The organism is Halogeometricum sp. S3BR5-2 (assembly GCF_031624635.1).
Taxonomy (GTDB): domain Archaea; phylum Halobacteriota; class Halobacteria; order Halobacteriales; family Haloferacaceae; genus Halogeometricum; species Halogeometricum luteum.
In genome coordinates this window covers 402,705-617,908 of the sequence record NZ_JAMQOQ010000003.1, presented here as the reverse complement: position 1 = coordinate 617,908, position 215,204 = coordinate 402,705, and the positions used below count along the sequence as shown (strand labels likewise).

At 60.9% G+C, this 215,204-nt stretch carries 191 protein-coding genes and 18 pseudogenes; 113 read left to right on the top strand and 96 right to left on the bottom strand.

Annotated features, from left to right (window positions below):
* Positions 1-1,017: 1,017 nt before the first annotated feature.
* Entirely contained in the window at positions 1,018-1,419 is a 402-nt protein-coding gene (locus tag NDI79_RS14730; RefSeq protein ID WP_310929292.1) for an HVO_A0114 family putative DNA-binding protein, read from the top strand.
* A gap of 376 nt (positions 1,420-1,795) precedes the next feature.
* Here the strand turns inward: NDI79_RS14730 and NDI79_RS14725 are convergent, their stop codons facing one another.
* Together NDI79_RS14725 and NDI79_RS14720 are read right to left on the bottom strand one after the other, a co-directional pair.
* Positions 1,796-2,635 carry a CPBP family intramembrane glutamic endopeptidase gene (locus NDI79_RS14725; protein WP_310929291.1) on the bottom strand — a complete coding sequence of 280 codons (840 nt, stop codon included), beginning with the start codon at positions 2,633-2,635 and terminating at the stop codon, positions 1,796-1,798.
* Between the two features lie 1,215 nt (positions 2,636-3,850).
* Positions 3,851-4,146, bottom strand: a pseudogene (locus tag NDI79_RS14720) (DUF8011 family protein).
* 312 nt (positions 4,147-4,458) lie between these two features.
* Here NDI79_RS14720 and NDI79_RS14715 point away from each other — a divergent pair.
* From NDI79_RS14715 to NDI79_RS14705, 3 genes are all read left to right on the top strand, one after another.
* Complete coding sequence (locus NDI79_RS14715) at positions 4,459-5,385, top strand: DUF3267 domain-containing protein (protein WP_310929289.1); 927 nt, start codon at positions 4,459-4,461, stop codon at positions 5,383-5,385.
* A gap of 391 nt (positions 5,386-5,776) precedes the next feature.
* Positions 5,777-5,929 (top strand): cupin domain-containing protein, encoded by a 153-nt coding sequence (locus tag NDI79_RS14710; RefSeq protein WP_310929288.1) that lies wholly within the window; start codon positions 5,777-5,779, stop codon positions 5,927-5,929.
* A 9-nt stretch (positions 5,930-5,938) separates the two neighbouring features.
* Positions 5,939-6,286: a cupin domain-containing protein gene (locus NDI79_RS14705; protein ID WP_310929286.1), complete on the top strand. Its 348-nt coding sequence runs from the start codon at positions 5,939-5,941 to the stop codon at positions 6,284-6,286.
* 59 nt (positions 6,287-6,345) lie between these two features.
* Here NDI79_RS14705 and NDI79_RS14700 read toward each other — a convergent pair whose 3' ends face one another.
* The 4 genes from NDI79_RS14700 to NDI79_RS14685 all read right to left on the bottom strand — a co-directional run bounded on the left by NDI79_RS14700 (position 6,346) and on the right by NDI79_RS14685 (position 9,591).
* The gene (locus NDI79_RS14700) at positions 6,346-7,143 is read right to left on the bottom strand and encodes an alpha/beta fold hydrolase (protein WP_310929285.1); all 798 of its coding nucleotides are present in this window, start codon (positions 7,141-7,143) and stop codon (positions 6,346-6,348) included.
* A 491-nt stretch (positions 7,144-7,634) separates the two neighbouring features.
* Positions 7,635-8,159, bottom strand: coding sequence for a PIN domain-containing protein (locus NDI79_RS14695; protein ID WP_310929284.1), 525 nt, complete (start codon positions 8,157-8,159; stop codon positions 7,635-7,637).
* Positions 8,160-8,480, bottom strand: a complete 321-nt coding sequence (locus NDI79_RS14690; RefSeq protein ID WP_310929283.1) for a hypothetical protein — start codon at positions 8,478-8,480, stop codon at positions 8,160-8,162. It abuts the gene before it with no gap.
* Positions 8,481-8,802: 322 nt separating this feature from the next.
* Positions 8,803-9,591, bottom strand: a complete 789-nt coding sequence (locus NDI79_RS14685) for an alpha/beta fold hydrolase (protein ID WP_310929282.1) — start codon at positions 9,589-9,591, stop codon at positions 8,803-8,805.
* Between the two features lie 276 nt (positions 9,592-9,867).
* Between NDI79_RS14685 and NDI79_RS23625 the strand changes: the two are divergent.
* The 3 genes and pseudogenes from NDI79_RS23625 to NDI79_RS14675 all read left to right on the top strand — a co-directional run bounded on the left by NDI79_RS23625 (position 9,868) and on the right by NDI79_RS14675 (position 11,417).
* Positions 9,868-10,278 (top strand): annotated as a pseudogene (locus NDI79_RS23625) (toxin-antitoxin system TumE family protein).
* Positions 10,279-10,455: 177 nt separating this feature from the next.
* Positions 10,456-10,968, top strand: coding sequence for a winged helix-turn-helix domain-containing protein (locus tag NDI79_RS14680; RefSeq protein ID WP_310929281.1), 513 nt, complete (start codon positions 10,456-10,458; stop codon positions 10,966-10,968).
* Positions 10,965-11,417 (top strand): toxin-antitoxin system TumE family protein, encoded by a 453-nt coding sequence (locus tag NDI79_RS14675; protein WP_310929280.1) that lies wholly within the window; start codon positions 10,965-10,967, stop codon positions 11,415-11,417. The genes NDI79_RS14680 and NDI79_RS14675 overlap by 4 nt, the downstream gene beginning before the upstream one ends.
* 245 nt (positions 11,418-11,662) lie before the next feature.
* Here the strand turns inward: NDI79_RS14675 and NDI79_RS14670 are convergent, their stop codons facing one another.
* A complete protein-coding gene (locus NDI79_RS14670; protein ID WP_310929279.1) occupies positions 11,663-12,679 on the bottom strand; it encodes an NAD(P)-dependent alcohol dehydrogenase in 1,017 nt (338 codons plus the stop codon).
* A gap of 214 nt (positions 12,680-12,893) precedes the next feature.
* Between NDI79_RS14670 and NDI79_RS14665 the strand changes: the two genes are divergently transcribed.
* The 7 genes and pseudogenes from NDI79_RS14665 (at position 12,894) to NDI79_RS14640 (ending at position 19,722) form a co-directional block, all read left to right on the top strand.
* Positions 12,894-13,790: an ABC transporter permease gene (locus NDI79_RS14665; RefSeq protein ID WP_310929278.1), complete on the top strand. Its 897-nt coding sequence runs from the start codon at positions 12,894-12,896 to the stop codon at positions 13,788-13,790.
* A 125-nt stretch (positions 13,791-13,915) separates the two neighbouring features.
* Positions 13,916-14,032 (top strand): annotated as a pseudogene (locus NDI79_RS23775) (hypothetical protein); the annotation flags it as partial.
* A 75-nt stretch (positions 14,033-14,107) separates the two neighbouring features.
* Positions 14,108-14,598 (top strand): annotated as a pseudogene (locus NDI79_RS14660) (DUF7995 family protein).
* Positions 14,599-14,775: 177 nt separating this feature from the next.
* Entirely contained in the window at positions 14,776-16,185 is a 1,410-nt protein-coding gene (locus NDI79_RS14655) for an ATP-binding protein (RefSeq protein ID WP_310929277.1), read from the top strand.
* Positions 16,186-16,284: 99 nt separating this feature from the next.
* Positions 16,285-16,614: a DUF7526 family protein gene (locus NDI79_RS14650; RefSeq protein ID WP_310929275.1), complete on the top strand. Its 330-nt coding sequence runs from the start codon at positions 16,285-16,287 to the stop codon at positions 16,612-16,614.
* Positions 16,615-18,172: 1,558 nt separating this feature from the next.
* A complete protein-coding gene (locus NDI79_RS14645; protein ID WP_310929274.1) occupies positions 18,173-18,679 on the top strand; it encodes a DUF7342 family protein in 507 nt (168 codons plus the stop codon).
* A gap of 254 nt (positions 18,680-18,933) precedes the next feature.
* On the top strand, positions 18,934-19,722 hold the full coding sequence (locus NDI79_RS14640) for a CDGSH iron-sulfur domain-containing protein (protein ID WP_310929273.1): 789 nt from the start codon (positions 18,934-18,936) through the stop codon (positions 19,720-19,722).
* Between the two features lie 599 nt (positions 19,723-20,321).
* Here the strand turns inward: NDI79_RS14640 and NDI79_RS14635 are convergent.
* Entirely contained in the window at positions 20,322-21,101 is a 780-nt protein-coding gene (locus tag NDI79_RS14635) for an AsnC family transcriptional regulator (protein ID WP_310929272.1), read from the bottom strand.
* A 479-nt stretch (positions 21,102-21,580) separates the two neighbouring features.
* Here NDI79_RS14635 and NDI79_RS14630 point away from each other — a divergent pair, with 479 nt between their 5' ends.
* Positions 21,581-22,060 carry a universal stress protein gene (locus NDI79_RS14630; RefSeq protein WP_310929271.1) on the top strand — a complete coding sequence of 160 codons (480 nt, stop codon included), beginning with the start codon at positions 21,581-21,583 and terminating at the stop codon, positions 22,058-22,060.
* On the top strand, positions 22,057-24,324 hold the full coding sequence (locus tag NDI79_RS14625; RefSeq protein WP_310929270.1) for an amino acid permease: 2,268 nt from the start codon (positions 22,057-22,059) through the stop codon (positions 24,322-24,324). Before NDI79_RS14630 ends, NDI79_RS14625 begins: the two co-directional genes overlap by 4 nt.
* A gap of 299 nt (positions 24,325-24,623) precedes the next feature.
* Here NDI79_RS14625 and NDI79_RS14620 read toward each other — a convergent pair whose 3' ends face one another.
* Positions 24,624-25,235: an HD domain-containing protein gene (locus tag NDI79_RS14620; protein ID WP_310929269.1), complete on the bottom strand. Its 612-nt coding sequence runs from the start codon at positions 25,233-25,235 to the stop codon at positions 24,624-24,626.
* 278 nt (positions 25,236-25,513) lie between these two features.
* Between NDI79_RS14620 and NDI79_RS23620 the strand changes: the two genes are divergently transcribed.
* The 3 genes from NDI79_RS23620 (at position 25,514) to NDI79_RS14610 (ending at position 27,078) form a co-directional block, all read left to right on the top strand.
* Positions 25,514-25,651 carry a DUF7526 family protein gene (locus NDI79_RS23620; RefSeq protein ID WP_425499616.1) on the top strand — a complete coding sequence of 46 codons (138 nt, stop codon included), beginning with the start codon at positions 25,514-25,516 and terminating at the stop codon, positions 25,649-25,651.
* A gap of 468 nt (positions 25,652-26,119) precedes the next feature.
* Positions 26,120-26,581, top strand: coding sequence for a type IV pilin domain-containing protein (locus NDI79_RS14615; protein WP_310929268.1), 462 nt, complete (start codon positions 26,120-26,122; stop codon positions 26,579-26,581).
* A complete protein-coding gene (locus NDI79_RS14610) occupies positions 26,578-27,078 on the top strand; it encodes a type IV pilin domain-containing protein (protein WP_310929267.1) in 501 nt (166 codons plus the stop codon). Before NDI79_RS14615 ends, NDI79_RS14610 begins: the two co-directional genes overlap by 4 nt.
* A gap of 1,251 nt (positions 27,079-28,329) precedes the next feature.
* Here the strand turns inward: NDI79_RS14610 and NDI79_RS14605 are convergent.
* The gene (locus tag NDI79_RS14605; protein WP_310929266.1) at positions 28,330-28,959 is read right to left on the bottom strand and encodes a hypothetical protein; all 630 of its coding nucleotides are present in this window, start codon (positions 28,957-28,959) and stop codon (positions 28,330-28,332) included.
* A 296-nt stretch (positions 28,960-29,255) separates the two neighbouring features.
* On the opposite strand from NDI79_RS14605, the gene NDI79_RS14600 reads away from it, so the two are divergent.
* Positions 29,256-29,513 (top strand): winged-helix domain-containing protein, encoded by a 258-nt coding sequence (locus tag NDI79_RS14600; protein ID WP_310929265.1) that lies wholly within the window; start codon positions 29,256-29,258, stop codon positions 29,511-29,513.
* Here NDI79_RS14600 and NDI79_RS14595 read toward each other — a convergent pair whose 3' ends face one another.
* A complete protein-coding gene (locus tag NDI79_RS14595; RefSeq protein ID WP_310929264.1) occupies positions 29,514-29,747 on the bottom strand; it encodes a FaeA/PapI family transcriptional regulator in 234 nt (77 codons plus the stop codon). It abuts the gene before it with no gap.
* A gap of 170 nt (positions 29,748-29,917) precedes the next feature.
* Between NDI79_RS14595 and NDI79_RS14590 the strand changes: the two genes are divergently transcribed.
* Positions 29,918-30,223, top strand: coding sequence for a hypothetical protein (locus NDI79_RS14590; RefSeq protein WP_310929263.1), 306 nt, complete (start codon positions 29,918-29,920; stop codon positions 30,221-30,223).
* A 353-nt stretch (positions 30,224-30,576) separates the two neighbouring features.
* On the opposite strand, the gene NDI79_RS14585 is transcribed toward NDI79_RS14590, so the two are convergent.
* Complete coding sequence (locus NDI79_RS14585; RefSeq protein ID WP_310929262.1) at positions 30,577-31,284, bottom strand: class I SAM-dependent methyltransferase; 708 nt, start codon at positions 31,282-31,284, stop codon at positions 30,577-30,579.
* The gene (locus NDI79_RS14580; RefSeq protein WP_310929261.1) at positions 31,284-32,225 is read right to left on the bottom strand and encodes an NAD(P)/FAD-dependent oxidoreductase; all 942 of its coding nucleotides are present in this window, start codon (positions 32,223-32,225) and stop codon (positions 31,284-31,286) included. The genes NDI79_RS14585 and NDI79_RS14580 overlap by 1 nt, the downstream gene beginning before the upstream one ends.
* A gap of 217 nt (positions 32,226-32,442) precedes the next feature.
* Here NDI79_RS14580 and NDI79_RS14575 point away from each other — a divergent pair, with 217 nt between their 5' ends.
* The 4 genes and pseudogenes from NDI79_RS14575 to NDI79_RS14565 all read left to right on the top strand — a co-directional run bounded on the left by NDI79_RS14575 (position 32,443) and on the right by NDI79_RS14565 (position 33,703).
* Positions 32,443-32,832, top strand: a complete 390-nt coding sequence (locus NDI79_RS14575; RefSeq protein WP_310929260.1) for a helix-turn-helix domain-containing protein — start codon at positions 32,443-32,445, stop codon at positions 32,830-32,832.
* Between the two features lie 115 nt (positions 32,833-32,947).
* A pseudogene (locus NDI79_RS23770) lies at positions 32,948-33,082 on the top strand (DUF8069 family protein); the annotation flags it as partial.
* A gap of 18 nt (positions 33,083-33,100) precedes the next feature.
* Positions 33,101-33,499 (top strand): type II toxin-antitoxin system death-on-curing family toxin, encoded by a 399-nt coding sequence (locus NDI79_RS14570; RefSeq protein WP_310929259.1) that lies wholly within the window; start codon positions 33,101-33,103, stop codon positions 33,497-33,499.
* A gap of 18 nt (positions 33,500-33,517) precedes the next feature.
* Positions 33,518-33,703 (top strand): hypothetical protein, encoded by a 186-nt coding sequence (locus NDI79_RS14565; protein ID WP_310929308.1) that lies wholly within the window; start codon positions 33,518-33,520, stop codon positions 33,701-33,703.
* A gap of 1,363 nt (positions 33,704-35,066) precedes the next feature.
* Here NDI79_RS14565 and NDI79_RS14560 read toward each other — a convergent pair.
* Positions 35,067-35,679 (bottom strand): annotated as a pseudogene (locus tag NDI79_RS14560) (HD domain-containing protein).
* Positions 35,680-35,847: 168 nt separating this feature from the next.
* Here NDI79_RS14560 and NDI79_RS23615 point away from each other — a divergent pair.
* Entirely contained in the window at positions 35,848-36,003 is a 156-nt protein-coding gene (locus tag NDI79_RS23615; protein ID WP_425499615.1) for a DUF7526 family protein, read from the top strand.
* A 103-nt stretch (positions 36,004-36,106) separates the two neighbouring features.
* Here NDI79_RS23615 and NDI79_RS14555 read toward each other — a convergent pair.
* Positions 36,107-36,280 (bottom strand): annotated as a pseudogene (locus tag NDI79_RS14555) (RNA-guided endonuclease TnpB family protein); the annotation flags it as partial.
* 138 nt (positions 36,281-36,418) lie between these two features.
* Between NDI79_RS14555 and NDI79_RS14550 the strand changes: the two are divergent.
* From NDI79_RS14550 to NDI79_RS14535, 4 genes and pseudogenes are all read left to right on the top strand, one after another.
* Entirely contained in the window at positions 36,419-36,619 is a 201-nt protein-coding gene (locus NDI79_RS14550; RefSeq protein WP_310929258.1) for a hypothetical protein, read from the top strand.
* Between the two features lie 240 nt (positions 36,620-36,859).
* Positions 36,860-37,180: a hypothetical protein gene (locus NDI79_RS14545; protein ID WP_310929257.1), complete on the top strand. Its 321-nt coding sequence runs from the start codon at positions 36,860-36,862 to the stop codon at positions 37,178-37,180.
* Positions 37,181-37,704, top strand: a pseudogene (locus NDI79_RS14540) (PIN domain-containing protein). It begins immediately after the preceding gene.
* Positions 37,705-37,835: 131 nt separating this feature from the next.
* The gene (locus tag NDI79_RS14535; protein WP_310929256.1) at positions 37,836-38,009 is read left to right on the top strand and encodes a glycine zipper domain-containing protein; all 174 of its coding nucleotides are present in this window, start codon (positions 37,836-37,838) and stop codon (positions 38,007-38,009) included.
* A gap of 176 nt (positions 38,010-38,185) precedes the next feature.
* On the opposite strand, the gene NDI79_RS14530 is transcribed toward NDI79_RS14535, so the two are convergent.
* The 3 genes from NDI79_RS14530 to NDI79_RS23610 all read right to left on the bottom strand — a co-directional run bounded on the left by NDI79_RS14530 (position 38,186) and on the right by NDI79_RS23610 (position 40,744).
* Entirely contained in the window at positions 38,186-39,514 is a 1,329-nt protein-coding gene (locus tag NDI79_RS14530) for a DUF6298 domain-containing protein (RefSeq protein WP_310929255.1), read from the bottom strand.
* 490 nt (positions 39,515-40,004) lie between these two features.
* Complete coding sequence (locus NDI79_RS14525) at positions 40,005-40,514, bottom strand: hypothetical protein (protein ID WP_310929254.1); 510 nt, start codon at positions 40,512-40,514, stop codon at positions 40,005-40,007.
* 53 nt (positions 40,515-40,567) lie between these two features.
* A complete protein-coding gene (locus NDI79_RS23610) occupies positions 40,568-40,744 on the bottom strand; it encodes a DUF7534 family protein (RefSeq protein WP_425499609.1) in 177 nt (58 codons plus the stop codon).
* 394 nt (positions 40,745-41,138) lie between these two features.
* Between NDI79_RS23610 and NDI79_RS14520 the strand changes: the two genes are divergently transcribed.
* The 3 genes and pseudogenes from NDI79_RS14520 to NDI79_RS14510 all read left to right on the top strand — a co-directional run.
* Positions 41,139-42,377 (top strand): MFS transporter, encoded by a 1,239-nt coding sequence (locus NDI79_RS14520; RefSeq protein ID WP_310929253.1) that lies wholly within the window; start codon positions 41,139-41,141, stop codon positions 42,375-42,377.
* 52 nt (positions 42,378-42,429) lie between these two features.
* Positions 42,430-42,504, top strand: a pseudogene (locus NDI79_RS14515) (IS6 family transposase); the annotation flags it as partial.
* Between the two features lie 114 nt (positions 42,505-42,618).
* Positions 42,619-43,221, top strand: a pseudogene (locus NDI79_RS14510) (IS6 family transposase); the annotation flags it as partial.
* On the opposite strand, the gene NDI79_RS14505 reads toward NDI79_RS14510, so the two are convergent.
* Positions 43,214-43,438, bottom strand: a complete 225-nt coding sequence (locus tag NDI79_RS14505; RefSeq protein WP_310929252.1) for a hypothetical protein — start codon at positions 43,436-43,438, stop codon at positions 43,214-43,216. The pseudogene NDI79_RS14510 and the gene NDI79_RS14505 sit on opposite strands and share 8 nt — an antisense overlap.
* A gap of 1,312 nt (positions 43,439-44,750) precedes the next feature.
* Here NDI79_RS14505 and NDI79_RS14500 point away from each other — a divergent pair.
* On the top strand, positions 44,751-47,276 hold the full coding sequence (locus tag NDI79_RS14500) for a BGTF surface domain-containing protein (RefSeq protein WP_310929251.1): 2,526 nt from the start codon (positions 44,751-44,753) through the stop codon (positions 47,274-47,276).
* Positions 47,277-48,265: 989 nt separating this feature from the next.
* Here NDI79_RS14500 and NDI79_RS14495 read toward each other — a convergent pair.
* From NDI79_RS14495 to NDI79_RS14485, 3 genes are read right to left on the bottom strand one after another with little or no spacing between them, the layout of a single operon-like run.
* Positions 48,266-49,006, bottom strand: coding sequence for a TrmB family transcriptional regulator (locus tag NDI79_RS14495; protein ID WP_310929250.1), 741 nt, complete (start codon positions 49,004-49,006; stop codon positions 48,266-48,268).
* Positions 48,990-51,485, bottom strand: coding sequence for an efflux RND transporter permease subunit (locus NDI79_RS14490; protein ID WP_310929249.1), 2,496 nt, complete (start codon positions 51,483-51,485; stop codon positions 48,990-48,992). Before NDI79_RS14490 ends, NDI79_RS14495 begins: the two co-directional genes overlap by 17 nt.
* 15 nt (positions 51,486-51,500) lie before the next feature.
* Positions 51,501-53,090, bottom strand: coding sequence for a COG1361 S-layer family protein (locus tag NDI79_RS14485; RefSeq protein WP_310929247.1), 1,590 nt, complete (start codon positions 53,088-53,090; stop codon positions 51,501-51,503).
* A 372-nt stretch (positions 53,091-53,462) separates the two neighbouring features.
* On the opposite strand from NDI79_RS14485, the gene NDI79_RS14480 reads away from it, so the two are divergent.
* Positions 53,463-54,245, top strand: coding sequence for an SDR family NAD(P)-dependent oxidoreductase (locus NDI79_RS14480; RefSeq protein ID WP_310929246.1), 783 nt, complete (start codon positions 53,463-53,465; stop codon positions 54,243-54,245).
* A 159-nt stretch (positions 54,246-54,404) separates the two neighbouring features.
* Here NDI79_RS14480 and NDI79_RS14475 read toward each other — a convergent pair whose 3' ends face one another.
* The 3 genes from NDI79_RS14475 to NDI79_RS14470 all read right to left on the bottom strand — a co-directional run bounded on the left by NDI79_RS14475 (position 54,405) and on the right by NDI79_RS14470 (position 56,941).
* On the bottom strand, positions 54,405-55,175 hold the full coding sequence (locus NDI79_RS14475) for an IclR family transcriptional regulator (protein WP_310929245.1): 771 nt from the start codon (positions 55,173-55,175) through the stop codon (positions 54,405-54,407).
* A 1,080-nt stretch (positions 55,176-56,255) separates the two neighbouring features.
* Positions 56,256-56,594 carry a DUF7521 family protein gene (locus tag NDI79_RS23605; RefSeq protein ID WP_425499608.1) on the bottom strand — a complete coding sequence of 113 codons (339 nt, stop codon included), beginning with the start codon at positions 56,592-56,594 and terminating at the stop codon, positions 56,256-56,258.
* The gene (locus NDI79_RS14470; RefSeq protein ID WP_310929244.1) at positions 56,594-56,941 is read right to left on the bottom strand and encodes a winged helix-turn-helix domain-containing protein; all 348 of its coding nucleotides are present in this window, start codon (positions 56,939-56,941) and stop codon (positions 56,594-56,596) included. Before NDI79_RS14470 ends, NDI79_RS23605 begins: the two co-directional genes overlap by 1 nt.
* 305 nt (positions 56,942-57,246) lie before the next feature.
* On the opposite strand from NDI79_RS14470, the gene NDI79_RS14465 reads away from it, so the two are divergent.
* From NDI79_RS14465 to NDI79_RS14450, 4 genes are read left to right on the top strand one after another with little or no spacing between them, the layout of a single operon-like run.
* A complete protein-coding gene (locus NDI79_RS14465) occupies positions 57,247-58,713 on the top strand; it encodes a hypothetical protein (RefSeq protein ID WP_310929243.1) in 1,467 nt (488 codons plus the stop codon).
* Positions 58,710-59,387: an ABC transporter ATP-binding protein gene (locus tag NDI79_RS14460; protein ID WP_310929242.1), complete on the top strand. Its 678-nt coding sequence runs from the start codon at positions 58,710-58,712 to the stop codon at positions 59,385-59,387. Before NDI79_RS14465 ends, NDI79_RS14460 begins: the two co-directional genes overlap by 4 nt.
* Entirely contained in the window at positions 59,384-60,526 is a 1,143-nt protein-coding gene (locus tag NDI79_RS14455) for an ABC transporter permease (RefSeq protein ID WP_310929241.1), read from the top strand. Before NDI79_RS14460 ends, NDI79_RS14455 begins: the two co-directional genes overlap by 4 nt.
* The gene (locus NDI79_RS14450; RefSeq protein ID WP_310929240.1) at positions 60,510-61,028 is read left to right on the top strand and encodes an aldo/keto reductase; all 519 of its coding nucleotides are present in this window, start codon (positions 60,510-60,512) and stop codon (positions 61,026-61,028) included. Before NDI79_RS14455 ends, NDI79_RS14450 begins: the two co-directional genes overlap by 17 nt.
* Positions 61,029-61,168: 140 nt before the next feature.
* On the opposite strand, the gene NDI79_RS14445 is transcribed toward NDI79_RS14450, so the two are convergent.
* Positions 61,169-61,534 (bottom strand): nucleotidyltransferase domain-containing protein, encoded by a 366-nt coding sequence (locus NDI79_RS14445; protein WP_310929239.1) that lies wholly within the window; start codon positions 61,532-61,534, stop codon positions 61,169-61,171.
* 468 nt (positions 61,535-62,002) lie between these two features.
* Here NDI79_RS14445 and NDI79_RS14440 point away from each other — a divergent pair, with 468 nt between their 5' ends.
* Complete coding sequence (locus NDI79_RS14440) at positions 62,003-62,704, top strand: CDGSH iron-sulfur domain-containing protein (protein WP_310929238.1); 702 nt, start codon at positions 62,003-62,005, stop codon at positions 62,702-62,704.
* Positions 62,705-62,716: 12 nt separating this feature from the next.
* Entirely contained in the window at positions 62,717-62,944 is a 228-nt protein-coding gene (locus NDI79_RS23600; protein ID WP_425499607.1) for a DUF7526 family protein, read from the top strand.
* Between the two features lie 272 nt (positions 62,945-63,216).
* Here the strand turns inward: NDI79_RS23600 and NDI79_RS14435 are convergent, their stop codons facing one another.
* Positions 63,217-63,858 carry a hypothetical protein gene (locus NDI79_RS14435; RefSeq protein WP_310929236.1) on the bottom strand — a complete coding sequence of 214 codons (642 nt, stop codon included), beginning with the start codon at positions 63,856-63,858 and terminating at the stop codon, positions 63,217-63,219.
* A 274-nt stretch (positions 63,859-64,132) separates the two neighbouring features.
* Here NDI79_RS14435 and NDI79_RS14430 point away from each other — a divergent pair, with 274 nt between their 5' ends.
* On the top strand, positions 64,133-64,417 hold the full coding sequence (locus tag NDI79_RS14430; RefSeq protein WP_310929235.1) for a MarR family transcriptional regulator: 285 nt from the start codon (positions 64,133-64,135) through the stop codon (positions 64,415-64,417).
* Here NDI79_RS14430 and NDI79_RS14425 read toward each other — a convergent pair.
* Positions 64,414-64,647, bottom strand: coding sequence for an HTH domain-containing protein (locus tag NDI79_RS14425; RefSeq protein WP_310929234.1), 234 nt, complete (start codon positions 64,645-64,647; stop codon positions 64,414-64,416). The two genes, NDI79_RS14430 and NDI79_RS14425, sit on opposite strands and share 4 nt — an antisense overlap.
* Before the next feature lie 192 nt (positions 64,648-64,839).
* On the opposite strand from NDI79_RS14425, the gene NDI79_RS14420 reads away from it, so the two are divergent.
* Positions 64,840-65,145 (top strand): hypothetical protein, encoded by a 306-nt coding sequence (locus NDI79_RS14420; protein ID WP_310929233.1) that lies wholly within the window; start codon positions 64,840-64,842, stop codon positions 65,143-65,145.
* A 541-nt stretch (positions 65,146-65,686) separates the two neighbouring features.
* On the opposite strand, the gene NDI79_RS14415 is transcribed toward NDI79_RS14420, so the two are convergent.
* Complete coding sequence (locus NDI79_RS14415; protein ID WP_310929232.1) at positions 65,687-66,838, bottom strand: glycosyltransferase family 4 protein; 1,152 nt, start codon at positions 66,836-66,838, stop codon at positions 65,687-65,689.
* Between the two features lie 43 nt (positions 66,839-66,881).
* Positions 66,882-68,411, bottom strand: a complete 1,530-nt coding sequence (locus NDI79_RS14410; protein WP_310929231.1) for a flippase — start codon at positions 68,409-68,411, stop codon at positions 66,882-66,884.
* A 188-nt stretch (positions 68,412-68,599) separates the two neighbouring features.
* On the opposite strand from NDI79_RS14410, the gene NDI79_RS14405 reads away from it, so the two are divergent.
* Positions 68,600-69,589, top strand: coding sequence for a GDP-mannose 4,6-dehydratase (locus tag NDI79_RS14405; protein ID WP_310929230.1), 990 nt, complete (start codon positions 68,600-68,602; stop codon positions 69,587-69,589).
* A gap of 138 nt (positions 69,590-69,727) precedes the next feature.
* Here the strand turns inward: NDI79_RS14405 and NDI79_RS14400 are convergent, their stop codons facing one another.
* Positions 69,728-70,909 (bottom strand): glycosyltransferase family 4 protein, encoded by a 1,182-nt coding sequence (locus tag NDI79_RS14400; RefSeq protein ID WP_310929229.1) that lies wholly within the window; start codon positions 70,907-70,909, stop codon positions 69,728-69,730.
* Between the two features lie 316 nt (positions 70,910-71,225).
* Between NDI79_RS14400 and NDI79_RS14395 the strand changes: the two genes are divergently transcribed.
* From NDI79_RS14395 to NDI79_RS14380, 4 genes are all read left to right on the top strand, one after another.
* Positions 71,226-72,647 carry a sulfatase family protein gene (locus NDI79_RS14395; RefSeq protein ID WP_310929228.1) on the top strand — a complete coding sequence of 474 codons (1,422 nt, stop codon included), beginning with the start codon at positions 71,226-71,228 and terminating at the stop codon, positions 72,645-72,647.
* A gap of 197 nt (positions 72,648-72,844) precedes the next feature.
* Positions 72,845-74,617: a GumC domain-containing protein gene (locus NDI79_RS14390; protein ID WP_310929227.1), complete on the top strand. Its 1,773-nt coding sequence runs from the start codon at positions 72,845-72,847 to the stop codon at positions 74,615-74,617.
* Positions 74,618-74,765: 148 nt separating this feature from the next.
* Positions 74,766-76,193, top strand: a complete 1,428-nt coding sequence (locus tag NDI79_RS14385; protein ID WP_310929226.1) for a sulfatase — start codon at positions 74,766-74,768, stop codon at positions 76,191-76,193.
* 2 nt (positions 76,194-76,195) lie between these two features.
* Complete coding sequence (locus tag NDI79_RS14380) at positions 76,196-77,791, top strand: alkaline phosphatase family protein (RefSeq protein ID WP_310929225.1); 1,596 nt, start codon at positions 76,196-76,198, stop codon at positions 77,789-77,791.
* Here NDI79_RS14380 and NDI79_RS14375 read toward each other — a convergent pair.
* Positions 77,779-78,912, bottom strand: a complete 1,134-nt coding sequence (locus tag NDI79_RS14375; protein WP_310929224.1) for a glycosyltransferase family 4 protein — start codon at positions 78,910-78,912, stop codon at positions 77,779-77,781. The genes NDI79_RS14380 and NDI79_RS14375 overlap by 13 nt on opposite strands.
* A 536-nt stretch (positions 78,913-79,448) precedes the next feature.
* Here NDI79_RS14375 and NDI79_RS14370 point away from each other — a divergent pair.
* A complete protein-coding gene (locus tag NDI79_RS14370; protein WP_310929222.1) occupies positions 79,449-80,126 on the top strand; it encodes an IS6 family transposase in 678 nt (225 codons plus the stop codon).
* A 54-nt stretch (positions 80,127-80,180) separates the two neighbouring features.
* Here NDI79_RS14370 and NDI79_RS14365 read toward each other — a convergent pair whose 3' ends face one another.
* On the bottom strand, positions 80,181-81,557 hold the full coding sequence (locus NDI79_RS14365) for a glycosyltransferase (protein WP_310929221.1): 1,377 nt from the start codon (positions 81,555-81,557) through the stop codon (positions 80,181-80,183).
* The gene (locus NDI79_RS14360; RefSeq protein ID WP_310929220.1) at positions 81,547-82,440 is read right to left on the bottom strand and encodes an NAD(P)-binding domain-containing protein; all 894 of its coding nucleotides are present in this window, start codon (positions 82,438-82,440) and stop codon (positions 81,547-81,549) included. The genes NDI79_RS14365 and NDI79_RS14360 overlap by 11 nt, the downstream gene beginning before the upstream one ends.
* A 633-nt stretch (positions 82,441-83,073) precedes the next feature.
* Here NDI79_RS14360 and NDI79_RS14355 point away from each other — a divergent pair.
* Entirely contained in the window at positions 83,074-83,640 is a 567-nt protein-coding gene (locus NDI79_RS14355) for a metal-dependent hydrolase (RefSeq protein ID WP_310929218.1), read from the top strand.
* A 75-nt stretch (positions 83,641-83,715) separates the two neighbouring features.
* Here NDI79_RS14355 and NDI79_RS14350 read toward each other — a convergent pair whose 3' ends face one another.
* Positions 83,716-83,931: a hypothetical protein gene (locus NDI79_RS14350; RefSeq protein WP_310929217.1), complete on the bottom strand. Its 216-nt coding sequence runs from the start codon at positions 83,929-83,931 to the stop codon at positions 83,716-83,718.
* Between the two features lie 317 nt (positions 83,932-84,248).
* On the opposite strand from NDI79_RS14350, the gene NDI79_RS14345 reads away from it, so the two are divergent.
* From NDI79_RS14345 to NDI79_RS14330, 4 genes and pseudogenes are all read left to right on the top strand, one after another.
* The gene (locus tag NDI79_RS14345; protein ID WP_310929216.1) at positions 84,249-84,449 is read left to right on the top strand and encodes a type II toxin-antitoxin system HicB family antitoxin; all 201 of its coding nucleotides are present in this window, start codon (positions 84,249-84,251) and stop codon (positions 84,447-84,449) included.
* A gap of 12 nt (positions 84,450-84,461) precedes the next feature.
* Positions 84,462-84,725: pseudogene (locus tag NDI79_RS14340) on the top strand (zinc ribbon domain-containing protein); the annotation flags it as partial.
* Positions 84,726-84,830: 105 nt separating this feature from the next.
* On the top strand, positions 84,831-85,091 hold the full coding sequence (locus tag NDI79_RS14335; RefSeq protein ID WP_310929213.1) for an AbrB/MazE/SpoVT family DNA-binding domain-containing protein: 261 nt from the start codon (positions 84,831-84,833) through the stop codon (positions 85,089-85,091).
* Entirely contained in the window at positions 85,088-85,498 is a 411-nt protein-coding gene (locus NDI79_RS14330; protein WP_310929212.1) for a putative toxin-antitoxin system toxin component, PIN family, read from the top strand. Before NDI79_RS14335 ends, NDI79_RS14330 begins: the two co-directional genes overlap by 4 nt.
* A gap of 227 nt (positions 85,499-85,725) precedes the next feature.
* On the opposite strand, the gene NDI79_RS14325 is transcribed toward NDI79_RS14330, so the two are convergent.
* The 4 genes and pseudogenes from NDI79_RS14325 to tnpA form a co-directional block, all read right to left on the bottom strand.
* A complete protein-coding gene (locus tag NDI79_RS14325; protein WP_310929211.1) occupies positions 85,726-86,079 on the bottom strand; it encodes a DeoR family transcriptional regulator in 354 nt (117 codons plus the stop codon).
* Positions 86,080-86,271: 192 nt separating this feature from the next.
* Positions 86,272-86,616 carry a toxin-antitoxin system TumE family protein gene (locus NDI79_RS14320; RefSeq protein WP_008385862.1) on the bottom strand — a complete coding sequence of 115 codons (345 nt, stop codon included), beginning with the start codon at positions 86,614-86,616 and terminating at the stop codon, positions 86,272-86,274.
* An 89-nt stretch (positions 86,617-86,705) separates the two neighbouring features.
* Positions 86,706-87,224 carry a DUF7342 family protein gene (locus NDI79_RS23595; RefSeq protein ID WP_425499606.1) on the bottom strand — a complete coding sequence of 173 codons (519 nt, stop codon included), beginning with the start codon at positions 87,222-87,224 and terminating at the stop codon, positions 86,706-86,708.
* 290 nt (positions 87,225-87,514) lie between these two features.
* Positions 87,515-87,730, bottom strand: a pseudogene (gene tnpA / locus NDI79_RS14310) (IS200/IS605 family transposase); the annotation flags it as partial.
* A 258-nt stretch (positions 87,731-87,988) separates the two neighbouring features.
* Between tnpA and NDI79_RS14305 the strand changes: the two are divergent.
* From NDI79_RS14305 to NDI79_RS14265, 9 genes and pseudogenes are all read left to right on the top strand, one after another.
* Positions 87,989-88,117 (top strand): annotated as a pseudogene (locus NDI79_RS14305) (MarR family transcriptional regulator); the annotation flags it as partial.
* Positions 88,114-88,464, top strand: coding sequence for a type II toxin-antitoxin system PemK/MazF family toxin (locus tag NDI79_RS14300; RefSeq protein ID WP_310929209.1), 351 nt, complete (start codon positions 88,114-88,116; stop codon positions 88,462-88,464). The pseudogene NDI79_RS14305 and the gene NDI79_RS14300, both read left to right, overlap by 4 nt.
* A gap of 433 nt (positions 88,465-88,897) precedes the next feature.
* Positions 88,898-90,106, top strand: coding sequence for an orc1/cdc6 family replication initiation protein (locus tag NDI79_RS14295; RefSeq protein ID WP_310929208.1), 1,209 nt, complete (start codon positions 88,898-88,900; stop codon positions 90,104-90,106).
* A gap of 768 nt (positions 90,107-90,874) precedes the next feature.
* Positions 90,875-91,435 carry a hypothetical protein gene (locus NDI79_RS14290; RefSeq protein WP_310929207.1) on the top strand — a complete coding sequence of 187 codons (561 nt, stop codon included), beginning with the start codon at positions 90,875-90,877 and terminating at the stop codon, positions 91,433-91,435.
* 179 nt (positions 91,436-91,614) lie between these two features.
* Complete coding sequence (locus NDI79_RS14285; RefSeq protein WP_310929206.1) at positions 91,615-92,223, top strand: PH domain-containing protein; 609 nt, start codon at positions 91,615-91,617, stop codon at positions 92,221-92,223.
* Positions 92,224-92,332: 109 nt separating this feature from the next.
* Positions 92,333-94,324: a serine hydrolase domain-containing protein gene (locus NDI79_RS14280; protein WP_310929205.1), complete on the top strand. Its 1,992-nt coding sequence runs from the start codon at positions 92,333-92,335 to the stop codon at positions 94,322-94,324.
* A gap of 27 nt (positions 94,325-94,351) precedes the next feature.
* Positions 94,352-94,759 (top strand): NUDIX domain-containing protein, encoded by a 408-nt coding sequence (locus NDI79_RS14275; protein WP_310929204.1) that lies wholly within the window; start codon positions 94,352-94,354, stop codon positions 94,757-94,759.
* Positions 94,760-94,945: 186 nt separating this feature from the next.
* Positions 94,946-95,521, top strand: coding sequence for a DUF7342 family protein (locus NDI79_RS14270; RefSeq protein WP_310929203.1), 576 nt, complete (start codon positions 94,946-94,948; stop codon positions 95,519-95,521).
* Positions 95,518-95,976 (top strand): toxin-antitoxin system TumE family protein, encoded by a 459-nt coding sequence (locus tag NDI79_RS14265; RefSeq protein ID WP_310929202.1) that lies wholly within the window; start codon positions 95,518-95,520, stop codon positions 95,974-95,976. The genes NDI79_RS14270 and NDI79_RS14265 overlap by 4 nt, the downstream gene beginning before the upstream one ends.
* Before the next feature lie 169 nt (positions 95,977-96,145).
* On the opposite strand, the gene NDI79_RS14260 is transcribed toward NDI79_RS14265, so the two are convergent.
* Positions 96,146-97,171: a DUF1616 domain-containing protein gene (locus NDI79_RS14260; RefSeq protein WP_310929201.1), complete on the bottom strand. Its 1,026-nt coding sequence runs from the start codon at positions 97,169-97,171 to the stop codon at positions 96,146-96,148.
* Positions 97,172-97,607: 436 nt separating this feature from the next.
* Positions 97,608-98,687, bottom strand: a complete 1,080-nt coding sequence (locus NDI79_RS14255; protein ID WP_310929200.1) for a hypothetical protein — start codon at positions 98,685-98,687, stop codon at positions 97,608-97,610.
* 537 nt (positions 98,688-99,224) lie between these two features.
* Here NDI79_RS14255 and NDI79_RS14250 point away from each other — a divergent pair.
* Together NDI79_RS14250 and NDI79_RS14245 are read left to right on the top strand one after the other, a co-directional pair.
* Positions 99,225-100,400 carry a glycosyltransferase family 2 protein gene (locus NDI79_RS14250; RefSeq protein ID WP_310929306.1) on the top strand — a complete coding sequence of 392 codons (1,176 nt, stop codon included), beginning with the start codon at positions 99,225-99,227 and terminating at the stop codon, positions 100,398-100,400.
* 755 nt (positions 100,401-101,155) lie between these two features.
* Positions 101,156-102,145 (top strand): endo-1,4-beta-xylanase, encoded by a 990-nt coding sequence (locus NDI79_RS14245; RefSeq protein WP_310929196.1) that lies wholly within the window; start codon positions 101,156-101,158, stop codon positions 102,143-102,145.
* A gap of 60 nt (positions 102,146-102,205) precedes the next feature.
* Here NDI79_RS14245 and NDI79_RS14240 read toward each other — a convergent pair whose 3' ends face one another.
* The 6 genes from NDI79_RS14240 to NDI79_RS14215 form a co-directional block, all read right to left on the bottom strand.
* On the bottom strand, positions 102,206-102,634 hold the full coding sequence (locus NDI79_RS14240) for a type II toxin-antitoxin system VapC family toxin (RefSeq protein WP_310929194.1): 429 nt from the start codon (positions 102,632-102,634) through the stop codon (positions 102,206-102,208).
* Positions 102,631-102,906 carry a hypothetical protein gene (locus NDI79_RS14235; protein ID WP_310929193.1) on the bottom strand — a complete coding sequence of 92 codons (276 nt, stop codon included), beginning with the start codon at positions 102,904-102,906 and terminating at the stop codon, positions 102,631-102,633. The genes NDI79_RS14240 and NDI79_RS14235 overlap by 4 nt, the downstream gene beginning before the upstream one ends.
* A 313-nt stretch (positions 102,907-103,219) precedes the next feature.
* Positions 103,220-104,575 (bottom strand): DUF6498-containing protein, encoded by a 1,356-nt coding sequence (locus tag NDI79_RS14230; RefSeq protein WP_310929192.1) that lies wholly within the window; start codon positions 104,573-104,575, stop codon positions 103,220-103,222.
* Between the two features lie 141 nt (positions 104,576-104,716).
* Complete coding sequence (locus NDI79_RS14225; protein WP_310929190.1) at positions 104,717-106,132, bottom strand: DUF6498-containing protein; 1,416 nt, start codon at positions 106,130-106,132, stop codon at positions 104,717-104,719.
* 121 nt (positions 106,133-106,253) lie between these two features.
* A complete protein-coding gene (locus tag NDI79_RS14220) occupies positions 106,254-106,994 on the bottom strand; it encodes an MBL fold metallo-hydrolase (protein ID WP_310929189.1) in 741 nt (246 codons plus the stop codon).
* A 55-nt stretch (positions 106,995-107,049) separates the two neighbouring features.
* Entirely contained in the window at positions 107,050-109,233 is a 2,184-nt protein-coding gene (locus tag NDI79_RS14215) for a hypothetical protein (RefSeq protein ID WP_310929188.1), read from the bottom strand.
* 84 nt (positions 109,234-109,317) lie between these two features.
* Between NDI79_RS14215 and NDI79_RS14210 the strand changes: the two genes are divergently transcribed.
* From NDI79_RS14210 to NDI79_RS14200, 3 genes are read left to right on the top strand one after another with little or no spacing between them, the layout of a single operon-like run.
* A complete protein-coding gene (locus tag NDI79_RS14210; protein WP_310929187.1) occupies positions 109,318-110,733 on the top strand; it encodes a DUF58 domain-containing protein in 1,416 nt (471 codons plus the stop codon).
* A 52-nt stretch (positions 110,734-110,785) separates the two neighbouring features.
* The gene (locus NDI79_RS14205; protein WP_310929186.1) at positions 110,786-111,265 is read left to right on the top strand and encodes a DUF8163 family membrane protein; all 480 of its coding nucleotides are present in this window, start codon (positions 110,786-110,788) and stop codon (positions 111,263-111,265) included.
* Positions 111,262-112,167, top strand: a complete 906-nt coding sequence (locus tag NDI79_RS14200; RefSeq protein WP_310929185.1) for a DUF7982 domain-containing protein — start codon at positions 111,262-111,264, stop codon at positions 112,165-112,167. The genes NDI79_RS14205 and NDI79_RS14200 overlap by 4 nt, the downstream gene beginning before the upstream one ends.
* A 137-nt stretch (positions 112,168-112,304) precedes the next feature.
* On the opposite strand, the gene NDI79_RS14195 is transcribed toward NDI79_RS14200, so the two are convergent.
* The 6 genes from NDI79_RS14195 to NDI79_RS14170 all read right to left on the bottom strand — a co-directional run bounded on the left by NDI79_RS14195 (position 112,305) and on the right by NDI79_RS14170 (position 118,856).
* The gene (locus NDI79_RS14195; RefSeq protein ID WP_310929184.1) at positions 112,305-113,273 is read right to left on the bottom strand and encodes an AAA family ATPase; all 969 of its coding nucleotides are present in this window, start codon (positions 113,271-113,273) and stop codon (positions 112,305-112,307) included.
* A gap of 39 nt (positions 113,274-113,312) precedes the next feature.
* Positions 113,313-114,245 carry a DUF4350 domain-containing protein gene (locus NDI79_RS14190; RefSeq protein ID WP_310929183.1) on the bottom strand — a complete coding sequence of 311 codons (933 nt, stop codon included), beginning with the start codon at positions 114,243-114,245 and terminating at the stop codon, positions 113,313-113,315.
* Between the two features lies 1 nt (position 114,246).
* Complete coding sequence (locus NDI79_RS14185; protein ID WP_310929182.1) at positions 114,247-114,522, bottom strand: DUF8044 family membrane protein; 276 nt, start codon at positions 114,520-114,522, stop codon at positions 114,247-114,249.
* Positions 114,523-114,606: 84 nt separating this feature from the next.
* Entirely contained in the window at positions 114,607-116,541 is a 1,935-nt protein-coding gene (locus NDI79_RS14180; protein WP_310929181.1) for a hypothetical protein, read from the bottom strand.
* A 454-nt stretch (positions 116,542-116,995) separates the two neighbouring features.
* Positions 116,996-118,153, bottom strand: a complete 1,158-nt coding sequence (locus NDI79_RS14175) for a tyrosine-type recombinase/integrase (RefSeq protein WP_310929180.1) — start codon at positions 118,151-118,153, stop codon at positions 116,996-116,998.
* A 100-nt stretch (positions 118,154-118,253) separates the two neighbouring features.
* Positions 118,254-118,856 carry a nucleotidyltransferase family protein gene (locus NDI79_RS14170; protein ID WP_310929179.1) on the bottom strand — a complete coding sequence of 201 codons (603 nt, stop codon included), beginning with the start codon at positions 118,854-118,856 and terminating at the stop codon, positions 118,254-118,256.
* 1,039 nt (positions 118,857-119,895) lie between these two features.
* Between NDI79_RS14170 and NDI79_RS14165 the strand changes: the two genes are divergently transcribed.
* Both NDI79_RS14165 and NDI79_RS14160 read left to right on the top strand, forming a co-directional pair.
* Positions 119,896-120,960 carry a GNAT family N-acetyltransferase gene (locus NDI79_RS14165; RefSeq protein ID WP_310929178.1) on the top strand — a complete coding sequence of 355 codons (1,065 nt, stop codon included), beginning with the start codon at positions 119,896-119,898 and terminating at the stop codon, positions 120,958-120,960.
* Between the two features lie 6 nt (positions 120,961-120,966).
* Positions 120,967-122,151 (top strand): glycosyltransferase family 4 protein, encoded by a 1,185-nt coding sequence (locus tag NDI79_RS14160; RefSeq protein WP_310929177.1) that lies wholly within the window; start codon positions 120,967-120,969, stop codon positions 122,149-122,151.
* 36 nt (positions 122,152-122,187) lie between these two features.
* On the opposite strand, the gene NDI79_RS14155 is transcribed toward NDI79_RS14160, so the two are convergent.
* Positions 122,188-122,739 carry a metal-dependent hydrolase gene (locus NDI79_RS14155; protein ID WP_310929176.1) on the bottom strand — a complete coding sequence of 184 codons (552 nt, stop codon included), beginning with the start codon at positions 122,737-122,739 and terminating at the stop codon, positions 122,188-122,190.
* Between the two features lie 248 nt (positions 122,740-122,987).
* Between NDI79_RS14155 and NDI79_RS14150 the strand changes: the two genes are divergently transcribed.
* Both NDI79_RS14150 and NDI79_RS14145 read left to right on the top strand, forming a co-directional pair.
* Complete coding sequence (locus NDI79_RS14150; protein WP_310929175.1) at positions 122,988-123,842, top strand: FkbM family methyltransferase; 855 nt, start codon at positions 122,988-122,990, stop codon at positions 123,840-123,842.
* A gap of 92 nt (positions 123,843-123,934) precedes the next feature.
* Positions 123,935-125,137 (top strand): carboxylate--amine ligase, encoded by a 1,203-nt coding sequence (locus NDI79_RS14145; RefSeq protein ID WP_310929174.1) that lies wholly within the window; start codon positions 123,935-123,937, stop codon positions 125,135-125,137.
* A 68-nt stretch (positions 125,138-125,205) separates the two neighbouring features.
* Here the strand turns inward: NDI79_RS14145 and NDI79_RS14140 are convergent, their stop codons facing one another.
* Together NDI79_RS14140 and NDI79_RS14135 are read right to left on the bottom strand one after the other, a co-directional pair.
* Complete coding sequence (locus NDI79_RS14140; RefSeq protein WP_310929173.1) at positions 125,206-126,618, bottom strand: sulfatase-like hydrolase/transferase; 1,413 nt, start codon at positions 126,616-126,618, stop codon at positions 125,206-125,208.
* Positions 126,619-126,669: 51 nt separating this feature from the next.
* Entirely contained in the window at positions 126,670-127,827 is a 1,158-nt protein-coding gene (locus NDI79_RS14135; RefSeq protein ID WP_310929172.1) for a right-handed parallel beta-helix repeat-containing protein, read from the bottom strand.
* 287 nt (positions 127,828-128,114) lie between these two features.
* On the opposite strand from NDI79_RS14135, the gene NDI79_RS14130 reads away from it, so the two are divergent.
* From NDI79_RS14130 to NDI79_RS14115, 4 genes are all read left to right on the top strand, one after another.
* On the top strand, positions 128,115-129,563 hold the full coding sequence (locus tag NDI79_RS14130; protein WP_310929171.1) for an RNA-guided endonuclease InsQ/TnpB family protein: 1,449 nt from the start codon (positions 128,115-128,117) through the stop codon (positions 129,561-129,563).
* A 257-nt stretch (positions 129,564-129,820) separates the two neighbouring features.
* Positions 129,821-132,145 (top strand): DUF2206 domain-containing protein, encoded by a 2,325-nt coding sequence (locus NDI79_RS14125; protein WP_310929170.1) that lies wholly within the window; start codon positions 129,821-129,823, stop codon positions 132,143-132,145.
* Positions 132,146-132,279: 134 nt separating this feature from the next.
* On the top strand, positions 132,280-133,110 hold the full coding sequence (locus NDI79_RS14120; RefSeq protein ID WP_310929169.1) for a hypothetical protein: 831 nt from the start codon (positions 132,280-132,282) through the stop codon (positions 133,108-133,110).
* Positions 133,111-133,132: 22 nt separating this feature from the next.
* Entirely contained in the window at positions 133,133-134,584 is a 1,452-nt protein-coding gene (locus NDI79_RS14115) for an oligosaccharide flippase family protein (RefSeq protein ID WP_310929168.1), read from the top strand.
* Positions 134,585-134,703: 119 nt separating this feature from the next.
* On the opposite strand, the gene NDI79_RS14110 is transcribed toward NDI79_RS14115, so the two are convergent.
* Entirely contained in the window at positions 134,704-136,749 is a 2,046-nt protein-coding gene (locus NDI79_RS14110) for a polysaccharide deacetylase family protein (protein WP_310929167.1), read from the bottom strand.
* A gap of 386 nt (positions 136,750-137,135) precedes the next feature.
* On the opposite strand from NDI79_RS14110, the gene NDI79_RS14105 reads away from it, so the two are divergent.
* Positions 137,136-137,843 carry a helix-turn-helix domain-containing protein gene (locus NDI79_RS14105; RefSeq protein ID WP_310929166.1) on the top strand — a complete coding sequence of 236 codons (708 nt, stop codon included), beginning with the start codon at positions 137,136-137,138 and terminating at the stop codon, positions 137,841-137,843.
* A 1,185-nt stretch (positions 137,844-139,028) separates the two neighbouring features.
* Here the strand turns inward: NDI79_RS14105 and NDI79_RS14100 are convergent.
* The 4 genes from NDI79_RS14100 to fba all read right to left on the bottom strand — a co-directional run bounded on the left by NDI79_RS14100 (position 139,029) and on the right by fba (position 143,873).
* The gene (locus NDI79_RS14100; protein WP_310929165.1) at positions 139,029-140,204 is read right to left on the bottom strand and encodes an enolase C-terminal domain-like protein; all 1,176 of its coding nucleotides are present in this window, start codon (positions 140,202-140,204) and stop codon (positions 139,029-139,031) included.
* Positions 140,205-140,318: 114 nt separating this feature from the next.
* The gene (locus tag NDI79_RS14095) at positions 140,319-141,347 is read right to left on the bottom strand and encodes a 2-hydroxyacid dehydrogenase (protein WP_310929164.1); all 1,029 of its coding nucleotides are present in this window, start codon (positions 141,345-141,347) and stop codon (positions 140,319-140,321) included.
* Between the two features lie 4 nt (positions 141,348-141,351).
* Positions 141,352-142,872: an FGGY-family carbohydrate kinase gene (locus tag NDI79_RS14090; RefSeq protein WP_310929163.1), complete on the bottom strand. Its 1,521-nt coding sequence runs from the start codon at positions 142,870-142,872 to the stop codon at positions 141,352-141,354.
* Positions 142,869-143,873: a class II fructose-bisphosphate aldolase gene (gene fba / locus NDI79_RS14085; RefSeq protein WP_310929162.1), complete on the bottom strand. Its 1,005-nt coding sequence runs from the start codon at positions 143,871-143,873 to the stop codon at positions 142,869-142,871. Before fba ends, NDI79_RS14090 begins: the two co-directional genes overlap by 4 nt.
* Positions 143,874-143,959: 86 nt before the next feature.
* Between fba and NDI79_RS14080 the strand changes: the two genes are divergently transcribed.
* The 3 genes from NDI79_RS14080 to NDI79_RS14070 all read left to right on the top strand — a co-directional run bounded on the left by NDI79_RS14080 (position 143,960) and on the right by NDI79_RS14070 (position 146,724).
* Entirely contained in the window at positions 143,960-144,421 is a 462-nt protein-coding gene (locus NDI79_RS14080) for a universal stress protein (RefSeq protein ID WP_310929160.1), read from the top strand.
* 52 nt (positions 144,422-144,473) lie between these two features.
* Positions 144,474-145,835 carry a GntP family permease gene (locus tag NDI79_RS14075; protein ID WP_310929159.1) on the top strand — a complete coding sequence of 454 codons (1,362 nt, stop codon included), beginning with the start codon at positions 144,474-144,476 and terminating at the stop codon, positions 145,833-145,835.
* A 91-nt stretch (positions 145,836-145,926) separates the two neighbouring features.
* Positions 145,927-146,724, top strand: coding sequence for an IclR family transcriptional regulator (locus tag NDI79_RS14070; RefSeq protein ID WP_310929158.1), 798 nt, complete (start codon positions 145,927-145,929; stop codon positions 146,722-146,724).
* Between the two features lie 1,496 nt (positions 146,725-148,220).
* On the opposite strand, the pseudogene NDI79_RS14065 reads toward NDI79_RS14070, so the two are convergent.
* Positions 148,221-148,430: pseudogene (locus tag NDI79_RS14065) on the bottom strand (universal stress protein); the annotation flags it as partial.
* On the opposite strand from NDI79_RS14065, the gene NDI79_RS14060 reads away from it, so the two are divergent.
* The 4 genes from NDI79_RS14060 to NDI79_RS14045 all read left to right on the top strand — a co-directional run bounded on the left by NDI79_RS14060 (position 148,341) and on the right by NDI79_RS14045 (position 152,487).
* Positions 148,341-149,585: a CBS domain-containing protein gene (locus NDI79_RS14060; RefSeq protein WP_425499605.1), complete on the top strand. Its 1,245-nt coding sequence runs from the start codon at positions 148,341-148,343 to the stop codon at positions 149,583-149,585. The pseudogene NDI79_RS14065 and the gene NDI79_RS14060 overlap by 90 nt on opposite strands.
* A 256-nt stretch (positions 149,586-149,841) precedes the next feature.
* Positions 149,842-150,627 carry a mechanosensitive ion channel family protein gene (locus NDI79_RS14055; RefSeq protein WP_310929157.1) on the top strand — a complete coding sequence of 262 codons (786 nt, stop codon included), beginning with the start codon at positions 149,842-149,844 and terminating at the stop codon, positions 150,625-150,627.
* Between the two features lie 272 nt (positions 150,628-150,899).
* Entirely contained in the window at positions 150,900-151,205 is a 306-nt protein-coding gene (locus tag NDI79_RS14050) for a DUF5789 family protein (protein WP_310929156.1), read from the top strand.
* A gap of 187 nt (positions 151,206-151,392) precedes the next feature.
* Entirely contained in the window at positions 151,393-152,487 is a 1,095-nt protein-coding gene (locus tag NDI79_RS14045) for an SPFH domain-containing protein (RefSeq protein WP_310929155.1), read from the top strand.
* Positions 152,488-152,532: 45 nt separating this feature from the next.
* On the opposite strand, the gene NDI79_RS14040 is transcribed toward NDI79_RS14045, so the two are convergent.
* Positions 152,533-152,847 (bottom strand): DUF5789 family protein, encoded by a 315-nt coding sequence (locus tag NDI79_RS14040; RefSeq protein ID WP_310929154.1) that lies wholly within the window; start codon positions 152,845-152,847, stop codon positions 152,533-152,535.
* Between the two features lie 434 nt (positions 152,848-153,281).
* Entirely contained in the window at positions 153,282-153,773 is a 492-nt protein-coding gene (locus NDI79_RS14035) for a diadenylate cyclase (protein WP_310929153.1), read from the bottom strand.
* A gap of 395 nt (positions 153,774-154,168) precedes the next feature.
* Between NDI79_RS14035 and NDI79_RS14030 the strand changes: the two genes are divergently transcribed.
* The 3 genes from NDI79_RS14030 (at position 154,169) to NDI79_RS14020 (ending at position 156,052) form a co-directional block, all read left to right on the top strand.
* Positions 154,169-154,342, top strand: a complete 174-nt coding sequence (locus NDI79_RS14030; protein ID WP_310929152.1) for a hypothetical protein — start codon at positions 154,169-154,171, stop codon at positions 154,340-154,342.
* Between the two features lie 293 nt (positions 154,343-154,635).
* Positions 154,636-154,974 (top strand): DUF7344 domain-containing protein, encoded by a 339-nt coding sequence (locus tag NDI79_RS14025; RefSeq protein WP_310929151.1) that lies wholly within the window; start codon positions 154,636-154,638, stop codon positions 154,972-154,974.
* 274 nt (positions 154,975-155,248) lie between these two features.
* Positions 155,249-156,052, top strand: a complete 804-nt coding sequence (locus NDI79_RS14020) for a TrmB family transcriptional regulator (RefSeq protein ID WP_310929304.1) — start codon at positions 155,249-155,251, stop codon at positions 156,050-156,052.
* 15 nt (positions 156,053-156,067) lie between these two features.
* Here the strand turns inward: NDI79_RS14020 and NDI79_RS14015 are convergent, their stop codons facing one another.
* Positions 156,068-156,373, bottom strand: a complete 306-nt coding sequence (locus tag NDI79_RS14015; RefSeq protein WP_310929150.1) for a HalOD1 output domain-containing protein — start codon at positions 156,371-156,373, stop codon at positions 156,068-156,070.
* Between the two features lie 451 nt (positions 156,374-156,824).
* Here NDI79_RS14015 and NDI79_RS14010 point away from each other — a divergent pair, with 451 nt between their 5' ends.
* A complete protein-coding gene (locus tag NDI79_RS14010; protein WP_310929149.1) occupies positions 156,825-157,115 on the top strand; it encodes a hypothetical protein in 291 nt (96 codons plus the stop codon).
* A gap of 122 nt (positions 157,116-157,237) precedes the next feature.
* On the opposite strand, the gene NDI79_RS14005 is transcribed toward NDI79_RS14010, so the two are convergent.
* The 5 genes from NDI79_RS14005 to NDI79_RS13985 all read right to left on the bottom strand — a co-directional run bounded on the left by NDI79_RS14005 (position 157,238) and on the right by NDI79_RS13985 (position 161,633).
* A complete protein-coding gene (locus NDI79_RS14005; protein ID WP_310929148.1) occupies positions 157,238-158,494 on the bottom strand; it encodes a cation:proton antiporter in 1,257 nt (418 codons plus the stop codon).
* Between the two features lie 164 nt (positions 158,495-158,658).
* Positions 158,659-158,811 (bottom strand): hypothetical protein, encoded by a 153-nt coding sequence (locus NDI79_RS14000; RefSeq protein ID WP_310929147.1) that lies wholly within the window; start codon positions 158,809-158,811, stop codon positions 158,659-158,661.
* 21 nt (positions 158,812-158,832) lie between these two features.
* The gene (locus tag NDI79_RS13995) at positions 158,833-159,261 is read right to left on the bottom strand and encodes a DUF7539 family protein (protein ID WP_310929146.1); all 429 of its coding nucleotides are present in this window, start codon (positions 159,259-159,261) and stop codon (positions 158,833-158,835) included.
* 897 nt (positions 159,262-160,158) lie between these two features.
* Positions 160,159-160,539, bottom strand: a complete 381-nt coding sequence (locus tag NDI79_RS13990) for a hypothetical protein (protein ID WP_310929144.1) — start codon at positions 160,537-160,539, stop codon at positions 160,159-160,161.
* Entirely contained in the window at positions 160,536-161,633 is a 1,098-nt protein-coding gene (locus tag NDI79_RS13985) for a hypothetical protein (RefSeq protein ID WP_310929143.1), read from the bottom strand. Before NDI79_RS13985 ends, NDI79_RS13990 begins: the two co-directional genes overlap by 4 nt.
* Before the next feature lie 97 nt (positions 161,634-161,730).
* Between NDI79_RS13985 and NDI79_RS23590 the strand changes: the two are divergent.
* Together NDI79_RS23590 and NDI79_RS13980 are read left to right on the top strand one after the other, a co-directional pair.
* Positions 161,731-161,805 (top strand): annotated as a pseudogene (locus NDI79_RS23590) (IS6 family transposase); the annotation flags it as partial.
* 60 nt (positions 161,806-161,865) lie between these two features.
* A pseudogene (locus NDI79_RS13980) lies at positions 161,866-162,578 on the top strand (IS6 family transposase).
* Positions 162,579-162,585: 7 nt separating this feature from the next.
* Here NDI79_RS13980 and NDI79_RS13975 read toward each other — a convergent pair.
* Positions 162,586-163,140, bottom strand: a pseudogene (locus NDI79_RS13975) (transposase); the annotation flags it as partial.
* Between the two features lie 100 nt (positions 163,141-163,240).
* Here NDI79_RS13975 and NDI79_RS13970 point away from each other — a divergent pair.
* Together NDI79_RS13970 and NDI79_RS13965 are read left to right on the top strand one after the other, a co-directional pair.
* A complete protein-coding gene (locus tag NDI79_RS13970) occupies positions 163,241-164,062 on the top strand; it encodes a bile acid:sodium symporter family protein (RefSeq protein ID WP_310929142.1) in 822 nt (273 codons plus the stop codon).
* A gap of 197 nt (positions 164,063-164,259) precedes the next feature.
* Positions 164,260-164,655, top strand: a complete 396-nt coding sequence (locus tag NDI79_RS13965; RefSeq protein WP_310929141.1) for a DUF5518 domain-containing protein — start codon at positions 164,260-164,262, stop codon at positions 164,653-164,655.
* Positions 164,656-164,794: 139 nt separating this feature from the next.
* On the opposite strand, the gene NDI79_RS13960 is transcribed toward NDI79_RS13965, so the two are convergent.
* Both NDI79_RS13960 and NDI79_RS13955 read right to left on the bottom strand, forming a co-directional pair.
* Complete coding sequence (locus NDI79_RS13960; protein ID WP_310929140.1) at positions 164,795-166,513, bottom strand: SulP family inorganic anion transporter; 1,719 nt, start codon at positions 166,511-166,513, stop codon at positions 164,795-164,797.
* Positions 166,514-166,569: 56 nt separating this feature from the next.
* Positions 166,570-167,067: a DUF1269 domain-containing protein gene (locus NDI79_RS13955; protein ID WP_310929139.1), complete on the bottom strand. Its 498-nt coding sequence runs from the start codon at positions 167,065-167,067 to the stop codon at positions 166,570-166,572.
* A gap of 335 nt (positions 167,068-167,402) precedes the next feature.
* On the opposite strand from NDI79_RS13955, the gene NDI79_RS13950 reads away from it, so the two are divergent.
* Together NDI79_RS13950 and NDI79_RS13945 are read left to right on the top strand one after the other, a co-directional pair.
* A complete protein-coding gene (locus NDI79_RS13950; protein WP_310929138.1) occupies positions 167,403-168,149 on the top strand; it encodes a hypothetical protein in 747 nt (248 codons plus the stop codon).
* A gap of 564 nt (positions 168,150-168,713) precedes the next feature.
* On the top strand, positions 168,714-171,035 hold the full coding sequence (locus NDI79_RS13945) for an arylsulfatase (protein ID WP_310929137.1): 2,322 nt from the start codon (positions 168,714-168,716) through the stop codon (positions 171,033-171,035).
* A gap of 478 nt (positions 171,036-171,513) precedes the next feature.
* On the opposite strand, the gene NDI79_RS13940 is transcribed toward NDI79_RS13945, so the two are convergent.
* From NDI79_RS13940 to NDI79_RS13930, 3 genes are all read right to left on the bottom strand, one after another.
* Positions 171,514-172,830, bottom strand: coding sequence for an AI-2E family transporter (locus NDI79_RS13940; protein WP_310929136.1), 1,317 nt, complete (start codon positions 172,828-172,830; stop codon positions 171,514-171,516).
* Positions 172,831-172,982: 152 nt separating this feature from the next.
* Positions 172,983-173,609 carry an HdeD family acid-resistance protein gene (locus NDI79_RS13935; protein ID WP_310929135.1) on the bottom strand — a complete coding sequence of 209 codons (627 nt, stop codon included), beginning with the start codon at positions 173,607-173,609 and terminating at the stop codon, positions 172,983-172,985.
* A 121-nt stretch (positions 173,610-173,730) separates the two neighbouring features.
* Entirely contained in the window at positions 173,731-174,228 is a 498-nt protein-coding gene (locus tag NDI79_RS13930) for a DUF1269 domain-containing protein (protein WP_310929134.1), read from the bottom strand.
* Positions 174,229-174,449: 221 nt separating this feature from the next.
* Here NDI79_RS13930 and NDI79_RS13925 point away from each other — a divergent pair, with 221 nt between their 5' ends.
* The 4 genes from NDI79_RS13925 to NDI79_RS13910 all read left to right on the top strand — a co-directional run bounded on the left by NDI79_RS13925 (position 174,450) and on the right by NDI79_RS13910 (position 178,206).
* A complete protein-coding gene (locus NDI79_RS13925) occupies positions 174,450-175,823 on the top strand; it encodes a TIGR00341 family protein (protein WP_310929133.1) in 1,374 nt (457 codons plus the stop codon).
* Between the two features lie 147 nt (positions 175,824-175,970).
* A complete protein-coding gene (locus NDI79_RS13920) occupies positions 175,971-176,138 on the top strand; it encodes a hypothetical protein (protein WP_310929131.1) in 168 nt (55 codons plus the stop codon).
* A gap of 139 nt (positions 176,139-176,277) precedes the next feature.
* Positions 176,278-177,252 carry a formylglycine-generating enzyme family protein gene (locus NDI79_RS13915; RefSeq protein WP_310929129.1) on the top strand — a complete coding sequence of 325 codons (975 nt, stop codon included), beginning with the start codon at positions 176,278-176,280 and terminating at the stop codon, positions 177,250-177,252.
* A gap of 498 nt (positions 177,253-177,750) precedes the next feature.
* Positions 177,751-178,206: an LURP-one-related/scramblase family protein gene (locus NDI79_RS13910; protein ID WP_310929128.1), complete on the top strand. Its 456-nt coding sequence runs from the start codon at positions 177,751-177,753 to the stop codon at positions 178,204-178,206.
* 330 nt (positions 178,207-178,536) lie between these two features.
* On the opposite strand, the gene NDI79_RS13905 is transcribed toward NDI79_RS13910, so the two are convergent.
* A complete protein-coding gene (locus tag NDI79_RS13905) occupies positions 178,537-178,980 on the bottom strand; it encodes a pyridoxamine 5'-phosphate oxidase family protein (protein WP_310929127.1) in 444 nt (147 codons plus the stop codon).
* 305 nt (positions 178,981-179,285) lie between these two features.
* Between NDI79_RS13905 and NDI79_RS13900 the strand changes: the two genes are divergently transcribed.
* The gene (locus NDI79_RS13900) at positions 179,286-179,729 is read left to right on the top strand and encodes an Hsp20/alpha crystallin family protein (RefSeq protein ID WP_310929126.1); all 444 of its coding nucleotides are present in this window, start codon (positions 179,286-179,288) and stop codon (positions 179,727-179,729) included.
* A 94-nt stretch (positions 179,730-179,823) separates the two neighbouring features.
* Here the strand turns inward: NDI79_RS13900 and NDI79_RS13895 are convergent, their stop codons facing one another.
* From NDI79_RS13895 to NDI79_RS13875, 5 genes are all read right to left on the bottom strand, one after another.
* Entirely contained in the window at positions 179,824-180,243 is a 420-nt protein-coding gene (locus tag NDI79_RS13895; protein WP_310929125.1) for a universal stress protein, read from the bottom strand.
* 127 nt (positions 180,244-180,370) lie between these two features.
* Positions 180,371-180,631, bottom strand: coding sequence for a helix-turn-helix domain-containing protein (locus NDI79_RS13890; protein WP_310929124.1), 261 nt, complete (start codon positions 180,629-180,631; stop codon positions 180,371-180,373).
* A gap of 91 nt (positions 180,632-180,722) precedes the next feature.
* Positions 180,723-181,466, bottom strand: a complete 744-nt coding sequence (locus NDI79_RS13885) for a beta-ketoacyl-ACP reductase (protein WP_310929123.1) — start codon at positions 181,464-181,466, stop codon at positions 180,723-180,725.
* A 231-nt stretch (positions 181,467-181,697) separates the two neighbouring features.
* On the bottom strand, positions 181,698-182,165 hold the full coding sequence (locus NDI79_RS13880) for an HTH domain-containing protein (RefSeq protein WP_310929122.1): 468 nt from the start codon (positions 182,163-182,165) through the stop codon (positions 181,698-181,700).
* Between the two features lie 131 nt (positions 182,166-182,296).
* Positions 182,297-182,980 (bottom strand): MaoC family dehydratase, encoded by a 684-nt coding sequence (locus NDI79_RS13875; protein WP_310929121.1) that lies wholly within the window; start codon positions 182,978-182,980, stop codon positions 182,297-182,299.
* Positions 182,981-183,216: 236 nt separating this feature from the next.
* On the opposite strand from NDI79_RS13875, the gene NDI79_RS13870 reads away from it, so the two are divergent.
* The 3 genes and pseudogenes from NDI79_RS13870 to phaC form a co-directional block, all read left to right on the top strand.
* Complete coding sequence (locus tag NDI79_RS13870) at positions 183,217-183,663, top strand: hypothetical protein (protein WP_310929120.1); 447 nt, start codon at positions 183,217-183,219, stop codon at positions 183,661-183,663.
* Positions 183,664-183,753: 90 nt separating this feature from the next.
* On the top strand, positions 183,754-184,311 hold the full coding sequence (locus tag NDI79_RS13865; protein WP_310929119.1) for a poly(R)-hydroxyalkanoic acid synthase subunit PhaE: 558 nt from the start codon (positions 183,754-183,756) through the stop codon (positions 184,309-184,311).
* Positions 184,308-185,459, top strand: a pseudogene (gene phaC, locus NDI79_RS13860) (class III poly(R)-hydroxyalkanoic acid synthase subunit PhaC); the annotation flags it as partial. The gene NDI79_RS13865 and the pseudogene phaC, both read left to right, overlap by 4 nt.
* 45 nt (positions 185,460-185,504) lie before the next feature.
* On the opposite strand, the gene NDI79_RS13855 reads toward phaC, so the two are convergent.
* The 4 genes from NDI79_RS13855 to NDI79_RS13840 form a co-directional block, all read right to left on the bottom strand.
* Positions 185,505-185,927, bottom strand: coding sequence for a universal stress protein (locus tag NDI79_RS13855; RefSeq protein ID WP_310929118.1), 423 nt, complete (start codon positions 185,925-185,927; stop codon positions 185,505-185,507).
* 1,117 nt (positions 185,928-187,044) lie between these two features.
* The gene (locus NDI79_RS13850; RefSeq protein ID WP_310929116.1) at positions 187,045-188,214 is read right to left on the bottom strand and encodes a right-handed parallel beta-helix repeat-containing protein; all 1,170 of its coding nucleotides are present in this window, start codon (positions 188,212-188,214) and stop codon (positions 187,045-187,047) included.
* Between the two features lie 753 nt (positions 188,215-188,967).
* Positions 188,968-189,405 (bottom strand): HalOD1 output domain-containing protein, encoded by a 438-nt coding sequence (locus NDI79_RS13845; protein ID WP_310929114.1) that lies wholly within the window; start codon positions 189,403-189,405, stop codon positions 188,968-188,970.
* A 351-nt stretch (positions 189,406-189,756) separates the two neighbouring features.
* Entirely contained in the window at positions 189,757-190,074 is a 318-nt protein-coding gene (locus tag NDI79_RS13840) for an ArsR family transcriptional regulator (RefSeq protein ID WP_310929113.1), read from the bottom strand.
* Between the two features lie 688 nt (positions 190,075-190,762).
* Between NDI79_RS13840 and NDI79_RS13835 the strand changes: the two genes are divergently transcribed.
* The 5 genes from NDI79_RS13835 to NDI79_RS13815 all read left to right on the top strand — a co-directional run bounded on the left by NDI79_RS13835 (position 190,763) and on the right by NDI79_RS13815 (position 195,871).
* The gene (locus NDI79_RS13835) at positions 190,763-191,347 is read left to right on the top strand and encodes an acyltransferase (RefSeq protein WP_310929112.1); all 585 of its coding nucleotides are present in this window, start codon (positions 190,763-190,765) and stop codon (positions 191,345-191,347) included.
* Positions 191,344-192,447, top strand: coding sequence for a DegT/DnrJ/EryC1/StrS family aminotransferase (locus tag NDI79_RS13830; protein ID WP_310929111.1), 1,104 nt, complete (start codon positions 191,344-191,346; stop codon positions 192,445-192,447). Before NDI79_RS13835 ends, NDI79_RS13830 begins: the two co-directional genes overlap by 4 nt.
* Positions 192,444-193,436, top strand: a complete 993-nt coding sequence (locus NDI79_RS13825; RefSeq protein WP_310929109.1) for a Gfo/Idh/MocA family oxidoreductase — start codon at positions 192,444-192,446, stop codon at positions 193,434-193,436. Before NDI79_RS13830 ends, NDI79_RS13825 begins: the two co-directional genes overlap by 4 nt.
* Positions 193,433-194,803 carry a nucleotide sugar dehydrogenase gene (locus NDI79_RS13820; protein WP_310929108.1) on the top strand — a complete coding sequence of 457 codons (1,371 nt, stop codon included), beginning with the start codon at positions 193,433-193,435 and terminating at the stop codon, positions 194,801-194,803. The genes NDI79_RS13825 and NDI79_RS13820 overlap by 4 nt, the downstream gene beginning before the upstream one ends.
* 63 nt (positions 194,804-194,866) lie before the next feature.
* Positions 194,867-195,871 (top strand): GNAT family N-acetyltransferase, encoded by a 1,005-nt coding sequence (locus NDI79_RS13815; protein ID WP_310929107.1) that lies wholly within the window; start codon positions 194,867-194,869, stop codon positions 195,869-195,871.
* 25 nt (positions 195,872-195,896) lie between these two features.
* Here NDI79_RS13815 and NDI79_RS13810 read toward each other — a convergent pair whose 3' ends face one another.
* Together NDI79_RS13810 and NDI79_RS13805 are read right to left on the bottom strand one after the other, a co-directional pair.
* Complete coding sequence (locus tag NDI79_RS13810) at positions 195,897-196,763, bottom strand: FkbM family methyltransferase (protein ID WP_310929106.1); 867 nt, start codon at positions 196,761-196,763, stop codon at positions 195,897-195,899.
* Positions 196,760-197,971 (bottom strand): carboxylate--amine ligase, encoded by a 1,212-nt coding sequence (locus NDI79_RS13805; RefSeq protein ID WP_310929105.1) that lies wholly within the window; start codon positions 197,969-197,971, stop codon positions 196,760-196,762. Before NDI79_RS13805 ends, NDI79_RS13810 begins: the two co-directional genes overlap by 4 nt.
* A gap of 273 nt (positions 197,972-198,244) precedes the next feature.
* Here NDI79_RS13805 and NDI79_RS13800 point away from each other — a divergent pair, with 273 nt between their 5' ends.
* From NDI79_RS13800 to NDI79_RS13785, 4 genes are all read left to right on the top strand, one after another.
* Positions 198,245-199,369 carry a DUF354 domain-containing protein gene (locus NDI79_RS13800; protein WP_310929104.1) on the top strand — a complete coding sequence of 375 codons (1,125 nt, stop codon included), beginning with the start codon at positions 198,245-198,247 and terminating at the stop codon, positions 199,367-199,369.
* On the top strand, positions 199,362-200,264 hold the full coding sequence (locus NDI79_RS13795; protein WP_310929103.1) for a polysaccharide deacetylase family protein: 903 nt from the start codon (positions 199,362-199,364) through the stop codon (positions 200,262-200,264). Before NDI79_RS13800 ends, NDI79_RS13795 begins: the two co-directional genes overlap by 8 nt.
* A 181-nt stretch (positions 200,265-200,445) precedes the next feature.
* Entirely contained in the window at positions 200,446-201,423 is a 978-nt protein-coding gene (locus NDI79_RS13790; protein WP_310929102.1) for a glycosyltransferase, read from the top strand.
* A 43-nt stretch (positions 201,424-201,466) separates the two neighbouring features.
* The gene (locus NDI79_RS13785) at positions 201,467-202,948 is read left to right on the top strand and encodes a flippase (RefSeq protein WP_310929101.1); all 1,482 of its coding nucleotides are present in this window, start codon (positions 201,467-201,469) and stop codon (positions 202,946-202,948) included.
* A 63-nt stretch (positions 202,949-203,011) separates the two neighbouring features.
* Here the strand turns inward: NDI79_RS13785 and NDI79_RS13780 are convergent, their stop codons facing one another.
* Complete coding sequence (locus tag NDI79_RS13780) at positions 203,012-205,036, bottom strand: right-handed parallel beta-helix repeat-containing protein (protein ID WP_310929100.1); 2,025 nt, start codon at positions 205,034-205,036, stop codon at positions 203,012-203,014.
* 240 nt (positions 205,037-205,276) lie between these two features.
* On the opposite strand from NDI79_RS13780, the gene NDI79_RS13775 reads away from it, so the two are divergent.
* On the top strand, positions 205,277-206,689 hold the full coding sequence (locus NDI79_RS13775; RefSeq protein WP_310929099.1) for a right-handed parallel beta-helix repeat-containing protein: 1,413 nt from the start codon (positions 205,277-205,279) through the stop codon (positions 206,687-206,689).
* Between the two features lie 81 nt (positions 206,690-206,770).
* Here NDI79_RS13775 and NDI79_RS13770 read toward each other — a convergent pair whose 3' ends face one another.
* The 6 genes from NDI79_RS13770 to NDI79_RS13745 form a co-directional block, all read right to left on the bottom strand.
* Positions 206,771-208,753, bottom strand: coding sequence for a hypothetical protein (locus tag NDI79_RS13770; RefSeq protein WP_310929098.1), 1,983 nt, complete (start codon positions 208,751-208,753; stop codon positions 206,771-206,773).
* Between the two features lie 46 nt (positions 208,754-208,799).
* Positions 208,800-209,462, bottom strand: a complete 663-nt coding sequence (locus tag NDI79_RS13765) for an HAD family hydrolase (RefSeq protein WP_310929097.1) — start codon at positions 209,460-209,462, stop codon at positions 208,800-208,802.
* On the bottom strand, positions 209,459-210,607 hold the full coding sequence (locus NDI79_RS13760; protein WP_310929096.1) for an ATP-grasp domain-containing protein: 1,149 nt from the start codon (positions 210,605-210,607) through the stop codon (positions 209,459-209,461). Before NDI79_RS13760 ends, NDI79_RS13765 begins: the two co-directional genes overlap by 4 nt.
* A gap of 1 nt (position 210,608) precedes the next feature.
* Complete coding sequence (locus NDI79_RS13755) at positions 210,609-211,640, bottom strand: glycosyltransferase family 2 protein (protein ID WP_310929095.1); 1,032 nt, start codon at positions 211,638-211,640, stop codon at positions 210,609-210,611.
* A 28-nt stretch (positions 211,641-211,668) separates the two neighbouring features.
* Positions 211,669-212,400, bottom strand: a complete 732-nt coding sequence (locus NDI79_RS13750; protein WP_310929094.1) for a polysaccharide deacetylase family protein — start codon at positions 212,398-212,400, stop codon at positions 211,669-211,671.
* Between the two features lie 649 nt (positions 212,401-213,049).
* Positions 213,050-213,616, bottom strand: coding sequence for a DUF7344 domain-containing protein (locus NDI79_RS13745; RefSeq protein WP_310929093.1), 567 nt, complete (start codon positions 213,614-213,616; stop codon positions 213,050-213,052).
* 352 nt (positions 213,617-213,968) lie between these two features.
* Here NDI79_RS13745 and NDI79_RS13740 point away from each other — a divergent pair, with 352 nt between their 5' ends.
* A complete protein-coding gene (locus NDI79_RS13740; RefSeq protein ID WP_310929092.1) occupies positions 213,969-214,367 on the top strand; it encodes an AbrB/MazE/SpoVT family DNA-binding domain-containing protein in 399 nt (132 codons plus the stop codon).
* Between the two features lie 338 nt (positions 214,368-214,705).
* Here NDI79_RS13740 and NDI79_RS13735 read toward each other — a convergent pair whose 3' ends face one another.
* Positions 214,706-215,125, bottom strand: coding sequence for an HTH domain-containing protein (locus NDI79_RS13735; protein WP_310929091.1), 420 nt, complete (start codon positions 215,123-215,125; stop codon positions 214,706-214,708).
* Positions 215,126-215,204 lie beyond the last annotated feature (79 nt).

Sequence of the window (215,204 nt, the reverse complement as noted above, 5' to 3'; positions counted from 1 at the left end):
GTTGTGTCGGCTTCTTTCCGTCCACGTTGTCGAGAGCGTCTTGCAATTCCTCGACGGAGATCTCGTCGAGATGATTCACTAGCTACTGCAACTATCTCTGAGTAAAAAGTTCTACCGGTTACTATAGTGGGCGCTCTATCACGCTCACGCTACTTCCGTCTCGTCACAACATTCGTAGTTCCTCAACTGGAATTCGATGGCTCGCTCTCGGCGAGCGCCGAGACCGCACCCTCAGTGAGACCACGGGGTTCGTCCTCCTTACCCAGGTAGTCGAGACACTCTATGACTCTCGTGATATCTTGGGTGATGAAACGTGCGTCTTGATTGACGGTGCGTCTCCTCGTGAGTTTGGTGAGGAGTTCGACGAGCTGCCGGAGTAGCGAACGGTTCTCTGTGGACTGATTGGTGTCTTCTGTGTCTTCGCTCTCGAGTGCGTGCAGTTTTCGAGCGCCGATTCGAGCGCGACGGGTTAGGTACCGATTCTGTCACTGTTCGGCGATGATATCATCGTACACCCCTCTGGGAACGCGTTCCGACGGCACGAGACCACTGAATTCGGTCTACGGAATCGTACAGCGACACCCGTTCCCGGAGGGAGTAGCGTGTGAACGGTGTCAAATCGGGCCGGCAATTGACAGCCACGACCCTCCGAATGTCTCAGACGTGACGCAGCCCGTACTTCGGAGAAACCAGCGCACAGCCCCTCTAAACGTCATTCTCGATTCGCTCTAGAATGGGTCCCTCGACGAGATGGGGGCTTCGATCCCTCTCGAAGAACGCTCAGAACCCGGTACATCCCTCTCTCGAGGGGGTGTATCGACCGAAGTCGGATTCTTGATGTCGTCGACGACAGCCGAACTGGAACACTGTGTCGTGGCCACCGGTGCTACACACACGCGAGAATCCCTGAAACTCCCGAATTCGCTGTTCCGGAACCTCCGGTTCGAGTCGAGAGCCGACATCCGATCGGAAGCCACGATGCGACCTTCTACATCGCACAGTGGAGGTCACAGTCCGGTGAATCTGGGGGTGTACGCCGTTTTTCGCCCTCAAAACTATGACCAGCATATAACATATCAGAATTTCGTACCTGCATTTCCACTCGAAAATCCTCTTGAGACGGCGCCGCGACCGACGCGGTCTGGAATCGTGTGCGGGCGAGACGAACGCCCCGTCAGCGCCACCAGTGAACGTCCGGAGAGTATTCGCGAGACGGCTCAACTCGTCGACCGCGATTACAAAGAGGTTCACCGGAACCTCAAAGAACTCGAAGCGCTCGGTGTCATCGAGTTCATTACAGATGGCAACAGCAAACGCCCGATTCTCCGCGACGGAACCGAAGCAATCGACCTCTCGATTACGTTTCCTATCGACACCGACACGTCGAACCCCACTTCTAACCAAGAGACATCAGCGTGAGAACGAAACAGTGCTCAGGACGTCTGCTGGCACATTGGGTCCGTTGATATCCATAGCTCATGATAGTGCCTTGGAAATATGCTGAATAGAGGAAATAAATAGCAGTTTGAGTGGAATCTGATATGTCCCATGCTTTTTCCGTTCCATCCGTTCTGTCACAGCATGAATCGTAATCTGAGTATTGTACTCGGAATAATTTCCTCGTTCCTCTACTTCGCATTCCAGTACGCTCAAGGCGAACTGACGATAGAATTTGCAGCTCTAGGAGCGAGTGCTGCGACAGTTACAGAGATTCAAGGAGAAAGCCCGCGGCGTTAGCCGTGAACTGAATCTGACAATCCCGCAATAACTATCTCGGTTCACTTCGTGGGTTGTGCTACCGAGTCCGAGGGTCAGATCGGGCGGTCTGTCCTAACCGTCTCGGTCCCGAATACACTACCACGACGAGGGTCGCCGCGACGAGGAGCCCGACCATCGCGAGGCTCGCGGGATCGGAGTCGAGAATAGGGAACATTCCCTGAGCCCAGTTCCACGAGGTGTGCATAAGGAGCGCCGGGAGGAGGCTTCCGTTCGTACTGTTGTACACCCACGTCATGAGCACGGAAAGCAAGGTGATGGAGACAGCGAACCCGAGGAACGGATTGTCGTAGTAGATCGTCTCGCTCCGGATGTAGAACAACGGTAGATGCCAGACTGCCCAAACGAGTCCGACAGCGAGACCCCCACCGAGCGGCGTAAGTCGCTCTTGGAGCGGATCGAGGAGGTAGCCACGCCACCCGAACTCCTCTTGGATCGGTCCTCCCAGTACCAAAATCCAGCCGAACGCGACGAGGAGGACAATCGGTTGGTCCGCCCAGGGAAACGTCGGTGTCGTGCCGGTGGCGATGGCCACTGTGAGCGCGCCACCGACAATCGCCAGTGGGAGCAGCAGGGCCACGAGAATCCATTGCTTGGGATAGTCGAGCTGGATTGCCCGACCAGCGAGTCGACGCGCTCCCGCGAACCCGTTCGCGTAAGCGACGAGGAGAAACGCAGCAACTGTCGGACCGAACGCGCCGAGATTCGGCAGGACCGGAACACCCTCGGTGACACCCATTTCGAGAAGGATCTTCGATCCCCAGAACCCCCATGACCACGCGAACGTCAGAACAAGAAACATAACGATGCCGGCACTGCCGACATCTTTGTCGTCCGATTTTGAGATAGCGTGAGTCATATTGCCCGTATAGTGTGTGCTTCGATGAGACCGACGCGGAGTCGGTCAGTACAGGGTACGTCTCGGTCAGGCGGAATCAGGGCGCTTCGGGGCGTCCGTATGGCCGGAGTTTCCCCCACGAGCGAAGGTGACGCCTATAGCCGTCCCGAGCGCTGAGCCGAGACCGATTCCCATTCCCAACCAGAAAGGAAAGTCGCCAGTGATCGCCCCGATGGCAGTTCCCGTGCCAGCCCCGAGTGCGCTTCCGAGGCCGAAACCGAGGGCAATCGTACCGTTCGAGTCGGAGTCCATGCTCTCTGTTGTCTTCGAGTAACATAAAAGCAAATCCTGAAAACGAGGGAAATCCTGTTCACACGCGTCTCAATGCTGATGTAACTAGTCGGTCGTGGTTGCTGCATACACCCTCTGAGTCGGTCACGACGCTTCTGACAGCGTTCGGTGAGGGTGCTGTGGGCGTGCTGAATAGCGGGCGCGTATCGGTCAGGATTAGCTCTCAGCTTAATGGAATCGAATCGCTCAGTGCAGAGAGACGCTGTGTCGGCTAGTACAAAACGCCTCTCTACAGATGAGCAGGACGAGTTTTCGAGGCCTGTCTCGGAGGTACTTCACGACGGTGAGTCAGCAAACGTTTGTATCTGAGAGACGGATCCTCAAACGAGTACCAATGAGAGGATCATCCCATTGGTTGGTATTTTCCTCGTTAAGTGCTGTAGTCTGTGTGATAGTCGTGTACGTTTTCGGGCCAGTTGATATAAGGACCGTCTCGTCTCTGGTCGCTGGCGCTGTCGTGTTCGTTATGTTTACTATCGGCGCTACAGTCTCCAACGAGAAAGTGAAGCAAACTCTCCTCGATATTCTCTCACTGTTTCCATGACGAACTACGCACGTCTCTACTGCACAACTGTTCTGCAACCAAAGCTGTGAAACGAATCGCAGTACCGTGCTGAATACAGAACGCGTATTCAGCATGGTGAGCGCGTTCTATTCTCCCGGGTACGACTGAAGCTACCCTTCGCTGAAAAGGTTAGATGTAGTCCTCCTCAAATTTCCAAATATGCGGTGTACGTGCAGCGGCGTAGTTACAGACTGGCCGAACTCTATCAGAAACCGTGTGTCTGATCCGGCAGATTCACCCGTGAATCGTCAGCAGTCGTGACGGACCCTCCTCAAGAATACACCCGGTTGACAGGAGTGAGTTCGAATAGATCACCGCGCTCAGTTGATGAGGAGTTCGGGTGTGATGATCATAATTACGAGCATGCTCACCAGCACGACGAGTGCTGTGAGCCGCAAGACGCCGGCTGCACGTCGTCGAGGTTCGGCAGGGACTCGGCAATGCTGGAGAGGGCTATCCCGGCGATCAGGAACAGTACAGCATAGAACGGTGTCGCCCATTTGACAATGACGTAGTATCCTTGCTGTCCGGCCATCAGAAGTGCGCCACAGAGGTAAACCAGTGCAAGACTCCTGGAAGGTTCGCCAAACACGGTTTTATCGATGATGGAGGGCATCGAACGTATCGTCTCCCGCGACGTTCAAATACTGCGGGGACTCGCGTACCCCCCGCCGAGACGGGAATAGTTCGATCGTGAAACGGTGCTGATGGCGCTAATCGACTCGCGCTCTGTGGTCAGCATGCGACTTCTACAGTAGCTGGCGAAATTTCTGCGGGAATGCTGAATAGAGGGCGCGAATCGGTCATCGACACAGACCCGGAGAAAGTGAATTGAATCACTCAGGACGGGGCGTATTGTAATATGTCTCTCCCTCGATGTGCTCAATACTCGGAGTAATTATTTCAGCAGCCCAACACTCTGGTCACTATGGTCACGGCTACTCGATCCGAACAAGAGACGCTGCTCGCAGATCTTGAACTGACCCGAGGGCTTACGATCCAGATGACGTGTCTCGGAACGCTCGGATTGATCGTCGGAGCAACTCTTCTCAGTGGACTCTACCAGACTGTTACCGGCCATGCAGTGACCTTCCAGTTCGCACCCTCCGGGGTGGCATGGTGGACGAGTGCACTGGATGTGCTCGTGATTTTGGTTCTTGGCACTGTCTTCATCATTCCTCACGAGTGGCTGCATGGTCTCGCCATCCGCTACTACGGCGGTAAGCCGAAGTATGGAGTCGGGCTCGCTCATTTTATCCTACCGTACGCTTACGCAACGACCGATCACGAGTTCACTCGTAACCAGTTCATCGTCTTACTCATGACACCGCTGGTCGTGATGACTACCGTCGGGGTACCGGTAATGCTCATCTTTGAGTGGGACTGGCTCATCGTGCCGTTAGCGGCGAACGCCGCCGGGGCAATCGCTGACCTCTGGATGACGATGACGCTTCTCAGTGTTCCCGCCGACGCCAGGCTACAAGACCATCCGAACGGCGTCCGGATTTACGGACGGGCGAGTGATCGACCACGTCGAATCTCGGTGACTGCGCTCGTCTGGGACGCTTTCTCGGGTGCTGCTGTCGCCGCCGTCGCGGTGTTCATCCTACTGGCTGTTGGTGGTCCACTCATCCTGGCTCTCCTCGGTGTGGGATCGCTTACGGTCGGAACCGAGGGGACGATCATCTATCTCTTCTCATTCGTCTCAACGCCGACCGAAATATCTCTCAGTGTCGGTCCAGGCGTCCTAAGTATCGGAGCAGTACTCGGACTAGCCTATGCATTCATCCGGAGTTATCGACGAGCGAAAGAGCGCGTTGATGAGGCGACAACAGACACGGCAACCAAGCACTGACTGTACTCATATCACAGGATCTGAATTCGAGTGTAACCTCGCAAACAATTGGTGAGTGATTAGTGGGTCCGCAAACTCTACTGAATGACTATTTCGCAACCAAGGGCCTGAAACGAATCGCAGTGGCGTGCTGCATACACCCTCTCCATTCAGCACGTCGCTCCTGACAGTGTTCGGTGAGGTTGCTGTGACCATGCTGAATAGAGGGCGCGAGTGTGTCACGAGTGCGGGTTCGCAACGGGCCGATTTGAGCAGTCGATACAGGGAAGCGAGTTACCGCATCGAAACCTGTCCTGCCTGCATCCTGTCAGCAGTGACTTGCGAGATATAGAGGGTGTATTCAGCAAAAACCACCTTAGCGGCTTATGCTGTGAGGAGACGTAATGGACATATGGAAACGGACGAACAGCCGCAAGCGTGGATGCTCGACTCCCAAGAAGGTGATGCGTACTGGTCCCTCGGGTCGCTCACCGTCCTGAAGGCCACAGCGGAAAATACCAACGGCTCGTTCTCGATGATCGAAGAGCACGTCCCTGCAGGATAGTCGCCGCCAATGCACGTACACCAATCTGATGATGAGATGTGGTACATCATCGACGGGACAGTGACGTTCGAAGTCGATGGCGAGCGCTTTATCGCGACGAGTGGCTCGACAGTCTTTGTACCTCACGGACGGCCACACAGCTACCTCACTGAAGATGAGACACGGTGGCTCATGTTCGTCCACGACCCCGGCCTCGAACAGCTCTGGGCGTCGGTCGGGAGCCCAGCCGACTCATGGACGATTCCAGATGATTCAGAGGTGGACGCACAGATGAACCGCGTTGCCGAGCAGCTCGACCAGTACGGGATCGAGATCGTCGGCGATCCTCTCGCCGTTGACGCCAGCTCGTCACAATAACTCCCGTTTTCGTACCAACAACTCCGCCGGAAAATGAATCGGAGAGCGGTGTGGCTCCGTCAGTCCGATTCACGAACGAACGTGAGCACCTCGTCGACGAAGCGGTCTGGCGTGGTGTTCATCGGCTCGTGGGCGTGCCCGTCGAAGATGACGAGTCGGCTGTGCGGAAGCGCGTCGGTGACCGCTTGCGTTGCATCGGTGTAGAATGGGGCGCTCTCACCGCCGGACAACACCAGGGTCGGCGTGGTCATCTCTACGAACCGGGTAGCATCAAACTCGTACTCAGCAATCGCTCGCAACTCGCGGGGCAGTGTATTGGCAGCGTCAACCATATCCGTCCAGATTGGGGCCGAGCGAACCGCGTCGAGTTCCTCCGGCGTGAGCTGGGCGACTTCTTGCAGGAACAGAACGAGCGCCTGCTCGCGCTCACCGCCGTCCAGCAGTCTCCGCATTTCAGTGACGGCCTCTTCGACGTCGAGTTCGTGGTCGCCGACCGCAACGGGAGGTTCGTTCAGAATGAGTTTGCGCAGATTGTCGGTACGCAGGGCCGCCTCCAGTGAGTAGAGAGCTCCACTGGAGTGACCGAGCAGCGTTACTGGGTCCTCGATCGAATTGACGACGGCTGCCACGTCCTCGGCCTCTCGTTCTAGTTCGTACTCGACAGCGTCACCACTCTCGCCACGTCCACGCCTGTCGATCGCGTACACCGTACAGTGTTCTGCGAAGGCCGAACGCGTCCCGGTCAAATCCCAGAACGTGTGGAGGTCGGCGCTCCCGTGCACGAGGACGAGCGGTGGCCCGTTCCCGGATCGTTCGTACGCAATGGGCGTGCCGTCTGCTGATACGACGGTCTCCATGATACCTCAACTGTACCTATACACTGTCTGATGGCCTTATTCTTCCGCACGATCACCCTAGACGACGGGCTTTCCGCGACGAACGGCTGCGAGATACGCGCTCTCTATTCAGCACGTCCACAGAAACCTCGCCGAACACTGTCTGGAGTGGCGTAGCCGATACAGAGGGTGTATGCATCACTTCGACGGAACCATTAATGTCATTAGATGCACTGATTTGCTATAGATGAAGGTACCGCAGTGATTGTGAGCAGTTTGGGTATGCTGATAACTGCGGGCTATCAATTGTACGCCTACACGACCGGAAGTCCCGATACAGAGCGACTCTGGCTCGCAGGAGTGGCACTTGTAGTGATGCTGGGTGGCATCTACTTCGGAATAAAAACGAGAGCAAAACAAAATCCTCGCTGACTTCTCTGACACTGCGAAATGCAACACACGCGCTCTCTATTCAGCGCCACGAGAAGCTATCTGATCGCAGCCAGAGGGTGTTAATTTCCCTCTCGTTGCTGTTGCAGTGTCGATTTCGCGCGTGCGACGTAGGAGTTTGACGACCAACATCGAGCCTCACTCATCATCTCGAGAAACTGCTCCGCAGAATCCGGAGAGAGCACGTCGTTCCGCACGAAAGCAGTGAGCAGGATTGGGGTCGTCACGAGGCGAGTGTCAGCGAGTGATGCATGGATCAGTGCTAGCCGGTTGAATTCGTCGCAGAGGAACTGAACCGCGTTTACTTCGTTCGCCAACGTAACTGCCGAGTTCTCGCCATCGTCGAGTGGAAACGTTTCGTCCAGTTCGATGAGTCGAACCTCGAACCCGTTCTTACGGTCAAGCACGGCTTGGGCTGCCTCTCCAGAAGCATCTTCGTAAGAAGCCGTCTCAGCTAACTCTTCGAGAACTTGCTCGGGGAGTAAGAGTTCGTGCGACTCGAGGAGTATATCGAGTGGGTGTGTCGTGGTGTCCGAAACGGTTCCCAAACTAACGAGGGCAGAGGTATCAGCGACGATGCGCACCATCTATGTGTCGGCCAACTCCTCAGCTACGTCGTCAACGAATGTCTCGCTCAACTGCTGTTTCAGGAGGCGGAAATTTGCGGCCTCTTCGTGACCGACGAGAGACTTTAACTCCTCGAAGGTGATCTCATCGTTGTAGTACGCCTCTGCGACCTCTTGCTTCACTTCGTCAGAGTGTGCTGCGTCGCGGAGGTACTCACGGAGGGCGGTGATGAGAATGTCCGTCCGATCTGTCTCGAACACCGCTGCAAGCGTGTCAGCCCGATCCACTAACCCTCTCGGCGCTCGGAACTGAACGCGCTTCTTTTCCGATTCGGAGCTCACGTGTGTACATTGTGAGTCCGGTGGTAAAATACTTGCCTCAGGCGGTCACCGAACCATTCGCAACTCACCGAAGTGTTCCGGCTGATACGCATCCCGTGCCGACCGGTTCGGTTTTGTCACTATGAGAGTTGAGTCCCTTGACCGATTCGCGCCCTCTATTTAGCACAACCGCAGAAACATCACCGAACGCTGTCAGAAGCGTCGTGACCGATACAGAGGCTGGGTTCAGCAGTCGGGCATGCACGGGTGGTTATCCGCCATCGCCTGTTGGAAAGGTCTTGCGTAGGGGGACACTGGTACGTCAGAGTGAGAACCCCACTCCTTACGTCCCTTCGGTCAGGAACGCGAGTAGTTCCTCAGCGAAGCGTTCGGGTGCCATTCGATAGGCGAGGTGTTGCTGATTCTCTAGAATGGCGATTCGGCTCTCGTGAACCGCCTCATGTATGGTTTCGGCGTTTTTGTGCATGAGCGGCGGGCTTTCCTCACCGACGAGTAGGAGCGTTGGCGTGGTCATCCCGTGAAACCGCTCCGGCTCGAAGTCGTATGCGTACTCCGCCTCGAGTTCCCGTAAGACGGTGTGAACGGCGTCGACCCGCTGTGACCACGTCGGCAGGGACTGGAGATGCTCGATTTCCGCTGCCGAGAGGCGAGCGATCTCGCGATAGAACACCACGAGTGCTTCGTCTTGGTCGCCCGCGTCGATTGCGTTCCGAATCTCCGCAAGCGCCCGTTCGTCATCGGGAGTTGCCTCGGCAGTGACTTCCGGCTCGTACAGGACGAGCCTGCGGAGACCATCGGTACGCAACGCTGCCTCCAAGGCGCAGAGACCCCCGTACGAATGGCCAAGCAGGTCCACGGGTTCGTCGATCGAGTCGACGACCGAGACCACGTCTTCGGCCTCACATTCGAGTGCGTACGCTTCGGCGTCACCACTCTTGCCGCGACCACGGCGGTCCATCGCGTACACGGTAAAATGGTCTGTGAGGAACGGACGGACATCGGCCCACGTCGAGTGGTCAGCCGTCGTGCCGTGGACGAGCACGAGCGGTGGCCCGCCCCCCGTTCGGTCGTAGGCAATCGCCGTGCTATCTGTGGAGGTGATCGTTTCCATCCTTGCTCAACTCTACGAGTACGCTATCGAACCCTGTCACTGTTCCGCATACAACGCGTTGAACGAGTAAGGGATCTGCACTCCCTCTGCAGTGACCGAGATCGTTCGTCTCGTCGCGAACTTTCGACTGCTGAATACGCACTCTGTATGCACCACGACTCTCGAGCGACGACTGACGGCTGAAGTACTTCTTCCCGGGAACTACACCCGGGAGTTCTACCGGAAATGAAACTGTGGCACACACCACTGGCTGTTGCTGAATACATCCTCTGAGCCTTGTTTAGTCGCTCCAGATCAGATCGACAAACACTGCGTCTCTTGGAGCGACACCTTTCGTCGGATCTACTCGTCGCGGAGACCGTGTTCGATCCAGATTCATACGAACCCCGACTACCTTGTGGACTGCTCGACGCGGGATGATATCCTGACACAGTGACAGCAGCTCGTCTCGACATCCGATGGTTCACGACTGGCGATTTCTCAGTCCACTACATCGGAGAGTACGAGGGCGGGGAACGGTGGGAGTGCCGTTGGGACCGGCACCCAAATACGCACAATACCCGATTGCACTTCCATGAGTCACCATTTGCCATCGAAATCACCGATCTTGAACTCCCGTCGCTCTATCCGCTCGAAGTGTACTCGACGGTTCTCACAGCAATCGAACAACGGATAGAGACACTGTAGTCGTCACAGTGAGTTCGTGATGGCGCAGGGACGAAGTGAGATCTCGGTGTTGTAGTCGAAGTAACGCACAGAGTACCAGCTTCAATGAGAGCTTGTCGGCAGCCTGATCACCAATACGATGGGAAAAGAATAGTTTCCTTAGGAAATTATTTGCAGCTACAGGACGTAGCATCCAGTATGACCGAAACGTGGGATAACGTCAACGAGCAGGTCAAAGCGGACTGGAAAGGCGACACCACGCCGTTCGAGCGGGTGTACGAAATCGTCGAACAGACCCACGACGGGCAGTCGGCCGCCGAGATCGCCGACCGCGCCCTCGTGAGCGAGCCGACGGCACGCCGCCACTGTAAGACCCTCGTGAACACTGGGTTCGCCGAGACGGAACAGGACGGCCAAACAACGCTGTACAAGCGAAACAGCGACCGGATTCTGATGTCCCGGATTCGGGAACTCCGCGGGGAGACGAACCGGACAGAGCTGCTTGAGGGTATCAAGGAGATGAAAGCCGAGATCCGGCGCTACGAGAATCGTTACGACGTAGTGTCACCCGAGGAGCTCGCCCAGCAACTCGATGCCGACGAAACGGAGGGATGGGACGATCTTACTGCATGGAGGACGACACGGCAGAATCTCGCGGTCGCCCACGCAGCACTCGCCTACGATGAGGCCAGTCATCAGCTCACTGTATGAGCGAGAGCGACCGAGCCGGTGAGTTCGGGCCGATCTATCTCCCGGTGCTCCAACGGATTCGTGATCTCTGGCTCGAACTTGAACCGTTAGTTGAGGAAACGTCGTACGATAACGTTGTCGCACCCACAGAACTGCAGATCAGTCTCACTGACGGGCTTGGAGATGCCGACAGCGCTCGGCTCGATATCCAGTGGAGCGAACTGGGGATGTATTCGTTCCATTACATCGATAGCGAAGACCGAAACTGGCGATTCGACCGCCACCCGAATACGCACTCACCAGAAATTCATTTTCATCCGCCATCCGACGAGGCCGCCACAGCGGCTGAACCATCCTGTATCGACGTGACTGAGGTGTCACTCGTGACCCGGGCGGTCCACGCAATGTGGCGGGCAGCGTACGAAAACAACGACGTTGAGCGTCTGAATAGCGCATCAAACCCACCATAACGGCTCTGTTGAAACCCTCTGGAGCTGACAGCACCGGCATGCGAGATACAGAGGGTGTACGCAGCAGGCGGGTTTCGTTCGTTTCACGGCTTGAGCGGTGACGCAGTCGGTCGGTAGCGATACGAACGTATTTTTCTACTTGACGGGATACAACTGAGCTGGCGATCGGCTCGGCCTGTTCTGGTAGAGCTCTCGACGTCTCCAACGTCGGTTCGGTGGGCACGACTCGTCAGAGGGTCGGCGGGTTAATCGATTGTAACCACGGCCGTCCCGCGCTTGTGCCCGGTGTCGACGTAGCGGTGTGCCTCAACGATCTCCGCTACCGGGTATCGCCGTCCTATTACCGAGCGGATCTCCCCTACGTCGAGGAGGTCTCTTAGCTCCCCGAGGTATTTTTTCCGGATGCCCGTCGGCTTCATACCCGTAGCCGCGAAAACGGCCCGTCTGTCTCCGACCAGCCTCGTTCGGGCCATGTCGAGGAGGACCTCTACCGAAGGAACGGTCGTCATATACAGGCCACCCGGGCTCAGCGCGCCCTCGAACTGCGTGAACGACCCCCTGCCCACGGCGTCGAAGATCACATCGTACGTCTCGCCTGTCTCGGCGACGTCGGTGGTCGTGTAGTCGACGATCTTGCCGGCGCCGAGCGACTGCACGAGATCGACGTTCCTGGTGCCGCAGACGCCAGTGACCTCCGCGCCGACGTGGGTGGCGAGCTGGACGGCGAACGTCCCGATGCCGCCCGAGGCGCCGTTGACGAGGAGGGACTGGCCGGGCCGGAGGTCGGCCACGTCTCGGAGGAACAGCATCGCCGTGAGTCCGTTGTCGGCGACGGCAGCGGCTTCAGCGTCGCTCACGCCGGCGGGCGTCAGTTCAAGCGTGCCGTTTTCGGGGACGCAGACGTACTCAGCGTGCGCGCCCGACTCGGGGGCGGTCGTCCCGAATACCCGGTCGCCGACGGCGAACCGCGTGACGTCCCTGCCGACGGCCGCGACTTCCCCGGCGAAGGCATCGCCCGGGATGGACGTGGGTCGTCGGAGGCCGCTGAAGAAGCGGACGGGAAGCGGTCGTCCCTCGCGCATGGCTGAGTTGGCCGGTCCGACGGTGGACGCGCGGACACGGATCTGGACCTCGTCGGGCTCCGGGGTGGGTTTCGGTGCCGAGTAGAGTCGGAGGACGTCCGGGCCGCCGTACTCATTGGCCACTACGGCTTTCATTCGCGTGTCGGTCCCGGTCGGTCGTTCGTTGGCAGTCGTCGACATTTCGAGGGAGGAGTAGGGCGGCGAATGTCGTAAGCTGAGTGCTCGGTAGAAATTCTCTATTCAGCACGGCCACAGCAACCTCACCGAACACTGTCAGAAAGAGCGTGCTGACTACAGAGGATGTATTCAGCACCGGTCTCAAACGACGCTACTCAATTTCCCATGGATCTCTCGAACCCGAAGTGATAAACAAGGCACAATTCAGGTGTACTGTATGCAGTGGCCCCTCCTAGCTCGTACTGAATTCCAACTCTTGGTCCGCTCTAAGGGACAATGGCTGTTGTTCCCGGCTATACTGTTGCTCGGACTTCTTATTGGGACCCCTCAACCAGAAGTGGCAGAAGCAATTGGTGCAACAGCAGTAATCGCGGGATTCCAAATCCCAGTAGCAGTCTTTGGAGGGTTTGGAGGGCTATTAGTGTCGTACCGTGCCGTATCGCATGGGCGTGAGTCCGGCCGTATCTTGCTTATTGGCTCACTCCCCTTTGCTCGGTGGGAAATCGTCGTTGGGAAAGTAGTGGGTCGTGCAGTGGCAGTTGCAGTACCGACGCTACTTGCAGTTGTTGTTGGGTATGGCATTGGTGCGCTTAGTGGACGTGTAGCCTCACCAGTTGTGTTAGTTGGATTTCTTGCTCTCTCTTTCTGCTATCTTCTGGTTACAGTTGGGATTGGAGTCAGTCTCTCGACGGTCTCAAAATCTAGTCGACCTGCCGTTGCTGGTATCATCGTTTACTTTCTCACGCTGACGATAGCATGGGTTGATCTCGTCTCACCTGTACTCTACCGCGAACTCACCGGGCGTTCAATTACTCCAATACATCCTCCGGCAGATGTTGGTCTGTTTTTGTTACAGCGTTCAACCCCGTATGGCGCATTTTCTGTCGCTTCGAATTGGCTATTTGATGTCGGGAACTCGAGTGCGAGTTTTAATTCAGTGGTATTACAGTCACTTCCTAGAATCAATACGAACGCACTTCTGGTAAGCGATGCATTCGGCCCCGCTGTACCGTCGATTCTTACAGAACCAATCGCAGTACTGATTTTGAGCATCTGGTTAATTCTTCCCCTCCTCAGCGGGATCGTCTTGTTCAGCCGTGTCGATTTTGTTTGAAATGTCTAAAACCCCAGTCAGGCAGGATTTCCTATGACTCAAATGCTGTGCTACACTTGCGCCCTACATTCAGCACGGCCTCAGCAACTATCAGCGGCTGAGGATTTCAACAGAACCACTCAGATAGATTCTCGGTTGAGTTCGAAGCCGACTACGAGAGCGGGGACTCGGCGATCAACGTTGAGAGGACTGCTAGTCGGAGTTCGAAGACACCTAGTCAGCGTTGTCAAGACTGTTTTTGAGCGCCGGCGATGGGTGCCGGCGCAAGCCGGGGCGAAAGAGAACACCCGGAGCGTTGGCATAGCGAGGTATTTGAGATGCACATGGTCACTTACGCACTGGTAGAAGCATCGACACATGACGACGCATTGGTCACCGGAAGGACGGTGTTCGACCGGCTGGTCGGCTCGGACCCGCATTCCTGCGCCGTATTCGACTACTACGTCACGTTTGACGAGAGAGACATGACAGTCGCAGGCAAAGCGCGGTGGGGCGACCTTCCGACCGCAGCCCCCGTCAACTCCGACGACGGCCAAGACTTGCTCAACCGTGGCTGGGAGGCGACGAAGGAGGAATTCGAGCGCAATCTCGACCGAGTAAAGGAAGCCATCGACGAACTCTCCGACGAGGAGATCATGCGCGATGAGGACCTCGCCCGGCATGCGGTCCATCAGGTCGGCGCCTACGACGGGCCTTCGGTATTCCTGTACGATGAGGACGGGTGCGGATTCGCCACCGAGAGCAGTTGGATCGCATCGTCGACGAAAGCAACGACCTCTGGATCGTTCCGGCGGACGTCCACTTCTAACAGATGACGCCAATCACAGAACGATTGGTGCGGTAATAGGCAATTTCTGCCGTAATGTTGTTAGGAGAGATCGAATGATTGATCTACTGATTAGAGCCTAAGATATTATAGTCCAAACTATTATAGTCTGAGTTCTAACTTCGGAGCACATATGTTCCTCCCACAATGATGGGGGGCATGGACCAGTTCGTCAATCGTATCGATGAGCTCGATCGGTTGCAGACCCTGTATGAAAGTGACGCTGCAGAACTCGCAATAATTTATGGGCGTCGTCAGATCGGGAAGAGCGAACTCGTCCGCCAGTCGGTTGCTAACCGCGACGATGCCGTGTACTACCAGGCAGTCCAAGGAACAGCGACGACACAGCTTCGGCGATTCGTCGAGGCAGCAGCGACGACCTATCCTGACATCACAGCCGTCAAGGAAGAATGGGAACCGCTCTTGACGTATCTCACCGACGGAGACGCCATCATTGTCATCGACGAATTTCCGTACCTCACCGACTCGAACGAGGGACTTTCCTCAGTCATTCAACACCTGTGGGATACGGCTGTCGACGAGAGCCAAGCGACGCTCGTACTCACAGGCTCCGCAATCGGCATGATTCATACCCACGTTCTTGATGGCGGTGCACCACTCTACGGCCGGGTATCCCAGACACCGAATGGTCGCCTCGAACTCACCCAGTTGCCGTTTCGCTCTATCCAAGAGTTCGTGCCGACATACGATCCCGAAGAACGGATATTCATCTATGGCGTCTTCGGCGGCACACCCCGATATCTGAGTCCTCTCGATTCATCACAGAGCCTCGGAGAGAACATCACGCGCCTACTGTGTGACCCGAACGGCCCGCTCCATGACGAGCCCGAAACCGTCCTCCAGATGGAGCTCAACGAGGTGAACACGTATTTCTCCGTACTGGAATCGATGGCCAGCGGGAACCGCAGTCGAAACGAGATCGCCCAGGGAGCCGGCATCGAAAGCACCAACACGTCGTACTACTTCGACCGACTGGAAACGCTCCAAATTATCGAGAAACACCATCCGGCACTCGCCGATCCGACGCGTAGCAAGCGGACTCGGTACCGGATTCGGGATCCGGTATTCCGGTTTTACTTCCGGTATCTCTACGGCCGCGAGGGACAGTACGAACTCTACGGCGAGAACGCCTACGCGGACCTCATCGAACCCGAACTGCCTGACTTTGTCAGCGAAACATTTGAATCGCTCTGTCACCAGGCGGTGCCGGCGCTCTATGCAGACTACCAAATTACACAGGTGCCAAGCCAGTGGTGGCACAAGGGTCGTGAAATAGATGTCGTCGCACCAACTGACGAGTCAGCGCTGATTGCTGGCGAAGCGAAATTTACCAACACCCCGCTCGGCTATACCGTGCTCGCGGACCTCGAAGACGACGTGGAACACATCGACTGGACCCCCACCACTGGTGGTGAGCCGACGTACGAATTGGCCTTATTCAGCCGCTCTGGGTTCAAGCGCTCTGTTGAGGAAGCTGCAGACGAACGTGATGATATCCGTCTCTTCGATTTACCCGATATCGTTGCTGTTCTCGAGAATGGAGCATGACTCTGGCACAGTCGAAATCTCACGCGCGCCGTCAACAGCTGGTTGCTCGTCCGACACGGATAGCACGCCATTCATCCTGTTTGCTCTCCCCGTGGGAGTGTGACCGAGGCAATTCACAGCGAGGTCCTGCACGTCGTTCCACCATCCGAGTTGGACGAGCACGATCTGACGTCCAGTCTGCAGCAGTTGGCCGAGTCGCGTTACGTCATCGTCGTCCGGAAAGGTAGTCACCCCTCGCTCTTGCAACTTCTCTGGGCGTTTCTCCGTCGCCAGCCTCTCGAGGCGGTGACCATCGTCACTGCGGACCCCTACGAAGAGGGTGACGAGGTGACGTTGCGTGTTGAAGAAACGGAGCTGACTGGCGTCTACGTCGTGGCTGATTTATTTGACTTCAGAAGCCTGCACCCCGCTGAGATCAGTTTTCAGTGAGGAATAGGCTCCGTGTCAGCGGAGAGAGTTCGGAGAGAACGGCACCCCCGAATGGGGGAGCCATGAGCGATGACAAACTACTCTGCCTGCCGCACGGTAAGTCATCCAGCTCCCGAGCGACATTCAGTCTCTGTCCTATTCATAATAATATCTTCTTACCAGATATATCCTTAAATCAATATATCGTATGAATCATGAAAATAGTGTTCCGACGCTCTATGTGACGACAGTTTGAGAGATATCGAATCCGATCATACTGCAGGCTGTTTTCATTCCGTACTCATAAGGACACATTTGTATGGATGTACTCAATTTATCTTGAGAGCATTCCTCCTCCCTTACTCTCTTGCTTCCCAAGAGTCCAACCACGCGCACGGCGTTGATGCGCTCGCACTCCATAGCTATCTCTGTGTGTGAGTAACGGGCAGAACGTTTGATGAGCGAGGTGTCACGTCCGCCGAGGCGTATCAGTCGCAGGGGAGTGACTCGGAAGATTCGCGTGAATGCCCCCGTGTGACGCTCCTCGGAATTAATCTCGTTTAGTTAGTGAGGAAAGTTTATCCGTGCGGCATGCTTGTAAGAAGGTAGAGGGAGCGCATCTTCCCCCCCACCCTCTCCCCGCGTTCCTTCTAGCACATTCTCCCGCGCCCACTTATGGGATAGCTACCGGTACTATCTCCTCAGACTGATATGAATTCTGCAAGAACAGTCATATGACTATGCGAATATCGGTAAGATGGTGTTTGGATGGGAGAGCATGACTCCTCACTACGGACACCAGATAGGGGGGAGGGTGTGGGGATTCCGACGCCGGGATCTTTCACATTCACCCCGCCCCTGTCTTTCAGACGCGTTCTACAGTGGTTGTTCGATCAGACAGCGCTCACAGTGGATTCTAACGTGGTCAGTGACCGGGACTTTTTCTTCGGAAAATAGCCACCAATATACTCACACTGCTTCGCGGAAACATCTATCTCTACCCGTAGAATAATTAAATTCGAGTGACACCAGCCGCTGGGTGTCGGCGCACTGCGAACGTGCGGAAACCGGACCCCCTACCGGCACCTGTTAATGGGGTCGGACTTCTGTGGCGACTCCATCCCTACATCAGCCGTTATTCTGGTGTAACCTCGGCGAACCGCTCTCGGAGCAGCGCTCTTCTGACGAATTCCCCTCGTTTCACCACGTGTATACCGTTTCTGACCCTGATGAGATCGCGAACGAGTTCCAACGCATGCTCAACCAGTGGTACGCCGAGACCGGCCAACTCATTCAGGAGTCCCGGGATACGTATGCTGGGGATCGCTCTTAGTAGCGCAATTGTTTTTTCTCGACATTTGGCAGTCGAGCAACTGATGTACGAGCGGGGTCGCCGATCGACTAACGCAGTTGTCATCGAAACTTCCAGTGTGTCGGAGTGAACGGTGTCAGCCGTGAGCGAGTAGGATAGGGTGGTTCACCCACAGTCTCGCATTTTGTAGGAATACGCATCCCCATTTGAACCAGTATAGATTGAGCTAGAGATCGAAATATTGCTTTCGAACTCAAAGCTAAGAGTATGAGCGAAACCTGGATTGAACAGACATCTGCGTTTGATCGGGTGAAGAGCATTGCTCTTACACTGTCAACCCCACGTACCGCTGCTTGGATCGCCGAGGAAGCGCACGTCTCGGAGAACACTGCTCGGAGTCACCTCTCACGGCTTGCTGAACTTGGCGTGCTCGCAACAACCACGACTGACCACGGGACTGGGTACAGTCCTGATGCCATCTACACGCGCTCACAAGATATTCGCGAACTCATCCAAGCACACACCGAAGACCAACTCGCCACACAAGCGGTTGAGCTCCAAGAAGAACTGGCGCTGTACTCGACCACGTACGACGTTGAGTCACCAACTGCACTCAGGACGTCGATTGCAGCGACCAGTCTCTCTCCGGAAAAAGCACGTGAGCGTCTCGAAGCCGTCTCTGATTGGGAATACGCACAGTATCGACTGTCAGTGGTGCGGGACGCACTCGAACACTACGACACCTACAGTTCGTCACACCCAGCGTCTGCGTGACTGGCGAACCCCCGTCTGGTGATCGTGACCCCGGTGCTGAGCGTCACCGTATTCTTCGCCACCTTCGTCAGCAGCTCGAACAGCACCCCGCTATCGATGCGGCATGGGGTGAGCCAGACGGGACGTATTCCGAAGTCGGTGCGTCAGTTTTGCCAGCGTACTTCGGACGTGACGCTGAGACTGCAACTCTCCGACTCATGTGGTACCCATCACCCCCTATCAACTGGTAGTTCCCTTGTGTGGGACGCCTCGCCGTGTACGCCGAGGAGGATGTCACCTACCCGTGCCCGATTGGCGGAGGCGGCATAATCGCTAAGCGGAGCGACACCGATAGGACGACTATGAAGGAAGACGTGAATCGGTACCACGGCACAGACATCGACGTCACGTACGACTCCAACCGTTGCATCCACGTTCGAGCGTGCGTCGACGGGCTGCCGGGGGTCTTCGATCCGACCGACCGACCGTGGATCGACCTGGACGGTGCGAATCCCGACGAGGTCGCCGAGGTCATCGAGCGGTGTCCGACCGGCGCGCTCCACTACGAGCGACGCGACGGAGCCGCCGACGAACGCCCGCCGTCACGGAACACCGTGACTCCCGTCGCTAACGGACCGCTGTATCTACACGGCGACGTGACGCTGGAAACGCCGGCCGGCGAAACGCTACTGGAAGACACGCGTATCGCGCTCTGCCGCTGTGGTCACTCCGAGAACAAGCCCCTGTGCGATAACAGTCACGCGAGAGTCTTCGACGTCGACGGAGTCGCGCCGGAGGACGTTTCCACGACCGGGGTGGGGGAGCCAGCCGAGTCTGACAGCCAGTGGGAAGATCGAGACGCAGAGACTCCCCGGAAGCTCACTGTCACGCTCACGAAGAACGGACCGTTTCGGTTCGACGGGACGTTTGCTCTCCACGGCAGTGACGAGCACCACCGCTACGATGACGCTACGCTCTGTCGGTGTGGTGGGTCCGCAAACAAGCCGTTCTGCGACGGGACACACAGCGAGATCGGATTTTCGACCGGCGACGAAGAGCGGTGATGCAGGAACGATTTCCCGTTCGACCGCGCGAACGAGGTCTTCGAGGGATTCGATGCGGCCTACCGAGAGCAGTTCGGCGACGTGATCGACGAAGCTCCGATGGCGTACAAGCCGGCCGATGCGATCGCAGACGCGATCGAACCGACCGCCGAGAATCGTCGACCGGCTTGACGTCAGCCGCTGCAACACTGTGCACACGGACTCGATCCAGACCAAATAGGGTCACAGCTACTGAGACGACATGTAATGGTCTCAGATCACCGACCACTTCTTTTATTTCCTTGAACACTTTGTATGGGTGGCGCGTATCGCGCAGAAACACCGACGTATCATGACGACTCGACGTTCAACAGAAGATGTACTATCTACCGATGATAAGGACCGCGCAGTCGAGCATCTCCTCGAGGCGTTGTGTGAGAGAGACATAACCAATAAAAACTACCATATTCGGCAAGCACTCCAAATCTTAGCTACAGATTGAAGATGAAGCGTTAGTTAGTATTTCTGTTATGAATCCTTTGATAACAGAACTATACTCGCTTCTATGCCAACTGTCCCGGCGGTCACGTGTCTGGTCAGTGTCGGTATGGGTTAGGGGTTCAGTGGGTATTCGACTCCTGCTCGGCATCGTGGAAGGCGGCGAGTGGATCACCGGCCTCGCCGCCCCTGTAGAGCAGAGTCACGATGTCGTCAGGTTGAACGACGGTGTCGCCGTGAGGAGTGAGTTCACGGTCGCCGCGCTCGATGGCGATGACGAGCGTGTCCGCGTTGAGGATACCCTCCCGAACGGCCGTCTCCAGCGTTCGGTTCGCGATAGGCGAGTCGGGCTGGACGGTTACCTCGACGACGCTGGCATCACCGGTGAGGCTGATGAAGTCGTTCGGTTCGGGCGCTCGGTCGCCATCTTCGGGGTGGAACGGAGCGTAGGGAGCGAACAGTTCCTCCTCGACGAGGTCTTCGTCCTCGATGTGGATGCCGAGGTCGGAGAGCCGACGAGCGACGCGACGGAGTTCATCCGTACTCCCACCGACGGCCATCACGTGGAGATTGCGCCTGCCGGTCATCAGCGACCGAACGTTGATGACTCCCGGGATGGAGCGCGCCTCGTGTGCGAGCGCCTCGCGTTCGGTGACCGGCACGTCACAGAGATAGAGATTGGTGAGCTTACCGTCGGCCAGCTCAAAGTCAATCTGGGTGTGGTAGCCCCGCACGATGTCCGCGTCTTCCAGTTTGTGGATACGGTTTCGGATGGTCGCCCCCGAGACACCAGTCTGCTCGGCTAGCGTACTGGCGGAGGTGTTCCGAGCGTTCGCCATGAGTGCGTGAAGGATTCGACGGTCGATTTCGTCGAGCCGATGGTCTGAATTGGGGTACGGCATGGGTGTAGCGTATGGTATTTCGATTCCGCAAACTGAATACTATTCTTATCGACATAACACTTACTCGAGCCCGTTTCGGTTTCGGATGTCGAATATAACGGCCGGGTGACGACCGGTAGATGGGTTGAGGCCGTTGGGCCTACGTAGCCGTGGGGTGGGAAGCGCCAGTTCGAGAGTGTCGGAACGCGAACGAACGCACCCTCATTTTTGAATCCGAACTTAGAGGCCCAGTAGCAACTCTTGTAAAAATCTGACCCCGTATATTATGCTATATCGAAAGAATGGTAGAATAGCTTATGTAGCGGCAATACGGAGGGGCGGTGTGAACCGTCAATCATCTCGGTTGGATTCGTCGCAGGGCCGACGGCAGAAGACGTCGCTCCCAGTTCGGCAGCGTATCCCCGATTGGCCGTCGATCACTCTCTCGCCGGTCGCGTGTGAGTACACACCTACGAGGGCGGTCTGGGGTGGCTGATCGGATGCATCTCTTCGACCATCTGCTGGTCCCCGTCGCAGACGAACGAGACGCGGTCGCGACAGCGGATGCGCTGACTCCACACCTGGAAGCTGTCGACCGGATCACGGCCGTCCACGTCGTCCAGAAGGCTGGTGGTGCGGTCGACAAGGCACCGCTCGTGAAACGACAGCAGGACGGGATCGAGTTGCTCGCGGCCGTCGAGCGAGCGCTGTGGGACGAGGACGTAGTGGTTCGGACGCGTATCGCCTACGGGAGGAACGTGGCTGCGACCATCGTCGACGCGGCACTCGAGACTGATGCCACGGCCATCGCGTTCCGGTCGCGCGGTGGGAACCGACTCGTCCGCTGGCTCTCCGGTGATACCGCCGTCAGGCTGGTCTCGAACCCGGACATCCCCGTCGTCTCGCTCGGAACGTCGGACGGGTCCACGACCGGAGCAGCCCCAAACAACCGTGCTCGCGGTGACGAGGTTCGCGGATGAGTGAGAGCGATACGGAGCTGGCGAAAGACCTCGGGTTGCTCTCGGCGCTGACCATCGGTATCGGCACGATGATCGGTGCGGGCATCTTCGTCCTTCCCGGGGTAGCGGCCAGTACCGCAGGGCCCGTCGTGGTGGTTTCGTTTCTCATCGGTGGCGCTATCGCGCTGGTGAACGCCCTCTCCGTCTCGGAACTCGGCACGGCGATGCCGAAGGCCGGTGGCGGGTACTACTACGTCAACCGGGCGCTCGGCCCACTGTTCGGTTCCATCGCTGGGCTCGGAGACTGGGTCGGCCTCGCCTTCGCATCGGCGTTTTACAGTATCGGCTTCGGCCAATACCTCGCCACGCTGGTACCGATCCCGGGCCTCCTCTTCCTCAGTGAAGTACAGGTCGGGGCACTCGTCGCCGGCGCCGTCTTCGTCGGTGTGAACTACGTCGGTGCGAAGGAGACCGGCGGTGTCCAGACGGTCATCGTCACCCTTCTACTGGCGATCCTCACGCTGTTCGCCGTACAGGGTTGGCTCTCGTTCGACTTCGCGACCCTGCTCGGAGACGGCGGGGTGGCACCGCTCGGCTACGGTGCCATCCTCCCGGGGACGGCACTCGTGTTCGTCTCCTTCCTCGGGTACGCGAAAATCGCCACTGTCGCCGAGGAGCTAAAGAATCCGGGGCGGAACCTCCCGCTCGCTATCGTCGGGAGCGTTCTCATCGTGACGGTTCTCTATGCCATCCTCGTCAGTATCATGCTCGGCGTGGTTCCGTGGCCGGAGCTGAGCCAGTCGGCTCCGCTGACGCAGGCCACACAGGTCGCCTTCCCCGGTGGATTCGCGGGCATCGCCGTCACGGTGGTGACGTTGGGCGCGCTGTTGGCGACCGCTTCCAGCGCGAATGCTTCTATCCTCGCCTCGGCGCGCATCAACTTCGCGATGGGGCGTGACCGTATCGTCACCAACTGGCTCAACGAGATTCACCCCTCCTACGCGACTCCGTACCGCTCCATCCTCGTGACGGGTGGTATCATCGTCGTGTTCATCGCAGCGCTGGGGCGGGACATCGAGGTACTGGCGAAGGCCGCGAGCGTTCTCCACCTCGTGGTGTACGCGCTGATGAACGCCGCGCTCATCGTCTTCCGCGAGACGGATCCCGAGTACGACCCGGCGTTCCGCGTTCCGCTGTACCCACTCACGCCCGCATTGGGCATCGTGCTGTCGCTGGGGCTCCTCGCGTTCGTCGGGCAGGAAGAGTTGCTCCTGTCGGCCGTGTTCGTCGTCGGTGCGATCGTCTGGTACCTCGTCTACGCACGCCGGAATACCGAGCGCCGCGGTCTGCTCGGTCAGTTCATCCTCGACCGCGGTGGCGACCTCCCCGACCCGGTCGTCGGTGCCGCGGCGGCGGTCTCTCCCAACGGATCGGGACGCTCCGAAGACCGGCCGACTACGATGGTTGCAGTATCGAACCCCCGTACGGAACAAGCACTCGTCACACTCGGTGCCGCGTTGGCGAAACACGAAGGGGGCCGTTTACTCGCGACGCACGTCGTTCAGATTCCCGATCAGACCTCACTGGAAGCAGCCGCCGCACAGCGTGGCCGCATCTCGCAGACGTCTGACCGGCTGTTGGCCGACGCCCGTACCGACGCGGAGCAGTTCGATGTCCCGATCGAGACCCAGACAGTTCTCTCACACGAGGGGTTTGCGGAGGTATTCGACGTCGCCCGCGAACACGGGGTCGACAGGCTCGTGATCGGTCACGGTGGGGCGAAACTCGCTGGAGGACGTGTCAGGAGTCGGCTCGACGAACTGACGCACGACCTGCCCTGCGATGTCCTCGTCTTCGATGGGCAGGAGTTCGATCCCAGTGAGATACTCCTGCCGACGGCCGGCGGCCACTCCTCTGATCTCTCCGCGGAGGTCGCGCGAGCGTTGCAGGCGACGGTCGGCGCTACCGTCTCCGTATTGCACGTTGCAGACGATCGGGACGAAGGTCGTGTGTTCCTCGAGGAGTGGGCTTCCGACCACGAGTTAGACGACGTGGAACTGCTCGTCGAAACGGGTGACGTAGAGACGGCGATCGGAGAGGCGGCGGCGAATCGGTCGCTCGTTCTCGTCGGCGCGACCGAACGAGGGTTGCTGTCGCGAGTTGTCGGTGAGTCGCTGACCCTTTCGGTCCTCGATGAAATGGAGACGAGCGTGTTGCTGGCGGAGCGACCACGGCCACGGTCGCTTCGCGAACGGCTCTTCGGCCGGGCGAAGTCAGCGAACTAACAGGGGCCGAACTCCTGCGCGTCTCGCAATCGAGGCGCCAGCGAGTATCCGAGAGACCCCCGTTTCATCGATCGAGATGTCGACCCGTTCACGAACTTCGGAGAACTCGCAGAGCGGGACCTCACCGAGGTCAAGAGCGACGGTCCTGAGAAATTGAAGCCTCCGGTCGTCTGGTACGACGAGATTCCAACCATCCACCTGCCGAATAGGTATGCCACCACCGAAGACGGGGACTCATTGATGCTCATTTGCAGAATACACCCTCTGTACTCAGCACGCCACTCTTGACACGGACGCCTTCAGAGCTGACAGGGTCGGCCGAGTTCTCGTTCGTACTCCGATGTAATTCGCTCGAACAGGTCCTCGCCGAGCGCGGTCTGGAAGCGCGGCGCGGCGGTCGCAAAAAACTCGTCTAAATTCTCGAACTCGACGAAATGGTCGTTCGTCTCGGTTTCATCGTACCGATCTTGCCGCTCGTATTTGAGCGCTTGGAGACAGTTGTCGATCAGATCCATGTCCTTGACGAACTGCGCCGTCGGGGTGTCACGGGCCTCATACTCTTCCCAGAGCGACAGGAGTTCGGTGTGGTTGAATGGTCCGACGAGGTCAGTAACCGCGCTCCGTTCGGCCGCCTCCTTCTCGGCGGCGGAGATGGTCTGGCGTCCGTCCTCCGCGCGAGTTGGGATATCGCCCGTCCGAGCTTCACCGAGATCGTGGATGAGTGCCATCGTCACCGCCTTCTGGCGGTCGACATTCTCTTGTTCGGCATAGAGCAGACACAGCACTGCCGTCCCCCACGTGTGGGCTGCGACTGATTCCGGTGCGTCGATGTTCCGGAGCACCCATCCCGTCCGGAGTTCGTCCTTCAGGTCGAACCACTCGAGTAACGAGTCGAGGTCGTCAGTCATCATCTCAGGGAGACGAAAAGCGACCCATTCAACGTACCGAGTCCTCCCCCGAGTCGTTCTCGGTTTTACGCGCGCCGTTGACGGCAGGATGCTCGTCTTCGGAAAGATAGTCGGCATTTCATCCTGTTTGCTCCCCTCGTGAACGTGTGACCGAGACAATTCAGGATGCGGCCTGCACGTCGTCTCGCCACCCGAAGTGACGAGCACGAGTCGACGCTTAGTCTGCAGCAGTTGGCCGAGCCGCGCTCTGTCGTCGTGTTCGGAACGATGGTCACCCCTCGCTGCTGCAACTTCTCTGGGCGTTCGTTCGTCGCCAGCCTCTCGAGGCAGTGACTGTCGTCACTGCGCACCCTTACGATGAGGGTGACGAGGTGACGGTGCAGATCTCGGAAATAGAGCTGGCTAGTGTCTACAGATGAAGCAAGGCGAGTGCCTCGGGGCTTGACGAGGGTGAAGCCGACAATGAGACGTGTTCTGCTCGTTCGATATACCGTTCAATTGTCTCCATTGAGACTGTTCCTGCTGTTCCAATGTAGTACGACCGGTCGAGCGAGCGTTCATTTGACGCGTGAGAAGGAGAACAATTGTCGACAGCGGCGGTATTCGTGGGGCAGTTGAGTATCTGGCAGTCGTGAATTCAAGTAGTAGATTTTCTGACGTGATTCCGCAGGCAGTACTATCTCCTGATAAGGAACGTATAAATCGGTTTTAAAGAGGTATGGCTCCAATTGACATTCACTATACAGAGAATTTATGTGGAAGGAGAATAGAAGAGGAGGTAGACACGATGGGGACGGGTACAGGGGATGCACCAACTCTGCGAGAGTTGTGAAGGGGGAAACCGAACCCGCGCATCAACCGGACCTCGATGTGTCACAACAACAACCATGAAACTGAAACAACTGTTCACGGACGACTCCGCTGTTTCACCGGTGATCGGCGTGATCCTGATGGTCGCCATCACGGTCATCCTCGCCGCAGTGATCGGCACGTTCGTCCTGAATCTGGGGGGAAGCGTTAGCCAGACGACGCCGCAGGCATCGTTCGGGTTTGAGTACGACAACAGCAACGGCGGCGGATGGAATGACAGCGACACAATCAGTGTTGTCCACGAAACGGGCGCTTCCATCGATGCTGACCGTCTCACGGTCGTCGTTGGTGGCAGTGCTGCTGATGAGAATGATATTACCGGCTGGTCGAACACTGTCTCGGCCGGCAGCACGGCAACCATCACGTACAGCACGGATTCAACGGACTGGGACACTGGTGACTCCGTGCGAGTCGTCTGGAATTCGGAGAACAACGAAAACTCGGCCACTCTCAGCGAATCCACGGTTCCGGAAGCATGAAGCTAAAGCAACTACTCGCTGACGACGACGCAGTCAGCCCCGTCATCGGTGTGATCCTGATGGTCGCCATTACGGTCATCCTCGCCGCAGTGATTGGGACGTTCGTCCTGAATCTTGGTGGGAGTGTCTCCCAGACGACCCCGCAGGCGTCATTCGGATTCGACTTCGCAGATGATGTCGGTGACAGTTCTACCTACGACAACGTCACCATTACCCATGAGACTGGCGCGACGATCGACGCTGCTCGACTCAACGTTACGGGCCCGACTGACTTCGGCTTCGCAGATGCAGACGGGAACTACGCTGGAGGAGACAACAGCTCCATCTCGTTCGCGGACATGGGTCACGGTGACTCCGTGAGTGCGGGTGAAAGCGTCACCATCTCGAAGCAAGGGACGGATGATGACTTCAACGGCGAGACCATTCGTGTCGTCTGGAGTGCAGAATCCGGTGAGAACTCCGCGACGCTTAGCGAGTGGACCGCCCCCGACAACTAACTGCGTCTACACTTTTCGGTATTTTCGTTCGCTGAGATACGTCTGTATCTCATAGATGGATTTATAACATATACTGACAATCAGTACTCACACCCGTTTTGGTGGGTGTGATGGTTCAGGGTGTACGTTTAGTTTCGACGGCACCCGACATCGGGGGTCTGTGAACCGGCTGGTTCCCGGTCACAGAACCCATCCCTATTCACGTATCGAACTGGAGCTACTGCTCAGAGCTGCTGGGGGTCACGTTGTGCCCTGCCCAGTGCCACTGCTCGACGAGCATCTGATACAACGCATCTGGCCACTGCTGAGCGAGCTGGTTGTTTCGTTCTTTTGTGAGACATTGCTTGACGTAGCTGTGATTCGCTTCGATGAAGACATCGACTGCGCGACGCTCGTCTCCCGGGAGATAGTAGACGGTAAGGCCCTCCCCGCTTCCATCGTTTCCGGGTGGGCGAAGCTTCTGAACGACATCTCTAATCTTGTCTGTTGGTTCAGTGTGCAGCTCACGGGACGTCTTCGGTCCCGCAGCTAGTGCTCGGACGAACTGGTTCTCACCGTACGCCGAGATGCGTGCCCGCCAGACAAGCACGTTTTTCTCGCAGTTCGGACACCGAGTTCGGGTAGCGTCACCGCTAAAGTAGAATCCCGACCCACATTTGTAGCATGTCAGTTTCTCCTTCCCGGTGGAGCTATGCCGTCGGTCTGGGAGGTCGGGTGCGTCCGTCACGAGATCTTCTCTGGTGGTTGATTCTCTTGGTATCTCAATGTTTCTTCGACGCTCTCGCGGTGCCCGCTCAATTTCTCACGTATGTCGACGCTGTGTCCGTGTTCGTATTTCTACACACGTCATATACACGCTCGACGAGGATGTGACGTTCACGTCGGTCAACACGGTACTATCGAAGTTCATCGGACTGCCGGACGAATACGCTCATCGGCGAGTCGCTCTCGGCCGCACTCGGAGACGAACACGCCGACGCACTGGCGGATGCGACGACCTCCTCGACGATGAGACAACGGCGCCAAGCCGTGCACGAACGACAGGCAGTCACTCGCTGGGAGTGACCCCGAGTCGTTAATCACACCCGTTGTGATTCGTATCGGCGCGGACGACGGCCGACACTCGTGTCTTTTGCTTCTATTTCACTCTGTACAAATGGGGAGTTTCCGGGTGCTGCTGCTAGCGAGAGTGCGGACAGCACCGTGTCCGCTGTTCTTCACCGTGTTCGGAGGCGCGCTATCACACCGGCTCTATGTCCACCCCATCACCACGTCTGTGATGCCACGCGGTGAGGAGTCGGTTTCAGCGAGTTCCGAGACCGCACCCTCGGTGAAGATCACGCGTTTCGTCCCGCGGCGTTTGATTACCCGGACGTCGTCTTTGCCGAGTCGGTCGAGAAACTCCATGACTCGAGTGACGGTCTGGGTGTGGGGCGTCTGACCCTCCCTGGCGTTGAGGATGCGACGGATGCACGCGGAGTCGATCGCGAAGCCGGCGGGGACTTTGGTGGCATATTCACGGATGTCCTGGGCGATGAAACGCGCGCGCTCTTGGTTGGCGGTGAGTTTTTCGGTGAGTTTCGCGGGGAGGCCGACGAGCTGTTGGAGGGGTGAGCGGGTTTTTATGGACTGGTCGGTGTCCTCGGTGTCTTTGTTTTCGCTCTCGAGTGCGTGCAGGCGTTGCTGGAGGTGTTTTCTGTGGTCGGCCGCGGCGTCGCGTTTGGTAGTTTGAGTGTCGAGCTTTTCGCGGTACTCGGTGAGTTCTTCGCGTTGGGATTCGACTGTCTGTCTGAGTTCCTCGTTTTCTTCTTCGAGGGTCGAGACGCGTTCTTCGAGTTCGTTCAAGCGTGCTTCGAGTGCTTCGAGGGCGGGCTCACTCATGCGGTCGCCTCCTGAATGTGAGGTGGCTGTGCGACGAGAGCTTTTTGCGTGTATGGGGTGTTCTGTAGCATGCGGTTGGACGAAACCACCCTGGATCCGTGCTCTAACACGGGTCCTTTCTCAAGAACCAGATGACCCGATGAGTGGTATCTATCCAGAGTAGTAGTCGGCACACTAATAAAATTAGCACATATACGCTACTACTGCATCACATATATGACAAACAGACTGTTCATCGGCTCTTCTATTGCACTGGAAACTTGTTCGCTCGATAGATGCGTCCCCGCCCAGACTGGATGTCGCTGAAAGATGGGCTCATCCTGGAGTTTCTCGCAGAGCACGATTTGGAGCTCCCTCCGAAACCTCTCTACAGAAACCTCAACCGTCATGGACACCAGATCGGCTACTCTACGGTACGCCTCCGCTTAGCTGAGCTAGAGACACATGGATTGGTCGAGGAAGTTGGCGATGGTGGATACTACGAACTGAGTGAGTTGGGACACGACTATCTGGAGGGAAAGGTCGAACCCGAGCAGCTCGAGACACAAGAGTAGCTACTCTTCAACCCACCACACGACTGCACGAGCACCGACATCCATCTTTCCCACCTTTCCTTCATCGTGTAGTTGATGTAGTTTCTGTCGAGCAGACTCACTCGAGCAATCGAGCGCGTCCGCGACTTGCTTAGCAGTCAGCACGGGAGTGTCTGCACTTGAGAGCACGTCAAGTACGTCTTCGAGCGTGATTTGTGAAGAATAGCGTCCGTGTTTGTCTCGTTCACGTTCCATGTATTGCGGTCTGAGACAAACGCGTATATTCCTGTTGCCAAGAGGCAAATGGAAAGCTATATACCCAATTGCCACCAAGCAACTGGTAAGGAAGACCTGTCCGTAGGTACGTAGAATGCCCGCGTGCTAGAACACGCGGGACGGGTCTTCCGATAGGTGCTAGAAGACCAATGTCCACTACGAAAGCAGACGCACAAGAACCTACTGTCTCGATTGCTGGCTCCCTCGCCGACGCGATGGCCCGGTCGTTCACGCTTGGAACGGATACAGACGGCTACAGCCACCACTACTACCGACCCGCCGACGCAGTCGTCGTCTACGACGGTCGCGAGCTCGATCACTACCAGCCGCTCGCTGGTCGCTCGCTAGAAGAGTGGCGTGCGTTCGTTGAGCTGAAGCGTGGGTGGGCTTCGATGGGGCCGCTTTCAGCACTCGGTCTCAGAATGAACGCAGAGCGCATAGAATCTGATCGATGAGCGTACGGGCGGAACTACGGATGCATCTCGTACAGGCGCTGACACGGACAGCAGACCCCGATGTCCAGGCGCATCTGCAGGCGGCGATCGAAGCGACGGACGAGTTGCCACCGACGCCCTTGGTTGAGTGTCCCGTCTGTGAAGTAATCGGACTTTCAGAGCGGATTGAAGTCCACGAGTGTCACATAGAGTAGCGACGTTCGATAGCAGCGATACTGCAGCATTCCGTTTGCTATCTACGTGCTCGATATCTCACAAAAGAGCACAGGCCCTGGAGTTGGTCTGTTCTTCGATCGATGTCCTCGTCCGAAATAGAGAGTACAGTTCCGCAGAACTATTTGTAGTCTCAGTCGTCAGCGGTGTTGTCGATCCTCTGGTGAATCGTAAGCCCGCTCTGCGTCCCTTCGTTCGGCGACCAAGACGCCCACTTGGTCGTGCACGCGCTCGACCGCCGTGACCGCGAACCCGACATCAGTCAGTACGTCCACGAGCATCCCCACGGTTGCTCCGTCGACCCCGTGACCGAAGAGCGGTTCGTCAGGCTCGGACGACCCGAAGAACATCGCGTCACCGAGGACGAATCGCTTTGGGTTCAAATCGGCGATGGCCTCGATAGCCTCGCGTTTCTCCTCGTCGGGGAGGTGGTGCAGCGCGAAGTTCGAGACGACGATGTCGACGCGAGCATCACGAGTGTCGGTTCGGGGCGTCTCCGAGGACCCGGTGTCGACGTCCCCGTCGTAGCGTGGGTCGCGAAACTCGCCGTAGCCGAACTCCACGTTCTCGATTCCCGCCTCGGCGGCTTTCGACCGCGCCTGCTCGATCATCCCGTCGCTGATATCGCGACCGACGACGCGGCCGGCGTCCTCGGCTAACGCGAGCGCAATTAGGCCCGTCCCCGTCCCGAGGTCGAGGACGACGTCGTCGGGGCGCGGGTCGGCGTGTTCGACGACGAGTGAAGCGTACGCATTGTAAATCGGGTTCTCGCCGCTGCCGTGTTTCTCATTGTACCGATCGGCGATCTGCGAGAAGCGATCGGCGAGCTCCCCGAGCGATTCGTCCATTACTGCTCTCCTTCGAAGTCTTCCTTGGAGAGTTCCATGTTGACGGTCGCACCGATCGCGTGGCCATCGGCGACGGCGGATGGGATGGACGGCGGACCCCCGCTCGAGGCGTCACCAGCGACGAACAGTCCCTCGACCGACGTGAACCCCATCCCATGCTGGGACCGTGTCGTCTCGACGAGTCCGACGTCGCTCACGTCGAGACCGAGTCGCTCCGGGAGGTCGCTGTGTTGCTCCATCGGCGGCGGGTAAAACAGTGCGTGGCAGACGACCTCGCGACCGTCCGCGAGGGAGATGCTCTCGAGGTCGCCATCGGAGCCATTGAGTGCAGTAATCGGTTCGGCTTCGATGTCGACGCCTCGCTCGACAAACAGCGACCGCGATTCGTCATCGAAGACGTCCTGCCCATCGGTGAATGCGACGAGGTCGTCGCTCAGGTTGTAGATGAGCGTCGCGTAGTCGAGCATGTGCTCGTTCGTGACCACGACACCGAGGGGTTCATCACGAACTTCGTAGCCGTGACAGTAGGGGCAGTGATGCACACCGCTCCCCCAGAACTCCTCGAAGCCGTCGGTATCTGGAAGAGTGTCCCTGATGCCAGTCGCGAGGACGACCTTCCGGCTCGTGACGGTCTCGCCGGACTCCAGCGTACTGGTGAATCCGTCGTCGTCTTTCCTGACGTCCGTCACTTTCTCATCTCGGAACTCACCGCCGTACGTGAGGACGTCCTCACGCCCGAGTCGACGGAGCTCCGTCGGTGAGATACCGTCTCTCGTTAGGTATCCGTGTGATTCTGCTGCTGGCCCGTTACGCGGTTCGTCGTTGTCACAGACCAAGACACTGCGGAGCGAGCGCCCTAACTGGAGGGCTGCACTCAACCCCGCAGGCCCGCCGCCGACGATGAGAACGTCGTACTCCGAATCACCATTCGCTGTTTGCATCGCTACTGCAATTAGGATGGGAGGTGATAAGATTGCTGCTGCTGAGCGCGAATTGCTCAGAGAGGTATATCGGACTTTTCTGGTCCCAAACGGCTACGAAAGCCGATACAGTGAATTGGTTCGTTCTATTCAATTGCTCTACATCGATTCCGTAGTTGTAGACACTTGCAGAGTGAGTGCAATCTTTATGTGGTAATAGTACGACCCTTCGGTAACGATGCCAGACGCCGTACAAAAGCAACTCCGGACTGGGCGGGAGTGCGAGGGTCTTCTCGAGTGTATGTTCGGACTGAACGAGATCGACAGAGCCGTCTTTCGACTGTTAGCGGAATCGTCTGAACCGCTTACCGTGGATCACGTTGCGAAATTCATCGGCAAAGAGCGGACGACTGCGTACCGCTCAGTCAAACGACTCGAAGAGGCAGGCGTCGCTGTGCAAGGACAAGAAAGCTGTCCGAAGGGCGGCTACCATCACGTGTATACTGTTTCCGATCCTGATGAAATCGCGAACGAACTTCAACGCATGCTCAACCAGTGGTACGCCGAGACCGGCCAACTCATTCAGGAGTTCCGGGATACGTATGTCGGGGATTGTTCTTTCGAGTAGAATAGTGGTTTCATTCTCGATGTTTGACTGGTGTTTTCTGTGTCTTCGCTCTTGAGTGCGTGCAATTGGGGAACGCCGATTTGGACGCAATGGTTTGGGTATCGGTTTTGTCACTGTCGTCCACGAGCCAAGCGACGAAGCAGCCGACTCGATCCTCCAACTTGCGGTCTTCCATCAAGGCTGGACCGCCGCTCGCGACACCGACAAGAGAGGAGAGTGTTACAAGACGGAAGAAACGACTATTGGCTAGCACGAGAGAATCGCAACTGTGACAGACGACGTCGCCTATCCTTCGGTCGAGCTCATTCTCGATCTCCACGAGCAGATCGTTGACGAGGGTGACGCCACAGAACCCGGAGTTCGATCGGAGGACGCAATCGAATCTGCAGTGCAGTACATCTCTGAAGGATACTTTGGGGAGGTGCCACAGACGCTGCACGAAAAAGCGGTCCATCTGATGCGGCTGCTTGTTGCAGACCATCCGTTCGTCGACGGGAACAAGCGAACGGCGCTCCGAACGGTGGTTGTCTTTTATATGCTAAATGGACACACGTTCGACTACGGCGACGAAATTCGCGCCTTACTGCACCGCTTTGCGACCAACGAAGCTGCCGTCGACATCGACACAGCAGTCATCTACTTCCGAGCGTGCGCTCGTCGCAACTGATAAAGGGACACACAGAGTATGTTCGACACAGAGATGGCGTCCAGCACCGATTCCTCGGCGACGGTCGATGAAGAAGTTCGCCGACTATACGAGCGATATCAGGCGGCCGAGAGTGACGCCGAACGCCACCAGATCGCCCTCGAGATGGGGAAACTTGACGGACGCCGCCATACGGAGATCTACGCTGCACTCGAAGACGAGTGAGCTAACAGAACTCTTCGCACTCCCGTCGGTATCGACACCTGTTTTGAGTCTGCAAAATGCCATGACCCACCGTCAATCACACCCGTTGTGATTGGCATTGACGCAGCCGACGGTCGAAACTCGTGTCTCTTCCCCTCGTTACTCGACAAACTCGATGAAATCGTCTCCTCGCCGTGGCGGCGCGTACACCGCTAACGACGACTAAGTGACGAAAGGCTCTCGATACGGCGAGATACGAGTGAAGGATTCAGTGGATTTGACCCCGGTAGTCGTCAGTCGTGAGCCACGTCATCGAGAGAACTGTTCTTTCTGCCCCCCGATGTGTTGAGTAGCTTCGGTAAGTTCGGAGGAAATGCTCCACAATCATTATCGGCGGTGCAGGGCGCTAAAACCTCGCCGTTTACGTCGGGGATACAGCGCCCGTCCTCGTTCACTTTCACCGAGTGGCAAAGGTCTGAGTGCCCTCGGATGGGTGTCGAGCCGAATGGTGAAGCCGTTCGGTCCTCGGCAGTCCACAAACCGGCAGTTGACTCGGTGTTTGCCTCATCAAAACGTAAGCCCGTGGACAGCAGAATCGAGATAAAACAATCAGGTAACTCCGAGTCGCCGTGTCCGTCTTGGACACTCGATAGATTCCAGCGAGCTATTTTTGGGGAATGACCGTTCTCATTTATCATCTAATGAGTCCGTTAGCATATCTTATTTAAAAAAAGAGTGGTAGACGAGTAATCGGTCAATTCGCACGTCTCTACTCAGCGGTTGGTTCACCGTCGATATGATGGAACAAATGAACTCTCCGTGCTGCATACATCCTCTATATTCAGCACGCCACTCTTGACAGTGTTCGGTTAGTCGCTGACATAGTATCTCATCTTGAAGGATTCCGTCCCCCTATTCATGATTGTTTGTCATGCGTGCAAGTATATTACGGCTCAAAATATATGGTGTAGTGAATACACATAAGAATATGGAACAGTTAAATTATGTTCAGAATCTGGTGCAGAGAGGAGTTGAATGAGTGGGGAAACAACAGCACCGGGTGTTTCAGAGACGGTACTGATTGATTGTACTGAATGCAGCGGTGTACACGAACATCGCGTCACAGTTGTCATTGAGTCAGCACTAACTCGGGGCGGAATCTTGGAAGACAGCGATGAACCTCCCAAGCAACAGATGAGGGTACTGAAGTGTTCTGACTGTGGAAATTTCATACGAATAAACGCAGTCTAAATCAGACTTCGCTACAAAAAGGACCCGCAGTACTCGAGTAGACGGGACCTGTTTGTAGAAGACGAAATAACACAGGGGCAGTTCGTGCGGAATGTCCACTGACCGAGGACAGTTCCGGGTGAGAAGAACGTATTTAGAGTTGGCAGGATCGCCCGAGTTCTCGTTCGTACTCCGATGTAATTCGCTCGAACAGGTCCTCGCCGAGCGCGGTCTGGAAGCGCGGCGCGGCGGTCGCAAAGAACTCGTCTAAGTTCTCGAACTCGGCGAAATGGTCGTTCGTCTCGGTTTCATCGTACCGATTTTGCCGCTCGTATTTGAGCGCTTGGAGACAGTTGTTGATCAGATCCATGTCCTTGACGAACTGCGCCGTCGGGGTGTCACGAGCCTCGTACTCTTCCCAGAGCGACAGGAGTTCGGTGTGGTTGAATGGTCCGACGAGGTCAGTGACCGCGCTCCGTTCGGCCGCCTCCTTCTCGGCGGCGGGGACGGTCTGGCGTCCGTCCTCCGCGCGAGTTGGGATATCGCCCGTCCGAGCTTCACCGAGGTCGTGGATGAGTGCCATCGCCACCGCCTTCTGGCGGTCGACATTCTCTTGTTCGGCATAGAGCAGACACAGCACCGCAGTCCCCCACGTGTGGGCTGCGACTGATTCCGGTGCGTCGATGTTCCGGAGCACCCATCCCGTGCCGAAGTTCGTCCTTCAGGTCGAACCACTCGAGCAAGGAGTTGAGGTCGTCAGTCATCATCTCAGGGAGACGAAAAGCGACCCATTCAACGTACCGAGTCCTCCTCCGAGTCGTTCTCGGTTTTACGTGCGCCGTTGACGGCTGGATGCTCGTTGTAGAACGATAGTAGGCATTTCATCCTACTCGCTCCCCTCGTGAACGTGTGACCGAGACAATTCAGGATGCGGCCTGCACGTCGTTCCGCCATCCGAACTGGGCGAGCATGATCTGACGCCCCGTCTGCAGCAGTTGGCCGAGTCGCGGTACGCCGTCGTGCTCCGGAAAGTCGGTCTCCTCTCGCAGCTTCTCTGGGCGTTCATCCGTCGTCAGCTCCTTGAGCGGTGATTGTCGTAATTCGCCTTCTGTCCCCGACCTATTGACCTCCTCCCGCGCCTGAAGACGCGAGAATCCCACCACGGGATTTCAGGCTGGTCGTGGCCCTATGGTTTCAAGACGCATACGTTCCAAGCGTCTCTTGCTGGGTGTTAGCATCGGCTTGGGTGTCTTGTGAGGCGGTCAAACGCCCCCCATCCTCGGCCGAGTCATCGCCATCCGTGTGTTCTCTTGAATGGCTCTCTCCACTAAGGTAGCGGTCTGCGATATTTCTGGCTCTGTTGAAATCCTCAGCCGCGGATAGTTTGCTGAGGCCGTGCTGGATAGAGCGCGCGTCTCGGCCATCGATTCGGCACTCAATATGGACAAATCGGAATTTCGCACTCGATAGCAAAAGCCAAACATCCCTTCCCTGTACCATCAGTTAATGAGTGAGTCAAAAGACGCGAACACGAGGCCAAAAATATCAGTTGCAGTTGTAGACAAGGCGCATGCGAACGAGATCCCCGACAATATCGACTCTGAACTATATACGACAACAAGGCCTGAGTCATCGTTGGTTAAGTTTGTGGCTGACCCTGATGGAGAGCTGGCAGAGGCACTCAGGCGAAACGGATTCGACATCTGACCTAATCCTCTCGCATATCCACTTAGCGGTCCGATCAGAGCCAATGAGGCGGAATTAACGAGGCCTCCATAAGAGATTCAACCGCTGTACGCAGCACGTCGCTCTTGACAGCGTTCGGTGAGGTTGCTGCGGCCGTACTGCACAGAGGGCGCAAGTCGGTCAGACCAGTTTGATAGGATGAGTATCGTTCGACGACCGCGCGAGGCAAGCATTTTGCTGTCGCACTCACAATGTACACACATGGGTTCCGAATCGGAGAAGAAGCGCGTTCAGTTCCGAGCGCCGAAAGGGCTAGTGGAACGGGCTGACACTCTCGCAGCGGTGTTCGAGACAGACAAGACAGACATTCTCATCACCGCCCTCCGAGAGTACCTTCGGGACGCATCGCACTCTGATGAAGTAAAGCAAGAGGTCGCAGAAGCGTACTATGACGACGACATCACCTTCGAGGAATTAAAGTCTCTCGTCGGCCACGAGGAGGCCGCAAATTTCCGTCTCCTGAAGCGGCAACTAAGCGAGACATTCGTTGACGATGTGGCGGAGGAGTTGGCTGACACATAGATGGTTCGCATCGTCGCTGATACTTCCGCTCTCGTTAGTTTGGGAACGGTTGTCGATGCCACAACGAACCCACTGGATACCCTCCTGGAGTCGCACGAATTACTACTCCCCGAGCAAGTCCTCGAAGAGTTAGCTGGAACGGCCTCTTACGATGACGCCTCTGGAGCGGCGGCACGGGCCGTGCTCGACCGTAAGAATGGTTCGAAGTCCGTCCCGTCGAACTGGACGAAACGTTTCCACTTGACGATGCCGAGAACGCGGCAGTCACGCTGGCGAACGGAGTGAACGCGGTTCAACTCCTCTGCGACGAATTCAACCGGCTAGCACTTATCCACGCATCACTGGTCGAAACTCGCCTCGTGACGACGCCGATCCTACTCACTGCCCTCGTGCGGAACGACGTGCTCTTACCTGGTTCTGCGCACCGATTCCTTGAGAGGATGAGTGAGGCCCGAAGTTGGTCAGCGAACTCCTACGTCGCACGCGCAAGAGCGACACTGCAACAGCAACGAGAGGGATATTGATACTTCCTGCAGATTTCAGATAGCTTCTCGCATCTCTGCTGAATAGAGTGTGCAAGTCGGTCACTCGACGGTGCCAGTCTCGGTGTTACGTGTACGGTGGACTTACTACCTCCAAAAGTCCACGAGAGTACATGAGTGAGGAAAGCGAGACAACATCAAGCGGGAAAGACGTGGGGGCAGGAATGGCGATTGGACTTGCACTCGGTGTCGCTATCGGTTCTGCGACAGATAATCTTGGATTGTGGCTCGCTATCGGAGTGGCACTTGGTGCTGCAATTGGAGCTGGACTGAGCAACCGAGAATAGAGATATATAAACGAACATCGAAGTCTTGCTGAATGCACCCTCTGAATCGGTCACGACGCTTCTGACAGGTTTTGGTGAGGCCTCGACGAGTGTGCTGAATAGAGGTGAGACACTCATAGTTCATCACAGACCGAAGTGAAATCAGCTGTTTACGAAAGCAACACGCTCGTCAGTGATTACGATTCCGCAGTGAGGACGGCAACCGAATTTCGCTGTTCCGGAGGGTCCAACAGTATCTCTGTCCCGGTATCGGTAATCTCGTCGTTCGCCCACGTTGCCGTTTCGGCGTTGAGATATCGAAGTCGGTACGACTCGTCTTCGAGACGGAGCGTGACATCGCCCCCCGTCGGGAAGTACACGATGTACGACTCACCCGGCGCAGCGGCGCAGTATGCTTCGTTGGCGGCAGCGTCGACTAACAGGTCCTGTCGCGGTGTCAGACTGCACAGGTCGACCGTCTCCTCGATCATCCGAACCGATCGGACGTGTGTGAGCGCTCGCTCGCTCGCGCCGATTCCCCACCCTTCGTCGCCCTCGGCGACCTGTCTGTGGAATCGGCAGGCAGCGCAGCCGCCGATAACGTTCCGCCAGAACCACTGGACCGCCTGCTCGGCGTCGCCGGCGGCGTCGTTTCCGCCGTTGAAGCCGCCGTAGATCTTCACGTTGTTGAACGGACGGGGACCGATAGCGTCCCGCACGTCCCCACGCCAGGTCTGGAGGGTATCCCAGTGATCCTGGCCGCTCGCCCCCGCGAAGTGCTGGTTGTGTTGGGAGAGTTCGACGTACGAGAACGTCTCGGGATGGTCGATTACTTTCCTGACTGAGTCCTCCGGCGTCATATTCATGTTGGCGATCTCGACGCTCACACCGCGCTCCTCGGCCCGGTCGAGCACATGGTCAGCCCAGTGCAGCTCCCACTTGATCCCGGCCCACCCCTCGTTGGTGACGTTGTAGATGACATTCTCGTAGTCGAGCGAGTGACTGAGAACCTCGTCGACGAATCGCTCTTGGTGGGCGAGAACGGTGTCGTTGTCCTCCTCGATCGTGCGGAAGAAGGCGATCCGGTCCTGCCAGTGGTCACCGCCGGTCGCGGGAAGCGCGTCTTCGGGAAGCGTGTTGTTGACCGGGTTCCAAGCGTGGTTGTCCCACCTGTCGCCGACGAAGTCGTGCTGGTCCCAGAGCGTCAACTTGACGACGATGTCACGCTTGGCTGCCGTGTCGAGAAACTCGGAGAGTCGGTTCCAGTACGTATCGTTCCACTTCTGGAGGTCGTACGTCCCGTCGTCCCGTCCGAACGGCGAAACGTCCTCCTCCTTCCGGTCGGAGAGAGTGTTACGAACGAAGTTCCCACCCGCTTCCACGAGCTGGTCGAGATGGTCGTGTAGTCGGTCGCCGGTCCACTGAAAGAGGTTGTCTTTGTCCGTTCCTCCCAGGAGAAGAGTCGGTGTATCATCGTACAACCAGTACCACGGATTCTCAGAACTCCGACGGACCCGCTCAGTCATATCTCGTTGGTGCCGGGTAATGAGCATAAATCACATGGTAACTCACGACAGAGGAAGAGTCTGAGAGTATAATTTGGGATTGGTAGACCGATACCAAACGAATTCAGTTCGGAACGAAACGATAGATAAGCAGGCGCTACTCAGCAGTTAGTTCAGCGTCGGTGAGATGGAACAAACGAACCCTCCGTGCTGAATACATCCTCTCGGCCTTGTTTAGACGCGGTCCAGTTCGTCCGCTACGGCTGTTTGCTCACCAATGAAATCGGGGAGAGCAACTCTTAGGAATGAATTCTGATCACCTAACAGCGTCATCAACCGAGGCTATCTGGGGTGCCTAAACAAGGCTCATCCTCTCTATTCAGCACGCCGGCTCTATCAACTGCTGAGGGTTTTGACAAAGCCGTATTCAGTGACTGAATATGTATTAGTCGGGTCGTTTGGATACGTACTCAACGAGTGTCGGAACAACCGAGAGGCCGCAATCCAGTAATTACCCCTGGCTTTCTACGATATACCGCTCGTAGCCGTATCCCACAAACGCACCGAGTGGGGTGACGACGGGGGCGGTAATGAGGCCGCCGAATACAGCGATTAGAACAGTCAAGAACAGGAACTCAAAAATCGCCCCAATGAATGGGCCAGCGGAAAATTCACTCAGAGAGAACACGAAACCTATCGAAGCCGCAAATACGAACAGCGTACCGAACGCTGAAACGACGCCTGCGATGGCGCCGTAGAGTGGGTTCGGCTCGTCCGGCATCAGCACGCGCCAGACGACGGTCCCGACGAACACAGCGATAATCGGTGCGAAGATACCCCCGAGAAAGATGATCTCACTTCCTCGTCGGTACTCCGCTATGCTAGCGGAGTTGAATCCGCGGGCTCTGAATGTCTGAACGAAGTTCCAGAGGTTAATCAGGACGGCACCAAGGAAAGCCGACCCGCCTGCGGCGAGGCCTGCCCCGACGTCCCGCCGAGAGACGCCCAGATAGCTGGTCATGTTCTAATCGCTGAAGAACGTGGTTGCTCAATAATAAAACGGATGTGTCTCTGTTACTGACGTTTGTACACCAGCCAGTAGGAAAGTGGGAGTGTAATCGTGAGGATCACGAACGTCCCGAGTAGTTGGCTATAGATGTCTGGGGGCGCGATCTGAGCGGCGATTGCGAATCCGAGGATAATAAACAGAGACTCGTAGATGACGAACCGGGAACGGCGTGATAAGTCCATACCGTGGAATTAGACAGTCCTACTCATACTTCCACCGACAAATTCGCACGCTCGTCTAATCGGTTCGTTTGACCCATCCACTGTGAAATGAAGGGTAACGCTCTGCTGCATACTCCCTCTGTACTCAGTACCTAGTTACTGACAACGTTCGACGAGGTCTCTGCGAGCGTGCTGAATAGAGGGCGCGAATCGGTCAACGGACTCGGCACTGGTGTTAGAGAATGGAATCGCTCAGAACAGCGGTGTGAATTGACCGTTGACTAATCACCATCCGACCGCTTCTTAGAGCAATTGATCAGATGAGTATACCGGCTAAATACGCCGAAATATGCACTAATCAGCTATTCTGTAATAACAGGCTATACTTGTCGGCTCTTCCTTCGCCAGCATACGCATGGGAGAAGCCACAGGAGATGGCATCCGGGAGGCTGTCTCTGGAAACATCCTACAGTATTACATATACAAGTCGACGAAAGCGGTCGAATTCTATCGGCCCATCATGTACCTCTTCTTTTTGGCTCAGGGGCTTTCGTTCACTCAGATTTCCATTCTGGAGGTGCTCTACAATCTGACGACGTTGTTCGGAGAGATACCGACTGGCTACATCGGCGACCGCGTTGGACGACGCAACAGCCTCCTCATCGGGACGTCACTCATATCACTGACACTCCTCGGTATCGGTCTGTCGAACTCGTTTCTTCCGCTGGCAGGCCTCTACGTCTGCTGGTCACTGGGCTACAACTTCCGCTCCGGGAGCGAAGACGCGTGGCTCTACGACACACTCACCGACGACCTCTCCGAAGACGAGTTTGCCCACGTTCGGGGGCGAGGAGAATCGGCGGCGTTGGCCGTTGGAGCCGGTGCGGCGATTCTCGGTGGGTATCTCGGCAGCATCGACCTCTCGTATCCCTGGTTCGTCGCAGCGGGCGTGACGAGTCTCGGGGTCGTGGTACTGCTCACGCTTGACGAACCCCAGACGTACAAGGAAACCGCGACTGAGGAGTTGAGCCTCCGTCGAACGGTCCGTATCGTGAGAACGGTCCTCGGTCGTCGCCGTTTGCGGTCGTTCCTGCTCTACTACTATGTTCTGTACGCCGCGGTCACGTACCTCGTATTCGTCTTCCTCCAGCCGATCTTCGAGACCGTCGTTCTCGACCTCGGAATCCAGCAATCACAGGTCGAAACCCTGTTAGGGTGGTTCTATGCGGCGTACAGTCTCGTCGGCGCGGTACTCAACTACTACACGGGGGCAATCAGAGAGACGATCGGACTACAAACGTGGTTTCTCGTCCTCCCGTTCGCCGTTGGTGGCGCGCTGATCGGGATGTACTTCCTCCCGGTGCTTGCCCTTCCGACGTTCCTTCTGATTCGAGGAGTCTCGGATGTCACCCGTTCGTTCGCCGGGCAGTACATCAATGACCGTGTGGAGACGCTCGCTCGCGCCACCGTTCTAAGTGCGATGGCGATGGTCAGCGGCCTCGCAGTCGTCCCGTTTCAACTCGGAAGCGGCGTCATATCCGACGCCGTCTCTCCGCTGTTTGCACTGGGTGTCGGTGGTATCGTTCTCGTCGTTGGGGCAACGGCCATCCTTCTCTGGGAGGCTCCTATCGGCGATGAATCAATCCAACACTAAGCTCCGCGGCACTGTCTAGATAAGGACGAGCAGGTTGAAGAGCTAGTGATTCATGCTACTCTCAGACCTGCTCAAAGAGAGTTTAGACACTGCAACGCTTGAATGTTGGCAGCGGGAGCGGACGGCGACGTCCCAAACTCGCGAAGCGAGTTTGTGGGCCCGAAAGACGCATCGCGTCTTTCGAACGTTGACGAGACGCTTCACGTCTCGTTCGCACACCAGAACCCGAAGGGTTCTGGGGACGCCCGTCAGGGCGTTCGCCGTCCGCCTCCACGCTGCCGGTCTCTCGCTCAGGGAAACAGAGGCGATTCTGCATCTACTCGGCGTAGATCGCTCGTTTCAGGCGATTTTCCAGTGGGTACATCGACTGGCTGACAGCGTCTCAGACCCGCCTTCGGCGCAGCCGTCGCGGGTCGCCGTCGACGAAACCGCTGTCAAAATCAATGGCGAGTGGTCTTGGTTGTACGCTGCAATAGACATCGACACCAAGTTACTTCTCGACGTACAGCTGTTCAAAAGACATGGCACCGATTCGGCGGCTGCGTTCCTTCACGGAGTCGTCGAGAAACACAATTGCGAAGACACGGTGTTTCTGGTCGATCAATTCGGTTATCGGACTGCACTCTCTCGATTAGGGCTGAGCGGTCGGGTCGACTATACGGACCGAAATCTGATCGAAAAGTGGTTTCACACCCTCAAAATGCGAGTTGACCGCTTCCATAATTCGTGGGTGGGCAGTCGGCTGAGCGTCCGCCAGTGGCTTGCACTGTTCGCTCATTACTATAACGTTCAACGACCGCATCAAGCGCTCAATGGACGAACGCCGGCTGAAGAGGTTAACTAGACAGTGCCGACGAGACCATCCCATCGTGGAACTTCTCGCGCTCGGATTCGGCCAGGGGAACACGTTCCTCTCGGAACGAGTCGACGAGGCCTGCCTTGGACTCAATGGCATGCTCAACGAGCCGTGCGAGGATGTCCTGTGGGGTTACTCGTTTGCCTGTCTTCAGCCGAATTTCGGCCTGTAACAGTTTGAGCCGAGACTTAGTGTCGTCTTCCATCTTCACCGACGTGACCCTGTTCTTCAGTAGAGCATTCTACTGGGTAAAGTTTGCTACCAGAGAGATGGTACTCCTGAGATTGATGAATACAGAAGTTAACTTGAGCAATTGAGTCTATCCGAGGTTGCAACCCAGATATCCACGAGTATACAGATGGCTTTAAGACCTCGGAAGAATATCTATCCGCGTTCGAGAAAAGTATATTCTGAAAGAATCCCGAAGAACCAGAATCCGAGTGTCTTTTGTGGCTAAATAAACCCGAGCAGACCGACGATAAACACTAGCACTCCCACGAGGGGGCTTATAACTCAGGTATTGAATATCGGTCTATGAGGTTTCTATCGATAACTTCGCACGCGCTACTCAGGACGTAGTCCCCTTCACTCCGAATGACTGCTTCGCGCTGGTAATTCTGTTCATCGTTGAGTGGGTCGTACCCTCGAAATCTACCGATGTAGGCGGTGAGCGACTCTTTCTCGACAACTCTGGGAAGGAGTCGCGCGGTCGATTCGTCGTCGAACTTCGCTGGAACGACAAACCACTGGTCGCTGACGTAATTAACGAGTGTGACCTCGGGCTTGCCCTCAGCATACGTTCCGCGACTATGTGTCAAGGGGCCACGCGAGTGCCACCGAGAGTTCGCGCTCGCGACCTTTCAGCCTTCGCAGTCACGTAGACTTCATCGATCTCAACTGATAGATCGGTGTGACTTCCCTCTCACCGAAGATACAGACCGCGTTCTCGGAGCGAGTGAATTGGGACGACAGCGTAGCGGGGGCGAACAGAATGGACCGTCTCACAGGTTGTAGTGATGTTCTTATTGTTGGTATTTACAACCTTGTATACCTATCTTCGACCGTGGCTTTACTTAACTGTCCGTCGAAAGCATTACAATACTAGTTTCGTAATCCGTAATCTAGATAGATTGTAGAATAATACAATATAAACATCACACAAGGGCAATCTTCCCTCGGGTGGCACTCACTGGCCTCCGGAGGCACTACCGCACAAGAACGCTTCTCTTCGGACTCTGGGGGGTTCAGTACGCGTAAATAGGAGTACCACTGAGAGAAAATATACTGATGTAGTATTTTTGTATGTTTTCTAATGCTACTCCATATTTCCGCAGGATACTACTCCGTTACTACCTATCGATAGACTAAAAGTACAAGAATAGAAGCTCTTCTTCAGAAAGTATTTATGCGCAGGTCGGCTACCGAAGAATACCCCTACCCAGGACGATACTGGTGAGTAGCTTTCGGGCGCTCTGAGCGCCTCAGAGCCAAAGCCGTATTGTCGAATCCAAAACACTATGAGCGAAACAAACAATCTTCGTGCCCTGCTGATGGCGGCACTCGTGGCCATGTCGGTCTTCGCGGGCGTTGGAACGGTCAGCGCCTTCGACGCCGACAGCATCGAAACCGGCCCCGAGGCCAACGTCGCCGTCGGTCAGGACACGGCTACCCAAGAATTTACCTTCGAGACGTCTATCGCCGAAGGTGAGACAGAAACGATAACGATTGACACGAGCAGTCTCCCGAACGACGCCGAACTGCTCGGCGTCGGTGCGACGGCTGCCAGCGACGATCTCGAAATCGTTGAGAGTTCGGTCGACGATGAAGAGGCCACCATCGGTATCGAGAACACTGGTGACGCCGCGGTGACCGGCAGTACCATCACCGTCACGCTCGTGTACGACACGAGCGATCTCGAACCCGGAGACACCGGTCCGGCCTCGTTCAACATGTCGAACTCGACGAGCGAAACCGACACGGAGGTCACCTTCGACCTCGGTGTCAACGAGATCGGTGACGTCAACTTCCAGGGCGAAGTGGTGCACATCAACACCAGCACCCTGGGCGACGACGTCACGCTCCGAGAGGTCGACGAGCGCGAAGACGGAGACATCACCCAGAGTAGCTTCATCAGCCAACTCAATCCCACCGACGACGGTATCGTCGAGATCGACACCAACGATCTCGAAGGTGACTACGTCGTCGCCGGGGACGGCGGTGTGAACGGCGAGAACGCGATCGAGTTCGAGGTCGCGGTCCAGAGCCTCACGGCCAACTGGAGCGAAGACTCGGTCAACCAGGACGACGAGGAGGACCTCGAACTCGAATCCGGTCGCAGTGACTACCTTGTCGAAGTCGGCGCCGACGGTCTGGACGCCGACGACCTCGAGGACATCTTCGGCGAGGCCTCGCAGTTCGTCGGTGTGAACGACGAGGACGACACGGTCTACCTCGAATCCGACACCGATACGGACATCACGGCTAACTTCTCGGACGACATCGACGCCGGTGACTACAACTTCGACGTCGAAGTGACGGACACGACGGCCTCCGACTCGGCGTCCATCGAAGTCACCGACGACGAGGCGGACGTCAACTTCGCCGACTCGGTCTACACCGAACAGGTCGGTGACGTCGTCGAGATGTCGGTCAACATGGAAGACCGCGAAGAAGCGTACGTCTTCGTCGGCGGTGAGGACGTGAACTACCTCGAAGCCGTCCAACTGACCGACGACGACGAGGACGGCGTGGTGAACTTCACGTTCAACAGCTACACCGCGAACGAGGAGAACACCAACCCGTTCGAGCTCGTCGAGGACTCTGACGACGAACTCGAACTGGCGACGGGCGACATCGAAGCGGAGAACGGTGACATCGGCGACAGTCTCGACGGCACGCTCGACGAGCGACTCGAGACCGGTGACTACGACCTCCGCACGAGCACGTCGCTCGCGTACGACGTCGACGACGACGAAGTCGTCGACGAGCAGGACGTCGCGACGCTCGACCTCGGCGAACGCAGCACGAACGGTATCAACACGTGGACCGCGCCGAGCGGTAACGCCGGCGAGTACGACGACGTCGAGGAACTCCTCGAAGAGGTCAACCGGAGCAGCACGCTCGCCATCGACGACCGTCTGGTCGTCCAGATCAACGCGAGCGGCATCTCCGGCATCGTCGACGAGGACGACATCACCACGATCAACGGTCAGGCCGACAACGGTCTCAACCTCGACATCGAGGAAGGAGACTCCGGCGCGAACGCTGACGACAACAGCGGCCTGACGCTGGACAGCAGCAACGCCGAGATCTACCAGGACCAGTCGGTCGCCGACAATCAGGTCTTCGTGGTCGTCGACACGCGTAACGTCGACCTGGAAGACGAAGAACAGTACGAGGCGGTCTTCACCGTCGGCGACGAGGACGCGGACGTGAGTCCGATCGACTACGTCGACGACGAGGAAGAAGAGAGCGTCTCCACGACGTTCATAGCCGAGGACGCGAACGCGGACCTTGACCTGAACGACGACGACCAGTTCGAGGTCCCGCAGTCGCAGAACGCACAGGTCGAGTTCGACACGAACCTCGCTGGCGGCTCCGAAGTCATCGTCCGCCTGCGCAGTTCGGCCTCTGACTCCGCGTTCCTGCTCTCGAACACGGTCGACACCGACGCGAACGGCACCGTCTCCACGACGTTCGACACTTCCGACATCGAAGTCGGAACGGAGTTCAACATGGTCGTCCGCAGCGACGGCGACGAAATCGCTGACGAGGACGGCATCATCGTCGAAGGCTCGAACATGACGGGCACGATGGGCGAAGGCACGATGTCGGAGACTCCCGGGACGGACGACGGGATGACCGACACCGAGACCGAGATGCCCACGGACACCGAAGAAACGCCCACGGAGGGCGGCGAATCGCCCACTGAGGGTGGCGAAACCACGACGGGCTCCACTGACGGTGGCACGCCCGGCTTCGGTGTTGTCGTTGCCGTGACGGCGCTGCTGGCTGCGGCTCTGCTGGCAGTCCGCCGCGACTAACGACTCGAACCAACCATAACCACCGGCTCACGCCGGCTCTCGACGCTCTTCCTTTATGCCGACACTTGACCCCGAGAGCGACAGCGACCCTCGGTGGCGACTGCGGCCCGACCGCTGCGCTCGGCGACGTGAGCGAACGGCCGGGGAGATATTGTACCGCTGCCGGGGCAAACACCGTGTCTCCCGCGCGGAAGCCGCTATCGCGGTCATCCCGTCCATCGGACCTCCGCGAAGCGTCGAAGGCCGCGACGACTTCCTCGTGAGAGCAGACCGACGGAATCCGTCTGCGTCGGAAGCGATGGAAGTCGTGCTCGACGTTCGGCACGAGCCCACGCACTGTCGAACATCGCTGCTCAGCCGAGCCTTCCTGCACGACCGGCCACCCACCGTCGGTCCCGAATCAAAGCCACGAACCCGTCCAGAATCGAGAGCCCGTCCGACAGCGCCGACGTTCGTGTGGGGACAGTCCTGCAGCGAAGCGAGCCTCTCGAACCCCGGTCGCGTCCCGACGAGCGACCCCGAGTCCACGCGCAACGGACGCCCGCGAAAGGTTGACGGTACGACCGCCTCTGAAGAGTTACGGCGCCAAGCCGTCCTCGGGAACGTCGACGGTTGCGTCCGAACACCGAACGGACTCACAGCGTCGCCTGCAACCTCGTCGCTCGAACGAAGACGGCGACGGGGAGGGGGTCGAGTCCGTCTCGTTTGAGACCGCGGACGGCTGACGGGCCGTCGAAACGGCGTCGGGCCGTGTAGCACCGTTCTTCGGGTTCGGATCACCGACGCCGAGACTGTGTCGGGAGAGGACGACAGCGCGCGGTGCTGGACTCGTCTGCGGCCTGAGGGGAAGCGGAGTTGCAGTTCGAGGGAGCGATTCCCGGCCGCGCCGTCGGCCGTTCGGTGACACGACTCGCTGAGTCCTTTCGCGTTCGGTGGAAAACAAGGGCGAAAACAGCCGGTCGTCTCGGTAGGAGTCGAGAGCCGCGTCCTTAGAGAACCATCCTCTTTCGAGCGAATTCGATCAGCACGTCGGCGAAGTCCGTCTCCGAACTCCAGATCGCCGTCTCGCTACCGTTCGTTCGGACGCCGAAGAGTATCGTCTCGCCGTCCGCGATGAGGATGTGTCGGGACGGCGATTCGTCGCCCGACACCTCCTCCTGCGTGAGCACCGCACCGACGCTGTCGAACTGCGTGGAGACTCGGTCGCTGTTCGTGACGACGACGACATCGATACCCGTCGCGTCTTTCTGTCGGAGTAGCGATTCCAGCGTGTCAGTGAGGGGTGACTCCCCGCCGATACCGAGTACTATCTTCTCTTCGGCGTCCGAAATGATGCTCATCATCCGCGATTTGACGGCGTCGATGCCGTTGATCGTCCAGACGGCTTCCTTCTGCTCCTCCGATTCGGTCTCCCGGTTCTCTTGGATACGCCGCAGGTTCCGTTCCGCGGCGTCGGTTCGCCGTTCGTGTCGCGCCTTCAGCCGACTGATGGCTTCGTCCACGTCTATCGGCTGGTACACTCGCGGTCTCGACTCCTGTGCCTCGATGAACCCTTGTTCCTGAAGCGAATCCGCGGCGCCGTACACTTGTGACTGCGGGACGCCCGAGTGTTTGGAAACCTCTTTGGCGGTTCCGCTTTCCAGTTCTAGGAGCGAGACGAACACGCTCGCCTCGTAGGTGGACAGCCCGTACCACGTCAGTAACTCTGCAGTTTCAGACTGATTTGACATCTTTTTTGTTGGTGAGCATCGTTGTTTTGTAGCCAATGTAGCGGTCCCAGACGACGAGCGTCGACGGGAGGACGACGACAGACGCGAGATAGGAGTAGAAGATGCTGATAGCGATTACCATCCCGAACTGTCCGAGGATGGGCGTGAGAGCGATGACGAGGACGCCGATACCGGTGACGGTGGTCAGCATGCTGGCCGTGAGGGCGCCGCCGGTCCCGCGAACGGTCGCGTACAGTGATTCGACGGCGGTGCCGGGCCCCTCATACTCCTCAGCGAAGCGGTGGACCATATGCGCGGAGTAGTCCACTCCAAGTCCGACCGCGATAGAGAGAATCGTCCCCGTCATGGCGTTGAGCGGGATATTCGCGTAGCGCATGGTCCCTGCGATAAACGCGATAGCCACCGCAATCGGCACCAGGTTGACGATGCCGAGAGTCGGATACCCGACAGTCACGTAATAGGCCACGATGAGGAACAGCGCTGTCAGCAGAAGCGCGATTGCCAGGCTGGTCAGCGCGGAGGTGGCGATGACGTCCGAGACCGCTTTGAGGACGATCGTCTGCCCGGTTGCTGTCGCCTCGTAGCGGAATCTATCGGCGACCGCCTGTGCGTCCGCTGTGACCTCGGCCTGCTCGGCGCCGGACTCGATGTCGTACACGATCCTCGCACTCCGATAATCCTCAGAGATGTACTGTTTTGCCTGCGATTCGTACGGCGAACTCAACAGCGCCGCGTACACCGCTTTCAGATTGTCGTCCGGAATCCCGTTTCCGTTGATGTCGTTTCGTTCGACCAGCTGTCGGAACTCCTGGGACTCGTCGGCGTAATCTTGGATAATCGTGACGATGCTCGTTGACGACGCTTCGCCGCGTTCCGAGATAAACGAGTCTGGTGGGTTGTCGCGCGCGTTTGCAACCTGTTCGAGTGCGCTGTCTTGATACAACGGCCCCTCGACATAGACGGTGACGGTGTCACTCTGGCCGCTCTGGAAGTTGTTCTCGAGGTAGTTCGTCGTCTCCGTCACCGTGTAGTCGCTGGGTGCGAACGGTTCGGGCAGACTCTCGAGCCAAGCGGGGTTATCCTCCGGTGGGAGGAAGTCGTCCTGTGAGAATCTCGACTCTACTCCCATACCGTAGCTCCCGACGCCCGCGGTGACGACGATGATACCGATCAGGAAGATAACCGGTGCGACCTGCCCAATCCGCACGCCGGCGGGGAGTATCCGACCGAGGAGCGACGTCTCTTCGCCGAGTGGGGACTGCCCCCAGAAGGGGATGTCACGTCGTTCCCTGAACCGGTCTATGTGCACCTTCGCGGCGGGGAGAAACACGCCGAAGATAAGGAACGTAAAGATGATTCCGATGCCTGCCACCAATCCGAAGTCACGGATGGGCTGCAGATCGCTCGTGAGGTTCGCTAAGAACCCGATGACAGTCGTTCCAGTCACGATGGCGAACGCGACGAGCAGTTGGTCGGTCGCCGTCCGCATTGAGTCCGCGACCGAGTAGCCCTGTACGCGTTCTTCGCGATAGCGGTTCACCGCGTGAATACCGAAGTCGATACCGACCGCTAGTAGCAACACGGGTACCGCAATGAGCATCTGCGAGAACGCGATGCCCGCTAACCCCATGAACCCGAACGTCCAGACAATGGCCATCGCCAGGCAGACGACCCCCAAGAAGAGGTCGAACGGGTCCCGATAGGAGTAGACGAGGAACCCGAGGATGAGCAACAACGCCGCGGGCACGACCAACAGCAACGAGTCCGCGATGACGTTCGAGAGCTCCGCAGAGATAAGCCCACTCCCGAAGACGCTGATGCTCCCGCCGACAGACGCGACGATAGCCGTTGCCTTCTGCTGAATGGGTGTGAGCGGGCTATCCCCGGAAGTGCCGGCCGAGCTACCCGTCCCGCTACCTGGCAACCGATGCGTCACGATACCGATGGTCGCTGACGCCTCGACTGTCTCGCGGTTGTAATCGTTACTGAGCGACGACTCGAGGCCGGGGTTCCGCTCGATAGCCTTCCGTGTCGCCGACTCCACCTCGGAGTCCGACGCCCGTTCGAGCGTCCGGACCTGCGCTTCGAGCGTGGTCGCCTCGGGGTCGAGCGTCTGCGCGACGGCGCCCGCGACGCTCGTCGTGCTCTCGACCCTGAGGTCCTCGTGCTCCTGCATCCGGTGTTGCGCCCGGAGCATCTTCAACTGTTCGTCCTTCGAGAGGACGTTGCTCGCCCGTTGGATGAGTTGTGTCGACCCCGAGCCCTCCTCGAACGATTGGGTGAGGAACTCGTCGTTGACGTTCTCCAGGGCGGTCTGTGCGGGCACGTCGTTCGTGAACTCGGAGGTTCCCGCCTCCGTGGAGATAACGGGAAGCCCCGCCGAGAGAACGAGCGTCACCGCTATGAAAACGAGGAGAACCGTCCGCGAGCGCTCGACGATCAGGTCGTCGACTGTGTCAATGTACTGTTGATAATCCATGCTAGTTTCCAATCGTTACAGGCGTCGGCGGTAGACGAAGACGCCACCGATCAGCAGGAACGCCACCAGACCGACGGCGATTCCAGTGATCGGGAGGCCGCTGTCCTCGGGTTCGACCGCGGAGACGGGAACTTTGTACGTCTCGGATATCCCCGTGTCGCCGTTCGGTCGCTCGTACTGGAAGTCCATCGACATCGGGTACGTCTTGTTGATCGCCGACCCCGCGACGCTCGCGCTCACGCGCACGGTCTTCGTTTCACCGGGAGCGAGTCGCCCCAGGAACGCCTCGTCGTCGTCCAACGAGAGCGGGTCGTTCACGTACGCTTTCGCGCTCACGTCCGTCAGCGGCTCCTCGCCGTTGTTCGTGACGTTCACCGCGACGACCTCGCTGTTGCCGATGGGCACGTCGAGGCTCTCGTCGACGGAGACGACGAAGCGACTTCGGCTCTCGTTGATCTGCACGCGGCTGTTCAGAGACTTGCTCGTGCGGTCGTCGCCGTCGCCGTTCTGGAACTCGACGGTGTGAGTCAGCTGTCTGGCGCCCGGGTCGGCGCTCTCGCTCACGTCGACGGTGAACTCGAACTGCGCGGACTGGTTCGGCCGCAGGGTGCCGACGGCGTACTCGGACTCTTGGCTCGACAGCGTCCCGGAGTTGGTCTGGACGGTGACGACCGCGCTCTGTGCGACCTGCGGTCCGTCGTTCGTGATGGTGCCCGAAACGGTGCCTTCCTCGCCGACGCGGAGGTCGCTGCTGACGTTCGACAGCGAGAAGGATTGTTCGCCCTGCGGCGTGACGCCCACCGAGAGGTTGTTCGAGCGGGCGGGCACGCCGTCGGTGTCCTCGAACTGAACGGTACTGGTCAAAGAGTAACTGCTCGTCGCGGCGCTGTTGGTGGCGGTGGCGTCGAATTCGACGGTCTTGGTCTCGCCGGCGTCCCAGTTGCCGACGAAGCGGGAGGCCGAAGCGGACTCGCCGAAGCGGATGTCGGCCGTCGAGGAGCGGAGGTTGACGGTGGCGTCGCGGGCGGGTTGGGACCCGATGTTGCGCACGTCGAGCGTGACCGTTCCCTCGTCACCCACGAGGACGTTCGAGGAGGTGTCGACGACGCGGAAGCGCGCTTGGTCCTCGACGCGCACTTCCACCGTGTACGTTTCGGAGGCCTCGCGGTTGTTGTACGCGCCCGTGGTCGAGGCGACTTGGGAGGTGTAGGAGTAGTCGACCTCCATCTCTAAGTCGTAGGTGCCCTCCCCGACGCCCTCGGGGACGGTGATGGCGAAACCGGCGGTTCCAATCTGACCGTCTTGAATGGTTCCGACAGCGGTTTGCCCGGTGTCGATTTCGATGGGCGTGCCGTCGGCATCGAGGCTGGCGGTGACGCCGCGCGCGGCGGTCACTTGCGAGATGCTCGCGGCGCTGCCGCCGGCGACGTTGACGTCACCGGTGTTCTGTATCTGAACGTTCAGTGTGGTCCGTTCGCCCGGCGAGACGGAGTTGTCGGGTGTGAACACGGCGAGTTCGGGGGATCCCCGTACGACGGCCGCGGCCGTTCCGGGCGCGACGAGGAGTCCAACGAACGCGATAGCGATGAGTTGGCGTCGATTCATAATATAGCGGAGTTGCCCTCAGTGGTTGATTTAGCCATTCGCACTTAAGTTATTGTGTTTTAGTACAACTATATCGCGGCGAATCACTCGCCCGACTGCACGGCGAGATCTGCCCACTCTGTGCTGGCTCCCGTGCTTCCTCCGAAAGGAGGGAACTCTCTCCAGTTGGTACTGATTCGTTCACAACAGCGTCCAGTAGCGGACGGGGGCTCCGACCCACAGGGCTACTCGGACCCTCAAACCCGCGTGAAACGTCGCTTGGTCTCTTCACGGACGGACAGTCGAGCACCGTTTCGATAAAGACGGACAACGATTTTCCAAGTCGGAAAAACGGACTCTCCGCTTATACTAATCGAGGTCGACAGACAGACGATGTCGACTACCAGCAGATTTCAGGGAAAGACGGCCGTCGTAACGGGAGCGGGTTCGGGAATCGGGCGCGCATCGGCGTTGCGGTTCGCCGAGGAAGGAGCGAACGTCGTCGTCGCGGACGTCGTCGAAGAGACGGGTCGCGAGACGGTGAGGCTAATCGAGGAGGGTGGCGGTAACGCGACGTTCGTAGACGTGGACGTCTCGGATTCGGAGTCGGTCCAGCGAATGGTCGATACCGCTGTCGACACGTACGGGAGCCTCGATTTCGCGCACAACAACGCGGGCATCCTCACGGGATTCGCTGAGGTGACCGACGTCGCGGAGGAACAGTGGGACAAACTGCTAGACGTCAATCTGAAGGGCGTCTGGACGTGCATGAAGGCCGAACTGCCGGTGATGGAAGCGCAAGGAAGCGGCGCTATCGTCAACACCGCCTCCGAGGCGGGCTTGGTCGGGATGGGAGGGCTCTCCAGCTACTCGGCCAGCAAGCACGGGGTCGTCGGCCTGACGAAAACGGTCGGACTCGAGTACGCCTCCCGAGAGATTCGAGTCAACGCGGTCGCTCCCGGTCCGACGAACACGAACATCCAATCGAGCGTCGGAGGAAGCGGCGGTAACCCGGAGTCGATGCCGTTCGACACATCTGCGATGGTCGACGTCCCGATGGACCGGGTCGCAGAACCCGAAGAGATAGCCGGCGCAGTCGTGTTTCTCTGTTCGTCCGACGCCTCGTACATCACCGGTCACACGCTTCCGGTCGACGGAGGGCAAGCGGCCGACTAGACGGTGAACGCACAGGCGCTCGTGTCTCGTTCAACCGACTCGAAGTCACGAACGCAGAGACTGTTTCAGTCGCGTGGAGAAGGGCGGTTCGCCCGACCGAGTTCCGCTTGGCGTCTCGTGCGTCTTCGACTCCGCTATATGGAAGGTAGACCGAAGTACTCAGCCGTGAGTCGCGAGAATTTCGAACTCGCCAATCGTCCCTTGGATCAGTTCCGGGAGTTCCCGCGTGAACCGCTTCCCTTTCATCCGATGCATGGGTCCGCTGATGGAGACGCCACCAAGGACCTCTCCGTCCGGGCGAGTGACGGTTGCACCGACCCCCCGAACGACCTCCATGTTCTCGCCGTGGTTGTACGCGATTCCCGTCTCTCTGATCCGCTCTAACTCCGTAAACAACGTGTCTTCGTCGGTTATCGACTGGCTCGAAACCGCTTCTAGGCCGCGCTGGTGAATGATTTCGCGCACCCGCTTGTTCGGTAACGCGGCCAGAACCGCCTTGCCGGCGGCAAAGGCGTGGAGGGGTACTCGGAGTCCGCAGTGGGGTTGCATCCGATCAACGTTCGACCCCGTCTCCTGATAGACGATAACTCCGCGGCCGTGTTCTTCGACCATGAACAGTGAACTCTCGCCACTTTCTATCGCGAGGTCGGTGATAACGGTCTTGACTTCGCGGATCAGGTGGTCGTTCGACCTGACGGCGGCACCGAGTTCGAGAAACCGGTATCCCAACCGGTACGCCCCATCTTCCTTGACGACGAATTCGTTGTCGTGGAGCGACTGCAGGTGGCGGTGGACGGTGCTATTCGCCACCCCGATTTCCGTGGCTATCTCCGAGACGTGAGCCCAGCCCTCGTTCTTCAACACGTCCAAGATGGCGAACAACGTCTCGTCGGACTTCACTCCGCCGTCGGTTACGGGAGGGTCGTGCATCGAATCCAGAATAGCATCTCCGAATCTAATACCTTTCGTCATGCGGAACGGGAGAACGATGCCTTGAGTGTACAGCGCTCAATACAACCTATCGCCCCGCAATATTCCCTCCTGCGGAATATAAGATATCTGAGAGTGTGCTTGGGAGATTTATATTACGCTGATAAGCCCGTAATACCTCCCGTTGATCCGGTCCCGTGCTGTACTCTTCGTGAATAGAACGAGAAATAATTCCTTGTGACGGAATCAAATATCTGATTCTTCAGTCCATCCGATGAGCCAGTAGGCGTCCGTTGCTGCCTTGTCGACTCGCTGATCAGGCCCGGATACGAGTATCTCTTCTCGAGAGAGATAGTATGGACATTTTGAGTTCTACCGAAAGAGAGCGAGATGCAAATCACCCGATTGGGATCCGGTGTCCTCGATTGTCGACTACGTCGATTACCGGTGTGGTGCGTTGAAGTATCCCTACTCAAGGAGTGGACGGCACACGGCAGTACGCCACCTTTACCAGCGCCACCGAAATGTCGACCTGTCGGCCAGCAAAAAGAGATAGTGAGACCGTGGTCGTACCCATGTCGGAGATTCGATTCGCCCAATTGAAACTCGTATCGGGGGCGCGAATGATGGGACCCGCAACGACGAGCTCAAATGTCCCGTCGTTTGCTTGCGTCTGTCGAGAAAAGAGACCGAATAAACTGTAAGACGATATTATACCTCGAATACAATTCCAATCTACTGCGCGTGAAATCCAAAATGGCGCTGTGATCACATAGACCGGTGAATAGGAGCGGATACAGAGGAGAAAACAAGTCGTACGGAAGTAGAGAGAATCAACAGGGCAAGATACCGCTGTCCCGCAACCGATGCAGTATACGGGGAAGGTATAGTTTGTCTGCGTCCATCTTCTCGACCACCACCGCACTGTTCGGGGAGTCGGAGAAATCAGACTGTAGGATACACCTCTACCGGAATGAGCTGCGTCGAGACTACGGCGCTATCTACGCGTGCACTCAGTTTTTCGTTTTTGCGGCTGCAGCAGAGGCAGTTCTGTGAAGTGCAGTCACCTATCGACAGTGGTTACGAGTTGCTATGGATAGAGAGCGAGTAGATGATGCATGCCAAGCCGAGTATTTGAAGCACCGCATTCATGAGCGGGAGATAGTACTGATAAACATCCCAGCTAGACCCAAACGGAAAGCCGAACGATGCGACGAAAGCCGTCGAGAGGGGTGAAACTACTGTGATGAACGCGAGACCGATGGCGAGGAACATCATTCTCCGGCTGGAGTTTCTGCGATACCCTTGGTAGGCTTGAAAGACGATGAACAGGCCCATCGCTACGACGAGTCCGAAAGCTACGAAAAGGACGATATATCGTGGCGGAAGCGAACGGAGGTCAGATTGCAGTAGAACCATTAGATCTGATCCCATATGTCGGTGAATCTGTCTGCCATGTTCTTCGGCTGTTGTTTTTCGATTCCGAGTTTGAGTTCGTCATCTTCTAACTCTATCGTGATTCGTTTGAGTCGCGCTTTGTATACGCTGTAGTGGTGACCGTCGCCTCTAAGTTCAGTCCGCTCTTCGAGAAGTCCGCAATCGATCAGGCGTTCGGTACGCCGGTAAATCGTTGGGAGCGACGCGTTGCATTCTTCGCTGAGTTCTTTTGCGGACTTCGCTGTCGTATTTGTTGAGGTGAGGATCGCTCGAGCGTATTCGTCGTCAAGAAGGGAGTACACCTCACTCGAGAGTCTATCCCCACTCACAGCTAGCCATTTCTCTGCTTACATATCATTCAGTATGTCGATTTTCTGGCTCAGAAAATGCAGGCGTTACTATATGCTCCCCGGACTGTTCGGTGGAGACAGCAATAGCGCAGCGAGACCACATCTCGGTGCAACTGTCCGGTTTTCTGGTCTGGAAAATCGATATCCGTTTTTAATCCCGCTCTCGGTGTCTTTCTTCCAGTGGTAAGACAGCAGTCCCAACGTAACCGATTCGGTGTATTGCACGAGCGGACAGGTATTCAGCCACCGGTCAGCGAAGAGACGGAGCCTGAAAGGAACCTCCGATGAGAAAGGTGGTCACAACGGCGCTCGCTCTCTTGATGCTGACCTCAGCGATCGGCAGTGTCGCTCTTACGGCCAGCGCCGCCGAGATCGCAATCCAAGCGGAACCGTCCACCGACGAACCTGTTCCGAACGAACCGTTCACCGTCACCGTCAATCTCAGCAACGTCGGCAACGGCTCTGCCGACGTAACGGATATTTACGTCCGCGACCCTAGTGGGGCCGAGTACGCACGCGCGGAAGACCTCGGGTCGCTCTCTACGGGCGGCGACCTGAGCGTGCCTGTGAGCGTCACTCTCGACGAGACGGGTCGGAAGCGTCTCACGGTTAACGCGGTCGTTCAAGATTCGGAGGGCTACACTCGGGTGAGCTATCCGGTGTACGTGGATGTCGGGCAACCGGACGAGACCAGTGTTTCGTTCGCGAATCTCGACCCCGTCGCTGGTGACGAAGATTCTATCCAGGTCACCGTTGCGAACGGTGACTCCAGCGCCATCTCGAACGTCAGACTCGATGTCGGCGGCGCCGCCGACGTCGAAGACTCCGAGCGCGTGAACGCCTCGCTTGCGGCGGGTGCGCAGGCAACGTACGATTACAACGTGACGTTCCCCGCTGCCGGTGAACGAATGCTCACCGCGACCGTCCAGTATCGAACCGCCGACGGGGCGACTCGGACGGCGACGTTCGAGAGGATGGTCGATGTCGAAGAGGCGGAGGTCGACGCGGACCTGACAGCGACGGTCGCGGAAGTCAACGGTTCGTCCGTCATCCGAACCGAACTCACGGAGTACGGCAACGTCGATCTCACTGACGTCCAACTTCGCGCGATCGTCGACGGCGAGGTGGGACAGCGCGCGTTGGTGTCGGACGTCCCCGCCGAAACGACTCAGCAGTTCAGACTCAACAGCACTGACATTCCGGCAGGCGAGCTCACGCTTGTGGCAGCGTACACTGCTGCCGGTGAGGAGTACACGTCGAATACGACGCTCGACTACAATCCCCGCGAACGGTCGAACATCGACCTGACGGGTATCGAAGCGATTTGGACTGGTTCGACCGTCACCCTAAGCGGCGACGCCGCAAATCTCGGAAGCAGCGACGCCAGCTCCGTGCTCGTCAGTGTCGCTAATTCGGACAGAATCTCGCCGACCTCGCCGAACGGAGAGTACTTCGTCGGGAGCGTTGAGTCGAGTGAGTTCGCCACGTTCGAGCTCACCGCCGATGCCAATCAGTCGGTCGACAGCATTCCCGTCGAAATCCGCTACTCGGCGGGCGGCGAGCAGTTCGTCCGGACGGTCCAGATGGACATCTCCGATAGCGCTGCCGCCTCTCAAAACGGCGAGGCCGCTGCCAGCAGTGGTGCCGGTGGTAACGACGAAGCTGGAATTCCGCTGATGGGTATCGGCATCGTGCTCGTCGTCGCGGTGATTGGCGCAGTCGGTCTCTACTGGTGGCGTCGACAGTCATGAGCGTCATCGAACTCGAAGATGTCGTCAAACGCTATCAGAGCGGAACGGAGATCATCGAGGCGCTCAAGGGCGTCGACTTCAGTGCCGACCGCGGTGAGATGGTCACCGTGATCGGTCCTTCGGGTTCGGGAAAGAGTACGATGCTCAATATGATCGGACTGCTCGACACGCCCACCGAAGGCCACGTTCGCTTGGACGGACGCGACGTGACGGAGTTCACCGAAGACGAACTCACCGAGGAGCGTCGGACCGGAATCGGATTCGTCTTCCAGGATTTCCATCTCCTGCCGATGCTCACAGCGACCGAAAACGTCGAATTGCCGTCAATGTGGGACACGTCGGTCGACCGTCGCGATCGTGCGATTGAACTGCTCCGTCGAGTTGGTCTGGGTGAGCGACTCGATCACACGCCCGATCAACTCTCGGGCGGTCAACAACAGCGCGTCGCAGTCGCACGGTCGCTGATCAACCAGCCGGATATCCTGCTGGCGGACGAGCCGACGGGGAATCTCGACCAAGACACCGGACAGACGATCCTCGAAGAGCTCACGCGGTTGAAAGAAGACGAAAACGTCGCCATCGTTTCGGTGACACACGACGATCAGATGCTTGAGTACACCGACAGCACCGTCCGTATCGTCGACGGGGTGATTCAGGAGGTGACTGAATCGTGAGCGTCGCAGATTGGCTGTGGCGGTATCCGAGTGCGCTGATGGCGTGGCGCAATCTTGGTCGAAACAAGACGCGGACAGCGCTAGCCGCGCTCGGAATTATCATCGGCGTTATCTCGATCGCCTCGCTCGGAATGGCGGGTGCCGCGCTCCAACAACAAGCAACGTCGAACCTCGGTTCTATCGGGGGGGACGTGACAGTCGGCGCTGGAGAGGACAGCGACATCGAGGGCGTAACCCGAAGCCAAGTCGAAACACTCCAGAATATCGTCCGCGACGCGGCAGTAGTTCCTCAGAAGACAAACTCCACGACGCTCTCGGCGAGAAACGGGGAGGAAGCGAGAGTGAGCGTCACGGGGGTGACACGCGCAGACGCGTTGTACAATCTCACAACGGGCGAAGCCCCGGATCGATTGGTGTCCGGGGCACTCATCAGCAACAGTACTGCTGAGACACTCGGACTCGAAATCGGAGACCCCGTCGAATACGGCGGTCAGATCTACCGAGTTCAAGGGTTCATCGAATCATCCGGTGGGTTCGGTGGTGGAGGCGGGTCCCTCGTTCTGCCGATGTCGGCTCTTTCTGATCAGGAGTACTACGACACGGTGACGATCACCGCAGGCAGTAGTGAGGTGGCTAACGACATCGCCAGTAGAGTTGACGAGTATTTCAACACTGAAGAAGAAGAGGTGTTGAGCGTCAACACCTTCGGGAGCTTAGATAGCCTCACCACGTTCCTGAATACGCTCAACTACGCGTTGCTTGGGATCGGTGGCATCTCTCTGGTTGTCGCTAGTGTCGCCATCCTGAACGTGATGCTCATGAGTACGGTCGAACGCCGCGGCGAGATCGGCGTTCTCAGAGCGGTCGGGATTCGCCGTGGTGAGGTACTCCGAATGATCCTTACCGAGGCAGCGCTCATGGGTGTAGTCGGTGGTCTCATCGGAACGATCGGGTCGCTGGTTGTGGGACTAGTCATGTTCCAGTTGCTCACGGGTAATGCGATGGCTGTGCTCAACTGGAGCAGTTCCCAGTACCTCCTCTTCGGGTTTGCATTCGCGGTCGTCGCGAGCGTTCTAAGCGGACTCTATCCGGCATGGAAAGCGGCGAACGATCGTCCAGTTGATGCTCTCCGAAGCTAACCACGGCCCCGGCGACCTTCGAGAGGCCTGCGAGGGTTCGCTGGCGGAACTCGATGTCGACGCGTTCGACTGCTACGCGCTCCACTGGCCCGGGGCGTTGGCTCATCGAGGTGCGCTCCGCGGCCTCTCTCGACTCCCGGTCGCTGAGCAGGAGCGACTGACGTTCCCTACCAACGAGTCGGGCGAGCCGGCCGGCGCCGACCACTCGCTGGTCGAGACGTGGCGCCGGATGGAAGCGCTCCACGAGGACGGGCTCGCCCGGACCCTGGGGGTGTGTAACGTGACGCTCGCGCAACTGACTCAACTGGTCGAGGGGGTACGCGTCCCGCCCGCGCTGGTCCAGGTCGAGCGCCACCCGTACCGTCCCCGCACCGACCTCGTCAAGTGGTGTCACGAGCAGGGCATCCGCGTGATAGCGCACTCGCCGCTTTCCGCGCCGGGACTCCTGACGGACCCCGGTCGTAGAGTCGGTGGCCGAGAAGGCAGGTTCGACGGCCGCTGAGGTCGTGCTAGGCGTAGTACAGCCGATTGATGATAACCACATCAGAGAGGTGTGCGTCCTGCGCACCCTTGGCGTCTGCTAGCGCTTGGCGGGCCTGTCGAAGTTGGTCTTTGACCACGGCTTCTCCGGGCCCTTCACCTTCAGGCATACGAACGCCCTTCGGTGACAACGTTTCTGATGAACGGGTTGCCCTCATGTTGGTGGCGTTCAAATGCAGCCTCTGAAAGAATGTGGAGTTCGACGACAGGTCCGCATTCAAGCATCACGTCATAGGCGATATCACGAAGAGAATCAGCAGCGGCGTCCTGATTAGCGTCTTCGGTGAGAACGATAAGGACATCAACGTCGCTTGCAAGCCCACGAGTTTCGCCCCGGACTGTCGAACCGAAGATGTACAGCTCGGCGATTTCATCGCCATGTTGGGACCGCGCTTGATCGACGAACGCCTCCGCTGCGATGGCGTGGGCGTTGGCCGACGTGACACCATTCGCGGTACCGTTGCTCATATCCTTGGCTACGTCCTTCGGTGTCATTTATGTTCCCCTGTTGGGTAGCCCCCGACTTTGAGCAAGGTGAACTACTCCACCCTACCGCTTGTCTTTCGGCTCGCGCTTGAGGGTGTCGTCAGAACTCTTCGAGTTCTGACTGCTAACCAGACGTCTTTGACTTTTGGTATAGGGCTTCCTGTTTCCAGGACGTGCTTTGCAGGAACCGAAGTGGTCCCTGTAGGGAGCGCAGTCTCCACAGGCGTTACCGAGAGCTTCGCTCTCGTTCGCACATCAGAATCGCTTTGCAATTCTGAGGAAGTCAATGCGTGTCTTGTGTATAGTGGCTGGACTTCCAGAGCGATCTATCGGTACACGACTGTCGGATGGAGTAGCTTCGCTCGGCGCGTGTTTCGGGTGGACTATCCACCCGTGCCCGATTGCGGAGGCGGCATAATCGCTAAGCGGAGCGACACCGATAGGACGACTATGAAGGAAGACGTGAATCGGTACCACGGCACAGACATCGACGTCACGTACGACTCCAACCGTTGCATCCACGTTCGAGCGTGCGTCGACGGGCTGCCGGGGGTCTTCGATCCGACCGACCGACCGTGGATCGACCTGGACGGTGCGAATCCCGACGAGGTCGCCGAGGTCATCGAGCGGTGTCCGACCGGCGCGCTCCACTACGAGCGACGCGACGGAGCCGCCGACGAACGCCCGCCGTCACGGAACACCGTGACTCCCGTCGCTAACGGACCGCTGTATCTACACGGCGACGTGACGCTGGAAACGCCGGCCGGCGAAACGCTACTGGAAGATACGCGTATCGCGCTCTGCCGCTGTGGCCACTCCGAGAACAAACCCCTGTGCGATAACAGTCATGCGAGAGTCTTCGACGTCGACGGAGTCGCGCCGGAGGACGTTCCCACTACCGAGGCGGGGGAGCCAGCCGAGTCCGACAGCTACTCAGACGATCGAGACTCAGAGACTCCCCGGACGGTCACCGTTACGCTCACCGAGAACGGACCGCTTCGGTTCGACGGGATGTTTGATCTCCACGGCGGTGATGAGCACCACCACTACGACGATGCCGCGCTCTGTCGGTGTGGTGGGTCCGCAGACAAGCCGTTCTGCGACGGGACACACAGCGAGATCGGGTTTTCGACCGACGACGAAGAGCGATGATGCTCTCAGAGCGTGCTCGCTTCTGCGTGTCGTCGATGTTTCAAATTTCGGAACGGCGGTCACCTCCTCGCTCCTGCAACTTCTCGGGCGTTCATCCACCGCCACTCTGTCGAGGCGGTGACCATCGTGACTGCATACTCCTCCGACGAGGGCGACGAAGTAACGTGCGTGTCGAGGAAACGGAGCTATCGGGTGTCTCCGTCGCAGACCACTCAGGTGAATACTTCCCCCTTTGAGTAGCGATGACGCCACGCCGCCCGATAGGCATCCTCGCCGGGGCGGGAAGCCGTGCACACAGAATACCAGCCGTTGTTCGGTGAGGGTGGCCCCGAGTCCTCAATCACACCTGTTGTGATTAGCGTTGACGCAGCCGACGGTCGAAACTCGTGTCTCTTACCCTCGTTTCTCTCTGTACGAATGGGGTTTCTCCGAGTGCTGCTGCTAGGGAGGGTGCGGACAGCACCGTGTCCGCTGTTGTTCACCGCGTTCGGAGGCGCTCTATCACACCGGCCCTATGTCCACCCTATCACAACGTCCGTGATTCCACGCGTTGAGGAGTTGGCGGGATCCGTCTCAACGAGTTCCGAGACCGCCCCCTCGGTGAAGACGACGCGTTTCGTCCCGCGGCGTTTGATTACTCGGACGTCGTCTTTGCCGAGGCGGTCGAGAAACTCCATGACGCGGGTGACCGTCTGGGTGTGTGGCGTGCGCCCCTCTTTGGCGTTGAGGATGCGCCGGATGCGGGACGAGTCGATGGCGAAGCCAGCCGGGACCTTGGTCGCGTACTCGGTGATGTCCTGGGCAATAAAGCGTGCACGCTCTTGGTTGGCAGTGAGTTTCTCAGTGAGTTTGGCGGGGAGACCGACGAGCTGTTGGAGGGGCGAGCGGGATTCGGTCTGGGTGGCTTTCGTGTCGGTGTCTTCTGGCTCTTCGCTTTCGAGTGCGTGCAGTCGTTGCTGGAGGTGTTTTCTGTGGTCGGCCGCGGCGTCTTGTTGTTGGGTGTGGGTGTCGAGCGTCTCTTGGTACTCGGTGAGTTCTTCTTGTTGGGACTGGACCGTCTGTCTGAGTGCTTCGTTTTCTGCTTCGAGGGTCGAGACGCGTTCTTCGAGTTCCTTGAGGCGTTCGTGGAGTGCCTCGAGGGAGGGCTCACTCATTTCTCGGCCTCCGTGAAACGGGGTGGTTGTGCGACGAGAGCTTTTTGCGCAGGTAGTGTGTTCTGTAGCATGCGGTAGACGAGACCGGTTTGGATCCGTGTTCCAGCACGGGTCCTTCTCAGAGGACCAGATGACCCATTGAACAGTCTCAACACCACATCTAGCTTATAGCCACTTAGCTGTAGTGCACTATACGATGTACTCTACGATGTCATACGGTACAATTTCTGAGCAAATCACTCCCGTTTATTGGGTCAAAGCAGACGCCAAAGGTATGAGACGGCCGCACGTCGACTGGATGACTCGTGCGGACGATGCGATTCTGGAGTTTTTGCAGAATGAAGGCAACCGACGGTTAGTCGCAACTCCAGGTGTGATTGAAGCGAACATCGGGTACACCCTCTCAACTGTGAATCAGCGGCTCAAGAAGCTCAAAACGGCCGGCCTAGTGGAGTACCATGACGAAGAGCGAGGACTATACGAGATTTCAGAGCACGGGAAAGCCTATCTGTCTGGCACAGTCGATGCGAATGAACTCGACGTTGAGGAGTTCTCTTAGGTCTTCGTCCACCATACGACGGCTCTCGCTCCGACTTTCTTTTGCTCAACTTCTCCCTTTTCTGCAAGCTGGGCTAACTTCCGTCCGACCGTGTCACGAGAAACCTCTAGTTCGTCAGCGATCTCTTTCGCTGTCATAACTGGGTCGCTCGACTCCTCCAGTATCTTCAGCACCGCTTCTGAAGTCGTGAGTTCAGTGAACTTTCCCTCCTTATCGCGGTCTCGGCTCATATCTGCATCAGGCAATCAGTACACGTAGCCCTTGCGACACCTGTCGTATGACTTCTGAGACCCACTCGAACACGGCAGTTTTATAACCATAAGACACGTGTCTTATGGTAAGGTAGACCGGACCCTCAGGGCACTAGCGTGCCCGCGTGTTGTAGCACGCGGGTCGGGTCTCCTTACAGGACCAGAAGACCAATGTCAACTACGAAAGCAGACCCACAAGAACGTACCGTCTCAATCGCTGGCAGTCTCGCGGATGCAATCGCCTGTTCGTTCACGCTCGGAACGGACGCAGAAGGCTACAGCCATCACTACTACCGACCCGCTGACGCGGTCGTCGTCTACGACGGTCGCGACCTTGAGCACTACCAGTCGCTCGCTGGTCGCTCGCTACAGGAGTGGTACGAGTTCGTGGAGGTGAAGCGCGGGTGGGCCTCTGAGGGACCACTTGCTGCACTCGGGCTCAGAATGAACGCAGAACGCACGGAGTTCAGTCGATGAGTGTCCGGGCGGAACTCCGGATGCATCTCACACAGGCGCTCACACGGACGACAGACGCGGACGTGCAGGCGCATCTGCAGGCGGCGATCGAGTCGGTGGATGAGTTGCCGCAGGCGACTTTAGTCGAATGTCCCGTCTGTGGGGTGGTTGGACTGCCAGAGCGGATTCGCGTGCACGAGTGTCGACTATAGTAGCTGTTCTTGAATTCACTCGGCTGTCTTTTGAGATCGAGTTGAGGCAGGGATAGGAGTACGCTTCTGTTGTTCTGTGGAAAAGATGTGAGATAGTCGACTGTGAGAGGGTACGTTTCCGCTGTTTCGCTTGCCGGTTCAGTTCCTCAAAGGGTTTCACGTGGAAGGGGACACACCACTGTTTCGAGTGTATCCTGCAACATTCACCACGCACAAACCCAGGGAATAACCAACACCCACCGGATTATCGAAGATCTCGATATCGTCAAAAAGGGACTCTCGAAAGACTCTGAAATCACCTCGTTCGAGTAACTGCTGCGTTCGATGCGCTTTCTCTGTCGGGTTGTGTCTTACCAGGTTCCGGTGACGGCTCGTTCGTACACCTGTTCGGCTTGCTCGGCGACGGCGTCCCAGTCATATATCCTGGCACGTTCGAGTGGTTCCTGGGACGGGCGCTCACCATTCAGGGAGGCATCCAATCGCTCTGCGATCGCATCAACTGTCGGTTCGGCAACGTACCCGGCGTCTCCGATTACTTCGCTCGCTGCGGACTCGGGATGCTTTGCGGCGATCACGGTGCAGTCGGCGGCCATCGCCTCGGCGAACGTGATTCCGAATCCCTCGCGGGTCGACGGCGAGGCGAACACCCGTGCAGCGCGCATGTGGCCGAGGACGTCTTCGTACTCTTCGAGGAACCCAAGGAACTCGACACGGTTGGTGTGGGTTAGATTCGTGGCTTGTTGTTGCAGCCGCTCCATCTCCGGTCCGTCGCCAATGATTCCCAGTGTCGCATCGTGCCGTTCGGCGACAGCGTCGAAGGCGTCCAAAAGCAGTGAAACGTTCTTGTCGGCGATGAGGCGACCGGCGAAGAGTACGTCGTAGCTTTTCGTACCGTTCGCTTCAGGGAGTGGCGCGTTTCGGATTTTCTCGACGTTGATCCCGTTCGGTACGACTTTGATGCGATTTCTATTCGGCCCGATCTCGGCGAGTCGGTCCGCTGTGATCCCCGAAACAGCGATCGGATACTGTGGCACGCGGGCCGTGAAATGCTCGATTGTCTTTCCGAACGGGGCGAGCGTACCGAGGTAGTCCTCCCAGTAGTCTTGCCACACTTCGTGCCATGTCGTTACGACAGGCGTGTCTGTTCCGAGTGCGGCGAGCTTTGAGGAGAGAACGGGGAAATACGGGAAAACGGAGGCGACGACGAGATTGTGTTCGTTGTTTCGGAGGCGCTTTGAGAGCGGACCGAGCGCTCGCGTCGAGAAGTCTAACGCTTCGGAGATGGATCGTCTATCCTCAACGTAGAGGTCGGCTCTCGGAGCGACTGCTTGGAGACGGAGGTTTCCGTACCTGACCTGTTTGGGACCATCCCAGTAGTGGCGACCGTAGATTGTGATCTCGTGTCCTTCGTCGGCGAGGCGTGTTCCGATTTCGTGGATACGTTTCTGTGCGCCTCCGGTGACGAAGGGATATACAACGTTCGAGACAAACCCGATTTGCATTATTTCATCTGTAAACGAGCAATGGCAACACTTTTTCGATTATTTATATCCGTTTTTCAGCATGATTGATTAGCCGGCTGAGGTCTATATTGATACGACTATCAACTCGCTTTATCAACTCCACGTCAACCTCTGAAAGACAACCCAAAAATATCATTGAACATAACTCAGTCAGTGAGATAATGATTAATGCAATAGCCAACAGTACGGGAGATGATGACGGGCCTATCAAAAATATCATTAGTACTGTGATGCAGATCGGTGGCAAGCTTTGTTTTACTGTGACCCAGGAGATCGGTGATGCGCCTACTAGGTTATAGATCCAAACGACTTCTACCAGGTTGTATGTAGCATATCCTAGCACAGTTCCAACAGCGGCTCCGACTATACCGAATTGCGGTATCAGCAAGTAGTTGGACAGAAAGTTGGCACACAACCCAACAAAAGAAGAGTAAAGTTCAATCTTAGGCCGATTAATTGCTTTTACAAGATCTCCATCAAGTCCACTATAGACCCTAAATGATAGACCTGCAACTAGGATTGACAGTGGAAGAGCAGCAGGAACATAGTCATATCCGAAGAAAATTTTCACTAGATCTTCAGCAAACGCAGATACAAATAGAATATACGGCAAGGTCAGTGCAACGATCCATTTTGTGGATGTTATATATGTTTCTCGCAGGTGTACGATTTGACCCGACTCAAAGTGATTTGTTACGAGCGGCAGGTTCAAAAACGTAAAAGCGCCTAGAACGAACATAATTGCTGACTTGAATGGTTGGATTGACCTATATAATCCGACAGAGGTTGAGTCTAAGAAGAATCCAATCATTAGGATATCCATCTGCGATAAAAATATTAAGAGGAAGGACCCAATTGCGAGAGGCCAAGAGAAAGAAAACAGCTCTGAAACAGTTTTTTGATTCGGGAGTTTGCCAAAGAGAGTGATGACCGGAAACTTTCTAGCTACAAAGTAACCAGATATCAAAAAGCATATAAATGGGACGCCTACCCAGTATACCACCGACCCCAGAGCAGGGTAACCTAAAAGCAAAATCACCAATAATGAACCGAATGCCAATGGCTTAGTAACCAAGTTTTGGGAAGCGGTGGCTGCCCAAGAATGCTGCTCGGCTCTCAAAACGGCAAGAGATATTCGGGAAAGCGGGTATACAAAGAGAAATGGGAGGAAAAGGGGAATAGTGGTTTCTAAGTGCGGAATATTGAAAAATGACGCAAGAGGAGTGCGAACAGCGAAAAGGCCAACCGTGACTACTATACTGGTGAGTAGTACTATGAGGTAGCCACTCCGAATAAGGTCGGTATCCATCTTGTGATCGTCTTTAGAAGAAAGTTGCCGTGTCACCCCTTCATGAACACCCAGCAAGAGAAGACTACCAATTGCAGACACTAATGAATATGTAAATGCATATCTCCCTAGCACACCTGGGTTTAAATTCCGAACAATCAATAATTCGCCGATGAGAGCCACTATCTGTCCAATTGCAGTCCCAAAGAATATAATGGCAGCACTTCGTGCCAGTCCACCTAAACTATCAGCAATTGAACTCACAAGGAGGTGTACTGATGCCTGTTATTAGATTATTGCGGAATATATTCTCAGTGTACGTTATATCCTGTTTTCACTAGAAGATATCAAAACGCCGGTCCATCATATTTTATCGTGGTGTGTAGAAAAATAGATTATGAATAAACTCACCGGATAGATTTATATGTATTCAGTGAACTTTGTGTGCTATTGTGGAGACCGTCTTAGTAACTGGGGGAGCAGGGTTCATTGGTTCAAATCTGACGGAAAAGCTTGTTGATGATGGGGCCAACGTACTGGTATTAGACAACTTCGATCCATATTATGACCTAAGTCTTAAGCGCAAAAATATTGCGAAATGCCAGGAGAAGAGCAGCGATCAGGTAACCGTCATCAACGGATCGACTACAGATAAGACGCTAATAAGCAACGTTTTCGATAACCACCAGATAGAGGTGGTATATCATCAGGCAGCTAAGGCAGGAGTTAGGCCTAGCGTCGACAATCCGGTACAATATGAACGAAACAACGTTGAAGGAATACTAAATCTCTTAGAAGAATCTAGAAAGAATGATGTCCAAACGTTTGTTCATGCCTCATCATCGTCTGTATATGGTATTCCCCACTATCTACCATATGATGAGCAACATCCAAACGAACCCCAGAGCCCCTACGGAATCACTAAGCTAACGAGTGAGCACTATTGCAACTTGTACAACGAACTTTACCAACTGAATACCGTCAATCTGAGATACTTCACAGTATATGGTCCAAGAATGCGCCCGAACATGGCAATATCAAACTTTGTCTCACGATGTGTTAACGGTAAACCTCTAGTCATATATGGTGATGGAAAACAAACTCGTGATTTCACGTATATTCAAGATATTGTTGATGCGAACATGAGACTCCTACATCAGGAAGGAGTCGGGGGAGAGACCCTGAATATTGGGTCCAGTGATAATATATCCATTCGAGAACTCGCAGAATATGTGGTATCTGAAACAGACACCGATGTGGATATCATTCACGAAGATGCAAGAGATGGTGACTCGAGACATACCCACGCAGATATTTCAAAGGCAGAACAGCTCATAGGTTACGATCCCGAGTATGGAATCCGTCAGGGAGTGCAGGAATTTATTAACTGGTATATGGATAACCAGAATTGGTATGAGCCGCTTATAGCCACCTCCAGCTGATGAGCTTGTAAACACCGATATATCCTGTTTATTACTTCCATTCTCGTACTTGCAGCGAGACTCAAATGTGAAGTAGAAAGTTCACACGAAGACGTGATTTATAGCTAGCCTTTTGTGCTTAGTCTCTGCTCTCTTTAACTACGTTAGTGATCTGTATTCTTGTTCTATTCTATCCATTACTGTTTTTGGTGAGAAATCCTGTAATCTATTTGAACACTTCTCCTTTTTTTCTTGGTATTTTACCTTGTCCTGCGAAAGGCACAATATTTTTTCGGTTAGATCAGAGCAGTCATTAGATTTGAATGTGGATCCAGCATCTCCTTTAATCCATTGAGGCCCACCGATATCGGACGCAACAATGGGGCAATCATATTGTAATGCTTCTAATACTGCCCGTCCCGACGGTTCTGGCCACTGCCCAGGGTGGACATAGATGTCGGAATTGGAATAATAGGCTGGTAGCTTATCGTGGTCAACCCATCCGTGAAGTGCAATCTTGTCTTGAACATTTAATTCAGATACCATATTCTGTATCTTTTTGTATTCAGAGCCATCTCCCACAATATGCATTGTATGATTAAGTGGAAGCTCACAAGCTGCTCTGAGTAAAAGACTAACGTTTTTCTCCGGCTCTAGGCGACCTACGTAGAGAATATTAAACTGACTCCAGTCTCCTCTTGTTGGTCTCACTTGCGGTCCCTGATAGAAAGATTCATTATAAAAGTTAGATATAACACAGATTCGTTCACTCTCAATGCCTGCTTCTTGATAATACTTTGAAATCGAGGGACTTTGTGCAAAGTATTTATCGATGTAGTTGGCTTTGCTGGGGAAAGATGCTGCAGAGTACGCATAGAAGGGTAACTTAGCAATTTTTTTCTTTGTCGACGAGTCATCATGACGGATTTTGTCTGTCATAGAACAATTTTTGTGACATTCTCCGTCTAGAAGACTATTGTTTGTGCAGAACATCGTATACGAATTCAAACGACCAACGACTGGAATCTGACCACCATGCATCCGGTAGTAGCCTAGAATCGGCGAAATTATCGGTGCAAATACATGGATGATGTCCGGTGTCTGATGTCCAGATGAAATCTCATTTCTGATTTCTTTCAGTATATCCTCAAAGGTTGTGGATCTTAGTGACTTCACAGAGTATGGATGGGAGTCTGGGAGAACATTTTTCATATCTACGTTTGTGGTTAGGATATCTACCTGGTGTCCCCGAGAAGAGAGACCGCGGGCTATAGTATCCAAACTAACGTTAGAACCTGCTCCTGCCATGTTCAGCTTGTTCGCTATGAAAAGAACCTGCATTGGGGCGTTGTGCACCCTACAGGATAATAAGACTTGATAGAACTGACCTGTGCGTCAACCATTCACCGGTCATCTTCATAGGGGACAGTCTTGAGTGGAGGACCAACTCCGCTGTCTGGAGCCTTGTAACCTTATCACGTTGAATACATTTACTTCTGACTGGAATGCTCCTCAGCAAATTGTAGTATTGTCTATATCAAAATATCAACGTCTCATCTTAGCGTATCTACACTATCAAGTCAACATCGTTCGTATCACATGCCGTATCTTTCATTACATAGATACAAATACAAGCTCGCAGAAGAGTCTCAATTGCATGCATCAGCCAAACGTCCTCCTCATCGTGCTTGATACGGCCCGGATGGATACCGTCACATCAATGCTGAACGCCGGGGACCTTCCGGGGCTGAAAAAGTTTGCAGATAACGGTTGCACATTCACAAACGCCTACGCAAACGCGCCGTGGACGTTGCCGTCACATGCAGCCATGTTTACCGGCCAACGGAGTTCTGTCCACGGAGCACATGCGGGGCATAAGCAGTTCAACCCTGAGACACCTACTCTTGCAGAGCTTCTTTACAATGAAGGATATGACACACTCGGCATTAGTGGTAACAGTTGGGTAAGTAGCGAATTTGGGTTCGGAAGAGGGTTTAGTAATCTTTCCATGAAATGGGACCGCTACTGGAAGGGGCATGACCTATCTTCGGTCTCACGTCAAAGTGGCGTTGGGAAATTCAAAGAGCTAGTTCGAGCCGTTTCTACTCGTGAAGCTCCGTTTTCTATCGCGAACGCAGTGAACGCTAAGATTCTCGGAGCAGATGACTTTGGCACGAAACTCACGACAGACCGCACAGTTAAGTGGTTACGCAAGCGAAGCAGCGCCGATCCGTTTTTTTACTTCATCAACTATTTGGAACCACATCTCCCGTATGAGCCGCCGGGGGAGTTTGTTAGCCAGTTTGTCACTCGCAGTGATTTCGAATCAATAAATCAAAATCCGTGGGAATATATTGCTGGAACGGCTGAGATGTCCAAGCAAGACTTTGAGACCTTAATGCAACTCTACAAAGCAGAAATAGCTTATCTTGATAAACACCTCTCTCGTCTCTATGATGCATTAGTCGACTCAAGGCTGATCGACGAAACAGCGGTGTTCATTGTTGGCGATCACGGCGAGAATATTGGGGATCATGGATTGATGGATCATCAGTATTCTCTGCACAGTACACTACTGAACGTTCCATTGATAGCACACTACCCCCCAGAGGTCGATTCAGGAAAATCGGAGAAGTTCGTGGAACTACGAGACCTTTACCGAACAGTAGCGAACCTCGCAGGAATTAGTCGACCAATCTCAGATACTGTATCGAATTTTGATATTTTAGAAGGAGACGGTCGCGACGCAGTGTTTGCAGAATATCGGCATCCACAACCAGACATGGAGTCCCTCAAAAAAGAAGTTTCAGAGTTAGTCCCGGACTATGAGAAGTTTGACAATTCGCTACGATCGGTTCGGACCGCAGAGTGGAAACTTATTGAGTCAGAATCGGGTGACCTGCTTTTATATGATAGCGATGACGAGTCAGTTGAGATATCCAGTGATCACCCCAAGGTGGTTTCAGAACTCTCTGATCTCATGGATCAAGAAGGAATACGACTTGACAGAACTGCAAAAGAAGAGACTGAGATGAGCGCTGCTTCTAAGCAGCGGCTAGCTGACTTAGGCTATATCTGAGCCAGCTGCTGAACATCTACCCTCGTTTGTCTTTTTTCAATCATACCATTTTTTGAACGGGTAGAGGCTAGTCCAAGAGATAAATAGCCAATAAAATAGAAGTGAGATTATCTAATAGGATTCTGCTCCCTCAGTGGATGGATTGTAGTTATACCAGCAGCGAGGATTTAATAATCTAGTAAGACACAGGAGCAGTAATGAGAAAATCAGTGAAGGCTCTCTTCTCAGTCGGCCTTTTCTGCTTGGCTAGTGCAGCCATTGTCGCTGGTGAGTCTCCTTCTACAGGATACGAGCTTTCAGTCTACGCCGGGACGCCAGTATTGTTTTGGGGATTCACAAGCGTATCAATGGCACTCGGCATTGTCGGCGGACTATATCTGTGTACTTATTATCAGCGACTTGCAGCTGCCGGACTCGCTCTTACCGTGGTCATGCTGATCGCCACACTCCCCTACATCCGACAGTACTACTTCTACGGGCAAGCAGATTCGCTCCAACACCTTGGGTGGGCAATCGATATGTTATCAACGTCCAATCCGCTTGAGCGTAATCCATACCCATCGCTCCATTTAATCTCACTCGCTCTTTCGTCTGTGCTAGAGATTCCGCTTCGACGGGCGTTTCTGCTCTCTATGCCAGTTACATACCTGTTGTTTGCCGTCTCCACTCCACTTATTGCCAGATCATTCATCGACGACAACGGCGGGCACAGCACAACGATTGGGCTGCTGTTTTCGACACTATCGACACCGATTATTGTCGTTCGACTACCAAACTTTCAACCAATTGCAACTGTAGCTGGACTTTTTATACTCCTTTTTGTTGTCTACCTCCTCTTCCGAACTACACAATCAAGCGGTCTGGAAAGACGCTTCTCTAGCGTTCTCCTCATTGCGCTCATTGGGCTCGTCTTTTTTCACCCACAACAGGCACTTGTTGCAGTTGCTCTCTCACTGATATTCATTGCTACTAGTAATATATCTGGCTTTTCCCGATATCGACACATCTCTACTTTGAGTGCAGTTACTGCTGCTAGTATTGTCTTGGGGTACTGGCTTGTGACACGACGGGTACTTGTCGGCGCTGCTGCAGCACTTATTAGTGGTCTCAACGCAGCGCGTGGGGGGATCTCGTCAGCTACTCCTGGAGCCGGATTCCAAGATATTGGTGGTAATTTGGTTACACTGTTCGCTCGTACTCTCGGTGTTCAAATTGCTATTAGTATCATTGTCGTCGGGATCACGACTGTCTCTGTCTGGCGTCTTGCACAGTATTACTCTCGCCCCAATGTTGAATTCCCAACACGCGAGTCTATGCAACTCCGCTATATTGTCGGATTTGTGCCACTCATTGCATTAGCAGTAGTTAACCTCGGATCTGGGAATCTTCCACAGGTCGTCCGTTACGCCGCCGCACTGGTTGCTCTTGGTACTCCTTTAGTTGTCGCGCACTTCGCAATTTTGCGATCACGTTATGACAACCAGTCCGTAGTCGCAACACTGACCGTAGTCCTGCTCATCGGTGCAGCAGTATCCGTACCTGTTATGTTTCGGTCACCCTACGTCTACCAACCGGCACCACACGTTACTGAAACGCAACTTGATGGATATGAGTGGACGTTCAAGAATCGAGACAACCAATCAGTAGCATCGGTCAATACTGATGTATCAAGGCAGTTAATTGCCCTACGTGGATTTGAAGAAGGAAACCGTGCCTGGGGGGAGGGATCTCTTCGACCTCTCGCACCTGACCGTCGGGGGATTGGATTTGTACCAGCGCACTTCAACGACCGGAATCTCAGAGATTTATCAACTAGACCGTATCTGCTGGCCTCAACGGAATATGGCTATCAGCGGAACGTCGGGCTATATGATGGCCTCCGGTTCAACGAATTGGACTATCAGTATATAGAAACGGAAACAAACCGTATTTACTCTAACGGAGAATTTAATTTATACAGGATAAGCTGAACTCTAGAACTTGTTTGATAACAACCTATCGCTAGCTGTGCTAATACCCTAGTCACTACTCACCATGACTGCCTAAAATTGAAATTCGGTGGTGAGACCGCATAACTAAAATTTTACTTGATGAACATTATAACCCCCGCAGTTTATAATGGCATCAGATCTATCTGAGTTTGTGACGAGTATCGTATTAGTCAGTGTCGATTGTTTACGGAATGACCGTGTGTACGACAACCATCGATACACTACCCCCAACCTCCACAGATTGAGATCCGAAAGCATAGTCTTCGAAAATGCTTATTCTACTGGCCCTTATACTACAGAATCCATCCCTGGACTGATTGCGGGACAGCACTCTCACAATGGGTGCTACTTTGGTTCCGACGTTACTTGGAAAGCAATCCGCAGTCCGCCCACGCTGGCATCTTGGCTAGGTGAGCTGGGATATGAGACCGTAGCTATGCTTACTAACCCACATCTTAGTAGAGAGCGTAATTTCGATATTGGATTTGACCAGTTTACTAATCTACGGTTGAACAAGGGTACAGAGTCTCCCAAAGGTGTTAGCTACCTTGAAAAGGTTCGGTGGGGTGAATTAATGTACCAAGTCCGGAGTAAAATGAGAGACCACGACTCTCTTCTGACTCCATACTCGCTGCCGATGATTGCGTACAGATACATGCAAACATTAGGTAACTGGCCGACCATTTCTGGTCACGAGGTTGTGGAGGAACTGTGTAAGAGCATTCCTACAGACCAAACAGATTTCTTTGCCTGGACACATCTAATGGATCTTCACGCACCAATCCGTCCCAGCACGGTTCGATCAGGAGGCCTTTCTGCTGTCAACGGTACTCTTGGTCAGATCATAACAGACGCAAGCCGTGCAGCACGAATTCACAAGCCAGAGTACGATACAATGTACGACAGCGCTCTTCGCTATGTCGACCATCAAATCGGCGAAATCATAAGATATCTTAAGAAAGAAGATAGGTGGAACGATACTATTCTGATAATCACCGGCGACCATGGGGAAGTTCTGTTTGACCGAGACGAAATCTATGGACATCCTCCGCATCATCTTTACGATGACTTATTGCACGTACCTCTGATCGTACGCACCCCCAACAACAATAATTCTCGTATAGAAACTCCAGTATCTCTTGCTTGGATCCATGAATTGATTGCTGAAATATGTAACTTGCCGCTTGGAAGTTTCCCCGGGAGCAGTGACCAAGAATCTCTTTTAGATGATGATGGCCTTTCAAGTCCGGTTGTATCTGACACCCTCGACAAACGAGGCCATACTATTGCAATTCGAGACGATGACGAGAAGGTGATACACCATTCTGAGTCTGCTGAATCTGCAAGCATCAATTATCCGTACCAAGACAAGGATGTACAATTCTCTTATCAAGATGATCCGCGTGAACGGTTACCAATAGACCCAGTTACCTCCTCTGAGCTACAAGAAAGAGTTGAAGAGTTAGAAACGTCTCCTGGAGACTTGCCGAAAGTTGACGGTCGATTCGGGCGTGATTTAGAGAGTCAATTAGCGGATCTGGGTTACAAAATGTAACTATGTCTGGACAAAAAACAATACTTATCGGTCTTGATGGTCTGGGATTCAGTGAAATAGGCAGTTTGATGGATAGTGGTGAGTTGCCAGTTCTCTCGTCACTATCTGAATCAACGGGCGTAGACCTGAAGAGCACCCATCCACCGTGGACACCTTGCGCTTGGCCTTCAATGCTTACCGGTAAAAATCCCGGAAAGCATGGTGTCTTTGACTTCTACACTCGCGATGGCTATGACAAGCGTTTGGTGAATCGAAATGATGTTGATTCACCGTATCTCCACGACGTCATGGCTGAGGAAGGGCTTACACCAATTATAATTAATTTCCCGGTCACTCATCCAGCTCCGAGTCTTGGTAGTGGAGCATTAGTCCCAGGGTATCTGGCTCGGGAAGACACGACATTTTACCCGAGGGGCCTCCGCGAAGAGTACGAGTCAGAGTATGGAAAATACCGAATATACCCCGATTACGGCAAAGATGATGATGTTGTCTCAGAGTATATTTCAGTAGCCAGAAACCGCCGTGATATGGCTCGATTCCTAGACAACCAGTATGAGTGGGATCTACTGGCTGTCCAATTCCAGGTTACTGACTCAATATTCCATGACCTAGAGGACCGTGGCAAGATCAATCAGATACTCTCAAAGATCGACGGATTTGTGGGCGATATAATTTCGCTTGACGATTCAGCATCGGTTTATGTGGCTTCTGACCATGGAATGGGAGACTATGACTGGACGTTCTACGTGAATACCTGGCTTTCAGAGAGAGGATATTGTAAGACAAAAGAGGGATCTCCACAATATTTCCGGCAGGAGAAAGAGGGGAAATTAAAAGGAAACTCAGAACCATCAATGTCTTTAGTTGGATCTCTTGTGGATCGGACTGCTTATTCTCTTTCTACTATGGGAATCTCCCCCAGAAGAGTCCATCGATTGCTTGATTCTGTTGGTCTTACTCGTTTCATTGAGCTGATTCTCCCTGAGGATGCACTAGTTGCTGCACAGAATGAGGTAGTCGATCATAAAGAATCAATAGCCTATCAGTTATACTTCAACAGTCTGGGTATTCACCTAAATGTAGAGGGAAGGGATCCAGCAGGTGCAGTACCTGAGTCCGATTACGAACAGGTAAGATCGGAGCTTATCAGCGAGCTGAGTGATATCCGAGATCCGGAGGGCAAATTAGTATTTGATGACGTAGTGTCTAGAGAATCGATGTATGAAGGTGAAAATATAACTGAGGCTCCCGATATACTGCTCATTCCTCGTGATTACCGATATGATGTGAGTGGTTCTTTGCTCAACAAATTCCGTAAGTATCCTCACAAGAATCACAAGCCAAACGGAATTCTTCTATCCAATAGAGAACTGGATATTCAAGACGAGTATACAATTTATGATGTGTCTCAGACTATTGCTGCAGAAATTGGTATTCCAATAGACAGCAACTCTGATGGAGTGGTACTGAGAACATTCTCAGATGATATCAAATCGGACTGTTGGGACGATCTAGCCGGTGAATATCAAGAATTGATGGCTGATGATGATACCACCAGTGTAGAGGACCGGCTAGCTGACCTTGGCTATATGGAATAAGTTTTCTCCTCGCTAATCCGCTGATATGCGTTGTAGGTTCGGTCAGAAACAATTTTCCAGGTATACTCGTTCTTGACGAGGTCACGCCCCTGATCCCCTAGCCTATGACTCAAATCTGGATTTTTCAACAGCATTAAGATTGCAGCTGACAATTCTTCCTTTCCAACTGAGGATGTTAAGACTCCATTTGTCCCGTGGTCTACAAACTCTTCGATACCCTCCACTGACGGCGCAACAACGGGCGTTCCTGCTGACCATGCTTCAAGCAAAGTCAATGGATGGCCCTCCCACGCTGATGGTAGGACAAATACCTTCGCAGATCCATAGAGCTGAGGAAGCTCTTCGTCCGGGACTCGACCCCGAAATGTAACTGAATTCTCTAGACCGAGGGTCTCAACCTCACTTTCGAGTTCAGTCCTTTTTGGTCCTTCACCGCCGATACATAGATTTGCATCTGGGAGTACTTTGTTCACCTCACTAAAAGCTTCAATCAGCTTGGATATGCGCTTTCGTTCGGTTAACCTACCCAAGTATAAAACATCTATCGTGCGATCGGCACTAACAGAGAATCTGTCGTAGTCTACACCATTTGGGATTGTAGTAACTGAAGAATGATATTCATCAAGAAGATCTACGTGCTTCTCATTGACAGAAATTACAGAATCGTAGTTGAATTCAAGGATAAATTGTTTTTCGATGTGTCGCTTGATTCCGGAGAATACAGAGCTATCTCTCCCGACTCCTGTTGTAAGTGCGGTACCGTGTACTGTGAACACTGTTGGAGTACTTGATAAACCACCAGCTATTTTAGTCGGAACCGCCGGAAGAAATGTATGTCCGTGGATAATATCGTAGCTATTGGATAGTAGTCTCGGTATTGGTGTAACCAGAGATGAGATTCGCCCAGCTGGATTCCAGTATTCCGTACAGGGAGGAAGACGATAAACTGTAACATCCCCGGACATGTATTCCTCTACCTCGTCGTAGCGTTCGCCATCTTTCTTGAGTGACCGTGTAAATATATCGACCTCGCAGCCATGGTGTTCTGCTAAAGAGCAGGACAGTTCTCTCACATGAACTGGCCCACCTCCCGTCTCTGGCCACCAATCGTCGCTTATCATTGCTACTCTCATGATACTATTTGCGCATTCATGCCAAGCAGTTTCATCCTGTGGATTTGTTATTTGCTAGTATATAAGATTTCCCCAGGAATTTTATCCATCACATGTGTATCTGTCCAGGGCAATTCTCCAAAATGTAGATGTATTATAGTGTTGCACATCAGTGTACTTACTCTGATTATAGATTTAGTGGACTGAATACCTTCCAATAATGGATTGATTGTTCTTAATGTGTAGATGTCACTTCTCCGTTGTTCCTCACAGAGTCCAAAGCAATTCAGATGCTAGCCAAGGAATAGCAAATGAAATTGAGCGTTGCCAGTTCTCCTTCAGGTCTATTTTCTAATACGATACCGTCTTTGTTTCCGAAGAAGTATACTAACAGAACTAACCTAATCAAAGCACATATCGACCCTCACGTGGACGTTCGCCATCCTCACCTGTGGCTGCAGCTTCGATATTACCTAGATTCCAAAACCATCGTTCACTAGGCACTGTCTAGTTAAGGAGTGAGCAGGTCGAAGAGCTAGTGTTTCATGCCACTCTCAAACCTGCTCAAGCAGAGTTTAGACACGGCTACGCTTGAATGTTGGCAGCGGGAGCGGACGGCGACGCCCGTCAGGGCGTTCGCCGTCCGCCTCCACGCTGCCGGTCTCTCACTCAGGGAAACAGAAGCGATACTTCGCTTGATCGGCGTAGATCGCTCGTTTCAGGCGATCTTCCAGTGGGTTCACCGACTGGCCGACAGCGTCTCAGACCCGCCTTCGGCGCAGCCGAAGCGGGTCGCTGTCGATGAGACCGCTGTCAAAATCAATGGAGAATGGTCTTGGTTGTACGCTGCAATAGACCTCGACACAAAGTTACTCCTCGACGTACAGCTGTTCAAGCGACATGGCACCGACCCGGCGGCTGCGTTCCTTCACGGAGTCATCGAGAAACACGATTGTGAAGACACTGTGTTTCTGGTCGATCAATTCGGCTATCGGACTGCCCTCTCTCGATTAGGACTGAGCGGTCGGGTCGTCTACACCGACCGAAACCTGATTGAGAAGTGGTTTCATACCCTCAAAATGCGAGTCGACCGCTTTCATAATTCGTGGGTGGGCAGTCGGCTGAGCGTCCGTCAGTGGCTTGTGCTGTTCGTTCATTACTACAATTTTCAACGACCGCATCAAGCGCTTGACGGACGAACGCCAGTTGAGGAGGTTAACTAGACAGTGCCGAATAACCCTAAATGAAATTCAAGTGACTAAATAAAACAGTCTAAATTAGAAACCGACCGAAAATACCCCCGACAGCTCGCGAACCCAGTACTCACCGAGACCGGTTACCAAGTCGCCGACAACGGCTGACTGACCTGCGTACCGAAGCGATATCGCGGCGAACACGAACATACCGATCGTCACGCCGGTGAGCAGAACCGAAACACCGGTGACGGCCTTCTGTCGAAGCTGGTTCAGCCCGTAGCGAGAATCGGAGCCGCGAGTGAGCCACCCCTGCGTGTTTGCTGAGAAGAGAGCATACAGGCGAATCGGGGACATGAAGAACGAAGCGAGCGTGTACACCGGAACGACCCAGATGCGAGTCGGGTACGCCGAGAGAAACGGCGAGATCTTGATCGTCCGAGAGAGCATCCACCAGCCGAGCACGGCGAGCGCGACGACCGTCCACCCGTTGGCGAGCGACCAGATGAAGTACAGCGGTGCCAAGAGGATGGCGAACGTCGCGACGAAGCGGTCGAGTTGATAGTACGCTAACCATCGATTCTCCCCGCGAAAGACCCACCCTTCATAGAAGCTCGTCAGATCGGATCGGATAGTATTCCTGGTCCATCTGATTGTCTGCTTTACAAGCGTATGCATGTCCGGGGCCGCCCCGATGTCGATTACAGCCGAGGACTGATACCAGACGTCCCAGCCGTTTTCTTGGACCGCACGCGTGAGGAACTTGTCGTCGCCGCTGATGACGTCTTTCTTCAGAAACGTCTCGTGACAGAGGTCGTCGATGACCGGTTGGATGGCTTCCGCGCGGTAGACGGCGGTCCGACCAGACAGACAGGACAGCGCGCTGGAGACGTGCGCCAGCGCGGGATAATCGAACGCGAACTGAAGCCGCATCTGGCACTCGTAGATGATTCGCGCGAGGGTGTCTCTGTCTTTCACGATCTGCTTCGGTGTGACGCCGCCGACGTTCTCGTCGTTGAACGAGACGAGCAGGTGCTCGAGGGTGTCTTCACGCCAGTGTACGTCCGAGTCGACGAGTGCGACGATGTCTCCGCTCGCCGCCTGCGTTCCGTCCCGGAGCGCCGGTCGCTTTCCGGGTGTCTCGGTGACGATCAGCTCGGCGGCGTTGTGTTCGTCCGCGTACGCCCGGTAGCGTTCGATGCAGTCGACGTCGGAGTGGTCGATGACGGCGACTATCTCGTCTGCGCCGCCCGCCGCCCAACTCCGAACTGCGGACATGAAGTCGTCGGGGTCCTCGTCGTACACCGGCGTCACGACCGTCGTCGTGAGCTCCGGCACCGACCCTCGAATTGGAGCGTATCTAGACGCGAAGACGACCTTGACCACCCACGTCCCCCACCGCCACCCGCCGATGATCGTGAGGGGGATGAGCGCGATCAGGTACTGCGGTTCAATAGTCATCGCGTTGCATCATCTTGTTCGTCTCAATGACGCCTCCCAGAGTGGGCATTTCGACGCCCGTGTCCTCGGCCCAGCCGTGGAGGCCCTGCGTGTCTTTGGGGAGACAAGCACCCCCGTAGGGTCGCCCGCCTTCAAGCCCCATGTCGGCGCTGTGCCACGGGCAGATCATCCTGAACGCCGAGAGGGCTCGCTGGGCGTCGACTTGCGCGTCGGTCATCTCGCTGAACGACCGCACGGTGCTCCAAAGTTCGTTCGCGAACGAGATCTTCGTCGCCCCGAAGCAGTTCGAGGCCAACTTCGCGAATTCGGCTTCGGTCGGGGTGAGCGTGATAATCGCGGTCCGCTCGGGCTCGAACACCGTTCGAAGGGTCTCTCTGGCGTGCTCGGAGTTACTGCCGATGATGAGTTCGGTCGCGTCTCGAACGTCTTGCGTGGCGCGGTCAGCGAACAGAAACTCCGGGACCATCGCGACGTGGTTCAGGTCGTGCTGTTTCGCCAACCGCTCGGTCGTTCCCGGCGAGACCGTACTTCGGATGGCGACGACGCCCTCGTAGTTCTGTTCGGCGATCGTCTCAACGGCGGCCTCGACGTACTCCAGCGAGTAGCGACCCACCTCGGGGTCGTACGGCGTCGGGACCGAGATCAGTACGACGTCGGCGTCGATCGAACTGGTCGGGGCCGCCGTCTGGTAGCCGTCCGCTTCCAACTCGTCGCGGACCGACTCGTCGACGTCGACGAACGTGACCGCGTGGCCCCACTCCGCGAGGACGGTCCCGGTCGCGCGTCCGACGGTCCCGGCACCGACGACGCGGATCGAGACGGACTGCTGCTGAGAGGATTTGGGACTACTGTGCGCTGCGACGGTGTCTCCGTGCTTCGACATACCTCTTTTTCTTAGACATATGTGTTTAGTTACACAGAAAATACCAGAAAATAGCATTCTATTCGCAGATATCAGCAGAATTGTAACTAGATATTACAGTTGCCGAACCAGTCGTTTAGCACTGCGTCTACACACTAAATCAGTGGACAAGTTTGTCTTCAATTTGGATTCGGACTCAGTCTGTCAGAGGATGAGAACGACGTTCGAGAGTCCCTCGAGTTCCGTAGTAACAAGCACCTTTTCTCAAGACAACGCCTCATTTATCCGTTTCACAGACTCGATTTGACCCGCTGAGAGAATGCAGCGGCAACGGAGAACCGCCAGAACGGGAACTCAGGAATGATTCCTCTGGAGAACGGTACCGAACGTTGTTGCACACGCGAAGCGCGTTCGTCGAGGCTTTGACACCCGGATGTCAGTCGTTGAATCCCTACTTAAACCTCGAGCCTGGCTGTTCGGACGAGTGTAACCCTGTCCTCGTGCCCTGCTTCGGATAGTTCTGTCATCAGCGGTCGTCACTCCACGGATCGGACGGGATCGTGGGAAGGTACGAAGAGTACAAGCCCAATTGAGATGCGGAGCTATCGCGTTGAACGAAGCATCTATTCACTCCCGAGTCAACCACGCTAACAGATGCTTCCCTGGGGTCACGCCGCCTTCGGCTACGTACTCTACTCGCTGTACACTCGCCTCCACCTCGATCACCCACCGCAAGGACTCGCCGCCCTCGCACTCGCCGTTGGCACACAGTTCCCGGACCTGATCGACAAACCGCTCACATGGACGTTCGCCGTCCTGCCCTATGGCCGCAGCTTCGCCCACTCGCTGTTCACACTCGTGCCCCTCCTCACCGCTCTCTGGGTCGTCTTCGACAGCCCGAAACAGCGCACGCTCACCACCGCGTTCGGAATCGGGTACGCCTCCCATCTCGTCGGCGACAACATCGGCCCACTCCTCAGAGGGGACTTCAGTATCCCCGGCTATCTGTTCTGGCCGCTGACGGACGTCCCGAGCGAAGGGAAGCGAAGCTTCCTCGAGTTCTTCTTGAACCTCCAGTTCACTCCCACACTCCTCTTCGGGTTTGTCCTCGCAGTATTCACCCTCGGCCTATGGGTTTACGACGGGATGCCGGGTGTGAAAGACATCCTCGAAGACCGTCCGTGGGAGAACGCACGGACGAAGCCCGCAGAAAAGCGCTGACGTTCGGAGAACGATCCGAGTTCGGTCGGGACGGGACATCACACGGAACGAAGCACCCTCAGAACCATGTCTCGCCTACGGAAGGACAACCCATCCAAGCGCGGCCTGCACGACGTCGGCGGCGCTCCCGTGGGGCCACCGCGGATTCGTGACGAGTGCTTCGACCTGCTTGACGAGCACATCCGTTCCCGTGACTGCGACCGTTCCTTCGCCTTTCAGACCGATACTCGCCCGAAGTTGGTCAAACACGTACGATTCGGTGCTCTCGTGACCGCTCTCGGTGGCGGCCATAGAGAGCAGTTCCGGGAAGCTGGATCAGCCTCGTATGCGAACGACCGCTCGACAGACTCAATGTCTTCCCACGGATCCTTACCGCCGAAAACGGCACCGAGATACGCATCGACTGCCTGTCGAGCGACCGTCGCCAGCGACACCCCCTCCCGTTCGGCTTGCTGGACGGCGAGTTGTCGAGTGGCCGGATGACCCCGACAGTCAGTGCGACGTTCGCCATCTTGGTGTTACTCAGCAGTTGACGTATACGTTGGACGTCGATTGACAGCAGACCGTCCGAACGCTTATTGGTAGTCTCGGATTCAGTTCCGACAGACATGGCCGGCACGACTCGTGACAAGGGCAATGGCGGTGTCGAGTTCGTCTACGAGGATAATAGACGAGTCACCACTACGGACATCGAGACGGGTGTCGCCTCCGTCGGCGACGACCGTGCGGAGGCCCTTCGGATGCTCGCCGACGCACTCGATACTCATACGTACGTCCGATTCCCAGGAATCGCGCTCGAACGGCGTTAGGCATACATCCCTGTGAATCCTGCGTACACTTCTCAGCGGTGCAGCCACGGTGAGTGTGGATTCACGCACGAAGACAACCGTGATGGTGACGAGTTCGAGTGCCTGAAGTGCGGGAAACGGTTGCATAGCGATTATAACGCCGCTCGGAATATCGGGTGGCGTCTTGTTCAGCACTGGCTCAAGTCTGGTGCTGAACGAGCCACGAGTCAACTGGCTCTGAAGTCAGGGACGTTGAACGCGAACGGTCGATTCCGACCTACCGAGTTACTCGGTTAGAGCGGGAGTCCACTGACAAGCCTCGGGGTTTGACCCCGAGGCAGTTGACCCTCGATGACCAGAGGATTGAAGAGACTGCGTAAGGAATTCTTACGTAGAATATCAATGAGCACGGACGAGCCCGAGGTGACCACGGTTACCTCGAAAGGACAGATCACGATTCCGAGTCGCCTCCGCAAACAATTCGGCCTGGAACAGGGCACGAAACTGATGGTCGTCCCGACAGACTACGGCCTCGTTCTGAAGAAGCTTGAACTCCCCTCTGTACAAGAATTCCAACAGCGGGTCGAAGAGAGGGAGGACGAAGTCGATCTCTCGATGGACGAGGTCAATCAACTAGTCCACGATGCTCGCGCTGAGGAATGAGGGCTGTACTCGATACGAACGTCCTCATTTCGAGCGTCATCTCGACCGGTGTTCCTCACGAGATCGTTGTCAAGGGCTTCGAGGGCGAGTACGAAATCGTCGTCTCCGTCGAGACGCTCACCGAGTTTCGGAGAACGTTGCTCAAGTATCCTGAGCGGTTTCACTTGGAAGAGGACGAGGTTCAGAAGGAAGTCGAGACCATTCGGTACTTTGCCGAGTTCGTCGATCCCGACGAGGAAGTTCATGCGGTTGGGGACGATCCCGACGACGACAAGTTTCTGGAAGCAGCCATCGCGGGTGATGTCGACTACATTGTCTCTGGAGACAAGCATCTCTTAAATCTCGACTCTTTCAGAAGTATCCCGATTGTCGAGCCACGCACGTTCTACGAACGACTCACGGAGTAGCTACTCTTCGTCGTTTCGGATGTGATGTCTCACTGGACGAGACATGGATGTAGACTGAGTCGAGCGTCTGCATTGAGAACCAGTCTCAACTACTGGACGGTAGGCACCATCGCCAGAGCGGATGGTTTCGAAAAGACGCCTAGTAGCTTCATGATGTTTGTCGTCTTCATCTGCTCTCGCATAAAACGCCCCCGTATCAACGAATATCGGCATCGCACCTCACTTACTCATGTGGATTTTTCGCCGTACAGAACCGCATCTATTCTCTCAGAGACGTCAGATTCGCCAGAGATACCGGGCGCAAAATCCCAGAATGGATCATCCGGATTGACTCCGTGTGGAGTTTTCTGTTCGTCCACAACCCACCATACCACCCTCCCTGCTGTCTTCCGACTAGCAACGTGGCCCTGCTCCTCCAATGTGCGAAGCTTCCGGCGTGCCGTTTCCCGAGAACAATCGAGCGCCTCAGCGACATCACCGGATGTGACGACTGGGCCTTCTACAGCCTCGAACACACCGAGAACGTCGTCAAGCGTGATCGTCTCGGTATATCTCCCGGCGTCGCCGCGTTCACGAGACATGCTTGCACGTTTGGATTCTACTCACAAAGACCGATTGGTGTACACCTTATGGCAAACACAAACCTCCCTGTAGTTACCTAAATTGAGGTGCTGAGGCCCTTCCTCAACGAGCGACGCTCTGTTCAAGATTGAATACCGCGTACACGGATACCAACGCCGTGCAGTGTGAGAACGACCAGGGAGTCCGCCTCCCTAGCGATGCTCCCACAGCGTTTCGATGCGGTCCTCGAGGCGATCGAACACGAGGCGGCTCACGTCCCGATGATCCGGCGGCCACTGAGTATCCTCCGCGTCGGTGCGGCTGGCCGCCGGCGGTGGATGGAAGTGGTCCCGTGAGTTGTGCGTGTTCGGATGCCGGTCCCACCGACACTTCCACACACCATCCGGATGCTCTTCTTGGTAGTGGATGGTGAAATCGTCGTTGCGGTACCACCGAATCTCAAGTCGGGCGGATACCGCTTCCGGGTAGTACTCTCGGGACAACTCGACACGGAGGTGCAGGTTTCCTTCTTCGACTATTTCTGCAGATTCAGTCATACGACTGCCGGCGAATCGAGACTGCATTCGCGCGATCACCGACCGGTCTATTGGTGCGGGACTCGCACCGTCATCCACCGGCACCATCCTCAGCCGTGTGATGGAGCCGTGGACCCAGCGGCCTTTCTCCGAGCGCGTTCATGAAGCCGACGCTCCTCGATAGCGGTGGCCCAGTCCCCGAGGTCGACGTAGACGTCGTCGATCTGCGCTGCGTCGAATTCGAGGACGTCGACGTCGGCGGGTGAGTCAGCGTCGTACTCCTCGCAGTACGTTTCGATTCGGTCGGTCAGTTCCGAGACGCGAATCTGTAACTCCTCGACGGTGTGCTCCCGTGCCAGTTCGTTCACTCGACGCCACTCGAAGTACTCATCGTTACGCTCGTATCGGACTGGCCGGCCCTCGTGGCGAATAACGATGCCGAGGTCGGCGTAAAAAGACAGGTGTGTCCGCGCCGACTCGTCCGAGCAGTTCGCACGTTCAGCGATTTCGGAGACGGCCATCGGCTCACGGGTATGTAGTATCGTACTGTACACCCGCTGCTTCGTATCTTCCCCCTCAAACGGCCTATCGAACGGCGGTGGACCGTCGCGGTGCGTATCGTCTCTCATATCTCGTACAACGAGGTTGGCACATATATTTCTTCCCTCAGACCAAATATATTGCGCGCTAATCGCCCGTCGCGAGCATCCGGACGCGGTCGTCGCTATCGGGGACATCGATACAGAAGGTCTCCGCGAAATTCTCTCTTCCCGGAGATTTGAGCCGTATTAGTCTCTCAGGACAGAGCCTGATGGCGTCACAATACATAGTTATCTCCGAATACGACGTAGGTTTTCTATAGGCGGAGCAGGCCGAGTGCCTCGGGGCTTGACCCCGAGGGTGAAGGCCGTACGCTCCGCTAAACGTGTTCCGTGCGCTCGATATACTGCTCAATCGTGTCTGTCGAAACGTCGCCTGCCGTCCCAACGTAGTACGATTCCTCCCAGAACCCACCGCCCCACAGATACTCCTCGAAGAATGGTTCGTGTTGTTCCCACATCCCCCGCGCCGTGATGCTCTTGACCGTTCACACAATCTCGCACGGGGCGTGCTTCGGGTGGGCGGAAAGGAACACCGCACCGTACACCCATTGTTTCGTATCTTCATCCTCAAACAGCGGCGGGCGCGTGGGGACGGGCCGAACGGCGACGGTGTCCCCGAGGACCTCGTGCCACTTCGAAATCGGCTCAGCGCGCTTGAGGAGTTCCTCCACGTTCGAGAAGTCGTATCGTCGCGCGCCTTCGGTGAACACGTCTTCGAGGAGAGCCGCCATGTCCGGACCGGTGAGAATCGGTGCTTCGTCGCGGGAGGCGTCGTCAAGTGCCTGATAATGGTCGAGGGATACAGCGGGTACGAACGAGCAACGGCCCTGTTCAACGACCAACTGGGTGCGGAGGAGAAGGAATCCTGGCGCGAGCACGCACCGCAGGGACCCCACCCGAGCGTCGAGGACGAACGGTGACCGACGAAGAGACACTGATCTTCGAGCGTAGCGACGTCGTCTACGGCGATGACCCGTTCAACGGTGACGAGGACGCTCGACCCTGGCTCATCCTCTCGAACCACGAAGGCCACCCGTTCCACGGCGACCAGTATATCGCACTGACGATCACGACGAAATCGTGGATGGATGGGCTACTCGACATTCCTGCGGAGAGTTGGCTGCGAGGCGGGGTGCCCGAGGAAAGTCGAATCGTCCCGTGGGGGATCCAGTCGATTGACCACGAGGACATCGGCTTCTGGCAGGGTCGGCTTCGAACTAGTCTCGTCGAAGCGGCCGTCGCAGCACTCGTTGATGAACTGCAGTAGGCAACTTAAGTCTGCGACGCTCCGAACAGGCCAACTGTATCGTGCGGCGATTCACACCCGCTGTAGACGCAAGATTCTACCGCTTCAACCGAGACGCAATCCATCTCGTCAACATGGGAGAGCTATGAAGGTCAACTAGAGGCTGTGCCGACCACTCGGTACTCCTCTCTCCGTCGAAGATGGGTTGAAACTTAGAGTCACTCAGAGGATGTCCGTACGGGAGAAATCGAGCTGTCCGAAACATCAATTCCAGTTGATTAACTGACCGGAGAGGCCCCATCTCAAGTCCGAAGTGAGAGAGTACAGTTCGTTTGTCTTCTGACTTAGAAGAGCTACGTACGTGGTTAGAACCAACTCTACGGACTTGGCTCAGACAGACGAAACAAACAAATAGGGGTATTATATAGATACAGATTGAAGCATCGCTCAAGAGATGTCGGGGCCGTTCAGCAACGTCACAGACACGATCTTCGATGAGAAGCAGGTACTCACGGAGAATTACCAACCTGAGAAGATACTAGAGCGAGACGAGGAGATCGAAGAGTACCGGTTTGCACTGCAGGATGTTCTGTTCGGTCGTGACCCGGAGAATATCATGCTCTATGGGAAGGCGGGACTGGGCAAAACGGCCGTCACGAAGTACATGATGACTGCGCTCAAAGACGAAGTCACCACCCGAGATAGCGCCGACGAACTGACTGTTCACGAGTTGAACTGCAACGGCAAGACGCTGTTTATGGTTGTTCGCACGCTGGTAAATGATCTCCTTCCTGATCACGCGAGCCCCTTCCCGAAACGCGGCCTCGGAACTGGAGACGCTTTTGAGGAACTGTACAAGCGATTAGATCGTGTCGGGGGGACACATCTCATGGTATTCGACGAAATCGACCATCTGGACGATGCAAACACGCTTCTCTATGAAATTCCTCGGGCGAAATCGAACGGGCATATTACTCAATCCAAAATCGGTGTGATCGGTATCAGCAACAACTACACGTTCAGACGAAGCCTCTCTCCGAAGGTCAAAGACACGCTGATGGAGACCGAAATTTCGTTCAGTCCGTACGATGCACCCGAGCTCCAAACCATCCTTTCGACGAGAGCAGCACGTGCGTTCGTTGAGGGGGCATGCGATGAATCGGCAATCAATCTCGCAGCAGCAATCGCTGCGAGAGATATGGGCAACGCCAGACAGGCAATCGATCTGCTGAGAACGGGTGCCGAGGCTGCACTCAAAGCGGGTGATGATTGCGTTCAAGAACAACATATCAAGGAGGCCCGAGATATCGTTAAGCGTGGGCAGCTTACGACTCGAATCCGAGATCAAACACAACACGCCCAATATATTCTAGAGAGTGTCGCTCGACTGGAAGCAGCCGGCCGCACTCCTGCACGGACTCGTGATATCCAGCACCGATATCAAACAGTCGCAAATTCGTGGGGAACGGATCCCCTTACGACGCTGAAGAGCGTTCAGGACCATCTCTCTGACCTTCATATGCTTGGCTTCCTCCGCCGGAGTGAGCAGAACAAAGGCGAAAGTGGTGGTCGGTACTTTGAATATCAATCTGAGTTGGATCCCGAGTTGATTCTGGATGTGAGAGAACGGATTGAACACGGAGACACGCTGGATAACCGTTAATCTGGAATGCACTGAACCGAACCGAATCGTCTGAGACAGACGAACTGTACTCTCTCTCTTGAAGGTCCTGAGCCAGGTGTGCACCACTCAAAGACAGACGAAATGTACTCTCCTACGTAGACAGGCTATCCAGGGATTCCAGTAGAGACCGTCAATCATGGACCGAATGTCGCGTACGCGGATTCACCTCAAAGAGTGATCCGAAACACCTGATACCGAGCGAGAGGAACGATACGACTCTCGTAACTGTATCTGGCTCGGAATCTGTTTCTGTCGCACAATAACTGTTCCATACCCGCTCGGCAAACTGGACTCAAGATGTGGAGACAGGGGTTCCCGTGGAGGCTACTTCGGGGTGCCGTAAACATTTGGTACATGTTCAGAAGGGACGCAACGAGAACGGGAAGACAGACGAAACGTACTCTATCACTCGGCTGAGTACGCTACCCGTCACCACTTTGCTCACTCGGGTTTGACGGAGTCGGATGTACCGCTCAACTTCTTGGTTAAAGAACACGAACGGCCACGTATGAATCGGCGTCTTGTCATTGGTGGCGCACTCGTCTTCGTCCTCTTGCTAGCCGCTGCGGCCGTCGGTGTCTCCCCCTCTTCGATCTACAGAAGAACAACAACACGACGGCGACCTACTACTACAGCGCCGAAGTAAGCACGAACGCGACGCTCACCGACGCGACGCTCACCGACGCGACGCTCTATCTTCCCCTCCCGGTCGACCCCGATGGAACGCCGACCGTCGAAGACGTCCAAGTGAGTAGTTACGGCGGGCCCGACGCGAACTGGACGACCAGCGTCGTCGAGACGGAGCGCGGGCCGATGCTGGCGGTCGAAGCCGAGGAGATCGTCGGCGAGGAGCGCTACTATCTCGTCAACGAGAACGGCTCTTTGGCCGACCCCGAGCCGATCAGGCGCGAGGACGCGCCGGACGATATGACCGGCCTCCGATTCGAACCGGCGTTGACTCGATACGAGATCATGGCGCAGGTCACCGTCGAATCGTTCGGGAACGGCATCGAGAACGGGACCATCGAGACGCGCTATCCGCGGGGCAACTCAAGTCTGCTCTCGGCCACTTACGACTACAGCCCGGACGAGTGCGACCCGGTCTGGAGCGACGAGGAGCAAACCTGCACGCGGTTCCAAGCCGACATGTACGCGAGCTACGACACTAAATCCTGGCAATCGTCCGCGTCGGTGCCGTCGAACTCTGGGGTATCAACGAGTGGGGGTGGTTCTTCGCCAACAGCTTCAACGAGTACACCCAGCGCGTCGAACAGGTCGAATTCAACGGGTCTCACGACGGGTGGGTGAGCGCGTCCGGCGAACTGCAAGCCGGAAGAGGGCGGTACTGAGAGCGATAGCATCGATACAGAGCCGGACAGTACGAACCCCCGGTATCTGGACCTGACGCCGCACTCCGTTCCAGACTCGGTTCTCGCGGTTCGGGAACCGTGAGCGTCTAGAAGCCGCCTCAGCGCGTCGTTCTACGCATGAGACGGATGAACGAGTGGTTCAAGCCCGAGAAGCTCACCACGTACTACTTCGCCATCGAGGCGATACTGCTCGCGGTCGCCCTCGGTATCGTCGGACTGTTGGCCGCCACCGGCATCCTCTCCGCGGTCGAGTCGTGGGTCCTGCTTGCAGGCGGCGTCCCCCTGGTCGTCGCGTTCGCGTTCCTCACGTGGTGGATCCCGGCCTTCTACCGCAGTGCGGACTACAGGCTGGCGGACGACGAACTCGAGTACCGTCGCGGCGTCTTCTTCCAGCAAAAGACGACCGTTCCCTACAACCGGATCACGAACGTCAACGCCGCTCGCGGACCGCTTCAGCGACTCGTCGGCGCCGGGTCGGTCGGTATCCACACCGCGGGGTACGGTGGTCAGATGGGAGCCGAACTCACCATCGACGGCGTCGGAGACTACGAGGAGATCAAAGACCAAGTGCTCGGGAAGGTTCGCCAGCGCGAGCCGTTAGCGACCGAAGGTGAGGAGACGGCCGAGAAACCGAGGGCTCGTACTGACCCAGAATCGGACTCCCAAGCCCTCCTCGCCGAGATTCAAGCTATTCGGCAACTGCTCGAACAGGGCCGGTCTGTCTGAGTATTCCACGAAGCAACGAGGCTCAGTAAATCTTTATTCCAATTCCCGTCAATCAGATGACCAAGCCGTACGCGGTACAAACGAAACACCACTGGAACGAGACCGACCGATGCCCAACCCACAGACCGTAACCGAGACTGTCGCCGGCGACGATTGTCACAACGCATATTCTCGACGTACCGTGCTTCGCGGCCTCGCGGCCACAGGGGCCGCAGCGTTTGCCTTCAAGAATGCATCCGGCAGCGTGAGCGCCACAACATCCAGCCAGCAGGACCAAGCTACCGGGCCGCTCTCCGATCCGGAGTCCTTCGAGACGTTCCTCGATGGCGTCGTGGACGCCCAACTCGAGGCTCACGACATCCCTGGTGCAACGGTCGCAGTCGTCGACGACGATGCGACGTTCACAAAGGGCTACGGTCTCCGAGACGTTCGGACCGACGCACCGGTCGACGCTAACAGAACGCTCTTTCGCATCGGCTCGACGTCGAAGCTGTTCACGTGGACGGCGGTCATGCAGGGTATCGAGGCCGGCCGACTCGACGTCGATACCGACGTCAACGAGTATCTCGATGCGGTGGAGGTACCCGATAAGTACGACCAGCCAATCACGCTTGACCACCTCGCGACGCACACGGCGGGATTCGAGGATCGCGCTCGCGGGACGTTCGTCCTGAACGAGTCCGATTTGCGTCCACTGCCGACGATGCTCCAGACCGAACAACCGGCGAGAGTTCGGCCGCCCGGAACATTCACGGCCTACTCGAACTACGGGGCCGCCCTCGCGGGGTACATCGCCGCCTCAACTGCCGGGTCGTCGTTCGGCGAGTACGTCGACGAACACATCTTCGGACCACTGCAAATGAAGCAGAGTACCTTCGACCAGCCCGTTCCCGATGCGATAGACGGCGTGCTATCCAACGGATACACGACCTCGAACGGCCGGTATCGCGAGGGCGAGTTCGAGTACGTCGGGATGCCGCCGGCCGGGTCGATGACCACGACGGCGATCGACATGGCACGGTTTCTCCGTGCGCACCTGCAGGGTGGCGCAACCAGCGACGGGCGCATTCTCGAAGCGGACTCGACGGAAATGATGCATCGGCGACGATTCGGCAACGCCGAGCGACTGAACGGGATGTGCTTCGGGTTCTACGAGTTGAGTCGGAACGACGTGCGTATCGTGGGCCACGGCGGCGATACCGACCAGTTTCACAGCCTGGTAGCGCTGCTTCCGGACCACAGTGTCGGGCTCTTCGTCTCCTACAACAGCCCCGGCGGAATCGAAGCGCGAGACGAACTACTCGATGCGCTAGTCGAGGAGTACTATCTCAGCGAGGAGAAACCCCCACTCACACCCAATGGCGAGCCAGCCCGCGCGAACGAGCTGAGCGGCACGTACCGCGCACTCAGATCCCCCTACACGACCTCCGAAAAGCTGCTGAGCGTGCAGTCGACCGTCTCTGTCTCCCTCGATGAGCAGGGCCGACTCGTAACAACTGACCCCAGAGAGCCGACACGATGGGTCGAGGTCGAAGAACGCTATTTCGAGGCAGTTGACGGGTCGGACGCGCTCGTCTTCGGAGAGACCGACGGCGAGATAACGCATCTCTTCTTCGATAGCAGGCCGCCGTCGGCCTACGAACGGCTCACCGTCGTCGAGCAACCGTCGACGCACGCCGTGATTGCCGGACTGAGTATCCTCGTCTTTCTCGGCGCGGTCCTCGGGTGGACGGCGACGTGGCTCTGGCGCTGGTTTCGCGGCGGGCGACGGGACCGCCCGGACTCACCGCTGCGGTACACTCACCACGTCGCTGGACTGGCAGCGGTGAGCTATCTAGTGTTCGTGGTCGGCATGTCTGCCCTCATCGTGAGCGACCCGCGAGCGGCCCTGCTGGGAGGTCCGCAACCGTTGCAGGTCATCCTCCTCTTCGCACTCGTGGGCGCAGTGTCGAGTGCTGCGACGCTCGTCCTCGCCGGACTGACTTGGCGGCGGGGTCTCTGGCGTCGTCGGAGACAGGCGCAATACGTCGTCGTCGGTCTCTCCGGCGTCGTCTTCGCGCTCGTACTCTCGTACTGGAACCTCCTGTGGTACCAGATGTGAGTCCCCGAAGACGAGTGGGCCGGCGTCGTGGCCAACTCTCCGCTGGTCTCCGTTGACCTAATCGTTAAACAAGACGACGGTGTCCTCCTCGGACTACGAGAGAGCGAACCGGCGAAAGGCGAGTGGTTCGTCCCGGGCGGCTGTGTACTGAAAAACGAGCGTCTCACAGAGGCGGTTCACCGCGTCGCCGACATGGAACTGGGCTGTGAGGTCGAGATCTGCAATCGCCTCGGGACGTTCGAGCACTTCTACGACACCTCCGAGGTCGAGGGCGTCGACAGCAAACACTACGTCGCGAACGGCTTCGTCGTCGAACCCTTTCAACCAGTAGACCTCGCCGACGACCAACACAGCGAACTTCGCGTGTTCGAACCGCCGTTCGAGGGTCTCCATCCGTACGTCCAGCAGTACCTCGACCGGATGGTCTGGGAGTAGGGATTCGCCCGGTCGAACCTCACTAACTGTTCTAGTAACGCGTGTTTTCGCGATCCGGGTAGACTGCAACAAGTAGACCGACTCCGAAACAATGCTGGTGGCCAGCGTGAGTTATATCGACGAGAGATTTGGCGGAATAGTCCCCTCGTACAAAGATTTATTCAGCTATAGAACGATTCTGACGGTATGGACGAACCGCGCACAGAGCTGAAGGCGGATGTGAGCGAACGGACGGACGCTCCGGACTTCGACCTCCTGACGCCTCCCGAGGAACTCGTTCGCGGTGACCGAACGCGCGATGACTTCTTCGATGCGGTTCTCGGCCTCGACACCCCGACGACGGTTCGTGATGTCGCTGATCGTGCCGGACACGGCGTCGACGCCGCGCGGGAGTATCTGGAGTGGTTCGAGCGCATGGGAATCGTCACCCGTGTCACCGAGTCGCCGGTAGCGTACGAGCGAAATCAGGAGTACTTACAGTGGCGTCGCGTGCAACAACTCCGAACGCAGTACACAGCGGACGAGCTCCTCGCGTTTCTCAGTACCGAAACCGAGCGTGATGCAGACTACACTGAACTGTTCGGCGTCGACGCCCCGAGTGAGGTCTCAATCACAGCACACGCATCAGAGACGGATCGCACAATCGCGGGCGTCTGGGAAGACATCTCGATGTGGAAAACCGCCCGTCGTCGGATTTCGCTTCTCGAACGGGCGCTGAAACCCGACTCCAGCGATTCCGCAGCGGAACAGCCGACTGTATGAGCGACCGAGACGACGAGGCCGAGACACCTGACGAAATCGACGGCGCCGCGATCGATTTCGCCCGGTTAGATCTTCTTGCGAGTCGTCTCTCCACAGACGACCGGTTCGAGCGAGTCGAAGAACAACCCGCGTTCGCACCCGGCCGACTGGTGTGTGTGTATAACACTCGCTTGTACCCGAGCAGCGTTCGGACGGCCCGACTCGAAATCGTGTGGTTCGAAAACGGCGATTTCTCGCTGCACTATCATGAAGAGCACAGCGACGAACACGAAGGGACGTTTGACCACCGATGGGATCGCCACCCGTCCGATCACAACACGCGTGACCACATCCACGCGGGACCGGACGCACCAACGCCGGGGACGGACGCGTCTCATCCCACAGATTGGCGTGACGTTCTCTCGGTTGTTCTTTCAGAGATCGACGCTCGTCAGCGAGGCTTTTGGACCGGCTGAATCGCCACTGATTTTCGATACCGCCGAAGATCACGATCTCCTTACGGGAGAGTACTGATGGCGATCGTCGTCGGAGACGCGACTCTGCTTCCAAGTCGTCGCGCAGAATCGGGCAGTGTCCGACGAGACGAAACGAAGAATACTGAGTAGTAGTACAGAAGCCGTACTGCTAGTTTGAGCTCACATTCACCCACAGATGCACCTCGCGGTACGCACTCTCTTCGCTCGGTGTCGCGGGGGCATCGCCCTTGTACAGATAGTAGATCAACCGCAGGTTCTCGCCGGTCATCGTGGGCGCGACCTGATGTTGTTGTTGCCACGTCTCGTTGTGCTGGAGTCGGGGCGAGAACGTCTGTAACTGCTCTCGTTCGAGGACAGTCGTGCTATTGTTCGACACCTCGACGCGTTGAATCTCCGTGACCACCGAGTACTGGACCGGCTCGTTCTCCTGGTTGCCGATTCCCACGATCAGTGACTGCGGTTCACCGGCGGTGAAGTTCGTCGGGTAGTCGTCGGCGACGTACCCGCCGGACTCGTTTTCGGTCAACAGATAGAGTTCGCTGAACTGCTCGCCTTGGGAGGGGACGGCGACGGCGTATCCGACCGCTCCCACAGCGAGCAGCAAACTCGCGATCAACACGACGTTCAGCGCCGCGTCGGTTCGCGTCTCCGGGGAGAACAGCTCGGCTTTGGTATTGGCGTACCACGTCTGATACGGCACGCGGAAGCGTTCGTCTTCGGGGAGGTCCCAGCGCCGACTCGCCGCGATCACACAGGCAAAGACGACGATGGCGGTGAGCGACACCATGATCGGTGCGAGTCGAATGCCGAAGGGCGTGAAGTTGAGCGCGAACCCGACCAGCGGGACGACGGCGATGCTCGTCCCGAACGACAGCGCGACGCGTTCGATACCGTCGATACCCGAGACGGTGTCGGTCGCTCCCGAGTCGTCTTTGACCATGAGGTTGGCGTCGGTCTTCGCGCGTTCCGGAAAGAGCGCGGAGATGATCGCGTATCCGGGCACGAACAGGAGGAAGGGAAGTCCGACGACGACCCGCAGCGGCGTCTCACGGAGCACGGGCAGAGACACCGCGATGAGCGTCAGCAGTGTGAGTGTGAGTATCGCGACGAGATCGGCTGGCAGAACCCGAAGCGGACGGGGGAGGAGTACGCGCCAGTCCTCCGTGGAGGTCATGCACAATCAGACGTGGGGGGAGGTAAAAATACGTCGGGGTACGTTTCACCCCTTGTTAGGACTCCGCTGTCGTACCCGTAATCGGTCGGCGTAACGGAGAAACACGACCCTGTGTGTGTCGGCTACCCTTGGATTTCGATACACTATATAAAGTCATTATATCTCTACGAATGTAATGGTAGTATAGGTAGGATACTGTTAGCAAATCGACGGGTATCTCACAAAAAGGCACCGGTCGGCGCTCCAACAGTACGGGGGTTCCGGCCGAGTACGGACCGGTTCGTCGAACGGGGTGAGAGACGATGTGGTGACGATGTCCGACTCAGGATTTCGGGTTCGCTCGGCAAATCAATCGACCGACCACGGTATCCACGTCGCACTGCCGGATTGGGGCGCGGCGCAAAAATCGTCGAATCGAGGTGAAGGCTATCGTCGGTTACCGGCGCGCGACGAGTGCGGCCGCGACGAGAGCGAGTGCGACGATGTATAGTGCGAAGTTCGGCATCGACGAGTCGGTGCTCGTCCCGCTCGGCGCTTCGGTGTCGGGTTCGGACTCACTCGCCGTCTCCGTCGCTCCCATCTCCGTCGTCGCGGTGCGCTGTTCTTCGCTCGTCTCGACCGCGTCGGTCGTCTCGGTGGTCATCATCTCCGTTGTCGCCCCGCTCGGCGTCGAGGTCACGGTGGTGTCGCTGTCACTCGAATACGTATCGGAGTCACCGGAGTTTCCGGAGCTGCCGGAGCTCCCGTCGTCACCGCTCTCGTCGTCTTGCGGTTGCGCCGCGCTACCGGAGACAGTCAGCGTCTGCGCGTCGGTCACGCCGACGACGTCGTTGTCGCCGCTGAAGACATCCTCACTGCTGACGGCCGTCTCGTTGTGGACCATCGCGTACATCCGGTACTCGCCCGACTCGAGCGACGACCCGATTTCGGCGCTGTACTCGTACGTCGAGTCGCTGCTCATCCGCACCGTGTCGACGACTTCGTCCTCTTGGACGATGGCGAGTTCGACGTTCTCGGGGCTCCCCAGGTCCGCGACGTCGTCCAGTTGGACGGTCACGTCGCCGGACTCGCCAGCCGTCAGCTCGCTCGGCGCGTTCAGGGTCGTCTCGTAGCCGGCCACGACGACGGGCTGAATGGAGACGATGGAACCGTCGGTGTAGACGGCGAGAATGTACGTTCCGGGGCGGAGGTTCTCGGTGGAGAAAGACACCGAGCTGTCGGTTACCACGCCGCTGTTGACGATCGTTCGGTCCGGGGAGTAGAGATCGACGCTGACGTCGGCTCCGTCAGCGCCGCTCACGCTCGCCTCCAACGTCTCGCCGACGGTCACCTTCCCGACGGAACTCACGGCGTAGTCCGTCCCCTCGACGCTGACCGTCCGGTCGGGGATGTCGATCGAGTTCTGTGCTTCTACCGAATACTCGCCGTCTGTCTGGGCACTCACGGACGCGACGCCCACACTCGTGACGAGCATGAACGCGAGTAACAGGGCAGCGAATCGTGATCTTCCGCTCATGGGCTAGCGTCTATACTCTCACAGATATTCGTTCCGGATGTCCATATTAGCTGACCCGTGATATCGGGCTGTGGCACCGAACAGGGGAGCATCGAGCGCCGAACCCACCCGTTCACGGGCGCATATATAACTATAATTATAGATATTTGAAGCGGATGATCGACTCGCTACCGGCCTCAGTTCCTCCTGTACTGGGAACTCTAACTACGGGACGAGTTCGCCGTCGAGTACAACCACTAAGTACGAGATGGGTGATACAAACGGCAAAATTCGACCTACTGCGCTCGTATCGGTACATTCAGATGTTCGAGATATACCCTCTGTTACGGACAAAGAGAGGGGCTGTGTGCAGTCATTAATAAATTGTATCGCCACCAAAACCTATTTGTGTAGTTCAGTGTATGGTTTGATTACTGACAGCGGATCTCCTTGAGTGGGGGAGAGACCGTTGTCTGGGTAGGCAGCATGTCAACGGAAAAATTATCACACACGGAAGTAGCGGGAGGTGGTCTCGACGTGGAACTCCTTGACGAGGAGATGTCGGCACCACAGGATGACCTCTTGGTCCCCGAAGACAGCGAACAGACGCCGACGCTGTCGGTCGTTATGCCGACGCTCAACGAGGAAGAGGGGATTGCAAAGTGCATCAAGATGATTCTCAACGCGTTCGAGGCGATGGATATCACGGGCGAAATCGTCGTCAGCGACAGTTCGACCGACCGGACGCCCGAAATCGCGAAAGCGATGGGCGCACGCGTGGTCGTCCCCGACAAGGGGGGGTACGGCTACGCGTACCAGTACGCCTTCGAGCGGACGCGCGGTGAGTACATCGCCATCGGTGACGCCGACTGTACGTACGACTTCGAGGAACTCCCGAAGTTGTTCAACCTCGTTCGCAACGGCGATGCGGACATGGCCATGGGCTCGCGCCTCGAAGGCGAGATTCTGCCCGGGTCGATGCCCCCGCTGCACCAACACATCGGGAATCCCCTCCTCACGAAGTTCCTCAACGTCTTCTACGGTGCCGGCGTCTCCGACGCGCACAGCGGGATGCGCGTGATGTCTCGGGACGCCTTAGAGACGCTCGACCTCAAGACCACCGGGATGGAGTTCGCCTCGGAGATGATCATGGAGGCCGGCGCGCGGAATCTCACCATCGCGGAGGTGCCCATCACGTACCACCCGCGCGAGGGTGAGGCGACGCTGGAGAGCTTCCAGGACGGCTGGCGGCACGTGAAGTTCATGCTCCAGAACGCGCCGGGCTACCTGTTCTCCGCGCCGGGACTCGCTATGGGCGGGTTCGGCGGCGTCGTGATGACGCTCGCGTTCACGAACTCCTCGGTCGGCCCGATGACGTTCGGGTCGCACTCGCTTCTCGCCGGTACCCTCCTGTTGGTGCTCGGCGTCTATCTCACCTACCTCGGCGCGTTCGCCTCCGTAGCGAGCAATCCGATTCGGGATCCGGACGACCCTGTGACGCGATTCCTCAGCGAGACGGTCAGTCTCGAACGCGGCGCGTTCGCCGGCGCTGGCCTCTTCGCGTTCGGCGGCATCTACATGGCTGTACAGACGTTCCAATGGGCTGCGGGCGGCTTCAGCAACCTGCCGTTGACCCCCGAGAACGTCGTCGCCTTCGCGCTGATGGTCGTCGGCGTGCAGATGGTGTTCGGGCTGTTCCTCGTCGACGCCGTCAAGCAGAGCAACCACAACTAAGCGGTCTCTCTTCGGGTTTTCTGGCTCTGTTGAAATCCTCAGCCGCGGATAGTTTGCTGAGGCCGTGTTGGATAGAGAGCGCGAATCGGTCACGCCACCATCGCTGAAACGGGCCGAGAAGTATCGCTGAGTACAGGCTCTTACTGACTGCATCCCTCGAACTCTGATTCAGACGGCATATCTCTGAATCGTCCGTTTGACCCCACACGGACGGTCACCGAATAACAGTCTCCGCCCTTCGTTGGATACGTCCTCACTATCGAATCTTCTCCCCCGTCGAGAGTCGCTACAATCGTATATCTTCGGCGTTCAGCCGGCAGTCCATCTTCGGGAGTAATGACGGGTTGTTCTTCGTTCGACGGCGGCATCTCTTTGCTCGTGTCGTAAAGCGTCTCACCTGAAGCCTGAACCTGTAGTTGAACCGTGTGAACTCTGTCGTCCATATTCAGTAAGACGATCTCTCCAATACGAGTTCGAGAGCTCTGGAAAGGGGAGATACATCCTGCGACAGCGAGCAGGCCGGGACTTGACCCGATGAGGAAAGCACGACGAGAGGGGGACACAGATTCGGATACTGTGACAATTTTGAAAATACTTCTGATAGGGATAACGCGAGTGAACCGGTTGCTGCATACACCCTCTGAGTCGGTCACGACGCTTCTGACAGCCTTTGGTGAGGTTTCTGTGTCCGCTTATTCAACAAAATTTTTCTGGTATCGGTATGACTTTCTCGTCTCGCGCTCGCGTATTTGCGAATGTTAAGTGACAAGACACTCCGCGAACTGGCCGACGAGAAAGGCGTGACGATAGGCGCGGGCATTCCCGCTCGGTCGTTCAGACAGTATCCCGACGATCCGACGCTCGCACAGACGCTCAAGCGGGAGTTCAACGCGGTTACAACAGGAAACGCGCTGAAAATGGGTCCGTTGCGCCCCGAACCGAAGGTCTACGATTTCGATGACGCCGACGCGATCGTGAACTTCGGTGTCAAGAACGACATGACCGTCCGGGGACACACCTTGCTCTGGCACAAGCAGACCCCCGAGTGGTTCCTCGCTTGGGACTACACCGACGACCAGTTAGAAGCGTTTGTCCGGGACCATATTCACACGGTGGCCGGCCGCTATCACGACAAGGTAGATGTCTGGGACGTCGTGAACGAAGCGGTGGCCGATGACGGGTCGATGCGCGAGACGATGTGGTACGAGGCGATGGGCGAAGAATACCTCGACAAGGCCTTCGAGTGGGCGAACGACGTCGCGCCGAACGCCGCCCTCTATTACAACGATTACGAGATCGCATCAGACAACGACAAGGCCAACGCTGTATACGACCTTCTGCAGCGCCTGCTCGACCGTGGTGTGCCGATCGACGGCGTCGGGATCCAGATGCACTCCCTTCCGTCGTATCAGCACAGCCGGGAGGATCCCGAAACGGTCGGTGAGAACATCCGTCGCTTCAAAGAGCTCGGCTTGGACGTCCAGATCACCGAGATGGATGTCGCGTACGGCCCAAACGAGGAGTTCGATGATCGCCTCGAACACCAAGCACAGTACTACAAAGACGTTCTCAAGGCGTGCCTCGACAACGGCTGTAGCACGCTTATCACGTGGGGCGTCCACGACGCGGGAACCTGGCTCCAGAACCGCTACGACGTTACGACCGACCCACTACTCTTCGACGAGAACTTCAATCCCAAGCCCGCGTACTACGCGATCCGAGACCTCCTAGAGAATTGGAGTTGAGACGCACGAACTCCCCACTACTGAGCGAGCAGCGCGCTGACACTCCGAGCGAGTCACCTCTTAGTACTCTGGTTCGATACGCTCAACGAGTCCGTCAAAATCTGTGTCGAAGCTCAGCACAGCATCGATACCACGCGAGTCACATAGAGCGACTATTGTCGCGTCAGTGAAGCTGAGGTCGTGGTCGTCGTACCGACGAAACGTTTCTAGTGACGTCCGAATGTCGTCCGGTTCGACGTGAAGCATCTCGAAGACACCAGGGAAGGAGTCTTCTCCGAGAATGCGACTGGCGACGGTGTCCGCAGCCTCGAACGACCCTGTTCGAGCGCGTGTGAGGGTCACGGTCTCGTCGAAAACGTAGTCGTTCGTGTACGGCTGCCCGTATTCCCCATCGAGCAACTCTTCGAATGCACTGACGGCTTGATCGTGCCGGTCAGCATCCGTATCGTGGTGCGCAAAGAACACGCCTGTATCGACGAAGACACTCATCCGTACAGCACGTCGTCGATGTCTTCTTCGCTCGTCGAGACTCCGGACGAGACCATCCCGTTGTGGAACTTCTCGCGCTCTGATTCAGCGAGGGGAACACGTTCCTCTCGGAACGAGTCGACGAGATCTGCTTTGGATTCGATGGCATGCTCAACGAGTCGTGCGAGGACGTCTTGTTGAGTCACTCGCTTGCCTGTCTTCAACCGAATTTCGGCCTGTAACCGTTCGAGCCGAGACTTCGTGTCGTCGTCCATTTTCACCGACGTGGTCATGGTTGTCAGTAGAGTATACCACTGGGTAAAGTTTGCTACTGGATCTACTGTACAGTCAAAATCTGCTGAACTTATCCTCTATATCCAGCAGCCAGTCCCATCAGATTCCGGATATTTCAACAGATCCGTCTTTCTCTCTCGGTTCTACTCGTATCACCGCTGGAGTAGTACGGAACGCAGGGGTCCGTCTTCAAAAGTGGCCCTTACCGCGTACGGCGGGCATGGGAGGACTCGCCGGTCACGGTGCGAATACGGTCGCTTGTGAGTCCGCCGTTGTTTGTGTCTCGTGGTTCGAGCGTCGAGTATCTCGGTATCAAACGCGCGCGAGCGCAACCCACAGCAGCACCGCGGCGTGAAAGAGGATGAACGGCGCGAACACCGCACCGAGAGCCATCGCGAACTCGGGACTGACGTCCGGGTCCAAGATGAGCCCGACCGGGAGTACCAAAAAGAACAGGAACAAGAGCCCGACGGCGGCGACGACGCCGAGGTCCTGTTCGGGGCGTTCGGTCTCCCGCACGGGCAGTCCGAGCGTCTCGACGGTCTGGTCGAGATCGACGACCGGGCCGAACTGGACGTCCGAACCCTCTACGTTCTCGACGCCGGAAATCGTGAGCGTCCCCGTCTCGAGCAACCGATCGGCAATCGCGTTCTTCACCGAAAACGACGAGCGCTCGATATCGGTCTTCCACTGCGGAGCCTCGAGCAACGTGTCGTAGGCGACGAGCATCTCGCCGCGACGCTGATACTCGATCGTCCCGTAGCGGAGGTAGTAGCTGAGGATACGCACTCCGGCGATAGCGAGGATAACCAGCGTCGTAATCGCAATCCACGAGAGCCGCCCGGAAGTGAGCGCGAGGACGAACAGACAGAGGACGATGACGCCGAGTTGACTCGCGAAGCCGAAGACGATGTAGGGCAGACTCGTGAGGATAACCGGCGTCCGAGCGACGCGAACGCGGGCGTCGACGGGGGCGTCGGGAAGATCGATTTCGGGCGGGGTTTCGCGAACCTCCGCTTCGTCGAGCAGGCGGTCACCGAGTCCGAACAACGGCTGTTCGACGCGTTCCGCGTAGAAGCTATACACCGATACGAGCGTCTTCCCGAGAACGGCGACGACGAAGAGAAGCAGGTTCGCGTCCGAACCGCTGCTCCCGACCGTGAGGAGACCGACCCCCACGAGCGAAAACGTGAGGAGCGTCGGCGTCCGGAGTATCTCCCGTGCCGAGACCTCCGTGTAGCGCTCGTCCCGAAGATACTCGGTGACGAACTCGCCGACCTGTGCGACCACCAGCCCGAGGATGCCCGCGAGCAGGCCGACAGAGAGCACCGAACCCAGCGACGACGACCAGAAGAGCAGCGTCATCGGAACGAGGAAGACGGCCCAGAAGCCGAGTATCGTGAGCGCGAGCGGGATGTTACGCGGGTAGATCGACGGCCAGTTCGGGCGGGGCTCCCAGCCACCCCGTTTCGCGCGGAGTTCGTGAAGCGGTTCGATGTCGTTCGTGATGTCCGGGGAGCCACGCTCTGCGAGGAGGGCTTTGGCCACGGCGATGAGGACGGTCACGAAGGCTTCGACCCAGTAGAGTACGAGCAGCGACGTGAGGTTCCACTCCCACACGGCGACGCCGACGAGGGGGAACAGATTCACGCAGGCGACCGCGAGCATACCGACTAGCAGTCTCACAGCGGTGGGAAGACGCGTGTGGACCGAGCGGTCGTTCACGGTCGAACGACGGAGTAATCGATTATTGATTTGTCGGAACGATGTCGGTATTCCGGCGCGTAGCTCGATGAACGACCGGCGAGATCACGGGTGCGCGAGCTTCCAGAACCCCATCGGGACGATGACGAGGAAGGGCAGCGACATCGGTAGGAGCACCCACGGGACGGACGGACCGACCGGCGTGGCAGCCACGACGACGCTGCCGACCGCGATGAGGGCGGCCGACCCGACCGCGGCACCGACGAATCGCCGGTCGAGCGGCGAGAGGCCGGTCGACTGGAGGGGGATATCGAACGTCTGGACGAACGCGTTCGGGTCGCTGACCGGGCCGAGCGTCCGCTCTGTTTCGTCCGTGTCCCACCCCGTCGTGACGGTGATCGTCCGCGTCCCGAAGTACCGGTCCGAGGGTCGCGTTTCGACGACGGTGGCGTCGCGGAGTTCGTCGAGCGGCGTCGTCCACTGCGGTTCGTCGGTCAGACGGTCGTGAACGACGAGCAGGTCCTCAATTCGGTAGTACGTCGTCCACCGGTCCACCAGCACGACCTCGACGATGTCGCCGGCGAGCATGAGACCCAACAGGAGGAGGCCGGCGAGACCGCTCGCGATCCACAGCGACAGTGAGGGCGCTCCCCCGCCGAGAAACGCGGGGACACCGAGCCAGACGAACCCGGCCAACACGACGTAGAACGGTCCCGTCTCGGAGACGACGCGCCAGACTGCGGCCGCCGCGACCGAGCGCCGGTCGACGCCGACCGTCGCCGACGGTCGGCCCGCAGGGACGTCGAGCGAGTCGGTCGTCGTGTCGCTGTCGGGGCCGGAGAGCCACCCGGTGAGCCGTCCGGTGCCGCCGCGTTCGGCACGGACGCCGGACCACTCGACGAGCACCTTCACGACCACGAAGGCGACGAGCACGGACGTGGGTCCGCCGAGCGTGACGACGAACAACAGCATCGAGAGAAACAGCCCTTGGCGGGCGGGGATTTCGACGACGGCGTACGGAGAGACCTCGGCGTACCGACCGCTCAAAAAGTAAGTGTGCGCGGTCTCGACGACCTGACCGGCGACTAGCCCGACGACGCTGAGCAACACTCCCGGACGACCGAGGATATCGAGGACTGCGACGACCTCAGAGACCGGCGCGAGGACGAAGAAGCCGACCCACACGCCACCGCTGACGACGGCGACGGTGAACGGAACGTTTCGGGGGTAGACCGGCGGCAGACGGTCGTGCACGATGACACTGCCCCGCTTACCGGCGAGGTCGCTCTCGGAGACGCTGAAGACGCCGTTTTCGCGGTCGGATGCGGGTGGCTGGCCGGCGAACAGCGCCTTCACCCCCGCGAACGGCAACATCACCAGTAGCTCGAGCGCGTAGACGGCGACGAGCGTCTCGGGTTCCCAGCCGAACCACACCACGCCCGCGAGCGGGAGGACGTTGGCAGCGAGGACGGGCAGGAAGCCGAGCGGGGTCCGTGTAGCGTCGTATCGAGGGGCGGGCATTGGTTGCGCTCTCTCTCAGAGATGGAGACGTCCGCTGAAAGAACTACTGTGACGACGTGGTCTCGGGACGCCCGCTACCTGACGGAGTTGGATTACACGGAGGGTCGAGACGGAAGCGAGTTCAGAAGACGAGTCGTTCGCCGTCTTCGGGAACGCGAACGTCCTCCGTGTTCGACCGCAGTTCCTCACGCGAGAGGAGACAGTGGTTGATCGCTTCCATATGTACGACGGCGACGGCGGTGTCGGCGTCGGTCGCCTCGCGGACGGCCGTGACGTCTTCGACGCCCATCGTGATCGGTCGGCCCTCGGTGAACTGCGCTTCGCCGCCGTTGAGCACGACGGCGTCCGGGGCGAACTTCTGGAGCGTTCGGTCGACCGCGTCGTACCAGACCGTATCGCCGGCGAGATACAGCGTCTCCGTTCCCTCGAAGACGAACCCGGAGACGGGGGCCATCTCCTCGGCTAACTCCCCGTGGCCGTGGCGACCGGGCGTGCGGTGGACGGTTATCCCTCGAAACGACACCGTCTCGTCGACGGGACGCACGTCAGTGAATCCCTCTTCGACGAAGGCGGCTTCCTCTTCGGGTTGGCAGAACAGCGGAACGTCCGCGTCGAGTTCCTCCTCGGCCGCCTCGTCGAAGTGGTCTTGGTGGCGGTGGGTGACGAGGACGGCGTCGTAGGAGAGTTCGACGTCCGGCAGCGGAACGAGCGGGTTTCTGCGGTCGTTCGGCGAGTTCGGTACGGGTGGATTCTCCCCCGGAGACGAGAGCATCGGGTCGACGAGGAACGTCGTCTCGTCCACCGTGAGCAGGAGAGTCGCGTTGCGCAGCAGCCGGACGTCGAGAGCGGCGTCGGTCGACATACGGTACCGTCTTCGGGCGGTAGTGAGTTAGAAGTTCCCTCGAAACGGCCGACGGTCAGTCGTTCCGGTCGCCGCCCTGACCCCGATTGGAGACGATGCGCTCGGCGGCCATGACGGCGTTGCGCGCCTCTTCGAGCGAGAGTTCTCGGTCGCTGTAGACGGCCTGCTCGTACGCGTCGTTGAGCACGCGCAGCGCGTCCATCGGGACGGCGCCGGTCCGCTGACACGCGCGGTAGAACTGCCGGTGAGTCTTGGGCGACTCGTCAAGCGACGGCGCGAGCGCCCGCTGGACGGTCTGGTAGGCGGCGAGCAGCGCCCCTTGCATCTGCCCCTGTGCGAGCAGTTGGACGGGCGAGGGGATGGGTTCGGGGTCGTCGTCCGTCTCGGACCCGTCCCCGTCGAGTTCCGCTACCGACCCGGGGGCGCTCGAACCCAGCCACCGGCGGACGGCGTACCACCCGGCGGCGAGGACGAGCACGGTCGCGGCGGCGCCGAAGGCGATGCGCTCCGGCGCCGGTCCCTCCTGACCGGATACGGGGGCGACGAGTCCGCCGACCACGCCGTTCCCGGACCCCGAGCCGTCGCCGCCGCCGATGCCGGGGACACCGCTCGCGACACCGCCGACTCCGAGTCCGAAGACGGGGTTGCCGGCCCCGCCCGCACCGTTACCGCCGCGGTTTACGACCGCCGTCGCCGATTCCAGGTTCGTCCCCGATCCGTCGAACCGGGCGGTGACGGTCGCGTTTTGGTGCATGAGTCTGTCGTCGAATCGCGCCCGATACTGTCCGGACTCGGTGGTCGTTGCCTCCGTCACCGTTTCGCCGTCGACCGAGACCGAGATCCGTCGGTCCGCGACGCCCGCCCCGTCGGCGGTGAGCCGACCGCTCGCAACGATGGTCCCGTCGTCGGGCGTCAGCGCGAGCGTCAGGTTCGTCGGCGTCGCGGTGACCGTCACCGGTTCCGTCGCGTCGACGACGACGGCGCTGTCGGTGCCGGAGGTGACCCGGAGACGCTGTTCACCGGCGGGCACGTCGACCGGCAGCGTCCCGTTCGTCGCGAACCGGCCGTCGGCGTCGGTCACGGTGCTCCCGATCGGCCGCTCTCCGAGCGTCGTATTGACCGAGAGATTCGAGACGGGCCGGCCGTCGACGACGACCCGCCCGGACACCGCGACCGAGTCGTTGAACGCGGCCGTGTCGGGCACCGACTCGAAGTCGAGCGTTCCCTCGACCTGCTCGACCGCGATGGGGACGCTCGCGTTCGACCCGATGTAGACCGAGGAGGTCTGCGGGAGATATCGAACGGTCACCCGCGAGGCGTCGACCGCGAGTCCGGCCGGACGGTAGTCGAGTTCGAATCGTCCCTCGTCGTCGGTCTCGGCGGCGTACAACCGCTCGCCGACCCGGAGCGTAATCGACCGATCGGCGATCGGCGAGTTGTCGGCCGCGCGGAGACGGCCCTCGATGCGCAGCGGATCGACGAACGATGCCGTCTCTCCATCGGCCTGCGCCGTGAGCGTCGTCGCGCTCAACTCGGCCGCACGCACCTGCGCGGTCGAGTCCGAAACGTTCTGCTGGACGGCGCGAATCCGGTCTTGGGCGCCGCTGAAATCGACGCCGGTCTGATTGCCCAACTGCGTGTACGTCTCGTCCAGTTCGGTCGATTGGCGGTCGATATCGTCGTCGAGGCGGACGAGTTCGCGGGCGAGCCGCCGCGCCTCCGCCTCGTTGCCGTTCGATTTGGCTTCCCGATACGCTTCTTCCGTCTCGCGGTACTCGGCGAGCGAATCCGAGAGGTTCCGTTGGGTTTCGCCCGCCCGCTCGAAGTCCTCGGCCGTCTCCTCCTCGCCGCTCTCGTCGGCGACGTCGGCGTACTTCCCCAGCGTATCGACGTACTTCTCGCCGAGGAGTCCCTTCGCGCGGTTGTACTGGCCCTCGCTGAGCTGGACGCTGCTGCCTTCCAATCGGTCGGCCAGCCGCGCGGTGAGTTGCGCTCTGAGGGCGTCTTCCGTGTTTTCGGCCTCCGCCTCTTCGGGGTTGGCGTGCCGGACGCTCGTGTTGTTCGTCGCCGTGGTCGGCGTCGTCTGCTGTGCTCGGATATCCACGTCGCTGCCGCCGCGTTCGATGTCGGCGGCGCCGGCGTCGCTCACGGCGGCGACCGGCGGCACGGCCGCGACCGAAATCAGAAGGACGAGAACGGCGAGAGTGGTCCGGACGGACCGCGCCACGGAGACGTTCACACGGATACCTCCCACCGGAGACGCATATGTCCTTCCGTCGGCGCGACCAGAATCTTCAAACATCGGTCCGACGATGATTGTTCAATGAGATTGACGCGACGGGGCTACGGCGTCGCCGCGGTCGCCGCGACGCTCCTCGTCGTCGGCGCTGCCGCAGAGCGACCGCTCGCGCTCGTCGGCGCGGGGACGGTCTGCGCGTGGCTGCTGGTCGCGCTGTTCCGCGCGGGGCGACGGTTCGCCGCGACCGACGACTCGCTCGCACTCGCCATCACGGCCGACCGACGGCGCATCCAGCCCAACCGCGAGACCGAGTTTCGTCTCTCGGTCGACAGCGCGGACGCGAATCATCCGATCACGCTGCGGGTCGGGTGGCCCGTCGGCGTCGACGGCGACGCGCGGACCGTCTCGGTCGACCCCCGACGATCGGTGACCGAGGAGACGGTCACCTGCTCGATTCCCGTCGCCGGGACGTACGACCTCCCGCGGTTGTCCTGTACGTATCGCAGCGCGGACGGACTGTTCGCACAGGACGTCTCGCGCGAGGAGTCGCTCGAACTCGACGTCACCGCCCCCTCGCCCGACGACATCCACGTCGGCGCGGGCGGCGACCCCTTCGTCGGGACGTACGGCGAGCACACGAGCGGGCAGAGCGGGACGGGGACGAACTTCATCGACATCCGGCGCTACGTCCCCGGCGACTCCGTGAGCCGGATCGACTGGAACGCGACGGCGCGGTTCCGCGAGCCCTACGTCCGCGAGTTCGAGAACGAGACGATACAGCGGACCCGCCTGTTCGTCGACAACCGCGCCTGCATGTGGGAGGGCCCGCAGGGGCGGACGAAGGCCGACTACCTCCGGGAAGTCCTCCTCGGCGTGCTGACGCAGATCGAGGAGGCGAACGACCCCGTCGGACTCACCGTCGTCGACGACGACGGCCTGCGGACGGACCTCGACTTCGGCGACTCGGCATTCCAGTATCGCGACTGCCGGCGCACGCTCACGCGGCTCTCGAAACCGACCGGCGGCGTCGCCTCCGAGTCGCGGACCACCGTCGGCCCCGAGACGGCACAGCGGGCCGCGGGACTGCTCGCGCCCCGTGACGACGCGTTCGCCCGGACGTTGATGCCGTACTTCCAGGCGCCGGAGAGCTACGTGTTGCGTCTCGACTCCGAGCCGCTGTTCGAGACCGTGCGGCGGAAAGCGGTCGTCGAGAAACTCCGCGGGTGGTCGGTGCTCTGCACGGACGACACCCACCCCCAGGAGACGCGCGAAGCGGTGAAGCAGTTGGTCGAGAACGGCGGGCGCGTGACGGTGTTCCTCGCGCCGAGCGCGCTGTTCGAGTCCGAATCGGCCGACGACGCGCTCCGCGCGTACGACCGCCTGGTGGACTTCGAGTCGTTCCGCAAATCGATCGACGTCATCCCGAACGTCAGAGCGTACGAGGTGGCGCCGAGCACGCAACTCCAGTCGGTGCTCGACGCGGGACAGAGGCGACGCTGAGACGCGGGAGACCCGAATAACTAATGCATCCAGGGTGACACACGACAAACGAATGGCAACTGCCCAGCGCACCACGCCCGCCGACTCCCGAGTCGAGTCTGCTACCCTCGCCGCGGGGACGGTTCTCGTCGCCGTATCGCTGTGGCTGTTCGGCGGCGGCCTCACCGGCCTCGTCGTCGGCGCCGCCGTCGGCTTCGCCGCCGCCGCCAGCGCGAGTTACTACGGCGTCGGCCTGGCCCACCTCGCCGCCCTCCTCACGACGTCCTCACCCAATCTCGCTGGCGTCGTCATCCTCGAACTGGGTTCGGTTACGTACCTCTCGGCGGAGCTAGCGCCGGAGTCGAGACGCCGCGACGTCGCGTTGCTCGTCGCTCTCTCAGGGGTCGCTCTCGCGGCCGTGACGGCGCTCGCGACGGTGTACGACGCCGTCATCGCGGCGGCGGCGCTCGCCTGTGCGACGGCGCTCGTCGGCTACGCGCTCTACCGGTACGGGCTGTGGAAAGTGGGCGTGCTCTCGGAGGAGCCGGCGTGAGCCGAAACGAAGCCGGAAACGGCCAGTTCCCCGAATCGGAAGCGCCCGCGGACGACGGCGCCCGCGAGGGCGACGGCGAAAGAGAAAACGGGGCCGCACCCTCGACGGAGGCCGAGCGAACGGCCCGCGCGGAGCGAGAGCGTCTGCGCGAGGAGAACGAGCGGCTACGTGCGCGCTACGACGACTCGCGCCGCAGCGGACAGGAGCGAACGGCGCTCGGATTGGCGGTCGTCGGCCTGTTCGCCGGCGCGTTCGCCGTCGTCGCCCCCTCGGTCCGCGAACCGCTCATCGGCATCGCGGCCATCGGGGTGTTCGCGGGAATCGTGACGTGGTATCTCACTCCCGAGCGGTTCATCCCCGCGGACGTCGGGCAGTCCACGTTCGACCCCCTCTCGCGAAACGAGGCGGGGCTCGTCGACCAACTCGGCCTCTCCGGGGACCGCCTCTACCTCGAGACCGACGACGGGTCGTTCCGCCTGTTCGTTCCGCAAACCGCCGGGAGTCACCCCCCTCGAGATTCGACGTTCGAGCATCCGCTGGTCGTCTCCGAGGACGCCGCCGACTCCGGCGTCGCGTTCGAGCCCAGCGGCGCCGTACTGTACCGCGAACACGACGCGACGCGGTCGGGCACGCCCGAATCGGTCGCGGACGTGGTCGCACAGGTCGGCGAGTCCCTCCGGGAGAACTTCGAGTTGCTCCTGTCCGTCGACGGCGAAGTCGACACGGAGAACGCCCGCGTCACCGTCGACGTCGGAACTCCCTCCTACGGCGGTCTCGACGCCTTCGACCACCCGGTCGTCTCGACGTTCGGCGTCGCCCTCGCCGCCTATCTGGACGAACCGGTGCGCGCCGAGGTGTCGGAACTGGAATCGGGTCTGTGGTCGGTCACCTACCGCTGGTAGCTTGCCTTACGGGAGCGATTTGACGCCGAGAGGGTGATAGAGTAACATAATCGAGAGGCGTCGAATCGATTATCGAGGTGTCTCGGTGTTCTCAGAATCCAACAATTAACGATATTCGACTTTCGACAGTCGGGTCGTCACTCCGCCGAGGACGTGGGCGATTTCGCCTCGGGCGTGTCGACCTCTTCGAGAATCTCGCCGATAATCTCGTCGACGCTGCGGTCGCTCAGTTGGGCGTCGGCGCTCAGGACGAGGCGGTGGGTCAACGCCGGTTCGACGAGGGTCAACACGTCGTCCGGGAGGACGTAGTTGCGCCCGTGGATGGCGGCGCGCGCCTTCGAGGCGGTGAGCAGCGACAGCGACGCCCGCGTCGACGCGCCGTGTTCGATGTCCGGCGAACTCCGCGTCGCCGTGACGATGTCGAGGAGGAACTCGCGGACGGCGTCTGAGACGAACACCTTCGTGACGGCCTCGCGGGCGTCGATCAAGTCGTCCACGGAGACGACCTGTTCGACCGTGTCGGGGCCGAGACCCGGCGTGTCGTGGAAGCGGTCGAGGAACTCGCGTTCGTCCTCGCGGTCGAGGAGGTCCATCTGGTATTTCAGTTGGAAGCGGTCGCGCTGTGCCTCCGGGAGTTCGTAGGTCCCCTCCATCTCGATGGGGTTCTGCGTCGCGACGACCATGAACGGGTCCGCGAGCGTGAGCGTCTGTCCCCCGATGGTGACGTGTCGCTCCTGCATCGCCTCCAGGAGGGCGCTCTGTGCTTTCGGCGTCCCGCGGTTGATCTCGTCTGCGACCACGAGGTTCGCGAACACGGGACCGCGGTGGATCTCGAACTCCCCGCGCTGTTCGCGGTACACCTCCGTACCGGTGATGTCGGCGGGGAGGATGTCGGGCGTCATCTGGATGCGGCGGAAGTCAAGCCCCGACACGCGCGCGAACAGGTTCGCGGTCGTCGTCTTCGCCGTCCCCGGCACCCCCTCGATGAGGAGGTGCCCCTTCGTGAGGAGCGAGATAGTGAGACCTTCTACGACGTCGCGGTTCCCGATCAGGACGTCCCCCATCTCCGATTGGATGGCGTCGTAGAGGGCGGCTGGATTGCTCATCGTGTGTTCGGGTGTCTCCCGTGACACTTAAAACACGCTTTATTCCTCGTTTTCGCGACGAGAGCGGAGCGGATTGCCCTCCCGCGCCAGCACCCCTGCAAAGAGCAGTCCCACTAACCCGACGCCCACCTGCACGAGCGGCGACCCGCGCAGGAGGATGAACGCCGAGCGTATCGGCGGCTGGGAGTCCGCGTGCGAGTAGTCCAAGACGACGGTGTCGTACCCCCGCACCACCCGCTCGGTGAACGCGCGGTTGTCGGCGCGCTCCTGCATCGCGTTGATGAAGATACTCGGGTCGCTGACGGCGAGGACCCGGCCCTCGCCGACGTCCTCCGCGACGACGACGGGGTACGACCGGAACGGTTCGCCGTCGTTCGGTTGCCCGTCGTCGTTGACGTCGAGGTAGGAGTACTCGGAGGTAGCGACGAGCGTCGTGGCGTTCGACTCGTTCGGTACCTCGACGACGGTGCCGTGGTTGAGCATCACCGACCCGACGCCCGTCGCCGAGAAGCGCTCGGAGACGTTCGTCGCCGTCGGCATCGCCGTCGTCGGACCGTGATAGCGCATATCGCGAACCAGTCGGCCGTCGAAGCGCGCGTCGGCGCCGACGCCGGAGAGCAGTTCGTCGCCCTCCGGTTCGAAGTCCTCCGCGACGACGAGCGTCCCGCCCGCCTGCACGAACTGGCGCATGCGAGCGAGTTCGGCGCTCGTGTAGGGTTCGCTCGGCGCGATGACGAACGCCACCGTCCCGTTCGGGTCGTACTCCGAGTACGCCGTCGTCTCCAAGATAATCGTGGGTTGCGCGTCGGTCGTTTCGGCGGCCGACCGGACGGACGAGGAGCCGTCCCACTGCGCGTTGAACGCCCCGAACGCCGACGAAGAGGTCGCGCCGGCGACGACCAGCGCCAGCAGACAGACGGCGACGAGGGCGACCAACAGCGCCCGCGGCGACAGGAGGTCGTCGAGTCGCACGTCAGAACACCCCCGACGGCAGAATCGCGAGGATGCGCTGGACGACCACGTAGGCGAACCCGAGCAGTCCGAGGAGGATGAGCCACTTGAGCCGTCGGCGCCAGCGCGGACTCACGCCGAACGGCGCGGTGAGTTCGACGACGACGAGAAAGCCGATGAGCGAGACGACGAACAGCAACTCCAGGGAGAACGCGTCGAGCGCCGTCAACAGGAGGAACGTCGCCAGCATCCACGCGAGATGCGCGTGCACGAACCGCTCTCGCCGAGTCGAGACCATCTACTCGTATCTACGGGGCCGACTATACGTAGCTTTCGGGACCGATAGCATCCGGTCGCGTCCGAAACACGCTGCGGCGGTCCCTCAGTCCGCCTGTGCGGTCCCGGTGGGAAGCGTTTCGACGGCCTGCTCGACGGCGGCGAGACGCGATTCCAGGTCGTCGATCCGCTCGGCTTTGCGCTCGGTCTCGGCTTCGAGGTCGTCGATGCGTTCGTCTTTCCGGTCGACCGTCGCCTCCAGCGCCGCGATTCGGTCGGCGTCCGCTCGGGCCTCGGACGCGTCTCCGGTCGGCGCCCCGTCGACGCTGACGTTGACGAACGCGTCGACCGCCGCTTCACCCTCGGACGCCGCGGTGAGCGCCCGTCCGACGACGGGCGCCTCGGTGCCTCCGTCGGCGGCGCGGGCGCGACCGTCCGCGTCCTCGGTCGCGACGAGGAGGTCGCCCGCCTCCACCGCGCCGACGACGTCGACGGGGACCTGGCCGAGCATCGCCACCGCGACGTGGTCGTCGTTATCCTCGGCGTTGTTTCCGAGGACGATGGGTCGGTCGGTGACGACGAAGGCGGTGTCGGCGTCCGCGGTCGACCGCGTGAGTTCGCCGCCGCGGAGTCCGACCACCTCGCCGGGTGCGAACGCCGCGTCGGGGTCGGCCTTCGGGAAGTACTCGCCGAAGTCGCCGCCGGCGCCGGTGTAGGTGACGCCGCCGGAGCCGTTGCCCTCAATGGTGCCGACGGCGTCGTCGCTCCCGTTCAGGAACGTCACGAAGTCGTTGTCCGGACCGGGCGTCTCGGCGTTCACCTTCAGTCCGAGGGCGTTCGCGGACGCGTCCTCGCTCTCGTTCTCGACGAACGCGACGCTGTTCGCGGGGTCGCGCGCCGACCCGGCCGCCGCGCCCCGAACGTCCAACACGTCGGCCTCGGGGGCGTCGTGACCCAACCCGACACCGCCCGAGGCGTCAACGAGGAACTGGTTCTCGCCGGTCGATTCGAACGACCCGTCTTCGCCGTCCGACCAGACGAACGCGCCGGCGTGAGCGGCGGTGGCACGGCGACCCGCGGCGAGGCTGTACGCGCCTGAAGCGCGGTTGCCGCGTCCGCCAGGGACGGTCGCGTAGTCGTTCTCGGCGACGTTCGCGCGTCCGCCGCCGACCGTCGAGTACGGCGCGCTGGTCTCGTCGTCGTTGTCGCTGCCGGCGACGTTGTCCGCGCCGCCGGCCACCGTCGCGAACTCGTCGAACGCGCGGTTTCCGCTGCCTTCACCGCTGAGAGTGAGGCTGCCCAGAGCCCCGCCTAATATCGGTCGCACGCTCGATGCCCCGCCGCCCCCGACCGTCGCTCCGAACGCACGCGCTTCGTTTCGCACGCCGCCGCTGACCGTCGACGCCTGTCCCATCGCCTTGTTCTCCAACCCGCCGCCGACCGAACCACCGACCTCAGCCCTGTTTTCACGCCCGGATCCGACGAAGGCCATGTTACCGGCCTCGTTGTCGATCCCGCCGAGAACCGCACCGCCGGGTCCTCCTACCAGGTTACTGAACCCGCCGCCGACCACCGCTCCGGCTTCGCCCGCTTCGTTGTCCAATCCCCCGCCGACGAACGCCCCGGGTAACGGCCCCGCTATGGACCCGGCCCGATTTCCTCGCCCTCCGCAGACTGTAGCGTGAAACCCGACCGCACGGTTTCCCTGGTCGCTCTCCTCGCCGCCACCGCCGCCGACGAACGAGTACCGCCCGGACGCCTCGTTGTGTTGCCCGCCCGTAATCGCGGCCATCGTCGCGCTCTCGGGAATGGTGTTGTCCCGGCCGCCGGCGATGACCTGCGTCTCGTCGGGCGCGGCGTTGTCGACGCCCGAGAGCACCTCCGCGGACGCTCGCCCCGTTCCGAGGTAGCCGAGCAGTCCCGCGGTGCCGAGCGCCGTCAGCGCGCTTCGTCGCGTGAGCGGTGTCGACGCCCCCGAATCCGAGCCGTTCGAGCGATGCTGTGTCTCGTCCGCGCCGTCGTCCGCCGTGTCTTCGGTCATGATGTATCGTCACCCGTCGCTCGAAGAGTGACGGGTCGGGCGTCTTGGTGAGGCGGTATAGTTGTCAGCATCTAGTTATCGAGGACACTGTCAACGAGAGACGAACGAACTCGACCGGCCGGTTCCGACGTCGATACCGTCGCTCCAAAAAAATCCCATACACCTCACACAGTTTTAGCTTCTCAGGATTCCTAAAATTTCTAGAAATTTTTAACAGTGGGAGAAATATCCGTCTTCAGGTGCCACGGGCAGAGATATCCGGTCGATATCTTCAACTTCGGACTCTCAAAGTACCTCGAAACGCTAGTATCGCAGCAGAAGTCGGAAAACAAAAGCTCGAAATCCGAGAGAGAGTACCCCGGAGATGGGTCTCGAGAATCGTCCAGCACCGGCAATAATCACACGCGTATCGCTGTAATGTGAATCGACGACCCTCGCCTGAGCACTCATCACGCTACTCGTCGTCCAGCACGTCCCCGACCCGCTCGCCCAACTCTTCGGCCTCGATGTAGGAGTACGACTCCCGCGTGACGCGGAGCGAACGGTGTCGGAGCACGTCCTGGGCCAATCCGCGGTCCTTCCGATAGAGTTCGTCGCCCAGTCCCCGGCGCGCCCCGTGCGGGAGCGGGGGTTTCCCATCGACGTCCACGTCCGCGGCCGCCGCGATTCGCTCGAGGACGCGGCGGACCCCTTCGGTCGTGACGGCCGGCGGCGCGATATCGCGCTCGCGTAACACGTCGTCCACGTCGGCGTCTTCGAGCAGGGCGTTCGCCTCCGCCTCGCCCAACGCGTCGCGCGCCGCGGCGTACTTCGACGGCGCGTGTTCCGTCGGGAAGACGGGCCACTCCCCGGAGGGCGGCCGCTGGACCTGCCGCCACCGCCGGAGCGCCTCTCGGGCCTGCTTCGGAACGGAGACGTCCTCCCACTCCTGTGCTTTCCCCCACACCCGAAACGTCCACGCGTCGGTGTCGACGCGGTCCCACGTCAGCCCTTGTCGACCCGTTCGGTCGTCGCCGCTCACTTTGAATACCTCCGCGCCGCGCACGCCCGTGTACGCGAGAACGTGAACGAGCGCTCGGTCGCGGACCGCCCCGCGCGCGTCCGACCCCTCCCGTTCGATCGCTTCGTAGGCGGCGTCGTCCGCGTACCGGACGAGTCGCTGGCGGACATCGCGCGACCAGAACTGCTGTGTGTGGTCCTCGTCGTCGCGCGGGAGGGGTTCGCGCGCCCGGTTCGATAGCGCCGGGTTTCGTGCGAGGTCGCCGTCGCGGACGCAAAACCCCAGAAACCCGGAGATGACGTTGAAGTACGTCTGCGCCGACGAGGCGGAGATACCGCCCGCGTCGACGCGCTGCGCGAGTCGGTCGGCGTACCGCCGGAGGAGCTGTTCGCCCTCCTCGTCGAGGGAGTCGAACGAGTCCTTCCCGCGGCGGCGGAGCCACGTCTCGAACTGCGAGAGGACCGACTCGGCCGTCGAGCGGTACTGGGCGCTCTCGCCGCCGGCGCGGAGATAGCGGTCGATCGCCGCGACGAGTTCGCCGTCCACGCGGTCAGCGCGCTCCTCGGATGCGTTTTCGTCCTCGGTCGATCCGGGCGGGTCGGCGGTGGGCATCGAGTAGAGCGTACGAGACAGCGACGCTTAAATCGTCTCCAGCCGCGTCAATCGGGGTCCGGTACCGAATCCGGTACGCGACCTCGCAAAGAGATTCGACTCAGTGCTCGGTAGTGTCTCTCTCGAGGTCGGACTCCGAGTCGACATCGCGGAGCACTCCGGGGTCTTCGACGTCGACGAACCGCGTTCCGTCGTGCTCCATGACGAGTTCGCGTCCTCCGCGGTCGCCGTCGACGTCGGCCAGCGCGTCGAAATGCTGACGGTCGAACAGGACGGGGTTGCCGCGCTTACCGTCGTAGCGCGGAGCGACGATGCTTCCGTCGCCTGTCCGGTATTCGTCCAGCAGTTGGTCCACCGTTCCCGAGTGCACGAACGGCATGTCGCCGAGTAAGAAGACGACGGCCTCCCAGTCGGCTTTCCGAGCGAATTCGACGCCCAGGCGGACGGAGGTGCTCTGGCCCTCCGCGTAGGCGTCGTTGTACCGCGTCGGGAGGTCGAAGGAGTCCACTGCGTCGGTGACGGCCGCTGACTCGTGGCCGACGACGACGACCGCTTCGCAGAGCGACGAGTCGACGGCGGTGCGCGCGACGTGAGAGACGAGAGGGGTACCCCTCAGCGGTTCGAGAAGCTTGTTCGCCTCGCCGAAGCGCGTGCTCCGGCCGGCCGCGAGTACGACGCCGCCGACCGAACCCGTCTCCCTCATGTCTCGGCGTTCGTCGCGAAAGGTACTGGCTCTTTTGCCGAGTTGCACGCGCCGCCCCGAGTCGGCGTATTTCGGCCGCTGAAGGGTGATGCTCCGCCCAAGGCGTGCCTTCCGACGACCAGACAGCGTCGACCCCGGTAAATCTACTTGGCTTTAGTGACCTAAAACAAAGTGATTGGGGAGACGCGCCTAACGTCTGTTTTCGGTGCGCAGCAGTCCTCAGACGGTCGTTAGAGAGTCTCATGTATTCTATATCGCTATATCAAATGTCGACTTGTCCGGGTTGAGACTACGGGGGTAGAGAGCGGCTCTAGTGCGTGTATTTGGGTGAATCGGAGAAGGAGAGCGGCTTCGATTTTGGTTGCAACGGCGAATTCATCTCGGGGTTCCAACTAGTCACTCGGAAAAGCCACCAGACAGACAGCGCCGCCGCTCGTCACCGGGCGGTCGCTTATGCGGATCAACGATTATCCGATTCCAGTCTGCTTCTTTAGCAGCGTCAGAACAGTATTCGCGGTCACTATTGGGGAACGCACGTACTCCCCGATCAGACTCGACCGCGAGTACTGGACTGTAGAACGACGTACCACCTCGAACGGAGTCGTCTGCGCCGTATATTCGCGTCCGAACCAAAGTCAGAGACCGTTACTCACGGCGTGGTTCTGTTACAGTGTTACTGCTGTAATTGTGAGGCCATTTATAACCGAATACTGCGCGTACGCCTCCCAGACAAGAAACCCGGTTCAGACGCCGGCTGGCGGGGGAAACTCCAGAGAGCGAACGTTTGACGTGATTGTTGCCTATACGAATATTCTTATACAAGAAGTTCGAATCATACTCAGTACGGCAGTCGGCGAGAACAGGCGGGTAGAAGGCCCTCCTACTCGGCACGAAGAGAGTCGAGCGGTAGAAACACCCGAGGACGCGCCGACCTGGCACGCCCGATAGTCGGATTCGAGGGACCGAACTCGAGAACGAAAACCGCACGGGTGAAGAAGCAGACCAAGCGCATGCAGACGTTACCGAACATCACGAACCAATGAGCAAATTCTCGACACCGGAGTTGACAGTTGAGCGCTGTACGAATGCCGCAGAATGGGACGAGTTCGTCGAAGCGAACGACGGCTCGCCGTTCAGCCTGTGGGGGTGGGGAGAGGCACTCGTCACGTACGGACACGACAGGTGGTACCTCGTCGCGCGCGACGGGGACCGCGTCGTCGGCGCCCTCCCGCTCATCTACATGAAGAGCACGCTGTTCGACTCCCAACTCGTCTCACCGCCGTTCGGCGAGCGAGGGTCGCTCGTCTTGAACGGGGAGAGACCGAGGGCGGCGACGACGGCCCTCCTCGAACGGACGAAAGAACTGGCGGCGGAGTTGGGCGTCGACTTCGTCAGCCTTCGAGGGTCGAACGTCGACGAGGAACTCCCGGACGGGTTCACCCGAGAGCGGCGATTCGTCACGTTTCAGGTCGACCTGCAAGAGGGGAGCAAAAGCGTGTGGGGCGGTCTGAAGGAAAGTCGACAGCGACAGGTGAGACAGGCCGAGGACGCTTCGCTCACCTATCGCGTCGGCGACTCCCTCGACGACTTGAAGCAGTACTACCGGCTCTACCTCCGGTCGAACCGTGGACACGGCTCCCCGCCGCACTCGTTCGAGTTCTACCGAACGCTCTGGGAGGAGTTGGCCCCCGAACACCTCCACTTGGGCATGGTCGAACGGGAGGGGTCGCTGATCAACGCTATCATCGACCTCTCGCTCGGGACGAGCGTCCACCAGTGGGGGGTCATCACCGACTACGAGCACCGGGACCTCAACGGGGGGAGTCTGGCGCTCTGGCGGTCGCTCGACCGCGCGTGCGCGGACGGGCACGACGTGTACGACATGGGACGAACCCGGGAGGGGTCGGGCGTGTACATGTTCAAGAAGAGTTTCGGGGGTCGGAAGGTGTGGTACGACGACGTGCATCACTTTCCGAACGGGCCAGTCGACCTCCCCGACCCGGACGACGAGACCTACGACCGACTCAAACGCGTCTGGCGACGGCTCCCGATTCCCGTAACGCGCGTCATCGGCCCGTCGATTCGAAAGGGAATCAGCCTCTAACCTGAGATGCACGTCCTCTACATCGTCGGTCAGAGCACCGGCGGCCTCCCCCACTACACGGCGGAGTTGGCGAACGCCGTCTCCGAGCACGCCGACGTCACCGTCATGAAGCCGGCCGAGACGACCGCTGACGACCTCTTCGACGAGGAGGTCACGCTGATCGACGCGTTCGACCACCTCGGCGTCTCGATGCCGCAACTGTACAAACTCGACGTCAACCCGCTCGATTTCGCGAGGGGGTTCCTGTCGTATCGGAACGTGAAGCGACTCCGGGGCGTCGACGTCGACATCGTCCACGATACGACGGACCTGTTCCCGCAGGTGAAACTGTTCTTGAAACTCTACGGTATCGACGACCGCCACGCCCTCGTCGTGACGCGCCACGAAGTGAGCAGCAAGCGCCTCTCGCTCAGTCGACCGCCGGTGATGGTCGAAGACGCGATAGACTACGTGATTCCGGACCTGAACGTGGCTCGGGTCGTGGTCCACACGGAGAACCAGCGGCGAGCCATGATCGGGCGCGGGACGCCCCCGGAGGCAATCGACGTCATCCCGCACGGCGCGTACTCGGTGTTCGGGGACCACTCCGACGTCGACGCGCCGACCGAGCGCAACTGCCTCCTGTTCTTCGGGAACGTCGTCACGCCGAAGGGAATCGACACGCTCGTCGAGGCGATTCCGCTCGTCAAGCGCGAGGTTCCCGACGTCACCCTCCTGATCGCCGGCGAGGGAAACATTCCGGAGCGGTCGCGGGCCATCATCGGAGCGCACGAGGAGAACTTCGAGGTCCACGACTACTTCGTCCCCAACGACCGCGTGAAGGAGTTCTTCGCGCGCGCCGAGGTGGTGACGCTCCCGTACCGCTTCCAGGACGGGACGAAGGGACACAGCGGTGCGCTGGCGACGGCGTTCTCCTTCGGGAAGCCCGTCGTCGCCTCGACGGCCGGCGAGTTCGAGTCGCTGGTCGGCGAGACGGAGAGCGGACTGGTCGTCCCGCCCGAGGACCCGGAGCGGTTGGCGGACGCTATCGTCCGCGTCCTGACCGACGACGAGGCGAGACAGCGGATGGCGGCGAACAGCCTTCGGATGGCGGAGCGACTCTCGTGGGACAGCGTCGCCGAGCGGTATCTTGCGGTCTACGAGAGCGTCCTCGCCGGGAGGGCGGTCCACCGGCCCGTCTCTCGTACGTGACCGGCTTGCGGGATGAGCGACGGGTCGCGACCGTCTCTAGTCGTCGAGATGCGCGCTGTCGGCATCGCCCGGACGTGGGATACGGAGGCCGGGCATCCCGTCGGCGACCCAGATTGCGACGATGAGGGCCGCGAGCAACGCCTGCACGCTCAGAAACGACTGCAGACTCAGTCGCTGGAGATAGGCGGCGAAGGACTTCCCCGCGTCCGGTGGGCCGGAGAGAATCGGCCAGACCAGATATCCGAGGTACTCGTATCTCGCTTGGAACAGAAACGGATACACGTCGGCGAGGCTGTGGCTGAGGTGACCGGCGCCGAACGCGAGCGCGAGATTTTTTCGACCCAATCGCGTTCCCACGGCGTACAGGACGGCGAAGACGACGGCCACGGTGAAGAGCGAGTGACCGAGCGACCGTCCCGACGGGAGGACACCGAACGTCCACGCGAGCGGTTTGTCCACGATATCGGGAAACTGCGTCCCGAGGAGAAGGAGCCAGACCTCCGCGTGACCGGGCGGACGTCCGTCCGAGAGGTGAGTGATACCGGTCCACAGCAGGTAGCCGATCGCCGCGTGGGCGTACGGTATCATGGACCCCCGATCGAACCGCGATTCGGCACATGACTGGAGGGGTCCGTTCGGCTCGCTCCGCCGAGAGTCGCCGAAGTCGGTCTCGAACCGAACCGAGCTCCGTCCTCACACTTCGAGCTTCGATTGCGGGTCATCGTCGAGCAGTTCGTCTGCGAGAGCAATAATAGTGCGTCGTCGGCCGGGAGCGCCCACTGACGCGAGCGCACCGACCGCCGGACTCATAACCGTCGGACTCGTCACTCGGTTCGATGACGACTCGATCGGATGACCGACAGGGGCGCCTCTCGGACGTGACTTCCAAAGGAGCCCTCTTGGGTGTCGCGTCGCGGTTAGCGAACAGATACGACGTTCTCGGGACTATCCACCGAGCCTACTGGCGGGCGCGTCTCGCCGCGTTCGCCGAGGGCGGTACCGTCCGGGTCGGAGGGACGACGGCCCGCTTCGCCGTGGCGACGCGGTCGGAACGGCGGCGCGTCAGGCATCTGGGCGGAGAGCGCTTCGTCCTCGAAATGCTCCTCGATGAGCTAACCGGAGACGAGACGCTCTGGGACGTCGGGGCCTGCGTCGGAACGTACGCCTGCCTCGCGGCTGGGCGACTCGCGGACGGCCACGTCGTCGCGTTCGAACCCGAGCCGACGAACCGCCGGCGGCTCGAATCCAACCTGCGCGAGAACGCCCCCGCGTCGCGCTGGACGGCGCTGCCGACCGCGCTCTCCGACTACGACGGGTCGACACCGCTCGCATCGGAGTTCACCGAGGCCGGCGGGGGACACCACCGCCTCGCCGCATCTGACGCCGCGGGTGGCGGGACTCCCGTGGAAGTGCGGCGAGGGGCGGGCCTCTGCGCCGCTGGGGTGCCCGCTCCGGACGTTCTGAAGGTCGACGTTCAGGGAGCCGAGTTGCAGGTGTTGCGAGGCATGGGTGCGGTGCTGGACGGCGTCGGGACGGTCTACGTCGAGATGCACAGAGAGAAGACGGCGTGGTACGGGTCGACGACCGACGAGGTCGAGGCTTTTCTGGCGGACCGCGGGTACGCGACCGAGCGATTAGGTGAACCGACGAACGGGCGGCCCGGCGTGTACTTCCTGCGGGCGCACCGTTGAGTGGCCCGACGAGAGCGGTCCCGCATCGACCGGGTCGACCGACCACCCGAAGTATGAGGTACTTTCATTACGGCAAGCGTCGATTCGTTACCATGGTTCAGCAGCACGCGAGCGATCGGTCAGTCCTGATACCGGCCGGGTTCTCGCCCAAGAGTCTCACTTCGGTCAGATCGCTCGGCTCGCACGGCGTGCACACCGTCGTCGCCTCTCACAGGCGATCGGTCCCGGCGTTCGCATCGAGGTACTGCGACGAAGCGATCGTAGTTCCATCTCCGTGGGAGGATCTGCTCGCGTACAAAGACGCGCTCTTGGAACTCGCGGCGCGACCGGATGTCTCGGTTATCATCCCCTCTCAGGAGGAAGACGCGTTCCTCCTCTCGAAGTACTCCGAGGAGTTCGCAGAACACGTCGCACCGCTGTGGCCGCCGATGGAGACGCTCCGAACCGCGCACGACGGGAAGCGTCTGCCGGAGGTCGCACAAGAGGTCGGACTCCGGGTGCCGGAGACGATGCTGTACGACGAGGTCGACGACTGGTCACGCGAACTCATCGTCAAGGCCCGGTACTCGATTCTCACCAGCGAGTACGCACCGTCGCTGTCGCCGACGGTCTGCGAAGGGAAGACCGACCCCGTCCACCCGAGTCCGGGCACACCCCCGAGTCGGGACGTAATCGACGAGGCGTTCGCGCGTAACCCGCCGATCGTCCAGGAGTACGTCCCGATCGCCCAGGAGTACTCGTTTCGGGCGCTCTGTGATCACGGCGACCCGGTCGCGACCAGTCTGAAGCGGCAAGTTCGGGGAAAGACGTACGCGGGTGGGGCGAGCGTCTTCTGTGAGTTGATCCGCGACGAACGGATCGAAGAGATGGGACGGCGACTACTGGAACACCTCGATTGGCACGGAATCGCCTCGGTCCAGTTCATCGAGGACGCGCGCACTGGCGAACTCAAGTTCACCGAGATCAACCCTCGGACGTGGACGTCGATTCCCCTCGACGTCCGCGGCGGCGTCGACTACCCCTACTTCTACTGGTTGTTAGCACGAGGCATGGCCGAGCGAATCCAGCCGACGTACGAGGAAGGGTTCGCCGCTCACCTCCTCTTCGGCGAGTTCCAGTACCTCCGCAGCGTCCTCTGCGACGACTACCCGAACGCCGCCCGCCCGAGGTTCGGAACTGCGCTCCGAGAGGTCCTCGGGTCGGTCTACGAGCACCCGAACTCCTACTTCCTCGTCGCCGACGACCCCGTCCCGTTCGTCAGCGGACTGCGAAACGTCCTCTCGGATCGAAACTGACCCCGAGCGGCCGGAACCGGCGACTCCTGACCGGGGGCGTGAATCGGTGACGAGCGCCCGTCGGCGGATCAAAGGTATCCCAGGTCCGCCAATCGGCTCGCGGTCGCATCGTCGACGGCGACCGAATTCGAGTGCGCTCGTGCCCGCTGTTTGTACTCCTCGATGTCGTCGTCGAACCAGTCGGCCGTCCACTCCGGGATAGCAGCCTCCGCGGCATCCTCGTCGAACTCCGACTGCCAACACGGTCGCGCCGTATCGAGGGCGTACGCCGTCACGGTGGACAGGGAATCCCAGACGACCTTCCGGGAGTCCTCGTAGGCACACCGCATCATCCGGTCCCAGTAATCGCGGTCGCGGGGTGGCTCCGGCCCGGGGCTGAGACCCACGTGTTCGGCGACCGCTCGATCCGTACCGATATCAGGGGTCTCCCCGTCCGCGAGACCGCAGACGAGGTCCGGCAACTCGAGGTGGGAGACGAACCTCCCGGTCGGTTCCTCCCATCCGCGCGGGGGATCGATGATCTCCAGCGGAACGTGGAGGAGGGATTCGGAGAGGCTGCTCTTGTGGCCGAGTAGCCCGTCCTCGAACGGATATCCGAGGTTCTCGCCGTGATCGGCCGTGACGAGTACGGTCGTCTCGCGGTCGACCGTCCGCCGGATCTCTTCGATCAGTCCGGAGACGACCCGGTCGAGATAGTCGATGTTCGCGGCGTACAGCTCCCTGAACCCGCGGAGGTAGTCGGGATACCGCTCGGCCGCCAGCGAGACGTCCCAGAACTGCTCGCGGTCCGAGTCCCAGGAGTTCGGGACGGAGTACAGCGACCGATCCATCCCGATTATCGGACTGAACGGCGCGTGAGCCTCCATGAAGTTCAGAAACAGGAACTGCGGGGCGTCCCGTTCCTTGAGAAGTTCGAGCGCTTCCCGCCGAATCAACTTCGCCCCGTCGTCCATCGGGTCGGGTATCGGCGACCCCATCGCCGTTTGTTTCATCTGTGCTGCCACGCCGTTGGCGAGACTCCGGAACGGCCGGTCGTGGCGCATCGCCTCCCGGAGAAACCCGACGTAGAGTTCTCGCCCACGTTTTCCCGTCTCGTTGAAGTACGTCGTCGCGTTCAGCCCGTCGACGAAGTACTGGTACCGAGGTGCGTCGACGAACGTATCGAAGAACCGGTCGAAGTTGTAGGCCGGGCCGGCGTACACGTTCGCGCTGATTCCGGCCGTGTGATACTCCCGAGGGAGATGCTCGAACAACGTCCGCTCTCGCGGGAGCGTCGAGAAGTCGCGGTTGTGCGTGTGGAGACCGTGCTGGTGAGGTAACTGGCCCGTTATCATGCTCGCGTGACTCGGAACGCTCCACGAACTCGCCGCCCGACACTGCTCGACCGACACGTCCGCCATCGAACGAACGCGCGTGGCGTGCCTGTCGAAGTAGTCCTTGCGGACGGAGTCGAGGCAGACGACGATGATATTACGCGTCATCGGGTAGCGTGGTTTCAGTGGAGCCGTAATAAAACGCTCGCTGACGCCGTCTCAGGCGGAATTGCCGGTCGTCGTCCAAGAAGAGGGCAGTTGGATGGCGGCTTCGGAGAAGCTCCCGACCACCGCATTACCCTGCGCCACGCACCCGATGTACTCTCCGCCGACCGCGCGAATCCCGGTTCGGGTGCCCTCTCCGCTCCCGTCGATCATGTTGTTCTGTATCTGAAGCGACCGCACGTCGTTTCCGTCCGCTCGACAGAACACCGCGTCCGGGAACGAGCCGTAGATTACGTTCCCCGCGATTCGGTTCCCCGACGAATCGACTCCCTTGGCCGACCTGACGGAGATGCACGGCGCGGTCGGAATCGGCTTCGACAGGTCGCTGTCGAGAACCAGATTTCGGTGGCCTCGGTCGATGTACACGTCGGTCCCGGCGTTCTCGTAGAACTTTCCGCTCGTCACGAAGTTCCCGTTTCCGCGGATTTGCATCGCGTCCCCTCCGTTCCGCCCGAACCAGCAGGTGTCGATACGAGCGACCCCGACCGCTGCGCCGGTCGTCCGGCTTCCGCCCAGTCTGAGTCCGTTCCCCTTCGAGCGGGCGAACAGGCAGTTTCGGAAGACGTTGTTATCCGTGGACGCGTTCGGTGATCCGGCGAGCCAGAACCCGTTCGTCGGCGCGTCGACGAACTCGCAGTCGACGAACCGGCCGTTCCAGAACACGCCGTAGACGATATCGCCCGTCGAGTTGTGCGCTTTGTTTCCGTCGCAGGTGAGGTGTTCCATCCGAACTCTCAGACTCGCTCGGCGGTCGGGGTTCGGGGTGACGACGAGGTCGGTGTTCGCGCCGTCGGCGAGTTTGAGAGTCGTCGCGTTCACCCCGGCACCGATCAACCGAACGTCGTGTCTCACCGTCAGTTCGGAGCCGACGTAGGTCCCGCTTCCCAGAACGACCGTAACGTCCGGCGCGTGGTCGTCGATGACCGCTTGGATTCCCCCGATGCCGTCCGCAGGCGGAACGAAATAGGTGTTTTCGCGGGCGAGAGCGCTGTCAGAGGGGAGCGAACGGGCACCCCCGCGAGGCGTGGTCGTTTCGTCCTCCTCCTCCCGGTCGAATCGTGCTCGGCCGTTCGTAGCCGCGTACGTGATCGCTCCCCCACCGGCGGCGGTACCGGTCAGTTTCAGCAACTCCCGTCTGGACACGTCTGTCATCCTCGGTCTACCCGATGAAGGGGTCGATTGGCGTAAAGGGTTTGCCCGAGCGACTCGGAACCCGTCACTTCGCCACCGACTGGCCTTCGGCATTGCCTCGGCAGGGGCTTGCACCGCATCCCGTCGGCTGAGATGCGTTACGGAGAGTCGAGGAGAAAGCCTCGCCCTTTAGGGCGGGGATGAATCCGACAAAACTTTCCACAGACCGTCTCTCCCCACCAATCCGCGACACCCACGCAATCACCGCAAACCAAACTGTTAACATTCGAACACCCGTACAAACAAGTATGCGACGAGCCAACTCGTTAACCGCTCACGCCACCGAATCGTGGCAAAAAGTGTGTCTCTGTGAGTGGCTCGCCGCGTGCTGCGCCTTCTACAACCAAGTCAACTACCGCCGACGACAAGCCTACTTCGAGACAGGCAACTGGAAGACTGCGACGTACTCAGACTTATACGACGACTACGCCGCTGTCACCAGCAAAGCAGCCTGCCAACAACTCGTCCGCAAGAACGCCGAAACATGGCGGGGATTCGACGAACTCGACAACAACCCCGCCGAAAACCCCAGTCCACCCGGATACTGGGGGAATCGCAGAGAAGGCTACGAGTTAAAATCAGTCGTTCGCGGTGACTTGTACGACGTAGAGTGGAGCGCAGACCGCTCAACAATCCGAATCCCCGTCGGGAAAGCACTCAACGACAAATACGACATCCCCGGCAGAGGATACCTCGTTGAATTAGAGCTTCGAGGGAACCCGCGATGGAAGGGGAAGCAAGGCCGACTCGATATCGCGTTTGATGAGGAATCACAGTGTTTCCGTGTCAATCAGCCTGTCACCGTACAGCCAGACTACATCGACGTAGTCCGACAGGCCGAATTTGCCACTACTACACTCCAACAGGAGAACACGGAATCTACAGATTCGCTTAGCGCGGCTATCGACGTTGGCGCGAACAATACCCTGACCATCGTCACGAGCGACGGAGATTCACTCGTGTTCCATGCTCGCCCGGAGTTCCACGAGTTCCAACACGGTTACGACGAAATCTCGGAGCTACAGTCGCAGTTAGCAGAGCACGTGTATTCGAGCGAGCGTATCCGCCGTCGGTTCGACTCGCTGTATGGTCGGCGAGACCATCACCGAGACACCGCAGTCAAACACGCTGCCCGATGGCTGGTCTCACAAGGCGTTGAGACTGTGTACGTCGGAGACGTGTCGGACGTGCTCGATACGCATTGGTCGGCGGAGGTGAACCAGAAGACGCATAATTTCTGGTCGCACGGGCAATTAACTGCGCGTCTCGAAGAGACGTTCGAGGTCGCTGGATTGGGACTCGTAGAGGTCGGCGAGTATGGGACGAGTTCGACGTGCCCATATTGCTCGTCTTCAGAAGTGAGTCGAGATGGAGACGAGTTCTCGTGTTCTAAGTGCGGGGTAGAGGCGCATTCAGATATCGTAGGCGCGTCTCTGATTCTCGCGGGGAACGAGGATGTAGATGTTGCGGAGTGGTTTGAACCGAGTGATGAACGAGGGTCGATGGCACGGCCTGTCTCCCGTGAGGCTGGAAGTCCACGGGACGGAGACTACGAGGTCACGTACCTCCAGTGGGATGACCACGAGTGGACAGCAGTCGTCACCGAGGCGATGCGAACGCTTGGGTCGTTAGACTACCAACGAGGACTAGACGAACTATCAAGCTCCTCCGGGCGTCGCTTGGCTGTGTCGCCCTAAGAGGAATCCTCGCCCTTCTGGGCGGGGAGGATGTCAAGTGCCGCGGCGGTCAGGCCACGAAAAAGTTATGTGCGTTGTGTCTGAACTGACTGTCAGTGCAATGATTCGTACGCGATCGCCCAGCGTCACGAGCACTATCTCACGACGATAAACCGAGAACGGAACCATGCAACCCACTATCGACTCGGTCCGTCCGGACCGACTGAGAGGAGCGTCTCCGAAAGATACTCGAACACAGGTCGCCGTCAAGAGTGCAGATGTCCGTTAGGCGGATTCTCCATCAGAATCCGACCGACTCCGAGAAACGGCTTCTCGGCGGGGTGTTAGTTTTCCTCGCCGGGACGTATCTGCTGGCGCTCGCCGCGGTGAACATCGACAACGTCGTCCTCGGTAGCCTCCGCGTGGTCGTCGGATTCGCGTTCATCACGCTCGTCCCCGGCTATCTCCTCAGACGGCTTTTCCGAATTCAGGCGTCGTCGGTGCTCCAGTCACTGCTCGACAGTGTCGGCCTGAGTATTCTCTACTGCGTGGTCGTCGCGGCGCTGCTCGACGTCGTCCTGTCGCGAATCGCGGAGCCGCCGCCGGGAAGCGCGTTCTCCGTCGTCCTCGTTCTGTCGATCAGCGCGATGGTCGTGATCGTGATTCGACGGGGAGAGTGGAAACCTCCGTCCCTCTCTCCGTCGGTCAGATCGGATCGGCGGTTCCGACCGGCGGTCGCGCTGCTCACGGCACTCCCGCTGGTCTCCGTCCTCGGGACCCACTTCGTGAATCAGTCCAACTCCAACCACGTGGCGCTCCTGTTCGTGTTCCTCGCCGCCACCCTCCCGATTCTACTCCGCACGAGGGTGATCCCGCGATCGCTCAGGCCGTACGCCGTGTTCTGTGTCGCCCTCGCCGTCCTCTATCACACGTCGTTGATCTCGCCTCACATCTGGGGCTGGGACACGCACTACGAGTACAACATCAGTCTCCGTCTGCTCGAAAGACACTGGGACCCCACCGTATCCAACTCCCTCGTACCGCTGCTCACGGTCACGTTTCTCTCCGGGTTGTACACGACCGTCACCGGCTTACCGCTCGTATCCGTGCTGAAGGTCGTTTACCCCGTTATTTTCGCGCTGATGCCCGTCGGGGTCTACGTCGTGTCCGCCCACGTGTTCGAGGACCGCGGTCTCGCGGTTATCGCCCCCTTCTTCACGATATTCTACTACGGGTTCTTCAAGGTGATTCCCGGGAAGCAGGCGTTCGCGGAGGTGTTCTTCGTCCTCTTCTTGGTCGCAGCGGTCAGGTCCCACCTCACCGAATCCAAACGGGCGGTTCTCGCCATCTGCTTCCTGAGCGCACTCGTCTTCTCGCACTACGCGGCGTCGCTCCTGTTCTGTCTCTTCCTCGGGGCGGCGTACGCGGGGGCACTCGCTCTCACGCGAACGTCTCGCTTCACTGCGCCGGAGAGCTATACGATCGTTCGGCCGCTCTTCGTCGTCTCCCTCGGACTCATCTGGCTCCTCTGGTTCAACTTCACCGGCGGCGGTGTCGTCGTCGAGCGCGTTATCTCGACCGCTCAGTCGACCGTCCACGGGCTCTTCAGTCAGACGTCGGATAGGAGCGGTATCGCCTACGCGACCCGGTCGTCCGAGTCGCTCCTTTGGGTCCTGCACAAGGCGATATACGTCGTCGTCATCGGTCTCGGAGGACTCGGCGTGCTTCGGGAGCTCGTGTCGCTGTACCACCGGCAAACGATCGACGTCCGAGGCGAGTACGCCCTCATCGGCGCGGTGATGTGCGCCTTCATCGCGTCGGCCGCGGTCGTAACCTACAACATGGGATTCGATCGGGCACTCCACATCGGACTCGTCGTTCTCGCTCCCTTCGTTGTGCTCGGTGCGAGGTGGCCCGTCGCCCTGCTGGCCGAGCGGACGTCCTACTCGTCGTTGTTCAGTGCGCGGAACGCGACCACCGCGCTGTCCGTCTTTCTGGCGGTGATGTTCGTGTTCAGCTCCGGAGCGGTGTTCGCCGTCGCCGGACAGGACGTCCCCGAGTACAGCGTCGGGCTGAACAAGAACGCCGGCTTCCCCGTCTACACGGAAAACGAGGTCGCGGCGACTCAATGGGCCGACGACCAACTCCCGGTCTGCGCCGGAATCGGGGTCTACAGCGACCGGTCGAGGGCGAACAGTCGCGACGGGTTACTGTTGGGCGAGGTGATTCCACAGCCCCGGATCGAACTGATCTCACCGAATCAGACGACCATCCAGAACTCAACGTACATGTACGTGAGCGACCGACCACTCGATTACCGGAACGAACTCGGCCGCTACATCGAACCGAACTCGACCGAATACCACGACCACATCCTCACGCACGCGGAAGTCGTCTACGCCCGAGACAACGTCCGAATCTATCGCGTTCGCGAGCGACCCGAATGCTCTCGGGAGAACGGTCGACTCACGCCGGCGCCGTCGGGAAAAACTCTATACGTGACAAGCGAGTCGGAGCGAGTATCGCCGCGAGCGAGACCCTCGTCTCGCCCGCGACCGGTAGCGATCACTGGACGCCTCGAACGAACCAGCAGTACACAATGAGAAAATACACCCTCGAAAACTTCCGGCGGACGATCGAATCCCCGCAGATCCTCGTGGGAGAACTAGAACGCAAGGTGAACAAACTCAACCGCGCGTACCATCGGGTCGCGTCTCCGAACCGGGGACTGTACGTCATGGACGAACCGTGGGAGAACCTACTCATCCTCGACGGATGTCGATACGATGTCTTCGAGGAGACCCACCGTCTGGAGGGGACGCTCAGCAGCGTCGAATCTCGAGGGAGTAACAGCGAGGAGTTCATCACGGAGAACTTCTCAGGTCGGACCTTCCACGACACGGTTTACGTATCGGCGAATCCCTTCACCGAAGTGCTCATCGAGGACGGCGTGTTCCACGACGTCGTCAACGTCTTCGACCTCGCCTGGGACGAGGACCTCCGGACGGTCACGCCGGATGCGGTCGTCGAACACACGCGAAAGGCATACGAGCGCTACCCCGACAAGCGGATTATCAGTCACTTCATGCAACCCCACTATCCGTTCATCGGTGAGACGGGCCGGAAGATGAGCCACCGAGGGTTGTCCGGGGAGGTCACGGAGTTGGATCGAAAGGCGGACTCCGCCGACCTCCCGATCTGGACGATGCTTCGATACCGACTCTCTGAGGCGACGCTGGAAGAGGTCTGGACGGCGTACGCCGAGAACCTGGCGCTCGTGCTGCCCGCCGTCGAGGAACTCCTCGACGTCCTCGAGGGGAAATCGGTCGTCACGGCCGACCACGGCAACCTCTTCGGCGAGAAGGTCCGTCCGCTCCCGATTCGGACGTACGGACATCCGCCCGGTTTCAGGACCCCGGAACTCGTGACCGTTCCGTGGTTCGTTCCGCCGTTCGAGCGCCACCGGTCGGTTCGGTCCGATCCGCCTCAGGTCGCTGCTGACGATGCGGGCGACGGGAGCGACGATGCCCGCATCGAACAGCGGCTTCGAGACCTGGGATACGTCTAGTGCGGTCCCCGGGACAGCACACATGAATCAGAGCATCAGCAAACTGTCGTCGATCACGTTCCTCGGGAAACTCGCGGGGCGCGGATTCGAGTACGGCCTGATCGTTCTGATCGGTCGAGCACTTGGTGCAGAGGCGCTCGGTCGGTTCACGGTCGCCGTCGTGGTGCTGCAGATCGCCGGGTTCCTCGCGATGCTCGGGCTCAATACGACCGTTCAACGGTACGTCCCCATCTTCAGAAAGCAGGACGACGACGAACGGCTGGCCGGACTGACGCTCCTCGGGTTCGTCTCCCCGCTGCTCGTGGGGTCGCTGCTCGCGGCCGCGTTGTACTTCGCGTTACACCGATTCCATCTGTTCGACAACCCCGGCGACAGCACCGTCCTCTACGCTCTCTTACTCGGCGTTCCGCTCTTCGCCATGTTTCGTATCGGAGAGGCCACGACGCGAGGATTCAAGGAGACTAAGTACGCGGTGTACATCCGCGACTTCGGGCAATCGGGGTCGGCCGTACTGCTCGTCGCCGTCGCGGTTCTCCTCTTCGGAACGATCTATTCGGCAGCCGTCGCGTACTTGGTCTCGCTGGGTATCGGCGTGTTGCTGAGTATCGTCTTCCTGTACCGTCTGGGGTGTTTCGACAGGATCCGAACCGCGAAGCTGAACCTCCCGGAGACCTATCGGTACTCGCTCCCAGTCGCCGTGGGCGCGCTCTCCGGAGAGATGCTCAAGTACACGGATTACCTCATGCTCGGCGTGTTCGTGAGCAACACCGAGGTCGGACAGTACCGGGCGGCGTTCAGTACGGCGGTTCTCATCACGTTCGCGATGGCCTCGGTGAGTTCGATATTCCCCTCGGTCGCCTCCGAACTCCACCACGAGCGAGAGACGCAGAAACTCGACGACCTCTACACCGTCGTCACGAAGTGGATAACGTTCCTGACCGCCTTCGCGATGCTGTTCTTCCTCGTCTTCTCGACGGAACTCATGAGCGTCTTCGGCGAGGGATTCCGTCAGGCGAGCACCGTGTTGGTCGTCGCGCTCCTCGGACAGGCGGTCGGTAACTTCGTCGGCCCGGCCGGCTACCTCCTGTTGATGTCGGACCACGAGCGCGTGGAGATGGGCAACAACGTCGTCGGCGGCGCGTTGAACGTCGTTCTGAACTTCGTACTCATCCGCGAGTTCGGAATCATGGGTGCCGCGATGGCCACGTCCTTCTCGATCGGATTTCAGAATCTGCTGCGTTTACTCGAGGTTCGTTACCTGCTGAACATCTGGCCGTACTCCCGCGAATACGTCCGGGCCGTTGTCCCTCTGACCGTCGCCCTGGGAGTAATGCTTCTCGGAAGCCAGATCGGGGCACCGCCGGCGCTGAAGCTCCTGCTCAGCGGATCTATCGCCGGCGTGGTCTTCGTCTACATGGCCATCAACCGCGCCTACACCGACAGAGATCAGTTGCTGGTCGCGTCCATCAAATAGCGTCGCACGCTTTGGAGTCCGACGGTCGACTCGGCCCAACGGCTTCGGTCTCGACTCGGATTCCGTCTCATCCCCGATGCATCCGAGCGGTACGGGGTGTACCCGACCCCGCGGCGCCGTCACCCTCGGTCGACCTCCACGTCCGTTTCGCGGAGCGCCGAGAGCGGCGACGACGCCTGTTCGTCGAGGAACGCCCGTTCCGCCAGAACGGATCCGACCGTCCCGAACTCGTGGGCGGCGAGGAGGCGGTCCAACTTCGCCTCCGTCCGCTCGATGCCGGCGAAACTCACCGTTCGCTTCGGGAGCGAGCAGTCGATCCGAACGTCCGGGTTGAACTCCCACGGATGGAAGTAGAGGTTGGCCGGAGTGCCCCTACGGTTCAGCCGTCGTATCCCCCGGTCGAGCACCGACGCCGGAAGCACGCGGGCGTAGAACCCGCCCGCGATCGGTAACGGCACGCGAGCGCTGGCGACGGAGAGCGGGAACTCCACGAGTCCGTTCGAGGGCGTCCCGTTCCGGCGGCCGAACGGCGAGTCCGCCGTGACCGTGTACGGTTCGGTCGAGGCTCCGCTCACGCCGTACATGGGGGTCTTCACGGGGAAGACGCTCGAATCGAACAGGTAGTCGCTCGATTCGAGGACTTGGAACGCCCAATCGGTCACGGGAGTAATCGAGAAGTTCGGCGCGCGGAACCCCCGGGGACGGACCCCCGCGGCGTCTTCGATGGCCTCCGACGAGCGCCGGAGTTCGTCCGCGAACGTCTCGGGGGTGAGTTCGAACAGCGGTGTGTGGGTGTGCCCGTGCGAGGCTATCTCGTGCCCCTCTTTCCGTATTCTTCGGACGAGTCGCGGATACTCGGCCGCGAGTTCGCCCACGACGAAAAACGTCGCGTGAACGTCGTGGCGCCGGAGCAAGTCGAGCACGATGGCGACCGACTCCTCGACGCGGTCGGCGGGGTCGTCGACCTCGTCTCGGAGGAGCGTCGCCGAGTGCCAGTGTTCGAGGTCGAAACTGAGCGCGTTGGTCACGTCGGCGTCGGGACGGGTTCGACCGAACACGGTCCGCGATCGGTCCCGCGTGACCGTCTTCAGGATGTTCGAGACGAGCGTGAGTCCGTGGAGGACCGGATGGTGACTGCTGGGGTTCTCCACGTCGTAGGTCACCGAAACACCCACCTCGTCGACCTCGTAGTCGTTCCGGTGAGCGTGATACAGGATGTCCGTACTCGCGCTCATCGATTCCCCGATTTTCTCTTTGGAGAGGGACTCTATCGCCGATCTATCGTAGAGACGAAAGCCGCTCTGCGTGTCGGCGACCCACGCGTTCCCCCGGACGATACCCGTACTGAGGTTCGTGAGCACGTTGACGACTTGCAGTCCGAAGAGCCGGTACAGAGGAGCATCACAGGTCGCACCGTCGACGAACCGGCTTCCGACGACTATCTCCGCGCCGGTCTCACGCTGTCCGCGTACCAGCGTCGGGATGTCCGCGGGGTCGTGCTGACCGTCGCCGTCCAGCACGACGAGTCGTTCGGCGTCGCGCGCGTCGGCCTCCCGAAACGCCGTCCGGAGCGCCGCGCCGTACCCTCCGTTGGTAGTGTGTTCGATGACGGTGGCCCCGGCTTCGCGGGCCGCCCTCACCGTCTCGTCGGTACTCCCGTCGTCGACGACGAGCACCTGCTCGACGAACTCTTTCGTTTCCGCCACGACCCGACCGATGGCCCCGGCTTCGTTGTACGCCGGTATCGCAGCGACTATCCCCGTCCCCGCCTCCGCCGCGTCGCCGTCTCGGTTCGTCGGCGCCGAAACCGTGTCGACGGCGTACAGTTGCGACGCTCGTAACGCCGCCTCGCTGCGCTCGAAATCGATCGATTCCCCCGACTCGTGAACCAACAGACCGGAGTGCCCTCGCCGCCGCGCCTCCCGCTTCAAGCGCGACCGGGGGTCGAGTCGGTCGTCGACGGACTCCGCCGGGTGTACCACCTCCGTTCCGGTTCCCCGAACCGACGGCAGTCGTTCGGGCGCTATCCCGTCTTCGTACGCCAGTAGGCAGTCGTACCCTCTCTCGTGGGCTCGGACGACGTTTCGAGCGATCACGTCGACGTTCCCCGTCGTCGCGATCATCCCGATTGCCGGTCGTCGTCGCCGCGTCGTATCCGTATCCATAGTTTTGCTTGCACTCGGCGTGTCGACTCACCGCCCCCGATTCGGGACCGCCCGCTCCACCTCGCTCCCTGGGTGTACCTCGTAGTAGACGGGGCAGTGCGATCCGCCACGCACAGCATAACTGATTGTCTGACGGCGGGGTGTCAGTTCTGCCTCACTGCTGAGGTGGCTTTTATATATTAGCTGAGCGGGATATCAGCCTCGTCCCACCTATCGGGTACGGGTACCCGAATCGACACGACCGAGTTCTAATTTCAGCCGAGAGGTACGATAATCGATACCGAATATCGGAGCATTCGTCAGCTCAAAAATAGATATAGAAAACAATATACGATTTTCTTGAGGACAATTTATATTCGAGGGTAGTGTGTCAGCCCACTAAGAGTATGAGTGTGCTCATGGAGGCGTCCGTCTCGACCAGCGACTTCTTGTTCCAGAACGTGCTGACGAACTACCCCTCCTGTACGATCCAGTTGGAGCCGTCTATCTCCATCGACGCCGAGATGGTCCCGTACGTCTGGACCGCCGACGTCCCGTCCGACCGACTCGAAGGACTGCTCTCGTCGGAACCGCACGTGAGAGACGCGGAGATAGTGGACACGACGAACGGCGGATTTCTCGTCAGACTAGCGTGGGACGACGACGAGAACGTCAACCCGCTACTGGCGACGCTTCGGGGACTTCCCGTGGCGGTATCGGAGGCGGTGGGGACAGGAGGGGGATGGAATCTCACGCTCAGGTTTCAGACCGCCGACGCAGTCTCGCGGTTTTATCGAGGGTATCGGAGCGCGAACATCAGCGTGAATCCGCTCAGAATCCAACAGAACGCCCCGTGGATGAACGAGCGGAGACACAGGTACGGACTCACCGCTACCCAGCGGAAGACTCTCGTCGAGGCCTACGAGTCGGGATATTTCGAGGTCCCGCGGAAGACTTCGCTCGTGGAGTTGGCCGACCGCCACGGCGTCTCCAGTAACGCGGTCTCGGAGCGACTGCGCCGGGGTATCGATACGTTGCTCGGCAACGCGCTGGTCGAACCGAAGCAGTTGGTCCGGCCCGAGGAGAAACCCGACCCACGTCTCGAAAACGACTGACCCGGTTCGCTCGACTCTGCCGACGGGTGTGAGAAGACGTCTCTCCGGCTCCGGTCCGGTTCGGTGCGCCGGTTCCGTCGACGAGCGGACGACGTCGAGCGAGGTTTCTCGCTGACTACTCGAAACGTCTGCGGAGAACGACGAACGGACGGTCTGCACACCCGGAGCGTAGATGGCGATATATAAGTAGTGTTTCGACAGCCATGCGTCTGTTACAAGATTAGATATGTAACGTTAGCGTCCCGAACGGTCCGGAGAGGTCGGCAGTTGCGAGAACCGGCTAGCGGTCGACCGACTCGCAATCCGGCCGTTCGCACTAATCGGTCGATAGGAGAGGCCTCGGACGAACCTTCTGGAATACTGACAGAATCTAGGGCGGAGCGAACAGAGAATCGAATTCGGGTTTAGGTATTTCCTTGTAGCGTAATTCTACAACTCGAAGTCGCATATTCGGTGTTTAAATTTCCCGAACTTTGTCTATTCGGCGAGTAACGCGGATGAGAATCTCTTTTCGGCCCGATTTCATCACCGACTCGATGCCGTCCGGTCGGCCTTCTGAGTCGGTATACCTGCGTCGAGCCCTCGATACAAGGTAGAGGCGAACTCCCGTGAACGTCGGCGGGCCTGAGACGCTATCGGTCGGCAAGGGTGCCTCTGAGAAATCGCCCGACGAGAGCACTTGGTGTCAGATTCACCGAGAGTCGGTCGTCTGTTCGCGCATCCGCTCTCTTCTCAAACTCGCGTAGCGGTACGGAGACGCTCCCGAACATTTCAAATCCTTATTCGACGGTGCTGATTCTAAAATTCCGAATTCTATCATTACAACCGAGGATAGAGATGCGCTGGTGGCGGGGAAACCGAGGTCAGAGCGGACGGAATCTATCTCGAGGCGTGGTCTATCCACCGGTCGCCTCAGCGACTCTCGTGGTCGGAAGCGCGTAACAGGAATCGAGAACGGAGGGGACGCTTCGCGAGTTCGGCGGCCGGGAATTCGGCGGACACCGGAGCGAATCGAGGCGTCCGAGTCGGGTGGGCGGGTGGCCGGTCCGTACTCGTTGGGTCGCGACGCATCGAAGATTTCGTCAGCGCGGTTGACGATGCCCCCGCGGACCGACTGCAGACCGGCACCGAGGGCGCGGTCAGATATCGTAGAGAGCGTTCGTGAGCGTCACCGGGGCGACCCCGTTACTCGTAGACGTGGACGCTCCCCGTCTTGTTGTCCTCGATGTAGTCCCAGTCGTACTCGACGCCGAGGCCGGGACCCTCGGGGACGGGGACGGTTCCGTCCGCGGAGACGGTCTCCAGTTCGTCGGAGTAGTCTCCGAGGTACACCGGCGGGACGGTGTTCCCGCAGTCGGGGTGGACGAGTGAGACCTCGTAGTAGTTCGTGTTCCGCGTCGCGGCCATGCAGTGTCTGGACGCCGGTCCGGGGGCGTGGAACTCGACGTCGAGACCGAATCCTTCGGCGACCTTCGCGATTTTCATCGCGCCCGTGATGCCGCCGTCGTACTCGGGGTCCGCGCGGACGAGGTCGGTCGCGCCGTTGGCGATGAAGTCGCTGTGCAGTTCGAGTCCGCGGACGTGTTCGGTCTGCAGCACCGGCGTGTCGAGTTCCTCGCAGAGACGCTCGTGGGCGTGCATGGAGATACCGCCGTCTCGGTAGGGGTCCTCGTACCAGAGGTACTCCTCCTCGTCGAGCGCTCGGCCGACCTTCAGCGCGTCGAGGTAGGTCTCGTACTCGCAGGCCGGGTCGAGCATGAGGTCCATCTCCTCGCCGACGCGTTCGCCGACGGCGTACACCATCTCGATTTCGCGGTCGATGTCGCGGTCGGCGTCCGAACCGCCCCAACTGTGTATCTTGTACGCCGGGTAGCCGATGTCCCGACACGTCTCGGCGAAGTCGGCGAACGCCTCCGGAGAGTCGAGGCCGCCGTTCGTGTCGCCGAAGTACGTCGACGCGTACGCCGGCAACTCGGTCCGGTAGGTGCCGAGCAGTTCGTGGACGGGGGCGTCGTAGTACTTCCCGGCGAGGTCCCAGAGGGCGATGTCGATGGGACCGATGCCCATGCGGTCGTACTTCCGCAGAGCGCGTTTAATCTCGCTCCAGTGCCGTTCGCGGTCCAGCGGGTTCTTCCCGACGAGGTAGTCGCCGAACAGGTTGATCTGCGCCGCGCCCGGCGAACTCCCGCCGACGTACGTCCCCGTGACGCCTTCGTTCGTGTGTACTTTTATCGCGAACAGTTTTCGGTCGAGCGTGCTTCCGGGGTCGTACACCGGGTTGAATCCGTGGCCGTCCGTTCCCACGTCTTCGAGCGGATAGCTGAACTCGGTCGACTCTATCCGAGTGATTTCGAGCGACATGATTTCGCTATCGAAACGGCGACGTATATGTCTTTTCGGCCGTGAATTTTCGGCCGGAACCGGGTCCGAACGCGCCGCCGACGATTGGCGACGCCCGCGAGCCGCGAGCGACCGCTATCGGACGACGTGGGCCGGCGTCTCGTCGTCGAGATACGCTTCGAGTTGCGAGGCGATGATGCGGGGGCCGCCGAGCACCGCGTCGCGGGTGGACCCGGCGACGTGCGGGGTCAAGACGACGCCGTCGAGATCGAACAGGGGATGGCCCTCCGGAATCGGCTCCTCCTCGAAGACGTCCAGCGCCGCGCCGGCGATGTCGTCCTCGGAGACGGCGTCGACGAGGGCGTCGGTGTCGACGAGGCCGCCGCGGGCGGTGTTGACGAGGTAGCCCGCCTCGTTCATCTGTGCGAACTCCTCGCGTCCGATCATCCCCTCGGTGTCCTCGGAGAGGCGGACGTGGAGGGTGACCGCGTCGGACTCGCCGAGCAGGGTGTCGAGGTCCGCGGGTTCGGGGCCGACCTCGCGTATCTCCTCGTCGTCGACGAACGGGTCGTAGACGAGGAGTTCGGGGTCGAAGCCGGCGAGTCGGCGGGCCACGCCGCGGCCGATGTGGCCGAACCCGACGATGCCGACGGTCGTCGTCCGCACGTCCGGCGGCAGCAGGTCGGGGTCGAACACCTGATTCCACTCTCCGTCCGAGAGTTCGGCGTGGTTGAACGGAATCTCGCGAAGCCGCGAGAGCAGCATCGAAACCGCGTAGTCCGCGACCGCGTCGCGGTTCCGCCCCGGTGCGTGGAGGACGGTCACGTCGTTGTCCGCGGCCGCGTCGAGGTCGACGTTCTCCGTGCCGCCGCGGGCCGCGGCGACGACGGAGAGGTCGGCGCTCTCGATGAGTTCGCGGGACACCGGCGCCTTGTGGACGACGAGGACGTCGGCGCCGTCGAGGTTCGCGGCGATGGCGTCGGTGTCGTAGTCCGCCGGACCGCGCGACTCCATGTCCATCGTGACGTTGCGGAACTCGGCCGGCGAGGCGTCGCCCATCCAGTCCATCCGCTCGAAGGTCATCCCGCGGGCCTCCAACGACCCGAGGGCTTCGTGCATGTACTCGCTCGGCTGCTGCGGGTCCCCGCAGAGTAGCACCTTCATCGGCTCACCGTTCCTGTGCGAGCGACTTGAGCGTTTCCCACGGCGATTCCATCGCGTCGCCCACCTCCGCGAACGCGTCGGCGACCGCCCGGTAGCGCGCCTCCGTTTCGGGGTCCGGGTCGTAGCGAACGGCGGTTCCGACCGCGCGGTCCACCGCCGCCTCGACGGTCGGATAGACGCCCGCGGCCACGCCGCCGCAGAGCGCCGCGCCGAGCGCCCCCGTCTCGCGCTCGGTCGGCACCGTCACCGGCAGCGTCGAGACGTCGGCGAACATCTGCGCCCACGCCTCGCTCTGCGCCCCGCCACCGGTCAGCCGAATCGCGTCCACGTCCGCCCCGATAGACTCGAGTGCGCTCGTCTGGGAGATAGCGATGCCCTCGTAGACCGCACGAAGCATGTGCGCGCTCGTGTGTTCGAGGCGGAGCCCGTAGAATCCGCCCGAACTGTTCGGGTGGTCCGTCGACCCCTTGAGGAACGGGTGGAACACCAGTCCGTCGGCGCCGGGGGACACGTCCGACACCGCCTCCTCGTAGACGACGTACGGCGAGACACCGCGCTCCCCGGCCTCCCGCCGCCAGTCGGCCCCGCAGTTCTCGACGAACCACTCGACGCAGGCCGCGCCGGACCGGAGCCCCTCGTACCGGAGCCACCGGTTCAGATATCGCCGCGGCAGGCCCGACTCGCCGTCCTCGGGGGCGTCGAGAACGGCGACGCTCTGCCCCCAGGTGCCGAGGATGAGCAGTCCGTCGCCGGGTTCGGTGACGCCCGCGCCGAGGGTGCAGGCGGCGACGTCGTGCAGCCCCGCGGCGACTGGGGTTCCCTCGGGGAGTCCGGTCCGCGCCGCGGCCGCGGCGGTGACCGTCCCGCATGGCTCGGTGCTCGGGACGACGGGCGGAAGCGCGTCGAACGCGTCTTCGATGTCGAGCGCCGAGAACACTTCCTCGTCGTACTCGGGCGTCGGCCCGTAGAACACGCTCGCCTCCGAGGGGTCCGTGGAGCGCTCGCCGGTGAGCCGGTGGGTGAGCACGTCCTTCGAGAACAACAGCGTCTCCAGTCGGTCGTACGCGGCCGGGTCGTGCTCGCGGAGCCACACGAGGAGGCTCAGCGGGTCGGCGCCGAACGGTTCCCACCCGAGGCGGTCGACGACCGTCTCTAGAACATCCGAATGGGACGCCTCGAGCGTATCGAGCGCGCGACTGTCGGTGGACTTGATGCCACAGACCGGCGCCCCGTCGGCGTCCAGTCCGTAGAGGCCGTGTCCGTGACCGGCGACGCCGACCCCGGCGACCGCACCGGTCGGGACACGCTCCGTGACCGCGGCGACCGCCTCGCAGACGACGTCCCACAGTCGGTCGTGGTCCTGTTCGTCGCGGCCGGACGCCGTCTCGACGGTCGGCGTCGACCGCGATGCGCTGGCGAGTTCCCCGCCGGCGCCGTCGAACGCCGTCACCGTGACGTTCGTGAGTCCGGCGTCGACGCCGACGAGGACGGTCCCGGGGTCGGGGTCGGAGTCGCGGCTGCTCATCGCTCCGAGCGCATCGTCTCGCCGGCGCTCCCGGTCAGTTCGCAGAGGTCGCCCATCACCGAGGCGATGCGGTCGCGGACGGCCCCAGACACGGCGTGCGGGTGGAAGTACGTCTTGTCCGGTTCCCAGTCGCTCTCGGCGAAGAACCCGGCCCGGTCGTCCTCGATGCCGTCGGGCGGTCGAACCGCGTCGGCGTGGTCGCGGTAGAAGTCCGCGCTCGTGCGCGCGAACTCGTACTGGTACCGGGTGTTCTTGTTGAACTTGCAGACGCCGGCGTCGAGCAGTTCCTCGATTCGCTCGTCCGGAAGCCCCGAGGCGCCGTGGACGACCAGCGGCGTCTCGTGACCGGCGTCGCGGAGCGCGTCGTCGATGTCGGCCGCGAGGTCGGGTCTGACGTCCAGGTCGCGGCCGGACGCGACGCCGTGCTGCGTGCCGATGGAGACGGCGAGCAGGTCGCAGCCGGTCCGGTCGACGAACTCGACGGCGTCCGCCGGGTCGGTGTAGAACGCCTCGTCGTCGGGGGTCTCCGTGGTCCCCTCGACGCCCGCGATGCGCCCGAGTTCGGCCTCGACGAGGACGTCGTCGCCGACTCGGTCGACGGCCTCGGCCGTCAGTTCGACGTTCCGCTCGAACGCCTCCGCCGACGCGTCGACCATGACCGAGTCGGGGACGCCGGAGTCGACCGCGGTCTCCAGAAAGCCGAAGCCGTCGGGGAGATGGACGTGGTCGACGTTGCAGAACGCGTCGACGCCGTGGCGCTCCGCGAGTCCGTCGAGCGCGGCGCCGAAGACGTCGAGACCGACGGCGGGGTCGCCGTCGCCGAAGAAGGCCGCCTCCTCTCTGCCGAGTTGCACGACCAGGTCCGAGTCGACGCTCGCGCTCCCCCGCAGGAGTCCGACGAGGACGTCGAAGTGAGTCACGTTGCTCGCGAAGAAGCCGTAGCTCCCCGCTCTGGCGCGCTCGTAGCAGTCCTCCAGCGCTGCGGTTGCGTTGTGCGGCATATCGGGCGTACGACGCCGCCCGGGATGATAGTTACTACTCACACCCGGGACCAACTATTATACTCGGGACGGTCCCTAGGGGAGATATGTACGAGACTATACTCGTCTCGGTGGACGAAAGCGAACTGTCGGAGCGGGTCGTCGAACAGGCGCTCGAGATAGCCGAGCGGTTCGACAGCGCGGTGCGCGCGATGCACGTCGTGGACGACCGGGGGTCGAGTCACGTCTCGAAGTCGGTGAACGAACTCGCTCGGGACGCGGACGAGCGTCGGGAGATGGACGAACGGAGGGAGGAGGCGGGCAGCGAACTCACCGAACGCGTCGCGAAGCGGGGCGCCGAACGCGGGGTGCCGGTCGAACAGGTCGTTCTGGTCGGCGACCCGGCGGAGACGATAACCGACTACGCGGCCGAGGAGGGCGTCGACCTCATCGTCCTCGGTGCGAAGGGGCGGAGCGCGGTCGGAAAGTTCCTCCTCGGCGACGTCGCCGGGAAAGTCGCGCGGCACGCCGAGACGCAGGTGCTGTTGGTCCGGGCCGACGAGGCCTGAGACCAGACACAACAAATATTATAATGGTTTAGCCGCACGGTCGAGTGAAGGCATGATATTGTCAAATCCGCTCATCCCGCTCGCGGTGGGCGTGGTGCTGGTCGTGTTCCTGCTCGTGTACCTGAATCTCCCGCCCTTCGTGGGACTGATTATTGCCGCGTTGGGCGTGGCCGTCATCTCGTCCGGCGTTCCGCTCAGCGAGGTGCCGGCGCAGGTGGCGCAGGCGTTCGGGGAGACGCTCATCGGCGTCGGCATCCCCATCCTCATGGCCGCGATAATCGGGAAGACGCTCATGGAAAGCGGGGCGGCCGCCCGCATCGTCCGCGCCGCGCTGTCGGTCACCGGACAGGAGCGCTCCGAGTACGCCATCCTCTCGAGCAGCTATCTCCTCTCCGTTCCGGTGTTCTTCGACAACGTGTTCTACCTGCTGGCCCCCCTCGGTAGAGCGATGAAGAGCCGGACCGGCGTGAAGTTCTCCCTCTACATGACCGTTCTCTGTGCGGGTGCCCTCGCGACGCACACGCTGGTGCCGCCGACTCCGGGTCCGCTCGCCGTCGCGAACTCGCTGGGAGTGAACTTGGGGCTCGCCATCCTCGTCGGCGGCGTGGTCGCGCTCCCGACGTCGCTGCTCGGCGGCGTCGTCTACGGGAAGGCGCTGAACGCCCGCGAGGAGTTCCCCCTCCGCGAGTCGATGGGCGTCTCCTCCGAGGAAGTCGAAGAGGAGATGAACGAGTCGGGAACGGGTCCGGGGCTCCTCGAATCGCTGACGCCCATCGTCCTCCCCCTCGTCCTCATCGGGTCGAACACCATCGCGGCCGCGGTGTACGCCGAAGGGGCGACGATTCGCGACGTCACGGCGTTCGCGGGCGACGCGACGCTCGCGCTGACGGCGGCCGCGATGTTCTCGACGTACACGTACTACCGGCTGGAAGTTCGCGACCTCGACGTGCTCAACGAAGAGTTGACGGGTGCGATCAAGAGCGGCGGGAACATCATCGCCATCACCGCCGCCGGCGGTGCGTTCGGTGCGATGCTCAACACGACCGGCGTGGGCGAGTACGTCGCGGGTATCGTCACCGGCTTCGGCTTCTCGCTGCTCGTGGCGGGGTGGCTCATCGCCGCCCTGATTCGCGTCGCTCAGGGCTCCGCCACCGTCGCGCTGCTGACGAGCGCGGAGATAATGGCGCCGCTCACGGGCGACCTCTCCGTCGGCGCCGTCTACCTGATGTTGGCCATCGGGGCCGGCGGCATGATCGCTCCGTGGTACAACGACAGCGGCTTCTGGATCGTCTCGGAGGTCGGCGGTCTGACGCAGACCGAGACGTTCAAGACGTACTCCGCGAGTGCGACGATAATGTCCGTGACGTGTATCTTGCTGTTGCTGCTGCTCTCCTCGGTCGTTCCGCTCGCGTAACTCCCTCCGGTCCGACGTTCTCGGGAGGGAGGCGCATCTCGTTTAGCGCTGGTAAACAGACTTATTTTCGCGGAGACCGTCGTCGCGACGCATGGAGACAGCGAACAACCCGGTTCGGGCGGTAGAGACGACGATTCGGGTGTTGGAGGCGCTCAAGGAACTGGACGGCGCGACGGTGACCGAACTCGCCGACCACCTCGACTCGACGAAGGGAACCGTCCACAACCACGTGAGTACGCTCGAACAGCACCGGTTCGTCGTCAAGGAGGAGGGGCGGTACAGGCTGAGCCTCCGATTTCTCATCTTCGGCGAGTACGTCCGGAACCACGACATCCTCTATCAGATCGGCGAGCCCGAGATCAAGGAACTGGTCGAGGAGACGGGCGAAATCGTCCACCTCTCGACCGAACAGCACGGTCTGAGCATGAAACTCTGTAAGCTTCTCGGCGACGACGCAGTCGGCGAGCGGTTCCACGCCGTCAAGCTTCAGCGACCCGACTACCTCCACTACACGGCCACGGGCAAAGCCATCCTCGCGTTCCTCCCGCGGTCGCGGGTCGAGCGCATCGTCGACGAGTACGGTCTCGCCGAACTGACGAGCAACACCATCACCGACCGTGCCGCCCTCTTCGACGAACTCGCGGCGACGCGGGAACGCGGATACTCGCTCAACGACCAAGAGGAGGTCGAGGGCATCCGCGCCGTCGGCGCGCCGGTCCGCGACGGAACCGGACGCGTCCTCGGCGCGGTGAGCGTCTCCGGACCCGTCAGCCGGATGCAAGAGGAGCGGTTTCGCGACACCCTCCCGGCGAAGGTGACGGAGACGACGAGCGTCGTCGAAGCCAACATCAATCTGACCGAGAGCATCGGCCGGTCGGGAGCCGAGTGACGCGGTTCGTTTAGCATCGCAAAACGGACCGGTGTCCGACCCCGAGTCCGAGTCTATAACGGTTTATTCGGTCGTTTCGCGGCCGATGCGAGCTGACTCCCCTCCGCTAACGAAAGGAGCGTCCGTCTGTGAAGCAATCGAGGCGGAAGTCTCCGACGCCGTCCCACGGGCGTCGCCGAGACACTGTTCCGGCGTATCAGTCCGATAGCGGGCTGAAAACGTGGTGTAAGGGGAGAGCGAATTAGCTCGACCAACCGGACGGAAGAACAGTTTCAGTTACGTTACTATTACTGTAATACATAGTCGAAGAGCGCTTGCTCTCTGTTTAGTAGTGGTAAACAAGTAGGCGAGGCGACGGCGCCGCCCGGTGAAGAACGGCCGTCAACGTCTATCAGCGAGACGGTGGTAGTCGACCACGCACGCCGACGAGTGAGTGGCTGACGTCCACGAATCCATCGGAGAGTCACTGCTGCGAGCGGATGCGCTCCCGAGATGGCGCGTTCACCCTCGGGGACGCCCGCTCCGAAGTGAGGGTACGGACACTCGCGTCCGTACCCGTCCCGACCCGAATCCGACCGCGTCGGTGCGGCGGGAGAGATACGGCTCTCGGTGCCCGCGAAGTCGTCCACGTTCCGATGAGTCGGATGGCGGTCTCACCCTCGTACTCCCACCTCGTACCGAACCGTTCTCCGCAACGGAGGTCTCTCTCGAGACGCGCTTACGTAGCTAGTTTAGGAACGTCCCTCGTTCGGACAGTCGAGAGTACCGCGCCTTAGATATCGGTGAGCTAGACAAACCTACCGTACCCCGATCAGCGAGTTTGCTTCGGATTGCGACTCCGAGGGTGCCGGCACCACCGTCTGCTAGCGGCGTGTCTACGCGCCGAGCGAGGATAACGCGTCGATTCGGTCAGCAGGGACGCACTAGACGCCACTCGAACCGAGCGTTCTACAGCAGAAAGCACTATCGTTAGAATACTCTCGTCGTATTTGCGTTCGTATTCTTACTATTCGTTTTCGAATTCCACTGAGGAGGTGGCGTCACGCGCGGGTTCCTCGGCGAGACGACGAAAGAGTACCGGGGTCATCCGACGCCGAATCGTCACCGTGCAGGTCGGCTCCCGAAGGTTCGCCTCCGGTTCCGACCGACGGGACGCCGTCGACCCCGCTCAGAGGTCGTTCGTCCCGGTTTCGGCTAGTCCACCGGGTCGGGGTGGCGTTCCGCGACCGTCCCGTAGAGCGGCCTCCCTTCACTTCCTCTCAGGTCGAACGCGAAGACGCGCTTCCAATCGCCTTTCGTGCTGACGGACCCAGTCCTCTCCTATCAGCGACGAGGGGAACGCGCCGAACGCCGTCTCGTCCGGTCCGTCGGTCCGACCGTAGGCGTACTCGCCTTCGACGTCGTCGAGAGTCTTCCGAGGTTACCGGCTCCACGAACGCGAACCGTTCGTTGGGACTCGCCGTCGTTCCGAGGCGGGAGCGACTCGGTAGAGGCTATCACCGGACGACCGTCACGGGTGCGGGTGACCGCCGCGCGACGGTCTCCGCGACGCTTCCGAGGAGCAGTCTCGACGCGCCGGACCGACCGTGGCTCCCCAGTATCACGAGGTCGACGTCGTGGTCGTCGACGTAGTCGAGAATCGCGTCCGCCGGTTCGTTCCGCTCGGCGACGCTCCCGAACAGGATCCGGGAGGTCCCCTCCCGGCCGTGGCTTCCCAGGAAGATCTCGTCGACGTCGTTCTCCTACTCGATGCCGTCGTCGTAACAGACGGCGACGAGTATCGCGGCGTCGTCAGTCGCCGACAGTTGGCATCCTCGTCCAACCAGCCATCTGCGAAGGTCGGCTCACAGGTACAGCACGTCCCGACTGTCGACCGCACCGAGGACGTCCGTGAGGTCGCGCGCCTCATGATCGGAAGCGACGCCAAGACGCTCCCCGTACTCGACGACGACCGTGTCGTCGGCGTCGTGACCGCCGATGCCGTCCTCAAGGCGGTCCGTCCGTTCCTCGACGCGGCGACTGTCGACGACGCCTACACGGCGGAATTGGTCAGCGCGACCCCGGAAACCACGATCGGAAAAGCGCTCAATACGCTTCGAGAGGCCGGTATCGCCCATCTCCCGGTCGTCGATGGGAACGCTCTCGTCGGCGTGTTGAGCCTGTACGACGTCATCGAGTTCACGACGCGAGGCGGCAGTAAGAGTCAGGGCGGGTCGTCGGGTGGTTCCGGTCGCCGCGGTGGCGGGCGACAGAACCGTGGTGGGTTCGGCGCGCGCGAGGGCGACGCCGACCGGATGCTCGACCTGCCGATACGGAACCTGATGTCCGATGCAGTCGTGACAATCGAGCGGAACGCACCGCTCGACGAGGTCGTCGAGACGATGTTCGATCGTGAGATCTCCTCGCTCGTCGTCACGGCCGACGACTCGGATGAGCCGGTCGGTATCATCACGAAAACAGATGTCATCGAGGCGCTCACCTGGGAACGCGAGGACCGGAACGCCGTCCAGGTGTTCGGACTCGACTTACTGGAGGGGATGGACTACGACGACGTCTCCGCGCTGATCGAGGAGATGACCTCGAAGTACGGAGAGATGAGCGTGATCAAAGCCAGCATTCAACTGCAGGAGCACAAGGAACGAAGCCGGGGTGTACCGCTGGTGCTGGCACGGATTCGGCTGGTCACCGACCGCGGATACTTCACGGCCGACGGGGAGGGGTTCGGTGCCACGCACGCCCTTCGACTCGCGGCGAACGGGGTTGAGCGCCAACTCCTCAAGGGGAAGACCTACGGCCAATCGAAGAAGCGTTCGGACGCTGAGGAGCAGGCACCGCTGTACGGCTGGTGGCTCGGCGGCTGATTCGGTTAGGTTACGGACGGGCACGTAACCGGCATCTCGAACGGTTACTACCCGTCGACGCAGCCCTGTGTTTCGCGCGACGCTAGCGAAGAACCGACGGAAAGTCCACTGAGACGAATCTCACCCTCTCGCTCGGGGGCGTGAGTAGACTACCCTGGTGAGAACTTTGACGCTCACGGTGTAACCCACATAATGAAAAACCCTCGAGATGTGAAAATGTCGTCCGTTCATGATGCTGACGGGTGACGTTCGAGTTATGCTACAACCGTATGTACTACAGATAAACGTTCCCGCGTTCCTCGAGGAGACGGTTGCGGAGATCGTCTCGTTTCTCCCCCGTCTGGTCGGGGCCCTCCTCGTTCTCCTGATCGGCTGGGTCCTCGGCGTCGCGGCCGCCAAGGTGGTCCGGAAGGTAGCGGACCGGGTCGAGATCGACCGGATGGTGCTTGAAACGCCGATCGGACGCATCTTGGGCGGAACCGAAGACGCCGTTTCGAACGCGTTCGGGACGCTCGCGAAGTGGTTCGTCTACGCGCTAGCGATTCTCGCCGCCGCGAACGTGCTCGCGATTTCGCTGCTGTCGGAGTGGATCTCGACGGCGGTCTCGTATCTCCCGGCGTTCGTCGCCGGACTGTTGGTGATCGTCCTCGGATTCGTCGTCGCGGACTTCATCGGCGACGCCATCATACGGACCCGGACGGCCACCCGTACCGGATACACCTCGTGGTTCGCGAAGGGGACGCGGATGTTCCTCTACTTCACCGCGATCGTGATCGGACTCGACACGATGGGCGTCGACGTCGGCATCCTGTTCGTCTTCGCCAACGCGTTAGCGTGGGGACTCGCCGCGGCCGTCGCAATCGGTGTCGGCGTCGCCGTGGGATGGGGTGGCCACACCTACGTCGCGGAGAACGTTGACCGCTGGATGGGACGCGCGTCCGCCGGGACGCCGGCACCGCACAACTCGCCGCAGGCCGACGGCGGTGAGGCAAGTGAGGCGAGTCGAACCTCGTCGGACATCCAGTCCGACGGCGGAGAGTAATACGTAGCTATCCGCCCCACCGGCATCTGGGGCGTCTCCGTTCGGATCACTATTTGATTGGCCTCTTCCTCCCGACTCTCATTCGATGTTACCGTACTACGCTGGGCCACGGCGCTTTGGCTGATCGGCCGGCAACGGCCACATGCGACGTTCGGTGAGTAACATCACCGCCAGCGACGTGGAGGCCCGGGTAACTCGGTTAATCAAAACAGGCGGCGGCAATCAAAATGATGCCAATTGAGGTGACAGGGGAACGGTAGTTTAGCTATCCTATGAAGATAAGCGACGTACTCGCCTCTCTCGAAGACGAACTCACGTTTCCGATTGACCACGAGTCGGTCATCAGACAGGTCGGAGCGGTCGAAATCGACGCCCCCGACGCACAGGAAACCGAGACTATCTCCACGATCATCGGTTCCGTCGGACAGGAGACGTACGCGTCGGCCGACGAGTTGTTCACGACCATCATCGGGAACGTGAACGACGAGTACATCGGACGCAAGTTCTACGACGACCGCGGCGGGAACTCCTCCGAAGCGGCGTTAGAACCCACGGACGAAGTCGACGTCTCGTTCTGAAGAGGTCGGAGGATGCGCATGCGGGACGGCTGAAAAGCCGCAGGTCGGAGGCGCTCGGAGCGCCGACGGAACTCGCGCGCCGGTCGAACCGGTCGGGTGCCGCCAGCCGTGTCTCTCACATAATCAAAAACCCGACCCGCGTGAAAACATCGGCTCTTCATACAGTCACAAAGCGAATGTGAAACAGATGTACGATTTAGTTTCGCTGCAGGCTTCGACTCTCGGATTCGCGATAGGTGGCCTGCTCGTACTGGTGCTGGCAGTGGTAACGGTCTGGCAGATGGTGCGGTTCGTCGACGCCTACGACAAGCAGGCGCTCACAGTGTTCGGCGAGTACCGCGGCCTGCTCGAACCAGGCATCAACTTCATCCCCCCGTTCGTGTCGCGCACGTACACGTTCGACATGCGGACGCAGACGATGGACGTCCCCCGACAAGAAGCGATCACGCGGGACAACTCGCCCGTGACGGCGGACGCCGTCGTCTATCTCCGCGTGATGGATGCGAAGAAGGCGTTCCTGGAGGTCGAGGACTACAAAACGGCCGTCTCGAACCTCGCCCAAACCACGCTCCGAGCGGTCCTCGGCGATATGGAACTCGACGACACGCTGAACAAACGCCAAGAAATAAACGCCCGTATCCGGAGGGAACTCGACGAACCGACCGACGAATGGGGAATCCGCGTCGAGTCCGTCGAAGTCCGAGAGGTCAATCCCAGCCAAGAGGTCCAACACGCGATGGAACAGCAGACCGGCGCGGAGCGGAGACGACGGGCCACGATCCTCGAAGCGCAGGGGGAGCGCCGGAGCGCAGTCGAACAGGCCGAAGGGGACAAGCAGTCGAACATCATCCGCGCGCAGGGCGAAAAACAGAGCCAGATCCTCGAGGCACAGGGTGACGCGATTTCGACCGTTCTGAGAGCCAAGTCCGCGGAGTCGATGGGCGAACGCGCGATTATCGACAAAGGGATGGACACGCTCGAAGCCATCGGTCGAGGGGAATCGACGACGTTCGTCCTCCCGCAGGAACTCACTTCGCTGGTCGGACGCTACGGCAAACACCTCACGGGGAGCGACGTCGCGACCGACGGGCGGCGGTTGGACAGTCTGCAGTTCGACGAGGAGACGCGCGAACTGATCGGACTCGACAACATCAAGGAGATTCTCGGCGAAATAGAGGAAGCAGCCGAGATGAACGTCGAAGAGTTGGAACAACAGGCCAAGGCGGTCAAGGACGGTGAATCGAATGCGAAGAACGCCCCCGTTCGGGAGAAGAACTCCTAAACGCGACACTCAGTGGGTGTCGAGAAAGGACCGAGACGACGACGGTTACCGATGTATCAGTCCCAGCACCCGGCTTCGGACGTCGTCGGCGGAGTCGTACGTTTGGTTATCGGTCGGAGCGAGCACTTCTTCGAGTGACTTCGTCCCGCTTTGGGCTTCGACCTCGTAGTCGCCGTACGCCTCGACCAACTCGTCCGTCGTGATCGGATAGGTCTGGGATTCGAGTGCTTCGTCGAGGCCCCCGAGCCGCCCCTTGGGGTCACCGCTCATCGCGCGATCTTCGCGGGTGCGGTCGCGTACGTCTTCTCGTTTCCGCTCCGACTGCTCTTGCTGGTCGTCGTTTACGTTCTCGTCTGGCATCCTTCGTCAAGATAGGCGTTCGATTCGGATAACTGTGCGGACGTTCGTCGGCGCGAAAATCTCGGGTACGGACAAACGACGCGGTCGATTCGTCGAAACCGAGACGAACGCCGAGGAGGCCATCCAGAGCGACACTATTGAGAGCGAGTTCCACGAGAACGACATCCTTCGAACGTGTATCAATCGACGGCGGGTGCTCAAGAGTGAAGTTCGACAGACCCAGATCGGGTGGTACGCCTGTCGAGACCGCACTCGTCGATAGTGAGACTCTCGACGGTGACGTAAGCCCCGTCAGTGCGACCGAAAACGAAGCGGAATTCGCAGAAGCGGAAACAGAGCACGCCGGAGAGGTTCGAAGGGAGGTCACGGAAAACGATGAAGGGCGCAAGTACGAGGAACGCGGTAACGGCCGCGAGTGTTCTCACGCCGGTTGGTCAGTCCGTCACCCGGAATGCCGCCGGGGAATCCTCGAACGCGCCGTCGATGAAGACCGTTACCCGTCCGTTCTCCTCGCTGAGTGTGACCGCAGCGATCACCTCTTCGCGGACCGAGGTCTCCAGCGCACTCATGTGACGGGTACCCATCCACTCTGCATAGGGAAGGTCGTTAATCCGCCGATATTCGTCCGCAGAGAGTTGCTTTACTCGGACCATCTCCTCTCTGATCGTACCGTCGTTGCGAACGACGACTGCACCGTCGCAGGACAACGCGACCTTCTGTGCGGTTTCGAGAAACACGTCGGTCTCGGCGAAGACGCTTCCGCAGTCCTCAACCGGCCAGCGGTTCGTCCCCATCGGAGCCGCGAACTCGGCCATGGAATCACGTTCGACGACGAAGTAGAGGCCGGGTCCACGAGCGTAGGGGTCGTCCCACCGTTCGAACCCGTGACTGATCTCTCCAACGCATTTCTCGATCCGTTCGAGCACTGCGTCGATATCTGTACTAGTAGATTTCAGCTCTGATGCGACAGAGCTAGGGGATAGCTCACTCATCTCAGTAGTGCCGTGTAGGACTGACACGGTGATAGTAGCGCTGGATTTCCAAATGAGATTCTGTTTTGAGTAACCGGGTGAACGCACCCTCCGGGTCTCCCTTACCCGAACCCCGTCGTCGGCGGACGCGCACGCCGCGCAGTTGCGGAGAGATTCACTCGGGTAATCAGTACAACGCGTGTGATGAAAACGTTGCTCCTTGAAGAGGGTCGAGTTCGAGTACCTTCGTACTCGATTCGAGGAACGAGCGACTCAGAGGACGAAATCTGCTGCGGTCGACGTCCAGCGCGGGCCCGAATCGACCATCTGCGTCTACCAAATACATGTCTATGAACGACCGCGAACCCCGCTCCGCAGAGCTTCCCGATTTCACGCTTTGTTGGGCGTTCGACGACGAGGACTCTCCAACCGAAGTGACGGTCTTCGATCCGGAACGCGAACCCACGACACACTGGATTACCATCGAAAAAGAGTACGTACGGGACCTCGGGAGCATCGCTTGACGATTCCGAAGAAGGTGGTCGGAGTCTTCGAAGGACCATTAGGGACCGCGCGAAGAGGGCGCACTCCTCGACAGATATCTATCCACCCGACTCCGTTCGGTGAGGAACCGAACGCCGTCAGCCTTCGTAGTTCACCGCTGGCGTAAGAAATCGACCGCTCTCCGAGTGTGGAACCGGGTCGAGCGACACTTCCCTCGGCCATATCCGGACCGACCAGTGACTCACATAATAAAAAAAGCGGCTTGGTGTGAAGAAGTTATCCGTTTATGAGATGAGTAGTCGATACGTCAACTATGAAGGGACAAGACCTCGACGATTGTCTGCAACTCGTCGCTGATCGTCACCGGCGACGGCTCATTCAGCAGTTACGGCACGAAACCGCTGGTAAAACGGTAACCGACGACCTCGTAGATCGAATACACGGTGACGAACTGCAGTCCGACGACCGAAGTATGGACCGAGAACAACTCACAATCCATCTCTCCCACATCTCACTGCCGAAGTTAGCGGAGCAGGGTGTCGTCGAATACGATCGCGAACGCGGAATCGTCCGGTATCAGCCCGACAATCGGGTTGAGTCGATACTGGACTCACTACCCGCCGACAGACCGGTAACCGGGAAGCACGTCTGAGGCGACTACATCGAACGTCTCGTAGCGCGAGAGTTCGTCGTCTGCACGCGCGGAGAACTACTACGACCCGTTCGATAGTAGTCGAAGCGGCACTAGATATCACGATGATCATCTGAGCGGAGCAGAGGCGTCGGTTGGACACCGACGTCGGACCATCAGAGGGTCGTATCACGTCCTCCCGGCGATTCCCGTCATGACTTGAGTGACAATACCTATCCGTACCGGGGGTGAATTACCAGACAATCACTGGGGATACCCCGTGAGGTTGGGACACATGAATACTACTGACAGTTTGGACGAAGCGATCGAAGTCCTCCAACAACTCGGCTTGAAAGAATACGAGGCGCGCTGCTTCGTCGGCTTGTCTCGCCTCCACGCGGGAACGGCAAAGCAGTTGAGCGAGACGACAGAGGTTCCCCGAACGCGGGTGTACGATGCGATTCGGGTGCTGGAGGCGCAAGGCTTAGTCGAGATCCAACATTCGAGCCCGCAGCAGTTCCGGGCTGTTCCGCTCGACGAGGCGACGGAAACCCTGCGCGACCAGTACGAGACCCGCGTCGAGCGACTCCACGATGCGCTGGATACGATCGGAATCGTCGACGAAGACGACGAGACGCCCGTCCAGCAGGTCTGGGCGATGTCCGGGCGAGACGGGATAGAAAATCGGACGAATCAGCTCATCAAGGAGGCGTCCGAGGAGATCGTTCTGGTCGTCGGCGACGAGTCACTCTTGACGAAGGATCTCGTTGCCAGCCTCAACGACGTTGGCAACGGAGTCGACCTTCTCATCGGGGCGCTGACGGAGTCGCTACAAGACCAAATTCAAACGGCAGTACCGGACGCCACGACGTTCATCTCTGGCTTAGAGTGGTTACACGGCGAACACGCTACTGAAAGCGAGACGGCTATCGGCCGACTTCTTCTGACGGACCGGTCGACGATCCTCGTGAGTTCGATCATGCCCGGCAGCAAAGAGGAACAAGCGATTTTCGGCGAAGGGTTCGGGAACGGCCTCGTCGTAATCGCCCGGCGACTCATGGCTCAAGGGTTGTTGACCGTTCATGATCCCAAGCAGTAAGCCGCAGAGACGCAGTCATCGGCTCACCTGTCTGTCGGTAGGTTCTGGATCAGATTCGTCGTAGAGACGGTCTTCGAGCGGTTGAACAGTGAGATACTCACCGTTGTCGACCGTGACGCGGCAACCGCTGTAGACGAACGAAACGCGTCCACCCGTTCGAGCTGCTCCGCCGTACTGCGGGGCACACAACACATCTAACGCATCCGGGTCGAGAACGTCCGTCAGCGTTCGGAGGGAGCACGGTTTGCGACCTTCGACTGCGCTCACCGTGCGTACAACGGCCATACTGATGGATTCACCGCCCTCGATCTCGTACTCCACAGTGCTACGTGGTGCTGGGCAGTGAAAACCCGTGGAGTTTCTCACCCGTTTTATCACAACAAGTGTCCGGGATCGGTGGGAACTTGACGCGCGTAGTATAGATTCCCGGTTGGCTTGGGCTCTGACCCGCACGCGGGACAGCGATTGACCGTCGCCCGACCGCGGTACTACGGCTCGCGTCGGCTGGAAACCCCGACCGACTCGCTGTTGTTGTCACCCTGTTAAACACACCGCCTTAGAAACGAGTATCACGTTACAAGTATATTCCTGTAATGAATTCTGTTCATCGTGGGTCGGAGCTCCGGTGTCCGTTCCTGTTCCAACGCAGCGACCACGGCTCGTAACGCTCCGATGACGCCTCACGGAACCGTCTGCCCCGAGCCGTGGTCGCACTCTCGCATCCTGATTGGGGATACTCTGCTTTACATCGCTTCGCGTCCTATCGTGGGTTATGTCTATCGACACTGCGATGCAGCGTATCAGCGAGGCCGAGTCGAAAGAGGGCCTGCGCGACGACGACCGAGGCGACCAGTACGAGGCCTACGAACGGACGTTCCGGGCGCTCGAGGACATCACCCCGGACGACGACGACGAGGGGGTGGCGGTGGTGACCGGCTGGATCGTCGAACAGATGCGGTCGACGGGTGAGCGACCGAGCTCCCGAGCGGTCCGTCAACGGGGCCGGAAGTTCTGTCAGAAGAGCGGTTACGAAGTCAGCGACAACGACTGGCTCGGGGCGTGAGTTCCGAGTTCTGTATCCCGGATAGCTCGTTCGACGGCGGCCGACCGGACGACCTAGCCAGCGCTCTGCGTCGCATCCCCGTGAATCACCCGGCTCGGGACCTATTCGACCGATTCAGACGCCTACCGGGGAGTCGAGTCGCCCGAGATTCCCTGGAGCACTCGCCGGAGCAATGGAGGCGTCATCGCCGACGTCAGGACCGCCACGGCGATGACGACCGTGTACATCCGAGTGCTCAGAATTCCCAACTCCAACCCGACCGTCGCGACGACGATTTCGATGGCCCCACGGGCGTTCAGTCCGATTCCCATCCCGACCGCCTCCGGTCCGTCGTACCCGAGCCACGAGGCCGCGAGGGACACGCCCCCGATCTTTCCGACCGTCGCGATGACCAGCGTCGCCGTGCCGACGACGGCGACCGTCGGATCGAATAGCAGCCCCAAGTCGGCGTTCAGGCCGGCGACGCCGAAGAACAGGGGCGCGAACACGCCCAACGTCATCTGTTCGAACGTTGCCCGCGCCCGGTCGGGGATGCCGCCGGCCCGGGCAAACAACAGTCCGACCGCGAACGCGCCCAGCGCCGGTTCGATGCCGGCGGCGTACGTGAGCGCGCTCCCCCCGACCGCCGCGGCGACCAGGATGACGAGGTGCCCCCGGCCGTCGGCGTCGTCGAGACGCGCGAGGATTGCGTCGACGACGCGCTGACCCAAAAAGACCGCTCCGAGAAGGAAGCCCGAGAGCGTGAGAACTACGACACCGACCGCCCGGAGGTCGAGCCGGCCGACGCGGGCGACCCCGACCACGACGCTTAGCAGAAGCCACCCGACCACGTCGGTGTACATCGCCGTCGCCACCGTCCGCTGGCCGAACGTACTGTCGAACGCCTCGAGGTCGATGAGGATGCGGACGATCACAGGAATCGCGGAGATACACAGCGACGTCGCGAGAAAGAGTGCGAATACCAGTCGAGGCGTCGTATCGGTCAGGAGAAACGCCGGAATAACCAACCCGAACGCGAGACCGAACGCAAACGGGACGGCGACGCCGACGGAGCCGATGGTGATGACGTCGCGGGCGTACGACCGAACGAGTTCGACGTCGGTCTCGAGGCCGGCCAGTGTCAAGAGTAACACCAGCCCGAGCAGCGAGAGGTCGCTCAACAACGTGGACGCGACCGCCGGGGCCAGCGGGTCGTACATCGAAGGAAGAAGACGACCGAACACCGAGGGACCGAGGACGAATCCGGTCCCGAGTTCGCCGACGACGCGGGTGAGTCCGAGCCGCTCGGTCACGCTCCCGAGAGCCCGCGCGACGACCAGCAACAGCGCTACCAAGACGAGAAACTGCGGCGTCGTTCCGAGCGCGGTGGCCGACGACATGAGTGTTCCCGGTACCGGTTCACGAGTCGCCGGCGGAGCAGATAGTTCCTTTGGGACCGTCTCCGCGTAGAGACGCCAATGACGGTCAGCCAGTCGCCGTCGAACGGGACCCGCTCGGGTGATTGGTCCGAGCGGCCACGTCGTGGTCCCGTTCGAGTGTCTGCTTAGCCCGACCGTTCCTCGGGTTCTCCGTCCGCGAGGTCGACGACCGCCTGCCGACGGAGAGCGCGTTCGAGGAACTCCCGGGGCAGCGATGCGATATCTCCGGTCTGCACCCGCCAGAAGTTCGCGAACAGCCCGTCGGTCCCGAGTAGCACCTCGTGGGTGCCGGTTGGGGCCTAATCCTGTGTGTGACGGATGAACTCGTCGAGTTCTCTTTCGATGAGTGTCGCGACGCGCTCACTGTACTTCCAGAGTGCAGCGTTGAGTCGCTCTTCGGTTTCGTCGTCAAGATCGTCGGCCCCACGAAGGACGGAGTCTTTGGTGATCTGTGGGTGGTACACGCAGACTACTCCGAGAGAGGTATCCGAACTCGAGGTCCCAGCCGTGTGGATTCCGTACTGATCGGTCCCCCAGACGCCATCGCCACCCTCTCGCTCCAGTTCCGAGTCGAGCGCATCGAGCAGTCGAACCTCGTCCCGGGAGAGGACGGGATTGTCACCTTCGAACAGTTCAGCGTACGCCTCCATTCGGGCACGTTTCGTCCACTGATCCAACTGAGAGCGCGCCCGTAGTACGAGCTGTCGTTCGTCTGTAAACTCGGCCATGATCCTATGTGAACTGCTGAGGCAATCAACGTTCGCACGGTGGCTTCGATCCTTCGCTCACGTCGTTGATTCTCTGCCAGTCGCTCAGGTAGTCGTGAGACTCGATTCCGTTTTAGGGAGGTAGCTCCTCACGTCGGGCTTCCGGGTCGTCAGGGGCGTCGCGCCTACCCGTTGTTGGTTAACTTCCCGACTCTATTGTTGGTTAAACCTACCGGCGAATCGGGGAGCGTCGGCGTGTCTAACACACCACTTTTCACGGGATCTAATTTCTTGAGAGGGGTAGTAACCTCGATCTAGCTTGGGACTCCGTTGACTTGAGCATCGCCGGCCCGACGTTGATCCGGGAGCGGTACGCACTGTCGGTGGCCCCCTTTTCGGGACGCGTGGGATCGAGAGGGAGTAGCCGCTAGTGAACGATTCGGCGAGTGCCTCTCGGGTCGGGAGGTCGATTCCAAGTTGGTCGTCGAGGGAGACGATGCGTTTGGTCGCGACACCGCTGTCGAGACGGTCAAGATACTCACCGACAGTTCACCAACAGCCCTGCTCGTCGGCGGCAACCATCATCGCCGCGGGTTCGCGAATCCCGCCACAGGATTCGGGAGGGTCCGAACAGTCGACGTGCGTCTTCTCCAGGGCAGTAGCCACCGCGACCCGGGCCGACAATCTACTGCAGAACCAGCCAACAGGAAGAGTGAGGGGCGTATCGGGGGGATAGACGTGGGGGGTACTCCTCAGAAGTAGATAAGCGACCCCAGCGCAGATACTTCTCGTTATTCGCACCCGAAAATAACTGTCTCGCCTGCACCTATCTTCGGATCGCAGTCGAGCTTGATTACGATAGCGGGCCAGTTCGTCGCGACGGTCCTGATTGGCGGCCACTCCGATAACCGCCCTTGATTAGTTATGGGATCCGAACCGATTGGCGTTCGCGACGAGGGGCCCTAACTCCGAGTCGGTCTCGAACAAGCATATCTGGGGGAGGCACGTCTCGTCGAGGCCCAGGAAGCCGGGGATGCAGACGAACGGGGTACACAGCTCCGGGATATCAAACCGGACCTCGAAGCGCACCGGGTCGTAGACGACATCGAGTTCGTCCAGGTCGAACCGGTCGGGTCGGAGCTCGACGGTCCCCTCCTCCAGTCTGACGCCCAGTTCGTACGCTACCTCGAACCCGCCCTCCCCGAACGTCCCCTCGATCCCGACGGCGACGTTCTCTTGGACAGCCTGCAGCTGTTCGTTCAGGCCGTCCTCCGAGACGGCGACGGTCAGCTGGCTCACTGTCCGTCTCCCGTGATGTTGAGGTCGACATACACTTCGAGCCGGTCGTCCGCGAGGTTCGGATTGTCGGGAATCGCATCCGTCTCCGGGAAGCGGGCCGTCGGGTCCTCCGGCGTGAGCTCCGTCTTCAGGAGGTCGTTGTCGAGGACGCTCGCAACAGTGCTCTGGCTCATCTCCGAGACGCTCGGCAGGACGACGTGCCTGACGTAAAGGTCGACGTAGCACTCGATGCTGTTCTTCAGGCCGGTCGGAAGGTCGATCGCCGAGCCGTCGTCTCCCCCGCCGAGTTCGAGGTGGTCAAGTTCGAACGCGAACGCGTCCCTGTTTCCGTTCTCGTCCCCGTCGGTTCCGATGTCGACACCGCCGACGAGGAACGCGTGCAGCTCGAAGCGGTGCATCGTGACGTCCGGCTTCCTGATCAACTCCACGTCCGGCGGGGCGAGGACTCGCTGATCGCCGCCGACGAACCGGTCCCGCCCCGGTCCGGCGGGGAGGGAACCGAACTGCGCTACCGACGTCGACCCCGATGCTCGGCCGCCGTCAGCAAGCGGGCGTCCGCCCGTCAATCCGTCCATGGCCTCCCCGTGGTCAACCGACCGTTGACCGGGGGGCGTTTCGCCTCCTCGGGACTGGAGGACACTCAGAACGTTTCCCTCGAAGATCGACCGGTCACGGATCCGGCGTCTAAAATCTGGGGCAGCGTCCTTTGGACAGCCGAGCCCCACGGCGAACGCCACGTGCACGCCGAACTGCTGTGCCTCCAGCTCTCTACCCACGGGGAGCTCGAACTCGTCGCCGGGGTGGAAGTCGAACTCGAAAGCCGTCAGCTGCACGCAGTACTCCAGTTCGACGGGGCCGTCTGTCCCGGGCACGGGGATCCCCGACAGTTCGCTGACGCGAGGCTGGCCCCGTGCGACCTGTGCGTCCGACAACGGAACCGCCGGGTCGAGAAACTCGTCCGCGTACGCGGCGATGCCCGGCGTTGCGAAGGTGAACAGTGAGGGGCGCTGGCGGAACAGATGTCGAACGAATCGATTGATTCCCTCCTCGCCGACTGAGGCGTACAGATCCTGTCCCGCGGTTAATGCCACCACGTAATAAACACAACTATAGTATAATAATATATTTGATAGGAACCGGACTGTGGCACTGTCTAGTTAAGGAGCGAGCAGGTCGAAGAGCTAGTGTTTCATGCCACTCTCAGACCTGCTCAGACAGAGTTTAGACACGGCTACGCTTGAATGTTGGCAGCAGGAGCGGACGGCGACGTCCCAAACTCGCGAAGCGAGTTTGTGGGCCCGAAAGACGCATCGCGTCTTTCGAACGTTGACGAGACGCTTCACGTCTCGTTCGCACACCAGAACCCGAAGGGTTCTGGGGACGCCCGTCAGGGCGTTCGCCGTCCGTCTCCACGCTGCCGGTCTCTCGCTCAGAGAAACAGAGGCAATTCTGCACTTGATCGGCGTAGATCGCTCGTTTCAGGCAATTTTCCAGTGGGTTCATCGACTGGCTGACAGCGTCTCGGACCCGCCGACGTTCACGAGAGCTTCGCTCTCGTGCAGCCAACCAGAACGCGTCGCGTTCTCGTGACGGCGCAGCCGTCGCGGGTCGCCGTCGACGAAACCGCTGTCAAAATCAATGGCGAGTGGTCTTGGTTGTACGCTGCAATAGACATCGACACCAAGTTACTTCTCGACGTACAGCTGTTCAAAAGACATGGAACCGATCCGGCGGCTGCGTTCCTTCACGGAGTCGTCGAGAAACACAATTGCGAAGACACGGTGTTTCTGGTCGATCAATTCGGTTATCGGACTGCACTCTCTCGATTAGGGCTGAGCGGTCGGGTCGACTATACGGACCGAAATCTGATCGAAAAGTGGTTTCACACCCTCAAAATGCGAGTTGACCGCTTCCATAATTCGTGGGTGGGCAGTCGGCTGAGCGTCCGCCAGTGGCTTGCACTGTTCGCTCATTACTATAACGTTCAACGACCGCATCAAGCGCTCAATGGACGAACGCCGGCTGAAGAGGTTAACTAGACAGTGCCTCACCGAGCAGAATGTCAATATCCTCAGGATTGCGCTTGATCAACGACGGAGCAATCTGGCTATCGTGTTTCCGAGTCGTCGTCACGTGTAAATCGAGAATCGCGTTTACCTTCGCATCGACCAGCAACGTCACCTTGAGCTGTTGGATCGTGAGTTCGGCTCGTTTCGTGTAGTGTTTCGAAGCGTGACTGCGGTCAAACCCTGACGCATCAACACCAACAACTCCGCTCGTCGGAAGTAGGGTCGCTGAGAGAGTCAATATGATACGCCACACGGCCATATCCAGTCGATTGAACGCCTTACAGAGCGTTGATGGCGTAGGAAGTTCAGCTAATCCAAGAGCGCGACGGATGCGTGGCATCTCGATCAGTTCGTCAAGCAGGCCACGGTAGGTCGTGTTCTTCCGAACTTTGAGACAGAGCAGAACAACGTGCTGCGGGAGTGTATAACGGTGTTTGGAGAACTTCGAGGAGTATCGAGAAACGGCTCGGCGGGCCAGATGGATCGCCTTCTCAGTAAACCGGAGAATCTGCGACTTCGGGAGGGCGTTCATCTCGTCGAATTACGAGGCGAACCTGTAACCCTTGGAGGATTTCAACAGAGCCGGACTAATAACAATGGCCGAGCGGAGAAAGCGTAGATATCGGAGGAAGATGGCCGTAGTACTCGAATCTCTCGCGAGGCTGTCGGTGCTTGTCTTCGTCGTGTCGAGCATGTTCGGGATGGGGCTCGCACTGACGGTCGCGCAGATTCTCGAACCGCTGCGAAACCGTCGCCGGGTCGCGGTGGCGCTCCTCGCGAACTCCGCGCTCGTACCGCTACTGGCGTACGTCATCCTTCTGGTCGTCCCGCTCTCGGAGGCGCAGTCCGTCGGGCTGATACTGCTGGCGACCGCGGCCGGGGCGCCGTTCCTCCCGAAACTGGTAGAGGCCGCGAAGGGAAACCTCGCGTTCGGCGTCGGGCTGATGGTCCTGTTGATGGTCGTCACCGTCGCCTACGTTCCGGTCGTGCTCCCAGCGTTGCTGCCGGGCGTCCGGGTCGACCCGCTCGACATCGCGAGTTCGCTCGTCGTCCTGATGCTCACTCCGCTCGCCATCGGACTGGTCGTGAAAGCCCGCTACGAAGAGACGGCCGATTCGATTCAGCCGGCGGTGAATCAGGCCGCCAGCACGGCGCTGGTTCTCCTGGTCGTGCTGATGTTGGTGTTGAACTACCAGACCGTCCTGGATGTGATCGGAACGGGCGCGATAGCCGCCCTGCTCGCGTTCGTCGTCGGTTCGTTCGCGCTCGGGTGGGTCCTGGGAGGGTCGGCCGCCGAAGACCGGTCCGCGATGGGCCTCGGAACGGCTCAGCGCAACGTCTCGGCCGCTCTGGTCGTCGGCGCCACGCTGATGCTGGTCGTCCTGCTGCCCCTCGGCGGAGAACTGGGGAAGCGGACCGGGTCGCGGGGCGACGCGTCGGAGGCCGGGGAATGAGAGGAGAAGGGAACGACGTCCGACGGTCCGAAGACGTCTCGAAACCGCATCGAACAGCCCGAACAACCCGAGAAGCGCCGGGAGTGGCGCCGACGAGAGCCGGTCGTGTAACCGGGAGGAGTTGTCGGCGCGGGTGAAGTACGTGAGCGAGGCGCATATTATTTTAAGCTCGTATGAGTCGTAACAACTACTTGATCATGGATATCAACTGGAGAGCAGTACTCACCGGGTTCGTCGTCGCGGTGATCCTCGGGTTGTTCCTGTCGTGGGTGTACCCCCCGGCCGAGACCACCGGATTAGGTCTCGCCCTCCCCGGACTCGTGGGCGGGTTCGTCGCCGGGTACATGGTGTCTGGTATCGAACAGGGCGCCGTTCACGGCGGGTTGGCGACGGTCGTCGGGGCCCTCGCGGTGCTCGCGATCCTCGTGGTCGTCGGCATCCTGTTCGTCGGCCTCGTCCCGGCCATCGGCGGCAGCATCGTCGCCCTCGTCGCCCTCTTCATGATGGCGATTCCCGGCGCGATAGCCGGCGCGGTCGGCGGCTGGCTCAAGAATCGCAGCGAGACCCGTTCCGGCGCAGCGACGTCCCGCTGAGGCAACCCCTGCCGCGGGGTACCTCGAAGGCACGGACGGATTCACGCCGGTCGCAATCGTCCCGGCGCCGAGTACGGAGACCGCACGTCGGACTCCCTTCTCCGAGGTTCAGACGTTCGGATCGAGGGTGCGTTCGGCGTCACGGCCCGTTTTGCGCCCGCCGCCACCGGTCGATGACTGACGCGATCGCCTCCTCCTCGCGTATCTCACCGAGTGTCCCTTCTTCGTCGGTCGCCTGCAGTATCTTCGCGACCTCCTGGTTCGCTCCGGCGATTCTGAGGTCGATACCTCTCGACCGGAGGTCGGCCTCGAGTTCGCCGAGAAACTCGGCCGCGGCGAGGTCGACGATGGGAGAAGAGGAGAGATCGAAGACGACGAGGGCGACCGGCGAGCCGCGCTCTCGGAGGCGCGCTTCGAGGTCGTCTCGCACGACGTTCGTGTTCGCGTAGAACAGTTCGGCGTTCACGCGGTACGCGAGCACGTCGGGAATCTCGACCGCGTCCGAGTAGGTCTCCCGGCTGACGAAGTGGTCGGAGCCGCGAAGCCGACCGAGAACCTCCGTCTTCGGGTCGCTGACGAGCGCGATGGTGTGGAGGAGTGAGAGTCCGACGCCGATGAACACCCCCCAGACCATCCCCAGTGCGAGCACCCCGAACAGCGACGCGGACGCGATGAGGAACTCGCTCCGACTGACGCTCCCGAGTCGCTGCATCTTCGAGACGTCGACGAGACCGAGCACCGCGACGGTGACGACCGCTCCCAGGGTGGCCTCCGGGAGCGTCGTGAACAGGCCGGTGAGAAACAGGAGGACGACGACGAGGACGACGGCGACCACCGCGCCGACGACCTGCGATTTCCCGCCCATGGAGTCGTTGAGCGCCGACCGCGACATGCTCCCGCCGACGACGAAGCCGCCGAAGAGTCCGGCGGCGAGGTTCCCCATCCCTTCCGCGAGAAGCTCCTGTTCGGGGTCCGCCCGGTAGCCGTTCCGGCGGGCGAACGTCTGGACGGCGCCGATACCCTGCACGTACGAGAGGATGAACAGCGCGAACGCCACGGGGACGAGCGACACGACGACCCCCGCCTCGGGAACCGACGGAACCGCGAGCGGAGGAAGTCCGCTCGGAAGTCGGCCGACGATTTCGACGCCGAGGGCTCGGAGATCGAGCGCTGACGACGCGGCGATGGCCAGTACGACGACGAGCAGGGTCGTGGGCACTCGCGGAAAGAATCGACGGCCGACCAGCAGGAGGGCGACCGAGACGAGTCCGACGACAACCGTCGCGGGCTGCGCCTCGTTCAGGTGGCTGAGGACGAACCAGAGGCGGTCGAAGAACGTTCCGGACGCCCCGGAGATACCGAAGAGCTTCCCGAGTTGCGTCGAGACGATGTACAGCGCGGCACCGGTCGAGAAGCCGGTGAGGACCGACCCGGAGATGAAGTGCACGAGGTGGCCCAGTCGGAGCGCTCTGGCGGCCACGCAGAACAGACCGACGAGGACGGTCGTCACGACGACGAGAGACGCGTACGGCGCCCCGCTCCCGTCGGCGATCGGACCCACGCCCGCCAAGAGCAAGATAGCGAGCGCGGAAGTCGGACCCATGATCACCTGCCGCGACGAGGCGAAGAGAACGTACGTCACGGTGCCCAGCAGTGCGGCGTACAACCCCGTCTGCGGGGGCAGTCCCGCGAGCGACGCGTACGCCAAGCCTTCCGGGATGACCGCGGCCGCGACCGTGATTCCCGCCAGCACGTCGGGTCGAAGCCACGACCGGTCGTACGCCGGGAGCCACCGGACGATCGGAAGCGACGACTCCGCGACCCGTTTCAATCGCTCCGAACGACCGTCTGTTGCCATGGTCTGAATCGACGAGGGAATGCATCACCGATCGGCGGCGACTCGTCGCGGGACGTCTATCCCGTGATTTCCTCGGCGGCGAAGGTCTCCCGGAGGTTGGTCTCGTCCTCGGGCGAGAGGTTCGTCTGGAGGATGGTGAACTGCGTGCCTTCGAGTTCCTCCTCGATGCGTTCGAGTCGGGCGTCGCTCGCGAGGAGGAACAGCGCCGACGTTCCCGGTTCGACGGTGTCGGCGACCTCCTCGATGAAGTCGTCGTCGATGCCGGTGTCGGACAGTTTCCCCGAGAGCGCGCCCGTCGCGGCGCCGATCGCCATGCCGAGCCACGGCATCCAGAAGATGACGCCGATGAGCAACCCCCAGAACGACCCGCCGAGTGCGCCCGCGCCGACGAGGCTGTGGGCTTGCTTCACCTTCACGTGGCCGTTCTCCTTGCGGACGGCCACGGCGGCGTCCTGAAGCGTGATCAGTTGGCGCTTCTGGAGGTCGTGCATCCGCTCGCGCATCTCTTCGGCGCCCGTCTCGTCTTCGAACGCGAGTACGATCAATGAACTCATACGGTCGCGTATACGGCCAGACACGTACATTGTAATTCTCTTCCTTTTCCCGTGGAGAGTGGCTCGGGAGAGAAGAGTGTGCGGTGTAATGTACGATATGTGCGGAGTTCCCGGACTCGGATACAGTCGGACGGTGAATCACGACGCCGGGTGCTCGGATGTCCCGCCGCCCGGCGCTCGGATTCGGAGCGGCGGCCTCCGAGATGGAGACGAATAACAAACCCGAGCGCCCGCGACGTGGACACTCGCAGGGTACGCTAGTCAGTCCGTCGCCCGAGTTCGGACGACTCGTCGTCGGGGACCGACCCGGCGGCCGTCGTAACTGCGCTCCAGTTATGAACACGACTTGGCTCATCCAATCGGAATTCGGCGGCCTCTCGGTCGCGGCCGGCCTGTTCACCGCCGGCCTCGCGCTCGTGCATCTGTTCGCGGATCGACTGCAGATTTCGCCGCCCCAGCGTCGGCGATGGCTCTCGGCGGCGGGTGGCGCGTCGGTCGCGTACGTCTTCCTCCTCCTCCTCCCGGAAGTGAGCGAGGCGGCGGCCGTCGCCGGTTCGCTTCGGGGCGAGGCGTTCCTCGCGGAGCAACTCCTCTACGTGGCCGCCCTCTCGGGATTCCTCGCGTTCTACGGCGTCGAGGTCGTCGTCGCACAACGTCGGGCCGAGTCCCCAACGGACGCACCGGGCGTCTTTTGGTTCCACGTCCTCGTGTTCGCGCTCTACAGCGCGATCATCGGGTTCCTGCTCTTCCACCAAGAGGTCGAGAACCTCGCGAACCTCTTTCTGTACGCACTCGCGATGGCGTTTCACTTCCAAGTGACCGATTACGGACTCGCCCGCCACCACGGAGAGGAGTTCCACCGAGTCGGTCGGTGGATACTCGCGGCCGGGACCGCAGTCGGCGGACTCCTCGGGTTCGCGGCCGAGGCTATCGGACTCGGCTTGACGGTGCTCTACGGATTCGTCGCCGGCGCCGTCGTTCTGAACGTCATCAAGGAGGAACTGCCGCACGTCGACGAGAGCCGATTCGCCGCGTTTGTGCTCGGCACCCTCCTCTACGCGGGTCTGCTACTCGTGATCTGACGACCCGGGTGCGACCCCACCGGAGTGGGTCGCTCGCACTAGGAACCGCGGCCTCCGCCAGGAGAAGAAGACGATTATTCGGCATAAATATGGCGCCCACGCTGAGATACTGCTCGAACGCGACTGTACGCCTCGGTGTCGCGTGCTGTCGCGGGTCGGAGGGCGCGACGCCACCCGGGAGTTCGGTATCGGGCGAACTCCTTCTCGCCGGGCGGGCACGGGAATGTCGTTTGCAGTGGACCGTACGTACCGCCGTCGGATTAAACGCGGCCCGTCGTGCGCGTATCACGCCGACGCCGACGGGAGGCGCTCGCATTGAGAACTCGAACATCTTCGGTCGTGATTCTGATTCGGTCGAGATAATCCAAGATAAGTACCACACTCGTTAATTGTACGTGTACATCCCCGGTTCGTGGTATGCAGTTTCATTACAAAGTGCGGTCAAACAGAACGGGCGTGGGAGGGGAAGCCTCCCTTCCAACGCGACTCACCCGACCGACGGCGTTCGGGTTTGCCACGCGAAACTCCCCCGTCTCCGGACGGGATGCGGAAAAGGTCAGAGACATGCCAGAACGAGACTTTCACGGCCGCATCGGCCGCACGTACGACGAATCGGAGCCGTGGTGGCCCGAACAGAATCGAGCACCCGACGATGCCCCGAACGTCCTGATGGTCGTCCTCGACGACACGGGATTCGGGCACGTCGGGTGTTTCGGCGGACTCATCGACACGCCGAACCTCGACCGTCTCGCCGAGAACGGCCTCCAGTATAACAACTTCCACACGACCGCGCTCTGTTCGCCGACGCGGAGCTGCCTCATGACGGGGCGGAACCACCACTCGAACGGAATGGCCGCCATCACGGAGATCTCGACCGGCTTCCCCGGATACAACGGTCACATTCCCCACGAGAACGGCTTCATCTCCGAGATGCTCGTCGAGGAAGGCTACAGCACCCTCGCACTCGGCAAGTGGCACCTCACCCCCGCCGAAGCGATGAGTGCAAGCGGCCCCTACGACAGATGGCCGCTCGGCCGCGGGTTCGAGCGATTCTACGGCTTCCTCGGCGGGGACACCCACCAGTACACGCCGAACCTCGTCTACGATAACCACCAAGTCGACCCACCGGCGACGCCCGAGGAGGGATACCACCTCACCGAAGACATCGCCCAGCGCGCCATCGAGTTCATCGGCGACACGAAACAGGTCGACCCGGACAAACCCTTCTTCACGTACTTCTGTCCCGGGGCGATGCACGCACCCCACCACGTCCCACAGGAATGGATCGACAAGTACGAGGGCGAGTTCGACATGGGCTGGGACGAGGCGCGCGAACAGATCCTCGCACGTCAGAAGGAGTTGGGCGTCGTCCCCGAAGACACCGAGCTCTCACCGCGGAATCCCGACGTCGAGGAGTGGGACTCGCTCTCGGAGGACGAACAGAAACTCTACGCTCGGATGATGGAGGTCTACGCGGGCTTCCTCGAACACACCGACGCGCAGATCGGGAAGGTGCTCGATTACCTCGAGGAGCTCGGCGAACTCGACGACACGCTCGTCTTGGTCTCCGTCGGGGACAACGGCTCCAGCGCCGAAGGCGGCCCCAGCGGATCGGTCGACGAGAACCGGTTCTTCAACAACGTCCCGGAGTCCCTCGAAGAGAACCTCGAAGCGATAGACGAACTGGGCGGACCGAAATACTTCAACCACTTCCCCTGGGGGTGGGCGTGGGCCGGGAACACGCCGTTCCGCCGGTGGAAGCGCGAGACGTACCGCGGCGGCGCGAGCAACCCCCTGATCGTTTCCTGGCGCAACGGCATCGAGGCGAAGGGCGAACTTCGCGAGCAGTTCGTCCACGCCATCGACATCGTCCCGACGATACTGGAGACCGTCGGCATCGAGGCACCGGACGAAGTCAAGGGTTACTCGCAGTCGCCCATCGAGGGGACGAGCTTCGCGTACACCTTCGATGAACCGGACGCGCCCGAACAGCACACCACCCAGTACTACGAGATGCTCGGGACGCGCGCCATCTACCACGACGGCTGGCGTGCGGTCCACCCGTGGCCGTTCGGCGAACCGATAACGGCCGAGGCTCTCTCGGCGACCAGCCTCGAGGAGTCCGGGTGGGAGCTGTATCACGTCGAGGAGGACTTCTCGGAAGCGCACGACGTCGCGGACCAATACCCCGAGAAAGTCCTCGAACTCGCCCAGCTCTGGTGGACGGAGGCTGGCAAATACGACGTCCTCCCGCTCGACGGCCGCGCCACCCAGCGCTTCGTCGAGCTCCGGCCCGAGCCAGGGAAACGTCGCGACCGGTACGTCTACTACCCGGGTGGACAGTACGTGCCCGAGAACGCGGCCGTGAAAGTGCTCAACCGCGACCACAGCATCACTGCGGACCTGACCGTTCCGACGGGCGGCGCGGAGGGCGTGCTCCTCGCCCACGGCTCCCTCTCGGGTGGGTATTCGCTGTACGTGGACGACGGGCGCCTCCGATACGTCCACAACTACGTCGGTGTCGAGGAGTACCAAGTCGTCGCCGACGAGTCGCTCCCCGAAGGTGAGGTGTCGGTCCGGATGGAGTTCGAGACGACCGGCGAAGCGCGTCCCGAAGAGGGCAAAGGCGTGCCGGGAACGGTGCGACTCTACTACGGCGACGAGCAGGTCGGTGAGGGCGAGGTGCCGGTCACGGTTCCGATTACGACCGGACTCACCGCCGGGCTGAGTTGCGGCAACGACGCCCTCAACGCCGTGAGCGACGAGTATCGGGACCGCACGCCGTTCGCGTTCACGGGCGACATCGCGCGCGTCACCGTCGACGTCAGCGGGGAAACGTTCGTCCACGACGAGAAGGAGATGGACAAGATCATGGCGCGGGAGTGAGCGCTCGGGAGCGCTCGTCAGCACGCTCGACTTCCACGCTATGGTCGAAGACACGACGGCGAACCGTCGACCGAACGGTTCGGACCTTCGAGAACTCGTCGGCTGGACCGAAGCCTGGTTCCTCGCGCGCGGAACTCCCGCTTGATAGAGGGTACGACCGGTCGAGAGACGTCCTCGCTCGAATACTGCCGATCCTCGTCGGCGCGTTTCCGACACAGACGTTCCGCGGAATCCGGCGCGGCTGGCCGACGGCTCCGCTCTGGGTCGCTGTGCTCGTGACGGCCGCCGTCACGTTCGTCGCGTTCTCCGAACCGGAACGGACGGTCCGCACCGACTCAATTTCCCGAGAGCGGGATTGCCATTACAAATATATCTTTGTAATAAGACAGTTCACACGCGAAGCTCGATTGCGAGTACCGGCGGCGGTTCAGCGATTCAGATGGGCCTCGCGCGGGTGACCGGCGGTCGGGAGAGCGGACTACTCCCCGCCGGCCGGGTCCGCGCTCTCGGTCGAGTCGGGGAACCGCCGGTCGTCAACGCCGGCGGGACGGTCGTCTCCGGTCGCGTCGACCGGCCGTTCCTCGTCCGTCTCCGCCCCCGACTCCGGCGGGCCCTCGGTCCGGTCCGAGAACGACGCGTGGGGGTCCGGAGCGAGCAGCCACGGGAACACGATGCGGCCGAACTCGAAGATGACGACGAACAGCAGCGGCGCCAGGAAGATACCGTACCACCCGAACAGCAGCGGACCGAGGGTGTACGCGAGCATCACCGCCCCCACGTGGAGTGTCCGGCCGCTGACGTACGGCCGGAGCAGTTGGTCCGGAATGTAGTCCACGACGACGAACGAGACGAGGAGGAACACCACGGGGAACCACACCGCCTCGGGAGCCAGCCAGAGCGCGCGTCCGAGGAGGTAGGCGCCGACCGGCCACGTGACGAGTTTGATGCCGATAACCGGGACGAGGCTCGCCACGCCGACGAGCAGTCCGAGGAAGGCCGCCTCGGGAATTCGGGTGGCCGTCGGTGCGAACAGGTTGAGAACGGTGTACACCACCGCCGCGAGCAGGCCGGTCATGAGCGCGTTCAGGATGTTCCCGAAGTAGACGTTGTGGAGGTCGTGGTCGACGGTCGTGAGATACGACTCCAAGACGCCGTCCTCCTCGACGAACGTGTTCCGCGCCCAGCGGGCGATGCGGTAGTCGTCCCGGAGCAGATAGAAGACGATGATGAGGACGATGAAGCCGTGGATACCGACGTTGAACGCCACCCCCGCCCACGCGAGCAGCGACCCCACCGCGTCGTTGAGGAGGGGTCCGAGTTCGAGGTCCGTCAGCCGGCTCGGATCCGTCAGTACCTCGTCGGCGAACGTCTCCAGCTCCGCGACCAGGCCGACGTACGGCTGGATGAACGCTTCGGCCTCCGCGAGCGCGTCCGAGTCGAGGAGGTCGCCCAGCGCGTTGGCGAGGATAGCGAACGCCCACCCGACGACGACGAGCAGCGGGAGGGCGACCGCCAACAGCGTCGCACCGACGGCGAGCGTTCGGCTCGCGAGGCGCGCGTTGATTCGCCGGAACACGGGGCGTGCGACGTAGTAGACGAAGAGACCCATGACGACGGTTCCGACGTATCGCCACCCGACGTAGAGGAGGGCGAGGAGGAGTGCGATGGCGACCCCCCAGAGCGTCACGCGTTCCCGGTCGAGAGGGCCCCGCTCCACCGTCGTGGCGATTCGCCACACCGAGGAGTCCTCCGGCGGGGGTGCTTTCGACGGGGCGTTCTCGGGTTCTTCGGTCATGACTGAGTATCCGACGACCGCTCGAGTCGTGTCGGGAGTAGAGACGCGCGGCGAGAGCATAATCTTTCGTTCGTTCGCCCAGCGGACGCCTCGCGCCGGCGACGGCCGCTCCGAGAGTCGGGAGAAGAGCGCAGGTCGAGCGTCGGGGGGATTCAGACGCCCGTATCGGGGTGGGCCATCGAGGGGCCCGTCGCGTCGGCCCCCTTCCTGATGCCGTTGCCCACGACCATCATCGACACGCCGGTCGTGAGGAGGTTGACACCGACCAGGAGTCCGAGCGCCCACGCGGCGGTCGCCGGGAACCCCGCGAAGAGGAGTCCGGCGAGGACCAGAGAGACCACGCCGGCCGCGACGGACCACACCCATCCCCGCTCGTTTCGGAGCGTCCACGCGAAGTACAGGAGCGCGAGGCCCTCCAGCACGAAGTACGAGATAACGAGGAGGGTCAGCGTCGTGAGCGTGAGGACGGGGTTGACCAGCATCGCGAGGCCGGCGATGAGGAAGACGACGGCGAGGAATATCTCTCCGAGCGCGCCTTTCCAGCCCGGCGCCGAGAAGGCGTGTGCGATGTGGGCGAACCCGGCAACCGCGAGGGCGGCGCCGAAGAACAGCCCGACGGTCAGCGACGAGAGGACGGGAAACAGGATCGCACCGATGCCCAAGACCGCCAGAAGGCCGCCGACGATCATCAACGTTCGGCCCTCGTCCCGGAGGAGTCTTTCGAGCGAAGCCTCGGACTCGGCGACCATCTCGGGTTCACCCTGCGTGTCAGTGCTCATGGTTACAGTACGTAATTCGACCGAACAGAGCATAAAGTGCCAGTACGCCTCTCGCGAAAGTCTCCCGGGCGAAGAGATGCGGCGGGCCGAACACCTCCGTCGCGCCGTCGGCGCCGGACGCTCACCCGGCGACTTCCTCGGCGGCGAAGGCCTCGCGCAGTCTCGTCTCCTCCTCCGGAGAGAGGTTGGTCTCGATTATCTCGAACTCGACGTCCGATAGCTCCTCCCGAATGCGCTCTACGTTCGCGTCCCGGGCCAGGAGGAACAGCGCGGACTGGCCGGGTTCGACCGTCTCGCCGACCTCCTCGATGAAGTCGTCGTCGATGCCGACGTCGGTGAACTTCCCACCCAACGCGCCGGTAACGCTCCCGATGGCGATTCCGAGCCACGGCATCCAGAAGATGACGCCGATGAGGAGACCCCAGAACGCTCCGCCGAGGGCCCCGGCGCCGACGAGACTGTGCGCCTGCTTCACCTTCACGTGACCGTTCTCCTTCCTGACGACGACCGCGGCGTCGTCGAGTGTGACGAGTTCCCGCCGCTGGAAGTCGTACATCCGCTCTCGCATCTCCTCTGCACCGTCCTTGGTCTCGAACGCGAGTACTACCAGTGAGCTCATTCGTACACCTCGTCCCCTCGAACGACCGTCACTACCTTAATCATTTTTCAGACATGTCTGACGTTCACGGCCGAAAGTCGCACCGGTCGGTGTCGGTCGATCGAAGGTCGTCCGACCCGGCGGACGGCGGGCGTGACGGGGGGCAGAGCGACCGATGCGGCGAGGGCGCTCCCATCGGTCGACGCTCACGATTTATATTCTCGTGTGTTGTATTCCGCCCTATGCGTCTCGTACAGGTGCTGATACCCGAGGGTACCCGAGACAGCGTGCTCGCGGCCCTCGACGAGCAGGGTATCGACTACGCCGTTTTCGAGGAGGTCGGACGCGGAGATTTCGAGGCGATGGTCCAGTTTCCCGTGCCCCCGAGCGGCGTCGAGACGGTGCTGGAGCGACTGACGGCGGCGGGCGTTCGCGACGACGCCTACACTATCGTGCTCCCGACGGAGACGGTGGTGTCGGAGCGTCTCTCCGCCCTGGTCGAGCGATTCCCCGGTCTCCGCATCTCCCGCGAGGAACTGTACGCTCGGGCGCAGGACCTCGCGCCCGCGAACTCCACCTTCTTCGCCTTCCTGATTTTGAGTACGATCATCGCGACCACGGGACTCCTGCTCGACTCGGCGGCGACTATCATCGGGGCCATGGTCGTCGCCCCGCTGATGGGACCGGCCATCTCCGCCAGCGTCGGAACCGTCCTCGACGAGCCGAAAATGGCGTCTCGGGGGGTCAAGCTTCAGGTGACGGGCCTGCTCGCCGCCATCGCGACCGCGGCGATCATGGGGTGGCTGATGCAGCAGACCATCCTCATCGCTCCCGGACTCGACATCCGGACGATTCCACAGGTCGCAGAGCGGACGGGGCCGAACTTCCTGTCGCTGTTTCTGGCGCTCGGGTCGGGGCTCGCCGGGTCCATCAGCATCATGCGCGGGTCGGGGTCGACGCTGGTCGGCGTCGCCATCGCCGTCGCACTCGTTCCCCCGGCGGCGACGTCGGGGCTGGGAATCGCCTTCGGACTCCCCGGCGTCGCCGTCGCGGCCGCCATCCTCGTCCTCGTGAACCTCCTCGCCATCAACCTCTCGGCGCTCATCCTCTTCTATCTGTCCGGGTTCAAGCCGCTGGAGGCGGGGACGTTCGAGGGAGTCCGGGCGTCAGTGTTCTCCCGCGTCGTCGTCATCGCCGTCGCCATCGCCGTCCTCTCCATCGTACTCGGCGGCGTCACCTGGACGACGTTCCAGACGCAGTCGTTCGAGCAACAGACCGAGGCGGAACTCCGGGAGGTGTTCGACGAAGCGGACGTCGGGGGCGTCGAACTCGTCAGCGTCGGCGTCGACTACGAACCCGTCGACATACTGCTCGGGAACGAACCGCAGGTGGACGTCTTGGTCGGGATTCCGCGCGATTTGGAGGCTCCGCCGGACCTGGCTCAGCGGTTCGACGACGATTTGACCGAACGGCTGGGTCGGGACGTGGTCGTCCGCGTCGGCTTCATCGAAACGCAGGTGTCGGAGCGGGAGGACCCGACCCCGCCGTTCGGAGGGCAGGCGCCCGCGAGCGGCGAACCGACGAGCCGCGACTACGCCCGCGGCGCGCCGACGTGACGGTAGACGGCCGCATCGCGGGGATACCGACGCGAGAGCGGGACCGAAAGTTGAGGGTGTAGGAATATAAACACGTGCGAATGTCACGATTAGAGGCAATTACCGACGGTAACCGACGTGGTATCCCTCCACCGACGAAGTCGTGGTATGCCAAAACACGCATCGACGACCGCCCCGCGCGCGAAGACCCGCATCCAGTGCGACCGGACCGAGGGGTACAACGCGAAATCGGGGGCTCACTACTACGAGTTCTGCCCGTTCTGCGGCCACCGAACCGACGAACGCCACGAGATACGGATCGAAATACTCGATTAGGAGTCGGGAACGGCCCCGTGCGACGCCCTCCGAAGTCACGGCCGTCGCCGACGAACAACGATTAAGTCGGACGCTGCTGTATCCACGCCCTGAAAGCCGCTACGTCCCGCGAAGGCGAAATAGCGGCGACTGATCAACCATGAGCCACGAGAGTTCACCGCGGACGGACGCACCGACCGACCCACCGCACGACGACGTGGTGTGGGTGCCCGGCGGGACCTTCACCATGGGTTCGGACGACCACTATCCCGAGGAGGGGCCGACTCGGAGGGTCGAAGTCGACGGGTTCTGGGTCGACAGGACGCCGGTGACGAACGCGGCGTTCCGCGAGTTCGTCGAGGACACCGGATACGTCACGCTCGCCGAACGGGACCCCGACCCGGAGAACTACCCGGGCGCGGACCCGGAGGCGCTGGTACCCGGGTCGGCCGTGTTCGTGCCGCCCGACGGACCGGTCGCTCTCACCGACCCGAGCGGTTGGTGGGAGTACGTCCCGGGGGCGAACTGGCGGCGGCCGCTCGGACCCGGCGACGACGTCTCGGACCGCTCGGACCATCCGGTCGTTCACGTCGCGCACGAGGACGCCGAGGCCTACGCCGAGTGGGCCGGCAAGCGCCTGCCGACGGAGGCCGAACACGAGCGAGCGTCGCGCGGCGGACTCGAGGGAGCGGAGTTCGCGTGGGGCGACGAGTTCATGCCGGACGGGGAACCGATGGCCAACACGTGGCAGGGAACGTTCCCCTGGCAGAACACCGAAGCGGACGGATACGTTCGAACGTCGCCGGTCGGCGCGTTTCCGGCGAACGGGTGCGGTCTCTACGACGCCATCGGCAACGTCTGGGAGTGGACCGACGACTGGTTCCGCGCCCGCGACGGCGGGGACGAGACGCCCGCCTGCTGCACGCCCAAAAACCCCCGCGGCGGCACCAGAGAGGAGAGCATAGACCGGAGAGACCCGAGTCGAATACCCCGGAAAGTGCTGAAGGGCGGGTCGCACCTCTGCGCCCCGAACTACTGCGTCAGGTACCGGCCGGCCGCGCGGTATCCTGAGCCCGTCGACACCTCGACGACGCACGTGGGCTTTCGCTGCGCCGTCTCCGCGGGTAGCCGCTGATTCTGCCTCCCCCGCGGAGCGGACGAGAGCAGGGGATGCATTCGCGACGTTGCCCCGGCGAGACGTCCGCACGACCCGCTCAACGGCTAGTATTATTACGAAATCGGTCGAACAGTTACGTGTCGAGTACGGCGGTCGGTCGGAGCGGTACGGAAGAGCGGAGGGCGAGAGAGAACGACTCCGCACTCCGACTTCCCTCCGGGAGCGTTCTTGACCGACGCCGGACGCGACGACGCGGACCGACTCTCCCTCGCACTCCGGCGGACGCGTGCAACGCGTGCGATGCGTCAGCGCGGAGGTTCGGGGTCGGGCCGCGTCACGGGAGCCGAGAAACATGACATCGAACAGTCGGACGGACACGGTCGGCGAATCGAATCGCGGGAAGAACCCGACGGGGACGGAGCGATGAGTCCGACGAGACGCCGTGAGCGACGACAGGCGCGAAAGGAGCGCAGGAGGGGCGGAGCGGACGCCCGGTCGACGCCAGCGCGGTACCGCATGCGCGAGCGACTCATCGCTTTCGGGGACGACTTCGTCATCGAGACGGGTGACGGGAGGCCCGCGTACAAAGTCGACGGGAAGGCGCTCAGGGCGCGAAACACGATTCAAATCCGAAGCACGGACGGGCGCCTCCTCTACCGCGTTCAGGAGCGCGTTTTCCGAGCCAGGGACACGATGGTGATCGAACGGGACGGGCGGACCGTCGCGACCGTCAAGAAGGCCCTCGTGACGCCGCTTCGAGACCGCTTCGAGGTCACGGTCGCGGACGGACCGCCGTTACACGTACAGGGTAACGTCGTCGACCACGAGTACACCATCGCGCGACAGGGCACGCCCGTCGCCGTGGTGTCGAAGCGCTGGTTCCGCGTTCGGGACACCTACGGAGTCGAGGTGGTCTCCGGGGAAGACGACGCGTTCGTCCTCGCCGTTGCGGCGGCCATCGACGCGATCTGACGCCGAGAGACGGACGAAGCGTCTCGTCTCCCCCGTCGAACCGCGATGCGGTGTCCTCGCAACGAGCGCCGTCCGCGGACGATACCGGTTCCATAGCGGAGAGGTATCGCGGCGGACCGTCGCGCGTTCGGTCGAAAGAAAGGTCGGCGAGGCGCTCTCCGAGCGGGAGAAAACGACCGACTCGGACGTTCCACAGTAGGCGAGACGGACCGTTCGTGTCGACGTCTATTCGGAGAGACGGTTGCAGGTACGCACAGACCAGGTCGGTCTCAGCACAACCGCGTAGAAGCGAGTGCTAACTCACAGGAAGCCGTGCCGCGCGGCGTCCGCTCAGCCGCGGACCTCCTTCCGCCCGGTCAGCGAATCCGGTCGGAGCCGGAAGTAGCGAAACGCGACGTCCTCCGGGGGCCGGTCGAAGAGGTCCACCATCGGGATTCGCACCGCCCACATACCCTGTACGGCGCTGGACTCGTACGGCATGTCGGTCACCTCTTCGAGATGCCCCCGTGCGACGACGCTCCGCCACCCCGCGTCGGTCTCGGCGTAGGTGGTGAACGCTACCGGTCCGTCGACGGCATCGGTCTTCCGACTGTCGGCCGGAAACGCGAGCCGGAAGTAGAAACTGGTCGTGTCCGCGTCGTACCCGTACGAGACGGGCAGCAGCACCGGCGGTTCTTCGAGAGGAGTCGAGAACGAGAGCGCCCCGATTCCCCCTCGAGACAGCAGTTCGTTGCGCTCGTCCACGCTCAACTCCGTCCAGCGGAGGTTCTCCATACGGACGACAACGCGGTGGCGGGAGAAAACGGCTTGGGAGGACATCATTCGGTCGGAGTCAAATTCCGCCGTCCGAGGACTTCCATTACAAGAGTAAGACTGTAATAAGCTGGTTGGTGACCGAAGTTCGGTCGCTAAGTGCCATGGCCGACGATGACGCGCTTCGCCGGGGGACAGTCACCGTCACCACCTCGTGAGCGGCGAACCCCGGCGATTTCCGGCCCCGCTGAGAGAGCGACCTCTCGTGGAGCGTACGACCGCAGGATATTTGCTGGCTGTCGCTGTACTACCGCCGAGGTGAGACGATGAGCGCACGCGGCAACCCCTTCGAGGAGTTGGAACGCTTCTTCGACCGAATGAACCGGCAGTTCGGCGACGTATCGCATCGGTGGCAGACGGACAACCCGTTCGCGCAGTGGGCCGAGGCCGGGTCGACGGCCGTCGACGTCGTCGACCACGACGGCGAGTTCGTCGTCACCGTCGACCTGCCCGGGTTCGAGGGCGACGACGTCACCGTGCAGGTCACGGACCACACGCTCCGTATCGGGGCCCGACGCGAGGAGGAGTTCGAGGAGACCGCGGAACGGTATCTCCGACACGAACGACGGAACGAGTCGGTGCAGCGTTCGATACGGCTCCCCGACGAAGTCGACAAGGGGAGCGTCGACGCGCGGATGAACAACGGCGTGCTGACCGTCACGCTCCCGAAAACCGAGGCCGAGGAGCCCCGCACGATAGACATCGAGTGAACGCGAGCGGCGGCTTTTTTTCGTCGGCGCGTCGGACCGCTTCGAGCGACGCTCGCATCCGTGCGGGACCGGGGCGGTCGCGGGGTCGGGTTCCTCACGTCGTCAACACGGGTCGGCCCGCCCGTCGGACCACTCGGTCCGCCACGCTCCCGAGGTGAGTCGTCCGCTGATGGCTCGTTCCGCGGCTACCCAGAACGATGATGTCGGCGTCGACCGCGTCGGCGTGCGAGATTATCTCGGTCGCCGGGTCGCCGTGACAGACTTGTTTTTCGACGGCGATACCGCTGTTGTCCGCTCGGTCGGCTAGCTCTTCGAGCAGGTCGTGCCCGCGGTCTTCGAGTTCGTCGAGGACGAGTTCCGTGCTGCTCAGCGTCGGCTCGCCGTAGCGGCGCGTGTCGACGACGTGAACCGCGTGGACGGTCGCGGCGAAGCGCTCGGCGATTTCGAGCGCGTGTTCGACTGCTCTGTTCGAGGGGTCGCTCCCGTCGACGGGGAGGAGAATCGTCTCGTACATCGTGCTTCAGGGGAGTGGTCGCGGTCGACGGGCATAACAGTACTGTCGACTCCCCCACCGCTCGACCTCGGAAAGACGCATCGTCGAACCGGCTGAGACGCCGAGAGAGGAGCCGATACGGGAGCGTTCAGTCGTCGGGGACGTACCGGTCCGCCTCTCTCCGGACAAGTTCCCGTTCCCGGAGCGACCGGAGGAGGGGAAGCACCGAGAGCTTCGTCAACTGGAGCGATTCGCACAGTTCCGCCGGGGTACACCCGCCGGTTTGGCGAACGTAGAGGTAGACGAGTTTCGTCTCGGCGGACCGCAACTCCGCCGGGAGAGTCGGGTCCCGTCGAGGGGGCGCGTCGTCCGTCCGCTGGGTTTCGGACGAGGTGTCTCGATCAGTCATGTGGTTGCGGGTGGCTGTCGAGCGGACCGCGTCGTTCGGGCGGTTCGAGCGACATCGGTTCTCGCGCGCGCCGGGGACGGGCGGTCGAACGTCACCACTCCATCCCCCCGTTGATTCCGACGACTTGCCCGGTCATGTAGCTCGACTCCTCGTCGGCGAGGAAGGCGACCATCCCCGCGATGTCGTCGGTTTCGGCGAACCGGTCGAGCGGGATTCGCTTGCGAATCTTCCCCCTGACGCGGTCGCTCACCTGCGCGAGCATGTCCGTCTCGGTGAATCCCGGGGCGACGCAGTTGACCGTCGCTCCGCTGTCCGCGAGTTCCAGCGCGAGCGTGCGGGTGAACCCGAACAGGCCGCTCTTGGTCGTCGCGTAGTTCGACTGGCCGTAGTTGCCCTGCTGGCCGACGACGCTGGAGATGTTGACGATCCGTCCCTGCTCGGAGCGCCGGACGTCGTCGTAGAACGCCTTCGTACAGTTGAACACGCCGCCGAGGTTCACGTCGACGACCCGGTCCCACTCCTCGCGGGTCATCTTCTCGAAGGTCCGGTCCGCGGTGACGCCCGCGTTGTTCACCAGAACGTCGATCGGACCGAACGTGCGGTCGATTCGCTCGGACATCCGCCGGACCTCCTCTCGGTCGGAGACGTCCGCTCGGATGGCGGCGGCGGTTCCGTCGGCCGCCTCTATCTCGTCGACGACGTCGTACGCCGCCGTCTCCGAGGAGCAGTAGTTGACCACGACGTTCATCTCCTCGCGGGCGAGTCGCTCGGCGATACCTCGGCCGATGCCTCTCGAGGCGCCGGTTACCAGACAGGTTCGTTCGTGTTGTGACATTGTGTTCGTGCGGACGTCGACGGGCGGAGCCACGGACTGGGGCGACTACGCCGCTTCGATGCGGCGGCGACGCCGCTCTCTCGACCGTGGCGACCGACCTCGACTGATATCCGTGGGAGGACGATGCACGGAGTGCCGTATGAATCTTTCCCGACACCTCGGTATCGGGACGGAGAGTCGCGAAATTCGACGTGTTAGGACCGTGACGGAGTTCTCGATACCGGCGAATGTTCAGGTGGGTGACAACGTGAGAATCGACTCGAAATGTTTCGCGAACTCCGTGATCGGACGCGGACCGTCGGTCCGCTTGCAGGGGTACACCTGCGCCACGTCGCCGTCGCGGTAGATGGCGAGGAGGGCGACCGGAAGCGAGAGGAGGTCGTACGTCTCGTCGACGAACGCCGACTCCACTCGACGACGACGGAACAGGTACTCGACGGAAACGTCGGTCCCGGCCGCCCACGCCTCGAACTCCTCGACGTGGTCCACGACGCGCCGGTAGTAGTCAGTCTCCGTCAGCGGCCCGTCCAAGCGGAGTTCTCGACCCCAGACGACGACCTCGTAGTCGTCGAGTTCGCCGTTCGCTTCGAGCGCCGACAGTTGCTCGACGATTCGCTGCTGTGGGCTCTCACGACCGAAATCGTGGTCCGCACGCAGGAACAGCTTCACCGACCGGTTCGGTAACGATTCGGAGTTCATGGTTGATGTCGCTCGGCCTGTGAACCGCTCGCACGGAGGTACAATCGCATCGTACTTAACTGTAGGCTCCGGGTCGCGCCCTCTCCGCTCCCGTCGCTCGTCCGAGCGGCGCGTCTCGGCGAACCGCTCGGTCACGGGAGCGGGTCGACGACGACCACCGCTTCGCCCTCGAGAACCGAGTCCCCCTCGGCGTCGACGACGTCGGTCGACAGGCGGTAGCGGTCCCGCGACACCTCCTCGACGACGGTGACGACGGCCGTCAATCGCTGCCCCACGTCGACCGGTTCGAGGAACGTCACGTCCTGTGAGACGTAGATAACCAGCCCGGGAAGCCGAGCGAGCGCGGCGCTGACGAGTCCGGAGACGAGCGTACCGTGGACGATTCGCCGACCGAACCGCGTCCGTCCGGCGAACTCGTCGTCGAGGTGGAGCGGGTTCGTGTCCCCGCTGGCCCGCGCGAACGCGGTCACGTCGGCCTCGTCGAGTCGCTTCGAGAACCGGACGCTGTTGCCGACGCCGAGCGTCGCGGGGTCGTCGATATCGCGCTCGACTCGCCAGTCGGACAGGTCGGTCCCGGCGAACTCCGCGGCCGCCGCGTCCGGCCGCGACCCCGACGCGTTCCGCTCGGACGCGGTCGCGGCGACAGCGTCGGTAGTGACATCGGTACCGCTCCGCTCGTCGGTGAGACCGTAAGCGGAGAGAACGGCGCGGTTCGTCTCCGCCAGGGCGTTCGTCGCGTGTCCCATCGCCGCGGCCCACGCCTCGACCGTCTCGTGGAGCCACCGTCTCTCCGGAGTCAGTTCTCCGTCTCCCATGTCGGAGTAACGCGTCGCACACCGTATGCCTCTTGCGGTGCTCCCGTCGACCGAAGCGGACCGAGAGCGGAAGAGCGGCCGGCCGCGCCCCTCCCCGGCGTTCGCTCGCCGGGCCAGTTTTATGTACGTTCAGGGAGACACGCGGACGAGATGAGCGAGACGAACGAACCGATACGACAGCGATCGATATCGACCGCGAGAGGTCCCCGTGCGGGGCTCGACGGACGGTGGTCCGAATGAGCGGCGTCGACGACGCCGGAAACCCGTTCACCGGGTATCTCGACGCGCAGCGTCGGGTCGCAGAGCAGATGCGGAGTCTCGTACACCTGAACGCCGAGTTCCAGCGACACTCGCTGCGGACGGCACCCGCGCGTCTGGACGCACAGCAGTCCCTTCAGAACAAAGAGGTCGACGTCGGACGGACGGCGGTCGAAGCGTACCTCGACGCGGTGGAGGCGAGCGTCCCGACGGATTCGGCTGCGTTCGAGGGGCTACACACCCTCGTCGACCGGCAGACCGAGGCGGCGCACGAACTCACCGACCGAACGTGGGAGGCGGTTCGGGCGGGCGTGGAGGGCAACGCGGAGTTGTACGAGCAACTGCTCGCGGAGTACGTCTCGTTGGTCGACGACTCGTTCGACACGTACGCCCGAACGCTCGACGGATTCGAACGACGGGGATGAGCGTCGCCCCCGGACGGTCGCGCGGACGCGGGTGTCGTCTGCGAAGCCGCGCGGACAACGTTCAATACGACGCTGACACAACCAAATAGCATGTCCGAATCGAACCAGTGGAGCACGTTTGCAGGACCGTGGTCGGAGTTCCTCGAAGAGTCCAACGAGGCGTTCACCGCCTCGTTCCGGCGGACCGCCGAGGCGCAAACCGCCTTCGCGCGTTCGTGGTTCGACGCCGTCGAGGGGTCGACGGGGAGTTCCGCCGAGGCGGTCGAGGAGAGCATCGAGGCGTACACGCGGATGTACGTGACCTGGGCGACGGCGATGGAGGACGCGTTAGAACGGGTCAGCGACTCGCTCGAAGGAGAGGACGTCGACCCCGAGGACTTCCGTGACATCTGGCTCAACGCGGCGAACGAGTCGTTCAAGCAGGTGACGAGCACGTCCGCCTTCGCCGGGATGACGGGTCGGAACGTCGAGGAGACGATGCGGTTGCAACGCGAGTTCGCCGACAGCGTGGCGATGACGTTGCAGACGTTCGGGTTCGCGACGCGGGACGACGTCCGCGAGGTGGGCGAACGACTCGTCGAACTGGAGCGCCGACAGCACGCCATCGAATCGAAGTTAGACAGGCTCATCGACGACCGAGACGCATGAATCCGATCGTCCGAGCGCTGGACCTGCAGCGTCGGGGATTCGAGCGCGCGACGGACCTCTCCCGGAAGTCCGAAGCGCTCTTCGAGCGTCCCGGAGAGATGGCGACGGTCGACGTCGGAGAGACGCCGAACGAGGTGGTCTACGAGGAGAACAAGCTCCGACTGCGGCATTACGAACCCCGAACCGAGCGACAGTACGACGTGCCGATTCTCGTCGTCTACGCGCTCATCAACAAACCGTTCGTGCTCGACCTGCAACCGGACCGGAGCGTGGTGCGAACGCTCCTCGAGGAGGGGTTCGACGTCTACCTCATCGACTGGGGGGAGCCCTCGACGCTGGACGCCCACCTCTCGCTCGCGGATTACGTCGACCGCTACATGGACAACTGCGTCGACGCGGTGCGCGAGCGCTCGGGGCAGGACGCGGTCAACCTCCTCGGCTACTGCATGGGGGGCACGATGAGCGCGATGTACGCCGGGATTCACCCCGAGAAAGTCCGAAATCTGGCGTTGATGGCCGCCGGGCTCTACTTCGACGAGACCGGCGGCGTGCTGGAACGATGGGGGAGCGAGGAACACTACGACCCGTCGGCGGTGACCGACACGTTCGGCAACGTCCCCGCGACGTTCCTCGACGTCGGATTCGCCACGATGGACCCCGTCGACAACTTCGTCACGAAGTACCTCCGCCTCTACGAGAACCTCGAAGACGAGGAGTTCGTCGAGAACTTCGCCCGGATGGAGCGATGGCTGAGCGAGGGTATCGACGTCGCCGGGCGGACGTACGACCAGTTCATCGAGGACATCTATCAGGAGAACAAACTGGCGCGAAACGAACTGCGTCTGGGCGAGAAAGCGGTCGATATCGGCCGAATCGACATGCCGGTGCTCCAGATCGTCGGCGAGTACGACAACCTCATCCCGTCGGAGTCGAGCGTGCCGTTCAACGACGTCGTCGCCAGCGACGACGTCTCGGTGTTCGAGTTCCCGACCGGCCACATCGGACTCTCCGTCTCCAAGAGATCGCACTCGGAGCTGTGGCCCCGAGTGTGCGAGTGGTTCGCGGCGCGCTCCGACGTCGACGGTGCAGAGGGCGGCCTCGGAGACGAGGCGGGAGGCACCGAGAACGGAGCGGACGAAGACGACGAGGAATGACCTGACCCCGTCGAAGGGAGAGTCGGAGAGAGACGGGGTTCAAACGGTGACGACCGGGACGTCCGACGTGTTCGACACGACATCGATGCACGCTCGGTGGTGGTTCCGTCGGCCGGAGACCGCGCCGTGACGCCCCATGACGATGGTGTCGATGCCGTGCTCTCGGGCGTACGAGGGGATGATGTCGCACGGATTCCCCCTCCGGCAGACGACCGTCGCCTCGACGCCCCGTTCCCGCGCCTGCGCGGAGACGGCGGCGAGACGCCGCTCGGCGTTCCGCTCGACGGTTTCGAGGTAGAGTTCCTCGGTGCTGAGTGCGGGCGTTCCCCCGTGAATCCTGTCCTCGACGACGAACAGAAGGTGAACGTCGGCGGCGTTCGCCGACGCGAGTTCGAGCGCGTGCGTCGCGCCGCGTCGCGCGCCTTTGCTACCGTCTATCGGGATGAGAATGGACTCTGGCATCGTCGTTCGTACCGAAGGGCACGTTCGGTAGTAAATCCCGGTGTCGTTCGGTACGAGTGAGTGTGAGAGGCGAGCGGAGGTCGGCTGTTGTCCGCGGGCGGGAGACGATTACGGTACCCGAGTTGGTCGTCGTCGGACGGCCCGGTCGCGCGGTTCCGTCGGGAGCGAGGAGGCTCGGAGCCACTTAGACTGTTTCGCCATCGAAGCAGTTCACCCAATCCACCGCCCGGTCTACTGTTCGAACGCCTACCGACGGTCTCCGGAGCACTCCTCCGGAGCTCACATCTTCGGCATTTCGTCCGTCGGTGGGCGCCGACGGTGAGCGCGGCGAGACGGGCCGCGGCCGTTCTACGGACGGGACGGCCGCGGCCGCCTCAGCCTCGAACTCCGCGGAGGCGCAGAGACGTACACTCATGAACACGCGGTCGGAGGCGTCGCCGCTCCCCCGGCGACGACCGCCTTCTCGGGTCGAGAGGCCGCTGTAATCCGCCAGCGCGTGCTCTCCGAACGCCCCGTCGCGACGGAGTCGACGACGAGAGCGCCCCGGACCGACAGCCGGCGACTACTTAGCCTACATCACGAACCAAGGGATACACTCACACTCCGCACCGACGTATCTCATCGCGTCCACCGGCGAGCGGTGTCAGGCCCCACTCCAACGTCGACCCCTCGGCCGCCGGTGGACCGACGGTGAGAGGAGAGCATGGGGGGGGCGGACCGCAGTTCTCACCTACCCGGGCGCTGCGGTTCCGCCGCTCTACGTGCCTCGCCGGTCGACCCGAGAACACCCCACGACTCAGAACTCGTTCATCGACGGCGGAGTTTCGACTGCGAACGGTCGTACCGAACCGTTCGTGCGGCAGCGTCGAACCGTGGCTGCGATTCGTCACGAGAGCGGTACGGCTCGTCGGTTCAGGTGAGAGACGGTTCCCACGGCGTATCCGTGGTTCCCGGCTCCAAAAATGGGGGTTCAAGCTATCCGCTGGCACACGGGGGACGGCGATGAGAGCGGGGTGACCCGGTTCCCGGCGAGGGGGTCCGACGCCTCGCCGGACCGGACGGTGCCCTCATCTCGGTCGCGTAGACGTTGTTTCGGCTCGCGAGAGCGGATTCGAACTCAACGGGGCGCGCCGGCGTCCCCGTTCGGTTCGCCGGACCCGTAGGCGTTGTTTTCGAGGGTGACGTTGGCCTCGTCCCACGAGGACAGCGCCGTCCGGACCGCTTCGCCGGGGTCGCCGCCGTCGCTCGGGTCGCTCCCGTAGAACCAGTTGTTCCGGATGACGCCCTCTTCGCCGACGTCGCCGCGGATGTAGACGGCTTCGGTTTCGCCGCCGTCCTGGACGTGTTCTGTCGCCTCGACCGTGTTGTTCTCGATGATGATGGTCTCGCCGCCGGGCGGGTGGACGTCGATGACGTGGTCGACCGTCTCGGGGCCGAAGTGGTTGTTTCGGACGGTGTAGCTACCGCTGCCGCTGCTGGCGACGCTGTGACGATTGTAGTTGAACGTGCAGTACTCGATGGTCTGGTCGCCGCCCGTGCAGTCGACGCCGTAACCCAGACCGTCCTGGGGGTTGTTGTGGATGTCGCAGTGGTGAACGTGTTCGTCGTTGCTACCGTTGACACCCGCGTAGGCGAAGCCGTGGATTTCGCAGTTGTCCACTTCGACGCCGCTGCCGTTCGAGACGATGCCCGCACCCGCCGGGTAGCCGTCCCACTCCTGGTACTCGGAGTTGGGGCCGCCGATGCGAATGCCGGTGATGCGACTGTCACCCTCGACTTCGAGCATCGTTATCTCCTCGTCCGTAGTGATCGCACCGCTCTGGGCGCCGTCGATGCCGCGGTTCGACGCGAGCGAAACCCCGGACGGGACAGTGAGAGTCGAGTCGACGCTTATCTCGCCGGTGACGTAGACGGTCTGTCCCTCCGCGGCGTCGCCGAGGGCGCTCTCCAGTTCGGAGAACGACCCCGCCGTGTAGTCGGCCGCCGACTGGGGGACCGTGTTCGGGTAGCCCTCGCCGCCGCCGAGGTTCGCCCCATCGGCGTTAGCCGACCCGCTCTCGGTCGTGGCGGAACCGTCCGCACCCGCCTCGTCTTCGGCGTCGACGCTCGTCCCCTCCGCGGACGACGGCGTCTCGGTGTCGTGGGCCGCCGCCACGCCGCTTCCGAAGAGGGTGCCGGTGACCGCGATACCGGAGAGCTTCAGCCACGACCGACGGCTCAGCGCGTCGGTCCGGCCACCGCTGTCTCGCTCGTCGGTACACTGCTCGTTGGATGTCTTCCGTGGCATCACTCGGCGAAAAGCACGTGATACGATTATTATTTATTACGGGAACTTATTCGATAGAGTACCGTTCGAGGACCAGATGGGTTCCGATGATTACGAACTGGCTAGCAACAACGTAAGACGACACACACGTCCGATTAACTGAGTACGCTGACGGACGGACTTCTCCTCAACCTGATAATCGCCGACCATCGCAGTCGATAGACGATATAAGTCTCCGAACCAATCGCGGATTAAGATAGCAGACGGGAAGAAATACTCCCTGAGTAATATCGTGATTTGTCGTCGTCGAGGGCAGTATGTGTCACCCACGGGACTCTCAGACGAGCGCGTAGGTCCGTTACAAAATTATACCTGTAACAGATAATTCGTCAGAGCGACCTGCTTCGTCCGGTCGAGGACCGGCGAAATTCGGGGACGACCGACCGACGTCGGGGTTCTTCGCGCCTATATCGAACTCTATACAAGTACGTAGGAGAGATTGCTACCGTTATCTCCCACCTCGACGCGATTATATCGACGAGAGAACGCGATACGGGATTGGTTTCCGACGACCGAGACTCAGAAGGCGCCCACAGCCGTGTTACGTCTCTATCAGCGCTTCCAGGGGATGCCGATAGCATCACATCGTGTCTTTTCGAGCTGGCTTCTGCGGGGTCAGGGGCGAGAAGAGACGAGATGCGAAGAGGCGACCCGCTGGAAGAGTCGTCAAGTCGGCCCGGGACGCCGATGTCGCGCCACCGGAGCGAGGAAGGTTTACTCGTCGATCACTACCGAATCGTCCGGATAGACGGTGACCCGGTATCCGCAGTACTCGAACTGGACTCGCTGTTTCGACTCGTCCGGGGAGCGGTGCAGCGCTTCGAGGATTCGGAGGTCGAACTGGTCTTGGAGGGCGGGGAGGTCGGTCACGTCGACGCCCTCGCGGTCGGCGACAACCTCCAAAACCGCCATGGCGGGGAACTCCGAATCGTACGGCAACGTCGTCGAAGTCGGGGAGACGTCCGTCACCTCGACGTCCCAACCGGCGGTATCGTCGTCGGGAATCGGCCAGCTACCCCGAACGTCGACGTCGTTCGCGTTCGCTTCCCTGATGACCGCGGACAGAACCTCACGAAACGCCACCTCCGCTTCGAGGTCCACCGCGAAGGCTTGTCGAACCAGACTCTCTATCGTATCGTTAGTGTCCGTCATGCAGCGTCATCTCCGTCGATACACGGGTTCGAGTGAGGTATCCATAAACCGTACTATCGAGCGTTCGGCCATCCACCGCTCGCCGGCGAAATCCCTCATTCGAGTACGGTTGCGAAAACGACGACGGCGTCTCGTTTTCGGTTCCCGAGCGGGACCGAGCATATACTGTCAGACGTATTTCAACTGGTGACAAAATCCCTCCGTCGAGTATGGGACGGCCGCTTTCGCGGCTCGATACGGATTCGATAGCTGTCGAGGTCACTGGAATCGGTCCGCACGTGGCATACTGGAAAGGCGTCTCCTCCGATGCGAGCCGGCGTGAAGCCGTAACTCTCCGCTTCCGGTTCCGAACTACTGATAGCGCCGGTCCAGAAGGTCCTGTTCCTCGATGACCTGCCAACTCGCCTGTGCCTGCTCTGTCATCCCGTAGACTCGCCCCTTGCGTCGGTCCTCGGAGACGAGGAGTTCGACCAGCGATTCCTCCCGCAGTTCGCCTATCGCACGCGAGATGTGCGCCATATGGTCGTCCGCGTGGTCCGCGATGAGCGACGGCGTCGCGGGCCCGGAGGCGAGACGTTCGAGGACCGCGATTCGGTACCGCGAACTGATGATGTAACTGACAGAGTCCCACTCGACGCTGTTCTTCGACGTTTCGGATGTAGAGTTCATTGATTGACGTTTCGCGCCGAGAGCAGCGACCGGGTTCGCGGCCCCACCGTAGTCCGCCCCGCAGTTTCCGGTCGGTCCCGACGCCTATCGAGGGCCTCCACCCGTGGTGGATCTGCGGTGAGTCTCCGAGGTCCCGGAAGCACACGAAGGGTGGCCCTACTCGGTATAGGCGCATCGTTCATCTGTGGTCGGTAATAAACGCCGCCATAGATTAATTTTCCGATGCAAGGAGGTAGTGACATTTTGTTTATGTTATTTCGATATTTCCAAATTAGATTACTAGGCTTTTTAGCTTCTCTCGGATGTCCTCCGCCCGCTATCGAATCCACGCTCGGATAATTATTCGCTAGGCTGATATAGAGAATTGTTGTCACACAATCGGTTGTCGGGCGCGCTCTAGAGGCGTTTCCGGAGGGGCGTCGAGAGAAACGCGCCTCGCTCCGCGAGCGCGGTTCGACGAGTCAGACGCATTAATGGGCCCGTCAGCGAGTTCGGATTCCCGTCTACGCGTTCGGAGCGCTCCCGTCGTCTCGGCGGTAGCCTCAGCGAATCTGAACAGACCGCCTGAACAGAACGTATCAAGTCTCCGATTTACGATTATTCCCGGAGGGTATTGCTACGACGTAATGTCAGCCAGCGCAGTAACTAGGTGCACCGAGACCCGCAGTCATTCGGCCCGCGGGGAGCGATGAGCGGCGTCACGATGGGGACGAACTGCCACATCGCCGAATCGGCGACCGTGGGGCACTTCCTCGACGAATCGCTCGGCGAAACGGTGCTCGGCGACGACGCAGTCGTCAGATCCGGATCGGTCGTCTACACCGACGTGGTCGTCGGAGATAGGTTCTCCACCGGTCACAACGCCCTCGTCCGGGAGGGGTCTCGGCTCGGTGACGACGTGCTCGTGGGAACGAACGCTATTCTCGACGGCGACGTCGACGTCGGGTCGCGCGTGAGCATCCAGTCGCGCGCGTACCTCCCCGCCGGGACGACGCTCGGCGACGACGTGTTCGTCGGCCCGGGCGCCGTCGTCACGAACGACCCGTATCCGCTCCGCGCCGAGTACGTTCCGGACGGAGCGAACGTCGCCGACGACGCCTCCATCGGCGCGAACGCGACGCTGCTTCCCGGCGTCTCGGTCGGAGAGCGAGCGTTCGTCGCGGCCGGAGCGGTCGTCACCGACGACGTCCCCCCGGACACCCTCGCGGTGGGGTCCCCCGCGGTACACCGGGACCTGCCGCCGAAACTCGCGCGGGGGAACGAGGTCGCATGAGCGACCACGTCGACGTCGAGGGGAGCGTTCCGTTCGCCAGTCCCGACATCGGCGACCGGGAGAAAGAGCGGGTCGCCTCCGTCCTCGACTCCGGCATGCTCGCCTCGGGAGCGGAGGTTCGCCGGTTCGAGAGCGAGTTCGCGTCGTACTGCGGCGTCGACCGAGGCGTCGCCACGTCGAACGGGACGACGGCGCTGCACGCGGCCCTGCGAGCGCTCGGAATCGGACCGGGCGACCGCGTCCTCACGACGCCGTTCTCGTTCGTCGCGACGGCGAACGCCGTCCGCTTCTGCGGCGCGACGCCGGTGTTCGCGGATATACATCCGGAGACGTACAACCTCGACCCGCGGTCGGTCGAGACGGCGCTTCGGGAGGACGCGGACGGAATCGACGCCATCCTCGCGGTCCACCTGTACGGCCTGCCGTCGGACGTCGGCCGACTCCGCGAACTCGCCGACGAGTACGAGATACCGCTCGTCGAGGACGCCGCCCAGGCGCACGGCGCCGAGTACGACGGCGAACGCGTCGGGAGGTTCGGCGACGCGGCGTGCTTCTCGTTCTACCCGACGAAGAACATGACCACCGGCGAGGGCGGCATGGTCGTCACCGACGACGAGAACGTCGCCGAACGGGCCGCTCGATTCGTGAACCACGGCCGCGACGAGGAGGGGGCCCACGCCGAACTCGGGCACAACTTCCGCCTGACGAACCTCGCGGCGGCCATCGGACGCGTCCAACTGGACAAACTCGACGGTTACACGGAGGCGAGGCGGCGCCACGCGGCGACACTCGACGCCGCCGTCGCCGACTCCGAACCCGTCTCGCCCGTCGAACCCTACGGACGCAGACACGTCTACCACCAGTACACCGTCCGCTGTCCGAACCGCTCGGCGCTCCGCACCCACTTGGAGTCGCGCGGTATCGGCACCGGCGTCTACTACCCGACGCCCATCCACCGCGAACCGTCCTTCGACCGCGCCGACGAGACGTACCCCGTCGCGGAGCGCGCGGCAGAGGAGGTACTCTCGCTTCCGGTTCATCCGGGATTGACCGACAGCGAGACCGAACGCGTCGCGAACGCGCTACGAGATTACCAATGACGAACACCAACACGCCCGACACGACGGTCGGCGTCGTCGGGGTCGGCTCGATGGGACAGAACCACGCCCGCGTGTATCGGGAACTACCCTCGGCGACGCTCGTCGGCGTCGCGGACGCCGACGAGAAGCAGGCCCGAGAGGTCGCGGAGAAACACGGCGTCGCGGCGATGTCCCTCGACGACCTGCTGGACGCGGTGGACGCCGTGTCCATCGCCGCGCCGACGCAGTACCACTACGACATCGCCGAGAAGGCGATCGACCGAGGGGTTCACCTCCTCGTCGAGAAGCCGTTCGTCGACGACATCGACCGGGGCTGGGACCTGGTCGAACGGGCCGACGACGCCGGCGTGACGCTACAGGTCGGACACATCGAGCGGTTCAACCCGGCCGTCGTCACACTGCGCGACATCGCCTCGTCCCTCGACATCATCGCAATCGACGCGCACCGCCTCGGGCCGCCGGTCGACCGGGATATCACGCACAACGTCGTTTACGACCTCATGATACACGACATCGACGTGCTCCTCTCGCTCGCGGAGGGGGAGATAACGTCGCTGTCGGCGTCGAGCGCGCTCGAAGACCGCTACGTCACCGCGACGGCCGAATTCGACTCGGGCCTCATCGGGACGCTGACCGCAAGCAGGGTCACACAGCAGAAGGTCCGCACCCTCTCGATAAACGCCGAGGACTGCTGGGTCGACATCGACTACCTCACGCAGTCGGTGGAGATTCACCGCCGCTCGGTGCCGGAGTACATCGAACGGAACGGCGACGTCAGGTACCGCCACGAGAGCATCGTCGAACACCCGAACGTCGTGCAGGGCGAACCGCTTCGCTTCGAACTCGAAGCGTTCGTCGAGGCCGTCGAGACGGGTGAGACGCCGGTCGTCTCCGGCGAAGACGGGATGCGCGCGCTCGAAATCGCGACTCGAATCGACCAGCAGACGACCCGACGGCAGTCGGCCGGAGAGACGACACAGACCCAATGAATCCGAACTCGGAAGACACGACGCGGACGATCGAATCGCTGTATCACGCCTCCGTCTCGCCGGTGCGGCAGAGCGAGGCGCTGACCACCGGAGAAGTCCCCGTCGCCGTTTACGGTCTCGGGAAGATGGGACTCCCGATAGCCGCCTCGTTCGCGGCTCTGACCGGGAACGTGACCGGGGTGGACATCGACCCGGACGTCGTCGAGCGAATCAACGACGGGGTATCCCCGGTCCGCGGAGAGCCGGGACTCGCCGACGCGGTGGAGCGGACCGTCGCCGACGGCTCCCTCTCCGCTTCGACTGACGCGGCGGACGCAGCGTCGGAGGCGTCCGTCCACGTCGTCATCGTCCCCACCGTCATCCGCGAGGACGGCTCCCCCGACCTCACGGCTCTCGAACAGGTCGTACCGGCCATCGGGACCGGTCTCGACCCGGGCGACGTCGTCCTCATCGAGTCGACGGTCCCGCCCGGAACCTGCTCGGAGGTGGTCCGCCCGACGCTGGAGGCCGAGAGCGGCCTCTCCCTCGGGGAGTTCGGCCTCGCGTTCTGCCCGGAGCGGACCGCGAGCGGAACCGCGCTGTCCGACATCCGCGGGACGTACCCGAAAGTCGTCGGCGGTGCGGACGCGGAGAGCACCCGCGTCGCCTCGCTCGTCTACGGGGAACTCACGGAGAACGCGGTTGTTCCCGTCTCGGACGCGACGACGGCGGAGTGCGTGAAGGTGTTCGAGGGCGTCTACCGCGACGTGAACATCGCCCTGGCGAACGAGATAGCCAGGGCGAGCGGCGAACTGGGCATCGATACGCTGGAGGCCATCGACGCCGCGAACACGCTCTCGGTCTGCGACATCCACCGACCGGGACCGGGCGTCGGCGGTCACTGTATCCCGTACTATCCGCGGTTCCTCCTCTCGCGCGCGCCGGATGCGCGACTCGTGCGGACCGCTCGGGAGGTGAACGAGTCGATGCCGGCGTTCACCGTGGAGAAACTGCGCGAGCAACTGCGCGAGGCCGGCGGAGAGGTCGCGGACGCGCGGGTCCTCGTCCTCGGCGTCACCTACCGACCGGGCGTCGAGGAGACCCGCGAGTCGCCGGCGTACCCCATCGCCGCCGAACTCGACGACGCGGGGGCGACGGTGTTCGCGGCGGACCCGATGCTCGACGAGATGCCGGGGCTCCGCGCGACGCCCGCGTCCATCGACGAACTGACCTCGCTCGACCTGGACGCGGTCGTCGTCGTCACGCCGCACGAGGAGTTCGACCGCATCGAGTGGTCGGCGTTCGACGACCTCGTCGTCGTCGACGGACGGGACGCGTACGACCTCGACGGGACGACTCACCGCGTCTACACGCTCGGGAGGTACTGAGATGCGGAAGAAACTTCGCGGGACGACCGGAGCCGACGGCCGCGGGTCGAAGGAGGACCGACGATGGAGATAGAGACGCTGTCGCTGTCCGAATGGGGGGAGAAGCTTCCCTCTTCGGGATTCGACGTCTTCCACACCGAGGAGGCGCTGACCGTCCTCGACGAGCACACGTCGGCCGAACTGCGGCTGTACGGCGGGTTCAAGGGGAGCCAAGCGGTCGCGCTACTTCCGGTGTTCGTCAGACGAAACGCCGTCGGGCGCGCCGTCTTCTCGCCGCCACCGGCGCTCGGCGTCCCGTACCTCGGTCCCATCGCGACGCCGAACAGCCCGAAGCAGCGGAAACAGGAGAAGGTGAACCGCGAGTTCACCGAGGAGGTGCTGGAACGGCTCTCGGTGGACTCCTCGCGGACGCTCCTCCGGTTCGTCTGCTCGACGGACTTCCTCGACCCCCGACCGTACCAGTGGAGCGATATGCAGATCACGCCCGAGTTCACCTACGAACTGGAGCTCTCGGACACCACCGCCGACGAACTGCTGTCGTCGTTCAGCAAGAGCCTCCGGCGGGAGATACGAAAGCGCGACGAACTCGACCTCACCATCGGCGTCGAGGGGATGGACGCGGCGCAGACCATCCACCGGAACGTCGAGGACCGGTACGACGAACAGGGCGAGTCGTTCGCGTTCTCGTGGCCCTACGTCCGCGACCTGCTGGAGAGGGTCGGCGACCGAAGCCGCGTGTACGTCGCCCGCGGCCCGAACGGGAAGTTCCTCAACGGCGTCGTCGTCCTCTACTCGAACGACGCGGCGATATACTGGTTGGGCGGCGCCCGCGTCGACTACGAGGGCGTCAGCGTCAACAGCCTGCTCCAGTGGCGAATCCTCGAAGACATCATCGAGGACCCGGAACTCGACTCCGTGCATCGGTACGACCTGCTCGGTGCGAACACCGAGCGCCTCTGCCGGTACAAATCGAAGTTCGGCGGCGAACTCGTCCCGTACTACCGCATCGAGTCGGGCGGCGCCGGCATGGACCTCGCGAAGGCCGCCTACCGCGTCGTGAGCCGCTGAACGGCGCGGTCGGTCTCAGTCACGTTCAGCTCTCGGTCTCCGCGTTTCCGTTCTCGTCCGCGTTCGTTCCGCGGCGCGCGCGGACGTGGTAGACGCCGCGCCGGTCCCAGGTCGGTTCGCCCAGCGAGTCGAGCGAGAACCCCCTGTCCCGGAGGTAGCCCTCTATCTCCTCGGCGGTCGTCCCGTATCGGCGGCACTTCTCCGCGTGCACCTCCACGAACGCCGTCTCGACGCCGTCGAGCGCATCGCCCATTCCCCGCAGCACGTTCAGTTCCGCGCCCTGCACGTCTATCTTGACGACGTCCGGCGACGGGAACGCCCCGCCGGCGAGTTCGTCTCCGCGCCGGCAGTCGACGCGGAGGACCTGCCCCTCCGTCTCGCTCTCCCCCTCTCCGTCCGTGAGATAGTGGTGACCAGCGCCGACCTCCCGCCGTTCGGAGGCGAGGCGACCGGGACCGCTCCGGTCCGACAGCGCGAGGGTCGACGTCCGCCACCGGCGTTCTGGCCCGTTGGCCGCGAGGTTCGTCCGGAGTCGCGCCTCGTTCGACGGTTCGGGCTCGAAACAGACGACCGCTCCCCCAGTTAGCTTTCGAAGGACGAAACAGGCGTACATCCCGACGTTCGCGCCCACGTCCCACACCACCTCGTCGCCGTCCAACTCCGACAGCAACGCGCTGATGACCGCTCCCTCGCCGACGAGCGTCGTCGCCCGCTGGAACTCACAGCGGGTCGCCATCCGGAACTCCGCCGACAGGCCGTCGAGTTCGGCCCGGTGTCGCCACCCGGACGGGGCGAGTCGCGCGCGCCAGTAGCTCTCCCGGGCGAACCGCTTCGCTCGCCCCGTCAGCGTGTCCTCGCCGGCACGTCCGAAGTCGAGCGGCGAGCGGGTCACCGCGGGTCCTGTCTGTTGACGAGTATCTTCGCCGTCCGCGGGAGAACGCCGAGGAGGGGAAGCGGGTCGAACAGGTCGAGGAACTCCTCCCGCGTCGTGAAGAACGACGTGAGGAACGGGACGAGCGCCGAGACGTTCCCCCGCGAGAGGTTCTCGTTGAGCCAGAGGATGTCCTGGTAGAACAGCTTCCGCTGCTTGACGTCCGTCCGGTACCGGAGGTTCGGGTCCACGTCGGGCGTCTCGCCGGTCAACTGCTGGTAGTGGTACCACGGGATGTCGACGCCGCTGTTGATGGTGAGCGCGAGCGACCCCCAGTAGCGCCCGTTGACCTCGAGCAGGTAGAAGTCGCCGTCCGCCGTCTTCATGAACTCGACGTGGAGCGGACCCGTCCACCCCAACTCCTCGACGACGCGTTCGGCGTATGTCCGCATCCGCGGTTCGCGGACGCCCTGCCGCACCGCGCCGACGCCGCCCGAGGGCGGGTAGACGCGGAACTTCTTGTGTTGGAAGTGGGTCAGCAGTTCCCCCTCGTCGGCGATTCCGACGGTGCACATCGTTTCGAGGCCGTCGACGTACTCCTGAACCAGCGGCGGGTCCGCGTCGAACGCCGCGTCGCCGTCGACGAGCGACGCGTACCGCTCGGTCAGACTCTCCTCCGGCGCGACGTAGTTGTCGCCGGAGAGCCGCCGGGTGTAACACTGCCCGTCGTCGTCCACGTAGGTCGTCCGACGGGGTTTGACGACCACGGGGTAGTCTATCCGCTCGTCGAGTTCGCGGACGTCGTCGAGCGACGCCGGCGTATGGGTCCGCGGCGTCGGCACGTCGACGTCCGCCATCGCCTCGAACAGTCGCCCCTTGTCGTTCGCCGCGAGGTGTCTGTCCCACGACTCCGCGCCGACGGCCGTGCCCGTCTCTTCGAGCCGCTCTCTGTACTTCGAGAGGAGCAGCGTCGTCAGGTCCGTCACCGCGAACACCGCGTCGTACTCGTGTGCCGCGAGGTGGTCGACCAGGTGGTCGACGAACGTGGTCGTCTCGGTCAGCGGGTCCGGATAGACGTACGACTCCGCCGAGTGCCGCGAGAGCATACCCGGCAGATACCGCGTGTACCCCCCGGCGGTCACGGAGAGCCCCTTGGCGCTCAGCGTCCGTATCAACCCGAGCGCGTTCTGCGCCTGACTGTCGAGAACGAGGACGGTACCGCTCGTCATCGTCCCACGACCGGTCGTTCCGAGACGTACTCTCGAAGCGGGTCCCTCGTTCCGTCCGTCCGCCGACGTACGCCGCACGGTCGCGAGTCGACAGCACCGCCTCTCTGTATCATTGGACGCCGGTTCGGCTACCGAGCGCTTTGTAAATGGGGACTTTCGACCCGCTCGGAGCGCGGACCCATCGCTCAGTAATGATTAACCGAACGACAGTCCTCTCATTACAAACACGAGAGGGTCCCATGCGGCGGGTATGAGCGACAGAGATCCGACAGTGTGTCCGCCGCGACGGGCCGGGGGCGGGCGGAGCGGGGAGCGCGCGCGATGAAGGCGTTCGTGACGGTGCAGCATCCGGCGCACGTTCACTTCTTCAAGAACGTCATCCGGGAGCTTCGTCGGCACGGCCACGACGTCCGCGTCTACGTCCGCGCGAAGGACGTCGCGGTCGAACTGCTCCGAAACTACGGCATCGACCACACCGTCCTCGCGGGCGCGTCCGCGTCGTTCGGGTCGTTGGCGCTCCGACAGCTTCGATTCGAGTACGCCCTCGCCCGGCAGGCGCGACGGCTCCGACCGGACGTGATCACCGGCATCGGCGGCCTCGCGGCCGCGCACGCGGCGACGGTCGCCGACGCCAAGAGCGTCGTCTTCACCGACAGCGAACTCTCCTCGAACTGGCTGATGGTCCCGTTCGCGGACGTCATCTGCACCCCGAAGCGCTTCGAGATGAACTTCGGCGCGAAGCAACACCGCTACGACGGGTTCCACGAACTCGCGTACCTCCACCCGAACTACTTCACGCCGGACCCCGACGTGCTCCGAGAGGCGGGCGTCGACCCCGACGAGCAGTTCTTCGTCGTCCGGTTCAGCGACATGCAGGCGCACCACGACGTGTTCCACGACGGGTTCAGCGCCAGCGGAAAGCGGCGGTTGCTGACGTTCCTCCGGTCGCACGGCCGCGTGTTCGTCGCCAACGAGGGTGACGCCGACCACTACTCCGAATACGCGGTGCCGGTGCCGCCCCACCAGTTCCACCACCTCCTCGCGCACGCGACGCTCGTCGTCTCCGACTCCTCGACGATGGCGACGGAGGCGGGTATCCTCGGGACGCCGGCGATACGCGTGAACTCCTTCGCGGGGGAGACGGACATGAGCAACTTCGCGGAACTCGGCGGCCGGTACGGTCTCGTCTTCTCGACGCCGGACGAACGGGAGGCGCTCGAGGAGATCCGAGGCCTCCTCTCGGACCCGGTGACGACGGACAGTTGGCGGCGGAACCGGGAGCGCCTGCTCGCGGACAAGATCGACGTAACGCGCTTTGCGACCGAGGTGTTGACCGCGGTCGGCGGCGCCGGCGGGGAGATGCCCGCCGAGTCCGAGGGGGTGTCGCGGAATGCGTGAGGAGCACAGTTTCGCGCTGTGTCTCACGCACGACGTCGACAGGCCGTACAAGACGTTCCAGGCGCCGTACCGGGCGGTCACGGAGCGCTCGCTGTACCACCTCAAGACGGCGTTACCCGGCAACAACCCGTACTGGCAGTTCGAGGAGATAATGGAACTCGAAGCCGACCTCGGGGTCCGGTCGGCGTTCTACTTCCTGGAGGAACAGAACCTGCTCCGGGACAAATCGCCGCGCGAGTGGACCGAACTGAGAAACTGGGTGCTGTACACCGGGCGGTACTCGGTGACCGACCCGGCCATCGCGGACGTCATCCGCCGACTGGACGAGGGCGGATGGGAGGTGGGCCTCCACGGCTCCTACGAGTCGTACCGCGATATCGACCGACTCCGCGAGGAGAAGGAGACGCTCGAAGGGGTGTTGGGGCACGAGGTGTCGGGGATACGCCAGCACTACCTGAACCTCGAACGGCCCCGGACGTGGGAACTCCAGTCCGAACTGGGCTTCGACTACGACGCGACGCTCGGCCGGACGCGCGAGTACGGGTTCCACTACGGCTACAACGTCCTCAGGCCGCTGAACGACGAGTTCGTCGTCTTCCCGCTCACGCTCATGGAACTCACGCTGCCGGACGTCCCGACGGACGCCGACACCGCGTGGGAGGCGTGCGAGCGCCTCCTCGAACGGGCGCGGGACCGCGGGGCGATCATGACGGTTCTCTGGCATCCCTGCTACTTCAACGAGCGGGAGTATCCGAACTACAAACGGGTGTATCGGAAGCTGGTGGAACGGGCGCTCGAGATGGGAGCGTGGGTCGGCCCGCCCCGCGAACTTCTCGATTCGTTGAGAGGAACCGACGCGCAGTCGGTCGATTTCGTCCCCTCACTGGAAGATTAACCCCTCGGATGCCCGTCGAAAGCCCCACAATTACAACGTCCGAATCGGGTTACCTCCGAGACGAAATGTCCACCCGTTCGAGCGTCCGCGGTCGCCGCATGGTCACGAGGGGAGGACGGGTCGCTCCCCCGCCGAACGAACAGCGTCACGGGCCCGCGCGGCCGGATGGGGGAAGCAGGTAGTGCGCGTCCTCAACGTCGTCACCTACGACGGCGCCTCCTTCTTCGAGAAACAGGTCGAGACGCTGGCCGAGAAGGGAGTGGCGAGCGATACGGTCGCGGTCAGTCAGGAGGCGTCGGAGACGTCGAGTTCGGAGTCGTCGCGGTCCGTCCGCGACTACGTTCGGACGGTCGTGAGCCTCCTCAAACAGTCCCAACACGAGTACGACCTGATACACATCCACTACGGCCTCCTGAGTCCCCTCGCGCTCGTCGAACTGAACCGCCCGGTCGTCGTCACGTTCTGGGGGTCGGACCTGATGGCCGGCGACTGGGTCTCGCGCGTCTCTCGGACGATGGCGCACCACTGCGACGAGGTCATCGTCCCGTCGTCCGCGATGTCGACGTACCTGTCGCGTCCGCACCACGTCATTCCGTTCGGCGTCGACGTCGAACGGTTCCGTCCGATTCCGCGGGACGAGGCCCGGGCGCGCATCGGGTGGGAGACGGACGCGAACGTCGTCCTGTTCCCGTATCGGAAGACGCGGGCGGTCAAGAACTACCCCCGCGCCAGGGCCGTCGTCGAACGGGCCGACGTCGACGCGGAGTTGCGGTGGATAACCGGCGTCCCCTACGAGGAGATGCCGTACTACATGAACGCGAGCGACGCGGTCATCGTGACCTCCGACCGCGAGGCCGGACCGATGGTGATCAAGGAGGCCGCGGCGTGCAACGTCCCCGTCGTCTCGACCGACGTGGGGTTCGCGAGAGAGGCCCTCGGGACGGTGCGGAACAGCACCGTCGGCGCAACCGACGACGAACTCGTCTCCGGACTCGAACGCGCCCTCCGGTCCGGGACGGGGTCGGACGGGCGGAAGATGGCCGACGAGTGGAGTCTGGACCGCATGGGCGACCGAATCCTCGCCGTCTATCGCTCCGCGCTGGAGCGTCCGACCGAGGAGCGGGAATCAGAACCGAACGTGGCTGAGAGGAGACTGTGACGGAGGGACCGCCGCCGACGGCCCCGACGGTTCGCTCGAACGCATGACCTCGGAGGAGTCGGTACGAGAGCGGATGGCCAGCGGGCTCAAGGTGAGCTTCGTCTCGCAGGTGCTCTACGTCGTCGCCAACGCGGGGCTCATCGTCGTCCTCACCCGCTACCTCCTCACGCCGGAAGGGTACGGACTGCTGAGCTTCGCGCTGTCGATTCTCGGCGTGACGCAGTTGTTCTTGGGGCTGGGGCTGGCGAAGTCCGGCGCCCGCTTCGTCACCGAGTACATCGAGTCCGACGAGACGCAGGTCAGACACATCGTCCGGACGACCCTGCTGTACGTCGGCGTCGCCACCGTCGTCGTCAGCGTCGTCTTCTGGGCGGTCGGCGGACGCCTCGCCGGCCTCCTCGGCCGCCCCGCCGTCGAACCGTTCCTCGCCGTCGGCGTCGGCTACCTCGCGCTGTACCCGTTCGCCATCGCGGTCCGACTGCTGTTCAACGCGTTCAACCGCGTCGAGTGGAGCGGCGTGTTCCGGACCGTCGACGGCGTCGTGCGGTTCGTCTTCGCGGCCGGGTTCGTCCTCGCCGGGTTCGGCGCCGTCGGCGCGCTGTACGGCTATCTGGCGGGCTTTCTCGTCTCGGCCGTCCTCGGACTCGTCGTGTTCTACCGGCGGTTCTACCGCTCGCTGCCGACCGGCGGCGACCCCGAGTCCGGACTGCGGCGGCGGATCGCACGCTACGGCGTCCCGCTGACGGTCACGAGCGGCGCGGACGTCCTCGACAAGCGGGTCGACATGGTGCTCGTGGGCGTGCTGGTCAACCCCGTCGCGGTCGGCTACTACACGCTGGCGAAGCAGATAGCCGACTTCGCCATCGTCCCCGCGCGGTCGATAGACACGACGCTGGCCCCCCGACTGGGCGAGCGGAAAGCCAGCGATCAGGGGCAGAGCGCGTCTCGGATATACGAGTCGGCGCTCAGGCACGTCCTCCTGCTGTACGTTCCCGCGGGCGTCGGACTCGCGCTGGTCGCCGAACCGACCATCCGCTACGTGTTCGGCGCGAACTACCTCGACGCCGTTCCCCTCGTGCAACTGTTCGGCGTCCTCATCGTCATCGACGCGGTGAATCAGATAACCACGAACAGCCTCGACTACCTCGGGCGGGGGCGCGAGCGCGCCATCGCGAACGGGGGGACCTCCGTCGCGAACTTCGTCTTGAACCTCCTCCTCATCCCGGCGTTCGGCGCACTCGGAGCGGCCGTCGCGACGGTGGTGACGCACGCCGGATACACGGTCATCAACGTCTCCTACATCTACCGCGAGTTCCCGTTCCGCGTGCGTCGACTGCTGTTCGAGAGCGGCGTCGTCGTCGGCATCTCCGCCGGCATGGGCGCCATCGTCTACTACGCTCGGACGTTCGTCTCCGGACTCCCGTCGCTCCTCGCCGTGATAGCGCTCGGCGGGGCTGTGTGGGCGGCGCTCGCCGTCTACAGCGGGCTGTTGGACACGCGACTCGTCGAGTCGGTGCTGTCGTAGCCGAAAAAGAGACCGCCGGTGAATCCGAGGTTCGGGTGGTGTGGGCCGGACCGAGGGCCGCGTTCAGCGCGGTGCGCCGATGTCCCCGCTCGGTTCGCTCGACCCGTAGGCGTTGTTCTCGAGGGTGACGTTGGCCTCGTCCCACGAGGACAGCGCCGTCCGGACCGCTTCGCCGGGGTCGCCGCCGTCGCTCGGTTCGCTCCCGTAGAACCAGTTGTTCCGGATGACGCCCTCCTGGGCGACGTCGCCGCGGATGTAGACGGCTTCGGTCTCGCCGCCGTCCTGAACGTGTTCTGTCGCCTCGACCGTGTTGTTCTCGATGATGATGGTCTCGCCGCCGGGCGGGTGGACGTCGATGACGTGGTCGACCGTCTCGGGGCCGAAGTGGTTGTTCCGGACGGTGTAACTGCCGCTACCGCTGCTGGCGACGCTGTGGCGGTTGTAGTTGAACGTGCAGTACTCGATGGTCTGGTCGCCGCCCGTGCAGTCGACGCCGTAACCCAGACCGTCTTGGGGGTTGTTGTGGATGTCGCAGTGGTGGACGTACTCGTCGTTGCTGCCGTTGACACCCGCGTAGGCGAAGCCGTATATCTCGCAGTTGTCCACCTCGACGCCGCTGCCGTTCGAGACGATGCCCGCGCCCGCCGGGTAGCCGTCCCACGACTCGTACGTGGACATCGGCCCGTCGAGGCGGAGACCGGTAATGCGGCTGTCGCCGTCGACTTCGAGCATCTCTATCTCGCCGTCCGCGACGAGGACGCCGCCCTCGGCGCCGTCGATGCCGCGGTCGGAGGCGAGCGTGACGCCCTGCGGGACCGTTATCGTCGAATCGACGCCGATTTCGCCGGTGACGTAGACGGTCTGTCCCTCCGCGGCGTCGCCGAGGGCGCTCTCCAGTTCGGAGAGCGACCCCGCCGTGTAGTCGGCTTCGGATTCCGAGACCGTGTTGGGGTAGCCCTCGCCGCCGCCGAGGTTCGCCCCGCCGGTGTCGCCGTCGCTCGACTCGGAGTCGTCGCTGGCGTCGCCCGTGTCGTCCGTGGGTGCTTCGTTTCCGGTCAACTCGGCTGCGGTGAGTTCGGTCCCGTCGTACGTCAACGTGTAGGAACCGGTCATCGGCTCGAAGGCCACCACGTCGCCCGCGACCTGATACGTGTCGCCGTAGCCGTTTCCGGTCATCCCCTCGGCGGTGAACGTGTCGTCGTCGTTCTCCGTGACGGCGTCGTTGTCGCCTTCGGCGGCGTAATCGCCCGCGTCGAGGTCCTTCTCCACGGTGCCGGTCGCCGTGAACGCGTAGTCGACGTCCGACTCCGAGACGATTCGCAGTTCGTTCGAGTCGCCGACGAGTTCCGCGGCGGTGGTCTGCGACCCGTCGTAGACGAGGGAGTACGACCCCGTCGTCGGCTCGAACGACACGATTTCGCCTGTGAACGTGTAGCTGTCGCCGTAGCCGTTGCCCGTGAGGCCCTCGGCGGTCCACGTGCCGTCGTCGTTCTGGGTGACCGAATCGTTGTTCTCCTCCGCGGAGTTGTCGCCCGCGTCGAGGTTCTTCCGAATCTCGCCGGTCGTCGTGAACGCGTACTCCACGTTGGACCCGGAGGTGATTCGGAGTTGGTGTTCGGACCCGCTCCCGTCGTCGGAGTCGTCGGACCCCGAGTCGGCGCCGTCGTCGGCTTCGGCGGAACCGCCGAGGTCTGAGCCGACGTCCTCGCCGAAGGCGGCGAAGGCGGAGCCGTCGATGGAGAAGGAGACCAAGTTACCGCTGTAGTGGTAGGCGTGAAGCGCGTTCTCCGCCGTCGCCGCCACGTTCGCGTCGTCGGTGACGAAGTCGGCGCTCGCGTCGGTCGATTCGACCGGCTGTACGGCTTCGGAAACCGCGAAGGAGTACTCGCTCGCCCCGTCGGCGTCGCGGGCGTCGACGAGAATCGTGTTCGGGAACTCGGCCGACTGTGCGGAGACCACGCCGCTGCTCAACAGCGCGCCCGTGGCGGCGACGCCGGAGAGTTTGAGCCACGACCGTCGACTCAGATGGCTCTCCCCTCCGCTGTCTCGCTCGTCGGTGTGCTCTGCCTGAGATGTCTTGCGAGGCATCGGGCGGAACTAACCCGGAATCCGGATAGTGATTATTACGAGAATATCCGTGTTTGTGTCCCGAAACGGAACCGACTGCCCACGTCTGGTTACGAGATGGCTAGCAACAACGTCTGTGAGTCGAACTGTCCGGAGAACGAGGACGGCGACCGAAACTCTCCCACGGGTGGGCCGGCCGCGATGGGGACCATGCCGCGGGCAAAACCTAAATATCGCCGCAGACCGTCGACTAGGACCAGAATGACCGCTCCACCGTCCGAGTCGAATCTTTCCCGTCGGAACGCCCTGAAACTGGGGGCGGCGGCGCTGGGAACGGCCGCACTCGCCGGGTGCGGCGCCCCGGGGGGAGAGGTGTCCGAAACGCCGAGTCTCCCCGAGCGAACGGAAGGACCGGGGCCGCGAACGGAGCGGCCGCGTGCGGAGCAGTACGGAACCGTCACGAACGTGGTGGACGCCGGGGCCGACCCGACCGGTTCGGAGCCCATCGGTTCGGAACTCCAAGAGCACCTGAACGACGACACGCTCCTGTCCTTTCCCGACGGGGTATACCGGCTCTCGAACCAGACGTTCCGGGGGCTTCGGAACGCGGCGCTGGTCGCGGAACCCGGAGCGCGGCCCGTACTCACTCCGGCGAGACCGGCGGACGAGGCGGGGCCGTACTTCCTCTCGTTTCTCGACGTACGGGAGTTCGTCCTCGACGGCCTCACGTTCGACTTCCGCCAGGAGGGGTACGGCGGCCGCGTCCAGGTCATCGGTTCCGGAGATTTCGTCGCTCGGAATCTAACCACGGTCGGCCGGTATCCGGCGGACGCCATCGCCTTCCGCTTCGACGTGCGGAACGAGGCGGGCACCGGACTCGTCGAGAACCTCGTCGCGACCAGCGTCCCGCAGACCAACGAATCGGTCACCGGCATGTACGTCGGCCACCAGCACAGCGGCGAACTGACGTTCCGCGACTGCGAGGTCGCCGGGTTCTCCGACAACGGCCTGTACGCGTCGGCGCCGGGGGGCGCCGGCGGCGCCATCCCCGACGCGATGGACGGTCCGGTGCACGTACGAGGGGGGTCCTACCGGAACAACAACGTCGCCGGCGTGCGCCTCGGGTCGACCGGGTCGACCGCGAGAGACGTCGAAATCGTCGTCGACAGGGTGCCCCCGCACAGGAACGACTCGGTGAACGCGCGGGGACTGCGGCTCCGCGGGCAGCAGGGACAGGTGGTCGAGAACTGCCGGATTACGATCGGACCGGAGGCGGGAACTGGGTTCGGCGCCATCGTCTTCCACCGCGACAGCGGGCAGGCGACGGTTCGGAACACGACGGTTCGCGTCGACCGGGACGGCGTGCCGGCTATCTACGCCATCGAGCCCAGCAGCGGTCCCGGCGGCGGCCCGACGTTTCGGAACGTCGATATCCGCGGGAGTGCGAGCGGCGGCGCGACGGCGCGACTCGAAGGCCGGAACGGGACGGAGTTCCGGAACTGCAGCATCCGACAGCGCGGGTCGAACCGCAGCGGAATCGAACTCGTCGACTCGCGGAACTGCCTCGTCGCGGACACCAGCATCGACGTCAGCGGCCGACCGCTGGTGACGACGCGGTCGACCGTCAGAAAGCGGAACGTTAGCATCGATGGGGGCGGGTCCGGTCTCGGCTGACTCCGGTCGGGCTGAGAGCCCCGCGGTCGGCGTCGCCGTTCGGCCCGTTCGGTCGCTCCCCCTCTCCTCCCTTTCTCGCTGTCAGGCCTCGCCGTCGTCCTCGTAGTAGAGGTCGACCTCCCCGTTGGAGAAGACGCGACTCGCGGACGGTTCCGGCCCCGGGAGCGGCCCGCGGACCCGGAACTTCCTGTCGCCGTAGAGGAGTATGTACGACCCGTGGTCGGTCTGGGCGTACTCCGGGTAGACGTACAGGAGGTCCCCGCTGTACGGCGTTCCCGACTCCCCGTAGCGCGTCGTGTAGATGACGGCGGGGTGCCGGTAGTGCCGCTGTATCGTCCGCCACGCCGAGTGGCCGGCGACGACGGTCACGTCCGTCGCGTGGTCGTCGACGAACCGGTAGGACGACGCCTCCTGCTGCGTCGTCGACATCCGGGTGGCGCCCGGCGCCTCGTCGAAGACGGGGTTGTCCGGGGCCCCCGCCGCGTTCATCGTCATGAACACCGCGTACGGGCTGACGAGAGCGAGGATGAGGAGGGCGGCGACGGCCGGCCGAATCCCCCATCCGATTCCGCCGACGGCGTCGGCGACGAGCCGCGTCCCCGCCGAGGCGAGAACCACGAGGCCGGGCGCGGCGAACAGAGCCAAGGGGAAGTAGAGGAACGCGAACCAGCGGCCGGGGATGAACACGTTCACCCCGAACGCGGGCGGGACGAAGACGAACAGGCTCGTGACCGTCGTCGCCGCCCCGAGCGGGACGATTGGTCGGCGGGCGTCGCCGGTCGTCCGAGAGCTCCACGCGATGGCACCCAGTACCGCGAGCCCGAACAGAATACCCATTCCGAGGACCTGTTCGACGCTCAAGGCGTCGGCGCCGGATATCGCGAGTTCGTCGATTCGCGGGGGGTACGAGGCCGTCCGGCTCGACCCGGCGGCGATCTGTCGCAGGCTGCTGATAATACTGGGAGCGACAGTCTGAAGGAACGAACCAGTCTCGCCGGCGGGTCCGCTGTACCTCGTGGTCACAGATTGGTAGACGAACCCCACGACGAGGAGCGTCGAGAGGCCGATATCGCGGGGGAGAAGCCTCCCCCGCCAGAACGCCGCCCCCGCGATGTAGGGCAGCATCACGACCAGCGTGATGAACAGCGTCAACTGGTGGGTGTAGATGATGCCGAGGAGTCCGAAGAGGAACCCGGCGAAGGAGAGACGAGTGGGTGCGTCGAGGAACCGGTCGGCGTACCAGAACAGCACGGCGAAGAAGGCGAGTCCGATGGTCGTCGGCATCGTGTGAACGGTGGTCACGACGACGAAGTCGCCGACGACGTAGAGGAGCGCCCCCAGCACGCCGACGAGGTCGCTCCACCAGCGACGGAGGAACGCGAACACGACGAGCGCGGGAACGACCGTCCCGACCACGGTGACGACGAGAAACGCGGCGTGCCGCACGGGCAGCGACGTCGCCGCCGACACGAACGCCACGGCGAGGTGGTACACCGGTGCGTACCAGTACTTCGAGGTCGCGAGGGGGGCGAGCGACCCCGTCTGCGCGATGGCGGCGGCGACCTGATTGTGCCACAGCGCGTCGTTGCCGAGTTGGACGGCGCTGCCGTAGTACACCTGCGCCCGGTGGAGCACCGCCGCGGCGAGCAGAATCAGCAGTTTGGCTCGGGTCGACTTGAGGGCAAGCGCGAGAACCGCGACCGTCGCGTATATCGCGACCTGTATCGCGTGGACGGGAAACGGGCGCTGGTAGCCCGCGCGGACGTACAGGACGATGCTCGCGACGAAGAGCGCGTACAGGAGCACGAGCAGCAGGGCGCGGGCCGTCGTCCCGGGTCGGTACCGGAACGAGGCGAGTTCCCGACGCACCGCGGCCCGTCGCCACCGAACGGCCCACCCGAACAGACCGCCGCCGACGATGGCCGCGGGGAGTACCTGCGTGTACGGGTTGGAGACGAACAGTTCGATGACGAGGCCCGCCGTGCCCGCGAGGAGGACGGCCGAGGCGACGAACCACGGCGAGACGACGACCTGCCGGACGCGGCTGATCGGGTGGGTGCTCACGGCGGTCCACCTGCCCGTCCGTCTCTCCGGAGGCGCGTTCGAGCGGTCATGGGTGCGGGTTCGGTTCGAGGAGCGAGGGGAGTCGGTCGAGCGAGTCGATCACGTGGTCCGGCCGCGCGCCGTCTTCCGGCGTCCGGTCCCGGTAGCGTCCCCGACGGAGGCGGACCGTCCGCATGCCGAGACGGTTCGGCTCGCGGAAGTCGGTCACCGGGTTGTCGCCGACGTAGGCGGTCCGGGCCGGGTCGACGCCCAGGTCGTCGAGGGCGAGTCTGAACGCGCGCTCCTCGCGCTTCGAGATGCCGTGCTCCGGCGTGACGACGACCGTCTCGAAGTACGTCTCCAGTCCGAGGACGTCGAGTTTCGCGTGACCGTTCCGACCGTCGGTGACGACGCCGAGCGCGTAGTCGTCCGCGAGGCGGTCGAGCGTCGGACGCGCGTCCGGGTACGGGGAGAGCCGCATCTCGGTGGGAGAGCCGTGGTACGCCTCGACCAGTTCGGGGACGAGCGACGGCGACAGGTCGTGTCGCGACAGCAGTCGGTCGAACGTTGCGTCGGTCACGCCCTCCTCGAAGTACAGCGAGAGGAGTTCCTCGCCGTGGTCCCGTCCGGTTCGGGCTTCGAGCGCCGCCGCCGCCGCCAGCAGTCCGCCGCGGACGTACTGATGGTAGTCGAACAGCGTGTCGTCGAGGTCGAAGCAGACGGCTCTCATCGCTGTCCGCGTCCCCGCACGACGGGTGCCCGGTCGTTCTCGCCGGTGACGTGGAACAGGGTTCCGTCGGGTGAGTGAAACACCTCCTGCCAGTACCGGATCATCCGCGTCCCCCAGTCGACGTCGACCGGCGGAATGTCCTCCCCCAGCGCGTGCTTCACGGCGAAGTAGGGGAAGTTCGCCCCCGCGCCGACGCACATGATGATCGTCCCCGAGACGCGCGGATTTATCTCCAAGAGCTTCGGCGTCCCGTCCGCGTCGTACTTGAACTGGAGGTTGACGCTGTACTCCAGACCGAGGCGTCGGCAGATCTCCGTCGCCGCGTCGATGAGGTCCTCGTTGCGCTCGACGACCCCCTCGAAGGAGATGCCCGCTCGGGTCCGCTCGCGCGACCGCGGAACGACAGGGCCGACCTCGTCGCCCATCGCCAACACGTCGACGCTGTACTCGGCACCGGGGAGGAACTCCATGACGACGAGTTCCGGGAACTCCTCGCCCGAGGAGAGCACCGGGACGATCTCGTCGAGCGTCGTCGTCGCCGCCGTGGGCTTCTCGTTGAGGAGGCTGTCCAACCGGTCGCGGTCGGGGTCGAGGACGCGGAAGCCGCGCATCCCGCTGGCGACCGGCCGCTTGAAGCAGACCGGGTTCTCGGGGTAGCCGAGTTCCCGGACGGCGTCGAGGAACTCCGCCTCCGAGGCGACCCGACGGTACGTCGGCGCCGCGGACAGTCCGAAGTCGCCGACGGCCTCGTAGAGGTCGCCCTTGTCGTTCGCCGCCGCGAGGGCGTCGGGGTCGGAGACGGCCACCTCGATGCCTTCCGCCCGGAACCGCTCTTTGGCCGCCGCGAGCGGTTCCAACTCGGCCGTCGTCAGCGGAAGCACGATGTCGACGTTCTCGTCGGTCGCGACGTCCAGCAGTCGGGGGACGTAGTCGTCGTCGCCGCCGGCGGGGACGACATACGCCTCGTCGACCAGCGCGAACCCGTACGCGTGCGAGTTCATGTCCACCCCCACGATGGTCACGTCGCGTTCGTCGACCGAGCGCAGGCTCTTGATGATTCCCGAAGCGCCGGGGGCGCCCGCGCCGGTGATCAGCACTACGATATCGTCCATCGTCGTTCGCGCGTCGTCTGTTGTCGTCGTCATATCAGTCGTTCCGTTGTCTGTCGGTCGGTCGTCGCTGCACCGCGTCGTCTCCGCGCGCCGAATCGCGGTCGACCCGAACGCACAGGTCGCGGTTCGCCCGGGCGTCGAGGAGCGTCCCGAGGAGGAACAGGAGCACGCCCCCCACGGTCGAGAGCCACGGCGTCGACCGTTCGTCACCGGACCCGACCCGGTCCCGAATCGACTTCAGGACGAGGCCGACGCCGGCGCCGTAGCAGAGGACGAACGGGTCCCGCTCCCGAAGCAGGTGTTTCCGGTAGAGTCGCCCCACGAAGTTCCGCAGCAGCATCCACGACACCCGCGGGACGTACTCCGCGTAGTCGATGTGGCTGTCCCAACCCTCGCTGTACGCGAACTCCGCGGACCGCGGGACGTCCGCGACGCGAAGGTCTTCGAGGTTGAGTTTCACGAGCAGGTCGTTGCAGTAGCCGTAGTACTCGTACATCCCCTCCAGGTCTATCTCTTCGAGGGCGTGCAGCGAGATGGCGGCGTACCCGTTCTGTGAGTCCATGAGGAACCAGTAGCCGCTGGCGTACTTCGTGAGATAGGAGAGGGTGAGGTTGCCGACGAGGCGGAACGGCGGGATGCCGACCATGTCCTCCGGGCTGCTGAATCGACTGCCCTTCGCGTACTCCGCGGTGCCGTCGACGATGGGGTCGAGGTAGCGGCCGAGTTCGTCGGGGTGCATCTGCCCGTCACCGCCGACCACGGCCGTCACGTCGATTCGCTCCTCGCGAGCGCGGAGGTAGCCCGTCTTGATGGCGCCGCCGACGCCGCGGTTCTCCTCGTGGCGTATCGGGACGAACCGCTCGTCGAATCGGTCGGCCTCTGGCGTCGTCTTCCGATTCCCCTCGTCGGCGTGCGCCGTTATCTCCGCCCACGTCCCGTCGGTGGAGCCGTCGTCGACGACGTAGATTCGGTCGACGTACGCCGGAACCGTATCGATCACTGTACCCACTTTCCCCTCCTCGTTGTAGGCGGGGACGACCAAGCCGACTGTAGCGTTCTTGTACATCTAGCGGAACTGGATTCGCTGCGTCGTTTTACGCACTGTACCGCTCCTCGAGGAACTCGCGCGTCGCACACTCCGTCGCGCGGCGCGTCGCCTCCGCGACGGCGCTCTGGACGCACTCGGTGAACGTCTGTTCGCGGTCGCCCCAGAGACTCGGATGCGTCAGCACCTGGAGTTTGTCCGGGATGCCGTCCGTGAGCGGCGGGTCGTCGCGCCACCGCTGCCGGGAGTCCGAACAGTAGTCGACCCGCGAGAAGTAGGCGGGTTCGTACGTGCTGTCGATGCCGTCGAACCGCCGGTCGAGCACCCACTCCGGCGGGATGTGGAACGAGATGGTGTCCGCGAGATCCGGGACGATATCCTCGAGGACGTCCCGTTCGTTCCGCACGTGCGTTCGGAGTCGGGACTCGCTCGGCTCCTCCCCCGGCGGCCAGTACGCATGCGTGCTGAAGTGGAGGCCGATGTCGTGGCCGAGCGAGTCTATCTCTCGGATCGCTCGACGCGTCTCCTGTTCGACCGGGTTGTACAGCGGCGAGGAGACCAGGAGGAAGTAGGTCGAACGGACCCCCGCCTCGGATTCGATTCGAGCCATCTCCCTGGCCTTTCGTATCGAGAGGTCGACGTCGTGCCGGAGCAACACGTCACCGTCCTCGACGGTGTCGTCGAAGCCGCGAAACCGACGGTCCGCGTCGATGAGCCTTTCGAGAAACTCGCGGTACCAGTCGTAGACGAATCGCACCCCGGTCGAGTGAGTATGTTTCATCGGTTACCACTGAAAGGACAGTCCCGAGATATCTGAATAGTAATTAGCCGCGTTTCTCTCGGTAACTCCGCCCCACATGTCGGCAATACTGTACGTGAATCCGATCGGTTTCGTCCGCGCGTTCGACGGGGGCCGAACGCCGCCGCGATGGGTCGGACTTACCCGCCGAATCGGGGCACCGCCCTCCCCGACGGCGCCGCCTGTCACCGGCACTCGAGGAGACGGACGGCGACGTTCTCAGCCTTCGCTGTCGATGTCTTTTACAAAGGTAGGAGTGTAACACTACGGTAACGACGCGTCGGATCCACGATACGACCGTCGCCGCTACCGAACCGGTAGTATCGTCAACCTGTGAGGAGGGCGACCGGAGTAAACTGCGGATTATCTCTTCGAGGCGCGACGGTCGGCGGGAGAGCGTCGGCGCGCCGCGGGTTTCGCGGGTTTCGCGGAGGCGGTGGAACGCGGAAGAGAGGCGGGCCTGACGGGAAGAGAGACGCGTATCGAATCGGGGGAGAACAAGTCGCCTGCGGCGGGATGGCGGGAGAAGGCGTCCGTGTGGGGGGACCCGTAGGACGTCTCTCCCCCGGCGGGACGGGGCGGCGTCCTTCGGCCGCGGTTCGCACTCCGCCTCCCGGTGGATCGGACCTCGCTACAGGAACTCTCGGTCGATCGCGACGACCGGTACGATCAGCAACAGCAACACGGACACGGCCGTGACGAAATCCAGCGGTAGCGCGAACAGTCGGTCGAGAGACGTGATCACCAGCGAGACTCCCCCCAACAGACCGAACAGCGGATAGTAGCGCTCCCAGCGATTCGACTCCGACTCGCCGACATCGGCGTCGAGGTAGTGCGCCAGCACCCTCGCCTCCGAGGTGAGTTCCGCGGTGCCCTCCCGCGCGTCGTACGTGATGACTCCGTACTCGTCCATCTTCGGAAGGTGGTTCTGATAGAGCGAGACGTAGACGCGCTTTCGCTGCGCCGAGTTGAGTTCCGCCGTCGTCACCTCGTTCTCGGCGGCGGCGATGTGCTCTGCGAGTTCCGACCGAGTGGCTTTGCGGTCGCGCTCCAGAAGGTACTGGAGGGCGGCCCGACGGCGCGGGTTCCGAAGCAGGTTGAACAGTTCGTCCCTGCTGAGTCGGCACTCGTCGAGTCGGTCCCGGCTGTCGGCGCTCGATTCGGCGGTCTTTCGTTCGAGAAGCGCGGAACCCTTCATCGTTCGGCGGTGCGCCCTCCTCGGAAGGGCGTTCCGACCGCGACGTGGCTTTCCGACGGACCCCTGGCTTCGACGCTGAATGTGACGTCTCTCATACGACCTCTACCCTCAGATGTCATCGCATTCAGATAAATCTTAACCATGTTGTCAAATTTGATATCTAATCCAGAACCTACGGCGCGCCTCTATGTGTGCTCGGGGCGTCTGCGGGCAGCGGACGGGAGGAACCGCGCCGTCGTCGCGCATCACCGAGGCGAGTGTTCCGCGCTCGTGGCCTACCTCTCAGCCCCGTCGTCTGCCAACGGACGGTCGCGAACCAAGCTATTAGTGCGTGGCATAGCATGTACGTCTGATGACGGACGATCAGTCTCGGGACCCGGACGACGGCCGCGACGATGATTCGACCGAAGACGGGTACTCCGACGGCGCGGGCCGGAGGAGTCTCCGGTTCTCCGAACGGACGGTCGACTTCGGCTCGTGGGCGAGTCCGAAGCGACGCCTCTCGCGGGAGGTTCTAGACGTGAAGGCACTGGGTTCCGAGACGGCGGTGTTCAAAGCACGAGTGCAACGGGGGGGTCGGATCAGCATCCCCGACGCCGAACGAGAGTCGCTCGGCATCCGGCACGGACAGATCGTTCAGGCGTTCGTGTTTCCGCTCGACGACGACGGAACCGACGACGCCGGCGAGACCGACGACGCGGACGACCCGAGGGAGACGGAGGAGCAGAAATCCGAGAAATCCGAGGAGTGACCGAAAGCGGCTATCAGTCACGCGCCTCCTTCTCGCGGACTTCGAGCCACGAGAACCCACCGACACCGCGAGAGTCGAGCGGGGTGTACCCGTTCGTCTCGTCCTCTCAGCACCGGAGTCCGAGAGCGACGCCGCGAACCCTGTGTCGGAACAAGGTATCGCCGTTACGGTTGTCGAAATATGTGATTAATGATTTATAGTCGGAGTCAGCTGAGTACCCCGATGTCCCCTTTGTACACGAAGTTCCTTTACAAGTTTAGATGTGTAATCTACGGCTAATCCGGACGGTAATTGTCTATTAGAAGGCAGTTTCCGCACCACACGGACGGGAGAAGACGCTACGCGCGAGTGTGGTGTCCCGTTCTGCGCTCCATCGCCGCGACGTACCCCTCGACGTCGCGGAGGCCCGCGTCGTCCACGTGGGGAGCGACGTAGCAGAGCGTCCCGTTCCAGTACTCCGCCAGGACGGCGGGCGGCGACTCGGAGTCGGGACGACCGAGCGGTCGGGGCGCCGTCGCGAACGGCAGGGAAACACCGTGCACGTCGGCCCACTCGGCCACGTCTTCGAGGAGGGCGTCGACCGGAACGACGGGGCCGGGATGCGGCGGGGGTCGATTCGCGTCCTCCCAGCGGAACACCTGCAAGTCGTCGATTGCGTTCCGCTTCCGGAGGGATCGGAGTCGGTTCACGAGTCGGTCGGCGGTGCCGTCGGCGGGGTGGACGAACACGACGGTGCGGTGATACGAGTGAACTGCCATGGGACATCGTCCGATATCGGGCATCAGGAGTCACGGGATATAAACTCACGGCTGCGCCGAACTGAGAAGGACGCGGTAT

Excerpts from the sequence above, each read along its gene's own strand:
- NDI79_RS14725 (WP_310929291.1), bottom strand. The coding sequence starts at position 2,635 with ATGACTCACGCTATCTCAAAATCGGACGACAAAGATGTCGGCAGTGCC.
- NDI79_RS14715 (WP_310929289.1), top strand. The coding sequence starts at position 4,459 with ATGGTCACGGCTACTCGATCCGAACAAGAGACGCTGCTCGCAGATCTT.
- NDI79_RS14710 (WP_310929288.1), top strand. The coding sequence starts at position 5,777 with ATGGAAACGGACGAACAGCCGCAAGCGTGGATGCTCGACTCCCAAGAA.
- NDI79_RS14705 (WP_310929286.1), top strand. The coding sequence starts at position 5,939 with ATGCACGTACACCAATCTGATGATGAGATGTGGTACATCATCGACGGG.
- NDI79_RS14700 (WP_310929285.1), bottom strand. The coding sequence starts at position 7,143 with ATGGAGACCGTCGTATCAGCAGACGGCACGCCCATTGCGTACGAACGA.
- NDI79_RS14695 (WP_310929284.1), bottom strand. The coding sequence starts at position 8,159 with ATGGTGCGCATCGTCGCTGATACCTCTGCCCTCGTTAGTTTGGGAACC.
- NDI79_RS14685 (WP_310929282.1), bottom strand. The coding sequence starts at position 9,591 with ATGGAAACGATCACCTCCACAGATAGCACGGCGATTGCCTACGACCGA.
- NDI79_RS14680 (WP_310929281.1), top strand. The coding sequence starts at position 10,456 with ATGACCGAAACGTGGGATAACGTCAACGAGCAGGTCAAAGCGGACTGG.
- NDI79_RS14675 (WP_310929280.1), top strand. The coding sequence starts at position 10,965 with ATGAGCGAGAGCGACCGAGCCGGTGAGTTCGGGCCGATCTATCTCCCG.
- NDI79_RS14670 (WP_310929279.1), bottom strand. The coding sequence starts at position 12,679 with ATGTCGACGACTGCCAACGAACGACCGACCGGGACCGACACGCGAATG.
- NDI79_RS14665 (WP_310929278.1), top strand. The coding sequence starts at position 12,894 with ATGCAGTGGCCCCTCCTAGCTCGTACTGAATTCCAACTCTTGGTCCGC.
- NDI79_RS14655 (WP_310929277.1), top strand. The coding sequence starts at position 14,776 with ATGGACCAGTTCGTCAATCGTATCGATGAGCTCGATCGGTTGCAGACC.
- NDI79_RS14645 (WP_310929274.1), top strand. The coding sequence starts at position 18,173 with ATGAGCGAAACCTGGATTGAACAGACATCTGCGTTTGATCGGGTGAAG.
- NDI79_RS14635 (WP_310929272.1), bottom strand. The coding sequence starts at position 21,101 with ATGCCGTACCCCAATTCAGACCATCGGCTCGACGAAATCGACCGTCGA.
- NDI79_RS14630 (WP_310929271.1), top strand. The coding sequence starts at position 21,581 with ATGCATCTCTTCGACCATCTGCTGGTCCCCGTCGCAGACGAACGAGAC.
- NDI79_RS14625 (WP_310929270.1), top strand. The coding sequence starts at position 22,057 with ATGAGTGAGAGCGATACGGAGCTGGCGAAAGACCTCGGGTTGCTCTCG.
- NDI79_RS14620 (WP_310929269.1), bottom strand. The coding sequence starts at position 25,235 with ATGATGACTGACGACCTCGACTCGTTACTCGAGTGGTTCGACCTGAAG.
- NDI79_RS14615 (WP_310929268.1), top strand. The coding sequence starts at position 26,120 with ATGAAACTGAAACAACTGTTCACGGACGACTCCGCTGTTTCACCGGTG.
- NDI79_RS14610 (WP_310929267.1), top strand. The coding sequence starts at position 26,578 with ATGAAGCTAAAGCAACTACTCGCTGACGACGACGCAGTCAGCCCCGTC.
- NDI79_RS14605 (WP_310929266.1), bottom strand. The coding sequence starts at position 28,959 with ATGAGTGAGCCCGCCCTCGAAGCACTCGAAGCACGCTTGAACGAACTC.
- NDI79_RS14600 (WP_310929265.1), top strand. The coding sequence starts at position 29,256 with ATGTCGCTGAAAGATGGGCTCATCCTGGAGTTTCTCGCAGAGCACGAT.
- NDI79_RS14595 (WP_310929264.1), bottom strand. The coding sequence starts at position 29,747 with ATGGAACGTGAACGAGACAAACACGGACGCTATTCTTCACAAATCACG.
- NDI79_RS14590 (WP_310929263.1), top strand. The coding sequence starts at position 29,918 with ATGTCCACTACGAAAGCAGACGCACAAGAACCTACTGTCTCGATTGCT.
- NDI79_RS14585 (WP_310929262.1), bottom strand. The coding sequence starts at position 31,284 with ATGGACGAATCGCTCGGGGAGCTCGCCGATCGCTTCTCGCAGATCGCC.
- NDI79_RS14580 (WP_310929261.1), bottom strand. The coding sequence starts at position 32,225 with ATGCAAACAGCGAATGGTGATTCGGAGTACGACGTTCTCATCGTCGGC.
- NDI79_RS14575 (WP_310929260.1), top strand. The coding sequence starts at position 32,443 with ATGCCAGACGCCGTACAAAAGCAACTCCGGACTGGGCGGGAGTGCGAG.
- NDI79_RS14565 (WP_310929308.1), top strand. The coding sequence starts at position 33,518 with ATGTTCGACACAGAGATGGCGTCCAGCACCGATTCCTCGGCGACGGTC.
- NDI79_RS14550 (WP_310929258.1), top strand. The coding sequence starts at position 36,419 with ATGAGTGAGTCAAAAGACGCGAACACGAGGCCAAAAATATCAGTTGCA.
- NDI79_RS14545 (WP_310929257.1), top strand. The coding sequence starts at position 36,860 with ATGGGTTCCGAATCGGAGAAGAAGCGCGTTCAGTTCCGAGCGCCGAAA.
- NDI79_RS14535 (WP_310929256.1), top strand. The coding sequence starts at position 37,836 with ATGAGTGAGGAAAGCGAGACAACATCAAGCGGGAAAGACGTGGGGGCA.
- NDI79_RS14530 (WP_310929255.1), bottom strand. The coding sequence starts at position 39,514 with ATGACTGAGCGGGTCCGTCGGAGTTCTGAGAATCCGTGGTACTGGTTG.
- NDI79_RS14525 (WP_310929254.1), bottom strand. The coding sequence starts at position 40,514 with ATGACCAGCTATCTGGGCGTCTCTCGGCGGGACGTCGGGGCAGGCCTC.
- NDI79_RS23610 (WP_425499609.1), bottom strand. The coding sequence starts at position 40,744 with ATGGACTTATCACGCCGTTCCCGGTTCGTCATCTACGAGTCTCTGTTT.
- NDI79_RS14520 (WP_310929253.1), top strand. The coding sequence starts at position 41,139 with ATGGGAGAAGCCACAGGAGATGGCATCCGGGAGGCTGTCTCTGGAAAC.
- NDI79_RS14505 (WP_310929252.1), bottom strand. The coding sequence starts at position 43,438 with ATGGAAGACGACACTAAGTCTCGGCTCAAACTGTTACAGGCCGAAATT.
- NDI79_RS14500 (WP_310929251.1), top strand. The coding sequence starts at position 44,751 with ATGAGCGAAACAAACAATCTTCGTGCCCTGCTGATGGCGGCACTCGTG.
- NDI79_RS14495 (WP_310929250.1), bottom strand. The coding sequence starts at position 49,006 with ATGTCAAATCAGTCTGAAACTGCAGAGTTACTGACGTGGTACGGGCTG.
- NDI79_RS14490 (WP_310929249.1), bottom strand. The coding sequence starts at position 51,485 with ATGGATTATCAACAGTACATTGACACAGTCGACGACCTGATCGTCGAG.
- NDI79_RS14485 (WP_310929247.1), bottom strand. The coding sequence starts at position 53,090 with ATGAATCGACGCCAACTCATCGCTATCGCGTTCGTTGGACTCCTCGTC.
- NDI79_RS14480 (WP_310929246.1), top strand. The coding sequence starts at position 53,463 with ATGTCGACTACCAGCAGATTTCAGGGAAAGACGGCCGTCGTAACGGGA.
- NDI79_RS14475 (WP_310929245.1), bottom strand. The coding sequence starts at position 55,175 with ATGCACGACCCTCCCGTAACCGACGGCGGAGTGAAGTCCGACGAGACG.
- NDI79_RS23605 (WP_425499608.1), bottom strand. The coding sequence starts at position 56,594 with ATGGTTCTACTGCAATCTGACCTCCGTTCGCTTCCGCCACGATATATC.
- NDI79_RS14465 (WP_310929243.1), top strand. The coding sequence starts at position 57,247 with ATGAGAAAGGTGGTCACAACGGCGCTCGCTCTCTTGATGCTGACCTCA.
- NDI79_RS14460 (WP_310929242.1), top strand. The coding sequence starts at position 58,710 with ATGAGCGTCATCGAACTCGAAGATGTCGTCAAACGCTATCAGAGCGGA.
- NDI79_RS14450 (WP_310929240.1), top strand. The coding sequence starts at position 60,510 with ATGCTCTCCGAAGCTAACCACGGCCCCGGCGACCTTCGAGAGGCCTGC.
- NDI79_RS14445 (WP_310929239.1), bottom strand. The coding sequence starts at position 61,534 with ATGAGCAACGGTACCGCGAATGGTGTCACGTCGGCCAACGCCCACGCC.
- NDI79_RS14440 (WP_310929238.1), top strand. The coding sequence starts at position 62,003 with ATGAAGGAAGACGTGAATCGGTACCACGGCACAGACATCGACGTCACG.
- NDI79_RS14435 (WP_310929236.1), bottom strand. The coding sequence starts at position 63,858 with ATGAGTGAGCCCTCCCTCGAGGCACTCCACGAACGCCTCAAGGAACTC.
- NDI79_RS14430 (WP_310929235.1), top strand. The coding sequence starts at position 64,133 with ATGAGACGGCCGCACGTCGACTGGATGACTCGTGCGGACGATGCGATT.
- NDI79_RS14425 (WP_310929234.1), bottom strand. The coding sequence starts at position 64,647 with ATGAGCCGAGACCGCGATAAGGAGGGAAAGTTCACTGAACTCACGACT.
- NDI79_RS14420 (WP_310929233.1), top strand. The coding sequence starts at position 64,840 with ATGTCAACTACGAAAGCAGACCCACAAGAACGTACCGTCTCAATCGCT.
- NDI79_RS14415 (WP_310929232.1), bottom strand. The coding sequence starts at position 66,838 with ATGCAAATCGGGTTTGTCTCGAACGTTGTATATCCCTTCGTCACCGGA.
- NDI79_RS14400 (WP_310929229.1), bottom strand. The coding sequence starts at position 70,909 with ATGCAGGTTCTTTTCATAGCGAACAAGCTGAACATGGCAGGAGCAGGT.
- NDI79_RS14395 (WP_310929228.1), top strand. The coding sequence starts at position 71,226 with ATGCATCAGCCAAACGTCCTCCTCATCGTGCTTGATACGGCCCGGATG.
- NDI79_RS14390 (WP_310929227.1), top strand. The coding sequence starts at position 72,845 with ATGAGAAAATCAGTGAAGGCTCTCTTCTCAGTCGGCCTTTTCTGCTTG.
- NDI79_RS14385 (WP_310929226.1), top strand. The coding sequence starts at position 74,766 with ATGGCATCAGATCTATCTGAGTTTGTGACGAGTATCGTATTAGTCAGT.
- NDI79_RS14380 (WP_310929225.1), top strand. The coding sequence starts at position 76,196 with ATGTCTGGACAAAAAACAATACTTATCGGTCTTGATGGTCTGGGATTC.
- NDI79_RS14375 (WP_310929224.1), bottom strand. The coding sequence starts at position 78,912 with ATGATAAGCGACGATTGGTGGCCAGAGACGGGAGGTGGGCCAGTTCAT.
- NDI79_RS14370 (WP_310929222.1), top strand. The coding sequence starts at position 79,449 with ATGCCACTCTCAAACCTGCTCAAGCAGAGTTTAGACACGGCTACGCTT.
- NDI79_RS14365 (WP_310929221.1), bottom strand. The coding sequence starts at position 81,557 with ATGACTATTGAACCGCAGTACCTGATCGCGCTCATCCCCCTCACGATC.
- NDI79_RS14360 (WP_310929220.1), bottom strand. The coding sequence starts at position 82,440 with ATGTCGAAGCACGGAGACACCGTCGCAGCGCACAGTAGTCCCAAATCC.
- NDI79_RS14355 (WP_310929218.1), top strand. The coding sequence starts at position 83,074 with ATGCTTCCCTGGGGTCACGCCGCCTTCGGCTACGTACTCTACTCGCTG.
- NDI79_RS14350 (WP_310929217.1), bottom strand. The coding sequence starts at position 83,931 with ATGGCCGCCACCGAGAGCGGTCACGAGAGCACCGAATCGTACGTGTTT.
- NDI79_RS14345 (WP_310929216.1), top strand. The coding sequence starts at position 84,249 with ATGGCCGGCACGACTCGTGACAAGGGCAATGGCGGTGTCGAGTTCGTC.
- NDI79_RS14335 (WP_310929213.1), top strand. The coding sequence starts at position 84,831 with ATGAGCACGGACGAGCCCGAGGTGACCACGGTTACCTCGAAAGGACAG.
- NDI79_RS14330 (WP_310929212.1), top strand. The coding sequence starts at position 85,088 with ATGAGGGCTGTACTCGATACGAACGTCCTCATTTCGAGCGTCATCTCG.
- NDI79_RS14325 (WP_310929211.1), bottom strand. The coding sequence starts at position 86,079 with ATGTCTCGTGAACGCGGCGACGCCGGGAGATATACCGAGACGATCACG.
- NDI79_RS14320 (WP_008385862.1), bottom strand. The coding sequence starts at position 86,616 with ATGACTGAATCTGCAGAAATAGTCGAAGAAGGAAACCTGCACCTCCGT.
- NDI79_RS23595 (WP_425499606.1), bottom strand. The coding sequence starts at position 87,224 with ATGAGAGACGATACGCACCGCGACGGTCCACCGCCGTTCGATAGGCCG.
- NDI79_RS14295 (WP_310929208.1), top strand. The coding sequence starts at position 88,898 with ATGTCGGGGCCGTTCAGCAACGTCACAGACACGATCTTCGATGAGAAG.
- NDI79_RS14285 (WP_310929206.1), top strand. The coding sequence starts at position 91,615 with ATGAGACGGATGAACGAGTGGTTCAAGCCCGAGAAGCTCACCACGTAC.
- NDI79_RS14280 (WP_310929205.1), top strand. The coding sequence starts at position 92,333 with ATGCCCAACCCACAGACCGTAACCGAGACTGTCGCCGGCGACGATTGT.
- NDI79_RS14270 (WP_310929203.1), top strand. The coding sequence starts at position 94,946 with ATGGACGAACCGCGCACAGAGCTGAAGGCGGATGTGAGCGAACGGACG.
- NDI79_RS14265 (WP_310929202.1), top strand. The coding sequence starts at position 95,518 with ATGAGCGACCGAGACGACGAGGCCGAGACACCTGACGAAATCGACGGC.
- NDI79_RS14260 (WP_310929201.1), bottom strand. The coding sequence starts at position 97,171 with ATGACCTCCACGGAGGACTGGCGCGTACTCCTCCCCCGTCCGCTTCGG.
- NDI79_RS14255 (WP_310929200.1), bottom strand. The coding sequence starts at position 98,687 with ATGAGCGGAAGATCACGATTCGCTGCCCTGTTACTCGCGTTCATGCTC.
- NDI79_RS14250 (WP_310929306.1), top strand. The coding sequence starts at position 99,225 with ATGTCGGCACCACAGGATGACCTCTTGGTCCCCGAAGACAGCGAACAG.
- NDI79_RS14245 (WP_310929196.1), top strand. The coding sequence starts at position 101,156 with ATGTTAAGTGACAAGACACTCCGCGAACTGGCCGACGAGAAAGGCGTG.
- NDI79_RS14240 (WP_310929194.1), bottom strand. The coding sequence starts at position 102,634 with ATGAGTGTCTTCGTCGATACAGGCGTGTTCTTTGCGCACCACGATACG.
- NDI79_RS14235 (WP_310929193.1), bottom strand. The coding sequence starts at position 102,906 with ATGACCACGTCGGTGAAAATGGACGACGACACGAAGTCTCGGCTCGAA.
- NDI79_RS14230 (WP_310929192.1), bottom strand. The coding sequence starts at position 104,575 with ATGCTCGCGGTCGCCTGCGTGAATCTGTTCCCCCTCGTCGGCGTCGCC.
- NDI79_RS14225 (WP_310929190.1), bottom strand. The coding sequence starts at position 106,132 with ATGCCCGCCCCTCGATACGACGCTACACGGACCCCGCTCGGCTTCCTG.
- NDI79_RS14220 (WP_310929189.1), bottom strand. The coding sequence starts at position 106,994 with ATGTCGACCGACGCCGCTCTCGACGTCCGGCTGCTGCGCAACGCGACT.
- NDI79_RS14210 (WP_310929187.1), top strand. The coding sequence starts at position 109,318 with ATGAGATTGACGCGACGGGGCTACGGCGTCGCCGCGGTCGCCGCGACG.
- NDI79_RS14205 (WP_310929186.1), top strand. The coding sequence starts at position 110,786 with ATGGCAACTGCCCAGCGCACCACGCCCGCCGACTCCCGAGTCGAGTCT.
- NDI79_RS14195 (WP_310929184.1), bottom strand. The coding sequence starts at position 113,273 with ATGAGCAATCCAGCCGCCCTCTACGACGCCATCCAATCGGAGATGGGG.
- NDI79_RS14185 (WP_310929182.1), bottom strand. The coding sequence starts at position 114,522 with ATGGTCTCGACTCGGCGAGAGCGGTTCGTGCACGCGCATCTCGCGTGG.
- NDI79_RS14180 (WP_310929181.1), bottom strand. The coding sequence starts at position 116,541 with ATGACCGAAGACACGGCGGACGACGGCGCGGACGAGACACAGCATCGC.
- NDI79_RS14175 (WP_310929180.1), bottom strand. The coding sequence starts at position 118,153 with ATGCCCACCGCCGACCCGCCCGGATCGACCGAGGACGAAAACGCATCC.
- NDI79_RS14170 (WP_310929179.1), bottom strand. The coding sequence starts at position 118,856 with ATGAGGGAGACGGGTTCGGTCGGCGGCGTCGTACTCGCGGCCGGCCGG.
- NDI79_RS14165 (WP_310929178.1), top strand. The coding sequence starts at position 119,896 with ATGAGCAAATTCTCGACACCGGAGTTGACAGTTGAGCGCTGTACGAAT.
- NDI79_RS14160 (WP_310929177.1), top strand. The coding sequence starts at position 120,967 with ATGCACGTCCTCTACATCGTCGGTCAGAGCACCGGCGGCCTCCCCCAC.
- NDI79_RS14155 (WP_310929176.1), bottom strand. The coding sequence starts at position 122,739 with ATGATACCGTACGCCCACGCGGCGATCGGCTACCTGCTGTGGACCGGT.
- NDI79_RS14150 (WP_310929175.1), top strand. The coding sequence starts at position 122,988 with ATGACGACTCGATCGGATGACCGACAGGGGCGCCTCTCGGACGTGACT.
- NDI79_RS14145 (WP_310929174.1), top strand. The coding sequence starts at position 123,935 with ATGGTTCAGCAGCACGCGAGCGATCGGTCAGTCCTGATACCGGCCGGG.
- NDI79_RS14140 (WP_310929173.1), bottom strand. The coding sequence starts at position 126,618 with ATGACGCGTAATATCATCGTCGTCTGCCTCGACTCCGTCCGCAAGGAC.
- NDI79_RS14135 (WP_310929172.1), bottom strand. The coding sequence starts at position 127,827 with ATGACAGACGTGTCCAGACGGGAGTTGCTGAAACTGACCGGTACCGCC.
- NDI79_RS14130 (WP_310929171.1), top strand. The coding sequence starts at position 128,115 with ATGCGACGAGCCAACTCGTTAACCGCTCACGCCACCGAATCGTGGCAA.
- NDI79_RS14125 (WP_310929170.1), top strand. The coding sequence starts at position 129,821 with ATGTCCGTTAGGCGGATTCTCCATCAGAATCCGACCGACTCCGAGAAA.
- NDI79_RS14120 (WP_310929169.1), top strand. The coding sequence starts at position 132,280 with ATGGACGAACCGTGGGAGAACCTACTCATCCTCGACGGATGTCGATAC.
- NDI79_RS14115 (WP_310929168.1), top strand. The coding sequence starts at position 133,133 with ATGAATCAGAGCATCAGCAAACTGTCGTCGATCACGTTCCTCGGGAAA.
- NDI79_RS14110 (WP_310929167.1), bottom strand. The coding sequence starts at position 136,749 with ATGGATACGGATACGACGCGGCGACGACGACCGGCAATCGGGATGATC.
- NDI79_RS14105 (WP_310929166.1), top strand. The coding sequence starts at position 137,136 with ATGAGTGTGCTCATGGAGGCGTCCGTCTCGACCAGCGACTTCTTGTTC.
- NDI79_RS14100 (WP_310929165.1), bottom strand. The coding sequence starts at position 140,204 with ATGTCGCTCGAAATCACTCGGATAGAGTCGACCGAGTTCAGCTATCCG.
- NDI79_RS14095 (WP_310929164.1), bottom strand. The coding sequence starts at position 141,347 with ATGAAGGTGCTACTCTGCGGGGACCCGCAGCAGCCGAGCGAGTACATG.
- NDI79_RS14090 (WP_310929163.1), bottom strand. The coding sequence starts at position 142,872 with ATGAGCAGCCGCGACTCCGACCCCGACCCCGGGACCGTCCTCGTCGGC.
- fba (WP_310929162.1), bottom strand. The coding sequence starts at position 143,873 with ATGCCGCACAACGCAACCGCAGCGCTGGAGGACTGCTACGAGCGCGCC.
- NDI79_RS14080 (WP_310929160.1), top strand. The coding sequence starts at position 143,960 with ATGTACGAGACTATACTCGTCTCGGTGGACGAAAGCGAACTGTCGGAG.
- NDI79_RS14075 (WP_310929159.1), top strand. The coding sequence starts at position 144,474 with ATGATATTGTCAAATCCGCTCATCCCGCTCGCGGTGGGCGTGGTGCTG.
- NDI79_RS14070 (WP_310929158.1), top strand. The coding sequence starts at position 145,927 with ATGGAGACAGCGAACAACCCGGTTCGGGCGGTAGAGACGACGATTCGG.
- NDI79_RS14055 (WP_310929157.1), top strand. The coding sequence starts at position 149,842 with ATGCTACAACCGTATGTACTACAGATAAACGTTCCCGCGTTCCTCGAG.
- NDI79_RS14050 (WP_310929156.1), top strand. The coding sequence starts at position 150,900 with ATGAAGATAAGCGACGTACTCGCCTCTCTCGAAGACGAACTCACGTTT.
- NDI79_RS14045 (WP_310929155.1), top strand. The coding sequence starts at position 151,393 with ATGTACGATTTAGTTTCGCTGCAGGCTTCGACTCTCGGATTCGCGATA.
- NDI79_RS14040 (WP_310929154.1), bottom strand. The coding sequence starts at position 152,847 with ATGCCAGACGAGAACGTAAACGACGACCAGCAAGAGCAGTCGGAGCGG.
- NDI79_RS14030 (WP_310929152.1), top strand. The coding sequence starts at position 154,169 with ATGAACGACCGCGAACCCCGCTCCGCAGAGCTTCCCGATTTCACGCTT.
- NDI79_RS14025 (WP_310929151.1), top strand. The coding sequence starts at position 154,636 with ATGAAGGGACAAGACCTCGACGATTGTCTGCAACTCGTCGCTGATCGT.
- NDI79_RS14020 (WP_310929304.1), top strand. The coding sequence starts at position 155,249 with ATGAATACTACTGACAGTTTGGACGAAGCGATCGAAGTCCTCCAACAA.
- NDI79_RS14010 (WP_310929149.1), top strand. The coding sequence starts at position 156,825 with ATGTCTATCGACACTGCGATGCAGCGTATCAGCGAGGCCGAGTCGAAA.
- NDI79_RS14005 (WP_310929148.1), bottom strand. The coding sequence starts at position 158,494 with ATGTCGTCGGCCACCGCGCTCGGAACGACGCCGCAGTTTCTCGTCTTG.
- NDI79_RS13995 (WP_310929146.1), bottom strand. The coding sequence starts at position 159,261 with ATGGCCGAGTTTACAGACGAACGACAGCTCGTACTACGGGCGCGCTCT.
- NDI79_RS13970 (WP_310929142.1), top strand. The coding sequence starts at position 163,241 with ATGGCCGTAGTACTCGAATCTCTCGCGAGGCTGTCGGTGCTTGTCTTC.
- NDI79_RS13965 (WP_310929141.1), top strand. The coding sequence starts at position 164,260 with ATGGATATCAACTGGAGAGCAGTACTCACCGGGTTCGTCGTCGCGGTG.
- NDI79_RS13960 (WP_310929140.1), bottom strand. The coding sequence starts at position 166,513 with ATGGCAACAGACGGTCGTTCGGAGCGATTGAAACGGGTCGCGGAGTCG.
- NDI79_RS13955 (WP_310929139.1), bottom strand. The coding sequence starts at position 167,067 with ATGAGTTCATTGATCGTACTCGCGTTCGAAGACGAGACGGGCGCCGAA.
- NDI79_RS13950 (WP_310929138.1), top strand. The coding sequence starts at position 167,403 with ATGAACACGACTTGGCTCATCCAATCGGAATTCGGCGGCCTCTCGGTC.
- NDI79_RS13945 (WP_310929137.1), top strand. The coding sequence starts at position 168,714 with ATGCCAGAACGAGACTTTCACGGCCGCATCGGCCGCACGTACGACGAA.
- NDI79_RS13940 (WP_310929136.1), bottom strand. The coding sequence starts at position 172,830 with ATGACCGAAGAACCCGAGAACGCCCCGTCGAAAGCACCCCCGCCGGAG.
- NDI79_RS13935 (WP_310929135.1), bottom strand. The coding sequence starts at position 173,609 with ATGAGCACTGACACGCAGGGTGAACCCGAGATGGTCGCCGAGTCCGAG.
- NDI79_RS13930 (WP_310929134.1), bottom strand. The coding sequence starts at position 174,228 with ATGAGCTCACTGGTAGTACTCGCGTTCGAGACCAAGGACGGTGCAGAG.
- NDI79_RS13925 (WP_310929133.1), top strand. The coding sequence starts at position 174,450 with ATGCGTCTCGTACAGGTGCTGATACCCGAGGGTACCCGAGACAGCGTG.
- NDI79_RS13920 (WP_310929131.1), top strand. The coding sequence starts at position 175,971 with ATGCCAAAACACGCATCGACGACCGCCCCGCGCGCGAAGACCCGCATC.
- NDI79_RS13915 (WP_310929129.1), top strand. The coding sequence starts at position 176,278 with ATGAGCCACGAGAGTTCACCGCGGACGGACGCACCGACCGACCCACCG.
- NDI79_RS13910 (WP_310929128.1), top strand. The coding sequence starts at position 177,751 with ATGCGCGAGCGACTCATCGCTTTCGGGGACGACTTCGTCATCGAGACG.
- NDI79_RS13905 (WP_310929127.1), bottom strand. The coding sequence starts at position 178,980 with ATGGAGAACCTCCGCTGGACGGAGTTGAGCGTGGACGAGCGCAACGAA.
- NDI79_RS13900 (WP_310929126.1), top strand. The coding sequence starts at position 179,286 with ATGAGCGCACGCGGCAACCCCTTCGAGGAGTTGGAACGCTTCTTCGAC.
- NDI79_RS13895 (WP_310929125.1), bottom strand. The coding sequence starts at position 180,243 with ATGTACGAGACGATTCTCCTCCCCGTCGACGGGAGCGACCCCTCGAAC.
- NDI79_RS13890 (WP_310929124.1), bottom strand. The coding sequence starts at position 180,631 with ATGACTGATCGAGACACCTCGTCCGAAACCCAGCGGACGGACGACGCG.
- NDI79_RS13885 (WP_310929123.1), bottom strand. The coding sequence starts at position 181,466 with ATGTCACAACACGAACGAACCTGTCTGGTAACCGGCGCCTCGAGAGGC.
- NDI79_RS13880 (WP_310929122.1), bottom strand. The coding sequence starts at position 182,165 with ATGAACTCCGAATCGTTACCGAACCGGTCGGTGAAGCTGTTCCTGCGT.
- NDI79_RS13875 (WP_310929121.1), bottom strand. The coding sequence starts at position 182,980 with ATGGGAGACGGAGAACTGACTCCGGAGAGACGGTGGCTCCACGAGACG.
- NDI79_RS13870 (WP_310929120.1), top strand. The coding sequence starts at position 183,217 with ATGAGCGGCGTCGACGACGCCGGAAACCCGTTCACCGGGTATCTCGAC.
- NDI79_RS13865 (WP_310929119.1), top strand. The coding sequence starts at position 183,754 with ATGTCCGAATCGAACCAGTGGAGCACGTTTGCAGGACCGTGGTCGGAG.
- NDI79_RS13855 (WP_310929118.1), bottom strand. The coding sequence starts at position 185,927 with ATGCCAGAGTCCATTCTCATCCCGATAGACGGTAGCAAAGGCGCGCGA.
- NDI79_RS13850 (WP_310929116.1), bottom strand. The coding sequence starts at position 188,214 with ATGCCACGGAAGACATCCAACGAGCAGTGTACCGACGAGCGAGACAGC.
- NDI79_RS13845 (WP_310929114.1), bottom strand. The coding sequence starts at position 189,405 with ATGACGGACACTAACGATACGATAGAGAGTCTGGTTCGACAAGCCTTC.
- NDI79_RS13840 (WP_310929113.1), bottom strand. The coding sequence starts at position 190,074 with ATGAACTCTACATCCGAAACGTCGAAGAACAGCGTCGAGTGGGACTCT.
- NDI79_RS13835 (WP_310929112.1), top strand. The coding sequence starts at position 190,763 with ATGAGCGGCGTCACGATGGGGACGAACTGCCACATCGCCGAATCGGCG.
- NDI79_RS13830 (WP_310929111.1), top strand. The coding sequence starts at position 191,344 with ATGAGCGACCACGTCGACGTCGAGGGGAGCGTTCCGTTCGCCAGTCCC.
- NDI79_RS13825 (WP_310929109.1), top strand. The coding sequence starts at position 192,444 with ATGACGAACACCAACACGCCCGACACGACGGTCGGCGTCGTCGGGGTC.
- NDI79_RS13820 (WP_310929108.1), top strand. The coding sequence starts at position 193,433 with ATGAATCCGAACTCGGAAGACACGACGCGGACGATCGAATCGCTGTAT.
- NDI79_RS13815 (WP_310929107.1), top strand. The coding sequence starts at position 194,867 with ATGGAGATAGAGACGCTGTCGCTGTCCGAATGGGGGGAGAAGCTTCCC.
- NDI79_RS13805 (WP_310929105.1), bottom strand. The coding sequence starts at position 197,971 with ATGACGAGCGGTACCGTCCTCGTTCTCGACAGTCAGGCGCAGAACGCG.
- NDI79_RS13795 (WP_310929103.1), top strand. The coding sequence starts at position 199,362 with ATGCGTGAGGAGCACAGTTTCGCGCTGTGTCTCACGCACGACGTCGAC.
- NDI79_RS13785 (WP_310929101.1), top strand. The coding sequence starts at position 201,467 with ATGACCTCGGAGGAGTCGGTACGAGAGCGGATGGCCAGCGGGCTCAAG.
- NDI79_RS13780 (WP_310929100.1), bottom strand. The coding sequence starts at position 205,036 with ATGCCTCGCAAGACATCTCAGGCAGAGCACACCGACGAGCGAGACAGC.
- NDI79_RS13775 (WP_310929099.1), top strand. The coding sequence starts at position 205,277 with ATGACCGCTCCACCGTCCGAGTCGAATCTTTCCCGTCGGAACGCCCTG.
- NDI79_RS13765 (WP_310929097.1), bottom strand. The coding sequence starts at position 209,462 with ATGAGAGCCGTCTGCTTCGACCTCGACGACACGCTGTTCGACTACCAT.
- NDI79_RS13760 (WP_310929096.1), bottom strand. The coding sequence starts at position 210,607 with ATGACGACGACAACAGACGACGCGCGAACGACGATGGACGATATCGTA.
- NDI79_RS13755 (WP_310929095.1), bottom strand. The coding sequence starts at position 211,640 with ATGTACAAGAACGCTACAGTCGGCTTGGTCGTCCCCGCCTACAACGAG.
- NDI79_RS13750 (WP_310929094.1), bottom strand. The coding sequence starts at position 212,400 with ATGAAACATACTCACTCGACCGGGGTGCGATTCGTCTACGACTGGTAC.
- NDI79_RS13745 (WP_310929093.1), bottom strand. The coding sequence starts at position 213,616 with ATGAAGGGTTCCGCGCTTCTCGAACGAAAGACCGCCGAATCGAGCGCC.
- NDI79_RS13740 (WP_310929092.1), top strand. The coding sequence starts at position 213,969 with ATGACGGACGATCAGTCTCGGGACCCGGACGACGGCCGCGACGATGAT.
- NDI79_RS13735 (WP_310929091.1), bottom strand. The coding sequence starts at position 215,125 with ATGGCAGTTCACTCGTATCACCGCACCGTCGTGTTCGTCCACCCCGCC.